The organism is Vreelandella sulfidaeris Esulfide1 (assembly GCF_054072535.1).
The window spans coordinates 800,480-1,031,165 of record NZ_CM133364.1; the positions used below are offsets into that span (position 1 = coordinate 800,480).

General features: G+C 54.3%; 207 protein-coding genes, 4 pseudogenes and 1 riboswitch (2 of these 212 cut by a window edge). Of the genes and pseudogenes, 113 read left to right on the plus strand and 98 right to left on the minus strand.

From position 1 onward, the window contains the following. Nucleotides 1-780, minus strand: the 5' portion of a protein-coding gene (locus tag ACW44H_RS03750; RefSeq protein ID WP_457507005.1) for an NADP-dependent oxidoreductase. Its footprint begins 225 nt before the window's first position; the window shows 780 of its 1,005 coding nt (coding positions 1-780); its start codon is at nt 778-780; the stop codon falls past the left edge of the window. Nucleotides 781-1,008: 228 nt separating this feature from the next. Further along, on the minus strand, nt 1,009-1,392 hold the full coding sequence (locus tag ACW44H_RS03755) for a septal ring lytic transglycosylase RlpA family protein (RefSeq protein WP_113268774.1): 384 nt from the start codon (nt 1,390-1,392) through the stop codon (nt 1,009-1,011). Nucleotides 1,393-1,710: 318 nt separating this feature from the next. Between ACW44H_RS03755 and ACW44H_RS03760 the strand changes: the two genes are divergently transcribed. Next, complete coding sequence (locus tag ACW44H_RS03760; protein ID WP_457507007.1) at nt 1,711-3,156, plus strand: hypothetical protein; 1,446 nt, start codon at nt 1,711-1,713, stop codon at nt 3,154-3,156. A 178-nt stretch (nt 3,157-3,334) separates the two neighbouring features. After that, complete coding sequence (locus ACW44H_RS03765; RefSeq protein WP_457507009.1) at nt 3,335-3,886, plus strand: NUDIX hydrolase; 552 nt, start codon at nt 3,335-3,337, stop codon at nt 3,884-3,886. Here ACW44H_RS03765 and ACW44H_RS03770 read toward each other — a convergent pair. After that, complete coding sequence (locus tag ACW44H_RS03770; protein ID WP_457507011.1) at nt 3,848-4,726, minus strand: DMT family transporter; 879 nt, start codon at nt 4,724-4,726, stop codon at nt 3,848-3,850. The genes ACW44H_RS03765 and ACW44H_RS03770 overlap by 39 nt on opposite strands. Nucleotides 4,727-4,827: 101 nt before the next feature. Here ACW44H_RS03770 and ACW44H_RS03775 point away from each other — a divergent pair, with 101 nt between their 5' ends. Beyond that, the gene (locus ACW44H_RS03775) at nt 4,828-5,700 is read left to right on the plus strand and encodes a LysR substrate-binding domain-containing protein (RefSeq protein WP_457507013.1); all 873 of its coding nucleotides are present in this window, start codon (nt 4,828-4,830) and stop codon (nt 5,698-5,700) included. A 170-nt stretch (nt 5,701-5,870) separates the two neighbouring features. Next, nucleotides 5,871-6,428: a cytochrome b gene (locus ACW44H_RS03780; RefSeq protein ID WP_113268779.1), complete on the plus strand. Its 558-nt coding sequence runs from the start codon at nt 5,871-5,873 to the stop codon at nt 6,426-6,428. Between the two features lie 3 nt (nt 6,429-6,431). Here ACW44H_RS03780 and ACW44H_RS03785 read toward each other — a convergent pair whose 3' ends face one another. Both ACW44H_RS03785 and ACW44H_RS03790 read right to left on the minus strand, forming a co-directional pair. Further along, nucleotides 6,432-8,258 carry a diguanylate cyclase gene (locus ACW44H_RS03785; protein WP_457507015.1) on the minus strand — a complete coding sequence of 609 codons (1,827 nt, stop codon included), beginning with the start codon at nt 8,256-8,258 and terminating at the stop codon, nt 6,432-6,434. A 249-nt stretch (nt 8,259-8,507) separates the two neighbouring features. Further along, complete coding sequence (locus tag ACW44H_RS03790) at nt 8,508-9,371, minus strand: LysR family transcriptional regulator ArgP (protein ID WP_457507017.1); 864 nt, start codon at nt 9,369-9,371, stop codon at nt 8,508-8,510. A gap of 204 nt (nt 9,372-9,575) precedes the next feature. On the opposite strand from ACW44H_RS03790, the gene ACW44H_RS03795 reads away from it, so the two are divergent. The 5 genes from ACW44H_RS03795 (at nt 9,576) to ACW44H_RS03815 (ending at nt 16,421) form a co-directional block, all read left to right on the plus strand. Next, on the plus strand, nt 9,576-10,886 hold the full coding sequence (locus ACW44H_RS03795; protein ID WP_457507018.1) for an imelysin family protein: 1,311 nt from the start codon (nt 9,576-9,578) through the stop codon (nt 10,884-10,886). Between the two features lie 109 nt (nt 10,887-10,995). Next, nucleotides 10,996-12,444: a di-heme oxidoreductase family protein gene (locus ACW44H_RS03800; protein WP_457507020.1), complete on the plus strand. Its 1,449-nt coding sequence runs from the start codon at nt 10,996-10,998 to the stop codon at nt 12,442-12,444. A gap of 23 nt (nt 12,445-12,467) precedes the next feature. Next, nucleotides 12,468-13,493 (plus strand): imelysin family protein, encoded by a 1,026-nt coding sequence (locus ACW44H_RS03805; RefSeq protein ID WP_457507022.1) that lies wholly within the window; start codon nt 12,468-12,470, stop codon nt 13,491-13,493. 3 nt (nt 13,494-13,496) lie between these two features. After that, nucleotides 13,497-14,585: a DUF1513 domain-containing protein gene (locus tag ACW44H_RS03810; RefSeq protein WP_457507024.1), complete on the plus strand. Its 1,089-nt coding sequence runs from the start codon at nt 13,497-13,499 to the stop codon at nt 14,583-14,585. 183 nt (nt 14,586-14,768) lie between these two features. Then, entirely contained in the window at nt 14,769-16,421 is a 1,653-nt protein-coding gene (locus ACW44H_RS03815; RefSeq protein WP_457507026.1) for a multidrug ABC transporter permease/ATP-binding protein, read from the plus strand. Between the two features lie 6 nt (nt 16,422-16,427). Here the strand turns inward: ACW44H_RS03815 and fhuF are convergent, their stop codons facing one another. Both fhuF and ACW44H_RS03825 read right to left on the minus strand, forming a co-directional pair. Continuing rightward, complete coding sequence (fhuF, locus tag ACW44H_RS03820) at nt 16,428-17,216, minus strand: siderophore-iron reductase FhuF (RefSeq protein ID WP_457507028.1); 789 nt, start codon at nt 17,214-17,216, stop codon at nt 16,428-16,430. 122 nt (nt 17,217-17,338) lie between these two features. Next, on the minus strand, nt 17,339-18,106 hold the full coding sequence (locus tag ACW44H_RS03825) for an ABC transporter ATP-binding protein (RefSeq protein ID WP_457507030.1): 768 nt from the start codon (nt 18,104-18,106) through the stop codon (nt 17,339-17,341). 667 nt (nt 18,107-18,773) lie between these two features. Between ACW44H_RS03825 and ACW44H_RS03830 the strand changes: the two genes are divergently transcribed. From ACW44H_RS03830 to ACW44H_RS03840, 3 genes are all read left to right on the plus strand, one after another. Next, entirely contained in the window at nt 18,774-19,847 is a 1,074-nt protein-coding gene (locus ACW44H_RS03830) for a sugar ABC transporter substrate-binding protein (protein ID WP_457507032.1), read from the plus strand. Between the two features lie 109 nt (nt 19,848-19,956). Continuing rightward, a complete protein-coding gene (locus ACW44H_RS03835) occupies nt 19,957-20,727 on the plus strand; it encodes an ATP-binding cassette domain-containing protein (RefSeq protein WP_457507033.1) in 771 nt (256 codons plus the stop codon). Beyond that, on the plus strand, nt 20,724-21,746 hold the full coding sequence (locus tag ACW44H_RS03840; RefSeq protein WP_457507035.1) for an ABC transporter permease: 1,023 nt from the start codon (nt 20,724-20,726) through the stop codon (nt 21,744-21,746). Before ACW44H_RS03835 ends, ACW44H_RS03840 begins: the two co-directional genes overlap by 4 nt. 32 nt (nt 21,747-21,778) lie before the next feature. On the opposite strand, the gene ACW44H_RS03845 is transcribed toward ACW44H_RS03840, so the two are convergent. Beyond that, on the minus strand, nt 21,779-22,708 hold the full coding sequence (locus ACW44H_RS03845) for a siderophore-interacting protein (protein WP_457507037.1): 930 nt from the start codon (nt 22,706-22,708) through the stop codon (nt 21,779-21,781). Between the two features lie 174 nt (nt 22,709-22,882). On the opposite strand from ACW44H_RS03845, the gene fhuB reads away from it, so the two are divergent. Beyond that, nucleotides 22,883-24,883 (plus strand): Fe(3+)-hydroxamate ABC transporter permease FhuB, encoded by a 2,001-nt coding sequence (fhuB, locus tag ACW44H_RS03850; protein ID WP_457507038.1) that lies wholly within the window; start codon nt 22,883-22,885, stop codon nt 24,881-24,883. Nucleotides 24,884-25,016: 133 nt separating this feature from the next. Then, nucleotides 25,017-25,634, plus strand: coding sequence for a LysE/ArgO family amino acid transporter (locus ACW44H_RS03855; RefSeq protein WP_457507040.1), 618 nt, complete (start codon nt 25,017-25,019; stop codon nt 25,632-25,634). Here ACW44H_RS03855 and ltaE read toward each other — a convergent pair. After that, nucleotides 25,631-26,638 carry a low-specificity L-threonine aldolase gene (gene ltaE, locus ACW44H_RS03860; RefSeq protein WP_457507042.1) on the minus strand — a complete coding sequence of 336 codons (1,008 nt, stop codon included), beginning with the start codon at nt 26,636-26,638 and terminating at the stop codon, nt 25,631-25,633. The two genes, ACW44H_RS03855 and ltaE, sit on opposite strands and share 4 nt — an antisense overlap. 119 nt (nt 26,639-26,757) lie before the next feature. Here ltaE and ACW44H_RS03865 point away from each other — a divergent pair, with 119 nt between their 5' ends. The 5 genes and pseudogenes from ACW44H_RS03865 to ACW44H_RS03885 all read left to right on the plus strand — a co-directional run bounded on the left by ACW44H_RS03865 (nt 26,758) and on the right by ACW44H_RS03885 (nt 32,358). Beyond that, entirely contained in the window at nt 26,758-27,969 is a 1,212-nt protein-coding gene (locus ACW44H_RS03865; RefSeq protein WP_457507044.1) for an NAD(P)/FAD-dependent oxidoreductase, read from the plus strand. 74 nt (nt 27,970-28,043) lie between these two features. After that, nucleotides 28,044-28,595: a spermidine N1-acetyltransferase gene (speG, locus tag ACW44H_RS03870; protein ID WP_457507046.1), complete on the plus strand. Its 552-nt coding sequence runs from the start codon at nt 28,044-28,046 to the stop codon at nt 28,593-28,595. Between the two features lie 716 nt (nt 28,596-29,311). Further along, on the plus strand, nt 29,312-30,073 hold the full coding sequence (locus tag ACW44H_RS03875) for a metallophosphoesterase (RefSeq protein ID WP_457507047.1): 762 nt from the start codon (nt 29,312-29,314) through the stop codon (nt 30,071-30,073). 11 nt (nt 30,074-30,084) lie between these two features. Then, nucleotides 30,085-30,673, plus strand: a pseudogene (locus ACW44H_RS03880) (aldehyde dehydrogenase (NADP(+))); the annotation flags it as partial. Between the two features lie 194 nt (nt 30,674-30,867). Beyond that, on the plus strand, nt 30,868-32,358 hold the full coding sequence (locus ACW44H_RS03885; protein WP_457507049.1) for an alanine/glycine:cation symporter family protein: 1,491 nt from the start codon (nt 30,868-30,870) through the stop codon (nt 32,356-32,358). 3 nt (nt 32,359-32,361) lie between these two features. On the opposite strand, the gene ACW44H_RS03890 is transcribed toward ACW44H_RS03885, so the two are convergent. Then, nucleotides 32,362-33,750 (minus strand): aminotransferase-like domain-containing protein, encoded by a 1,389-nt coding sequence (locus tag ACW44H_RS03890; protein WP_457507051.1) that lies wholly within the window; start codon nt 33,748-33,750, stop codon nt 32,362-32,364. A 137-nt stretch (nt 33,751-33,887) separates the two neighbouring features. Between ACW44H_RS03890 and ACW44H_RS03895 the strand changes: the two genes are divergently transcribed. Continuing rightward, entirely contained in the window at nt 33,888-35,057 is a 1,170-nt protein-coding gene (locus ACW44H_RS03895; protein WP_113268804.1) for an MFS transporter, read from the plus strand. A 22-nt stretch (nt 35,058-35,079) separates the two neighbouring features. Here ACW44H_RS03895 and ACW44H_RS03900 read toward each other — a convergent pair whose 3' ends face one another. Then, nucleotides 35,080-36,015 carry a cation diffusion facilitator family transporter gene (locus ACW44H_RS03900; protein WP_457508920.1) on the minus strand — a complete coding sequence of 312 codons (936 nt, stop codon included), beginning with the start codon at nt 36,013-36,015 and terminating at the stop codon, nt 35,080-35,082. A gap of 179 nt (nt 36,016-36,194) precedes the next feature. On the opposite strand from ACW44H_RS03900, the gene ACW44H_RS03905 reads away from it, so the two are divergent. Beyond that, entirely contained in the window at nt 36,195-37,031 is an 837-nt protein-coding gene (locus tag ACW44H_RS03905; RefSeq protein WP_457507054.1) for an alpha/beta fold hydrolase, read from the plus strand. A gap of 105 nt (nt 37,032-37,136) precedes the next feature. Here ACW44H_RS03905 and nirD read toward each other — a convergent pair whose 3' ends face one another. The 3 genes from nirD to ACW44H_RS03920 are packed head-to-tail and all read right to left on the minus strand — an operon-like array spanning nt 37,137 to nt 41,430. After that, the gene (nirD, locus tag ACW44H_RS03910; RefSeq protein ID WP_113268806.1) at nt 37,137-37,538 is read right to left on the minus strand and encodes a nitrite reductase small subunit NirD; all 402 of its coding nucleotides are present in this window, start codon (nt 37,536-37,538) and stop codon (nt 37,137-37,139) included. A 59-nt stretch (nt 37,539-37,597) separates the two neighbouring features. Continuing rightward, the gene (gene nirB / locus ACW44H_RS03915) at nt 37,598-40,105 is read right to left on the minus strand and encodes a nitrite reductase large subunit NirB (protein ID WP_457508922.1); all 2,508 of its coding nucleotides are present in this window, start codon (nt 40,103-40,105) and stop codon (nt 37,598-37,600) included. 17 nt (nt 40,106-40,122) lie between these two features. After that, nucleotides 40,123-41,430, minus strand: coding sequence for an NAD(P)/FAD-dependent oxidoreductase (locus ACW44H_RS03920; protein ID WP_457507056.1), 1,308 nt, complete (start codon nt 41,428-41,430; stop codon nt 40,123-40,125). A gap of 741 nt (nt 41,431-42,171) precedes the next feature. On the opposite strand from ACW44H_RS03920, the gene ACW44H_RS03925 reads away from it, so the two are divergent. From ACW44H_RS03925 to ACW44H_RS03940, 4 genes are all read left to right on the plus strand, one after another. After that, nucleotides 42,172-44,886: a nitrate reductase gene (locus ACW44H_RS03925; protein WP_457507058.1), complete on the plus strand. Its 2,715-nt coding sequence runs from the start codon at nt 42,172-42,174 to the stop codon at nt 44,884-44,886. Further along, the gene (gene cobA / locus ACW44H_RS03930; protein WP_457507060.1) at nt 44,846-45,745 is read left to right on the plus strand and encodes a uroporphyrinogen-III C-methyltransferase; all 900 of its coding nucleotides are present in this window, start codon (nt 44,846-44,848) and stop codon (nt 45,743-45,745) included. The genes ACW44H_RS03925 and cobA overlap by 41 nt, the downstream gene beginning before the upstream one ends. Nucleotides 45,746-45,783: 38 nt before the next feature. Further along, nucleotides 45,784-46,593, plus strand: a complete 810-nt coding sequence (locus ACW44H_RS03935) for a formate/nitrite transporter family protein (RefSeq protein ID WP_113268810.1) — start codon at nt 45,784-45,786, stop codon at nt 46,591-46,593. Between the two features lie 69 nt (nt 46,594-46,662). Further along, nucleotides 46,663-48,384, plus strand: a complete 1,722-nt coding sequence (locus ACW44H_RS03940; protein WP_457507063.1) for a protein kinase domain-containing protein — start codon at nt 46,663-46,665, stop codon at nt 48,382-48,384. A gap of 21 nt (nt 48,385-48,405) precedes the next feature. Here ACW44H_RS03940 and ACW44H_RS03945 read toward each other — a convergent pair whose 3' ends face one another. Beyond that, nucleotides 48,406-49,665: an MFS transporter gene (locus ACW44H_RS03945; RefSeq protein ID WP_457507065.1), complete on the minus strand. Its 1,260-nt coding sequence runs from the start codon at nt 49,663-49,665 to the stop codon at nt 48,406-48,408. 93 nt (nt 49,666-49,758) lie between these two features. Between ACW44H_RS03945 and dkgB the strand changes: the two genes are divergently transcribed. Beyond that, entirely contained in the window at nt 49,759-50,577 is an 819-nt protein-coding gene (dkgB, locus tag ACW44H_RS03950; protein ID WP_457507067.1) for a 2,5-didehydrogluconate reductase DkgB, read from the plus strand. A 110-nt stretch (nt 50,578-50,687) separates the two neighbouring features. Beyond that, nucleotides 50,688-50,849, plus strand: a complete 162-nt coding sequence (arfA, locus tag ACW44H_RS03955) for an alternative ribosome rescue factor ArfA (protein ID WP_457507069.1) — start codon at nt 50,688-50,690, stop codon at nt 50,847-50,849. Nucleotides 50,850-50,943: 94 nt separating this feature from the next. On the opposite strand, the gene ACW44H_RS03960 is transcribed toward arfA, so the two are convergent. Continuing rightward, a complete protein-coding gene (locus tag ACW44H_RS03960; RefSeq protein ID WP_457507071.1) occupies nt 50,944-51,657 on the minus strand; it encodes a response regulator transcription factor in 714 nt (237 codons plus the stop codon). A gap of 165 nt (nt 51,658-51,822) precedes the next feature. Between ACW44H_RS03960 and ACW44H_RS03965 the strand changes: the two genes are divergently transcribed. Further along, the gene (locus ACW44H_RS03965; RefSeq protein ID WP_457507073.1) at nt 51,823-52,341 is read left to right on the plus strand and encodes a molybdopterin-dependent oxidoreductase; all 519 of its coding nucleotides are present in this window, start codon (nt 51,823-51,825) and stop codon (nt 52,339-52,341) included. Between the two features lie 18 nt (nt 52,342-52,359). After that, entirely contained in the window at nt 52,360-54,621 is a 2,262-nt protein-coding gene (locus ACW44H_RS03970) for a response regulator (protein WP_457507075.1), read from the plus strand. Here the strand turns inward: ACW44H_RS03970 and ACW44H_RS03975 are convergent. From ACW44H_RS03975 to ACW44H_RS04020, 10 genes are all read right to left on the minus strand, one after another. Further along, a complete protein-coding gene (locus ACW44H_RS03975) occupies nt 54,582-55,778 on the minus strand; it encodes an EAL domain-containing protein (RefSeq protein WP_457507077.1) in 1,197 nt (398 codons plus the stop codon). The two genes, ACW44H_RS03970 and ACW44H_RS03975, sit on opposite strands and share 40 nt — an antisense overlap. A gap of 138 nt (nt 55,779-55,916) precedes the next feature. Then, nucleotides 55,917-57,605, minus strand: coding sequence for a methyl-accepting chemotaxis protein (locus ACW44H_RS03980; RefSeq protein WP_457507079.1), 1,689 nt, complete (start codon nt 57,603-57,605; stop codon nt 55,917-55,919). Nucleotides 57,606-57,770: 165 nt separating this feature from the next. Continuing rightward, entirely contained in the window at nt 57,771-59,618 is a 1,848-nt protein-coding gene (locus ACW44H_RS03985; RefSeq protein ID WP_457507082.1) for an ABC transporter ATP-binding protein, read from the minus strand. Nucleotides 59,619-59,758: 140 nt separating this feature from the next. Continuing rightward, nucleotides 59,759-61,366, minus strand: a complete 1,608-nt coding sequence (locus ACW44H_RS03990; protein ID WP_457507084.1) for a gamma-glutamyltransferase family protein — start codon at nt 61,364-61,366, stop codon at nt 59,759-59,761. 46 nt (nt 61,367-61,412) lie between these two features. Further along, on the minus strand, nt 61,413-62,927 hold the full coding sequence (locus tag ACW44H_RS03995) for a tripartite tricarboxylate transporter permease (protein ID WP_113268822.1): 1,515 nt from the start codon (nt 62,925-62,927) through the stop codon (nt 61,413-61,415). Between the two features lie 13 nt (nt 62,928-62,940). Next, complete coding sequence (locus ACW44H_RS04000) at nt 62,941-63,411, minus strand: tripartite tricarboxylate transporter TctB family protein (RefSeq protein WP_113268823.1); 471 nt, start codon at nt 63,409-63,411, stop codon at nt 62,941-62,943. Between the two features lie 60 nt (nt 63,412-63,471). Then, a complete protein-coding gene (locus tag ACW44H_RS04005) occupies nt 63,472-64,452 on the minus strand; it encodes a Bug family tripartite tricarboxylate transporter substrate binding protein (protein ID WP_113268824.1) in 981 nt (326 codons plus the stop codon). Between the two features lie 40 nt (nt 64,453-64,492). Beyond that, nucleotides 64,493-65,485, minus strand: coding sequence for a Bug family tripartite tricarboxylate transporter substrate binding protein (locus tag ACW44H_RS04010; RefSeq protein WP_457507087.1), 993 nt, complete (start codon nt 65,483-65,485; stop codon nt 64,493-64,495). Between the two features lie 140 nt (nt 65,486-65,625). Continuing rightward, nucleotides 65,626-66,156 carry a chromate transporter gene (locus tag ACW44H_RS04015; protein ID WP_457507089.1) on the minus strand — a complete coding sequence of 177 codons (531 nt, stop codon included), beginning with the start codon at nt 66,154-66,156 and terminating at the stop codon, nt 65,626-65,628. After that, a complete protein-coding gene (locus tag ACW44H_RS04020) occupies nt 66,153-66,737 on the minus strand; it encodes a chromate transporter (RefSeq protein ID WP_113268826.1) in 585 nt (194 codons plus the stop codon). The genes ACW44H_RS04015 and ACW44H_RS04020 overlap by 4 nt, the downstream gene beginning before the upstream one ends. Nucleotides 66,738-66,916: 179 nt before the next feature. Between ACW44H_RS04020 and ACW44H_RS04025 the strand changes: the two genes are divergently transcribed. Both ACW44H_RS04025 and ACW44H_RS04030 read left to right on the plus strand, forming a co-directional pair. Further along, nucleotides 66,917-67,603, plus strand: a complete 687-nt coding sequence (locus ACW44H_RS04025; protein WP_457507091.1) for a GntR family transcriptional regulator — start codon at nt 66,917-66,919, stop codon at nt 67,601-67,603. A gap of 120 nt (nt 67,604-67,723) precedes the next feature. Further along, entirely contained in the window at nt 67,724-68,287 is a 564-nt protein-coding gene (locus ACW44H_RS04030) for a DUF1415 domain-containing protein (RefSeq protein ID WP_457507093.1), read from the plus strand. On the opposite strand, the gene ACW44H_RS04035 is transcribed toward ACW44H_RS04030, so the two are convergent. From ACW44H_RS04035 to ACW44H_RS04075, 9 genes are all read right to left on the minus strand, one after another. Beyond that, nucleotides 68,251-69,930, minus strand: a complete 1,680-nt coding sequence (locus tag ACW44H_RS04035; protein WP_457507095.1) for a sensor domain-containing diguanylate cyclase — start codon at nt 69,928-69,930, stop codon at nt 68,251-68,253. The genes ACW44H_RS04030 and ACW44H_RS04035 overlap by 37 nt on opposite strands. Before the next feature lie 189 nt (nt 69,931-70,119). Further along, on the minus strand, nt 70,120-70,623 hold the full coding sequence (locus ACW44H_RS04040; protein WP_457507097.1) for an N-acetyltransferase family protein: 504 nt from the start codon (nt 70,621-70,623) through the stop codon (nt 70,120-70,122). Between the two features lie 59 nt (nt 70,624-70,682). Further along, nucleotides 70,683-71,675, minus strand: coding sequence for an LLM class flavin-dependent oxidoreductase (locus tag ACW44H_RS04045; RefSeq protein ID WP_113268831.1), 993 nt, complete (start codon nt 71,673-71,675; stop codon nt 70,683-70,685). 154 nt (nt 71,676-71,829) lie between these two features. Then, nucleotides 71,830-72,516: an SDR family oxidoreductase gene (locus ACW44H_RS04050; RefSeq protein WP_457507100.1), complete on the minus strand. Its 687-nt coding sequence runs from the start codon at nt 72,514-72,516 to the stop codon at nt 71,830-71,832. Between the two features lie 108 nt (nt 72,517-72,624). Then, a complete protein-coding gene (locus ACW44H_RS04055; RefSeq protein WP_113268833.1) occupies nt 72,625-73,905 on the minus strand; it encodes a nitrate regulatory protein in 1,281 nt (426 codons plus the stop codon). A gap of 82 nt (nt 73,906-73,987) precedes the next feature. Further along, on the minus strand, nt 73,988-75,340 hold the full coding sequence (locus ACW44H_RS04060) for an MFS transporter (protein WP_457507102.1): 1,353 nt from the start codon (nt 75,338-75,340) through the stop codon (nt 73,988-73,990). Between the two features lie 358 nt (nt 75,341-75,698). Then, nucleotides 75,699-76,718 (minus strand): patatin-like phospholipase family protein, encoded by a 1,020-nt coding sequence (locus ACW44H_RS04065; RefSeq protein WP_457507104.1) that lies wholly within the window; start codon nt 76,716-76,718, stop codon nt 75,699-75,701. 173 nt (nt 76,719-76,891) lie between these two features. After that, entirely contained in the window at nt 76,892-78,022 is a 1,131-nt protein-coding gene (locus tag ACW44H_RS04070; protein WP_457507106.1) for a CZB domain-containing protein, read from the minus strand. Between the two features lie 170 nt (nt 78,023-78,192). Further along, a complete protein-coding gene (locus tag ACW44H_RS04075; RefSeq protein WP_457507108.1) occupies nt 78,193-78,915 on the minus strand; it encodes a murein L,D-transpeptidase catalytic domain family protein in 723 nt (240 codons plus the stop codon). A 107-nt stretch (nt 78,916-79,022) separates the two neighbouring features. Here ACW44H_RS04075 and ACW44H_RS04080 point away from each other — a divergent pair, with 107 nt between their 5' ends. Continuing rightward, nucleotides 79,023-80,657 (plus strand): L,D-transpeptidase family protein, encoded by a 1,635-nt coding sequence (locus tag ACW44H_RS04080; protein ID WP_457507110.1) that lies wholly within the window; start codon nt 79,023-79,025, stop codon nt 80,655-80,657. A 130-nt stretch (nt 80,658-80,787) separates the two neighbouring features. On the opposite strand, the gene ACW44H_RS04085 is transcribed toward ACW44H_RS04080, so the two are convergent. Continuing rightward, entirely contained in the window at nt 80,788-82,527 is a 1,740-nt protein-coding gene (locus tag ACW44H_RS04085) for a peptidoglycan DD-metalloendopeptidase family protein (protein ID WP_457507112.1), read from the minus strand. Nucleotides 82,528-82,963: 436 nt separating this feature from the next. On the opposite strand from ACW44H_RS04085, the gene ACW44H_RS04090 reads away from it, so the two are divergent. Both ACW44H_RS04090 and ACW44H_RS04095 read left to right on the plus strand, forming a co-directional pair. After that, entirely contained in the window at nt 82,964-83,887 is a 924-nt protein-coding gene (locus tag ACW44H_RS04090; protein WP_113268910.1) for a LysR family transcriptional regulator, read from the plus strand. Nucleotides 83,888-83,976: 89 nt separating this feature from the next. Then, entirely contained in the window at nt 83,977-84,969 is a 993-nt protein-coding gene (locus ACW44H_RS04095; protein WP_457507114.1) for a glutathione S-transferase family protein, read from the plus strand. Nucleotides 84,970-85,129: 160 nt separating this feature from the next. Here the strand turns inward: ACW44H_RS04095 and ACW44H_RS04100 are convergent, their stop codons facing one another. Together ACW44H_RS04100 and ACW44H_RS04105 are read right to left on the minus strand one after the other, a co-directional pair. Then, a complete protein-coding gene (locus ACW44H_RS04100; protein ID WP_167408773.1) occupies nt 85,130-85,618 on the minus strand; it encodes a PRC-barrel domain-containing protein in 489 nt (162 codons plus the stop codon). Between the two features lie 51 nt (nt 85,619-85,669). Next, nucleotides 85,670-85,867, minus strand: a complete 198-nt coding sequence (locus ACW44H_RS04105; RefSeq protein ID WP_113268840.1) for a CsbD family protein — start codon at nt 85,865-85,867, stop codon at nt 85,670-85,672. A gap of 259 nt (nt 85,868-86,126) precedes the next feature. Here ACW44H_RS04105 and ACW44H_RS04110 point away from each other — a divergent pair, with 259 nt between their 5' ends. From ACW44H_RS04110 to nfi, 3 genes are all read left to right on the plus strand, one after another. Then, nucleotides 86,127-86,315: a hypothetical protein gene (locus ACW44H_RS04110; protein ID WP_113268841.1), complete on the plus strand. Its 189-nt coding sequence runs from the start codon at nt 86,127-86,129 to the stop codon at nt 86,313-86,315. A 91-nt stretch (nt 86,316-86,406) separates the two neighbouring features. Beyond that, the gene (locus ACW44H_RS04115; RefSeq protein ID WP_113268842.1) at nt 86,407-88,122 is read left to right on the plus strand and encodes a DEAD/DEAH box helicase; all 1,716 of its coding nucleotides are present in this window, start codon (nt 86,407-86,409) and stop codon (nt 88,120-88,122) included. A gap of 157 nt (nt 88,123-88,279) precedes the next feature. Further along, nucleotides 88,280-88,966, plus strand: a complete 687-nt coding sequence (gene nfi, locus ACW44H_RS04120) for a deoxyribonuclease V (protein WP_113268843.1) — start codon at nt 88,280-88,282, stop codon at nt 88,964-88,966. Between the two features lie 27 nt (nt 88,967-88,993). On the opposite strand, the gene ACW44H_RS04125 is transcribed toward nfi, so the two are convergent. Further along, nucleotides 88,994-89,710 carry a glutamine amidotransferase gene (locus ACW44H_RS04125; RefSeq protein ID WP_457507117.1) on the minus strand — a complete coding sequence of 239 codons (717 nt, stop codon included), beginning with the start codon at nt 89,708-89,710 and terminating at the stop codon, nt 88,994-88,996. Between the two features lie 165 nt (nt 89,711-89,875). On the opposite strand from ACW44H_RS04125, the gene tpx reads away from it, so the two are divergent. Beyond that, entirely contained in the window at nt 89,876-90,376 is a 501-nt protein-coding gene (gene tpx, locus ACW44H_RS04130; RefSeq protein ID WP_457507119.1) for a thiol peroxidase, read from the plus strand. A gap of 26 nt (nt 90,377-90,402) precedes the next feature. Here the strand turns inward: tpx and ACW44H_RS04135 are convergent, their stop codons facing one another. Next, on the minus strand, nt 90,403-91,083 hold the full coding sequence (locus ACW44H_RS04135) for a gamma-glutamyl-gamma-aminobutyrate hydrolase family protein (RefSeq protein WP_457507121.1): 681 nt from the start codon (nt 91,081-91,083) through the stop codon (nt 90,403-90,405). 44 nt (nt 91,084-91,127) lie between these two features. Next, nucleotides 91,128-92,138 (minus strand): amidoligase family protein, encoded by a 1,011-nt coding sequence (locus ACW44H_RS04140; RefSeq protein WP_457507123.1) that lies wholly within the window; start codon nt 92,136-92,138, stop codon nt 91,128-91,130. Nucleotides 92,139-92,281: 143 nt separating this feature from the next. On the opposite strand from ACW44H_RS04140, the gene ACW44H_RS04145 reads away from it, so the two are divergent. Continuing rightward, nucleotides 92,282-94,780, plus strand: a complete 2,499-nt coding sequence (locus tag ACW44H_RS04145) for a mechanosensitive ion channel domain-containing protein (RefSeq protein WP_457507124.1) — start codon at nt 92,282-92,284, stop codon at nt 94,778-94,780. On the opposite strand, the gene ACW44H_RS04150 is transcribed toward ACW44H_RS04145, so the two are convergent. Together ACW44H_RS04150 and ACW44H_RS04155 are read right to left on the minus strand one after the other, a co-directional pair. Then, nucleotides 94,697-95,128 (minus strand): hypothetical protein, encoded by a 432-nt coding sequence (locus ACW44H_RS04150; protein WP_457507126.1) that lies wholly within the window; start codon nt 95,126-95,128, stop codon nt 94,697-94,699. The genes ACW44H_RS04145 and ACW44H_RS04150 overlap by 84 nt on opposite strands. Before the next feature lie 69 nt (nt 95,129-95,197). Next, nucleotides 95,198-96,253, minus strand: coding sequence for a J domain-containing protein (locus tag ACW44H_RS04155; protein ID WP_457507127.1), 1,056 nt, complete (start codon nt 96,251-96,253; stop codon nt 95,198-95,200). Nucleotides 96,254-96,379: 126 nt separating this feature from the next. Here ACW44H_RS04155 and ACW44H_RS04160 point away from each other — a divergent pair, with 126 nt between their 5' ends. Together ACW44H_RS04160 and ACW44H_RS04165 are read left to right on the plus strand one after the other, a co-directional pair. Further along, nucleotides 96,380-97,810, plus strand: a complete 1,431-nt coding sequence (locus tag ACW44H_RS04160) for a hypothetical protein (RefSeq protein WP_457507129.1) — start codon at nt 96,380-96,382, stop codon at nt 97,808-97,810. 229 nt (nt 97,811-98,039) lie between these two features. Beyond that, entirely contained in the window at nt 98,040-98,729 is a 690-nt protein-coding gene (locus ACW44H_RS04165; RefSeq protein WP_457507131.1) for a CBS domain-containing protein, read from the plus strand. An 83-nt stretch (nt 98,730-98,812) separates the two neighbouring features. Here the strand turns inward: ACW44H_RS04165 and ACW44H_RS04170 are convergent, their stop codons facing one another. The 10 genes and pseudogenes from ACW44H_RS04170 to ACW44H_RS04215 form a co-directional block, all read right to left on the minus strand. Continuing rightward, complete coding sequence (locus ACW44H_RS04170; protein ID WP_457507133.1) at nt 98,813-99,937, minus strand: aminotransferase class V-fold PLP-dependent enzyme; 1,125 nt, start codon at nt 99,935-99,937, stop codon at nt 98,813-98,815. A 136-nt stretch (nt 99,938-100,073) separates the two neighbouring features. Continuing rightward, nucleotides 100,074-100,481: a cytidine deaminase gene (gene cdd, locus ACW44H_RS04175; RefSeq protein ID WP_457507134.1), complete on the minus strand. Its 408-nt coding sequence runs from the start codon at nt 100,479-100,481 to the stop codon at nt 100,074-100,076. 55 nt (nt 100,482-100,536) lie between these two features. Further along, complete coding sequence (gene deoD, locus ACW44H_RS04180; RefSeq protein WP_290827690.1) at nt 100,537-101,262, minus strand: purine-nucleoside phosphorylase; 726 nt, start codon at nt 101,260-101,262, stop codon at nt 100,537-100,539. 29 nt (nt 101,263-101,291) lie between these two features. Then, on the minus strand, nt 101,292-102,536 hold the full coding sequence (locus tag ACW44H_RS04185) for a phosphopentomutase (RefSeq protein ID WP_457507136.1): 1,245 nt from the start codon (nt 102,534-102,536) through the stop codon (nt 101,292-101,294). After that, on the minus strand, nt 102,533-103,888 hold the full coding sequence (deoA, locus tag ACW44H_RS04190) for a thymidine phosphorylase (protein ID WP_457507138.1): 1,356 nt from the start codon (nt 103,886-103,888) through the stop codon (nt 102,533-102,535). The genes ACW44H_RS04185 and deoA overlap by 4 nt, the downstream gene beginning before the upstream one ends. Further along, nucleotides 103,888-104,379 (minus strand): annotated as a pseudogene (deoC, locus tag ACW44H_RS04195) (deoxyribose-phosphate aldolase); the annotation flags it as partial. The gene deoA and the pseudogene deoC, both read right to left, overlap by 1 nt. 28 nt (nt 104,380-104,407) lie before the next feature. Beyond that, nucleotides 104,408-105,661, minus strand: coding sequence for an IS256 family transposase (locus ACW44H_RS04200; protein WP_113271324.1), 1,254 nt, complete (start codon nt 105,659-105,661; stop codon nt 104,408-104,410). A 95-nt stretch (nt 105,662-105,756) separates the two neighbouring features. Beyond that, a pseudogene (locus ACW44H_RS04205) lies at nt 105,757-106,077 on the minus strand (deoxyribose-phosphate aldolase); the annotation flags it as partial. Between the two features lie 100 nt (nt 106,078-106,177). Then, on the minus strand, nt 106,178-107,461 hold the full coding sequence (locus tag ACW44H_RS04210) for a NupC/NupG family nucleoside CNT transporter (protein WP_457507139.1): 1,284 nt from the start codon (nt 107,459-107,461) through the stop codon (nt 106,178-106,180). 36 nt (nt 107,462-107,497) lie between these two features. Further along, complete coding sequence (locus ACW44H_RS04215; protein ID WP_457507141.1) at nt 107,498-108,343, minus strand: outer membrane protein OmpK; 846 nt, start codon at nt 108,341-108,343, stop codon at nt 107,498-107,500. A gap of 308 nt (nt 108,344-108,651) precedes the next feature. On the opposite strand from ACW44H_RS04215, the gene ACW44H_RS04220 reads away from it, so the two are divergent. The 6 genes from ACW44H_RS04220 (at nt 108,652) to cyoE (ending at nt 114,649) form a co-directional block, all read left to right on the plus strand. After that, nucleotides 108,652-109,419, plus strand: a complete 768-nt coding sequence (locus tag ACW44H_RS04220) for a DeoR/GlpR family DNA-binding transcription regulator (protein WP_457507142.1) — start codon at nt 108,652-108,654, stop codon at nt 109,417-109,419. Nucleotides 109,420-109,736: 317 nt separating this feature from the next. Further along, the gene (gene cyoA / locus ACW44H_RS04225; protein ID WP_457507144.1) at nt 109,737-110,780 is read left to right on the plus strand and encodes a ubiquinol oxidase subunit II; all 1,044 of its coding nucleotides are present in this window, start codon (nt 109,737-109,739) and stop codon (nt 110,778-110,780) included. Between the two features lie 3 nt (nt 110,781-110,783). After that, the gene (cyoB, locus tag ACW44H_RS04230) at nt 110,784-112,826 is read left to right on the plus strand and encodes a cytochrome o ubiquinol oxidase subunit I (protein ID WP_457507146.1); all 2,043 of its coding nucleotides are present in this window, start codon (nt 110,784-110,786) and stop codon (nt 112,824-112,826) included. Next, entirely contained in the window at nt 112,826-113,437 is a 612-nt protein-coding gene (gene cyoC / locus ACW44H_RS04235) for a cytochrome o ubiquinol oxidase subunit III (RefSeq protein WP_113268863.1), read from the plus strand. Before cyoB ends, cyoC begins: the two co-directional genes overlap by 1 nt. A gap of 1 nt (nt 113,438) precedes the next feature. Continuing rightward, nucleotides 113,439-113,768, plus strand: a complete 330-nt coding sequence (gene cyoD / locus ACW44H_RS04240; RefSeq protein ID WP_457507148.1) for a cytochrome o ubiquinol oxidase subunit IV — start codon at nt 113,439-113,441, stop codon at nt 113,766-113,768. After that, nucleotides 113,726-114,649 carry a heme o synthase gene (cyoE, locus tag ACW44H_RS04245; protein WP_457507150.1) on the plus strand — a complete coding sequence of 308 codons (924 nt, stop codon included), beginning with the start codon at nt 113,726-113,728 and terminating at the stop codon, nt 114,647-114,649. The genes cyoD and cyoE overlap by 43 nt, the downstream gene beginning before the upstream one ends. Before the next feature lie 87 nt (nt 114,650-114,736). On the opposite strand, the gene pta is transcribed toward cyoE, so the two are convergent. Further along, nucleotides 114,737-116,917 (minus strand): phosphate acetyltransferase, encoded by a 2,181-nt coding sequence (gene pta / locus ACW44H_RS04250; protein ID WP_457507151.1) that lies wholly within the window; start codon nt 116,915-116,917, stop codon nt 114,737-114,739. Further along, the gene (locus ACW44H_RS04255) at nt 116,914-118,098 is read right to left on the minus strand and encodes an acetate/propionate family kinase (protein ID WP_457507153.1); all 1,185 of its coding nucleotides are present in this window, start codon (nt 118,096-118,098) and stop codon (nt 116,914-116,916) included. The genes pta and ACW44H_RS04255 overlap by 4 nt, the downstream gene beginning before the upstream one ends. 185 nt (nt 118,099-118,283) lie before the next feature. On the opposite strand from ACW44H_RS04255, the gene ACW44H_RS04260 reads away from it, so the two are divergent. From ACW44H_RS04260 to ACW44H_RS04290, 7 genes are all read left to right on the plus strand, one after another. Further along, a complete protein-coding gene (locus ACW44H_RS04260) occupies nt 118,284-119,204 on the plus strand; it encodes an EamA family transporter (protein WP_113268867.1) in 921 nt (306 codons plus the stop codon). A gap of 229 nt (nt 119,205-119,433) precedes the next feature. Further along, nucleotides 119,434-120,495 (plus strand): C4-dicarboxylate ABC transporter substrate-binding protein, encoded by a 1,062-nt coding sequence (locus tag ACW44H_RS04265; protein ID WP_457507155.1) that lies wholly within the window; start codon nt 119,434-119,436, stop codon nt 120,493-120,495. 91 nt (nt 120,496-120,586) lie between these two features. Continuing rightward, nucleotides 120,587-121,102: a TRAP transporter small permease subunit gene (locus ACW44H_RS04270; protein ID WP_457507157.1), complete on the plus strand. Its 516-nt coding sequence runs from the start codon at nt 120,587-120,589 to the stop codon at nt 121,100-121,102. Then, on the plus strand, nt 121,099-122,424 hold the full coding sequence (locus ACW44H_RS04275; RefSeq protein WP_457507159.1) for a TRAP transporter large permease: 1,326 nt from the start codon (nt 121,099-121,101) through the stop codon (nt 122,422-122,424). Before ACW44H_RS04270 ends, ACW44H_RS04275 begins: the two co-directional genes overlap by 4 nt. A gap of 197 nt (nt 122,425-122,621) precedes the next feature. Continuing rightward, entirely contained in the window at nt 122,622-123,683 is a 1,062-nt protein-coding gene (locus ACW44H_RS04280; RefSeq protein WP_457507161.1) for an HlyD family secretion protein, read from the plus strand. Between the two features lie 19 nt (nt 123,684-123,702). Further along, entirely contained in the window at nt 123,703-124,797 is a 1,095-nt protein-coding gene (locus ACW44H_RS04285) for a DUF2955 domain-containing protein (RefSeq protein WP_457507163.1), read from the plus strand. Nucleotides 124,798-124,933: 136 nt separating this feature from the next. After that, complete coding sequence (locus ACW44H_RS04290) at nt 124,934-125,119, plus strand: CsbD family protein (RefSeq protein ID WP_457507165.1); 186 nt, start codon at nt 124,934-124,936, stop codon at nt 125,117-125,119. 138 nt (nt 125,120-125,257) lie between these two features. Here the strand turns inward: ACW44H_RS04290 and ACW44H_RS04295 are convergent, their stop codons facing one another. From ACW44H_RS04295 to tenA, 3 genes are all read right to left on the minus strand, one after another. Next, a complete protein-coding gene (locus ACW44H_RS04295; protein WP_457507167.1) occupies nt 125,258-126,967 on the minus strand; it encodes a hypothetical protein in 1,710 nt (569 codons plus the stop codon). A gap of 290 nt (nt 126,968-127,257) precedes the next feature. Further along, on the minus strand, nt 127,258-129,183 hold the full coding sequence (thiC, locus tag ACW44H_RS04300) for a phosphomethylpyrimidine synthase ThiC (RefSeq protein ID WP_457507169.1): 1,926 nt from the start codon (nt 129,181-129,183) through the stop codon (nt 127,258-127,260). 28 nt (nt 129,184-129,211) lie between these two features. Beyond that, entirely contained in the window at nt 129,212-129,895 is a 684-nt protein-coding gene (tenA, locus tag ACW44H_RS04305) for a thiaminase II (protein ID WP_457507170.1), read from the minus strand. 88 nt (nt 129,896-129,983) lie between these two features. Further along, a riboswitch (TPP riboswitch) is annotated at nt 129,984-130,138 on the minus strand. Nucleotides 130,139-130,364: 226 nt separating this feature from the next. Here tenA and ACW44H_RS04310 point away from each other — a divergent pair. Continuing rightward, nucleotides 130,365-130,877, plus strand: a complete 513-nt coding sequence (locus ACW44H_RS04310; protein ID WP_457507172.1) for an N-acetyltransferase family protein — start codon at nt 130,365-130,367, stop codon at nt 130,875-130,877. Here the strand turns inward: ACW44H_RS04310 and ACW44H_RS04315 are convergent, their stop codons facing one another. Then, nucleotides 130,878-131,183, minus strand: a complete 306-nt coding sequence (locus ACW44H_RS04315; RefSeq protein ID WP_457507174.1) for a site-specific integrase — start codon at nt 131,181-131,183, stop codon at nt 130,878-130,880. A 392-nt stretch (nt 131,184-131,575) separates the two neighbouring features. Next, nucleotides 131,576-132,696, minus strand: a protein-coding gene (locus tag ACW44H_RS04320; RefSeq protein ID WP_457507175.1) for an IS3 family transposase whose coding sequence is annotated in 2 segments (ribosomal slippage) — nt 131,576-132,438 and nt 132,438-132,696 — 1,122 coding nt in all. Because the reading frame shifts where the segments join, the coding sequence is not laid out codon by codon here. Between the two features lie 436 nt (nt 132,697-133,132). Here ACW44H_RS04320 and ACW44H_RS04325 point away from each other — a divergent pair. Continuing rightward, nucleotides 133,133-133,738 carry a porin family protein gene (locus ACW44H_RS04325; RefSeq protein ID WP_457507177.1) on the plus strand — a complete coding sequence of 202 codons (606 nt, stop codon included), beginning with the start codon at nt 133,133-133,135 and terminating at the stop codon, nt 133,736-133,738. An 8-nt stretch (nt 133,739-133,746) separates the two neighbouring features. On the opposite strand, the gene ACW44H_RS04330 is transcribed toward ACW44H_RS04325, so the two are convergent. Further along, a complete protein-coding gene (locus ACW44H_RS04330; RefSeq protein WP_457507179.1) occupies nt 133,747-134,046 on the minus strand; it encodes a type II toxin-antitoxin system Phd/YefM family antitoxin in 300 nt (99 codons plus the stop codon). Between the two features lie 35 nt (nt 134,047-134,081). Here ACW44H_RS04330 and ACW44H_RS04335 point away from each other — a divergent pair, with 35 nt between their 5' ends. Beyond that, a complete protein-coding gene (locus ACW44H_RS04335; RefSeq protein ID WP_457507181.1) occupies nt 134,082-134,630 on the plus strand; it encodes a DUF6624 domain-containing protein in 549 nt (182 codons plus the stop codon). Nucleotides 134,631-134,675: 45 nt separating this feature from the next. Continuing rightward, nucleotides 134,676-134,993, plus strand: a complete 318-nt coding sequence (locus ACW44H_RS04340) for an antibiotic biosynthesis monooxygenase family protein (protein WP_457507183.1) — start codon at nt 134,676-134,678, stop codon at nt 134,991-134,993. 413 nt (nt 134,994-135,406) lie between these two features. Here the strand turns inward: ACW44H_RS04340 and ACW44H_RS04345 are convergent, their stop codons facing one another. Further along, nucleotides 135,407-135,967, minus strand: a complete 561-nt coding sequence (locus ACW44H_RS04345) for a manganese efflux pump MntP (protein ID WP_457507184.1) — start codon at nt 135,965-135,967, stop codon at nt 135,407-135,409. 523 nt (nt 135,968-136,490) lie between these two features. Next, on the minus strand, nt 136,491-137,225 hold the full coding sequence (locus tag ACW44H_RS04350) for an SDR family NAD(P)-dependent oxidoreductase (protein ID WP_457507186.1): 735 nt from the start codon (nt 137,223-137,225) through the stop codon (nt 136,491-136,493). Nucleotides 137,226-137,319: 94 nt separating this feature from the next. Between ACW44H_RS04350 and ACW44H_RS04355 the strand changes: the two genes are divergently transcribed. Beyond that, on the plus strand, nt 137,320-137,685 hold the full coding sequence (locus tag ACW44H_RS04355; protein ID WP_457507188.1) for a winged helix-turn-helix transcriptional regulator: 366 nt from the start codon (nt 137,320-137,322) through the stop codon (nt 137,683-137,685). A gap of 198 nt (nt 137,686-137,883) precedes the next feature. On the opposite strand, the gene ACW44H_RS04360 is transcribed toward ACW44H_RS04355, so the two are convergent. The 9 genes from ACW44H_RS04360 to ACW44H_RS04400 form a co-directional block, all read right to left on the minus strand. Further along, nucleotides 137,884-138,099, minus strand: coding sequence for a Txe/YoeB family addiction module toxin (locus tag ACW44H_RS04360; RefSeq protein WP_457508924.1), 216 nt, complete (start codon nt 138,097-138,099; stop codon nt 137,884-137,886). Nucleotides 138,100-138,166: 67 nt separating this feature from the next. Next, nucleotides 138,167-138,850: a DUF6064 family protein gene (locus tag ACW44H_RS04365; RefSeq protein WP_457507190.1), complete on the minus strand. Its 684-nt coding sequence runs from the start codon at nt 138,848-138,850 to the stop codon at nt 138,167-138,169. Further along, a complete protein-coding gene (locus ACW44H_RS04370; RefSeq protein WP_457507192.1) occupies nt 138,847-139,806 on the minus strand; it encodes an aldo/keto reductase in 960 nt (319 codons plus the stop codon). The genes ACW44H_RS04365 and ACW44H_RS04370 overlap by 4 nt, the downstream gene beginning before the upstream one ends. After that, nucleotides 139,803-140,216: a hypothetical protein gene (locus tag ACW44H_RS04375; RefSeq protein ID WP_457507194.1), complete on the minus strand. Its 414-nt coding sequence runs from the start codon at nt 140,214-140,216 to the stop codon at nt 139,803-139,805. Before ACW44H_RS04375 ends, ACW44H_RS04370 begins: the two co-directional genes overlap by 4 nt. Nucleotides 140,217-140,267: 51 nt before the next feature. After that, complete coding sequence (locus tag ACW44H_RS04380; protein ID WP_457507196.1) at nt 140,268-141,089, minus strand: aldo/keto reductase; 822 nt, start codon at nt 141,087-141,089, stop codon at nt 140,268-140,270. A gap of 163 nt (nt 141,090-141,252) precedes the next feature. After that, nucleotides 141,253-142,491: a permease gene (locus ACW44H_RS04385; RefSeq protein WP_457507198.1), complete on the minus strand. Its 1,239-nt coding sequence runs from the start codon at nt 142,489-142,491 to the stop codon at nt 141,253-141,255. A gap of 149 nt (nt 142,492-142,640) precedes the next feature. Next, entirely contained in the window at nt 142,641-143,129 is a 489-nt protein-coding gene (locus tag ACW44H_RS04390; protein WP_457507200.1) for a TspO/MBR family protein, read from the minus strand. A gap of 305 nt (nt 143,130-143,434) precedes the next feature. Then, nucleotides 143,435-143,566, minus strand: coding sequence for a putative transporter small subunit (locus ACW44H_RS04395; protein WP_457507202.1), 132 nt, complete (start codon nt 143,564-143,566; stop codon nt 143,435-143,437). Nucleotides 143,567-143,635: 69 nt separating this feature from the next. Further along, nucleotides 143,636-145,288, minus strand: a complete 1,653-nt coding sequence (locus ACW44H_RS04400; protein ID WP_457507203.1) for a sodium:solute symporter family protein — start codon at nt 145,286-145,288, stop codon at nt 143,636-143,638. Nucleotides 145,289-145,805: 517 nt separating this feature from the next. Between ACW44H_RS04400 and katG the strand changes: the two genes are divergently transcribed. Further along, nucleotides 145,806-148,007 carry a catalase/peroxidase HPI gene (gene katG, locus ACW44H_RS04405; protein ID WP_457507205.1) on the plus strand — a complete coding sequence of 734 codons (2,202 nt, stop codon included), beginning with the start codon at nt 145,806-145,808 and terminating at the stop codon, nt 148,005-148,007. Between the two features lie 119 nt (nt 148,008-148,126). On the opposite strand, the gene ACW44H_RS04410 is transcribed toward katG, so the two are convergent. Further along, entirely contained in the window at nt 148,127-149,086 is a 960-nt protein-coding gene (locus tag ACW44H_RS04410; protein WP_457507207.1) for an AraC family transcriptional regulator, read from the minus strand. Nucleotides 149,087-149,484: 398 nt separating this feature from the next. On the opposite strand from ACW44H_RS04410, the gene ACW44H_RS04415 reads away from it, so the two are divergent. Both ACW44H_RS04415 and ACW44H_RS04420 read left to right on the plus strand, forming a co-directional pair. Beyond that, entirely contained in the window at nt 149,485-150,687 is a 1,203-nt protein-coding gene (locus ACW44H_RS04415) for an efflux RND transporter periplasmic adaptor subunit (RefSeq protein WP_457507209.1), read from the plus strand. A gap of 6 nt (nt 150,688-150,693) precedes the next feature. After that, complete coding sequence (locus ACW44H_RS04420; protein WP_457507211.1) at nt 150,694-153,876, plus strand: efflux RND transporter permease subunit; 3,183 nt, start codon at nt 150,694-150,696, stop codon at nt 153,874-153,876. Here ACW44H_RS04420 and ACW44H_RS04425 read toward each other — a convergent pair. Beyond that, nucleotides 153,849-154,790 carry a sodium-dependent bicarbonate transport family permease gene (locus tag ACW44H_RS04425; RefSeq protein ID WP_457507213.1) on the minus strand — a complete coding sequence of 314 codons (942 nt, stop codon included), beginning with the start codon at nt 154,788-154,790 and terminating at the stop codon, nt 153,849-153,851. The genes ACW44H_RS04420 and ACW44H_RS04425 overlap by 28 nt on opposite strands. 108 nt (nt 154,791-154,898) lie before the next feature. Between ACW44H_RS04425 and ACW44H_RS04430 the strand changes: the two genes are divergently transcribed. From ACW44H_RS04430 to ACW44H_RS04440, 3 genes are all read left to right on the plus strand, one after another. After that, nucleotides 154,899-155,858, plus strand: a complete 960-nt coding sequence (locus ACW44H_RS04430) for a LysR family transcriptional regulator (RefSeq protein WP_457507214.1) — start codon at nt 154,899-154,901, stop codon at nt 155,856-155,858. Between the two features lie 259 nt (nt 155,859-156,117). Then, nucleotides 156,118-156,588 carry a GFA family protein gene (locus ACW44H_RS04435; protein ID WP_457507216.1) on the plus strand — a complete coding sequence of 157 codons (471 nt, stop codon included), beginning with the start codon at nt 156,118-156,120 and terminating at the stop codon, nt 156,586-156,588. Nucleotides 156,589-156,968: 380 nt separating this feature from the next. Then, nucleotides 156,969-157,130 carry a four-helix bundle copper-binding protein gene (locus ACW44H_RS04440; RefSeq protein WP_457508926.1) on the plus strand — a complete coding sequence of 54 codons (162 nt, stop codon included), beginning with the start codon at nt 156,969-156,971 and terminating at the stop codon, nt 157,128-157,130. Nucleotides 157,131-157,336: 206 nt separating this feature from the next. On the opposite strand, the gene ACW44H_RS04445 is transcribed toward ACW44H_RS04440, so the two are convergent. From ACW44H_RS04445 to ACW44H_RS04455, 3 genes are all read right to left on the minus strand, one after another. Beyond that, on the minus strand, nt 157,337-157,990 hold the full coding sequence (locus ACW44H_RS04445; protein WP_457507218.1) for a phosphoribosyltransferase: 654 nt from the start codon (nt 157,988-157,990) through the stop codon (nt 157,337-157,339). 57 nt (nt 157,991-158,047) lie between these two features. Next, nucleotides 158,048-159,391, minus strand: a complete 1,344-nt coding sequence (locus ACW44H_RS04450) for an erythromycin esterase family protein (RefSeq protein WP_457507220.1) — start codon at nt 159,389-159,391, stop codon at nt 158,048-158,050. A 158-nt stretch (nt 159,392-159,549) separates the two neighbouring features. Further along, nucleotides 159,550-160,278, minus strand: a complete 729-nt coding sequence (locus tag ACW44H_RS04455; protein ID WP_457507222.1) for a CDP-alcohol phosphatidyltransferase family protein — start codon at nt 160,276-160,278, stop codon at nt 159,550-159,552. A gap of 361 nt (nt 160,279-160,639) precedes the next feature. Here ACW44H_RS04455 and ACW44H_RS04460 point away from each other — a divergent pair, with 361 nt between their 5' ends. The 4 genes and pseudogenes from ACW44H_RS04460 to ACW44H_RS04475 form a co-directional block, all read left to right on the plus strand. Continuing rightward, on the plus strand, nt 160,640-161,623 hold the full coding sequence (locus tag ACW44H_RS04460; protein ID WP_457507224.1) for a zinc-dependent alcohol dehydrogenase: 984 nt from the start codon (nt 160,640-160,642) through the stop codon (nt 161,621-161,623). A 34-nt stretch (nt 161,624-161,657) separates the two neighbouring features. Beyond that, nucleotides 161,658-162,056: a 6-pyruvoyl trahydropterin synthase family protein gene (locus ACW44H_RS04465; RefSeq protein WP_457507226.1), complete on the plus strand. Its 399-nt coding sequence runs from the start codon at nt 161,658-161,660 to the stop codon at nt 162,054-162,056. Beyond that, complete coding sequence (locus ACW44H_RS04470) at nt 162,053-164,017, plus strand: glycosyltransferase (RefSeq protein ID WP_457507228.1); 1,965 nt, start codon at nt 162,053-162,055, stop codon at nt 164,015-164,017. The genes ACW44H_RS04465 and ACW44H_RS04470 overlap by 4 nt, the downstream gene beginning before the upstream one ends. Before the next feature lie 4 nt (nt 164,018-164,021). Further along, nucleotides 164,022-164,882 (plus strand): annotated as a pseudogene (locus tag ACW44H_RS04475) (lysylphosphatidylglycerol synthase transmembrane domain-containing protein); the annotation flags it as partial. 105 nt (nt 164,883-164,987) lie between these two features. On the opposite strand, the gene ACW44H_RS04480 reads toward ACW44H_RS04475, so the two are convergent. Then, entirely contained in the window at nt 164,988-165,818 is an 831-nt protein-coding gene (locus tag ACW44H_RS04480; RefSeq protein WP_457508928.1) for a RibD family protein, read from the minus strand. 113 nt (nt 165,819-165,931) lie between these two features. Here ACW44H_RS04480 and ribA point away from each other — a divergent pair, with 113 nt between their 5' ends. Then, a complete protein-coding gene (ribA, locus tag ACW44H_RS04485) occupies nt 165,932-167,035 on the plus strand; it encodes a GTP cyclohydrolase II RibA (RefSeq protein ID WP_457507230.1) in 1,104 nt (367 codons plus the stop codon). Between the two features lie 79 nt (nt 167,036-167,114). Here the strand turns inward: ribA and ACW44H_RS04490 are convergent, their stop codons facing one another. From ACW44H_RS04490 to ACW44H_RS04500, 3 genes are read right to left on the minus strand one after another with little or no spacing between them, the layout of a single operon-like run. Next, entirely contained in the window at nt 167,115-167,888 is a 774-nt protein-coding gene (locus ACW44H_RS04490) for a creatininase family protein (protein ID WP_457507232.1), read from the minus strand. A 12-nt stretch (nt 167,889-167,900) separates the two neighbouring features. Next, nucleotides 167,901-168,734 (minus strand): FkbM family methyltransferase, encoded by an 834-nt coding sequence (locus tag ACW44H_RS04495; RefSeq protein ID WP_457507234.1) that lies wholly within the window; start codon nt 168,732-168,734, stop codon nt 167,901-167,903. Further along, the gene (locus tag ACW44H_RS04500; RefSeq protein ID WP_457507236.1) at nt 168,724-170,331 is read right to left on the minus strand and encodes a glucan biosynthesis protein; all 1,608 of its coding nucleotides are present in this window, start codon (nt 170,329-170,331) and stop codon (nt 168,724-168,726) included. The genes ACW44H_RS04495 and ACW44H_RS04500 overlap by 11 nt, the downstream gene beginning before the upstream one ends. 222 nt (nt 170,332-170,553) lie before the next feature. On the opposite strand from ACW44H_RS04500, the gene ACW44H_RS04505 reads away from it, so the two are divergent. Both ACW44H_RS04505 and ACW44H_RS04510 read left to right on the plus strand, forming a co-directional pair. Beyond that, a complete protein-coding gene (locus tag ACW44H_RS04505) occupies nt 170,554-172,125 on the plus strand; it encodes an alkaline phosphatase (RefSeq protein ID WP_457507238.1) in 1,572 nt (523 codons plus the stop codon). 51 nt (nt 172,126-172,176) lie between these two features. Beyond that, nucleotides 172,177-173,586 carry a mannose-1-phosphate guanylyltransferase/mannose-6-phosphate isomerase gene (locus tag ACW44H_RS04510; protein WP_457507240.1) on the plus strand — a complete coding sequence of 470 codons (1,410 nt, stop codon included), beginning with the start codon at nt 172,177-172,179 and terminating at the stop codon, nt 173,584-173,586. A gap of 8 nt (nt 173,587-173,594) precedes the next feature. Here the strand turns inward: ACW44H_RS04510 and ACW44H_RS04515 are convergent, their stop codons facing one another. From ACW44H_RS04515 to ACW44H_RS04530, 4 genes are all read right to left on the minus strand, one after another. Further along, complete coding sequence (locus ACW44H_RS04515) at nt 173,595-173,945, minus strand: DUF4870 family protein (RefSeq protein WP_113270301.1); 351 nt, start codon at nt 173,943-173,945, stop codon at nt 173,595-173,597. Between the two features lie 45 nt (nt 173,946-173,990). Continuing rightward, nucleotides 173,991-174,926, minus strand: a complete 936-nt coding sequence (locus ACW44H_RS04520) for a lysophospholipid acyltransferase family protein (protein WP_457507242.1) — start codon at nt 174,924-174,926, stop codon at nt 173,991-173,993. 1 nt (nt 174,927) lies between these two features. Further along, nucleotides 174,928-175,317: a DUF4870 family protein gene (locus tag ACW44H_RS04525; protein WP_457507244.1), complete on the minus strand. Its 390-nt coding sequence runs from the start codon at nt 175,315-175,317 to the stop codon at nt 174,928-174,930. Between the two features lie 143 nt (nt 175,318-175,460). Next, nucleotides 175,461-175,844 (minus strand): VOC family protein, encoded by a 384-nt coding sequence (locus ACW44H_RS04530; RefSeq protein ID WP_113270304.1) that lies wholly within the window; start codon nt 175,842-175,844, stop codon nt 175,461-175,463. Between ACW44H_RS04530 and ACW44H_RS04535 the strand changes: the two genes are divergently transcribed. The 12 genes from ACW44H_RS04535 (at nt 175,843) to ACW44H_RS04590 (ending at nt 187,560) form a co-directional block, all read left to right on the plus strand. Then, on the plus strand, nt 175,843-176,529 hold the full coding sequence (locus ACW44H_RS04535; RefSeq protein WP_457507246.1) for a class I SAM-dependent methyltransferase: 687 nt from the start codon (nt 175,843-175,845) through the stop codon (nt 176,527-176,529). The genes ACW44H_RS04530 and ACW44H_RS04535 overlap by 2 nt on opposite strands. A gap of 156 nt (nt 176,530-176,685) precedes the next feature. Further along, a complete protein-coding gene (locus ACW44H_RS04540; protein ID WP_113270306.1) occupies nt 176,686-178,059 on the plus strand; it encodes an MFS transporter in 1,374 nt (457 codons plus the stop codon). A gap of 125 nt (nt 178,060-178,184) precedes the next feature. Continuing rightward, nucleotides 178,185-179,972 (plus strand): acyl-CoA dehydrogenase, encoded by a 1,788-nt coding sequence (locus tag ACW44H_RS04545; protein WP_457507248.1) that lies wholly within the window; start codon nt 178,185-178,187, stop codon nt 179,970-179,972. A gap of 131 nt (nt 179,973-180,103) precedes the next feature. Next, nucleotides 180,104-181,732 (plus strand): acyl-CoA synthetase, encoded by a 1,629-nt coding sequence (locus ACW44H_RS04550; protein ID WP_457507250.1) that lies wholly within the window; start codon nt 180,104-180,106, stop codon nt 181,730-181,732. A 39-nt stretch (nt 181,733-181,771) separates the two neighbouring features. After that, complete coding sequence (locus ACW44H_RS04555; protein WP_457507252.1) at nt 181,772-182,620, plus strand: 3-hydroxybutyryl-CoA dehydrogenase; 849 nt, start codon at nt 181,772-181,774, stop codon at nt 182,618-182,620. A gap of 117 nt (nt 182,621-182,737) precedes the next feature. After that, a complete protein-coding gene (locus ACW44H_RS04560) occupies nt 182,738-183,511 on the plus strand; it encodes an enoyl-CoA hydratase-related protein (protein ID WP_457507254.1) in 774 nt (257 codons plus the stop codon). Between the two features lie 147 nt (nt 183,512-183,658). Continuing rightward, entirely contained in the window at nt 183,659-184,360 is a 702-nt protein-coding gene (locus tag ACW44H_RS04565) for a glutathione S-transferase family protein (RefSeq protein WP_457507256.1), read from the plus strand. A gap of 62 nt (nt 184,361-184,422) precedes the next feature. Beyond that, the gene (locus ACW44H_RS04570; RefSeq protein ID WP_457507258.1) at nt 184,423-184,962 is read left to right on the plus strand and encodes a YaeQ family protein; all 540 of its coding nucleotides are present in this window, start codon (nt 184,423-184,425) and stop codon (nt 184,960-184,962) included. A 204-nt stretch (nt 184,963-185,166) separates the two neighbouring features. Beyond that, a complete protein-coding gene (locus ACW44H_RS04575; protein ID WP_457507260.1) occupies nt 185,167-186,156 on the plus strand; it encodes a lipid A deacylase LpxR family protein in 990 nt (329 codons plus the stop codon). A 49-nt stretch (nt 186,157-186,205) separates the two neighbouring features. After that, nucleotides 186,206-186,526, plus strand: a complete 321-nt coding sequence (locus tag ACW44H_RS04580; protein ID WP_113270314.1) for a hypothetical protein — start codon at nt 186,206-186,208, stop codon at nt 186,524-186,526. 97 nt (nt 186,527-186,623) lie between these two features. Next, nucleotides 186,624-187,145, plus strand: coding sequence for a DUF421 domain-containing protein (locus ACW44H_RS04585; protein WP_457507264.1), 522 nt, complete (start codon nt 186,624-186,626; stop codon nt 187,143-187,145). A gap of 100 nt (nt 187,146-187,245) precedes the next feature. Next, complete coding sequence (locus ACW44H_RS04590) at nt 187,246-187,560, plus strand: DUF6693 family protein (protein WP_113270316.1); 315 nt, start codon at nt 187,246-187,248, stop codon at nt 187,558-187,560. 73 nt (nt 187,561-187,633) lie between these two features. On the opposite strand, the gene yghU is transcribed toward ACW44H_RS04590, so the two are convergent. Next, nucleotides 187,634-188,506: a glutathione-dependent disulfide-bond oxidoreductase gene (yghU, locus tag ACW44H_RS04595; protein ID WP_457507266.1), complete on the minus strand. Its 873-nt coding sequence runs from the start codon at nt 188,504-188,506 to the stop codon at nt 187,634-187,636. Between the two features lie 151 nt (nt 188,507-188,657). On the opposite strand from yghU, the gene ACW44H_RS04600 reads away from it, so the two are divergent. After that, nucleotides 188,658-189,362 (plus strand): aspartate/glutamate racemase family protein, encoded by a 705-nt coding sequence (locus ACW44H_RS04600; protein ID WP_457507268.1) that lies wholly within the window; start codon nt 188,658-188,660, stop codon nt 189,360-189,362. A gap of 4 nt (nt 189,363-189,366) precedes the next feature. On the opposite strand, the gene ACW44H_RS04605 is transcribed toward ACW44H_RS04600, so the two are convergent. Together ACW44H_RS04605 and ACW44H_RS04610 are read right to left on the minus strand one after the other, a co-directional pair. Continuing rightward, nucleotides 189,367-189,801, minus strand: coding sequence for an organic hydroperoxide resistance protein (locus ACW44H_RS04605; RefSeq protein WP_457507270.1), 435 nt, complete (start codon nt 189,799-189,801; stop codon nt 189,367-189,369). A 133-nt stretch (nt 189,802-189,934) separates the two neighbouring features. After that, on the minus strand, nt 189,935-190,378 hold the full coding sequence (locus ACW44H_RS04610; RefSeq protein WP_113270320.1) for a MarR family winged helix-turn-helix transcriptional regulator: 444 nt from the start codon (nt 190,376-190,378) through the stop codon (nt 189,935-189,937). A 253-nt stretch (nt 190,379-190,631) separates the two neighbouring features. On the opposite strand from ACW44H_RS04610, the gene ACW44H_RS04615 reads away from it, so the two are divergent. The 6 genes from ACW44H_RS04615 (at nt 190,632) to ACW44H_RS04640 (ending at nt 196,198) form a co-directional block, all read left to right on the plus strand. After that, complete coding sequence (locus ACW44H_RS04615; RefSeq protein ID WP_113270321.1) at nt 190,632-191,705, plus strand: TRAP transporter substrate-binding protein; 1,074 nt, start codon at nt 190,632-190,634, stop codon at nt 191,703-191,705. 71 nt (nt 191,706-191,776) lie between these two features. Next, nucleotides 191,777-192,379 carry a TRAP transporter small permease gene (locus ACW44H_RS04620; protein ID WP_457507273.1) on the plus strand — a complete coding sequence of 201 codons (603 nt, stop codon included), beginning with the start codon at nt 191,777-191,779 and terminating at the stop codon, nt 192,377-192,379. A gap of 2 nt (nt 192,380-192,381) precedes the next feature. Then, a complete protein-coding gene (locus ACW44H_RS04625) occupies nt 192,382-193,662 on the plus strand; it encodes a TRAP transporter large permease (protein WP_113270323.1) in 1,281 nt (426 codons plus the stop codon). A gap of 13 nt (nt 193,663-193,675) precedes the next feature. Beyond that, entirely contained in the window at nt 193,676-194,203 is a 528-nt protein-coding gene (locus ACW44H_RS04630) for a gluconokinase (protein WP_457507275.1), read from the plus strand. A gap of 79 nt (nt 194,204-194,282) precedes the next feature. Then, nucleotides 194,283-195,278 (plus strand): gluconate operon transcriptional repressor GntR, encoded by a 996-nt coding sequence (gene gntR / locus ACW44H_RS04635; protein ID WP_113270325.1) that lies wholly within the window; start codon nt 194,283-194,285, stop codon nt 195,276-195,278. A 71-nt stretch (nt 195,279-195,349) separates the two neighbouring features. After that, the gene (locus ACW44H_RS04640; protein WP_457508930.1) at nt 195,350-196,198 is read left to right on the plus strand and encodes an MOSC domain-containing protein; all 849 of its coding nucleotides are present in this window, start codon (nt 195,350-195,352) and stop codon (nt 196,196-196,198) included. On the opposite strand, the gene ACW44H_RS04645 is transcribed toward ACW44H_RS04640, so the two are convergent. After that, on the minus strand, nt 196,152-197,057 hold the full coding sequence (locus ACW44H_RS04645) for a DMT family transporter (RefSeq protein ID WP_457507277.1): 906 nt from the start codon (nt 197,055-197,057) through the stop codon (nt 196,152-196,154). The two genes, ACW44H_RS04640 and ACW44H_RS04645, sit on opposite strands and share 47 nt — an antisense overlap. 199 nt (nt 197,058-197,256) lie before the next feature. On the opposite strand from ACW44H_RS04645, the gene ACW44H_RS04650 reads away from it, so the two are divergent. After that, complete coding sequence (locus ACW44H_RS04650) at nt 197,257-197,679, plus strand: OsmC family protein (RefSeq protein ID WP_113270327.1); 423 nt, start codon at nt 197,257-197,259, stop codon at nt 197,677-197,679. A gap of 140 nt (nt 197,680-197,819) precedes the next feature. Here ACW44H_RS04650 and ACW44H_RS04655 read toward each other — a convergent pair whose 3' ends face one another. The 3 genes from ACW44H_RS04655 to ACW44H_RS04665 form a co-directional block, all read right to left on the minus strand. Then, complete coding sequence (locus ACW44H_RS04655; RefSeq protein ID WP_457507280.1) at nt 197,820-198,233, minus strand: PRC-barrel domain-containing protein; 414 nt, start codon at nt 198,231-198,233, stop codon at nt 197,820-197,822. Between the two features lie 298 nt (nt 198,234-198,531). Continuing rightward, the gene (locus ACW44H_RS04660) at nt 198,532-199,200 is read right to left on the minus strand and encodes a 2OG-Fe(II) oxygenase (RefSeq protein ID WP_457507282.1); all 669 of its coding nucleotides are present in this window, start codon (nt 199,198-199,200) and stop codon (nt 198,532-198,534) included. After that, a complete protein-coding gene (locus tag ACW44H_RS04665) occupies nt 199,197-199,868 on the minus strand; it encodes a CoA pyrophosphatase (protein ID WP_457507284.1) in 672 nt (223 codons plus the stop codon). Before ACW44H_RS04665 ends, ACW44H_RS04660 begins: the two co-directional genes overlap by 4 nt. Before the next feature lie 94 nt (nt 199,869-199,962). Between ACW44H_RS04665 and ACW44H_RS04670 the strand changes: the two genes are divergently transcribed. Next, nucleotides 199,963-200,520: an NUDIX hydrolase gene (locus ACW44H_RS04670; RefSeq protein ID WP_457507286.1), complete on the plus strand. Its 558-nt coding sequence runs from the start codon at nt 199,963-199,965 to the stop codon at nt 200,518-200,520. A 27-nt stretch (nt 200,521-200,547) separates the two neighbouring features. Here ACW44H_RS04670 and ACW44H_RS04675 read toward each other — a convergent pair whose 3' ends face one another. Next, on the minus strand, nt 200,548-200,859 hold the full coding sequence (locus ACW44H_RS04675) for an NGG1p interacting factor NIF3 (protein ID WP_113270332.1): 312 nt from the start codon (nt 200,857-200,859) through the stop codon (nt 200,548-200,550). A 127-nt stretch (nt 200,860-200,986) separates the two neighbouring features. On the opposite strand from ACW44H_RS04675, the gene ACW44H_RS04680 reads away from it, so the two are divergent. From ACW44H_RS04680 to ACW44H_RS04735, 12 genes are all read left to right on the plus strand, one after another. After that, nucleotides 200,987-201,937 (plus strand): sugar-binding transcriptional regulator, encoded by a 951-nt coding sequence (locus tag ACW44H_RS04680; protein ID WP_457507288.1) that lies wholly within the window; start codon nt 200,987-200,989, stop codon nt 201,935-201,937. Between the two features lie 173 nt (nt 201,938-202,110). Continuing rightward, nucleotides 202,111-203,430 carry an ABC transporter substrate-binding protein gene (locus ACW44H_RS04685; RefSeq protein WP_457507290.1) on the plus strand — a complete coding sequence of 440 codons (1,320 nt, stop codon included), beginning with the start codon at nt 202,111-202,113 and terminating at the stop codon, nt 203,428-203,430. Nucleotides 203,431-203,499: 69 nt separating this feature from the next. Then, nucleotides 203,500-204,390 (plus strand): carbohydrate ABC transporter permease, encoded by an 891-nt coding sequence (locus ACW44H_RS04690; RefSeq protein WP_457507292.1) that lies wholly within the window; start codon nt 203,500-203,502, stop codon nt 204,388-204,390. A 29-nt stretch (nt 204,391-204,419) separates the two neighbouring features. Then, the gene (locus ACW44H_RS04695; RefSeq protein WP_457507294.1) at nt 204,420-205,286 is read left to right on the plus strand and encodes a carbohydrate ABC transporter permease; all 867 of its coding nucleotides are present in this window, start codon (nt 204,420-204,422) and stop codon (nt 205,284-205,286) included. Between the two features lie 12 nt (nt 205,287-205,298). Further along, the gene (locus ACW44H_RS04700) at nt 205,299-206,450 is read left to right on the plus strand and encodes an ABC transporter ATP-binding protein (RefSeq protein ID WP_457507296.1); all 1,152 of its coding nucleotides are present in this window, start codon (nt 205,299-205,301) and stop codon (nt 206,448-206,450) included. Next, nucleotides 206,447-207,163 (plus strand): HAD family hydrolase, encoded by a 717-nt coding sequence (locus tag ACW44H_RS04705; RefSeq protein WP_113270338.1) that lies wholly within the window; start codon nt 206,447-206,449, stop codon nt 207,161-207,163. The genes ACW44H_RS04700 and ACW44H_RS04705 overlap by 4 nt, the downstream gene beginning before the upstream one ends. After that, on the plus strand, nt 207,160-207,948 hold the full coding sequence (locus ACW44H_RS04710; RefSeq protein WP_457507298.1) for an L-iditol 2-dehydrogenase: 789 nt from the start codon (nt 207,160-207,162) through the stop codon (nt 207,946-207,948). The genes ACW44H_RS04705 and ACW44H_RS04710 overlap by 4 nt, the downstream gene beginning before the upstream one ends. A gap of 7 nt (nt 207,949-207,955) precedes the next feature. Next, nucleotides 207,956-208,606, plus strand: a complete 651-nt coding sequence (locus ACW44H_RS04715; RefSeq protein WP_457507300.1) for a nucleoside/nucleotide kinase family protein — start codon at nt 207,956-207,958, stop codon at nt 208,604-208,606. A gap of 72 nt (nt 208,607-208,678) precedes the next feature. Continuing rightward, nucleotides 208,679-210,166 carry a mannitol dehydrogenase family protein gene (locus ACW44H_RS04720; RefSeq protein WP_457507302.1) on the plus strand — a complete coding sequence of 496 codons (1,488 nt, stop codon included), beginning with the start codon at nt 208,679-208,681 and terminating at the stop codon, nt 210,164-210,166. Beyond that, a complete protein-coding gene (gene xylB, locus ACW44H_RS04725; protein ID WP_457507304.1) occupies nt 210,166-211,653 on the plus strand; it encodes a xylulokinase in 1,488 nt (495 codons plus the stop codon). Before ACW44H_RS04720 ends, xylB begins: the two co-directional genes overlap by 1 nt. 51 nt (nt 211,654-211,704) lie before the next feature. Further along, nucleotides 211,705-212,658, plus strand: coding sequence for a transaldolase (gene tal, locus ACW44H_RS04730; RefSeq protein ID WP_457507306.1), 954 nt, complete (start codon nt 211,705-211,707; stop codon nt 212,656-212,658). Between the two features lie 101 nt (nt 212,659-212,759). After that, complete coding sequence (locus ACW44H_RS04735; RefSeq protein WP_457507308.1) at nt 212,760-213,602, plus strand: fructosamine kinase family protein; 843 nt, start codon at nt 212,760-212,762, stop codon at nt 213,600-213,602. Between the two features lie 20 nt (nt 213,603-213,622). Here the strand turns inward: ACW44H_RS04735 and cynS are convergent, their stop codons facing one another. Continuing rightward, nucleotides 213,623-214,063, minus strand: a complete 441-nt coding sequence (cynS, locus tag ACW44H_RS04740; protein WP_457507310.1) for a cyanase — start codon at nt 214,061-214,063, stop codon at nt 213,623-213,625. A gap of 57 nt (nt 214,064-214,120) precedes the next feature. Next, nucleotides 214,121-214,933, minus strand: coding sequence for a formate/nitrite transporter family protein (locus tag ACW44H_RS04745; protein ID WP_457507312.1), 813 nt, complete (start codon nt 214,931-214,933; stop codon nt 214,121-214,123). Nucleotides 214,934-215,263: 330 nt separating this feature from the next. Between ACW44H_RS04745 and ACW44H_RS04750 the strand changes: the two genes are divergently transcribed. From ACW44H_RS04750 to ACW44H_RS04770, 5 genes are all read left to right on the plus strand, one after another. Continuing rightward, on the plus strand, nt 215,264-217,237 hold the full coding sequence (locus ACW44H_RS04750) for a sigma-54 interaction domain-containing protein (protein WP_457507314.1): 1,974 nt from the start codon (nt 215,264-215,266) through the stop codon (nt 217,235-217,237). Between the two features lie 168 nt (nt 217,238-217,405). Then, nucleotides 217,406-218,872: a TolC family outer membrane protein gene (locus ACW44H_RS04755; RefSeq protein ID WP_457507316.1), complete on the plus strand. Its 1,467-nt coding sequence runs from the start codon at nt 217,406-217,408 to the stop codon at nt 218,870-218,872. 77 nt (nt 218,873-218,949) lie between these two features. After that, nucleotides 218,950-220,218, plus strand: coding sequence for an efflux RND transporter periplasmic adaptor subunit (locus tag ACW44H_RS04760; RefSeq protein WP_457507318.1), 1,269 nt, complete (start codon nt 218,950-218,952; stop codon nt 220,216-220,218). Further along, nucleotides 220,218-223,406 carry an efflux RND transporter permease subunit gene (locus tag ACW44H_RS04765; RefSeq protein ID WP_457507320.1) on the plus strand — a complete coding sequence of 1,063 codons (3,189 nt, stop codon included), beginning with the start codon at nt 220,218-220,220 and terminating at the stop codon, nt 223,404-223,406. The genes ACW44H_RS04760 and ACW44H_RS04765 overlap by 1 nt, the downstream gene beginning before the upstream one ends. A 168-nt stretch (nt 223,407-223,574) precedes the next feature. Beyond that, nucleotides 223,575-224,261: a hypothetical protein gene (locus ACW44H_RS04770; RefSeq protein ID WP_457507322.1), complete on the plus strand. Its 687-nt coding sequence runs from the start codon at nt 223,575-223,577 to the stop codon at nt 224,259-224,261. Nucleotides 224,262-224,320: 59 nt separating this feature from the next. Here ACW44H_RS04770 and ACW44H_RS04775 read toward each other — a convergent pair whose 3' ends face one another. Together ACW44H_RS04775 and ACW44H_RS04780 are read right to left on the minus strand one after the other, a co-directional pair. Continuing rightward, the gene (locus ACW44H_RS04775) at nt 224,321-225,256 is read right to left on the minus strand and encodes an alpha/beta fold hydrolase (protein ID WP_457507324.1); all 936 of its coding nucleotides are present in this window, start codon (nt 225,254-225,256) and stop codon (nt 224,321-224,323) included. A gap of 75 nt (nt 225,257-225,331) precedes the next feature. Next, nucleotides 225,332-225,943, minus strand: a complete 612-nt coding sequence (locus ACW44H_RS04780; protein WP_457507326.1) for a TetR family transcriptional regulator — start codon at nt 225,941-225,943, stop codon at nt 225,332-225,334. A 214-nt stretch (nt 225,944-226,157) separates the two neighbouring features. Here ACW44H_RS04780 and ACW44H_RS04785 point away from each other — a divergent pair, with 214 nt between their 5' ends. Continuing rightward, on the plus strand, nt 226,158-227,189 hold the full coding sequence (locus tag ACW44H_RS04785; RefSeq protein ID WP_113270354.1) for a succinylglutamate desuccinylase/aspartoacylase family protein: 1,032 nt from the start codon (nt 226,158-226,160) through the stop codon (nt 227,187-227,189). Between the two features lie 202 nt (nt 227,190-227,391). Continuing rightward, nucleotides 227,392-228,864, plus strand: a complete 1,473-nt coding sequence (locus tag ACW44H_RS04790) for a catalase (protein ID WP_457507328.1) — start codon at nt 227,392-227,394, stop codon at nt 228,862-228,864. A gap of 51 nt (nt 228,865-228,915) precedes the next feature. Here ACW44H_RS04790 and dusA read toward each other — a convergent pair whose 3' ends face one another. Continuing rightward, nucleotides 228,916-229,917 carry a tRNA dihydrouridine(20/20a) synthase DusA gene (gene dusA, locus ACW44H_RS04795; RefSeq protein ID WP_457507330.1) on the minus strand — a complete coding sequence of 334 codons (1,002 nt, stop codon included), beginning with the start codon at nt 229,915-229,917 and terminating at the stop codon, nt 228,916-228,918. Nucleotides 229,918-230,584: 667 nt separating this feature from the next. Between dusA and ACW44H_RS04800 the strand changes: the two genes are divergently transcribed. Then, nucleotides 230,585-230,686, plus strand: the start of a protein-coding gene (locus ACW44H_RS04800) for a hypothetical protein (protein ID WP_457507332.1). The gene runs 489 nt beyond the window's last position; the window shows 102 of its 591 coding nt (coding positions 1-102); the start codon lies at nt 230,585-230,587; the stop codon falls past the right edge of the window.

Below are 230,686 nucleotides of genomic sequence, written 5' to 3' on the forward strand. Positions count from 1 at the left end.
GTTGCTGGGGCCTGGGGTCGGTTCTTCGGCGTTGTAGTCGTTGATCATGCCGCAAACCGCGATCCGCGCGCCTTCGTTTAATTGGCTGAGTGCAGCTTCAAGGCAAATGCCACCGACATTTTCATAGTACACGTCGATTCCGTTGGGGCTGGCTAGGCGTATGGCATCACTTAGCTCGTGGGAATTTCTATCGCGATAGCTGACGGGTTCCACACTGAGCGATTCCAGCCATGCCAATTTATGGGCTGCGCCAGCAATGCCCACGACATGGCAGCCTTTTGCTTTGGCTAGTTGCACGACCATGGAACCAACCGCACCACTGGCCGCACTGACTAAAACGTTATCGCCAGGCCTACATTCAGCGATCAAATTGAGGCCGGTCCAGGCGGTCATCCCAGGCATTCCTAAAACACCCAGGTATGCCTGCTCAGGAACATCGATGTCGGGCAGCGGCATAACTTCTTGTGCTGGCAATTGGGCAATATCACGCCAGCCACCCATGTGGCTGACTTTATCGCCCACGTTGAGTCGCGCGTCATTTGATTCAATCACTTCGCCAATGGCGGCACCTTCCATGGGCTTACCCAGTTCAAACGGTGCTACGTAGGTGTGAATGCCGCTCATACGGCCACGCATGTAAGGATCGACGGAGAGCCAGCTATTGCGAATACGTACTTCACCTTCGGCCAGCTCGGGTAGGGTTTGCGATTCTAATTTGAACAGGGCGCGGTCGGGTAGGCCAGTGGGGTAATCGGTCAGCGTATAAAAGCGCGTCTGCATGGGTGCCTCCTGCAATAAATAACGTGAAAACTCCTTGTAGCATAGAGACCATTAGCCTGCTGACAAGTTCGTCTCACCATAGCAAACATGCGTATGCGCATAAAAAACAGGGCGATCCATTGCTGGCCGCCCTGTTTTTAGGTTGCTTTCTGTATTAACGATGCTTCGGGTGCTGTCGCATTGATTAGGCTAAGGGGTATCACACTAAAATCAAGGATGTGTTATCCGTTAATCCAACAGCGTTACCATCACTGGAGCCGTGCCGCGACGAATCATGCCAAGTTTCGCTGCCGCGCGTTTGGATAAATCAATAATGCGGCCTTGAATGAAGGGGCCACGGTCATTGATCAATACTTCCACTTCTTGCCCCGTGTCTGGGCGTGTCACCAACACCTTAGTGCCGAACGGCAAACTTGGGTGGGCAGCAGTCAGTGCCTGTTGATCGAAGGGTTCCCCGCTGGCAGTGGTTGCCCCTTGAAAGCGGTCGCTGTAAAAGGAGGCGACACCTTCCTGTGTTTCTGTCTGATGTGCAAAAGCACTATTGGCAGCGCTACTTACTGCTATTGCCGCTGCCAAGCAAATCGTTCGGATCAGTCGTTTTTGAGCTCCCATAGGAGTGCCTCAGTTTTGCGTAGTGCGTATCTCGCATTCGTTGATGAAATACCGAGTAGACCTGCCGATACTACCCTTGTCACTCCGGTTCATCAACCTTTGAGAAGATCGACGCAATTAGGTTCAATTTCAAGATTTTTAATCGTTACGCTTGTGCCTTTGATTGTTAGTGGCTTATCGGTTCAAGCATGAGGTTAGTAAACAATAAACTGCAGTGAACGCACTATTTTTATGAAACGCTCACTTTAATGAGTTAATCACTCTATAATCCCAATTGCTTAATTAATATTTGCCATTTCGACTGACAGGGAACCGATCATGGCTAGATCTTCTTCACTTGCGTTTGTGTTGGTGGCCGCTGGCGGCGCAGCCGTTGGCTTTCTTGTTGCTCAGGTTATTCCTTTGCAGGGACAAGACATTGATAAAGAGTCCGCTGAACACGCTGAAGTGAGTGATCAGCAATCACGCGTCGAGGCTATTGTAGGCTTGGATCAGCTCATCCTTGATGAGCAATTGCGTGGTGAAATAACCGCAGCCAGTGAGCTAAACGGCAACGATGGTAGCCGTTTTACGCGCTATGCGACCTCACTGGAAGAGGGTGAGATTGTCGAAATTTCGCTACGCGGTGCCTTGCAAGGTGTTGTAGCGCTCTATGATGACCAACTCCAATTGCTCGACCATGCACCGGTGGTTCGCCACCGTGTTGAAGAAAGCGGTGACTATGTAGTGGTGATTAGTGGCGCTGATGCCCATAGCTACGGCCCGTTTACTGTCGACAGCCGTGCCGTTGAGCTGACAGATGCCGATACAGTGACAGTGGGTGAGCCCGTCGATAGCTGGCTGCAAGGGGATGCCCGTGAAATTACGTTAAACATAGAAGAAGCGGGCCTTTATCAACTGGAAATGCGCTCTGATGACTTCGACCCTTACCTAGAGTTAGTAGGGCCGAATGGCTATGCGCGTGAAGACGACGATAGCGCTGGCGATTTAGACGCACGCATTGCCGATTTCCTGGAGGCTGGTGAATATACGTTGACGGCTCGAAGTGCCTACGGTGATGGCGATGGTATTTACACGCTTAGTGTAGAACCCCATGAGCTACCTGGGGATGGTGAACTGCGAAATGACGGGTCACTCACCGCGGATGAATCACTCAATGGTTGGTACAGTGGGCAGGCATTAAATTACCAAGTGGAAATTGAAGAAGCTGGCATGTATGAGATTGAGATGAGTGCTAGCGATATCGATTCCTATCTAGTGCTTGAAGGGCCTAATGGCTACTACCGTGAAGATGACGATAGTGCCGGTGAACTGAACGCGAGCATTGCTGATTTCCTTGCCCCCGGCGTCTATGAGCTAACGGCACGTACTGCTTATGGCGAAAGCAGCGGTATGTTTACGCTTTCCATGAAGCCCCATGACATGCCTGATGTAGAGCTGCGCAATGAAGGGGCAATCATGCCAGGAGAGCCCCTCAACGGTTGGTATAGCGGCGAGCCACTCAACTATCAATTAGAGGTGACAGAGAGTTCGCTAGTAACGTTGGAAATGCGCTCTGCAGATTTTGATACTTTTATAGAGATTAGTGGACAAGGCGTTGCAGCCAGCGACGATGATGGCGCAGGTGGCACTGACTCACGCCTTCAAGAGCCATTGCTGCCGGGTACTTATACGGTAAGTGCGCGTGGTTTTAGCGCGACTGGCAGCGGCTTATTTGAACTAAGCCTCGAAATGGAACCGACGGATATTCCCCCAGATCTGTAAACGTTACCCACATTTTTTACGCTCTTCTAAACGCGTTTATCGCTTATGGCGGCAAACGCGTTTTTTTATCGCTGTAAAGTTGCGCAAACCAGCTAGGCTAAAAAGGCAGTGTTGATAGCGTCGGATGTTGTCGCGTTCAACGCTGCCTTTTTACATCAATAATAGGCATGGAACGCTTATGAATCAGCAACGTGAGTTACGCCAGTCAGCACGCTTAATGGTGGTCGACCCTGGAGGCCGATTGCTGTTATTTCGCTATCACGAGGAGCCGCAGCTCTCCCTCTGGGCCACCATTGGCGGAGAACTGCAAGAAGGAGAAGATTATCCCAGTGCCGCCATGCGAGCACTGAAAGAAGAAGCGGGGCTAACGTGTCCTATCGGTCCGTTACTGCGCGAGGTCAATGAACTTTCTACCGCGGCGCGATCCACGCCCGAGCGCTGGTTGGAGCGTTACATTCTGGTGCGTTGCCCGGTAACGGCTGAGGTTGTCGCTAATCAGTCAAGAAACGATGCGCCGCTGAGCGATGAAGAGCAGCCTACTATTCAGGCTTGGCACTGGTGGACGTTGGAAGAAATGCGTGAAGCCGATCCAGTGCTTTTTAAGCCTACCTGGTTGCCTGAGTTGCTCAACGAGATTCTGCACAGCGAGCCAGCGCTGTATTTGGAAGAACATAGCCTGTTTTCAAAAAGATTAGCGACCGGCTTTGAGGCAGCCAACCACTACCAATAATGCCGCTGCAGGTAAACGCCAGTCGAGCACGCTCATGCCTGCCAATACCAGCAGCAGAGCGGCAAGAATCGGTACGCCATATGCCAGGCTGCCGACCAGGCTGGCATGCCCCCAGCGCAGTGCTTTATCCCATGCCACCATGGCTACTCCGTAAGGCCCCAACCCCAGTGCAATGCCCGCGAATAGGGCTTCACCGCTGGGGAGGGCGAGGTTGCCTTCCAGTACCAAGCTGGCCGCCACGGAGATAGCACATGCAATAAGTAGCAACCTAGGCAGCAGCGGTGCTAACGCCACCGGTGCTGATTGGCTTAGCCACGAGTAGATCGCCCAGCAGCAAGCGGCCAGCAGCGCTAGCGCGTATCCCGTGGTGGCGCCTCCCAAGCCCCCATTGAGGGCTTGAGGAACCAGCAACAGCGCTGCGCCTGAAAATGCAATCAGAGCGCCGACAACCCCTGCGATGCGCAAGCGACCAAAGCGGCTCCATTGACTGAGCAGCACAAACAGCACGGGCCATGTGTAGGTGATGAGGGCCGCTTCGGCAGCAGGCGCTAACCGCATACCAATAAAGTAGGTGCTTACGGCGCCAAAAATGAGGAGCGGAATACCTATCCAAACGCTGACCTGCCAGCCCGCGCCACCGGTGGCGACGTTAACACGGCGGCTTAAGGGCAGTGTCGCCAATGACCCCGCTAACAAGGTAACGGCGGTCAGCTGCAAGGGCGGTGTTGCTTTGGCAAATTCAGCCAAGAGCGGTGCTGCACTCCAAAGCATGACGGCCACCAGTGCCGCACTAACACTGTACCAACGTGGAAATAGGGCGGGGGAGTGGACGCGATGCATATTGGATCTCCTTGATTTAAGCAGGTGCCGAGCAGCATACTTCTCATCAAAGCATCACAATATCGATCTTTTATGATCGTTTTTATCAACGATGGTGATATATGCGCGCGCCCACCTTAGACCTAACTCTGCTGCGCACCCTGGTGGCGATTGCGGACACTGGCAGTGTGACCGCGGCGGCAAAACGGTTGGCGTACACACAGTCCACCGTGAGCATGCAGCTGCAACGGTTAGAGGCGCAGTTATCACTTACCCTGCACGAGCGGGAGGGGCGACGAATACGCTTTAATTCCGAAGGCGAGCGGTTACTCAACCACGCCCGGCGGCTATTAGCGCTAAACGACGAAGCGTGGAGCGATATGCAGGCGCGCCAGGTCACCGGCGACCTTACGCTGGGTATACCGGAAGATTACGCCTCGCTTTTGCCCTCGGTCTTTGCATACTTTCATCAGCTTTACCCTGCAGTAGGGCTTAAAGTGATTTGTGGTACTAGCGCGCATCTTGTTGAACAGGTTAAGGCTAAAGAAATCGATCTCGCCCTGGTAACACGGCAGCGCAACTCGCCGGGGGGCGATGTGATTCGCCGTGAGCCATTGGTGTGGGCCGTGGGGATGAATCAGCAACCATTGCTTAGCGACCCGCTACCGCTGGCGCTTTACTCGCCGGGGGCCGATGTATTTCGTGAAGTGGCCGAGCAGGCGCTGCAATCAGCAGGGCGTAGCTGGCGGGTGGCGTATACCAGCCAATCCATGGCGGGGTTGGCACCGATCGTTACCGCTGGGCTTGCCATCGTGGTAGTGACCCGCAGCATGCTCACTCCAGCGTTGAGGCCTTTAGATGACAGTAGTGGTCTGCCTGCGCTGCCGATGATCGAACTGGCGCTGCACAGGGCACCTCACCGCCCTTCAGAGCCCGCACGTCGGCTAGGAGAGTTAATACGCGAGCAGCTAGCAGCGCCTACGCTAGCGCTATAAGGTGTTTTCCATGAGGGGAAGGACGCGCCTGGGCGAAGGCGGTGACCATGCAATAAATCGCAAGGCATAAGTAACACTTAGCGTTGACGGCGGCGCAGTGCTTTAATCAACGCAAGGGGATGTTACTGACTAGAATAAAGAGTCAATGAATTTGCTGTTAGGAGTACTACATGCACGAACTTGATCACTATATCTACCCTCACCGAGTGCTGCACTGGCTGGTGGCTGGTGCGGTATTGCTCGCTCTTGCCATTGGTTTAACACTAGGCTTTCTGGGGTATGAGCGCACCGTTGAGATAGTAGGCAATACGGTCACGAACCTGCTTTATACCAGCCATAAGACGCTGGGCGTGCTGATTCTTATGCTGATGACACTACGCATCATTACCCGTTTGGCATTTGTGGTGCCTGACCACGAACCGCCCTTGAATACGTTCGAACGGGTCGTTAGCACCAGTGTCCACCATTTGCTCTATTTGGCGCTAATTATAATGCCTTTACTGGGGTGGGCTGCCACGGCAAGTGGTGGCTTCCCCGTTGAGTTTTTCCACTGGCATTTGCCAGCAATTATTGATGAACGCGAACAGCTCTCTGAGCAGCTCTTCATGTGGCATGAACGGCTAGGCTGGACCATTTTAGGCTTAATAGTACTGCACGTTGCTGGCGCGATGTTCCATTGGAAAATCAAGCGCGATAACGTTATGAAACGCATGAGCTTGTTTGATTAATCATTAAGAACTCGCCGAGCCGTAGCGATAGCAAGCTGCTGCTTGGTGTGACTTGACGGCGTACATATGACTATCAGCTTCACGCAGTAAGCTTTCGAGGGTGGCATCTTCTGCTCCCTGGCAAGTACTTACCCCGATGCTTACGCTAACGCTGACTCTCGCGCCACAGGGGAGTTTGATCGGTGAACGAATGGCTTGATCGATGCGCGCCACAATGGTTTTTAACGAATCAGTGGCTGCTAGCGAATCTCCGGGCTCAATATTCTCCATGAGGATGATGAATTCATCGCCGCCAAATCGCGCACAGTGGTCACCCGTGCGGGCCAAGTGAACAATCCGTTTAGCAACTTTCTGCAATACAAAATCGCCCGCTTCATGGCCGTAACTATCGTTAATAGGTTTGAAACGATCCAGGTCGAGCATCAGTAGCGCCAGGCGATTACCGTGCTGACGATTACGTTGCAGCGCACTTTCCGCACAGCGTTTCAAGCCATGGCGATTTAACAAACCGGTCAGCACATCGCTGTTGGCTAGCTGCTCCAACGCTTCGGTGCGGGCGGCGACTTTTTGTTCCAGTAAGGCTTCCTGTTTTTTGAGCGCAGCGACCATCGCCGTTTGCGCCTGTTCTTTTTGCCGCTTAAGTTCGTTGAAGCGCGATGCCAGGGCAAACGAGAGCAGCAGCATTTCTAGCGCTGAACCAATTTGAATACCGTGCAGAGTAATAAAGTTGGTCGGAAGGATACCCAGATTACGCAGCGCAAAGACCCCCGCGCCTAGCAAAAAAAGCGACCATGCAAGGACGAACAGTCGAGCACTTGGTACGCGCCTCAGGCTGCAGTGGCTGCCGCATAGCAGGAGCAGTAAAGCCGCCGTAAAGCCTGTTACATCCATTAGGTGAAGCGCTACGGGAATGGGCAGCAATAGCATGGCAATAACAGCCAGCCAACAGTAGCTGCGAAAGATGCTGAGCAGGTGGTGCCAGCGAGGGCAATAAGCCTTTGTGTTAAGAAAACTTTGCGCAAACAGCGTTCCCGTAGCGGAGGCAAAGGTGAACCCCAGCGCCACAAGGCGGGCCGTATTTTCACCCAAAAAACTCCAAAACATCAGCGTCCCAATGCCGTTGAACGACAGAATGGCCACCCCAAATCCGGCGACAAAGAGCGTGTAGTGAAGAAAGACACGCTCTTTTAAACCCAGAAATAGCAGTAAGTTATATAAACCCAATGCCAGCAGCATGCCAAAGTAGGTAGCCAGCCAAAAATTATGACGATCGTTTTGGGCGTAAAAAGCCTCGGGGGCTATTAGGTGATAGCTGAGCATCTTGCTGCCCGGGGCAGCCACATGGGCATACAACGTGACGGTTTCATGGGGGGCTAGTTCCAGTGGGAAAGCAGCCTGACGATGGGCGAGTGCGCGCTGCTCAACGGGTACTGCGCTACCACTTTGCTGCACATCACTGCCCTGTAAGCGTAGCGTGTAAAGAGTAACGTAATCTAAAAATGGATATTCAAACTGGACTATCCAACGCTGGGCTTCCGGCGAGTCATTATGTATCTGAGTACGCAGCCACACATCGTGCGGGGTATAGCCGAAATTTAAGTCTTCAGCCTGTTGTGCTTCTTCAAAACGACGAGGTTGGGAAAGTAAATCGTTAAGTGTTACAGGCTGTTCGTCTTCATGCCAAAATTCGGTATAGGGTGCAAGCGAATAACTCGCTTGGCTTGGCGACGCAGATAGAAGAGTGTTTGCCTGCACACAGGGGATATAAAAAACCGCAAGCAGCAGTAATAAGCCGGTATTAATACCTGCCGTTAAACGTTTTAGTTGCATAGGGTACCGCTTTATTAGTTTTTTAATCCCGTACTTTATTCCCTGGGTTCCCTTGCTTGTGCCGGATTGCCACCAATCAGCTTGCAGTGTTTAGATTTATCAGTGGCTTAGCAAGATTTCCAGCACTAGCGCGGCAGTGGGACAATGCTTTAAGCAAAATACTCTGTGCCACGCGGTAAGCACTTTTAGTGTAGTCGGAGTTTGAAAATCGTAACGTTTAAATCTCTCATTATTAATAAATGATAAGCCTTAAAAGATAGGACCTAAGTGTTGTGTAATCCGTTGTATGAGTTGCCCGCTGTGACGCCAAAAATGCCAGTACAATGGCACGGTCAAAAAGTGCTGCGGGGCGACGCTAGCCAGTTGACCGCTGGCCATTAATTCACCGACTTGCAGCTGCGGCATCATGCCGTAGCCGATACCCGCTGTGGCTAAACGCACAAACCCTTCTGAGGAAGGGCAAAGGTGGTAAGGAAAGTGCCCGTGGAAGCCACACTGGGCAAGAAAGCGGTGTTGCAACTGATCATGAGGGCCGAAAACAATGGCCGGTGCACGCTGAAAGCTCTCAACCGTTGGCCCTTGTGGAAAGTAGCGTTGGATATAGGCCGGTGTGGCTAGCGGGTGGTAGTGCATTTCTCCCAGCGCGACGCAGCGTGCCCCGGCAATCGGCTGTGGCGTGGCACATAGGCAGGCCGCCACATCGCCATCGCGCAAACGTTTGAGGCCAACATCCTGATCTTCAATGACCAGGTCCAGCAATACACCTTCCTCCTGGCAAATAGCGGCGACGGCCTCGGCCCACCAAGTGACCAAGCTATCCGCATTGATGGCGATACGTAGGCGTGGAGACTGATCGTCCAGCGTAGGCAACGAGCCACGTAGGTCGCGCTCTAATAGCTGCACCTGCTGGTAATGAGTCAACAGACGCTGGCCCGCAGAGGTCGGTGCTAAATGCGGATGGCGTACCAGTACTGGCTGACCAAGGCGGATTTCCAAAGCCTTAATGCGCTGGGACACGGCTGACTGTGAAAGCCCTAACACATCGCCTGCACGTTCGAACCCGTCACACTCGACCACGGTCGCCAAGGCATGAAGAAGTTTGTAATCCAGCATGGCGATTTTCCCAAGGCAGTAAAAAATGACATAAAACAAAAAAAGATAATTAAACGGCGGACCGTTCTTTTTTAATGATCAAATGGGATTGAATCTCATAAGGCAATGAATTACATTTCAGTTAGGCTAGAGCATTACCTCAAGGAGATGCCTAGCACTTTATGTGAGTAGCTCCTGTTACGCCACAGCCTAAAGGACACTGTAATGCCCGCCATCATGCTCCGTCGCCCTCTTGCTGGCATTGTTGCGCTTAGCGCGCTGATGCCTTTTGCTCCAGTTGCTGTCGACACCGCTGCTGCTGACACCGCTGGAGACGACACCGTTAGCGCTGACGCCGTGGTTAAACACTACGCCGATCTGGCACATGCCAATTACGCTGATGCGCTGAATGCTGCCCAAGCATTGAACGAGCGTATTGACGAATTGCTCGCCAATCCTACTGCCGAGACCCTGAGCGCAGCCAAGCAAGCCTGGCTGCAGGCGCGGGTGCCTTATCAGCAGAGCGAAGTATTTCGTTTCGGCAATGCCGTGGTAGACGACTGGGAAGGGCAGCTAAACGCCTGGCCCCTTGACGAAGGCATGATCGATTATGTCGAGGGCGACGACTACCAGCATGAGCTGGGCAATGAAGGCGCCACCGCTAATATCATTGCCAATGAGCAAATCACTGTCGGCGGCGAATCCCTGGATGTCAGTGAGATCACCCCAGCGCTCCTGGCCGACCTGAATGAAATTGGTGGTTCGGAGGCCAACGTCGCCAGCGGCTACCACGCCATCGAGTTTCTACTCTGGGGGCAGGATCTCAATGGATTTGAGCAGGGCAGCGGCGAACGACCGGTCAGTGATTTCCAAACCGGCGACGACTGCACACATGGCCACTGCGATCGCCGCCGCAGCTATCTGGACGCAGTGTCCGACCTACTCGTCGATGATCTTGAGTGGATGGTGGCCCAGTGGGCGCCGGAAACTGAGGGTAACTATCGCCAAGAGTTGCTGGCGGAAAGCGATCAGGAGGGCCTGCGCCGTATGCTGTTCGGTATGGGCTCGCTGTCCCTGGGCGAGCTGGCGGGGGAGCGCTTAAAGGTAGCCCTTGAAGCCAACTCTTATGAGGATGAGCACGACTGCTTCAGCGACAATACCCACAACTCCCACTACTACAACGGCAAGGGTATTCAGAATATCTACACCGGCAGCTATCAGCGCCTTGATGGTAGTGTGGTAGAGGGGCCTTCGCTGCAAGACCTGCTGGCTCAGGCAGATAGTGAGCTTGCCGATAATCTACGCCAACAGCTTGAGGCCACCATGGCGCGCCTTGATGCTATCAAGCAAGCGGCAGAAGCTGAGAGCTCGCCGATGGCGTTTGATATGATGATCGCGCCGGGTAACGAGCAGGGCAGTGAATTGATCAACGAAGCAATTCTCACCCTGGTAGCGCAAACAGGGTCTATCGAACAGGCCGCCGGCGAGCTGGGCGTTACCTCCCTGCAGCCTGATGACGCCGGTCATCGTTTCTAGACCCGTCTAGCGTCTACCATGAGCCGCCGGTAGTGTTGCTATCGAGCGGCTCTGTTGGTTTTTGTCGAATGGCTCGTATTCAGAGTACCGACCTTCTCAAGGTATCACCATGTACCGCTTAATCCGTGTCCCGCTAAGCCGGTTTTCTCTAAGCTGGCTTTCTCTAAGTAGCCTATTGCTGGCCCTGTTGATGGCGCCCTTGCACGCAGCCGAATCACCTATCCAAGATCATCCCATCCAAACGACGCCCATGAGTGGCGGTGACGGTTCGGTAGAACAGTTCGACCATAATGCTTATTCGCTGCCGCTGGGCAATATGGCCATGACCAAGCGGCTGGATTTTAGCGTCGGTAATAGCTTCTTTCGCAACCCTTGGGTGGCGGCGCCTGCCAGCACCGAGGCTCGCGATGGCCTGGGCCCGTTGCTCAACACCAATAGCTGCCAGGGGTGTCACCTCAAGGATGGGCGCGGCCACCCGCCGACAGAAGATGAAAATCCTATCGCGCTGTTTCTGCGGCTCTCGCTGCCCGCTAGCCAAGCAGATTCGGCGACGCTGGAACAGCGGGGCGCACTGCCGGTGCCTAACTATGGCCTGCAACTGCAAACCGCGGCGATTTCCGGCGCCCAGCCGGAGGGCAAGCTGGTGATCGACTACCGTCCACGGGAGGTCAGATTTGCCGATGATCATCGTGTCACCCTGCAGGAGCCGATCTACTCGATTGCCGAGCCCGCCTATGGAGAGCTGCCCGACGCTCTGCAAACCTCGCCGCGGCTGGCACCGCCGATGATTGGCCTGGGCCTGCTGGAGGCAATTCCCGAGGCTGACCTGATCGCTGCCGCTGACCCCGACGACGCTGATGGGGACGGTATTTCCGGCCGCGCCAATCAGGTGTGGGACATGCGCAGTGGCACCACGGTAGTAGGGCGTTTTGGCTGGAAAGCCGGTGAGCCCAGTGTTGAGCAGCAAGGCCTGCACGCCTTTGCTGGCGACATGGGGCTAACCTCCAGTTTGGTGCCACACACCGACTGTATGGCGAGCCAGGGCTGCGATGACTTCCCAAACGGTGGTACGCCTGAAGTTAGCGATGACGTGGCTGACTTCGTCACTTTCTATGCCTCCAGCTTGGCAGTGCCGATGCGACGCAATATGAGTGACCCTGGAGTGAAACGGGGTGCTGAGAGATTTAACGCCCTAGGCTGCGCAAGCTGCCATACACCGCGCCAGCATACCGCCGAGGACGCCCCCCGCCCGGCCTTGGCGGGGCAGGAAATATGGCCCTATAGTGACCTGCTGCTCCACGATCTGGGCGAGGCGCTGGCTGATCATCGTAGCGAGTTCAAGGCCGATGGCCGCGAATGGCGCACTCCGCCGCTGTGGGGGATTGGCCTGGCGCAAACGGTGAATCCCCGAGCGGGCTTTCTTCACGACGGTCGAGCCCGCACCCTGGAAGAGGCGATTCTCTGGCACGGTGGTGAGGCAGAAAGCGCTACCCAGGGCTATCGCGCATTGCCCGCCGACCAGCGAGCCGAACTTATCCGCTTTCTTGAATCCCTGTAAGCCATTGTTGTTAAGGAGTTGATGTGATCGCTTCCCTTCGCCGCTTGAGTCTGCTGGCCTGCGCGCTACTCGCGACGCCGCTTTCTTTTGCTACGGACACCCCTACGCCGCGGGAAATGTGGCACGGCGCGGTGGAATTGCAGTATGCCGAGCTGAGTGCCGCCTCCGAGCGTTTGGAGTCCAGCGTCGCGCGCTTTTGCCAAGCCCCTGATGAGGTACTCAGGCAGCGGCTGGAAAACGACTGGCTGAGCGCCTATCAAGCTTGGCAGGCAGTACGTTTTATCCAGTTTGGCCCGGTCGAGCAGAACAGCCGGGGCTGGCAGCTGCAGTTCTGGCCGGATCGCAAAAATCTGGTGGGCCGCAAGGTAGGCGTGTGGCTAAAAGCAACCGACGCTCCGGATGCCCAGGATATAGCCGGTGACAGCGTGGCGATCCAGGGCTTTCCCGCTCTTGAGTACTTGCTCTATGACGACGCCATGGACGAACAGGCCCTGAACGACCCCAACACCTGTTCGTTGATGCAGGCCATCACCACTCAACTCGCGGATACTACAAGTGCGCTGCATCGCGATTGGCAAGCCTTTGGCGAGCACTATCTTGATACTGCTAATTACACCGAAACCACACTGGCCAGCGCGATCCAGGCCCTCGAACTACTTGAAGATAAGCGTCTTGGTGAGCCTATGGGGCTGAAAGGTACACCCGCCAACGGCTACTTGGCCGAAGCGTGGCGTAGCGGACAAACGGTTCGTTTGGTAGAGAGCAGCCTGGAAGGCCTGCGTACCGGCTTCTTGCCGGGGCTCACTGCACTGTTGCGCGAGGCCGATGCGCTGCCGCTCGCCGAGACGTTTCGTGATCAGTTGGATAAGACGCTCGTTCAGGCCAGCGAACTGCCGCCGGGCTTGGCGCCTGCTCTTGACGACGAAGAGGCGTTTCGCGGTCTGCAGTCGCTCTACCTCAATATCAGCCAGCTGCGCCATCTGCTGGGGAACGAGATTGCAAGTGAACTCGGTCTGATGCGTGGCTTTAATTCCAGCGACGGAGATTAAGCCATGCATCGACGGCAGGTACTCAAAGTGGGGTTGGGAAGTGTGGCCATGGCGCTGATCCCGCTGAGCTGGGCGCTGCCCGCTCGGGAGGAGGCCGCTTGGTTGTTCAGCGCAGTGGATGACCCCAGTGGAGGGCATTTCATCGCCGGGGTGGCGTTGGATGGCCAGACCCGCTTTATGATTGAGGTGCCTGAGCGCTGCCACGGCGGCTGCTTACGACCTGATTCGCGCCAGGCGGTATTGTTTGCCCGGCGCCCGGGCACGCGGATGTATGTGATCGATGGCGACAGCCGCCAATTAGTTCACACCCTTGCGGCCGGTGAGGGTTATCACTTCTACGGGCACGGGGTGTTTGATCTGAGTGGGCGCTACCTGTACGTCACCGCCAATCGCCTGGAGGATAGCGCCGGGCTTGTGCAGGTTTACGATGCTGAAAACGCCTACACCCATATGCGCGATATGCCGCTGGACGGTATTGGGCCCCATGAGCTTAGGCTGATGCCCGATGGCGACACCCTGGTGATTGGTTTGGGGGGCATCCAGACGCACCCAGACTACGGTCGGGTTAAGCTTAATCTGGACACCATGGCCCCGGCGCTGTTGCTGATGAATCGCCATGACGGCAAGATGCTAGCCCGCCACGAACCTTCACACCATCAGCTAAGTTGCCGTCATCTTGACGTGGCGGCGGACGGCACGGTGATCGCTGGCTACCAGTTTGAAGGCCCCGAGTGGGAGAGCCATCCGCTAATCTGTCGCCTGGATACTGATAGACGTTTCTCTGAGCTGACGCTTGACGATGAGCTGACTGCCAGCTTGAACCACTACATCGCCAGCGTTGCCTTTAGCCGTGTCTCTGGCAATGTCCTGGTGACGGCCCCTCGCGGCAACCGAGTGCTGCTACTGGATGCCGTGCACGGCAATCTTGTTGCTAACCTAGCGCTGCCCGACGCTGCTGGTGCGCGGTGCGATGGCACCGGTGGCTTTCTGGTCTCCTCCGGTCAGGGCGGGCTCTATCGTGTAGCCCCTGACTTGGCGATACCCGAACTGCTTGCCAGCCTGGAACTTCGCTGGGATAACCATCTGACATAACGTTCTGAAATAAAGCGCTGGTATAGAACTTTAATATAGAACTTTGAAACAGGCCTTAGAAATCGCCTTCTGACACAAGCTGTCAGGCTAGACGTTTGAAGCCAACATGAATGACGCCTTCTTGGTGAGTGACGCTGCTGTTAGACTTCAGCGCTCTTTACAGGCAGGAAGACAAGGAACCCCATGGAACTGCTGCGCTTAGTATTTCATCATTACCGCTGGCCCTTTTTAGGCGCCATTGCTCTGAGCCTATTGAGCGCTGGCTTAGGGGTAGGGGTGATTGCGTTTATCAACCAGCGGCTTATTGAGGTAGGCAGTATGGCGGCGCTGCCGCAATTTCTAGGCCTGCTGGCGGTGCTACTGGTGGTCACGCTAAGTACACAATTAGCGCTAACCGTACTGGGGCATCACTTTGTGTTTGATCTGCGCTCACGGCTGGTAAAGCGTATTCTCGACACCGATATTGAGCGCTTGGAGCAGTTGGGTAACGCCACACTGCTTGCCAGCTTGTCGAGTGATGTGCGCAACATCACCATTGGCTTTGTGCGCCTACCCGAGTTGATTCAGGGCGTGGTGCTAACGCTTGCCTCGGTGGCTTATCTGGCCTGGCTCTCGCCGCAGATGGTGGTGATCACCGTGCTATGGATCGCGTTCACCATGGGCGTGGGTTGGTGGTTGGTCTCTAAGGTATATCGTCATTTTCATCTGGTACGCGAAAGCGAAGACAGTCTCTATAAGGATTTCCAGTCGGCCATTGAAGGGCGCAAAGAATTGGCGCTGAACCGAGACCGTGCACGGCGCTTTTTTGATGAGCGCTATACCGCCAATGCCCGCGACTACCGTTACCACATCATCCGCGCCGATACCTACCACCTCAGTGCCAATAACTGGTCTAACATTATGATGTTAGGCGCTATCGGCGTCGTGTTTTTCCTCTCCAATGGCCTGGGTTGGGCGAACACCACCGTGGCTTCCACCTTTGCGCTGACGCTACTGTTTCTGCGCACGCCGCTAATTCAGGCAGTGGGTGCTTGGCCAACCTTGATTAGTGCACAAGTGGCCTTCGATAAATTAAGCAGTTTGGAACTAGCCGAATACCAGCCAAGCTTTGCGGTAGCCGATACGCTGACCGATTGGCAGCGCCTTGAACTAGAAGAGGTCACCTACCACTACCCGAATACTGCCCAGGGCGAGGGTTTCCAAGTAGGGCCTCTCAGTATGACCCTTGAGCGCGGTGAGCAGGTATTTCTGATTGGCGGTAATGGCAGCGGTAAGTCGACCCTGGCAAGGCTGCTCTCGGGGTTATACCGCCCGCAGAGCGGTTCAATTAAGATCGATGGCCAAGTGATTAATGCCGACCAGTGGGAGGCCTTTCGCGCCCGCTTCGCCAGCGTGTTTACCGACTTCCATCAGTTTGATCAGGCCATGGGCCCTGAAGGGCTATCTGCTGACCCGCAAGTTATTGATACCTGGCTCGAACGGCTGCAGATGCAGCATAAGTTGCAGTGGGAGGGTGATCGGGTCGTTAATACTCAGCTTTCCCAAGGGCAGCGTAAGCGCTTGGCGCTGCTGCTAGCGATTGCTGAAAAACGCGATGTCTTACTGCTTGATGAGTGGGCGGCGGATCAAGACCCACAGTTCCGGCGGCTGTTCTATCGTGAATTGTTACCGCACTTAAAAGCGATGGGCAAAACCGTGTTTGCTATCAGCCATGACGACAGCTATTTCATCCACGCTGATCGGTTGCTGGAGATGTCGAAGGGGCAATTAAGCGAACTGAAAGGCGAGCAGCGTGCGAGAGCAAGTGAAGACGCAGTAGCGCAAATTAATACCTAGTAAGTGTTAGGATGTGACCTGTTTGGCGCGCTTGCGTGCTTCCAGATCGCAGCCCTCCAGCGGACAAGTACCACACGTATCGAACTCTTCCAATAAGTAGCGCAGGCAGCAGAGCTTGCGCACTCGCTTAACCTCCTCACTACCCTTGGGCGAAAAGTAACGCACCGGTTGAAATAGCGGGTTGCGCCTGCCGTTGGGCAGAGTTTTTGCCTCCAGCAACGCTTTGGTCGACTCAATTGCCTGCCGATTAGCAAGAGGATGCTCGGCCAGCGCATTCGCGTAGTAATCCAGGTAACCGCCTGCATTGCTCCAGAAGACCCGTTGCGCGGCCCCCGAGATCGCCGCTAACTGCTCAATCAGCGGCGCCCAATGCTGCTGAATGAGAGTAGCAAAGCGTTCAAACGGGTCGTGGGTGGTTAGCGTTGTGCCTTCGTGGAGCAGCCATAGCCGCGACGTGGCGCCTTTTTCATTAAAGATAACCTGTAGGTCATCCAACCCCATCGGCAAGTCCCGATTAAGTAACAGGTTCGCTGTTAACGCAGGAACCGTCAGGGCGCTGAAATGCCACTTTGACCAAATCGATACCACCGCCCGTGGGTCACCGTCTGGGTACTGCTCAGCGAAGCGGGCGAGATCCTGTTTTAGCCAGTCGGTATCCCGCCAGCGGGCTGTTTTAAATGCTTCCAACGGCGGCGTGCCCCCTATTAAGGGCGGCGTAAAGTTTGCCAACGGCCCGGTGTAACAGGCGTCCAACGAAGGCTCGAACAGTTGCGGCTGATGTAAGGCAAGGGGCATAACCGAACTCCAACACTAGGCGCGGGGAAAGAAACAGTGGCTTAGGTTAAACGGTAATGACTATCAATTAAAGATATTTGTTGAGAATGAGTGCGCTTTAAATAAGTGCTCAAGCGTTAAACTTATTGCGCCACAGCGATATTATGCTCTCCGTTGGGGTGCTTCATGACCTGCATCGGTAGGCCATAAATCGCCTCTAAAGTACTACAGCTCATTAATTCACCAGGGCTGCCATGAGCCAATAGACGACCGCTGTGCAGCGCCATCAACTCGTCGCAGTAACGCGATGCCATGTTGATATCGTGTAACACGATAATCACACCAAGGTTCAACTCGTCACACAGCTTGCGGATCAGCGCTAATACTTCCATTTGATGCGCGATATCCAGCGCCGCTAGCGGTTCATCCAGCAGCAGAAAACGGCTGCCCTGGGCGAGTAGCATGGCTAGCCACACCCGCTGGCGCTCGCCGCCGGAGAGTGTGTCGACCAAGCGGTCGGCAAAGGCCTCAGTGTGGGTCAATGCGATGGCGCGCTCTACGGCGTCTTTGTCTTTCTGAGTGTGACGACCCAGCAGTCCATGCCATGGGTAGCGACCAAAGCCGACCAACTCGCGGCCGGTCAGGTTCTCAGCGCTGGGTAAATGTTGAGGTAAATAAGCGACTTGGCGAGCAAATTCACGGTTGCCCCAATCTTTCAGTGGACGCTGATCAAACTCAATTCCCCCACCACTAATCGACTGTTGCTGTGCCATCAGCTTGATTAACGTCGATTTCCCCGAGCCGTTATGGCCAATCAGGCCGTAAACTTTGCCTTCATGAAAGCTGTGGTCAATAGGATGTAAAATCGGCTTCCCATTGATTTCAAAGGTGACGCCTTTGACCTCAAACATGAATGACTCCTGGCGATGGGGTTATCAATATTGCTCTATTCTAGTGCTAATGGTTCTCATTTTTAACAGAAAAGTGAAAAGATTTTATGCCGGAGCGCAAAGAGCACATGCTGCACCGATTGATCGGTTGCGCTTGGAGAGTGGCAAACTGGTAGCACCAGAGCCGGATGGTAAGCAGTCTACTAGCGCGAATATGGTGTTTTCGGCGGCCAATTGAAATGACTATGGCTCTAGGTAGCAGAGGACTGTTAAGAAGGATATCAACCCAGCGGGTTAGAATTTTGTCCATTCGTTATGTTCTGGATCTTTGTGAACAATATCTGAGACAGCATGATGCAATGCAAAATACGAAGTCTCTGATATTTTTGCCCAAAGTCTAGGACAAGCGACTTTGCTTTTTTAGGGATCGTGTACGATCTTTTGATCATGAGGTAAGCAAAATAGTCTGGTGTGTGTGAAATATAGCAATTGCATTATTTCATTTATAAATAATGCAGTATTACTAATAAGCACACATGTGAATACACCTATTCAAAAGCTTTAATTCCTTAATATTCCCCAATATATATCGGAATAATATAGCCACCTAAATAGCTCCTATCGTAACTGATATCTTTAAGCCTTTTTAGAATATGCCACGACAATAACAATTAGCATGAGGTTGCACATGAGAATAACAGAACAATACAGCCGCTTTGGCCGTCTTCCCTTTGCTGCAGCCTGCGCAGTAATGTCCTCCGCGTTCATGGTGGGAAATGTGCAGGCCCAGCAAAGTGAGTTTCCCGATGAGCCGGTGGAAATTGGTTTCGCAGCGCATAGTATCGACTTGGGTGCCATATTTGGGCAGTTGCGGGAAGGTTTTCGTGAGCACCTTGACGAAGCAGGACTCGAATATGAGTTCTATCAGGCCGCCCCTGATACGCCTTCGAGCCATGCTCAAATGGTGCAAAACCTTGAAAATTTTGCCTCACAAGAGTTGGACTATGTGTTGATGGGACCAACCTCCCTGGATCTTAATGAGCCTGGGCTAATGGCTATCGCCGACTCTGGCGCCAAACTATTGATGACTGACTATGAGCGTCCCGAAGGCGGTGTTCCATATGATGACGCAGTGTTGAACTGGGTCGTCTACAGCCATGATGAAATGGGTTATAAGACCGGCGACTGGTTAATGCATCACTTACGTGGTGAAGGCAACTTCGATCCTAAGATCGTTATGCTCTGGGGGCCTGCTGACTCTGAAATCTCGGAAGCACGCGGTCAAGGGGTTTTGCGTGCCTTCGAAGAGGCTGAAGACATTGATGTCGAAATCGTCTATGAAGCGTATGCGGACTTTGATCGTGATCTTGCCTATACGCAGACTGAGCGTGCTCTGGCCGCTTATGATTTCGATGCCATCGTGGCTCTCAATAGTTACATGTCGGTATCAGCCAGCCAAGCCTTGATAGCCAATGGATTGGAACCGGGTGAGATTATTGTCGGCGGCATGGGAGGCACGATTGCTGAGCTGGAAGGTGTGGCGCTTGGCGAGATAGGCGTAGCCCCCTTCAGAGACCCTCGCTCAATGGGGCGTGCCTCGGCAGAGGCCCTGTTGCAACACCTGACGGGTAATGAAGACCAGATCCAGAAGACGGTCTACTCCGATATTCCTGTCACCGAATCCGTCTACTCCATAGCTAAGTTCGTGCCTTTAGAGATGTTCGACGTCAACGCTTTTCTGCGTGACTACCACGGTCAATAAAAAAAGTAGCCGGAGCCGTTTTGTATCGATCCGGCTCTGGGTGACATTTCATCTTCTCATGGAGTGTCCTGCCACTCGTGCAGGATGATGAACGAGATACTTTAGGGGCATGGATTCTATGGATACGGCTGTTTCACCCCTGCTTTCTCTACAGGACCTGAGGAAATCATACGGTGCTATTGAGGCGGCAAGGGGAGTTTCTTTCGATATTTTTCCCAATGAAGTGGTCGCCATGGTGGGTGATAATGGTGCTGGCAAGTCCACTATCGTCAAGATGCTGTCTGGCGTTGTGAAGCCTGATGGCGGGCAACTCTTCTGGCAGGGTAAGTCGTTTCATCCCAGCGGTCCCGATGCAGTGCGTGACGCAGGTATCGAGACCATGTTTCAGGACCTTGCTCTGGTGAACGATGTTGATGCACCTGGCAACCTGTTCATGGGGCAGGAGCCAATGAAGCGGTGGCTAGGGTTCCTGCCGATCCTCGATCGCAAGAAAATGCGACTTGAAACCGAGCGTTTGTTGGATCAGATCAAGATCAAACTACAGTCAGTGGATCGTCCAGTACGGCTGATGTCGGGTGGCCAACGCCAGGCAATCGCCATTGCACGTATCCTTCTCTCCGCCAAGGCTCAATTGATGATTATGGATGAGCCAACGGCTGCTTTAGGCATTCAAGAGCAATCCAAGGTGCTTAATGTCATCAGAAATCTGCATGCTCAAGGTCTTTCGATCCTGGTTATCAGTCACAATCTGGAACATGTCTTTTCCATCGCCAACCGTATCGTGGTTGTACAGGGCGGTCGTATCGCGGCCAGCGTGGCCACAGATGAAGTCAGCCAGCAGGATGTCGTCCAATTGATCATGGGAGGACGCCTACAATGATGAGTTTAAATAGTAAGGCAAATGATTCAGGACTGGCCAAGCAAAAAGGGTCAAAGGCCTCCCTGCTTGATAAAATTAACCCGCTCATCATTGTGATCGTTTTTCTTTATGTAGGTATCACCCTGTTGAGTGATCGATTTCTCGATATTGGCAATCAAATGAATATCCTACGGCAAGTGGCGGTGTATTTGATAATCGCCCTGGGGATGACGTTTGTTATTGCAAGTCGTGGAATAGATCTCTCTGTAGGTTCGAGCTTGGGTCTTTGTGCCATGGTGCTTGGTACTTTGATTGAAGCGGGCACTCCTGTTGCTATTGCTATGGTGGTAGTGGTCGGACTAGGAACTTTGATAGGGGCCTTCAATGGCCTGGTCATTACACGCTTTCGAATTAATCCTCTGATCGTCACGCTGGGGATGCTGGTTGCTCTGCGCGGTGCTACTCACTTTTTCATGGGTGGTTCAATCATTCGGATGCCTGAATCTCTGAGGTTCATCGGACAGGGGTTCATTGGTTTCGTACCGGTTCCAGCGATCATTGCTTTGGTGGCGACGGCTTTTGCCTACTGGTTGTTTTTCCACACCCGTTTCGGTCGCCATACTGTCTCAATAGGTTCGAATGAAGATGCTTGCCAAGTGCTGGGTATTCATGTGAACCGGCACAAGGTGGCTGTCTATGCTTTTCAAGGAGCCTGCGTAGGCTTGGCGGCGGCGATTATCGTGGGCCGTCTTAATGCGGCATCACCTAGCCTTGGTAATCTCTACGAATTGCACATCATTGCCGCTGTGGTGCTGGGTGGCACGGCCCTTTATGGTGGTGTAGGGACCATTGGGGGCACCTTGTTGGGTATCCTGACCATTGGGATTCTCGAAAATGGGATGGTACTAATTGGGGCTGATTTTCATCTGCAGCGTGTGCTACTTGGCTTTTTGTTGATATTCGCGGTGGCCTATCAGGAGCACCGCCGCCGGGTCATTGATACCCGAGCCTTTTCTAGAATCAGAGAGGCCGAAGAGTAAGGTCTTTGTCAGCGTGGCGATTGATCAGGCTTTTAGCTATAGGTCTTGCCCAGACGCCAATAGCCCATGCTGGTAACGTACTGCTTGGGTAGCCCACACTCATTGACCAGGTAGCGGCGCAGCTTCATGGCGACCTTGGTTTCAGCGGCAATCCAGGCGTAGAAGGGCGCGCTGTCGTCCAAGGTGGCGGGTTCCCAGAGCGGAGCATTTTCATCCTCGTTGACATCACCGGTCGCGGTCGAGGGTTTGCCTCCCAGCGCAATGATCTCTTGCTGCAAATCAATATCGCGCAGCGCTCTCATCAACAACTCACCGTGTTGGCAGCCGGGCTCGGTATCGCGTGCCAGCCAGCGTAGCTTGCTGGCCTGGGGTAATGGCTGAGCATCGTCGCTGCGAGGCGTTTCGAATAGTGCTTCGACCTTGGGTTTGAGCGGCAGGTCATCAAGGGTTTCCAGAATGCCAGCGGCGGCGGGGAGGGCGGTTTCATCAGCGATGATCAAAATACGACGTACGCCTTGTGGTGGCTTCCACTCGTAACCTAGCTTTGGGCCTTCCGTATTTGCGGCAGGGGCCGTCATGGCTAGGCGGTCGCCTGGGCGGGCGTGCATGGCCCAACGAGATGCAGGGCCATTGTCGCCGTGGAGTACAAACTCTACATCTACCTCGGCTTTCTCCGGACGAAGGGCGCGGATGGTGTAGGTACGCGCAGCGGGGCGCTGGGCATCCGGTAGTGCTTGGTAGGCACCGTACCAGTCGTGTTCTTCCAGCTTGGCTATCTCAAACAGCGGATCGAGACTGCCGCCACTTTCAGGAAAGAACAGCTTGATGCGCTGATCGGGAGCGTAGGTTTCCATTCGGCCAACGTCAGGGCCAGTAAAGGTAAATTTGACTAACGAAGCGCTGACTTGGGTGCGCCGAGCAAGGGTGATATCGAAAAGCTGGTAGCGTTGCTTGGCAGCCATGGTAACTGTCTCCATTAGTAAAGGTGTCAATTGTAGTGCTAATAGTTATCATTTAGAATCTTTGCTTACTATTCAATGGCTAACTTTCAGACACTATTAAGGCTAAAAGATGACGCTGCTGCCTATCACGCTCCGCGTGGCGAAAAGCTCGGCTAATAAAAGAGGGTGTTCGCTATGCTAGGCGCCGCGCCATTTGCCCAACGAATAGGAGGAATGTCGCCTGCTAAAGCGTGCCTATTGCTTAGCCTGCCGATGTTGGTGCTGTTTTGGCTGGGTCTGCAGAGCCAGGGCGGTTTTACGCTGGGCCTGCAGGCGTTAGTGGCGCCTTCCTTTGAAAACGTTGACGAGCTGTTGCTTTATTACGCTTGGTGGCCGCGTTTCTCTATCGCGTTGTTAGCCGGGGGCGGCTTGGGGTTGGCAGGCGTGCTAATGCAGCAGGTGCTGCGTAACCCCCTAGCCTCGCCCACCACACTAGGAGTGGCATCGGGCGCTAACCTGGCGCTGATGACCGCCACGCTGCTGGCACCGGGGTTGCTTGTCGCCGGGCGCGAATGGGTCGCTCTACTGGGCGGCGCGCTGGCAGTGAGTTTAGTATTTCTGCTTTCGTGGCGGCGCGGGCTGGCGCCCATCGTGGTGGTGCTGGCGGGCTTGGTGGTGAATCTATACCTGGGGGCACTTTCCACAGCGCTGTTGCTGTTCAACCACGAAGCGCTCTCGGGGCTGCTGATCTGGGGCGCGGGCTCTCTGGCGCAAAACGGTTGGGATGGCGTGGCAGTGCTTTGGCCGCGGCTGGCCATTAGCTGCGTGGTCGCGTGGTTTTTATTGCGCCCGCTGGCGGTGCTGGAGTTGGATGACGCCAGTGCCAAAAGCCTGGGAGTATCGCTCACCTATTTGCGCTTTGCAGGCATGGGACTGGCAGTATTTATTACTGGCAGCGTTGTTAGCGTGGTGGGCATCATTGGTTTTATCGGCTTGGCAGCGCCCAATATCGTGCGTATGGCGGGTGCGCGCCGGTTAGGGCCACGGTTACTCTGGTCAACCCTATTAGGGGCCGTACTGTTGGCCACGACGGATCTATTGCTGCAGCAGTTTTCGGGCATGACGGCAGCCTTTATTCCTACGGGGGCGATTACCGGTGCGCTTGGGGCGCCACTATTAATGTGGCTTATTCCGCGTCTGAAACTGCAGGGCGACAAGCCGCCGCAAGGGGCCGGTGTTTTCGCCCATCGTCATCCTGCGCCTTCGCGCCTGGCTGTTGGCTTACTACTAGCGCTACTGGGGGCAACAGTGCTTGGCCTGCTCTTCGGCCAGGGTGTAGACGGCTGGTATTGGCTGGCGCCTGATAACTGGAATGTCATGCAGTGGCGCATGCCCCGGGTGATGGCGGCCGCAGCCAGTGGGTTGATGCTGGCGATTGCGGGGACGATTCTTCAGCGTCTTTCAGCCAATCCAATGGCCAGCCCTGAAGTATTGGGTATCAGTGGTGGCTGCGCCATTGCGCTGATTCTGGGGATTTTCCTGCTGCCCGCCCCCACCAATATGATGCTGATTGGTGTGGGCACCCTGGGGGCTTTCGCGACGCTACTGGTATTAGTGGGTATCAACCGCAAGAGCGGTTATCTCCCTGAACGTTTGCTGCTCACCGGGGTGGCGGTCAGTGCCTTGTTTGACGCGGTGCGCAGCGTGATGCTGGCGGGTGGCGACCCGCGTGGCCAAGAGGTGATCGCCTGGCTGGCGGGCTCTACCTATTACGTGGATATCACCAATGCGGTGGTGGTCGGGGGCATTGCCTCTGTATTGGCGCTGATCACGCTGCCCTTCACCCGCTGGCTGGATATCTTGCCCTTAGGCGCGCCGACGGCCAAGGCGCTTGGAGTAACGCTCAATCGTGCCCGTTTAGTGTTGCTTCTACTGGTGGCGCTGTTAACCGCCTGCGCCACCCTGGTGGTGGGGCCGCTTTCATTTATTGGCCTGCTGGCGCCGCATATGGCGCGCTTGGTCGGCTTCTCCCGTGCAGGGCAGCATCTGATGGGGGCGGCCTTGATCGGCATGCTATTGATGGTGCTGGCGGACTGGGTGGGGCGTCAGATTATATTTCCCTACGAGATACCAGCAGGCTTGGTCGCTTCGCTAATCGGCGGTGCCTACTTTATGTGGGGGCTGCGTAAGCTGTAAGCGATTATAAGAAAAATTAATAGGGTATTAGCAGGATGATTTTTAGTTATCCAAACTGCCCGTTACCTTAGTGCGATGTTTTAAGAGAGCGATGTGTTAACGCGATACTTATTCTGGTACTGGGGGCAGGGCAATGTGGGAGAGTTATCTCACCGGATTGGTGGTATGCGGCGGCATTATCATGGCGATTGGCGCGCAGAACGCCTACATCCTAGGGCTGGCCATTCGTCGCGAGTATCACTGGTGGTCGGCGGGGCTATGCATGAGTGCCGATATTATTCTGCTCACGGCGGGGATGTTTGGTGTGAGTGCGTTTCTGCTTACCATACCCAGCGCGTTGGAAGCGATGCGCTGGATGGGCGTCCTTTTTTTAAGCTGGTTGGCGGCGCAGGCATTATTCAGGGCCGTTAACGGTCGGCAAGGGTTGAGCGCCGAAGCGGGCAAAGCGCGTAGCTTAACGAAAGTGATTTTAGCCACGCTGGCCGTCACCGTACTCAATCCTCAGGTGTATCTGGATACCCTGCTGCTGATACCCGCCATTGGCGCCCAGCAGGAGAGCGCCGGCGTTTTTGTGGCGGGAGCCTCCACGGCTTCCATACTCTGGTTTAGCCTGCTGGCCTGGGGCGGCGCTGCACTCTCGCCCTGGCTTTCAAAACCCATCGCATGGCGTATTATCGACGGCCTGATTGGCGTGATGATGGCGGGTATTGCTGTGCATCTTGCCCTCGGGGCGTCATCACTCAATGCTTAGTGCCGACTAAAGTAGGTCTCCATCACTGTAATGACTTTATCAATATCCGCATCATTAATATCACGATGAACAACGAAGCGGGTAGCGTAAAGCAGTTCAATCAATATGCCGTGCTCTTTTAGCCAAATGGAAAGTGGTTTGACATGAGCGTCGGGAAAACTAGCAAAAACCATGTTGGTAGCCTGTGAGGTAATGTCGACCCCAGGCAGCTTTGCCAAGCCCTCTGCCAGACGCGCTGCACGGTGATGGTCATTCTTTAAATCAGCTACATGATGATCCAGGGCATGCTGGCACGCGGCGGCAATAATACCCGCTTGGCGCATACCGCCTCCGACAACTTTACGCCAACGACGGGCACGGTCGATCAATGCTTGAGAGCCCACCAGTGCCGAGCCGATGGGTGCGCCCAGGCCTTTTGAAAAGCATAACGATACGCTATCAAACGGAAGGCAAAGCTGCTTGAGCGAGGTATCCGTGGCTACCGCTGCATTAAACAGACGCGCACCGTCTAAATGCGTTGCCAACCCTCGTTCGCGGGCCAGTTCGGTTGCTTTTAATACATAGTCTGCGGGCAGTACTTTACCGCCAATCGTATTTTCCAGCGCCAGCAGTTTGCTGCGCGCAAAGTGAAAGTCGTCGGCTTTAATAGCAGCGCTTATTTTCTCTAATGGAAGGCTACCATCAGCGGCGTTTTCAATCGGCTGGGGTTGAATGCTACCTAAGACTGCCGCACCGCCGCCCTCATAGCGGTAGGTATGCGCCGACTGACCAACAATGTACTCATCGCCGCGTTCGCAGTGCGCCATTAGCCCCACTAAGTTACTTTGCGTGCCGCTAGGAAAAAGCAGCGCCGCTTCTTTGCCTGCTTGCTCAGCCAGGTTCGCTTGAAAGGTGTTCACCGTTGGATCATCGCCCCATACATCATCACCTAATGGAGCGGCTATCATGGCTTCCAGCATGGCGGGAGTGGGGCGGGTCACCGTATCACTGCGTAGATCAATCATCGTTAGGAGCTCCTTTTTATTAGTCAGGACAAATGCTTAAGGGCGCTCAACTAAGTAAGTTGTTAGCCATTATCTATGGTTGCCAGCATAATGCATGTTAAACCAGCATAGGTAACCTGATGGATCTAAAAAGCGGCTATCCCTTCTGGGCAGTAAAAAATGGTCTGCTGTCTGCCTTCCCACAGCTTACCCACAATCACCGAAGTGACGTTGTGGTGGTTGGGGGCGGGATTACCGGGGCGCTGATCGCCAATGAGCTGAGCCGTCACGGACATCATGTCGTGGTGCTTGAGCGGCGTGATGTAGGGTGGGGAAGCTCTGCTGCCAGCACGGGCTTGCTACAGTACGAAATTGACACCCATATGTCTCACTTAGCCAAGCGATACGGGGAAACCGATGCATTACTTGCTTACCAAGCTTGCGCTGATGCCATCGGTGAGCTTGAAACCTTAGCGGCAGGCATGGGTGATGTCGATTTTGAACGTCAGCACAGCCTTTATTATGCCAGTAACGAAGAGCATGTGGCGCCCCTCAAAGAAGAGTTGGCGCTGCGCCAAAAGCATGGATTTGAGGCCGAGTGGCTTGGCTCCGAGGCTATTTTAGCAGAGTACGGTTTTGCTGCACCTGGGGCGATCCTCACTAAGTTAGCGGCCAGTGTCGATCCGTATCGTATGGCTTATCAGCTATTTGCCAAGGTCATTGAACGGGGCGGAGAAGTCTATGACCGAACTCAAATGGAGGAAATGGCACCGGATGAGCAGGGCGTCACGTTAACGCTAACCAATGGCGCTACGTTGCGTTGCCAATATGTGGTGATGGCGACGGGGTATGAGTCACAAACATGGTTGCCTAAACCGGTTGCCGTTAATCGGAGCAGCTACGCATTTATCACCGATCCGCTGTCACTAGAAACGTTGGGTAAGCTACGTCACACAATGTTGTGGGAATCGGCGCGCCCCTACCTTTATATGCGAACCACTGGCGATGGCCGCCTGTTGGTGGGTGGCGATGATGATGAGAACGATATTCCCGCACGACGTGATGCGCGAGTCGAGGAAAAAGCCAGGGGATTAACGCGTAAGGTAGAGGCGCTTTGGCCGACACTCGATATTAACCCTACTTTTTCCTGGGGTGGCACCTTTGCGGAAACAGAAGACGGCTTGCCTTTTTTTGGTCCTCACGAGGCGCACGGTCCACGTGTACATTTCGCCATGGCCTACGGTGGCAATGGTATTAGCTATAGCATGATTGGCGCAAAGCTACTACGGGCACTTATTGAAGGTAAATCGCATCCCTTGGCAGAGCTTTTTTCGTTCCGGCGGCTAATGTAATAGCCGTATAAATCATGATGGCGAGCCTGCTTAAAGCGAGTATCCTTATTCAATATTCATAAGGATAGAGGACGATGGAGCAGACACTTTACTTACGTGCACTTGAGCGTAACGATTTGCGCTTTGTCCACGAGCTCAATAATAACCAGAGCATTATGTCGTATTGGTTTGAAGAGCCTTACGAGTCATTCGATGAGTTGGAAGAGTTATATAACAAGCACATCCATGACAATGCCGAGCGGCGATTTGTTGCTGAGGACAGCCATGGTAATGCAATCGGTTTGGTAGAGTTGATCGAGATCGACTACATCCACCGCAGCGCCGAGTTTCAAATCATCATTGCCCCAGCTCACCAGGGCAAAGGATTTGCCCGTTCGTTGATCCGCCAAGCCTTGCACTACTCGTTCACGATTTTAAACCTGCACAAGGTATATCTGATTGTAGCGGTGGAGAACGTCAAAGCGATCCATCTCTACGAAGAGAGCGGTTTTATTGAGGAGGGACACCTAGTAAAGGAGTTCTTTATTAACGGAAAATACAGGGATGTGAAGCGCATGTATATCCTACAGGGTACCTATCTTGGGCAGTTGAATACGACCGAAGCGCCTGAGTCTAACTGGCTGTAACCATTCTGATAAAACGATATAAGAACGCCTCGTAGATACGAGGCGTGGGAGGCGCTTTCGCATATCGCCAAGCATTTCCTGCTCTTAGCCCAAGTAGGCCTTAATGGCGTCATATGCTGCACGTTGCTGCTGAGCGCGTTCTGCCCACACTTCCATGATGTCGGCTTCCATCGTCTGTCTGTGGTTAGCTGAGTACTGCATGGCGGCCACTCCTTTTTCCAGGGGATACGTGAAAGGTATTGTTATACAGAGGACAATTTTTTATACACAAATTGAGTTGTGCAAAGCAGCATTGTCACTGTCGAGCAAGATAATAAGGGCTTTTACAGCCAGGGGGTAGCCCAAACGATGTAGGCGATTGACTATTTTTGTAAGCCTAAGCTTACAAATAGCTAGCTAATAGTACTATCGTATTGAATGGAAACGTTTTTCATAAAAATAAAAAAGCCGGAAGTTATCCCGGCTTCGGTCACTATCTTTTAGTCTTAAAAGGCAAAAAAGCCTGAATTAACCTAAATAGGCTCTCAGAGCCTCGGCTGCGGCAAGATTCCATTGTGCGTTCAAGCTCCAGAATTCCAGAACTTCATTATCGTGTGCAGGGGTGATGATTAAAAAAGTCATTTGGCGGTCCTCCTAGTGGGACGACCCCTGGAGTATAACGCATCCTTGTTGCAGTGCAGCATCACAATTATTAAATGTTCGCTATAAGGAGCCCTATGCGTCTGCGTATTTTGTCTGATCTTCACTTGGAATTTTTTGAGGGGAACCGCGAACTGCCAGAAGTGGAGGCTGATGTGGTCATCCTGGCTGGTGATATTCACCGTAAAAGTGAGGGTTTAGCCTGGGCGCGCCATCGTTTTCCGGACACGCAGCTTATTTATGTGCCGGGCAACCATGAGTTCTACAATACCTGCATGCCGCTGCTGCGTGACGAGCTAGCGCTTGAAGCCGAGCGGCTCGGCATTGAGCTTCTGGATAATCGTGCCGTCACCCTTAATGGCGTACGTTTTTACGGCACTACCTTATGGACTGACTTTGCGCTTTATGCCGGTGATCCAACGCAAAATTCCGCCGATACAGAGTCCAAGGCGCTGCGCTACATGCCTGACTTTAAAATCATCCAAACCTCGCCAGGGGTGGCTTTCACACCACAGGCTAGCCAGCAGTTGCATGGAGAAGCGTTGGCATGGCTTGAGCGCGAGCTAGAACAGCCGTTTGACGGCCCCAAGGTGGTGATTAGCCATCATGCGCCGCTGCATGACTGTATTCCCGGCCAATACTTGGGTGACGTGTTATCTCCTGCGTTTGCTTCTAACCTGCCTCATTTAATGGGCAAGATGGACATTTGGGTGCATGGGCATGTCCACGAGCCTGTGGATATTCTGCGTAACGGCACCCGTGTTGTTGCCAACCCTGGGGGTTACCCGAATGAGTTTACTCCCGCGCGGTTTAAGCCTGATTGGGTGATTGAGTTATAAATAAATCAATTATTTATAGTTGTTCATTCACTGCTCGTGAATCGCAGGTGGTGATGCAGTCCGCTCAGGCTAGGCCTCAGCCGATCCCGGTCTATGCCGAAATGAGCAGCATCAACCCCGTTTTTTTACTACCAGAAGCACTGAAAGCAAACAGCCAAGCGCTGGGGGAAGCCTTTGTTGGCTCACTTAATATGGGCGCTGGTCAGTTCTGCACAAGCCCAGGCTTGGTGATTGCGGTTAAAGGTGCCGACCTTGAGTCGTTTATTCAGTCAACGCAAAAAGCCGTGGAAGCTAGCGGCGCGCAAACCATGCTGACACCGGGTATTCACAGCGCTTATGAAAAAGGCGTTTCTGCGCTAAGCAGTGAAGCTAATGTGCGTGAAGTTGCTCGTGGACAAACCGGCAGCGGCAGTTACCAGTGCCAAACGGGGTTGTTTGCCGTTAGTACCAGTGACTTTCTCGCTTCCAAAGTGCTTCATCAAGTGTTTCTTACGCCCGGTATGCTACCAATCGCTACCTGAGGCGTTGCTGCCTGAAGCCCTACATGAAGCGAATCCATTGAAGGTGAGTCGATTGGTAGATGGTAAGCGCGAACTATAGAAATAACGTAAGAAACAAGCAAGTTGGAGTTTATCGAGCGGTCTAAGGGCCGCTTTTTTATGTACTTTATTTGTGAGGTGGCTAAAAGAGCGTCTAGACTAATGCCATGGTCGTTAGCTAAGCGAGCCAACATAGCACGTCGGGTCAGGGCACATACTCACGTGTAAACACAAGATCAAACGGAGAACATGCCCATGGAGACCCTCGAATTAATCATTGCCCCGCTGCGCGATGGTCTCTATACCATCATGATGCCTGTCAGTAACTTTATCTGGAGCTACATTCTTGTTTATCTACTCTTAGGTGCTGGCCTGCTGTTTACCATTATGACTCGCGGGATGCAGTTTCGTCTGTTCAGGCATATGGCCTATGTGACGTTTACCGCCCGGGGCGCCGGGGATGGCATTAGCGGCTTTCAGGCATTTGCGACGTCCATGGCGGCGCGGGTGGGGACCGGCAACCTAGCCGGCGTGGCCCTGGCGCTATGGATTGGTGGCCCAGGGGCCATTTTTTGGATGTGGGTGACAGCGTTGCTCGGTTTTGCAACGTCCTTTATCGAATCGACGCTGGCGCAAGTGTATAAGCATCGTAACGAGGATGGCGTATTCCGCGGCGGCCCTGCATTTTATATCGAACGTTGCCTAGGCTGGCGCTGGTTAGGATCACTGTTCGCGGTATTTTTGATTATCGCCTATGGACTGGCGTTTAACGCCGCGCAATCCAACACAATTGCCCAGGGCATGAGCGGTGCCTTTGGCATTCCTAACTGGCTGACGGGCGTAGTCATTGCCATTTTGGCAGGCTTTGTGATTTATGGCGGCCTCAAGTCGGTGGCACGAACCGCCGAAAAAATCGTGCCGATCATGGCCATTGCTTACTTACTGGTCGCGCTATGGATTCTGTTTGCTAACCTTTCTGCCGTCCCTGATATGCTCTCGCTGATTGTGATGAGCGCTTTTGGTCTTGGGCCAGCGGTGGGCGGTGCAGCAGGCTATGCGATTAAAGCGGCCATGGAAAATGGCATCAAGCGTGGCTTATTTTCCAACGAAGCGGGCATGGGCTCGACACCTAACGCGGCTGCCCAGGCGACCGTCAAACATCCCGCGGCCCAGGGCTTGGTGCAATCCTTTGGGGTGTTCGTCGACACCATTGTGATTTGTAGCTGTACCGCTGTGGTGATCCTGCTCTCTGGCGTTTATGAACGGCTGATGTCGGAGTCGCCAGGGGAGAGCATCGAAGGGATACAACTTACCCAAGATGCCATGGTTGATCATCTAGGTGGCTTTGGCGAGATATTCATTGCGTTAGCGATACTGTTTTTTGCTTTTACCTCGATCTTGGCCAACTTCTCGTTCTCGTCGGTTAATATCGAATTTCTGTTCCGCCGCCACGCTAAAAAAGCGGTCAGCGTGTTCAAGGTGATCATTCTAGCGATGGTACTGCTCGGTTCGGTGGCAGAGCTAAGCGTGGTCTGGGACTTTGCCGACCTGGCAATGGGGTTAATGGCCACGACAAACCTGTTTTCCATTCTGTTTATGGCGCCCATTGCGGTTGCCGTATTGAAGGATTACGAGCGTCAACGCCGAGCAGGTATTGAAGAGCCACTCTTTGACCCCGCCATATTAAAACGTCCGGAATTAGTAGATGCCGATGTATGGCCTGTAAAAGAGGCAAAAGAAGGGTAGGGGTTAACTCCCTGCTTCAATAAACGCTTTCGCCCTTGGGTCTTGTATATAGGCAACGTTGAGCCGGAGCCAGGGCGTTGGCTGGTGATCGGCAAAAAACAGATGCCCCGGCGATAGCGTGATTTCCCACCGGTTAGCCAGTTCACTCAGGGCTTCAGGGGTGATGGCTGCTGGTGGTTTTGCCCACACAAACATCCCGCCAGCCGGTTGGGTATACACCTCCCAGCCGGCATTTTTTAGCATCGTTAGTGCCACTGCCATTTGATTGGCGAGCTTGATGCGCAGCCGTTCGGTAAGCTTCCGGTAGCTGCCGTTTTGCAGCATCGTAATGACCACCTGCTCGGCAAATCGTGAAGCGGAAATGCTGGTCAACATCTTTATATCCACTAGGCGCTGTACCCAAGTCACTGGCGCGGCGACAAAGCCGACTCGTAGCGAAGAGGAGAGGCTTTTCGAAAAGCTGCCCAGATAGAACACCCGGCTTAAACCGTCTAGCGCTGCCAATCGGGTGGTGGGGGTATGCTGAAAATCCGCGTAGATATCGTCTTCAATAATCTGAAAATCGTGTTGCTCGGCGAGCTGTAACACTCGGTGTGCCACCGCTGGGGTGAGCGTGCTGCCCGTGGGGTTGTGAAAAACGCTGTTGATGTAGAACAGCTTTGGGCGATGTTCGGCCAACAACACCTCCAAGCGTTCGATATCAGGCCCATCGGCTAATCGCGGCACGCCAATCACGCGGATTCGCTGTAAGTGAAGCAGGCCAAACAGGTTGTAATAGCCCGGTGATTCCACGAAGACCACATCGCCAGGCTCAAGCAGCATCCGCACCAGTAGATCCAGCGAATGGCTGCCGCCGCCGGTCATCACGATCTGCTGGGCGTCCGCATTAATCGCCAGTGGGCGCAGACGTTCCTGGATTAAATCGCGTAAATCCTGCGGCCCTTGCGGGGTACTGTACTCGAAAATTCCTGAACGGCTTTTACGTGCCACTTGGCGAATGGCGTGAGTTAGGTCATCGCCTTCGCGCCAGACGCTTGGCAGCCAGCCGCAGCCCAGCTTGAGCGTGTGCTCATTGGCACTGAAAAGCCCCCATAGGCCGCTGGTGACCTCTTCCAATCCGCTCATAGCTGCTGGTTGTGATACCAGCGCTGCTGCGCTATCCGCCACATAAAAACCTGATCCGGGTCGTGAGCGCACTAAGCCAGAAGCGACAAGTCGTTCGTAGGCTTCAATCACCGCATTACGGCTGATGTGGTGGGTGGCGGCTAAGCGACGAATAGAGGGTAAACGACGGCCACCGCCTGCACCGTGCGCGGCAATCCAAGCGCGAATCCCCGCTTCGAGCTGCTGGGCGATGGGAGTCGTGGCGTGCCGATTAACCTCTAGTTTCATAACGTGCCCTATGGCTTTCAACTGTTCGCTAAAAGGGCGGAACAGTGTCTGGAAAGTGGGAGTTAAGTGTACCTTACCGCTGCGTGGTAAGCGTGGGAGGGTAGCGGTTCAATGACTTACTTATTTAGGACTTCGCTATGAGCCGCACTGCCAATCGCGCTAACAATAAAAGGAGCGCAGCCTGCCTGGCGTTTGCGCTATGTACGATTACCACGGCGGTTAATTTACAGGCCCCTCTTTACGATGCGCTGGCGGCGCGGGATGGTTTGGGCGTTGGTGCCACCAGCATCGCTTTTGCCTGCTATGTAGTGGGCATTATACCGGTGTTGCTGGGGTTAAATGGCTTGGCCGATCGGGTTGGGCGCAAGCCATTAATAATGAGTGCTCTGCTGTTATGTCTCTTGGCGACCGGGATCACCCTGATAGCGCCCGGTTTGCCGGCGCTGGGTGTGGCTCGCTTTCTGCTGGGTATCAGTACGGGGCTAATGTCAGCGGTGGCTCCCGCTTATATGCAACTACTATTGGTGGAAGAGGATAAGCGTGTGGCGACCAATTATGTGACGGCCAGTACCGCGCTTGGGTTTGGCCTGGGGGCGGCGGTGACTAGTCTGTTTGTTTTCCACACCCCAAGCATATCGCCACCCAGTCTGTGGCTTTATATCGCTGCCGCTTTGCTGGCATTGGTGGTGGTCACCACGCTTAAGGATAGCTCACCGAGCGCTACTAAAACGCCTATGCTGCGTCTTCCCAGCTATCCAAAAGGAACTCTCGCCTATGGATTGGCAATTTTGTTGGCCTGGGCGACGGTGGGGTTGGTGATTGCGATTCTGCCTTCAACACTAAGCCTGCACGGTTTATCCGCCTGGAGCGGCTTCGCCACCTTCGGTATCTGCAGCTGCGGGGTGCTGTTTCAGCCCTGGGCGAGAAGGCTTACGCCGCGCAGCGCTACCCGACTGGGTCTGGTGATTTTGCCGATTGCCTATGGGTTGATCGTTTGGGGCGCTGTCCAAGGAAATCTTGTGGCGGTGCTGCTGGGCACGGTAGCAGCCAGTAGCGCTTGCTATGGGTTTATCTATTTGGGAGGGTTAAGTGGTGTGTTGGTGAGTGCGGATGCCTCGGCTAGCCAACAAGCCACCCAAGCCAGCGCGGGCTATTTTCTGATGGCTTACTTGGGCTTCAGTATCCCTGTAATCGTCACCGGCGTACTGATTGATGCGGTAGGACATACGCTTGCGTTAACGCTGTTTGGTCTCGCACTATTGGGCGGCGTTATCATGGCGATCATTTTGCTGCGTAAGGCACAATAGACAGCCCCCAGCGTTCACGATGTCATGAGCGATGCTTCTCTACCAGTAGCCCGCAAGAGGGCACCGCCCAACGAGTGTCGGCGGTAAACACGACATCGCACACCACGGGGGAGTAGTAGCGACGCACCTCGTCGTCAATCCGAGCGCGTAGGGCATCTTGGTTGGTGATGGACAGACGGGATGCCTCAGGCAATACCACATGCACCATGACATACAGCAGGCGGCCTGGGCGTACCATGCGAACACGCACTTGCTGGGTGTCAGTGTTAGCCAGGGCATTCGCGACGGCTTGGCGAACAGGTTCTGCGATAGATTCTTCTGGCGTTTTGTTAAGCAATTCCTTCAGTGCTTGGGAGGCCATGCGCACAGGAACACCCAGGCAGAGCACCACCACCGCAATCACGAGCACCGAATCCACATAGGGCAGAATAGCCAACCAGCCCAGTCGCTCAAACAACATCACTAGGCAAAAGGCTGCTAATACCGCGGCGGAAATGACGCTGTTCACTAGCCAATTTAGTTTATCTGCCGCCACCAATGGGCTGCTCACATGGCGCTGGCTACGGTGCATCACCCAGGCCGTAAACGAACAGGAAACGGTGGCAAAGAGTGCATAAATTACCGCCAAGCCAGCCGCTATTTCGCGGCCACCCGTGAGCAGGGCGGCAATAGCGTCGACCAGGGCGAAAATAGACACGCCTAAAATAAGCAGCCCTTTGCACAGATTCACAAGCGACTCAAAGTAGCTGTAACCAAAGGGGTACGACTCGCTGTCCGGGCGACTGGCAAGCTTGCTGACCTTAATAGTGACGAGGGCGATGCTGAAATAAATAAGATTAAATAGACCATCCAGCAGGATCGCCTGCGAGTTGGAGGCTAACGTAGCAACAATGCCTGCACAGCCAATAAGCAGCGCCATCAAGGCGGAGAATGCCAAGGTTCTCGATTCTGTCTTCACTAACGTTTCTGCTCCAGAGTGTACATCGTCAAAATAGTCGATAAGCATAGCAACTTTGCTGGTGACATATCGAATGCCGGTCGTCTACTCAAAACGATGCTTTGGACAGCCTCGTTAGTTCTACTAATCTTAGGAGGCATTTATTTGATTCACGTTAAACCAAATAGGAGGGTTAGACGATGCCAATGCTAAGCGTAGGAACGGAACAAGGCACGCCGGTAGAGCTGTACTACGAGGTACACGGGGCGGGTAAACCAGTGGTGCTGATCCATGGATGGCCGCTGAGTGGCCGCTCATGGGAGAAGCAGGTGCCAGCGCTGGTAGAGGCAGGCTATAAAGTCGTGACGTATGACCGCCGTGGTTTTGGCTGGTCTACCCAGGCAGATGGTGGCTATGACTACGATACGCTAGCGTCAGACCTTAAGAAACTGATCGACACGCTGGACCTAAACGATGCCACCATAGTGGGCTTTTCGATGGGTGGCGGCGAAGTAGCGCGTTACCTTTCCAGTTACGGCACTGGGCGAGTCAATAAAGCCGTATTTGCTGCAGCGGTTCCCCCTTACCTCTATAAAGCCGACGACAATCCTGAAGGTGGTCTTGATAATGCCACCATCAACCAATTCCTTGAAGGTGTAAAAGGCGACCGTCTTGCCTTCCTAGAAGACTTCACGAAGAGCTTTTTCACCGCCGGTGAGCGCAGCGATTTAATCAGCGAGCCGAACCGCCAGTATCATTGCAACATTGCGGCGTTTGCGTCCCCGCAAGCGACCTATGACTGCATCAAAGCGTTTAGCTATACCGACTTTCGCAAAGACCTGCCCAAGATCGATATACCCACCCTGGTATTGCATGGGGATTCAGATGGCATCGTACCCTTTGAGGTCAGCGGCAAGCGGGCGCAAGAATTACTGCCCAATGCGCAAACGGAAGTGATCAAGGGCGGGCCCCACGGGCTTAATGCCACACACCCCGATGAGTTTAATAGGGCGCTGATTACTTTTTTGGATAGCTAAAAAAACGATTATTCAGGGCTTGTAAGACTAAATCGCCGCCCTTCTTTATAGAGTCAGTTGATACGGGGCGGCGATTCAACGGCTACGTTATCCTTCAATCCAACATTATCCTTCAACCCAAACTTCATCGCCTTTAAAGACGATTTTCCATGTGCGGAGCTTCACGCTTTCATCCTCTAAACACTGACCATCTTTAAGACGGAAGTGTTGCTTATAGATAGGCGAGGCGACGACGGCGGCACCTTTAAGATCGCCTACGATGCCCCGAGCGATTACGTTTGCGTTCGAGAAGGGATCATGATGATCAAGAGCATAGAGCTCATCGCCCTGTTCCTGCACTCCGGGCAAGTAGAAAATAGCGACCTGGGCGGGGCCGTCGGCGGTTTCAAGCCAGGCGGCGATGCCAGAGAACGCGACTAGATCGGCTTTGGTACAGACTTTCTGCCACGTCTTTGTCTTCTGAAGCGCCATGGTATCCATCTCGTTTTTCAATGCAGTTGCGGTCATGGATTGCCTCTTTTTTATCCAGTGTCAGTGTCGTTGTCAGTGTCAGGGCCCAGCGTCGCTTAAGCGGGGCGCAGCTGACCGCGCTCGGAGGTCATAATGATTGACGGATCCGGGCGGTCGTCGTTGACGAAGCTACGGAAGCGTTTGAGTTTTTCTGGATCACTGATGGCGTCGGCCCATTCGCACTGATAGGTATCCACCACGGTTTGCATTTGGCGCTCCAGCTCGTCGTTGATGCCTAGGCTGTCTTCCAGAATCACCTCTTTGAGGTACTCCAGGCCGCCGTCGAGGTTTTCGCGCCATACCGAGGTGCGCTGCAGGCGGTCAGCGGTGCGCACGTAAAACATCAAGAAGCGGTCAATGGTGCGGTAGAGCTGCTCGTCGTCTAGGTCGGTGGCGAACAGTTCGGCGTGGCGGGGGCGCATGCCGCCGTTACCACAAACGTAGAGGTTCCAGCCGTTTTCGGTAGCGATAATGCCGATGTCTTTGCTCTGAGCTTCGGCGCACTCGCGGGTGCAGCCGGAAACGCCGAATTTGATCTTGTGCGGTGAACGCAGCCCCTTGTAGCGGTTCTCCAATTGGATCGCCATGCCAACGCTGTCCTGTACGCCGTAGCGGCACCAAGTGCTGCCTACGCAGGATTTCACCGTGCGCAGCGATTTACCGTAGGCGTGCCCGGTCTCGAAGCCTGCGGCAATCAACTCGCCCCAGATATCCGGCAGGTCTTCCAGGCGGGCGCCGAATAGGTCAATACGTTGGCCGCCGGTCACTTTGGAGTAGAGGCTATACTTTTTAGCCACTTCGCCCAGGGCAATGAGCTTATCAGGGGTGATCTCACCACCGGCCACACGCGGCACTACCGAGTAAGTGCCGTTCTTCTGCATGTTGGCCATGAACGTATCGTTGGTATCCTGCAATGGGATATGCGCCGCATCGGTGATGGGTTCGTTAAAGCAGGAGGCCAAAATGGACGCTACAGCGGGCTTGCAGATATCGCAGCCCAGGCGGTGAGTGTCGGGGTTGCCGTGTTTTTCAATCAGGTCGGTGAAGGTTTTGATGCCTTCGACACGCACAATATCGTAAAGCCCCTGGCGGGTATGGGCAAAGTGCTCACAAATCGATTTATCGACTTCCACACCACGGGCTTCTAGCTCATGGTCAACCACACTTTTCAGCAGCGCGGTGCAGCCGCCGCAGCCGGTGCTGGCTTTGGTGGCCGCTTTGACACCGCCTAGATCTACCACGCCAGCGTCAATAGTGGCGCAAATATCACCCTTGGTGACGTTATGACAAGAGCAGATGGAGGCGGTTTCTGGCAGCGCCCCGGGGCCGAGCGTGGGAGCGGCACCGCTGCTTTGTGGCAGAATCAGTGAAGCAGGTTCATCGGGCAGCTCAATACCGTTGGAGTAGTACTGCAATAAGGTGTCGTAAACACCGTTGTTGCCCACCAACATGGCGCCGAGCAGCTTTTTACCATCGCTGGAGACCACCAGCTTGCGGTACTCCTGCTTGATGGGATCCAGGTAGCGGAACATGCGTGCGCTGGGGTTTTGGTTGCCGTGAGCGTCACCAATCGAACCCACGTCCACGCCCAGCAGCTTGAGCTTGGTGCTCATATCGGCGCCACCAAAGTGTGTGTCTCCACCGGTCAACGTGGATAGTGCGGTTTTGGCCATTTGGTAGCCCGGCGCCACCAAGCCAAAAATGCTCTGGTTCCACAGTGCGACTTCGCCAACCGCGAGGATAGCCGGGTCGCTGGTAAGGCACTGGTTATCGACCACGACGCCACCGCGCTCGCCAATCTCCAGGCCGCAGTCGCGAGCTAGCTGGTCGCGGGGACGAATGCCTGCTGAGAAGACGATGAGATCGGTTTCAAGGACTTTATCGTCTTGAAAGACCATGCGGTGACGGCTCGCCTCGCCATCTTCAATACGCTGGGTGGCGCGCTCGGTGAGCACCTGTACGCCCAAGGCTTCAATTTTTTCGCGCAGCAGTTCACCGCCTTCGTTATCTACCTGCATCGGCATCAGCCGCGAGGCAAATTCAACAACGGCAGTGTCCAGGTTTAATCCCCGCAGGGCATTGGCGGCTTCTAAACCCAGCAGGCCACCGCCCACCACCACGCCGGTGGTGGCATTTTCGGCGGCGGCTTGGATGGCGTCCAGGTCGTCCAGGGTGCGGTACACCAGGCAGCCATCGCGGTCATTACCGGGTATCGGCGGCACAAAGGGGAAGGAGCCGGTGGCTAGCACCAAGCGGTCATATGGGTAGCGGCCCTGGTCGGTGACCACTTCTTGCGCACTGCGGTCGATCTCGATCACGGCCTCGCCAGTACGCAGTTCTACGCCGCTGACGGCGTAGTAATCCGCCTCGCAAAGTGCTAGCGAATCGGCATCGCGGCCGCTGAAATATTCAGACAAATGCACCCGGTCGTAGGCGCGATGGCGCTCTTCGCCAAACACCGTAACCTGATAGCGTTCTAGTGCGCCGTTATCGACCAGTTGCTCGACCAAGTGGTGGCCGACCATGCCGTTACCAATAACGATTAATTGCTGTGTAGTGGACATGTTTTCGATAGACATAGCTATGCCGCCTCTAAGGTCGATAAATGGGGAGTATCGTTGTGCTGGTCAGCCGCAATGGTTTGGAGCACTGCTACATCAGCAGCACCAAACAGGAGTGCATGGCGACAGTCGTTAAGGTTCGTGCCTACGAGTGCTTGTTCGAAGTACCAAGGGCCTTGGCTGGTGTCGCCGTAAAGCACCGCACCTTCAAGCTGGCCGTTGCGAAGTAACAGACGACGGTAATCGCCGCGCTCAATGTCGTGGTAGCTAAGCACTTCATGCTCGGCGCTGGCGTCGGTGGGGCCAAAGGCGTAGAGCGCAACACCGCTGATTTTGAGTTTGGTGGCGCTGGGCGCATCCGCATAGCCTTGGGTATTTGTGCCGCACAGCGTCGCGGCGAGCACCTCTACCTGACGCCAGATCGGTTCCACCAAGCCGTAGGTGGTGCCATCAAATTGGCAGCATTCACCCAAGGCGGAAATGGCCGGGTCTGAGGTGGTGAGCCATTCGTCAACCACAATAGCTCGATCAGTGCGCAGTCCTGCCTGATGGCCAAGTTCCGCATTGGGAGTAATGCCCGCGGCAATAATCACGCTAGAGGCGTTGAACTGACGGCCATCGGCAAGTTGTACCTTGGCTACGCGCCCATGAGTATCGCCCTCTAGCTGTGCTAACTGGGCGCCGGTGATGATCTTTAAACCACGCTGGGAAAGTTCGTTTTCAAGCAGATGCGCGGCAGTGGTATCCAGCTGGCGGTTCATTAGCCGCTCGCTGCGTTGGAGCACGCTGACGCTGATATCACTGCCGCGTTTACGCAGTCCTTCAGCAGCTTCAAGGCCCAGCAGACCGCCGCCAATCACCACTGCATCACCGCCCTGTTGAGCGATGTCGGTAAGTGCACCAGCGTCTTGCAAGTCGCGAAAGCCGTGTACACCCGCAAGCTCAATACCGGGGATGTCGGGCAGCGCTGGGCGTGAGCCGGTGGCGATGACCAAACGGTCGTAATGCAGTGTGCGGCCGGTGTCGGTGATTACCGTACGGCGATCACGCTGCAGGCTTTCGACCTTTTCGCCGAGAATCAGAGTGACATTCTGAGCCGCGTACCACTGCGCATCGCGCAGAGTAAGTGCGTCTTGCTGCATCTCACCGGCCAGCAGTGGCGAAAGCAGGATACGGTTATACGCGGGGGTTGGTTCAGCGCCAATTACCGTGATGCGCTGGGGGCGCGTAGGTGATTTCACCAGCGCCTCAATCAGACGGTGGCTGGCCATACCACTACCAATAATGACTAGATGGTCGCTGGGTGAGCACCGGGAAATGGTTTCCATGGGTAGCTCCTCTGTGTCGTTGCGGATGCTTGAGCACCAAACAAAAAACGCCCCTGTCGCGCACCGCTTTGCAAAAAATCGCAAAAGCGTGCGTAACAGGGGCGTCGTTGCCCGATAGCGTCTTTTTAAACGCGCGACAACCGCCATTGGCTGCCAACTGATTAAAAACCTTACTCTGTAACAAGCAAGGAGCTAGCCAACTGGACGTATAGAATGTTTTTTTAAATAACTTCAGCTGCTTATGTGTAGGTTATGGGTAAGTTGTGGCAATGCTCTTCGGATAGACTGCACGGTGATGGTGCGAAAAGGGAGGTAGCGTGCACTCTCAAACACCATTTAGCGTGTGTACAGTGCGAAAAAGAGCGTTGCGTAGTCATCTGTCGGTTTTTAAATAATTGTTTATAAGAAACAATTTTTAAAATAGTTGGTTCTGGGCTTGGCTTTTGCAGCTATCTAGGCAACAAGCTAGTTAACAAGGGATAAGCGCTCATTGCTTGGCGATGGCAGCGAACAACTCCAAAGCCGTTAGAAAAATAAGTAGCCGAATGTGTAGCTGTTAGACAATCTTCATCTGTTTGAAGAGTGTTTTGAAAATAGTCTGAAGAGTGTATTGCACCGATGAAGGTGCGCTGTGGCAACGACGTCCAGCCCTCTTCTCTTAATGCGTTTATAGAGCGCATTAGAGAACGGGACTGGGCGTTTTTTTATGCCTGGCGCTAATGAGCAATCCGAGGAGTAGCTATGACTCAGGCCAAAACCATATGCCCCTACTGCGGCGTCGGCTGTGGCGTAACGGCAACCGTTGACGCGGGCACGCTGAGCGCCGTAGAGGGCGACCGCGAGCATCCGGCGAACTACGGGCGGCTGTGTGTCAAAGGGTCTGCGCTACACGAAACCTTGGGGAACCAGGGGCGGCTGACTCACCCTCGCATTGATGGTGTTGAGGTCTCCTGGGACAATGCCCTAAGCACTACTGCCGAACGCTTAAACACCCTGCGGGCCGAGCATGGCAACCATAGTGTGGCCGCGTACCTCTCCGGCCAGCTGCTAACCGAAGATTACTACGTAGCCAATAAGCTGTTTAAAGGCTTTTTAGGCACACCCCACTTAGATACTAATTCGCGACTGTGTATGGCCTCTGCGGTCGCTGGCTATAAACGTGCCTTCGGTGCGGATGCGGTGCCGTGCAACTACGAAGATCTGGAGGAGGCGGAGCTGGTCGTGTTGGTGGGCTCTAACCTAGCCTGGAATCACCCGGTGCTTTACCAGCGCATTAAAGTGGCGAAAGAGCGCAACCCACTGATGCGCCTGGTGGTGATCGACCCCCGCGTGACAGACAGTTGTGAAATTGCTGACCTCTACCTTGGGATTAAACCAGGCAGCGATGCTTACCTATTTAACGGCCTGCTGGCGTGGATGACGCAACGTGAAAAGCTCGATACCCGCTATCTTGAGCGTCACACCGAAGGGTTTGAGGATGCGCTGGCGGCAGCCCAGCAAACCGCAGGTTCAGTGGTGGAAGTCGCGGCGGTCTGTGATGTCGACCCCGAGCGTCTGGAAACCTTCTACTACTGGTTCGCCAGCCAGTTGCATGTGGTCACGCTCTACTCCCAGGGCGTTAATCAATCCGCCAGTGGTACCGATAAGTGCAACGCGATTATTAACTGCCACTTAGCTGGTGGAAAGATTGGCTTGCCGGGGGCGGGGCCGTTCTCGATTACCGGCCAGCCCAACGCCATGGGGGGCCGCGAAGTAGGTGGGTTAGCCAACCAATTAGCCGCGCATATGGATTACCACACCCCAGGTGCCTTCGAGCTGGTCAGCCGCTTTTGGGCTACCGACAGCCTGACGCCGAGCCTGCCGGAAGGGCCCGGTTATAAAGCAGTGGAACTGTTTGAAGCCATTGAGCGTGGTGAGATAAAAGCGCTGTGGGTAATGGCCACCAATCCTGCCATCAGCCTGCCCGATGCTGCACGGGTACGCGCTGCGCTGGAAAAGTGCCCGCTGGTAATCGTTTCCGAGTGCGCTGCCCATACCGACCTGCTGCCTTATGCCGACATTGTGCTGCCTGCCTCGGGGTGGTCGGAAAAAGATGGCACGGTGACTAACTCCGAGCGGCGTATTTCTCGCCAGCGGGGCATGTTGCCGCCCCCCGGTGAGGCCCGCCACGATTGGTGGATAATCTGCGAGGTGGCGAAACGGTTGGGGTATGCCGAGGCGTTTAACTACGCGCACCCTTGGGAGATTTTCGACGAGCACGCTCGGCTCTCGGCGTTTGAAAACGGCATTGAGGGAAGTCCGAAACGAGTGTTCGATATTTCAGGGCTGGTAGGGCTGGGTCAAGAGGGGTACGACACCCTGGCGCCGATCCAGTGGCCGGTGACTGTTCAAGCGCCCCACGGCACGGCACGGCTATTTGAGGAGGGCGAGTTTGCCACCGCTAATGGCCGCGCCAAGCTGCTGGCGATCCATCCTCAAGGGCCTGAGCAGTCGCTGAGTGCAGCCTATCCGCTTCGGCTTAATACCGGCCGGATACGTGACCAGTGGCACACCATGACCCGCACCGCACGCTCACCGCGGTTAATGAACCACCGCGCTGAACCCTTTATGGACGTGCACCCCGACGACGCCGATACCGCCGGTGTGAGCGATCAAGGGCTGGCGGTGTTAACCGCCGCGAAAGGTGAATTTCGCGCTCGGGTGCGGGTCTCCAATGCCCAGCGCCGCGGTGAGGTCTTCGTGCCCATCCACTGGACTGACTGCTTCACCCAGCAGGCCAGAAGCAGCGCGCTGATCGACTGCATTACGGATCCGCTCTCTGGGCAGCCTGAATCGAAACACGGCGCTGTGGCGCTGGCGCCGCTTGCTACCGAATGGCAGGCCACCCTGCTGGTCGCCGAAGGTGTAACGGAGTCAACACCCTGGTGCACCAGTGCCTACTGGACACGTATTCCCATGCGCAGCTGCCAGCGCTGGCAGCTTGCCAATACTCAGTCGGTGAATGACTGGTTAGCGCAGCTGAAAACGTGGCTGCCCGGCGACGTATCGGTCGTCAGCCAAGACCCGACTAACGGACGCCTGCGCGCCGCCTGCGTGGAAAACGGTCAGTTGCGCTGGTGGCTGATGGTCGGCCCGCCCAACGAGTTGCCAGGGTTGGCGTGGCTGGAAGCGCGTTTTAACGATGAAAGGCTCAGCGATACCCATCGCCGACGTTTATTAGCAGGCTGCGACGACGGCGCTGCGGATACCGGTCCGGTGGTCTGCAGCTGTCACCAGGTAGGCCAAACCACCATCGTTAATGCCATCCGCGAGGGTGACACCAGCGTAGAAGCGTTGGGCGCTAGGCTCGCCTGCGGCACCCAGTGCGGCAGCTGTATTCCCGAATTGAAATCACTTATTGAAGAGGAGCGGCCCCATGCCCGCACTAAGCAATCCCTTGCTACTGAAGTGGTTTAACGCCTTTATGCGGCTGTCGCAACGCGCGCTGTCGCCGTGGGTTCAGCATGCTACTGATATACGTTTGCCACTGCGTGGTGAGTGCCGCGCGGGGCAGGTTTATCTGGTCGGCGCAGGCAGCGGCGACGCGGAGCTGTTAACCCTCAAGGCCGCACGTTTACTTATGCAGGCCGACGCCGTGGTGTATGACCGCTTGGTGGGCGATGACGTGCTGGCGCTGATCCCTGGTGGCAGCGAGCGCTACTACGTGGGTAAAGCACGCGGCCATCACAGCGTACCGCAAGCTGAGATCGGTGCGCTGATGGTAAAACTCGCCCGGGAAGGTAAATCGGTGGTGCGCTTGAAAGGCGGCGACCCGGCGGTGTTTGCGCGGATGGGTGAAGAGCTGGACGCTTTGGCCGCCGCTGAGATCCCTGCTGCCATTGTGCCGGGGATTACCGCGGCCTCTGCCGCCGCTGCCTGTATGGGCATCCCGCTCACCGACCGTGGTCATGCTCAGCAGCTACGCTTTGTGACTGCCCAGCTATGCCGCGAAGACGGTTCGCCGGATTGGGCGTCGCTGGCGCGCAAGGATGAAACCCTGGTGTTTTATATGGGGCTTTCAAAAGTGAGTGCCATTTGCCACGGCCTGCGCCAGGCAGGCCTGCCGGATGAGTGGCCGATCATGCTGGTGGCTAACGCCAGCCAGCCCGAACAGCAGTCGCTGGTGGGCTCGCTTGCTGACATGCCCGAGCAACTCGCCGCAACTCCGTTGCCGTCACCCTGCTTGATTGTGGTGGGCAGCGTGGTGCAAAGAGTCGCCACTTCGCCTGCTTTAAAAACCACCGACATTGCTCAGCCTTACTCCTCTGACCTTTAACTTTTGACCTTTGAACCTGCTGCTAAGGAAACGCCTTTATGTCCTACTTATTGCCTGCTGAATTTGCCACTAAGATGGTCGATGCCGGTGAAGCCAAACTGCACATGTCTACCCGCGATGCTTTGATTCGTGCCTTTATGGCGGGGGCTATTTTGGCCATCGCTGCAGTATTTGCGGTGACCGTAGCGGTACAAACCGGCTACCCGATTATCGGCGCCATCCTGTTTCCGGTGGGCTTTTCGATACTTTATCTAATGGGATTTGATCTGTTGACCGGGGTGTTTGTGTTAACACCGCTGGCATGGCTGGATAAGCGGCCCGGCGTTACGATTAATCGTATTCTTAAGCACTGGGGTATTGTATTTACTGGTAATTTTGCCGGGGCATTAACGGTCGCTTTTCTAATGGCGATTGTCTTTACCTACGGCTTTAGCACCGAACCTAGCGAGGTGGGCCGAGTCATTGGTGAAGTAGGCGAAGGGCGCACGGTGGGCTATAAAGAGTACGGTGCTGGCGGCATGGCAACGATTTTTATCCGTGGCATATTGTGCAACTGGATGGTCTCACTGGGCGTAGTGGGCGCGATGATTTCGACCACGGTCAGCGGCAAGGTCATTGCCATGTGGATGCCGATTATGCTGTTCTTCGGCATGGGGTTCGAGCACTCGGTGGTCAATATGTTCCTGTTCCCATCCGGGCTGATGATGGGGGGTAATTTTTCGATGATGGATTATCTGATCTGGAACGAGATTCCTGTGGTACTGGGTAACTTAATTGGTGGTTTGGCATTGACGGGGCTCACCCTCTACACCACCCATGTGCGTACCGCGCCACAGAAAGCGTTATAAGTGCTGCATAGCGAACTTTGAAGAACCATAAGCCTTCGCTTTGGCGGAGGCTTTTTTAGGGGAAGCATAATGGCAGCGCTGACCATTTCGCTCGGCCAGTACTCGGATAAAGGGCGCAAGCCAAGCAACCAGGATTTTTATGGTGCCTATTTGCCCAACGACTCCCTGCGCGTAAACAAAGGCATTGCGATCGCGTTAGCAGATGGGATCAGCAGCAGTGATGTCAGCCGCGAGGCAAGTGAGGCGGCGGTGGGTGGATTTCTGAGCGATTATTATGCCACCCCGGCCACTTGGACGGTCAAAACGTCAGCCCAGCGGGTACTGCAAGCGACTAACGCGTGGCTTTATGCCCAAACCCGGCAAAGCCAGTACCGTTATAACCTGGACCGCGGCTATGTATGTACCCTGAGCGCGATGGTGCTTAAGTCCACCACCGCACACCTGTTTCATGTCGGCGATAGCCGTATCTATCAGCTTACCGGCAATACGCTGGAGGTGCTAACCGAGGATCATCGCTTTTGGGCATCGCGGGAAGTCAGCCATTTAAGCCGCGCCATGGGGGCCAGCCAGCACCTGGAGCTGGATTATCGCGCCGTATCGCTCAGCGCCGACGATCTGTTTGTACTTACCACCGATGGCGTTTACGAGTGGTTAACCAGCGCTGAAATGGTCGCGCTGATTCATGCTCACTGGGGCGATCTTGATATGGCCGCTAAGGCGCTGGTTGATGCCGCTCTTGAGAACGGCAGCGACGATAACCTGACGGTGCAGATTGTGCGCGTTGATACGCTGCCCGAGCATCACGCCGATGAGCTTTATGCAGCAATGAGTGTATTACCACAGCCACCAGAATTACGCGCGGGCAGCGAACTGGATGGCTATCGCATTGTGCGTCAACTGCATGCCAGTAGCCGCAGCCATGTCTACCTGGCGGAAGATATCGCTAGTGGCGATAAGGTAGCGTTGAAAACGCTTTCAACCGAGCTAAGCCAAGACCCGGCGAGTATTGAGCGGTTTGTGCGTGAAGAGTGGATTGCACGTCGCATTGATAATGAACATGTACTTAAAGCTCCCGTGCAAGAGCGACCCCGCCATTATCTTTATACCGTACTGGCCTATATCGAAGGGCAAACCCTGACCCAATGGATGCGCGACCACCCCAATGCTGAATTAGCCAGTGTCCGTCCCATTGTCGAGCAGATTGCCAAAGGGCTTCGCGCCTTTCATCGTCTGGAAATGCTCCATCAGGATCTGCGTCCTGATAACGTTATGATTGATCACCACGGTACGGTGAAGCTGATCGATTTTGGCGCAGCCAAGGTGGCGGGAATTGCCGAAGCGGAGAGCCAAGACCACGTTAGCGAAGATATCCTAGGCACCGCACAGTACACCGCGCCGGAGTATTTTTTAGGTGAAGGGGGTACTCCCCAGGCAGACCAGTACTCCCTGGCCGTTATCACCTATCAGATGTTGACCGGCACGCTGCCCTACGGCACCAACGTGGCTAAAACACGCACAAGGGCGGCGCAACATAAGCTGGCGTATCAGTCAGCGCTCAACGAAAACCGTGAACTGCCTGCTTGGGTGGATGAAGTACTTAAAAGGGCGCTGCATCCCAGCCCCTACAACCGTTATCCGGCGCTTTCGGAGTTTGTTTTTGAACTGAACTCACCAAGTCCAGGGTTGCTTAAGCGCGCACAGTTACCATTGTTAGAACGTGACCCGGTACTTTTCTGGAAGGGTGTGTCGTTGGCATTGGCTATTATCGTGATTGCCCTATTAGTGCGGTAAGGATAGCCATGGTTGCTGCTATCAGCGCGCATCGTCGAAGCGGTCGACCCGGCGTAAGGTTGGGAAAAGCCTTATCCAGGCGCCCACCACTGCTAGCGTACCGACACCGCCAATGATGGCTGCGGGTACGGCACCAAACCAGGCAGCCATGCTGCCCGCGCGAAACTCGCCTAACTCATTGCTGGAGCCGATAAATAGCATGTTGACCGCATTCACACGGCCACGCATTTCATCGGGAGTAGCAAGCTGAATCAGTGTCATGCGTACATATACACTAATCATATCGGCGGCACCCGCCACGAACATGGCTATCAGCGAAACCCAAAAAATCGTCGAAAAAGCGAACACCAGGTTGGCAACGCCGAAAACGGCTACCGCTACAAACATGACCCAACCGGCGCGGCGCTTGATACCGCGCATGCCTAAGTACAACCCCATGAGCAGTGCACCGACAGCAATTGCGCTGCGTAATGCACCTAATCCTTCTGGCCCAACGTGCAGCACCTCCTGCGCATAAATAGGCAGCAGCGCGACGACTCCCCCTAATAAAACCGCAAACAGGTCCAGGGAAATGGCCCCCAAAATAATCGGCTGATAGCGGATATAGCGAATTCCCGCCGTAAACCGCTTTACCGCTGTGCTTTCTAGCGTTTTAGCTGCTTCAGCGTAGCGAATTGGTACAGGGAGCAGTAACACCAGCGCGATCGTAAAACACCCTAGGCAAACGCTGTATGCAAGGCTGCCACTCCCAATACCATAAAGAATACCGCCTAATAGAGGACCTGCAATGACGGCAATCTTCATGATGGAACTGTTCAATGCAATGGCCGAGGCAAGCTGAGCGCGGGGCACGATATTGGGCAGCAAACTTTGTAGCGCAGGGCCGGTGAAAGCGCGCGCCGCTCCAAACAGTGCCAATACTGCGTAAAAGCCGGTCACGTTGTGGCTCTCGTTCAGCGAAAGCGTGAGCAGCAAGGCGCTGCACAGCCCTTGTACTCCCCAGCTAAACTGCAAAATGCGTTTGCGCGAGAAGCGGTCAACGACATCCCCCGCGGGCAGCAGAAGCAGCACCATGGGCAGGAACTGCGCCAATCCCACATACGCCAGGGCCATGGGATCACGGGTGATGTCGTAAACCTGCCAAGCCACCACGATGGCCTGAATTTGCATGGCAAATACCGCGGCTAAGCGCGACAGCAAAAAGCTTAAAAACCCCGATTGGCGGTGAAGCGGCAGTAAAGGCTCATTAGCGCTGGCAGGTGCGTTGGTAGCGGTTGTCATAGCGTCTTCATGGTTAACGGCGTTTCAAGGCCCTGGGGTTGAAGTGAAGCAATCACCACCCCATGTTAGTTAACACGCTATCAATAGAAAAGGATGTTAATGATGCAACAAGTGATGCCTAACCCCGGTTTCGGTACTTTTCGCCTGGAAGGCGATACGCTCAAGCAGAGCATTCATGCAGCGCTTGAGGCGGGGTATCGCCATATCGACACGGCACAGTTTTATGGCAATGAAGCGGAGGTTGGTGCCGCGATTCATGACAGCGACGTGCACCGCAGCGATATTTTTCTCACCACCAAGGTATGGTTTGACAACCTGGAACCTGCCACGCTGAAGGCCAGCGTAGACGAAAGTCTCCAGAAGCTGGGCACAGGTTACGTTGATCTGCTGTTGATTCACTGGCCATCGCCTAATGATGACGTGCCGATGGCGGATTATTTGACGGCCCTGAAGGAAGTCAAAGCGGAAGGCAAAGCACGCCATATCGGTATTTCTAATTTCACCTGCGATCAGGTGGACGAGGCGATCAGTATTCTGGGTAAGGGCGAAATTCTGACCAATCAGATCGAGGTCCACCCTTTCCTTCAGAACCATAGACTGGTTGAGCACTGCGAGCAGCAAGGTATTCAGGTCACCGCCTTTATGCCGCTGGCGGTGGGCAAGGTAATGGACAATCCGACTCTTCAGAAAATTGCCGACGCCCATGGCGTAACGCCCGCGCAAATTGCCTTAGCGTGGGTAAAACAGCGCAATATGGTGACGATTCCTTCATCGACCAAGGCGCGCAATATTCAAAGCAACATTGCCGCATTAGATTTAGTACTAAGCGACAGTGAAATGGCTGATATTGCCATGTTGGATCGCCAAGAGCGTATTGCTAACCCTGACTTTGCGCCAGCCTGGGATGAGTAATAGAAATGAATAATCAGGGCATGAAACGCTAAACGACGAACTTCAGTAAATAGTATGTGTCGTAGTGGGTGCCTGCCTAGGCAGGCATCTTTAAACGAACGGAGAGAACGATGAAACAGCGTAAAATCAAAGACAATGCGTTAAAAGCACAGCTGCGAACGCCGATGTTTAAAATGCAGCAGCAAACACCGAAAAAGGGGAAAGGAAGCTACTCCCGTAAAGGACGCATTACTAATTCATGCACTAAGCAGGGATATAGCCAAGCCGCTTGAGTTAGGTTTTTCTCGACAAGTGGTTTCGCTATATCTCTGCACTTTATTCTAAGCCTAAAACGCCCCGGCCACTTCCTATCGCCGGGGCGTCAATTTACCTCGCTATTTGCTCGCCATGGGTAACTTGGCATGTTTCCATCCGATATCCTGACTGATAAACGCTGCGTAGACGCAGGCCATGACGACCGTCCAGTTCCAATTTACGGCGTAAGCGGCTTACGTGGGTATCAACGGTGCGCGTTGAAACATCGCCTTTAATACCCCAGATCAGCTCAAGTAAGTGAGCTCGTATGATCAGTTCGCCGATTTTTGAGAAAAAGAGGGCGGCTAGCCGATACTCACGTTCGGTTAAATCAACGGCTTGGCCGGCCACGCTGATGTAATGCTCTTCGGTATGCAGGGTAAAGGTGTCGGGGCAGGCAGGCGCCGAGCGTAATGTCGCGTAGCCTGACCGTCTACCCAACGCGCTCACTCGAGCGATCAGCTCTTTAGGACGAAGGGGTTTCGCTAAAAAATCGTCTGCGCCTTGTTCTAGGGCTTTGACCACATCTTCTTCACCCTGACTGGCGGTAATAAACAGGATAGGCCCGCGCCAGCTGTCGTGTTGACGCAGGTGAGCGACCACATCCATACCGCAGCTATCGGGGAGCCGCCAGTCGATAATAAGTAAATCAAAGGTGTGCTGTTGCGTGGCGCGCCGAAGCTCGTTGGAGCGAGTAAATAAAGATACGCGATGACCGGCTGTTAGGAGACACTGCTCAATAAAGGCCTGTTGGTCGAGGTCATCCTCGAGTACGCCAATATGCATGTTGATTTACCTTATTGTCGTATTACAAATTTCGCACCCTAGGGATCGCAAAGCTCATACTTTAAGTATAGTTGAGGTTAGTGCGTTGGCACAAAGGTTCACAGTTATCCACCAAACGGCCGATATATACTGCTTGCACTCTATTAGTTAACACCGAGGTGCAGCATGACGTGTCGTTCTGTGGTACTGAAAGTTAGGGGGTTCATTGCCTTAGCAGGCTTTGCCCTCTTGTCGGCACAGGCTATTGCCCTGGAGGCTCCTGAAGGGCCGGTGTTGCTAGTGGTCAGTGGCAAAGTGGGGCATCCAAACGTTGGAAATGAAGCCCATTTTGACAAAGCGATGTTGGAGACTTTAGAGCAACACGAAACGATTACCCGTACCCCTTGGTACGATGGCGCGGTGCGCTTCTCTGGCCCGTTAGGGCGCGCCATCCTGGAAGCCGCCGGTGCCGAAGGAGTAAATACACGTGTGGTAGCGTTGAATGAGTACGCGGCGACCATACCTGTCAGTGATTTTGAGAATTACGACGTTATTCTCGCCATGCAGGCAAATGGCAAAGCACTGCGTATTCGTGATCAGGGACCGCTATTTGTAATTTATCCCTTTGACGAACATCCCGAACTTTTGAATGAAGAAATCTTTTCCCGTTCGGTGTGGCAGGTGATGCGTATCGAAGTTGAATAATATAACCGAGTAGTTGTTATGCTGGCTTTAATGAAGTTCTATTTTTCCCGCAGTACCAGGGTCGCTACGTTTTCGGCGATCCTTTTTTTTCTTTCCGCACTAACCACCGGCGGGGTTATTTATAATCGTCAGCATGCGCTTGAGAATCGACTACTTGAAAACCTGTTGTGGGCTGGGTACCAATATGACCGCGAAGTGCGAGAGCTTCGTTTAACACTGATGGAAGCGAACGCTGGCAATGCGACTGTTGAGGATATATTGCTACGCTACGAGATTCTTTTCAGTCGGAAGACACTTTTTTTTCAAGGGGACATTGGAAAAGTTGTGAATCAACTTGAGCTTGTTGAAGGCGTTATTCGACAGACTGAAGTATTGATTTTAGAGATGGAAACGCTGCTTGAACCCCTGTGGAACGACCCCACCGAATTAAGTAATGCGTTGATAGCTAGCCTCCTGGAAAGGACATCAAGTTTTCAACAGCTTACCAGCACGATTTTGATCGAAACCAATGCCCACGTTTCACATATGCGCAGCGAGGAACGCCGCGTGTTGACAAACCTGTATGGATTGGTGCTCCTGCTTATTATCTTGCTCATGTTCTCAGGCGGTATGTTAGTCCGCGCCTTGATCCTGGAAGGGCGCTCAAGTAAGCGTAAGGCACAGGCATTAGAAGTGAAGAGTTTAGAGCTCAACGAGGCTGCCAAGCGAGCAGAGAAAGCCAGTTTAGCGAAATCGGAGTTTATGGCCGTGATGAGCCATGAAATTCGCACGCCACTGAATGGCGTAGTAGGCATGGCGGATTTGCTAAGCGAAGAGGTGGAAACACTCCGGGCAGAAACGTATTTAGCAGCACTAAAGCGCAGTGCGGAGAGTCTACGCGCGGTAATTAACGATGTACTTGATTACACTAAAATTGAGTCTGGGCGGCTTGATTTGGATGAGCAGCCCTTTGATCTTCATCAATGCATCGATGAGTTATGTGAAAGTTATACATTTCGGGGGCCGAAGGCGAAGGTAACCTTCAGTTACTCTATTGACCCAGCGCTACCACGCTATGTAATAGGCGACATCGCACGCTTGCGCCAACTGATGATGAACTTAATTAATAATGCCCTGAAGTTTACCGAAGAGGGTTTTGTTAAATGTCATGTGAAGCCGCTAGTAAACGATAATGTTTTGGTTGAGGTACACGATACCGGTTGTGGTATTGCTAAAGCGGATCAAGCACAGCTATTTTCAGCTTTCACCCAGGTGGATACTTCCATGGCGCGTCGCCACGAAGGAACAGGGCTTGGACTGGCAATCTGCAAGCGGCTAGTCGGCGCCATGCGGGGTGAGATAGGAGTTAATAGTCAGTTGGGGTTGGGCAGTCGATTTTGGTTCACCGTTAATATGGCGGAAACCGAGCCTTTGGCGGTTTATCACAGCGGTGAAAAGCATCCTCTATTTGCTGCCCATCAGCACATTTTAGTGGTAGAGGATAATCCGCTGAACCAAACGGTGGCGCAGGTGATGCTCGAACGCCTTGGCCAACAGGTGACAGTTGTAGAGAATGGCCAGGAGGCGCTCGACCAACTGACAGCCAACCAGGGTAGGTTCGACTTGGTGTTAATGGATATGCAAATGCCTAAGCTTGATGGCACTGAGACCACCCAACGCTGGCGCACTTTTGAAGTACTCCATGAGTTGCCCCGCCTGCCTATTATCGCGATGACCGCCAATGTGATGACTGAACATCGTGAGCGCTGCATGCAGAGCGGTATGGACGATATGATTCACAAACCCTTTACACGAGACGAGCTATATCAAGTGATCGGTCGCTATCTATCCCCTGTTGAACTATCGACTGATGAAAACGTAGAACGCACGACTATCCTCGCTCATCATCAGACGGCTGGCGCTCACGCTCTATTGACAGAGAAAGATGAGGCGATTCAACTGCTTGATGAGTATATCTGTGAAGAATTGAAAGAGACCTTCGAACCGAGCGCATTGGATGCATTGATGACGACTTTTTTAACTCGGTTTGACGATCGTTACGCCCGGCTTAACGCCTACTTACAGTGCGAGGATCGCGAAGCCCTGAGCCAAGAAGCACACTCACTTAAGGGAGCCGCTTCCTCGTTAGGCTGTGTTGCGATTGCTGAGCAAGCTAGCCAGCTAGAGCTCAGGGCGCCAGTCGCCTCGTTAAGCGAACTGGCCTTCCATTTAGAGCGGTTAGTGGTGCTAAGGGTCGCTAGTCAGAAGGCCTTGCAGCAAGAAAGCATGCTCTGTTGCTGAGGTGTTGGTGCGGTAGGTAAGTATTCACTAAACCAAGCATCGAAATCGGCGGCGGTTAACGGGCGAGCAAAATAGTGACCTTGCCCTACGGTACAACCCGCTTCAACCAAAAGGGTGTGCTGTGCCATTGTTTCGATCCCTTCGGCGACAATCTTAAGCCCCAGACGCTTGCCTAAGTCGATGATAGACGCTGTTATGGCAAGAGCGTCTTTGTCCTGGTCGATGCTTGAGACAAAACTCCTGTCAATTTTGAGTTCATTAAACGGCAGCCGGTGGAGTTGGCTCAAAGACGAATAGCCGGTGCCAAAATCATCTAATGACAGTTGGCAGCCGCGCTGCTGCAATGCTTTTAATACATGGCAAGCGTAGCCTAAACACTCAACGCCGACGGATTCGGTGAGTTCCAGCGTGATATTGGAGAGCAAAGCACCATGATGTTGGGTAAGTCGATCAAACGCTTCCAGCATGCCCTCTGATTGAATAAAGGCTGCCGGTATATTAATCGCTACGTTTAGGCTCCACCCACGCGCTTGCCATTTAGCCTGCTGCGCTAGCGCTAGCTCAAGAACGAGCCAAGTGAGCGGAACCATTAGACCGCTCTGCTCTGCCAGAGGAATAAAACTATCGGGAGAAAGTAAGCCACGTTCAGGATCTTGCCAACGCACTAGCGCTTCAACGCCGATGACCTGGCGCTGTTTAAGATCTTGTTTAGGCTGGTACATTAAAAAAAATTGCTTACTACGTATAGCGCTTGCCAGTTCCTCTTGAGTGGGAGCTTTGAGGGCATTTTTCAAAGGCTCAAGGAACGTTTTAAGATCGGTAAGCAGTCGGTTTTTGGGTATAAAGCCAAGCATACGTAAGCCTTTGGCTTCGCCGATTGCAATCACATCAGCTGCGGTCTCTTTTGAGCAACTACTGATTAACAGTATTGAAGCGTTTAAACGTAAGTCGTCTAGATAGTCCAGTATATCCAGACCGGTGAATTCCCCCAGCCCAAGATCCAGTAATATCAACTCGGTGTTGAGTAGGCTGGGCTGGCGCGCCAATTCCCCAAAACTACTTGCCGTCTGCACATTGTAGCCGCGTTGGCGAAGCAACATTTTGCCCAGCAGTTGAACATCAAGATCATCATCAATAATTAAGGCATTCGACAGCATAGAAGTTCCCTGATGACCCATACTATTAGTTATTCGTTATCATCTGTGCGCCAGTGAGCAAGGCAACGCTCATAAACAAGTCGTTAATCTTCCTTGGGCCTGGAAACCCAAGGAAGAGGAGAGGGCTAAGGGAGTTGCTTAGAACGACTCCCACTCGGGTTGCTGTGCACCTGCTAAACGGCGCGGGGCAACGGCACTAGATGGCGGTCTGTGCGACTGTCTGTGGCCTGAAGGAAGTGCTACTTTGTTCGATGTGAGAGGATCATGTTGTGTATTGCTAAGTTTGAAGGCGCCCACTAATACGCTCAGTCGGTCGGCCTGTTCTCTTAGTTCCGCAGCAGCAGCACTAGACTCCTCCACCATGGACGCATTGTGCTGCGTCATGCTATCCAGTTCGTTCACGGCGTCATTCACCTGACCGATGCCGACACTCTGCTCTTTGGCACCTGCGCTGATTTCAGCAATAACGTCAGCCACACGCTCAATGCTTTTTACCATCTCCTGCATCGTAGCGCCGGTTTCCTTCACCTGGTCGACACCCGATTTTGTCCGGCTTAACGACGTATTGACGAGGGTGGCAATTCCCTTTGACGCATCGCTTGAACGACTGGCTAATATACGTACTTCTTGGGCTACCACTGCAAAACCACGCCCATGCTCGCCTGCTCGTGCAGCCTCAACGGACGCATTCAGCGCTAATATATTGGTTTGAAAAGCGATACTCTCAATCATGCTAACGATGCTGCTGATTTCAGACGAAGAGTCGTTAATGGTATCCATGGTCTGCTCAACACTGTGCATGGAGTGTAAGCCCTGCTGAGCCAAGTCGCGGGTTGAAAGCGCCAATTGATCAGCTTGCTGAGCAGAATCGGAGGCGTTGTTGACCACCGCTGCGATTTTTTCCATGGAGGCAGAGGTTTGCTGCAGGTTGGCCGCGGCTTGTTCAGTACGCGCCGCAAGCTCTTGGCTGCCTTTGGCAATTTCAGTGGAGGCATGCTGGAGGCTAACGGTACTGCTGCTAACCGACTGCAGCGTATCGTCAATGCGCTTAATAAAGGCGTTAAATTGTTGGGCGAGGTCACCAATTTCATCGCGGCGACTACTCTCGATACGTGCGGTTAAATCGCCATCGCCTTCGGTAATCTCTTTAATACGCCCGGTAATTTGGCGAATAGCTCGAGACATCATTAGCGGGCCCAGCAAGGCAATAAGCGTTGCAGCAATAAAGATAATTAACGCAACAATGATAGTAGATGTTTGCTGTACTTGAATTCTATCAACCACTGCTGCTTCTGCTTGATAAGTGGCAGTTTCGATATTCATTCCCGAAACATCATAGATATCTCGCAGTGTATTAAAGCGGTCTAATGAAGAGCCATCAAGCAGGTTTAAAGCTTCGGCGGTATCACCACGTTGATGCAACTCAAAAACTCGCTCTGCTTCTTGTTTCCAGTCATTATAGAGTGTTTCAAAACCAGCTAGTTGAGTGGTAAGTTCCGGGTAGTTCTGCATTAACTCGGCATAGATACCCATACGCTCATAAGCCTGTTGGGCATTTGCTTCAAACTCGGCGATAAGTGCCGATGCACGCTCGCTGTTGGGGCGAGATAACAAATACTCGATTTCTGCAACCCGTGCTTGGTAAAGATCGCGGTCACCGTTTAGTGTGGCTGAAGTGGCCGGAATATAGTTAGTAATAAACGTATCTAAACGTTTTTTTACCATGTTAACGAGCAGTACATCTGCAACGACTATGATTAATAGCGCTAATGCAACGCTAATAAAAGCGAGAGCGTATTTAACTTTTATCTGTTGAAGGCGGTTCATATGTGCCAATCCTGTAGTGGAAAGTAATGAGTGCACATTACCGTTAAAGCATTAGCAGGGTCGATGGTTTTATGACACTTGTCACCTTTGTTCACGTTCCAGGTTTTAATTAGCGGTGTAACTATTTAACCATGATTGTAATAAGAATTGTTCATGTTTAAGTGTTTATTTATAACCTGCTGCTTGCAGTTGAAATAGCTTCGCATAACGGCCATTCTCAGCAAGCAACTCTTCATGGGTGCCGCGCTCGATAATATGTCCTTGATCAATAACAAGAATGAGATCAGCGCTGCGTACTGTTGAGAAGCGGTGGGAGATCAAAATAGCCATTTTGTTATAGCTATGTTCGCGGAAACGGGCGAAGACATCTGCTTCTGCTGCGGCATCCATTGCCGCTGTGGGTTCGTCCAGCACAATGATATCGGCGTTTTCGCGCATATAAGCACGGGAGAGGGCAATTTTTTGCCACTGTCCGCCGGAAAGCTCCTGGCCATTTTTAAACCAACGGCCAAGCTGGGTTTGGTAGCCGCTGGCCATGCGAGTAATAAAGTCATCCGCCATGCCGTGACGCGCCGCTTGCTGCCAACGCTGCTCATCGTTAAAGGCGTGGGTATCGCCAACGCCCAGATTTTCACCGACCTGCAGCTGGTAGCGCACGAAGTCCTGAAAAATGACGCCTGTACGCTCACGTAAGGCTTGGGTGCTCCAATCTCGCAGATCGCTACCGTCTAATAAAATCCTCCCTTGTGTAGGGTGATAGAGCCGGGTCAATAGTTTGATGAGTGTGGTCTTGCCCGAGCCGTTTTCGCCTACTAAAGCCAGACTTTGGCCCGGGGTAAGGTGGAGCGAAATGTCGTGCAATACATGAGCACCGCCAGGGTAGGAGAAACTGACGTGCTCGAAGCGTAAGCCATCGCCAGGCAGTGCGCCCTGGGTCAGAGTGCCTGTCTCGGCTTCAACCGGCTGCTCGAGGTACTCATAAAGGTTGGACAGGTACAAGTTGTCTTCGTACATCCCGCTAATAGCGGTAAGACTGGCGGAGAGCGCGGCCTGACCCTGCTTGAAAACCATTAAATACATCGTCATTTGGCCGAGTGTAAGTGCCCCGGCGATCGTTTCAATTACGACCCAACTATAGGCTAAATAAAAGGTTAAGGTGCCGAGCAAACCCAGCAGAAACCCCCAGCTTTCACGACGCAGCGTGAGGCGGCGATCTTCGGCAAATAGCTGGGTAAAGATATCGCGGTAACGCTTGAGAAATAGCCCTTCCAGGCCAAACAGCTTGACCTCTTTTATGCTGTCCTCTCTAGCGAGTACTGTCTCTAAATAGATCTGCATGCGAGTTTGTGGCGAACGCCAACGAAACAGACGAAAAGCATCCCCTGAGAATTTAGCTTCTGATATAAATACCGGTAAGGCACCCACCACAAGAATCATCAGTGCCCAAGGCGAAAACTGCACCAGGAGAACGCTAAAGCTGCCCAGTGAGATAGCGTTTTGCAGCAGTCCAAACGTTTTATTCACCAGTGCTAATGGGCGCGTGGAGGCTTCGCGCCGTGCACGTGTGAGCTGGTCGTATAGCTCTGAATCCTCAAATTGGCTGAGCGACAGCGAGCCTGCTTTTTCCAGGATCATCACATTGACCTTTTGCCCTAACAGGGCTCGCAGTAGCGACTGCTGGGCCGAAAGGCCACGCTGGGCCAGGGCGATTAACGCAATAATTAAGGCTTCTATACCCACCAACTGCAGTACCGGTGTAATAGACACAAGCAGATTGGGATCTGAAGCCGCTTGGTAAGTCTCCATGGCGCTCACCACGCCATCCACGATCAGCTGGCCAACCCAAGCCGCCACCGCAGGGAGTACCCCAGCAACCAGAGTGCAGAGCGCTAACCCCAGCATCATCCAACGGGAGGTTTCCCACACTAGGCCAAGCGCCCGGCGGCTATAGCGGAAGACACCAAAAAAGCCGCTTAACGGCGAAGAGGAGGTTTCAGAAGCGGGTGGGGACATAGGTAACTTGGCAGACGGCTCACAAAAAGGAGTGCCATGATGCGGTGGTTGAACGTGGATAGCCAGCCCAACCGCCGGTTGCCTTCAACGGCGACGCGGCGGAGAGGAGTGGATGAATTGCAGCTTATCCGAGCCGTGGCTTACCAGGGAACCACTGCCCCGTCGGTACGGGGCTCGGTGCCGCCTTGTAGTACGCCGGTTTTAGGGTCGCGCAGAATGATTTGGCCACGGCCAAAGCTGATAGAGTCTGCGACCTTGACGATGTCGTGGCCACGGCGGGCCAGGGCAAGCGCTAAGTGGTTGGGGAAATCGGCTTCGACTTCGATGGTTTTTCCTTTGGTCCATTTCCAGCGCGGCATATCAAGTGCCGCCTGGGGATTCAGTTGATCTTCTAGCATGGCCGTCACTACTTGCACATGACCTTGGGGCTGCATATAGCCACCCATCACACCAAACGGCCCAACGGCTTGGTTATCTTTGGTGATAAAGCCTGGGATAATGGTGTGGTAGGTGCGTTTGCCGGGGGCAAGCGCGTTGGGGTGCTGCGGGTCGAGAGAGAAGGACCAGCCGCGGTTTTGCAGACTGATACCCGTGCCGGGAACGACCATACCGGAACCAAAGCCTTTGAAGTTGCTCTGGATCAGCGACACCATGTTGCCATCGCTGTCAGCCGTGGCTAGGTAGACGGTACCGCCTTGGATGGGATTACCGTGTACCGGATCAACCGCTTGTTCACCGATCAGGGCGGCGCGTGATGTTAAGTAATCGTCATCCAACATCTGCTCAATAGTGGGGCGCATGGCCTCAAGGTCGGTAACGTGCGCAAAGCCATCAACATAAGCCAGTTTGGTGGCTTCAATACGACGGTGCAGGGTTTCAACTGCGTCATACCCTTGTTCGCCCAACCGTTCAAGCATACCCAGCGCTTGCAGTACAATCATGCCGCTGCCGTTGGGGGGGATTTCCCAAATATCGTGGCCTTTGTAGCGCACACTGATCGGATCGACCCACTCCGGCTGGTAAGCCGCCAAGTCTTCTTTGCGCAACAGACCGCCATGCTCGCGGGAAAAGGCGTCGATAGCCTCCGCCAATTCGCCCTCATAAAATGCCTTGCCGTGGGTATCGGCAATCGCTTTAAGGCTTTTAGCATGGCCTTCCGAGCGCCACAGTTCACCAGCTTCCGGTGCTCGGTCTCCGGGAGCGAACGTATCAAACCAGGGCTTGAAGGAAGCCTCGCTATAGGCCGAATAAGTAGTGAAGGCCTCCTTCCACATTTGATGAATAACGGGAGAGACGGGGAAACCTTCATCGGCTAGCGCAATCGCCGGGGCCAGCAATTCGGCGAACGGCAATTTACCAAAGCGCTCGGAAAGCACCGCCCAGGCAGCGGGGGCGCCGGGCACGGTGACTGGCAGCATGCCATGGTTGGGCATTGCCTCATGGCCGAGCGCTTTTAAGGCTTCAATGGTCGCTGCTTGTGGTGCTGGGCCGCTGGCATTGAGGCCATGCAGTTTGCCGTCGACCCAGACAATCGCAAAAGCGTCGCTGCCGATCCCATTCGAAGTAGGTTCGACCACCGTTAACGCAGCCGCGGTGGCAATCGCGGCGTCAATCGCATTTCCCCCTTGTTGCAAAATACGGATACCCACCTGCGCCGCTAACGGCTGCGAAGTGGCGACCATGCCACGCTTACCAAACGTTGCCATGCGGCGTGAAGCGCTGGGGTAATAAAGAGCATCGTGTTGCATGCCAGAATCCTTATGAGCGGTGTTTTTGATATAAGCTATTGATGAGCTATACATTTTCTCGCTGAGCTGCAGTTCTTAAACGCTGGATCTTGCGATCCTGATAGAGCGAAAACAGTATCGAAGCGACGGCGAGTGCCAGGAAAAGCGCGGAGAGTGGCCGAGTTAAAAACGTCAACCAGCTTTCATTAAGCTCGAGGGCGCGGAATAGCTGGCGTTCAAGGTTGTCGCCAAGCACTACGCCGAGTATCAGCGGCGTTAGCGGTACTTCAGCTTTCCAAAGCAGATAGCCGATAATCCCGAAGATGAACAACACCCAAATATCGAACAGGTTGTTATTCAGGGCATAAGCGCCAATGGCACACAGCATGAGCACGACGGGTACGAGTATCTGTTGAGGAATCAGCGATATCTTGGCGAACCAGCGCACCAGCAGCAGGTTGCAAAGTACCATGACTACCGCGCCGATCAGCAGGCTAGCGTAAATGGCGCCCACCAGTACCGGGTTCTGCTCAAACATCATCGGCCCCGGCGTTATACCGTGCAAAATCAGCACGCCCATCATGATCGCCATGGGCAAATCGCCCGGTATCCCCAGTGCCAGCGTGGGCACGAACGCACCACCCGCCACCGCGCTATTAGAGGCTTCTGAAGCCACGATGCCGCTAGGGATGCCAGTACCAAACTCTTCCGGGCGACGAGAGAATTTCTTCGCTTGATCGTAACTCAAGAAATTTGCCACGGTGCCGCCCGTACCGGGCAGCGCACCCACTAAGCTGCCAATTAATGAAGAGCGAAGCGTATTAAGCTTTTGTCCTGCCATATCTTTGATGATTTGGCCGTAGGGAATCGTCACATTGGTATCGATTTTTTTGGTTTCGCTTTTCTCATCTTTGAGCTTTTCAATGTTTCCGAGCAGTTGAGAGAAAGCAAATATACCGATCATCACAGGAAGGATTTCAAACCCAGAGCCCATGGCAGGCAAGCCAAAATCAAAGCGAAGATTACTGTTACGGTCATAACCCACGGTGGTAATTAAAAGCCCTAGCGCCGCTGCCATTAAGCCTTTGAGCAGAGCGCCACTGGAAAGACCTGCCACCAGTGTCAAGGCGAAAACAATCAGCGCGGTGATCTCCCAGGGGCGAAAGTTCATGCTGAAATTGGCGATTAAAGGGCCGAAAAAGACCAGTACTGCGACGCTGATAATGGTGCCTAGAAACGATGAGGCAACGCCAATGCCTAGTGCGCGACCAGGCTCACCTTTCTGCGCCATTGGGTAGCCGTCATAAACGGTGGTGATTGAAGAGGGCGTGCCGGGTATGCCGAGCATTACGCCAGACACAATGCCGCCCGAGTACCCCCCCACGAAAACACCGACCATTAACGAGACACCACTCACCGGATCCATTGCAAAGGTGAAAGGGAAGACCACCAGGATAGCCATGGTGACGGTAAAGCCAGGAATACTGCCGCCAATAATCCCAAATAACACGCCAATAACGATCAAGCCCAATACCGATGGCGTGCCGACCTCAGCGAGCGCTTGGAGGAAAAAGTTCGTCATTATTTACTCCAGGTTAAGGCAGCCAAACATTCAGGCCATAGCGGAAAACAACGAAGATGATGATCGCCAAAGAGCAGCTCAGTGTGAGGTTGATCAGCCATTTGCGTCGCGAATCAACACCCATCAACAGCGCGAGCGAGGTAACAAGAAAGCCAATGGTTGCGGCGATATAGCCCACCACAGGCAGTAGCGCTGCATACAGCCCAAAGAGTAAAAACAGCGCAAGTATGGTGCGTCGGCTTTGAAACCACTCACCAATGAGCTGTTTCGCGCCTGGTCGCTCCGGCACTTTTACCAGCAGCGAGCGCACCAAAATCAGCAATGAAAAAATACCAATCACCACCAATAAAATGCGTGGGAACAGCGCTGACCCGTAAGGTTGCCAACTGGTAGGCGGGGCAATACTGCCTGATTCCACCCACATGACAGCTACAATCAAAAGCAGCGCCAGCGCCAAAGCGCGGTCTTTCGTTAGCGTCAGCATACAAAACTCTCCTTAGCAATCTCTACCGCATGCCAATAGTGCTGGCATGCGGAGAGAGGCTTAACTGTCGAAATCAATATCATCAGCGGCTTCCGCCAGTCGTTCCTCATTTTCCGTAAGGAACTCCTGATAATCTTCGCCAGCAAGGAAACGAGGAACAGAGCCGAATTCATTCTCAATCCGAGCAATCAGTTCTTCGTTTTGAAGCGCTTTTTCGTAGGCATCTGCGATGATATCGATACGTTCTTGAGGGGTTCCTTTAGGCGCAAACACACCGCGGCTAGTGGCGTTTTCCATATCGATGCCTAGCTCATTAAGCGTTGGCACGTTGTCTAAACCATTCAGCCGTTCAGAGTGAGCAACACCAAGCGGGCGAAGCGTTTCATTCTCATAAAAAGATGCGCCCGATGGGATATTAGTAATGGTAAAATCTATTTCTTCAGCCATTAGTGCTGACACTTGCTCACCTGTGTCGGCATAACCAATTAGCCGCACATCGCTTATGTCGACGTCGATCGCCTCAAAGAGCTGCGCCCAGAAAAAATGATCAGTTGAGGTGGGAATCATGCTGAAGCGGACTTCGCCTGGGTTCTCACGAATGTAATCAGCCATTCCACCAGCATCTTCGACAGGGTGTCCTGGGTAAGTAGTTGGAATATTGACCGTTTGAGTCAGCAAAGCGACGGGCTCAAAGGCGTCGTAGGAGTAATCGACCATGCCGGCTAATTTGGAAAGCGCAATGGTGTCGTGGCTGCCAAGCAAGGTATAGCCGTCGGGGTCGGCATCTTTTACGTTGCGAGATCCTAATGTCGCTCCAGCCCCAGCCATGTTGACGGGAACAATCGATACCCCAAGGTGTTTTTCCGCTTCTTGGGAAACCAAACGGAAAATGATATCCGTAGCCCCACCAGGACCATAAGGAATAACCATACGAATATCTTGCGTTGGGAACTCATCAGCGTGACTGGCGGCGGTGAAACTTCCAATGCTAATCGCTGCCATCGTGGCTACTAAAAAACGTGATTTCACAGGATTTATCATGTGTTTGCTCTCTTAAATATTGATGCAAAAATTGTATGAATTAGTTCTGGAAATCGATGTTTTCGGCAGCCGCACTTAGCGCCGCTTCGTTTTCATCCAGGAATGCCTGATAATCCTCGCCCGCTAGAAATCTCACGACCGAGCCAAACTCGTTTTCGATACGGCTCTGTACTTCTTCGTTTTCCAGGGCCTGCTCGTAAGCATTAGCGATAGTATCGACGACTTCTTGGGGCGTGCCTTTGGGGGCGAAAACTCCACGGCTGGTGGAGTGATCCATCTCAATACCTTGCTCGCGCAGGGTAGGGACATCCGGCATGCTATCGAGACGTTCTGGATGGGCGATGCCAAGAGCACGGAAGGTGCCGTCTTCAAAGAAGGCACCGCCAGAAGGCAGGTTGAACATAGCGAAATCGACTTCTTCCGCCATCAAGGCTGAAACCTGCTCGCCGGTATCGGGGTAGCCGACTAGGCGGACATCGGCCATATCGATGCCCGCTTCCTGGAAGAACTGTGCCCAGAAGAAGTGATCCGTAGAGCTTGGGATCATGCTGAAACGCACTTGGCCTGGGTTTTCACTCACGTAGTCAGCGATTTCTTCAGCGCTCTGCACGGGATGATTGGCATGTGCGGTGGGAATGTTGATGGTTTGGGTGAGCAGCGCGATGGGTTCGAAGGCATCAAAGGAGTAGTCGACGGTGCCTGCTAGCTTTGACAGCGCAATGGTGTCGTGGCTGCCAAGCAGCGTATAGCCGTCCGGATCGGCATCCTTCACATTACGTGAACCTAGTGTTGCGCCTGCGCCTGCCATATTGACGGGCACAATGGATTCACCCAGCGTTTTTTCAGCCTCTTGGGAAATCAGCCGGAACAGGATGTCCGTTGCGCCGCCCGGACCGTAAGGAATAATCAAGCGCACATCCTGCTCGGGATAGTCTGCTTGCGCGGTCGTCGTCATTGCCAAACCAGACGCAAGTCCGATGGCGGCGATGGCAGTTTTTAGCGTAGTGCTTAGAGTCAATGTTGAACGCGTCATTCTTTTACACCTTTATAGATTGAGTTTGGTGTTATGGGATGCCGCCCGTAAAGCAGCGACGTGGTGAGCGCGTGGTCCCGTTATCGGGTTCTTGTTGTCACAGCACAATCCGGTTTTATAAGACTGTGCGGCAGTGAGTGTCAGCCGAGAAAGAGCCCTCCATAAACCAGAGCGCCCATGACCACAAACGCAGGGTGGGTATTGAAGCGAATCAGGGCGATCGCTGCGACTGCGCCAATAATCAGCGTATGAATAGCCCCGCTTGAGTTAAGGCTTTCGAGTAGAAAACCCAAGGTTAACCACGCCATCATCATGGCAATGACCGGACGAACCCATTGGCTCATGCGCTTAACCCGAGGGGAATCGCGATGGCGGTATAGCAGTCCTAACGCGCCCAGCATCAAAAGCAACGTAGGGATAACCGTAGCGGCCACAGCGATGAAGGCGCCGCCAATGCCAGCGACTTCATAGCCTACATAGCCTGCCATCTTGGTTGCGATAGGGCTTGGCAGGGCGTTGCCTAACGCAAGCGTTTCTGCAAACGTCTGTGCGGTCATCCAGTCATATCGACCGACGACTTCGGCTTCAATCAGCGGAATAATGGCGGGACCACCGCCATAACCGATAATGTTCGGAATAAAAAATGCTAAGAAGAGCTCCCAATAAATCACGCGTTACCCTCCGCTTTCTTCGCACCCGTCGGTTTAGTGCCGGAAGGGCGTAGCAGGGCGGCAACGAGAATGGCGCCAATTACCCAGCCTGGATGGATGCCGAGCCAGTAAATGAGGCCAGCCGCAACACAGGCCATGGCAATACTGACCCACCAGCCAAGCGCGGCCTTGGATTTATCAAAAAAGTCCCAGGTGAGCTGGGCCATCATCACCATGACGACGGGCACTACCGCTTGGCCCATGCCACGAATCCACGCGATATCGCGGTATCGGCTAAAAATGCCTAACATGACAATCATCGCCACTATCATTGGGAAGATGATGGCAATAACCGCGGCGATACAACCCGTTACTCCGCCAACGCGGTAGCCAATGTAACCTGGCATCTTCGTGGCAATCGGGCCAGGCAATGTATTGCCAATCGCCAGTACATCGGCGAACTCTTCATCGGTTAGCCAGTGGTGACGGGTGACAACTTCTGCATGCACTAAGGGAATCATGGCGGGACCGCCACCAAATCCAAAGATGCCTACACGGAAAAAAGCCCAAAATAGCTGCCAGGAGGCGCCCCGTTTTTTCATGGATGCGTATCCCACCAAGCCAATGCGGAAATCAGAAGCATGCCTAGACCTTATTTATCGTTTGTAGGTTAAAAAATCGATTATCTTGTCTAAAATAGAATATAGGTAGTGCCTGATCCGACGTCAACATTGAAAAATAGAATGGACAGTAAAAATTGTGATGAAAAAAGGACATTGTCATGAGTAGTTCTGTACCTAAGACAGCAACGCCCGTCGGGCCAACTGGTACGGCATCGAGTCGTGTGTTTGATCATTTACGCAAGGACTTGGTTGGGGGGCGCTTTGTCGCCGGCGAAAAGCTCGCTATTAATTCGCTTAAAGAGCACTACCAAGTCGGTTTGAGTCCATTACGGGAAGCGCTTAATAAATTGGCGGCTTATGGACTCTTGGTTCAAGAAAACCAACGCGGTTTTCGTGTGCCGAAGCTATCGCGGGATGAATTGGATGATATTGCCCAGATGCGCCTTGAAATGGAGGGGATGGCGCTTGAACGTGCCATTGCTCATGGTGACTCGCTCTGGGAGGCTGATTTATTAGCTGCAGCGCATCGTCTGAAGCGGGCCGATATCACCTTAGATAAAGGGGAAGAGTGGGAACATTTACATACGCAATTTCACCGCACCTTAGTGGCGCCGTGTGGTTCAGTTTGGCTGTTACGCTTTATTGAGCAGTTGCATGACCAGTTCGATCGTTATCGCCGTCTAGGGCCCAAAATGCCGACGATTCGTCAAGAGCTTGACGAACAGCATCATCAGCTCGTGGAGTTGGCACTACAGCGTGATGCCAAAGCCGCGCGGGAGTTGATGGATGACCATATCCATAAATCTTATGAAGTGGCTCTAAAGCGTTATCAAGAGCATGCGTAGCGAGCCGTATCGCGGTCTAGGCGTTAGTTAGCCACGACATAGCACATAGCCAGTGTGTAAACTGCTGCGCACATAATAGGATCGTCATTACCGACTTACTGATCTAGAGGGCAGGGTGCTATGCATACCGATAACCAAATAGTGGCGCAAACCCTAACCTGGGTGCGCACTTTTATCGTGGCGGAGAATATTTGCCCCTTTGCACAGCGAGAGTTGGAGCGAGAAACGATCCGCGTGGAAGTGGTGCGCTCAAAAAAAATGGAAGTGGCGCTGGAAGAGCTGATGGTTGAAGTGCAGTGGCTGGATGAGCATCCCGACACTGAAACGACGCTATTGGTATTTCCAACGCTGTTTAAAAACTTTGATCACTACCTGGATTTCGTCGAGCTTGCTGAAAGTATCTTGGTCGACCAAGGGTATGAAGGGATCTATCAGCTAGCCACCTTTCATCCCGACTACTGTTTTGACGGGGCTGAGTCGGATGATGCATCCAACTATACCAATCGTTCTCCCTACGCCATGGTTCATCTGCTGCGTGAAGAGAGTGTCGAAAAGGCCATTGAGTTTTACGGTGATACCGACGCTATTCCCGAGCGCAATATTGCCAAGTTAACAGCGATGGGCAGCGTTACCGCTGAACAGCAGCTTCAGCGTTGTTTTGTAGTGGGCAGTGAAGGGGAGTGAATAACGAGCTGATTCTTGCCTTTAGCTTTGGCAGCATACAGCGCATCATCTGCAAGCTGGAACACAGCGTTAATATCGTGCCCGTGTTGAGGCCACCAAGCGGCACCTAAACTACAGCCAACTCGTGCCTGCTCGTTTTCAGGTAATAAAATGGGCTGGGAGATAGAGCTTAACAAACGCCTGCTAATTTCATGGGATAGCATCTCCAGATGCTCGGGCTTGGTTTTAAGCACCATAACAAACTCGTCGCCACCTAAACGAGCGACTACATCACCACTGCGCAGTGCATTTTTTAATCGCTGAGTGATCTCAATCAGCAGTAAATCGCCCGCATGGTGGCCTAATTCATCATTGACCTGCTTGAAGCAATCCAAGTCGATGTAAATGACCACCATACTTTGATGATTTCTTTGCGCTTCAGGTATTGCAAGCTGCAAATACTGAGTTAGAAATGCACGATTAGGCAGGCCCGTCAGCGGATCGGTATTGGCTAAGTCTTCTAAGCGATTGATAGTGCTGCGCTGTTCCAGCAAGCGGCTAACCATGTCACGCATAGAGGTCGATAATCGTTTAAGTTCCGGGGAACCACTTTCGAGAGGAATGAAATTGTTATGTTCGCCATCGTGCATTTGATCGGCGGCTCTCGCTAAACGGGTAAGCGGCGCTGCCATTCTTGATGCCGTCAACCAGCCAATTATTGCAGACAGCAGTGCCAGTACGATACCTATTGCCATAATGGCTGTTTGCAGCTCCTCTACAGGCGCAAAAGCGGAAGTCACTGGTTTACGGCTAACGGCTATCCAGCCTAATCCAGGAAAGTCTTCAAAACCGCTGCTCCAGGCATAGCCTGTCACGTAGCGCTCGCCATCGGGCCACGTTTCAATGGCCCATTGTGGCGATGTTCGGGTGGGGCCAGCTATATGCTTCAGGCTGTTTAATGATTGGCCAATAAGCGCCTCTGGCCCTAACAGCACAGTGCCATCAGCTGAAAGCAGTAACAGCTCGGTATCTTGCCGCTGCTGGGCAGGAGAAAACATGGATTGCTGAATATATTCGGCCCACTCCCAGCTCAAATGGACTGCCAGCACGCCTAGAAATTCCCCCTGCGAATCATGCACCGGAGTAGCAATATCGACAAATTTAAGGGCTTCCCCGCTGGGATTGGGCAACAATTGGGCCAGTAGCACGGCCTCATGCACATCGCCTACCCAGAGCGATTGGCGACCTTCAAGAAAAACAGGCCGGGCGGCAATCGATTGCCCTTCAAGGATACCCCCCGTGGCAGCCTGCACTGTCCCTGTTGGGTCAGTGAAACCGATCCACGAGACAACATTATGGTTACTTTGTAAGAGCTCTAATTGTTCGCGCAGTACGCTTTTGTCAGCACCATTAGTGAGGGCTTGTATGCCAAGCAGCAATTTTACATCTTTGATGCGTGAATCCATGCTGCGGTCCAGCTTATCGACCATCTGGTAGGCTGATTCTGCCGCCGCATTACCAATGTTGGCTTCCATCTGCTGGGCCGATTCACGGGACGTCACCCAACCAAGTAGCAGCGCAGTAACAAAGACTAATATGGCAATCAAGGCGATAAAGCGCGAGCGCAGTGAGAAGCGTGAGATAAGCGAAGAAAGAACAAACATTACCAGATGCTTTCCCGTGTAAGTCGTGTGTCCAAATGGCGGCTGCGGCCTGTGGGTAATAAACAGCCAGCTATTTTAACCTACGTTAAATAATAAACCTTACCGGAAAAGCTGTGGAGTTGCTCAACGTTTATATAACGCTAAAACTCCTAAGTAGTCGGTATTCAAACGAGAGGGAGGGTAATGTGACTAGCCTTCATTAAGCGCCTTGTACATGACATGGGCATCGACAAGGCCAAGGCGAGCGTGGCGGTAAGCGTTAGGAACGGTGCCTACAATGCTAAATCCCAGCTTTAGCCATAGCGCAACCGCAATTTCATTCGCCGCCACCACGGCGTTGTACTGCATGGCCATAAACCCTAATTCTCTAGCTTGCTGTTGTGAATGCTCGCACATAGCGCGTGCGACTCCTCTTCCGCGCGCGGCGGGAGATACCATATAACCACAATTGCATATATGGTCGCCGGGGCCTGCTGCATTGGCTTTTAAGTAATAAGCCCCCAGCAATTGGCCACTTTCATCCTTGGCCGTGAAGCTTGCATGCGGCGTTACACACCATAGCTTCCGGGCGGCTTCGAAGCTGATAGCCGGATCAATCGCATAGGTTTCTTGCGCCGCGACAACAGCTTGGAACGTTGGCCAAAAACTGGCGAAGTCATCGTCGGACATCGGAGTAAAGGTTAATGAGGTCATAAATTCCCAGCGATACTTGTGAACAACTTCAAAGCGACCCTTGAGCGTCTCATTACGTCCTAGCGAGCGGCTTCAGCCACAATCTCGTAGCTGCGCAGCCGATCAGCATGATTATAAAAATCACTGTTTATCATTAGCTCATCGGCGCCGGTTTGTGCTTGGAACTCCTCGAGTCCTGCTTTAACGGTATCCGGTCCGCCGATAATCGCAGCGCCCAAAAACTGACTGACTTGAGCCTGCTCTACCGGCGACCAGTCCAGTTGTTCAACCGGTGGTTGAGACTGAGTCGGCTTACCTCGAATAAGATTTAGAAACTTCTGTTGTGCGGTGGTGGCCAAGTAATGCGCCATCGCATCGCTTTCAGCAGCCATCACTGGCAGGCCCACCATGGCATAGGGCTTATCCAGATGTTCTGAGGGACGGAAATTATCGCGGTATAAACGCAGAGCCTCAAATAAATACCCCGGCGCAAACTGAGCAGCGAACGCAAAGGGCAAGCCTAACTTGGCTGCCAACTGCGCGCTGTAGCCACTGGAGCCCAGCAGCCAAATAGGCACATGGGTACCTTGTCCAGGCACTGCTTTCACACGCTGATGAGGGGTTTCATCGGCTAAGTAGCTGCGCAACTCATTAAGTAGCTGTGGGAAATCGTCTACCCCGGCATGAGCGTTGCGACGCATCGCCTGCATGGTGGCGCCGTCTGAGCCGGGCGCACGACCCAAGCCCAAATCGATACGGCCGGGGTAGAGCGTTTCCAGGGTGCCGAACTGCTCGGCGATCACCAGTGGCGGATGGTTAGGCAGCATAATGCCGCCACTGCCAACGCGGAGTGTGGTTGTTTGGCCGGCAATATGGCCGATGAGTACGGCGGTCGCGGCGCTGGCAATACCCGCAATATTATGGTGCTCGGCTAGCCAGTAACGGGTATAACCGAGCCGCTCGGTTAACTGCGCCAGTGAAACGCTGTCGCGAAAAGTGTCAGCGGCGCTGCCACCCTGGCGGATAGGGGCCAGATCAAGGACGGAAAGCGCCGTGGAAGCGAGTTGGCTCATGGTTCACCTGCAAGTTAATTCGTGGGCGCGTAGCATCATTAATTACTTAGCGCGCTTGGTAATATCACGTTATGCGGCCAGCGCAGATGAATTACAAGGTGTAGGTTACACAGGTGGGAACGTGGCAAGTGCTGGTCCGCATGGCGCTTGCCGCTTACTCAAGCGGTGGGGTTGGGCGAATAAGGATTTCATTGATGTCCACGTGGGCAGGCTGTGAAAGCGCATACACCACTGCATTAGCGATATCGCGATCTTCTAACGCATGCTCCGGCGGTTCATCAAAAAAGGGAGTGTCGACCATCCCCGGTTCGATAAGTGTCACGCGCATGCCCGTGCCGCGTAGCTCTTCACGAAGATTATAGCCAATGCCAGTCACCGCCCACTTGGTAGCGCTATACATCGAGCCTGGGATGGTCGTGCGGCCTGCTGCTGAGCCCGTTAATAGGACATGGCCTTTGCTGCGTTTAAGGGCGGGCAAACAGGCCTGAATAGTAAGGCCGACACCGTAAATATTAGTAAGGATCATCTCACGCCATGCGTCGTGGTCGGCGCTACTAAAACCGCCGGGGGAGCCGCCGCGTCCAGCGTTGGCAAAGATAGCATCCAGGCGACCAAAGGTCTCAAGCGCATGTTCTACCATGGCCTGCTGCTGCTCAAAATTGGCGACATCCAGCTCACAAACCAGCACGTTTTCCGGTCCGAGTTCTTGAGCTAACGCGTTGAGTTTATCTTTAGAACGGGCGGCCAAAACCAATTTATAACCTTCCCGTGAGGCAGCTCGGGCGGTAGCTGCGCCGATGCCGCTGGATGCGCCGGTAATTAATAGCACGCCATGATGCATAGATAGCACTCCTTGCTCGTTTAGTGAGGTAGGCCTTTAGCATGGCTAAGGTGTCGACATCCTGCAAACATACGCCTAACCAGCTTAGTAACGCTTTGCTGATTTCCGCTAGCGGGAATGTGTCTCCTCTTTGCGTTTTAACATTGAAGAGAGATCGAGAATCGCTTGGGCCATATCCGCCATGCTTTTGCTTTGATCCATTGAGGTTTTACGCAAGAAACGATAGGCCTCTTCTTCGCTCATGTCTTGGTGGGCCATGATAAGCCCCTTGGCGCGCTCAATCAGTTTACGTTCACGCAGCGCCTTGCGGGTGTTTTCCAGCTCATCGCTAAGCCCTTGTAAACGGCTGGCCTGGGCCTGGGTGAGTTCAATAAGTGAGCGACCTAACGGCGAGGTGAGTGCGCTGGCGGTCAGATCGCCGAGTGGCGCAACGTTCAGCGCCAGTAGTTGCTCGCAAGGAGCGGGCGTAGGGCGGCAGGGCTCCGCCTGGGCTTTTTTTAAGGCGTCCTCTGCCTGGTTGATTTTGTGGTGGCAAAGCGCACTCAACTGTGTGATGAGCGCCTCCTCAACCGTTTTTATCGAGTCGATACGCAGCGTCGTCAGTTCGTACCAAGTTTCACCCAGCGTATCAGGCGTTTCTCTGGGCGGCGATTGCGCTGCAGTAGAGCGCTGGCAGGCGATGTCGCGCAGGTGGCAAATGCCTGCGAGTGTGCGCGGTGAAAGTTCTTTTTGCCATGACAGTTGCGCCTCAGGGGTAGCAAACTCCACAAAAGTGTCAAAGCAGCGCTGCTGATCCGTCATCAGTTGATTGAGCAGGGCGCGGTGGGGTTCATCGAAGTGGCCGTGGGTAAAGCCAAATGCGCCACAGGCGCGCTCCTGGCCAGCCAGTTCTTTGCCCTGCATTAAATGGAAAATGGCGACTAAGGTACGGGTAATGTCGGGGTCGATAGAGGTGTCAGCGGCCTCAAATACAATCGCCAGCAATCCACTGGTCAGTTGGTTAAAAGCCTGAGTGGCGGCATCAGGGGTGATCGCAAAGGTATCGATGGCTTGGCGAAGCGCGCCAAGTTCGTCGAGGGCATACCAAACGGCGGCAATACGACGTAGTAAGCGAGCGGCTGCCTGGGGCCGGGCCTCTTGGCTGAGTGCTTCCAGCCTTTGGCGCATTAACGTTTCGGCCTGTTGGCTATGCTGCCGGTAGGTGTCTCGGCGGGTTTTGAAGCGTTGTCCGTGAGACACCAGATAGATCGTCGATGCGCCCCGTTCACGCTGGAGCATATGAATAAAGTGGCTGATATCACCGACAATATCGGCGGCAGTGGCAAGATGCGTAAGATTGTCGATATCGCAACGGATGGCGGTTAAGAGCAGTTGCTGCGCTGAAGACATAAATATTTCCTCAATGACTCGCCGCCCAAAAGTAAGCACTCCCTGTGGCTAATCAGCTACATGGGAGCGCCTAGTCGTAAGCTTAACGTAATGAAAGTGCGCCCGCCCCAACGTCGTCACCAACCGCATCGCGGTAGGCTTTAGCCTCCTCGGCTTCGGTGGCATCGCTAAAGCGTACCAGCAGAACACAGGATGCCAACACAAGCACCGTTAGCCCTAGATAGAACAAGCCCTGCTGGTAGCTGAGGCTTTCGCTACGGAATAGAAATGCCGCGCCGACGGCGCCCACATTGCCTCCAGCGCCTACAATACCAGCGACGGCGCCCAGCGCTTTTTTATTGATGAACGGAACGACCCCATAAGTGGCGCCTTCGGCCATCTGCACAAACAGGCTGAACACCAACATGATGCCAATCGCGAGGCTGAGCACATGCATTTGCGAAAACGCTACCAAGGCGATGCCCTCGCAAATCAAGGCAATGAAAAGCCAGCGCACACGTCCTTTTAAGCCGCCCTGCTTAGCGAAAAGATCCGAGAAGACGCCGCCCAGGGTGCGCGCAAAAATATTCATTAGGCCAAATAAGCCCGCGATGAGGCCTGCCGTGGCCAGGGTAAGATCAAACTTATCAAAAAAGTAGATGGCTGCAATATTGTTGATCGTCAGCTCCACCCCAAAGCAGAGACCATATACAACGAACAATGCCCAAACGCGAATATCCTTAGCGGCGGCTAGAAAGCTCTGCTTGGCACCATTTTCACCGTTTGCTTCAGGCAACTCACCCCGGGCGCGCAGCTCGCTGAAATTCCCGTTAGGCGCGTCTTGGGTGAAAAGCCAGTAACCAATACCGGTAAAGAACATAACCACGCCAGGTACCATCATTGCCAGCCGCCAGCCAAAGGCTTCGTTAACACCTAGCATCAGCATGCCTGAGAAAATCAGTGGCATTAGGATTTGTGTCGTACCCCCGCCCAGGTTACCCCACCCGGCGCTGGTAGCGTTGGCGGTGCCGACTACATTGGGGGCAAACATCATAGAGGTATGGTACTGAGTAATCACGAAGGAGGCGCCAATAGCACCAATGGCTAAACGCGCCAGTAGAAAGGTTTCAAAGCTATCTGCTAAGCCAATGCCCATTACGGGGAGGGCGCCTAGTAACAGTAAGCCGGTATAGGTTTTACGCGGACCAATGCGGTCGCATAGCACGCCAATCGCAAGGCGCACAATCACCGTGATAGCCACCGACGCGATAATCGTATTGCCGATTTGTGTTTGGGTAAGCGAAAGGTCTTCACGAACGATCGCCATTAGAGGGGCGATGCCAAACCAGCCGAAGAAGCAGATATGAAACGCAAACCACGAAAAATGGAAAGCGCGCATTTGAGGGGTGGAAAAGTTAAATAGCCGAATGCGGTTTGCTTTATTGCGTATGTCCATGGGATGGCCTCACGGGGCATAAAACGAGTTGATCGCTACGCAAAACGCAGGAAATTAGCGTGTCGCGCCAGCAATTGACGAGAACATGCCTTCATCGTTGAAGGTCAGGCTCGACGCACTCGTACCCCATTGGGCCTGGTCCACGCCTACCACCACTGGTAAGCGTCATGCAGGTAGTTTGCCAGTTTATTATTTGTTTTTAAAAATCAAAATGTTAATTTGTTATTGAGTTTTCTGAAGTCAACGGAAGTCGTGAATATGCTGCATAATTGGGCATGCAGAGCATGTTCTGCGGCATCTTGGTGCTAGTCAGGAAGGCCCGGTGAAAACATTGAACCATGACGCCACGCTTAGCGCGTTATTCATGTAGGTAAACGGTATCTATATCGAGCGTAGAGTGGTGGCCTATGGCATCGAAGTGTTCACTTAACCAGCGTTCAGCAGCGGCCTGACCCTGCTCAAATAGGTGGCATAGAAAAGGCCACTCGGAATTGGATTTACTGGAGACGGAAAGTCCTTCAAGGGCTAGTTCACCGCTAATACGGTGAAACAATGCCTGTTGATAGCAGTTGACAATGCCCTGCTCATCGAGCGCGTGCTTAAGCAGCGCAATCATGCGGATCTCTTTAATGAGCGCCGAGTTAAAGGTGATCTCGTTGAGGCGGTTCATGATAGCCGAAGCTGATGTGGGCACCTCTTTACGGCTGATGGGGTTAATTTGTATGAGTAGAATGTCCCGTGCGCTGCACTCTTCCATCAGAGGGAATAATGCCGGGTTACCCATATAGCCGCCGTCCCAATACGCTTCGCCGTCGATTTCTACAGCCTGGAACAGAAAGGGCAAGCAGGCAGAGGCCATGACAGCATCAACACTCATTTCCTCGCGCCGGAAAACGCGCTGTTTACCTGTTCGCACATTTGTCGCCGCTACAAACAGCTTAAGTTGTTCACATTGGCGCACGCGCTCGAAATCGATATGGCTGGCGACGATATCGCGAAGCGGATTAATGTTGAGCGGATTGAGTTGATAGGGGGAGGCCACACGGCTTAACAGGTCCATGGCAATAAAGCCGGGTGAGTGATCCAGGCTCCAGTTGCCCGTCAATATATCCATGGGCGTACGGCGGATCGGGCTTGCCATACCCGCTCGGCTAACGGCTTGCCAAAAATCATGCAGCGCTTGTCGAGCCGTTTCTTTATCTCCCCTTGTTAGCGCATCGGCCATCACTACGCCGTTCATTGCCCCGGCGCTGGTGCCGCTGATACCCTCAATTTCAATTCGCTCATCCGCCAGAAGGCGATCAATGACGCCCCAGGTATAGGCCCCGTGGGCACCGCCGCCTTGCAATGCGAGGTCCAGCTTTTTGACCTGTGTCATGTACTTTTTCCCATTACCACTGGTGAGAAGACTGATTGCAATGAAACCAGCATGGCATAGGCGGTCAAAGAAAACGAAAAACTAGTTAGCTGGCTCCTCTGCGATAGGCATGCAAAAGCCAGCTCCCGGGGAGCTGTGCTTAAGCCAAGGGGCGTTTAAATATTGTTGTCTTCTTAAGGTGCCCCCGCGAGAGGTGAGTGGTGACTGGACGAGTAAGGTACCTCGTAGATAGCGTGTTCCATCAGATTATCCAATTGAAGAGCAAGCTGTTGGCTGGCTTCTTCCATCACGCCTAAGGCAGCTAACTGACCGTTGTGATCTCCCAGGCGGGCAAACTTAAGTGCCTCTGCGCCGCTTTCATGCATTCGACGATGCGGCGCCGCCAACGCTCGATAAGCTTCGGAACGTGCGTAGCGTTGGTAGCCTTCACCATGCTGGTGCCAGCGGCCTAAACGACATTGATGATAGTCTTCCAGTGGAATGTCCGTACTTGCAGACAACAGCTGCTTATAAAGCCGATATTTCCACACCGCATGGTCTAGCTTTGCAGAGTGTAAAAATGCAGCGGTGGCGCTGTTATGAATCACTTTGTGCATATGCTGTGTTTGATCAGCAAGCTGATGCAACGCCTGCTTGGCTGCATGCGCTGAGTGGGCAATCTCATCGTCAGCCTGACGCTTTTTAGCTATGGCATGCGAGTGTTCTTTAACTTGAGAATTCACTTGCTCCATCAGCACGCTGAGCTGGTGGCTCAATTGGTGCGTATCAAGTGCTAAGCGGTGTGCATCATCCGCAATGGTTGCTAGCCCTGGTGGCTGCTGGCTCGCTGAGCCAGCCGGCTCAAGAAGACCTTGGCTATGAGCCGTTTCTAGCGCCGTACTAACGGCTAACGCTTGGGCGCTGTCCGCATTACGAGCGAGCGCAACCTGCAGCTGTTTCAGTGCTTGAAGGGTGCTCGTCGTTACTAACGGCGAGGCGGATAACGCTTCGGTATGTTCAGTGTCATGGCATCGCTGAAGAAGGGTATTGACCGCTTGCTCGGCATTAACAATCAGGTTAAGCGTCTCCGTTAAGGTGGAGCGTTCACCGGCAAGCTGGTCGGCGTATTCTTGAACGCCGTTATTTAAAGAGGCCAGCATATCGGCCCCTCTCGCTTGTAATATGCTGATTGATTGCGCCGGTTTCATTAGGCTTAACAGACGGCGGCTGGGGGAAGGGGTAGCGGCTTCAAGCTGAGCGCGTAAGTCAGCAACCTCCTGTTCCAGGCGGCGAATTTTTTGGTAAGGGTGCATAAAGGTGAACATGTCAGAGACACCTACGGCAGTAAGCAATAATTTGTGTTGATTTGTCACAAAGTATTGCAGAGGGTTCCCTTGAACGCCTGTTTTAGCGGCTGAAGATGAAAAAATTCAACTATTGATCGCCTTTGAGGCTGAGTTTGTTAATGTTCCTCCTTGCAGGAGACTAGAGAGCGTTAGCGCCGGGCTAGCTGTGCGGGAGCTGCCGTGCAGCCTAGAAACGTAGAGCTGGTAAGCCACTCTGCATCAGGATAATAAGCGAAGACATATTGATCCTCTTTTAAGCTGTCAATCAGCGGGTAAGTTACCTCTACACGTACCGCCGGGCAGCCATGACTGCGCCCCAATCTCCCTGTTTGGGTAATGAACGCGTCGCTTACATAATCGGCACCGTGGATCACGATAGCGCGCTCAAACGCCATGTCGTTGACATTGGGTTCAAGGCCCTCCAAGCGCAATGAGTAACCATTGCGCCCGTAATAACTGTTCATGGTACGAAACAGCCCGATGCTTGATTGGTGGCTATCGGGGGTATTGGAAAACGTTTCGGCTTGGGCGTCGCCAGACCCTTGACCGTGAGAAACCAGCTCTTCGAAAAGCAGCTTATGCTGGCGTAAATCGAATACCCACAGGCGTGGTTCGGTAGACGGCAGTGAGTAATCGATCACTGCAAGGCGCTCGGCATTGGGCTCCGCGCAGTTAAGTGCCTGTGCGGCTAGCCGCAGTGCGTCAGGGCTCGCCTGGGGGGCCAGCTGAAGTAACTGATGATGTAAAGGCAGCACACCGGAAGGTGGTGCAGAATTAACCTGAGAAAAGAAGCTGTCTGCGTGTAACGGTAACGTAAGCAACGTAAAAGGTAGAGAAAATAATAACGTGGCAACGTTTAAACGAAGAGCCATAAAAGTCGATCCTACAAGCATTATCAGTCATGATGAAAAGTAGCCGGCTAATATAAAAAAACAGGGTCGGCCGAAGTGGAAGGCTATAGTAACGCAAGGAGAGGGCGATGAACGAGATACAGCCACTAAGACGATGGGCGATAGGGGTCGCTCTGTGTTTAACGCTTAGCCATAGCCCTTTAGGCATCAACAGTGCGTATGCGGAATCAGTACCGCTGGAGCAGGCGCTAGCTCAGCAATTAAGCACGGTGGAACCGCACCGTTTACCTATTGCTGAGTTCTATCAACTGCATAAGGGTCAGCTTGTCTGGCCGACAGCGGAAGCGGTTGAATCATTGGTGGCGGCGCTCAACAGCCTTGAAAACGATGGCTTGGTGCCAGAGGATTATCACGCTGATTCGCTGCTCGGTGAATTTCAGCGTAGCCAGGTAAGCGGCAATGATGCCCAGGTATCGTTTGATATTAAAGCCACTCAATCTCTGCTGCTGGCACTGGATCATTTAGAGCGCGGTAAGGTGAACCCGCGGGATGTCGAGCCCAATTGGGAAGCGCCGCGCCCTGAGCGTGGCTACTCGCTGCGACGTGTTGTGCATGCTATTGAAGATCGTTCGATTGATAACGCTATTGCGCTGGCCCGGCCCTCATCAGCCGAATACCAACAGCTGCGCGATGCCTTGAAGCAGCATTATCAGCTGGCTAACCTGGGTAGTCCACCTTACTTGGCTGCACGTGAAGAATCACTTCGGCCAGGGGATGAAGCCGATGATGTTAGCGTGCTGCGCCAACGCTTGGCACTGTGGGGGGATGCCGATGTATCGGTAGCCGACAGCAGCGCTTATCCGCTTATCGGTGTGCAGTCGGCACCTAACCGGCGGACCTTTGATGCCTCGCTAGAAGCGGCTGTCAAGCGCTTCCAACGACGCCATTTGTTACAAGAAGATGGTGTAGTGGGCGAACAGACCCGTCTGGCCCTCAATACCTCGGTGTCGACACGCATTGACCAGCTGCGGGTGAATTTGGAACGTGCACGTTGGATCGGTCCGATGCAGTCTGCTGAACCACAAGTGTGGGTCGATATTGCTGGCTATCGAATGCATTACGTGCGCCCGAACGGCCAACATTGGGATGCTCGGGTGGTGGTAGGGTCGCCACGTCGTGAAACGCCCATTATCCACTCTACCATCAGCCATTTAACGATTAATCCGTCCTGGACAATACCACCAACAATTATGCGCGAAGATGTGTTGCCTCGTGTGCGGGCGGATATCGATTACTTGGCGCAACAAAACATCCAGGTCATTAGCCTCTCCGGTGAACCGCTTGTGGCAGAAGAGATCGATTGGCAACGCCCTGGTGGCGTTATGCTGCGCCAAGTGGCGGGTGCGGGTAACCCGCTGGGTCGCGTTGTCGTCCGGTTTCCTAATGATGACATGATCTATTTGCACGATACCCCCGCACGCGGCTTATTTCAGCGTGACCGGCGGGCACTCAGTTCAGGCTGTGTTCGCGTTGAAGGCGTGGCTGAACTAGCGCAAATGCTGCTGCAAGACACTGGCAGTCGTTACCAAATGAGCACTTTATTGAGTGGGGGGAGCGATCTCAACGTACGCCTAACTCAGCGTATTCCTGTGGCACTTCACTATTTAACCGCGTGGCCAAATGCACAAGGTGAAGTGGAGTTCAGGCCCGACATCTACCGCCGTGATGCAACGCTGTTGGCAGCGTTACAGCGTTCTGTCTAATGGTTGAAAGCCAATCTTGAAGACCACTGTTGAAGAACATGCTGGAAGCATAGAAACAAAGCAACCTAACGAAAAACACCGCCAACTTGGCGGTGTTTTGCGGTTTAAAACGTTTACTTAATAAGAGCCGTTAGTCGTCGCTTTCCTGCTGATAATTAGCCACGTTAGTCGGGCCTGTCTCACCGCTTTCCAATGTGGCCAGAATAGGCGCCGCTTGGTTCTGGAACGCAATAAGCGTATCGCCGCTTAAACTGGTATTTTCGGGTAGGGATACAGTCATCGCATTCACCGGTGAGTTGTTAACGATGACTTCGTAATGCAAGTGAGGGCCAGTGCTGCGGCCTGTGTTGCCTGACAACGCAATGCGCTCGCCCATTGTCACACGTTCACCTTGCTTAACTAGCGGGCGTGAAAGGTGTAAATAGCGCGTGCGGTAACCGTTGTCGTGACGGACGATGATGTAACGCCCTGCCGCATGGTGGTTGCTTACACGCTCGACGACCCCATTGGCGGGGGCCGTGACGGGCGTGCCGATGGGCATGGCAAAGTCGGTGCCATTATGCGGACTGATACGACCAGTGACCGGGTGTTTACGCCGTGGGTTAAAGTTGGAGCTCAAACGGTAGCTGCCTTCGAATGGATGACGTGCAAAGGCCGGGTCAAGGCTGCCACCCTCAGGGGTATAAAAATTATCATCAGTGGCATTGCGCACCACGGTTAAATCCATGCGCTCGCCGTCGTATTGAACCGCTAATACGCGCGAATCAAGAGTTTCCCCATCAATCATGTCCGACTCGACCAGTACCTGGAAGCGGTCACCGCGGCGGCTACCACGACGAAAATCGAGCTTTTTCTCAAGTAGCTTCGTCAGTTCCGTTACCGCACCACTGTTTAAACCTGTCGCCTGGGCCGAGCGTGCGAAACTACCGCTGACGCTACCTGCATAAAGGCGTTGAACGGGTTCACCCTGTCGTTCAATAGTGGTAATGGCAAACTGGTCTGCATCCCTTTCCAGTAATATGCCATCACGCGTATTTTTCATCATGCGCAGTGACAGTAAACGTCCATCTTCACCCAGTTGGTAATCAAAGCTGTGCCCGGCGCGCCAGTGTGTGAGCATGCGTTGATCGGGTAAATCTTCAAGCAGGGTCATTACTTCGCTGTAGCCGAGGCCTAATTCGTTTTGTGCTAACACGGCGAAGGTTTCACCGGATTCCACAATGTGCGTTTCCCATTCAGGTACAAACGGCTCTTCTGCTGCCAGCTCTAAGTCCAAAAATGAGATATCACCAAATAGTTCAGCGCCGTAATCCTCATAAGAAGTAGCATCGGCAATTTCAACCGAAGAAGCACTATCTGCATCCAGCATGCCGCTGGTCAGTGTGCCCAGCACAATCGCCATATGCAGTGCGCCATCATCAAGCTCGGTGATGCCCAGCGCTGCCGTATTAAGTGCAGGCGTAGCTTCAAGCGCAGGGGCATCAAGTGAGGCGGCATTAAGCACTGTTACATCATCATCCAGGGCAGCTTGGGACGCTATATCGGCGTCAGCGGTGGCGATGACATCAAGATCAATGATCTCGGACGCTGTTAGTTCACTGAGAGGGATATTGTCGCGGGTGGCGTCGATGGCGCGAGAGGCGCGGTCGATCGCTTCAGCCACCGGGGTGCGCTCTTGACGCAAAGAAGGTACGCCCGGTGTTGAATCACTTGGAAGCGGTACCAGCACGCTTTCAAGTGGTGTGTGTGGTTGGTTTAAATCTTGGTATGTTGTCAGCAACTTTTGTGCGCCCAGCACAGTAACCATAGTGGCCACAGGTAACAGTAATAATTTGTGCGTGCGGGGCAGCGAATGGAGGATTCGCAACATGGGTAAATAGACCGCCGAGTTCGTGATTAAAAGTAACTATTAAGCGCATAAACCCGGAAACCTTACCCCATGAGGACAAGGGTGCATAGACTGTACATCTATACATAAAGCATAATTAAAGAAAAATAAGGCAAATAAAAGCCGATATTACTATTTATAAACACCGTTTGCTAACAAATGTAACGAACAAGGCCGGATAATTAAATAACCTGAATTAACATAGACGAAAATTAAGTTTATTAAAGTTAAAATATAACTAAGGTTCAGAATTTAGTTTCTTTTCAGTCGCTAGCTACATTTTTAACCAACGCCAATTGGCTACTCGCAAGCATTTTAAAAGCATTGGCAGAACTGATGCTCATTTCCTGGCATTCTAGTCATGTTTTTTTCGAACATTAAGCGCATTATTTCGCTGTATTGCGTTGAGGAAATCGAAATGTCACGGGTAACACTTTCACAATGGCAAATGCTAGCCGCCGTGGTTGACCATGGTGGGTTTGCGCGTGCGGCTGAAGCCGTACATAAAAGTCCCTCTACGTTGAACCACGCTGTGCATAAATTGGAAGAGCAGCTAGGGGTCCAAGTGCTGGAGCCCGTTGGCCGCCAAGTACGTTTGACCGAAGCGGGTGAGTTGCTGCTTCGGCGTGCACGCCAGTTAATTGAGAGCGCAGCCTCGCTTGAGGATGTGGCTACTCGCCTTGCCGCTGGATTAGAAGCAGAAGTGGTGGTGGCAATCGACCAGGTTTTTCCTGCAGCTGCGCAAGCCAAAGCGCTGGAGCGCTTCTCTGAAACGTACCCTCAAGTACGCGTTCAGTTGCACGAAAGTGTTCTCAATGGAGGCATTGAGATGCTTTACGATGGCCGCGCAGACCTAGTGGTCTCTGGCATTGAGGCGCAGGGTTTCTTAGGTGAGCCGCTGGTAACGGTACGTTTTGTGGCGGTAGCGCATCCTCGGCATGCCCTGCATCAGTTGGGTCGTTCATTGGATTTACGCGACTTGGCTCAGCACCGGCAGTTGGTTGTGCGTGACTCAGCCCTGCGGCAATCGACAAACGCAGGCTGGTTAAAAGCCGAACAACGCTGGACCGTTACTCATCTAAATACGTCACTTGATATGCTGCGACGTGGTTTGGGCTTTGCTTGGATGCCCGAAACGCGTATTGGCGAAGAGTTAAAAAACGGCCAATTAAAGGCATTGCCGCTGCCTGCAGGCGGTATCCGTGAAGTGCCTATTCAAATGATCTTTCGTGATCGAGACCGCGCAGGGCCTGCGGCCCATGCGATGGCTGAAGCGCTAAAAAAAGCCGTCGTTAGCGAGTGTGCACTGCATGATTCGATTCACTCGAATGAAAGGGCGTAAAACATCCGCTTGAGCCTCCACACTGCGGGCGTATGCTGGAAATATTAAGCAATAACCAGCACACCATAAGACTTTTCAGGAGACGCCCCATGGGACTGCTTGTAAATGGCCAATGGCAAGACCAGTGGTATGACACCAAAAAGCACGGCGGCGAGTTCGTGCGGGAATCAGCCCAGTTACGCGACTGGGTCGGCACTCAGCCGGAGACAAACGGTGATTGCTACCCCGCAGAGAAAGACCGCTACCATTTATATGTCTCGCTAGCCTGCCCTTGGGCGCACCGCACATTGATAATGCGTAAGCTCAAAGGGCTGGAGCCGCTGGTGGGCACGTCTCATGTCAGCCCGTTGATGCTCGACCAAGGCTGGACCTATCGTGAGGATGAAGGTTCCAGCGGTGACCCGATTAACGGCGCGGAATTTCACCATCAGCTTTATACCAAGACCGACCCACACTATACCGGTCGAGTCACAGTACCTGTGCTATGGGATAAGCAACGCAGTGCCATTGTTAATAATGAGTCTGCTGATCTACTGCGTATGCTTAATCATGCGTTCGACGAGCTCACCGGCAACGATTTGGACTTTTACCCCGATGATCTTCGCAGCGTGATTGATGAAATCAACGCCGATGTGTACGACCATATCAATAACGGGGTTTATAAAACCGGCTTTGCCACAGAGCAAGCCGTCTATGAGAAGCATATGAAAGCGCTGTTTGATGCGCTGGATCGGGTGGAAGCGCGCTTAAGCGAGCAGCGATATTTAGCAGGGGAGTGGCTGACTGAGGCAGATATTCGTCTGTTTACAACGCTGATTCGGTTTGACGCAGTTTATTATGGTCATTTCAAGTGCAATTTTAAGCGTATTGAAGATTATCCCAATCTGTCTAATTACGTCAGAGAGCTCTACCAGTGGCCCGGCATTGCTGAAACGGTCAATATGGATCACATCAAACGCCACTATTATTATAGCCACGATACGATTAACCCAACCCGTATTGTCCCTGCTGGCCCGCTGCTCGACTTTCAGCGCCCTCACGATCGGGAGCGTTTGCCAGGTAAAGGCGTACGGCGTAAATAGACAGCACATGGTTAGATAGCCATTCGCTATAGTGTCACCATCAAAAAGGGCCGTCTCTGTGAGCGGCCCTTTTCCATACCTAAGATATCGGTACGTTAGATTTATCTATTAGCACAGCCAAAATAAGACTGCGAAAAACGTTTGCCCTAGTTAAGCGTTATTAGCTGTTATCGTCGACATCGATAGCTTCACGAGTGCGTTGCCAAGCGCTTTCCGCACCTTCTTGGGTCGTTTGCCAAGCATCACGAGCATTGGCCTTGGTCTGTTCCCACCAATCATTATTATAGGCAGGCAAAGCTTCTATTTCTTCCTGGCTGGCTTCGACCATAATGCGATGTTCAGTATCGCCATCGTCTTCGGTATCCGTTTCGAGAGTGAAGTAATCGGTATCCACTACGATCTCACGCCCACCTAAGCCAAGCACGTCACCGCTTTCGATGACAATCGCGCTAATACGCATCTCTTCGTCAAACAAGATGTCATCGACTTCACCGATCTCATCACCGGAGCCGCCAGCAAAGTAGACTTCAGCGTCAAGAATGTCATCAGCAGAGTACATGCCTTGCGGTTCATTAGACGCATGGGCACCCATTGCAAAGCTACCTAGTAGGGTGGCACTAATCGCGGTTGTCAGAATTGTCTTACGCATAGCATCTCTCCATGTGGCTACGATAAATAGTAAAAAATGGCTTGATAGCTATTACTGACGATCAGCCCAATCATCGGCTTGACGTTCGGCTTCCTCGCGTTCAAAACCATACTTCTGCTGCAGCTTACCCACTAACTGATCTTTTTTACCACCGATCTGATCCAGTTCATCGTCGGAAAGCTCACCCCAGCTAGCGCGGGCTTTGCCTTTCATTTCTGTCCATTTACCTTCGATTTGATCCCAGTTCATTGCATCACTCCTTGAGATTCGTGAACTTGATTAGGCACCTCTTAGGTTAGACCATATGTGTATGAGTGCAAGTCCCTGATTCAGTATGGTGCAAGTTAAAAAGGCTGGTCAGGAGCAAAATACGATGTTAGGATGCGCGCTCCTCGCATGTGTTGACCCCTCCATCACGACGATAAGCGTTTATCTGTAATAGTTATTAATAAGCACTACTACATATTAATAGTTATTAGCAGTGTCGCTTGCGGGAACATCTCGCCAATTGCTAGATGTTCATTGCTGTGAAGATGGCGCGCCTCCAGTATTTCACCACACGGGTGAAATCGGCGCAGAAGGTCGCCACAACGGTTGGCCCGCTAAGGCGGTGCTTGCCAACCGGATGCTAGGTGCGACCGGCGTCTCCGACTCCATTGATGGCTTTGACCGCTTCGGCGGTGCCTGTTTTCGATAACGACCACATTCATGTCGTTTGGCGATAACAGAGTCAGAGACGCTCACGATGTTTTTTTGCCGGTACTTACCGGCCTACCAAGGTGTGATTAATGACCTCGACTTCTGTCGCCTCGCCGAGCTTCGGCGATCTGGCCCTTTTGCCTGCCGTTCTGTCTGCTGTTGAATCCCAGGGCTACCTCGTTCCCTCGCCGATTCAAGCACAAACCATCCCCGCGCTGCTTGAAGGCCGCGATATGCTGGGCCAGGCCCAGACGGGTACCGGCAAAACCGCAGCGTTTGCATTACCGTTACTGTCACGTTTAGAACTGACTCGCCGCGAACCGCAAGTGCTAGTAATGGCGCCGACCCGCGAGCTAGCTCAGCAAGTAGCTGCCTCGTTTAGCAAGTATGGCCAAAACCTCAAAGGTCTCGAAGTAGCGACCCTTTGTGGCGGCCAAGAGTACCGTGAACAGCTTGGCGCCCTTAAGCGTGGCGCACAAGTGGTTGTGGGTACCCCCGGTCGTATTATCGACCACCTGGATCGCGGTAGCCTCAAGCTTGATGGCCTCTCTGCGCTAGTGCTGGACGAAGCCGACGAAATGCTGCGCATGGGCTTTATCGACGACGTAAAACGCGTGGTTGCCGATACCCCGAAAGATGCTCAGCGCGTGTTCTTCTCGGCCACGTTGCCGGCTGAAATTGAACGCATTGTTAACCGCTACTTGGTTAACCCTGTGAAAGTCGCCATTGAATCTAGTACCACGACCGGCGAAAACATTGAGCAGCGCATTGTTCGTGTTGATGGCGGTGCTAAGCTCGAAGCCCTATCCCGTATTCTTGAAGTTGAACCGGTCGATGGTGCCATCGTCTTTGTACGTACACGTGCGGCCTGTACCACGCTAGTTGAGCAGTTGACTGCCCGTGGTGTTAACGCTGCTGGCCTGTCGGGTGATCTCGACCAAAGCTTGCGTGAGCGTACCATTACGCGCTTGAAGCGTGGCAAAGTCGACGTGCTGATCGCCACGGATGTGGCAGCTCGTGGTCTTGACGTGTCGCGTATCACCCACGTCATTAATTACGACCTGCCCCAAGATGCGGAAGCCTACACGCACCGTATCGGCCGTACTGGTCGTGCTGGTCGCAGTGGTATTGCCATCACCTTTGCTGGCTTCCGTGAAGGCCGCAAAGTCGGCTGGATGGAGCAGGCAACCGGTCAGAAGATGACCGAAATGGCGCTGCCTGACGAAGCCGCTATTCGTGCCCATCGTGATGAAGTCTTTCATCAGCGTGTCACTGCCTCCTTAACCAAGGGTGCAGAAGAGCAACGCGCGCTGATTGAACGTCTGATCGAAGAAGGCCACGACCCGATCGAGCTAACCTGTGCGTTTGCTGCGATGGCGCGCGCTGATGAAGCACCGATTGGTCGCTTACAGGCACCGCGTAAAGAGAAGCCCTCGCGTGATGGCGCTCCTGCCGGTAAGCCGGGTGCACGCCGTGAACGCACTAGCGGTCCGACTGAAGGTATGACGCGCTACCGCGTTTCCGTCGGTCATAAAGATGGCGTCAAGCCGGGCCAGTTAGTCGGTGCTCTCGCCAATGAAGGTGGCATCGAAGGCGCACGTATCGGCCGTATCGATATCCGCAACGCTTTCTCTGTCGTGGAACTGCCGAGCGGCTTGCCCTCGACGATTCTGACCAAGATGGCCCGTGCCCGTGTGGCCGGTCGTCCGCTGGAAATCAGCGAAGACAGCGCACCGGCTGAACGCGCACCGCGCCGTCGTCGTGATGAAGGCGATGCGCCGGTTCGTCGTCGCGAACGCGCCTAAGCTTTCATCAACGTAAGGATTAATCAGCTACCGCTTAGCGGCAACTGAGCATCCCGATCGCCCCCGCACCTTCACTGGTGCGGGGGCGTTTTTTTGCTACCTTATGCACCAATCATTAGAGTGATTGTTCTTCAGAAAGGTCTTCAGGGAGGATGATATGTCAGCATCGCTACATGAATGGAACCTTGCGCCTAGAGAGGCGATGGCGCTGCAATCGCAGTTAGCGACGCAGCTAGAAATGTCCGACCGCCTGGCCCCGGTAACGCATATTGCCGGGGTGGATATCGGTTTTGAAGATGGCGGCGAAACGACCCGGGCGGCCGTGGTGGTGCTGAAATGGGACCCTGCCACTGCACCAGAGTTAAGCGTGGTTGAGCAAGTGGTTAACCGTGAGCCCACCCGTATGCCCTATATTCCCGGCTTGCTATCGTTTCGTGAAATCCCCGCGGCGCTGGGCGCGTTCGAAAAACTCAGCGTTTTGCCCGAACTGGTGATGGTTGATGGCCAAGGGATTGCGCACCCGCGTCGGCTAGGGGTGGCGGCTCACTTGGGGCTATGGCTGGATTTGCCCACTATTGGCATTGCTAAATCACGTCTGTATGGCAAACACGCTGAGGTAGGTGAGCAGCGCGGCGATTGGACGCCACTTTATGCGGGAAAAGAGACGATTGGGGCCGTGTTGCGCTCGCGTGCGAAGGTCAAGCCGGTGTTCGTATCACCCGGTCACCGTATCACGCTGGAGACGTCACTTACGTGGGTGATGCAGTGTTTAGGACGTACCAAGCTGCCGGAACCAACAAGGCTTGCCGATCGCTTAGCGTCGCGGCGAGACCAGCGCAAGTGATGGCGTAAAAAAGTGTGATGGAAACGGTTATACAAAGGCTAAAAAACGCCGCAGTAGGCTTGAGGCTTCACTGCAGTCAATAACGTTCGCCAGCAGAGTGTCGGGCTCTTCGCCCTGGTCGAGCAGTGCCGCCTGTTGACGTTTCAGGTAGGCGCACATCACGTGGGCGGTGAACTCAGGATGAAACTGCACGCTCCACTGGCGGGGGCCATAGCGCAGCGCTTGATGGGCGTCATGGCTGTTATGCGCCAGCACGGTGTTTCCCTGAGGCGCCTGCATGACTGATTGCGCATGAGTGAGATGAGCTGCAAATCGTTCGGGGAGTTGGCTAAACAGCGGATCTTGCTGGCCCGCTTGCGTCAACCGCACTGTATGAGTGCCGGACTCGCGGCCCGCAGGGTGGTAGTCGCTAACACCGCCAAACGAGTCGGCCATTAGCTGGTGGCCATAGCAAACGCCTAACATAGGCGTATTGTTGGCTAGTGCTGCTTTTAGCCACGGCTTAAGCGCTTCGCTCCAGGGTTCGGCATCACTGACCATGCTGTGCGAGCCAGTGATGAGAATACCTGCCAAGCCATCAAGCGCCGGTGCAGTGGGGTTTCGTTGAGCATCCCACACCTGCAGGTCTAAGTGTGCTGGCAGGGCAGTGCTAAGCTGCTTTTCAAATAACGTTTCAAAATCACCATATTGGTCAACAACTTCTGGATACGCATCGCCAGTTTTAACGATCAATACACAGGCCATATCACTCCCTCGGTGAAATGAAACACAAACGTTGAGCTGAGACTTTCGCGTCGAGTCCGCAATGTGATGTCTCCAAAACAATGTCTTCAAAACGATGAAGATAGCCTACCATGGCTTCTCAGGCGTTAAGAACGCATTAATGATTAATGTAATAAGGAGTAGGCAATGCAACAGATTACCCGTGCAGGCGAACCACTGGATGTTGCTGGCACACTGCCCAGTGCCGGGCAAGCAGCGCCCGCGATGACGCTAACTAATACCGAACTGCAGGATGTCACGCTCGATACGTATGCAGGCAAGCGTAAAGTATTCAATATTATTCCCAGTGTGGATACGCCCACCTGCGCCATGTCGACTCGGCGATTCAATGAATTGGCGTCAAAACTGGCGGACACAGTGGTCTTAGTTGTCTCTGCGGACTTACCTTTCGCCGCTAAACGCTTTTGTGGCGCAGAAGGGCTGGATAATGTTGAAACACTGTCTACTTTCCGTCATCCAGAGTTTCGTGAAACCTGGGGCGTGGCATTGTGCAATAACCCGATGGAGGGGCTGTGTGCCCGTGCGGTAGTGGTGTTGGATGCCGATAATCGCGTGCTGCACAGTGAGCTAGTGAGCGAGTTGAAAAACGAGCCCGACTACGATGCTGCCTTGGCGGCATTAAACTAGCGCCTCTCGTTAAACAGAGCGTAAGGTTAAGCACGCCGCCTAGCGTGGCGTTTTGATGCCGTCACCAGGGCGCGAATTAAGCGCTGCTGGGGGCGGTTGAAAACCAGCCACTCGGGGTGCCACTGCACGCCAATCAGAAAATCGTGTTCGCGTGATTCTATGCCTTGCACCAAACCATCCCGGTCGCGAGCGACAATCTCAATTCCTTTACCCGCTTCATGCACGGCTTGGTGGTGAAGGCTGTTAACGCGGCACCACGTTACGCCTAGCAAGCGGTGCAGCTTACTTGCTCCGACGATATCGACGGTTTTGCGCGGCAGTACCGTGCGTCGCCGTTTTAAACCTTCATGGGTGGTATAAATATCGGGATCCAGGGTGCCGCCTAGATGAACGTTGATGAGTTGCGCTCCCCGACAAATGCCCAGCACTGGCGTATGCAGCGGAATAAAGCGTTCGAGCAGCGCGAGCTCCAGCTCATCGCGGGCGGGGTCAAGGCGTACATCCAACTGAACCTCCCCACCGTATAGGTGGGCCTGAATATCGTCACCGCCGCCAATGATCAATCCATCCAGGTGTTCAGGACGCGGACGAGAAGGCGATAAACGCAGCGGCTTGCCACCATGTCGCCAGACGGCAAACCAATCAAACCACCACGCTAAGTGGCTTTTTTGGTCAGAGGTAGTAATTCCGATTAGTGGCCGAGTCATGCGGGTGGTTGCTCACTGTTGCAAAAAAAATGAAATGGGAAAAATTAGTGCTTACGCCTCAGCCAGCGCCCCAGCTTGTCTTTAACCCGAGTTAGCAGGGGGCGGTTATGATCAGCGATATATTCAGCACAGCGAGCGAGTAAGACGTCAGTGTTAGCGGCAAGTTTCTCGACTTCCACCCAGCGATTCCACTCGATCGTCGAGCCCCAACCAGGCTGAGAAAGCTGGGCATTGGGTAAGCGATAGTGAAAAGTGGGCCGGGGCTTAGTGAGCTGGGTATGCAACAATTCATGACGATGGTCGGGACGCAGATAGGCAAAAAGCGGCAGCATGTCGAGCTCGCGATTGCGTGTGGGGTTGTAGTGCAGATAGTCGTCAATCAAGGTGTCAAGATCAGGCGCGTAGCGGCTATCGAGTACTTTTAACGCGTAGGCTTTGTGAAATGGGTTGGCGTGGGGCAGCATCTCGCGGGTAATATCGACTTTAATTTCATCGCGCAGCCAGCCCGCAAGCAGTAAGTAGGCACGCAGCATGGCGAGCAAATAGTCAGCGTCAAAACTCTCTACTTCAGGGTTTAGATGCAACCCAAAGCCATACATCAAGCTGGCATCGGTCCCCTTGGCGCCGTGCTCACGTAGGGCTTCAAACAGTGCATCCAAATCTTCCAGTTCATTCCAGGGCACCGGTGGGCAAACGATTTCGGTAGGCACTAAGCCGATGACCATATCGCCAATTAATTCACGAGTTTTTTGGTGGAATTCGATGCGCCGCTGATGCTGATGGCGTGCCCACTCGCTGTCTTCTGCATGAGGATCGTCGAGCAGGGATTTATCGGGATGGGCATACTGAGTGTCAAGTTCAATGCCAAATTCGCCCCAGCGGGTATTTTCTACTAGTAGCCGATGAGGGCTTACCACGTTAAGCTCCCCGCCAAACAGTTCGCGTACCAGCATTGCCGTGTCGCGGGGAGGTAGGCCAGCAAATTCAATTTCGACGCCTACTTGCCGGATTTTTCCGTGACTGTTTAAGCGGTTAGGTGGAGCTTGCAGCGTCATCTCGGCATCCTTGAGGTGAACGTTTAAGTATCCAGCCTATCATAGTCACGCAATGAGACTGAGCGTATTACCCTGTTCAGTAAACCATAAGGCCGGCAGACGATAAGCAGGGCGCCATCTAAGCTAATTTTCAGGAGTAAGGCGTGCGACAGCACTGGTTGATTAACTCGCTAATAGGCGTTGCCTTGTTTGTATTGGCAAGCCTAGTAATGACAAGCATGACGATAACGCAGGCCCAGGCGCAAACCGTATCGCTACCCAGTTTGGGCGGCGGTTCTGAGGAGGAAACTGCCGAAGTCAGCGGAGAAGAGTTTCAGGCGTCGTTGAATGATGTCATTACCATGCTTGAAAACGAGGAGCGGCGCACCGAGCTGCTTAAATCGCTGCGTGAATTGCAAGTGACAGCCGACGCTGCCAGTGAGGATGAGGGCGTAGTGCGGCAGGGGCTATTGGGGGCACTCGCCGATACGTTAAGCGACCTTGGCGACCAGGCTCAAGCAGGCGATTCGCCGGTTGATCAGTGGGCGCGCCAACTCGTACAGGGGGCTGAGGATTTACGGGCGCTAAACGATGATGCCGACCAGGGCGAGGCGATACGAGCGGTTGTCGAGGGAGCCATATTGGCCTTGATTTGGGGCGTGCTGTTGGTGGTAATGATTGCCATTGGGCGGATGGTGGCTACACGCCGAGAATGGCCGCTGGATTTGCCTCGGGATCCCAAAGCCTGGCTAATGGCGGTGCATTTTTTACGCCGAATGCTGCCTTGGGCGTTGTCGTTTGCTATTACGCTTGGGATTGGCCAAGTACTACCTGATAGCCCTGGGCGTACCTTAGTGCTGGTAGTTGCCTATATCTGCCTGTGTGGTCGGGCGCTTTCGGTGGTATTTGAAACGGTCATCGCCTTCTTTAGCCGCGGCCATCGGTTTACGGCAGTTCAATTGCTTCAACAGCGTGCCCTGCGTGGCATGTTTGTGATTGGTGCTTTGATTGCGCTTGGCGATGCGGTCAACTCCACTCGCTTGGTTGAACTGCTTGGTAGCGAACTTTCAAGCTTGGTCTCGGTTCTCTCCAATATGCTGGCAGCGCTGCTGGCAGCGCGGTTTATTATTAAATTCAAACGCCCCGTGCGTCATTTGATTTGTAACCGACCCTTCAAGCAGCGCCGTGATGCCAGTACTGCCGTCGAAATGATTCGCTCGCTGGGTGGGTTATGGCACATACCCGCGCTGCTTCTGGTCAGTGGTTCACTGCTGGCCATTTTTATCACGGTGGGCGATGTGGGCACCGCACTGGCGCGCTCGATTATATCCGCCAGCCTGCTGGTGCTTACGCTGGTGGTGACTGGGCTACTGCGCCGTCAGGCGGAACGGATTGGCAAGCGCCGTCACCGTCATCGCCAGAGTCAATATCGCAAACGCTTAGAGCGCTTCGGCTTTGTCCTCGCGCATATTTTCGCATGGATGGTGTTTGCTGAGCTCTCGATGCAGGTGTGGGGCAGTTCGTTCTTTGGCCTTGGTCAGCAAGCCGTGGCCAGTGCCCGCATTGGGCAAGCGCTGTTCAGCCTGGGCGCCACCGTGCTATTGGCCTGGCTGGTGTGGATCTTTGCTGACACGGCTATCCAGCGTGCATTGATGTCATCAGCGCGTTCACGGGGGCGGCGGGTCAATCAAGCCCGGGCACAAACCATCACCCCCATGATTCGCAATGTCATCTTCGTGACTATTTTAATTATTGCCGTCATCGCCGGGTTGGCTAATTTGGGTGTCAACGTGACGCCGCTGCTAGCCGGTGCCGGTGTGATCGGTTTGGCGATTGGTTTTGGTGCCCAAACGTTAGTGCAGGATTTAATTACCGGCATCTTTATTTTGATCGAGGACTCGCTGGCGGTCGATGACTTTGTGCAGATCAATAACCATATGGGGACTGTCGAAGGGCTGACGCTGCGCACCGTACGTCTTCGCGACTTGGATGGGATCGTGCACATCATCACGTTTAGCCGCATTGAATCGATTCACAACATGTCGCGTCAGTTCGGTATTGCACTGATGCGTATCCGTATTCCATTTGATATGAAAATCGACGACGCGATTACGCTGATGCAGGAGACCGCGCAGGAGTTGCGTCGCGACCCGATGATGCGCCACTACATCTGGTCGCCGTTGGAAATGCAGGGGGTTCAGGGGTTTGAAGATGGCTGTCCTATCCTGCGTATGCGTTTTCGCACGGCACCAGAGATGCAGTGGGATGTATCCAGGGCGTTTAATCTGCTACTCAAGCAGCGTATGGAAGCACAAGAGATTGACCTGGGCGTACCGCGCCTCAGCATCAGTATGGAGTCGCGCTCGGAAGATCGCATGGAGGCCACCGCAGGCACTTCATTCTCGCTTGACGATGACGCGCCAGCCAGCGATCAGAGGGCTTCAGATGCGGAGCAAGAATCGGACACAGACGACCACAAAAGACCCACACCGCCAAAGCCTGCACCGCGCCCGACAAAAGCAGAAATTCGTCGCGACGAGCAAGAGCGAAAGTATGATAAGACGGCTGATCGAGCGGCGTCACACCGGCAAAAGCCCCCAGCACAAGGCAAGCCCCAGGCAGGCACCTATGCCAGCACCGGCGGTGAACACGGCGATGAATAGCCACGGCCCGCGTAAGCGACGCCAACGGTTATACAGCGAGACTGCGTGGCTAACGCGATCTACCAGTTCATCATGGCGCGAAATGGCATGATCGGGCGGTAGTGAAAAGTCGTTTGCCACGTCACCCTGCCAGTGTGCGCTGTGGCTGAGCCCTAGCCGCGCTCGTAGCCTGCCAATATCGCTCACGGTATCGTGAAGCGTATCGTAGGCTTCGCGGCGTTCGGCAACGGAAAAAACCGTCTCGGCATCTTGGCGCAGCGCGCTATGCTGGCAGTTAGCGACGGCTCGTTTGATCTCTTGGTCGTTGGCCTCAGGGGAAACCGCGAGGCGCTGGTACAAATCGCGCATAGGGGGCTATCGTTTCTCTTATAGCTTTATTCTCAAGGACCAGCACAAAACGCCTAGCATTGCATGGCCTTAGTAAGTTTGCATTAAGTAATCGTAGGCGTTTTTGATACGCTGGAAACGCGCGGAAGCCAGAGCGACCTGATGTTCGCTTTCGGAGTAGAAGCGGTCTGGATGGTGGAGCTGCGCCATTCGCCGATAGGCATGACGAACCTCAATACGGCTAGCGCCGGGGGTAAGCCCCAGTACCGAAAGCGCCCGGGTAGTGCGGTCGGGTGGTGGTGGCGCGGTACGCTGCTGGTGGGAATGGTTATTGCGTTGCTCTTGTTGACGATACTCTTGTTGGCGATAGTCTTGCTGGTGGGAGCCTTGTCGGTGCGAGTCTTGCTGACGAGAGCGCTGTTGTTCCCGTTCGGTTCGCTCGCGCTGTCGCTGGCGTTCCTGCTGGCGAGCTTGCTCTTGCTGGCGCTGCTGTTCTTGTTCCTGCGCTTGGCGGGCCTCCTCTTGGCGGCGTTGCTTTTCCTGCTGTTTTTGCTGCTTCTGTTGGTGGCGTTGCTCTTTCTGCCGTTGCTGCTGTTCTGCCCGAGCGTTGGTCTGTTGTTGTTTCTGCTCAGCCGCCTCGGCCTCACGTACTTTGCGGGCATGATAATCGGGGTCGTGAACTTGCCAATAGGCATCACGGCTGGGATCTTCGGGAGTCACCAATGGAATGCCCGTCAGCTCCTTAAACAGAATATTTAAGGTCATCGGGGCGACGCTTAGCAAGTCCGCTAAAAAGCGCAAAATATAATGGTTGGCCAATGACAGCTCGCCGTCATCGGTAGCGACAGTAATGGCTTGATGAATAATGCTCTGGCTGCGCTCTGTGCCACACTCTTTGCGGACTACCTCTGCGGCTAACTGGATGGCTTGGAGGTCTTGGCTATGGGCAATACTCATGACCGGGCCTAGCTCATGCCCGTGGCGAAACTGCGCAGTTACCTGGGCCAAGCGACGTCGTCGCTGGCCTTCCGAGACGTGTTGGCGGTGCACCAGCACCCAGCCCAGCAGCAGCAGAGTTGCCGTATCCACTTGGCTGCGGCTCTTTAATAGCAGCAGCTCAAAGGGTGAAAAACGGGCAATGGACATTTCCTAGCTCCACAGATAAAGAGGTGAACAGTGGGCGTGATCTGGCAACAGTTTTCCGGGCAGCGCCATGAACATTTCAGCCATGGTATATCATCATGTTAGTGAAGGGAGTAGGAGATTGGTGAGTTGATCAACGTTGATCGTAAAAACAGCTTTCAGTTGCGCCTTACCCGACGGCTCAAGGAAGAAACATCGCATAACCTCGACGTCTACCTTTTTGTGCCTGGTGAGCTGGGATTAAGCACCCAACTGATCTCAGAAGAGGCTTTTTATCATGCCGCCATCCATGTCTCACGCACCTACTACAGTGACGAATATCTTCTACCATTGGTACATAGTCGTCTTGCCAGCCGTAACCGACTCGGTAGCGATTCGTATCGTTTGAGTTTGAGCCTATACGCTTACCAATACGTGGAGGCGATGGAGCGCACCACTCAAACGATGCTAGTTAGTGCCAATAAATTACGCCATGCCCGTCAAGAACTGCGGGAAGAAAACAGTGAGATACAAGAAAGTGCCGTTGCCTTATGCGATCAACTGCATGAAATGATTGATCTGAGTGACGGAATCCTCAAACGGCTGCGACGTAACCAACCTGATGATGAAAGCTTCAAAAAGTACTTTGCCAATATTGATAACTACCTTTCCTGGTTTACCGAACAGCAACTGCTAGCGCTGGTTGCCCATATGCCCCGTGGCGGTGAATTTACCGATATTCGCAGACGTTTTATCAGCGTGTGCCACCGGGAAGATGAGCACCGCAGCGAACAGAAGTATAACGCCGAAAGGGTAAGGGCCGACCCCACGCGAATGTCGAACAAAATGCGCCTGCTGCGTCGCTTGATCGAGTACCCCATCACTTTGAAGCAGCAGTCTCTTGAGCTTGGCAGTGGCGAACAGAGAGCGGTTAAAGCATTAGCCACCGCGGTGGTAATGGGGTTTGTGACATTGGGTGTGTTGCAATTGCGTAGTGCGCTAGGGGACCTTTCTGCCTTGTTTGTATTGGCCATGGCGTTACTCTATGCCATGCGTGAAGTGTTTAAGGATGATTTGCGCAATACGCTTTGGCGCTGGCTACGTAAAGGCCGCCCCAAATGGCGCCGCCAGTACTTGGACCCCACGCAAAATGCCGTGGTAGGTCGCCAACTGGAGTGGTTTGATTACAAACGATTTGCCTCGCTGGATAACGCTATTAAGCAGATGCGTCGGCGTAAGGTGGCCCAACGTGAAGAGGTGGTGTTGCATTACCGTTCAAGTTCCCGCATGTCGCCCACACGCTTTTTAAGCGGCTACGAGCATACCCGCGAAACGCTAAATCTGGATATCTCCATGCTGGCGCGGCTAATGAGCAAAGGCAAACATCACATCTATCGCCTTAAAGATGGACAGGCGGTGCGCGAGGGCGTCGAGCGTCGCCACCTGTTCAATCTTGTCATACGTGAAACAGGCAGTGAAGACACACCCTATCTCGCACGCTGGAAAGTCGTGGTGAGTCGATCAGGCATTGTGGACGTTGAGAAAGTTGAAGATAACAGTGTCGCTAAAGAGAACACTTAAGCAAGCGGACCAATAAACTGCGCTAGATCAAAGCAGTCTCAATGCGTTCTTCAAGATAGCTCGGCAACGTAGGCAAGTTGTAGGCAGCGAACTAAACTCAAAGTACGCAGGGCAACCTGCCTATGCGTTTCAGTCTTTAGGCCAGTCTTTAGGGGAGATACCTTAACGATCAGTTTTCAGGATTTGTCTTAAGTGCTTGTCTCAAAGGCTGGGCACCAGGAGAAGAACCATGCAAGCTATCGATATCATGACACCCAAAGTGGTAAGTGTTGGGCCCGATGCTGAAGTACGTGACATTGCGCAGCTGCTGCTCAAGCACCGAATTAGCGCCGTCCCCGTGGTGGATGGCGAGCAACGGGTGATCGGGATCGTCAGTGAAGGCGATTTAATGCGCCGGGTAAAAGATGACAGTGACCATGGTCACTCATGGTGGTTATCGTTGTTTGCTGGTGGTAAAGATGCAGGCGACTATGTCAAGACGCATGGTCGTAAAGCCCATGAAGTGATGACGCCAGACCCACTGACCGTAGAAGAGAACGCACCGCTGCATAGCATTGCTCGAATGCTGGAAAAGCACCATATCAAACGTGTGCCCGTCGTGCGTGAAGGCAAGTTGGTAGGGATCGTCAGCCGCGCTAACTTGCTGCAAGGGATTGCCAATGCGGCGGTGGCGCCGACGCAATCTCCAACCGATGATCGACAAATTCGTGAAGCCATTCTAAACGAAGTCGAGCACAACACCGGTGCAAACACTGAAAACATTAGTTTAATTGTGGACGGTGGAGTTGTGGAAATTTGGGGACTGGTCGAATCGCTTGAGCAGAAGCAGGCGGTGACAGTGGCCGCTGAAAACGTGGCAGGGGTTACCCGCGTGGAAAATCATCTAGGTATGATGCCGCGGGGCGTAGGCTATATGTAACCGTAATGAAAATTTAAAATGCCCGCTATTAAATAGCGGGCATTTTGCTTCTTGGATGACTGCCTTATTACACCGCTGCCTTCCTATACGACTGCCTGAATCGCCTGCTCTAGGTTATCCACGCTGCGCTCTGTGTGATGTAGCTTATCTAAACCAAACAGGCCGACCCGGAAGGTTTGGAAGTTATCGCCTTCATCGCACATCAGCGGTACGCCGCCAGCTACCTGTACACCCGCCTGGGCAAGTTTGCCTACTAAGCCGCTATCGTCGCTGTAGCAGACCACCACACCTGGGGCCTCAAAGCCTTCCGCCGCCACGCTGACAAAACCGTGGCGCTTGAGCATGGCACGGACTTCACGGCCAATCGCTTGCTGCTCTTCTTTTACCCTGGCAAAGCCGTAGGCGCGGGTTTCCTGCATGATATCCCGTAGCTGCCGTAAAGCGTCCGTGGGCATGGTGGCGTGATAAGCGTGCCCGCCGTTTTCATAAGCCTGCATAATGCTGTGCCACTTGCCCAGGTCGCAGGCAAAGCTATTGCTCTGGGTCTCGCTCAAACGCTGCGTGGCGCGCTCTGAAAGCATGACCATGGCGCAGCAGGGCGAGCCGCTCCAGCCTTTTTGCGGCGCACTCACGACTACATCAATGCCCAGCGCCTGCATATCCACCCAAAGGGTGCCTGCCGCAATGGCGTCTAACACGAACAGGCCGCCTACCTCGTGAGTGGCCTCGGCGAGTGCTTGAATATACGCGTCCGGAAGCAACAGTCCAGCCGAGGTTTCTACCTGCGGGGCGAATACCACCGCTGGTTTTTCGCGACGAATCTGCGCGACGGCTTCATCGATGGGCACTGGCTGAAATGGCGAGCGCGAGTCATCGGCGTTAAGACGCCGCGCTTTAAGCACCGTGTGCTGATCGGTTAAACGGCCCATCTCAATAATTTGCGTCCAGCGGTAGCTGAACCAGCCGTTGCGAATCACCAGGGTTTTCTGATCAACGGCAAACTGACGCGCCACTGCTTCCATGCCAAAGGTACCACTGCCTGGCACGATGACCGCTGCGTGGGCGTTATACACCTCTTTCAGCGTGGCCGATATATCGCGCATCACACCTTGAAACTGCTGTGACATATGGTTCAGCGAGCGGTCGGTGTAGACCACTGAGTATTCAAGCAAGCCGTCGGGGTCGACGTTGGGCAGTAAACCAGCCATGGCGTTCTCCAAATTAAGTGCTGTGCTCTCATCGGCACACTTCATCAAAGGCATACGGTGGCTATTAAGAGTACGAGCAAAAAATGCACAAAACCAGCCCGCGTGGGGGCTGGTTTTAATTGCCAAGCAGGCTGGATTAACGTGGCGGTAACTGCTCGGGCCCAAAGGCGTCGGGCAGCAGTGTTTGCATGGTGTAGGTTTTCATCAATTCGCCACTACCTGAAAGCACCTGGATTTGGGTTTCTGGCGTCGCAAACTCACGAATTCGCTGGCGGCAGTCGCCGCAGGGTGTGCAGAGGTGATCGCCAGGGCCCATCACGTAGACCGTCGCCAGTTGGCGCTGCCCGGCAGTGATCATGGCGGAAATGGCTGAGGCCTCGGCGCAGAGGCCTTTGTAGTGCGCCACCTCCACGTTGGTGCCCGCAAACTGCTGACCATCGGGGGTCACCATCACTGACGCCACCGGGTGTGCTGAGTAGGGCACATAGGCGTTAGCTCGCGCGCTGAATAACTTCTGAACGATCTCTTCAGATACTTGATCCATCATTTTTCCTTTGGCTACTTCAACGTGCTCTTTTCAACGTTCTCGCTTTAACGTTCTAGGCGCGGGCAGCGTCGTCGCGCAATACGGTGTCGAGTGCAATCAGCATCATGTCGTCGAAGGTGGTTTGGCGATCGGCGCTGGAAAGCGAGTCGCCTTTCAGGATGTGATCCGACACGGTGCAGATGGTCATGGCGCGGGCGCCAAATTCGGCGGCGACGCCGTAAAGGCCAGCAGCTTCCATCTCGACGCCGACAATGCCGTAACGCTTGAGCATTTCAGCCATCTCGGTTTGCGGGTTGTAGAACAAATCCGCTGAGAAGATGTTGCCCACTTTGACCGGCACGTTTTTGGCCTTGGCGGCGGCAACGGCGTGCTGGGTAAGCTCAAAATCTGCAATGGCGGCGAAGTCGTGGTCGTTAAAGCGCATGCGATTGACTTTGGAGTCAGTGCTGGCGCCCATGCCAATCACCACATCGCGCACGTTGACGTCGTCGCGTACCGCGCCGCACGAACCCACACGAATCAGCGATTTAACGCCGTAGTCGGTGATCAGCTCTTTGGCGTAGATGGAAACCGACGGAATCCCCATGCCGTGGCCCATGACGGAAATCTCGCGGCCTTGATAGGTGCCGGTATAACCGAACATATTGCGCACATCGTTGACCTGACGAACGTTCTCCAGATAAGTGTCGGCGATGTATTTGGCGCGCAGCGGATCGCCGGGCATCAGTACGGTATCAGCGAAATCGCCCATCTCGGCATTAATATGCGGTGTAGCCATCAAAGGTCTCCTTTAAGCGGCGCTAGCCTTTAAGCAGCGACGGGTAGAAAGCTTTTGCCATCGGCCATGGCCGAGAGCAGGAAAAAGTCGGCCAGGGTTTGGCCAATATCGGCAAAGGTGCCGCGCTCGCCCAGCGGGCCGGGGGTAAAGCCGGGGCCGTGAACCAGAATCGGGATGTACTCGCGGGTGTGCTCGGTGCCGTGCCAGCTGGGGTCGCAGCCGTGGTCAGCCGTCAGAATCAGCAGGTCATCTTCGCTGAGTGCCGCCAGCAGCTTAGGCAACTTGGCATCGAAATCTTCCAGTGCCGCGGCGTAGCCCGGTATGTCTCGACGGTGACCGTAAACCGAGTCGAAATCGACAAAGTTGGTCATGATCATGGCGCGCTCGCCGGTGTCGCGGTCGCGGGTTCTTTCAATCTCGTTAAGTGTGGCTTCCATCAGCGCGTCGTGGCCGCTGGCCTTTACCTTGTGGGTAATGCCGCAGTGGGCGTAGATGTCGGCAATTTTACCAATCGAAACCACTTCGCCACCGGCATCGGCGAGCTTTTGCAGCACGGTGGATGAGGGCGGCTCGACGCTGTAATCGCGGCGGTTGCCGGTGCGGGCGAAGGTGCTGCTGTCTTCACCGATAAACGGGCGCGCAATGACTCGGCCGATGTTGTAAGGCGCCAGCAGCTCACGGACGGTTTCGCACAGCGTATAAAGCCGTTCCAGGCCGAAATACTCTTCATGGGCGGCAATCTGGAAAACCGAGTCCGCCGAGGTATAAACGATCGGCTTGCCCGTGGCTATGTGCTCTTCACCCAGGCGGGCGATGATCTCGGTGCCGGAAGCGTGGCAGTTGCCAATCACGCCTGTTAAATCGGCTTCCTGCACAATGGCGTCGAGCAGCTCCAGCGGGAAACTATCGGTTTTATCCAGAAAGTAACCCCAGTCAAAGCGTACCGGGACACCAGCGATTTCCCAGTGGCCGGAGGGGGTGTCTTTGCCGCTGGAAATTTCCTTGGCGTGGGCGTAAGCGCCTTCCAGATCGTCCGGCAGTGCGACGCCTTCGGCTACGCTGCCCGTGGCATCGCGGTGGGCATGAAACAGCCCCAGCTTGGCCATGTTGGGCAGCTTGAGCGGGCCTGAGCGGTTGGCGTTATCGGCTTCGCCGCGTGCGCAGGCGGCGGCGATATGGCCCAGGGTATCCGCACCCTCATCGCCGAATGTCGCGGCATCTGGGGCGGCGCCAATCCCAAACGAATCGAGTACCAATAAAATCGCGCGGCTCATAAGGCTTCTCCACGGAAAGTGTCTTGTAGCAAGGTGTCAGCGCTAGCAGCACCTTCACCAAGCGTGAATGCTGCACGTAGCTGTTCGGCGGCGCGCTCGGCAGCGGCTTCACTGCGGGCGTGAACCATGGCGATGGGGCGCTGGCTATCCACGCTTTCGCCAATTTCGACGATGTCGGTAAAGCCGACGCTGTGATCGACGCTGGCGTCGTTACGCAGGCGGCCACCGCCCAGTTCTACCACGCTCATACCTACGGCGCGGGTATCGATGCGTTGTACGATCCCCGATTGCTCGGCATAAACCGGTTTGATTACCTCAGCCTTGGCCAGGTAGTGCTCTGAGCGCTCCATAAAGTCGCTGGGGCCACCCAGTTCGCGCACCATACGGGCGAACACTTCGGCCGCTGCGCCGGAGGTTAACGCTTTTTCAAGCTGCGTCAGCGCGTCTTCACGCGAGCCTGCGAGTTTGCCCGCCATTAGCATTTCCACCGCCAGCTCGCGGGTGACTTGCATCACGCGGCTGTTGGGCCGGTCGCCGCGCAGCAGCGCCAGCGTCTCGACGATTTCCACGGCATTACCGGCGCAGGGCGCTAGCGGCTGGCTCATGTCGGTTAGCAAGGCAGTCGTGGGCGTGCCCGCTTGGGTGGCCACATTGGCGACACTTTTGGCAAGCTCCTGGGATTTTTCCGGCGTCGGCATAAAGGCGCCGCTGCCGACTTTAACGTCCATCACCAGCGCATCCAGGCCAGAGGCTAGCTTCTTACCCAGGATGGAGGCGGTAATCAGCGGAATCGATTCCACGGTGGCGGTCACATCACGCACGCCGTAGATGCGCTTGTCGGCAGGTGCCAAATCACCGGTTTGGCCGATAATCGCAACGCCGGTGGATTTGACCACGTCACGAAAGCGCTCAGGGGCGGGGTAGGGGTCGTAGCCGGGGATCGATTCGAGTTTATCCAGGGTACCACCGGTATGACCTAAGCCGCGCCCGGAGATCATGGGTACAAAGGCGCCGCAAGCGGCGACCCATGGGCCGAGTACCAGCGAAACCAAGTCACCGACGCCGCCGGTAGAGTGCTTATCGACAATCGGGCCGGGCAGGTTGAGATCGCTCCACTGCATTACGTGGCCAGAGTCGCGGGTAGCGGTGGTCAGCGCGACCACTTCTTCACGGCTCATGCCGTTAAGAAATACCGCCATGGTGAAGGCGCCAATCTGGGCATCGCTGATGCGGTCATCGGCAATGCCTTGCACAAAACCTTTGATTTCATCGAAAGGCAATGGCTGACCGTCACGCTTTAGGCGAATCAGCTCCTGGGGGAGCAGCGCGTGTTGGGTTGTATTGGCAGACATTAGTAACCTCCTTGGCCTTGGGGTGCCGCGTTGGTGTTGCCGCTCAGCGTCGCTAGTAGGTTGCCCAGCAGGCTGGAAGCGCCAAAGCGGAAGTGCGCAGGCGTCACCCAGCCTGGGCCCATAATATTGTTGGCCAGGGCCAGATATTCCGCTGCGTCTTCAGCGGTTTTAACGCCACCTGCCGCTTTAAAGCCAACGTCTTTGCCACTGGCCTTGATCGCTTTGAGCATAATCTCAGCGGCTTCCAGCGTTGCGTTAACGGCTACTTTACCGGTCGACGTTTTAATAAAATCAGCGCCACCTTCAATGGCAAGTTCGCTGGCGCGTTTGATCAGCGCAGGCTCTTTGAGTTCGCCGGATTCAATAATCACTTTGAGCAGTGCCTGACCAGCGCAAGCCGCTTTGCACATCTCAACCAGTTCCAGGCCGGTTTCTTCGTCGCCCGCCATCAGGGCGCGGTAGGGGAAAACGACATCGACTTCATGGGCGCGAGTTATAGTCAAATCTGGTGGATGGCGGTCAGGCGGCAGTCCTGTCTGACTGATCGGTTACTTGCTCTCCATCCTGGAACCGGACGTTGTTCACGACCAGTTCCAGCTTGCTGAACCCCTTGATGCGCTTCCAGCGCTTCTCGGCGCTCTGGAGCAGCTTGAAGACCATCGCCAGGGTCGTCGCTCTGGAGCCGCAGTTCCGGCTGCGCTTGCTCCGCAGGCGGACCGTGGCGAAGGTCGACTCAATCGGGTTGGTGGTGCGGATATGCACCCAGTGCTCTGCCGGGTAGTCGTAGAACGCCAGCAGTTCCTCCCGATCCTTGGCCAGGCACGCCATCGCCTTGGGGTACTTGGCCTCGAAGCGTTTCAGCGTGCGATCGAAGGCCTTGTGCGCCTCGTCGCGGGTCTCGGCCATCCAGATGTCATGCAGGTCGGCCTTGACCTTGGGCTGTACTGACTTTGGCAGCTTGTTCAGCACGTTAGCCGTCTTGTGAACCCAGCAGCGCTGATGGTCGGTCTCCGGGTAAATCTTGCTCAGGGCCGCCCAGAACCCCATGGCGCCGTCGCCCACCGCCAGCTTGGGAGCCTGGGTCAGGCCGCGTTCTCGCAGGCCTGTCAGCAGGGTCTTCCAGCTGTCCGCCGACTCGCGGAAGCCGTCCTCGACGGCCACCAACTCCTTGCGGCCCTGCTCGGTGACCCCGATGATCACCAGCAGGCACAGGCGGTCATCCATGCGCACGTTGCTGTACACCCCGTCGGCCCACCAGTAGACGTAGCGACGGTCTGACAGGTCCCGCTTTCGCCACTCGGTATGCTCGTCCTCCCACTGCTTCTTGAGCCGTGACACAGTGTTGGCCGACAGACCCTTGGCCTGGTCGCCCAGCAGTGCCGCCAGCGCCTCCTGGTAGTCGCCAGTGGAGATCCCCTTCAGGTAGAGCCAAGGGATCAACTCCTCGATGCTGCGGGCTCGCTTCAGATAGGGCGGCAGCAGGCTGCTGTTGAAGCGAGCGCCACCGCCACTGCGGTCACGCACCTTGGGCACCTGCACGCTGACATCCCCGATCCCGGTCTGGACCGTGCGCTCGGGCAGGTAGCCGTTGCGGACCACGGCCTGGCGTCCATCGTCGAGCCGCTGATCGGCATACTGCGCCAGAAAGGTGGCCAACTCGGCCTCGACGGCCTTGGCGATCAGGTCACGGGCACCTTGGCGCAGCAGCTCGTGCAGCGGGTCAGCGACCTGGGGTTCTGGTTGTGAAAGAGTCCGGAGGGTAGAATCGGCCATGGCGTATCCACTCGTGTTGGTTGAGATCTTGGTCGTGATCAATCAACAGGATACGCCACCCTTCCTACCTCCTCCCATACACCAGACTTGAGCTTAACTCCATGGGCGCCGGAGGCAACCGCATCACGCGTTTCACGGGCGGCGGCCATAATGTCGTCGCCACCGTTGGGGAAATTGGTGACCGTGGCAATCTTCACTTGGTCATTGAGGGTATGAGCGGTCAGTGCACGCTGGGCAGTGACAATAAACTGTGGGTAAACACACACCGCGGCAGGCGTGCCAAAGGGCGTTTTTACCTGCTGACAGAGCGCTTCAATGCTGCTGTCAGTATCGCTATCGTTCAGACTCGTCAGGTCCATGAGGGTGAGTGCTTGGCGGGCGGCTTGGACGGTATGGGGGGAGGCAGTCGCAGTCATGGAGTTCTCACAAATCAGTAAAAGATAAAAACGGGCACTGCGGATAAAACCGCAGCGCCCGATGCGCTAAATCGTCATTATTACGCTAAGCATATAAGCGCTATGCAGACGCGCCACTCAGCGCAATAAAGAAGCCAGCAATAGAGGCCGACATCAAGTTGGAGAGTGTACCGGCCAATACGGCTTTGACACCAAAGCGGGCAATCTCTTTACGGCGAGTCGGTGCAATGCTACCCAAACCGCCCAACAGAATCGCAATGGAGGAGAGGTTAGCAAAGCCACACAGCGCGAAAGACAGTATCGCCATGGTGTGCGGTGTCATCATCTGACCCGTCGCAGCCACCACCTGTTCCCCATCGATGTAGGGTGCCAGGTTGATATAGGCGACAAATTCGTTGACCACCAATTTTTGGCCAATGAACGAGCCTGCCAGCGTGGCTTCTTCCCAGGGTACACCCAACAGGAACGCCAGCGGGGCAAACAGCCAGCCCAAGATCAATTCCAGGCTCAGTGAGTCAAAGCCCACCCAGCCGCCGACGCCGCCTAAAATGCCGTTGATCAACGCAATCAAGGCGATAAAGGCGAGTAGCATCGCGCCCACATTGGCCGCCAGCATCAAACCTGAGGTGGCGCCAGATGCCGCAGCGTCCAGCACGTTGGCGGGCTTGTCTTCCTGGGCCTCAATCTCTTCTTCCACCTTGGAAACGCTGTCGCTGTCGGTTACGTCTTGGGTTTCCGGCATAATCAGCTTGGCGAACAGTAAGCCCCCGGGCGCCGCCATAAAGGAGGCGGCGACTAAATACTCCATAGGAATACCCAGCGCGGCGTAGCCCGCCAATACAGAACCCGCCACCGACGCCAAGCCGCCGCACATAACGGCGAATAGCTGTGAAGGCGTCATACGGGCGATAAAGGGGCGCACCACCAATGGCGCTTCGGTTTGGCCGACGAAGATATTCGCGGTCGCGGAGAGCGATTCAGTCCGTGAGGTACCCAGCGCTTTTTGCAGAGCACCACCTAAAATGCGAATCACCCACTGCATAATGCCGATGTAGTAGAGCACGGCGATTAACGAGGAGAAGAAGATAATGACCGGCAGCACTTTAATCGCAAAGATAAAGCCGCTGTTCTCCACATCCGCTAAGCCGCCGAACAGAAAGCCGATACCGTCGTCGGCATATACCAATATTTGGCTAACGCCCGCGGATATGGCTTGTAGCACCGCCTGGCCAAACGGCACATAGAGTACAAAGGCACCAATTCCCGCTTGAATAGCAAAGGCGCCTAACACGGTGCGTAGCCGTATAGACTTACGGTCGTAAGAGAAGATCAGGGCGATGGCCACTAGGGTGACCATACCCACCAAGCTCATAAGGAGTGTCATGTGGGGATCCTTCGAGTCTGCGGGGGTTAACCGCTTTTATAGTAAGTTGAGCTTGACGGAGTAGATCATCGCATTCTGATAATCGTTGGGGGTGCCCAACTTGTTTTCAGAATAGCGGTACTGAATGCCGGTGGTGATCAAATCGCTTGGGTGCCACCATAGGCTTAGCGCACCATTGGTGCCCACACTGCCAGCTTTGTCGCCCACGTAGTTCTGTTCCAGATACTCGTCATCGCGACCAAAGGTCTGCTCATGCCAGTTAGTCACGCTGAAGTTCTGGTCGAGCGCGGCAAAATCATAACCCGCTACCCAGCCAGCCATAAAGCCATTCATTCCGGTATAGCTGTCACTTTGCACCCGCGCGGCGCCAATGAACGGCTTGAACCATAAACCGTTATCAAAGGTAGTGCGGTAACCCAGGCCTAAAATTTGATCCTGTTCGCGGCTTTCAAAACCGTAATCCCGGAAGTCATAAAGGTGCGCATAGATCGACAGCGGGCTGTCACCCAGATAGATGTGCGAGGTTACTTTACCCGCAGTACGGAAGTTGTCTTGACCGCCGCTCGATTCATCGAATTGATCGTTGGTTGGGTTCTCGAAATCAAAGAAGCCGTAAAACTCACCCCAGCTAAAGCCCGCGCCGCCTTCAATTTCGAGAAACATAAAGTCGCTTTTCGCCGCGTTGGTAGCAGTGCGTGCTTCGGTGCCGTTCGACCAATCAAGATAGTTGACCGAGACATTGGCAAACGACCATAACCGGTCAAGAGGGTGAGGCTGAGCGTCATCTGCAAATGCTGGAGTGACGAGGGCGGTACTTGCCAGTAAAGCGCCAGCACTAAGGGTGGCAAGCGATGAAGAGCGAGTGTGTTTTCGAGCAGTCATGTGAGCCTCAACAGGGTTATCGCGTAGCCATTTGCGAGTGGCTATCCGAGGTTAGAGTCGTGCGGGCTGGCGTTAATGTTAAAATTATAACATTTAGTGTTATTTTTCTAACGTTGATTTGCAAGCATTGTCACATCAACGCTATTTAAATGTCATATGTCTATCGTAAGCATCAATATTTGCGCTAGTAGGCGTCGCCACAGTGGAAATCTCGACGCTGCTCGCTCAGCATAGAAATAAAAATTGAAGCAACTGAATGGTCATATTGCGCTCATCACAACACGAGGTATTACAAGAGGATGCCCACCATGAATGGCCGTAGCGCGCTGCGCCTTGCCAAACTTCAGGAAGCGCTTGCCAGTGGCGGCACTCTTCATCTGCGTGATGCCGCAGAGCTATGCGATGTCTCAGAAATGACCATTCGCCGCGACCTCACCACCCAGGCGACAGCCATTAGCCTGTTGGGTGGTCGCTTAGTCATGGCGAGCTATCCGGGTGTAACGCCGATTTACGATTTAACCGAACAGCAGGCCAGCCACTATCAGGCGAAGTATCGGTTATGCCAGCGTGCACTCGCGTTTATCGAAGAGGGCGATACGCTGTTTATTGACTGTGGTTCGACGCTCATTCCCTTGTTGAGTCAGCTCAGTCATTTCCAAGAACTCACGGTGGTCACCTATGCGCTCAACGTTGCTAATGCTGTCGCAGTACTGCCTAACGTACGCTTAGTGCTATTGGGCGGGCTTTTTTATGCTGCCTCACAGTCGTTTGGCAGCGATAACATGACCGCCGCTATCGAACGGTTAGGTATCAATAAAGCGCTGATTTCAGCGGCGGGAGTGGACCTTGAGCGCGGAGTAAGCTGCTTCCACTTCCACGAAGTAGCACCTAAACAAGCTGCGATTGCCACGGCGATGCAGCGCTTGTTGGTAGTCGATGCCAGCAAATTTGGTGTGATCCGGCCGGCCTATTTCGCTTCGCTGGACGATTTTGATGTGGTAGTCACCGATGATCAGGGCGCACCGCAGCTGTTGGAGGGGCACGGTCGAAGTGTGCCTGCGGTGACAGTGGCGTAAGCGTTTTGCCGGTTGTCTACCCCTGTCAATACCTAGGGTGCGGCAATGCGCCACTTCTTAGATGATCTCGATCAAGAGAAAATACTTTAGTCTTAGCTGATCTAGCAAGCGAGACCCGACGCCAATTCCCACTTGGCGGCGCATATTTTTCCCGGAGCAATGGCGCTCAGTGCACTACGCATGTTCCTGAGCGTATGCTCTATGAGCATGTTTTGGGAAGAGTATGGGGTGATAGTTAGCTTGCTATTTAGCTGGCTAGTGTTTTATTGAACCCGTTGGTTTTGAAACCGGTTTTAAACCTTAGACGAGATCACACCATGCAACGACGCTCACTATGGCGCAGGCGAGGCACGCTAGTGCTCCTTGCGTTGTGTCTGTTACTAGCAGGCTGTAGTTCAGCTCTGTTAGACCCCAAAGGCCAAGTTGGCGCTGAGCAGCGCACGCTGATTCTGACCTCCTTTGGCCTGATGTTGATTGTGGTTATTCCTGTTATTGCCATGACGCTGCTGTTTGGCTGGCGCTATCGGCGTAGTAACAGCGGGGCTAAGTACCTTCCCGATTGGGCGCACTCCAATGCGATTGAAGCCGTGATCTGGATCGTGCCTTGCGCAATTATCGCTGTGCTTGCGCTGTTGACCTGGAAAACCTCGCATAGCCTTGATCCGCACAAGCCGCTGGAAAGCGACGTAGCGCCGATCGAAATTCAGGCAGTCGCGCTGGATTGGAAATGGCTGTTTATCTACCCCGAACAAGGCATCGCCAGCGTGAACGAAGTGGCTTTCCCGGTGGATACCCCGGTGCGTTTTCGGGTCAGCTCCGGCTCGGTGATGAATGCCTTTTTCATTCCGCACTTAGGTAGCCAGATCTACGCCATGGCAGGCATGGATAACGACCTGCATCTCCTTGCCGATGAAATCGGCAACTACCCTGGACGCTCCACCAACTACAGTGGTGCGGGTTTCTCCGGCATGACCTTTGAAGCCAAGGTGACCACCCCTGGCGAGTTTGATGACTGGGTTGAAAACGTACGCGGTGCCTCTGAAGCGCTGACCTACCCCGAGGGCTATGAAGCGTTGGCTGAGCCCACTGAGTCGCACCCGGTTGAGTACTACTCGGCGATTTCGCCATCGCTATACGAAAGCATCCTGAAAAGCTTCCATACCGGCGGTGAGCACACGATGGACGGCGATCACCCAATGGACGGCGACCATCAAATGAGCAGCGACCATGCTGATTCTGCCGATGGCGATAACACCCATGCCACTCCAGAAGCGGCCGCATCCGGTCACCACACCAACAACCATGCTAGTCAGGATCATGCCATGCGCAGCCATCCCACTAGCGTTGAAGCAGGGGGTTAAGCTGTGTTTGGAAAACTCACTTTAGAGGCAATTCCCTATCACGAACCGATCATCATGGTCGTCGCGGCCTTTATGGCCATTGGGGGGATCGCGCTGTTAGGCGCGTTAACCTACTACCGCAAGTGGGGCTGGCTGTGGAACGAGTGGTTTACCTCCGTTGACCACAAAAAGCTCGGCATCATGTACTTTATCGTTGCGCTGGTGATGCTGCTACGCGGCTTCTCCGATGCGATTATGATGCGTACCCAACAGGCCATGGCCGCTGGGGGCGCCGCGGGTTATTTACCGCCCGAACACTACGATCAGATCTTCACCGCCCACGGCGTGATCATGATCTTCTTTGTCGCCATGCCCATGGTCATCGGCCTAATGAACCTGGTGGTGCCGCTGCAAATTGGCGCCCGCGACGTCGCTTTTCCCTTCCTGAATAACTTGAGTTTCTGGCTGTTTGCCGTCGCCGCGATATTGGTCAATATCTCGCTGGTGGTGGGGGAGTTCGCCAAAACCGGCTGGCTGGCTTACGCGCCCTTATCGGGGATCGAGTTCAGTCCCGGGGTGGGGGTCGATTACTGGATATGGGCATTACAGATATCCGGGATAGGGACGACGCTCACCGGTATCAACTTCTTCGTGACGATTCTGAAGATGCGCACCAAAGGCATGACCATGTTCCGCATGCCGATCTTCACCTGGACCTCGCTGTGCGCCAACGTGTTGATCATCGCCTCGTTCCCGATTCTGACGGCAACGATTGCGCTGCTAACGCTGGACCGCTATTTCGGTATGCACTTCTTCACCAATGATTTTGGCGGCAACATGATGATGTACGTCAATCTCATCTGGGCATGGGGCCATCCGGAAGTTTATATCCTGATTCTGCCCGCCTTCGGCGTGTTCTCGGAAGTCATTTCGACCTTTGCCCGTAAGCGGCTGTTTGGTTACATGACCATGGTATGGGCGACGATTGCGATTACGCTGCTGTCGTTTATCGTCTGGCTGCACCACTTCTTCACCATGGGCGCAGGCGCCAACGTTAATGCCTTCTTCGGCATTATGACGATGATCATCGCCATTCCCACCGGGGTGAAAGTCTTCAACTGGCTGTTCACGATGTTCCGCGGCAGTTTGGAACTAACGTCGCCGGTACTCTGGACACTGGGCTTTATTATCACCTTTACGCTGGGCGGTATGACCGGTGTCATGTTGGCCGTGCCAGCCGCTAACTTTGTGTTGCATAACAGCCTGTTTGTTATCGCTCACTTCCACAACGTCATTATCGGCGGTGTAGTGTTCGGCATGATGGCAGGCCTGACTTTCTGGTTCCCCAAAGCGTTTGGCTTCACGTTGAGCGAGAAATGGGGCAAGCGTTCATTCTGGTGCTGGTTTATCGGCTTCTATGTCGCCTTTATGCCGCTTTACGTGCTGGCCTTCTTTGGTGCCGTGCGCCGCATGCAGTCCTACGCTAACCCTGAATGGCAGCCATGGATGATTCTGGCCTGGGTAGGCGCGGTGATCATCATGATGGGTATCGCCTGCACCGTCATCCAGTTCTGGGTTAGCATCCGCGACCGCAAGCTGAACGCTGATGTGACCGGTGACCCGTGGGATGGCCGTACCTTGGAGTGGTCAACGTCTTCACCCGCGCCGTTCTACAACTTCGCACGCTTGCCGGAAGTGGGGGATATCGACAGCTTCTGGTCGCAGAAGGAGCGCAGTAACGAAGAGTTGGAAGAAGCGCCTTACACCGATATTCATATGCCGCGTAACACCGTGGCTGGCCCTGTCATCAGCTTTTTTGCGCTGATCATCGGTTTTGCCTTGGTATGGCACATCTGGTGGCTGGCAGGGGTGGGCGCCATCGGTGTCTTTGTCAGCTTTATGGCGCGGGTGTTTAACGACGATATCGACTACTACGTTTCCGCTGAAGAAGTAGAGCGTATCGAGCGCGCGCACCAGCAACGCGTTAAAAACTCCGATCCCTACAAGCCGTCTGCCGAGGTTGAAGGACGCGAAGGTAAGCAACGCTACGTGGAGGTGAAAGCTTAATGGCAACGGATACGTTACATCACGAAGGGTCGGTCGTGCATCATGAGCATCACGATGCAACGGGCACCAAGCTGTTTGGTTTTTGGGTCTACTTAATGAGCGATTTGGTGATCTTCGGATCACTCTTCGCCACCTACGCCGTGTTGATGAAAGGCACGGCAGGTGGACCCACCGCGGCTGAGATTTTTGAGTTACCGTTTGTACTGGTCGAAACCTTTCTACTACTGTTTAGTAGCTTTACCTTTGGCATGGGCGTACTGGCGATGAATGCCGAACGTCTGGGTCAGGTGAAGGCGTGGCTGGGCATTACGTTCTTGCTGGGCGCGGCGTTCGTGGGCATGGAAATCTACGAATTCCAGCACCTGATTCATGAAGGCTATGGCCCCGACAAGAGCGCCTTTCTGTCGTCGTTCTTTACCCTGGTGGGTACCCACGGCCTGCACGTTACCTTTGGTTTGATCTGGATTTTGGTCATGCTGATTCAGCTCTCAACCAAAGGCTTGAACGACATGACCCGGTCAAGGATTTTGTGTCTAAGTCTGTTCTGGCACTTCCTTGATATCGTCTGGATCTGTGTCTTCTCATTCGTCTATCTGATGGGAGTGCTGTGAGATGAGTCATTCTCCGACTAACCCCACTAATCACCATGGCAGCGTAAAGTCGTATGTGACAGGACTGGTATTGTCGCTGATACTGACCATTATCCCCTTTGGGGTGGTGATGAGTGGCACCTTAAGCACACTTGCTACAGTAATAGTGGTGGCCGTGACCGCGGTATTGCAGATATTGGTGCAACTGGTCATGTTCATGCATATGAATACCAAAGCTGACGAAGGCTGGAACGTAATGTCCTTCGTCTTCACACTGACGATTCTCGTCTTAGTGGTAGGAGGCTCGCTGTGGATCATGCAGCATCTGCATCTCAACATGATGATCGGCTGATCACGGCGCCTAGTCGTTGGCGGGATCTGCTTGAACTGACCAAACCCGGCATTATCGGGGGTAACCTGATTGCCACGCTGGGCGGCTACTTTCTTGCCGCGCAGGGGCAGTTTGAGTGGCTCAGCTTTGTCTCGGTCATGGTGGGGATTGCATTAATCATCGCGTCGGGTTGTGCGTGTAACAACGTCATCGACCGCGATATTGATGCATTGATGGCGCGTACGCGCCATCGCCCACTGGTAAGAGGCAGCATCTCCATCACCCAGGCGCTGGGCGTTTCGGCGCTGCTGGGTGTGTCGGGGGTGGTGTGCCTGGCGCTGGGCACCAACGGATTAACCGTTGCTTTAGCGGTAATTGGCTGGGGCGTGTATGTAGGGCTTTATAGCCTGTATATGAAGCGCCGCTCGGAGTACGGCACGTTGGTAGGCAGTCTTTCGGGTGCCATGCCGCCGGTCGTGGGTTACTGCGCAGTGGCAGGGCAGTTCGACAGCGGCGCGATCATGCTGCTGGTGATCTTCTGCCTGTGGCAGATGCCGCACTCCTATGCCATCGCGATCTTCCGCTACGCCGATTATCGCCGCGCATCGATCCCGGTGCTGCCGGTAGTGCGCGGGGTGAAAATGGCCAAGCACCATATCCTGGGCTATATAGTGGCGTTTATTCCCGCCTCGCTGGCGCTGGGGTTGGCCAGCCAAGCGGGCGCAGGATACCTGTGCGTAGCGCTGACCATGGGTGGCTACTGGCTTTACCTGGCACTGCGCGGCTATCGGTTAGATGACGATGTCCGCTGGGCCAAGAAAGTGTTCGGTGTTTCTATCCTGACCATCACGGCGATGAGTTTGGTGATGGTATTAGAGGCAATGGTGCCGATGCTGGCCTGACCCTCTCCAGTATAAATACGCCATAAAACACCCCGAACAGGTAACTGCTCGGGGTGTTTGTATTTGGGGAAAAGGGTTAATGACTGCTTAAGCTTCGCGCTGGCTGGCTTGAATCGCGGTCAGCGCAATGGTGTAAACGATATCGTCTACTAACGCGCCACGGGAAAGATCATTCACCGGCTTATTCAAGCCTTGCAGCATAGGGCCCACGCTGACGACGCGGGCGCTACGCTGCACGGCCTTGTAAGTCGTGTTACCCGTATTGAGGTCGGGGAAGATAAACACAGTCGCTTTACCGGCCACGGGGGAGTCGGGTGCTTTCTGCTTGCCGACACTCTCGATGGCCGCTGCATCGTACTGAAGGGGGCCATCTATCGCTAAGTGGGGCGCTCGCTGTTTGGCGATGCGCGTGGCTTCGCGTACTTTTTCTACATCCACGCCAGTGCCCGAGTCGCCGGTGGAATAGCTGATCATGGCAACCCTAGGCTCAATGCCAAAGGCTTCAGCGGAGCGGGCGCTCTGCAGCGCAATTTCAGCGAGCGTCTCGGCGTCTGGGTCAGGATTCACGGCACAGTCGCCGTAAACCACCACCTGTTCGGGCAGCAGCATAAAGAAGATCGATGACACCTGGTTGTATTGCGGCGCTGTTTTGATCAATTGAAACGCGGGACGCACGGTATTAGCCGTCGTGTGCACGGCGCCCGAGACGAGTCCGTCTACCTCGTCCAACTGCAGCATCATGGTGCCCAGCACCACGTTGTCGTGTAGCTGCCCTTCGGCGGTGAGCTCGTTAAGTTTACCGCGGCGTCGCTCCACCATAGGGTCAATATAGCGAGCACGGGTACTTTCGGGGTCGATAATGGTCAGCCCGTCAGGGAGTGTCAGCCCGCGGTTGCGCGCCACGTTCTCGATATCGTCGCGCTTCCCGAGCAGCACACAATCGGCAATGCCTCGGCGCTGACAAATAATCGCGGCCTCGACGGTGCGCGGCTCGTCCCCTTCGGGCAGTACCACACGCTTTTTAACCTGTTGGGCGAGTTTAACCAATTGATAACGAAACGCGGAAGGCGATAACCGACGTGTATAGCCGTGGCTGAGCTTGCTTTTCAGCCAATCTAAATCCATGTGAGCGGCCACATAACGGGCGACTTGCTCTGCACGCTCAAAGTCGTCCATTGGGATTTCGCTGCTTAACTGGCTTAAGTTTTGAGCGGTGGTCAGGCTATCGGTTTCCACAACCAGTACCGGTAGACCTGTCTTTAGCGCAGGGCGGCACATTTCGATCATATTCTCGTTGGGTATAAAACCGTTTGTTAACAGCACACCGGCAAGCTGTGTGCCATTCATGGTGGCCAAGGCAGAGGCCAGCACCACATCGTCACGGTCACCCGAGGCAACCACTAAGCTGCCCGGTTTGAAAATATGCAGCGCGTTGGTGGCGCTACGGGCGCATAGGCTAGTGGAAAGCACCCGGCGGCTTGACGCCTCCCCTTCGTTAAGCAATTTGGCGTTTAGCGCACGCGCCACATCCAGCGTGCGGGGCGCGCTCAAGGTGTTGCTATAAGGCACGACACCTATCAAATGGAAACTGTCGGTAGCCAGCGCAGGGGAGTATTGCCGCAACTCGGCGAGCACCGATTCTTCCAATTGCGGTTTAACCGTACCTGGGGCGGCGGAAAGATCATCTTCCTGACCGTAAGGGAGATTCTTCATGCGCATCAAAATGCCGCCCAGGGTGCGGCTGGAACTGAGCCCTCCAAAGCTGCGTGCATGCATATCAAGCTGGTCAGCCAAGGCCTGCGGCTCATTTAAGTCGCCGGTTCCGACGAGAATAATCCTTGCATTAAGCGCATGGGCTAACTGTGCATTGGTTTGTGTTGCGTAGGTGGTGTGTTGGGTAGGCACCACGCCCTCAACCACAATAAGGTCTAGGGAGGCGCCACCATGGCTCTCCTGCTGATTAACTTGCTCGTAAAGCTCGACCACATTTTCCATCAGCTCATCGGTATGATCATCACGCAGCAGACGTTCCAACCGGGCTTGGGAAATTGGCGACGGAGGGCGCTGATTGAGTGTTCGCGATACTAACGCAGTCGAGCGATCAAGCCCTGGGCCATTCAGTTCGTTCTGCATAAAAGGCTTCAGGAAGCCAGCTTTCAGCCCAATGGTGTCGAGGGCTTGGATTAAACCCAAGCAGGCCGACGTTAGGCCAGCGCCGACACTGGTGGGGACAAGAAGGATGGCTTGAGGCTGGGTTGGGCTATTCATGTAAGCGCCTCCACGCAGTGGCGGGTTTCCATAGCGATACGTCCTTCTTCGTCGGTGGGAATCACCCATACCTCGGGGCCGGTATGGTTGGCGCTATCTAGCTTGCCCTCTTTGCCGCGAGTGGTGGCTTCGTTAGCCTCCCCATCCAATGCAAAGCCGAAGTGCGGCAACAAGTTAAGAACGCGGTGGCGTACCGTGGGCGAGTTCTCGCCGATCCCACCGGTAAAAATAATCCCATCGAGTTGGGGGAGCGCGCAGGACAGCGCCGCCAGTGATTTAGCAATGCGATAGCAGAACACTTCAAGGGCAAGATTGGCGCCTGCATGCCCGGCTAGAGCCTGAGTTTCAATTTCGCGCATGTCGTTAGTCAACCCAGACAGGCCCAACAAGCCGCTCTCCTTGTTGAGCACGGTGTCGATTTGGCCTAACGACCAGCCCAATTGCCGGTGTAGGTGGGCATGTAACCCCGGGTCGACATCGCCGCTGCGCGTTCCCATTACCAAACCTTCCAGGGGCGTTAAGCCCATGCTGGTATCCTGGCTTTGGTTGTTCCATACGGCGCTGGTAGAACAGCCGTTGCCCAGGTGAGCCGTTAACCAACCACCTGCGCCACGACTACTGATTTCGCCCGCCCGCTGGCTAACGTAGGCGTGGCTGGTGCCATGAAACCCATAGCGCCGGATACGATGCTTGGTATACAGGGTTTCAGGCAGTGCGTACCGGTAGGCCCGGGGCGGGAGCGTTTGATGGAAAGCGGTATCGAATACGGCTACCTGCGGCAGGGTAGGGAAGACTTTTTGGGTTGCCGCAATGCCCGCTAAATTCGCTGGGTTGTGCAGTGGTGCGAGCGCAGCGGTAGTTTCGATGGCTTCGATTACGCTATCGCCAATCAAGGCGGCTTGGGTGAAATGTTCGCCGCCGTGCACGATCCGGTGGCCAACAGCAACCGGTAGCCGGCCTTCCAAACGCTCTAAAATGGCGTTAAGGGCCTGCGTATGATCCGCATTGGGTAACGGTTGTGTGAAGCTTTCACCGTCACTGTTTTTGCCTTTCAAAAGCGCATCGTTGCCACCTAAGCGTTCCGCCAAACCTGCTAAGCGGGGTGCCTGGGGGTCTGAATCAATCAATGCGTATTTAATAGACGAAGAACCACAATTGATAACCAGCACCGGTGCGTTCATAACCACCTTTTAATAACTCATGGGGAAAAGAGCTAGACTTTAGTTTAACATGCTGCAATGCAGAAGATCAGCGAACTCATTTCGTTAGCCTTCTACGTAAAAGCTAGGCATGCTGGGTTATTGATACCCTACCCAGCGATGATCAATTTCGCATTTTCACTACCATTACGAGCCGTTCCGTTCTTATGTCAGCGTCCTCTTTGCCCAATTTATTGCCGCGCCATTTAGCTATTTTGTTAATGATGACCGTGGCCACCATGTTTGCCGCCAACCACGTATCTGCACGGCTGGCGTTTGATAATGGTACGGGCCTGCTGCTAGCCGTGTTAACTCGCTCTGGGGTCGCTTGCTTAATATTAGCAGTTCTTGTAATCGTGCAACGAAAACGGCTATGGCTTCCCGCTGGCTCATGGCCGTGGCAACTCACCGTAGGGCTGTTGATTGCGATCCAAAGCGTCAGCCTTTACTCGGCGGTAGCCAGACTGCCCGTAGTGATTGCGCTGTTATTGGTGAATACCTTCCCGATTCAGTTAGCGCTATTGAGTTGGGCGTTAGGCGGTCCGCGCCCAACCCTGCGCAGCTGTCTGATCATGGGTACCATTTTAATCGGCCTGTTGGTGGTGCTGGATATTCCTTCGTGGATTGCCAGTGCTGATGGCATGGGTCCCGGCTGGATAGCGGGGATTGGTTTTGGCCTAATGGCAGCCTTTGTCTTCGCCTGTGCGCTGTGGATAACGGAGCACCGCTTGGCCGGAGTGGGCAGTACGCTGCGTAGCCTGCTGACCATGCAAACGGTATTTATCGTGATGATCATCGGCGGCATTGCGGGTGTCGTGCCAGGAGGCATGAGCCTGCCAGATAATAGTGAAGGGTGGCTTGGGCTTACGCTATTAGGGCTTCTTTATGGCTCGGCGTTTTCCACGTTATTTATTTTTGTTCCGCGACTCGACATGGCGCGCAACGCACCGGTTATGAATATTGAGCCGGTGGCCTCCCTGGTGCTGGGCTATTTCGTGCTAGGCCAAATGCTTAGCCCCGGCCAGCTAGTGGGTGGCGCTGTGGTAGTCGGTGGCATTATGGTGCTTAGTTTGTCCAAGGGGCGCTAAGTATAGAAATTCTTCCTAAAGCGTAGTAAAAGAAAAATCTTAATAACCCCGTGGCCGTTTGGTGACGGGGTTTTTTCATGAGTATTGCCTGAGAATCGGCATACTAGTTCGTAGTTTGAGCTAAATGCTGCAAATGCGAAGGTGATAATGTCGAAGTGACTCGTTGGCGAGAAAAGAACATATAAAGCCCAACGCTCGACTTTTAAGCTCCATTCAAGAGGAAACTACCATGTTTAAAATAAACAAAATCGCCGTAGCAGTGGGTTTGTGCGCAGGGTTAGCAGCAACATCCGCGACGGCGGAAGCTGCCGAGAAAAATTGGCGCATGGCGACACCCTGGAGTGGTGGCCCTTGGCTTGAGCGCGATGCACAAATGTTTGCAGATCGTGTCAATGAGCTTTCTGGTGGTGAGATTGCCATTGAAGTATATCCCGGTGGCACATTAGGCAGTGCCCTGAAAGTGACGAATACCGTCAAGTCAGGCGTCGCTGAGGTAAGCCATAACTATATTAACTATGACTATGGCACCGACCCGACGACGGCACTTCTGGCTGGTCACTCAAGCGGTTTAACCCCTGAAGAGTTCATGATGTGGATGTACGAAGGGGGTGGCGTTGAGTTATACGAAGAGTACCGCCGGGATGTCTTTGATGTCGTTGCCTTCCCTTGCGCGATCTTGGGCACCGAAATTTTCCTGCACTCCAATAAGCGTGTCGAAACCTTGGAAGATTTCCAGGGCTTACGCTTGCGTACTTCCGGTGCATGGTCTGAGTTAGCCTCTCGTCTTGGCGCATCCACGGTAGTCATGGCGGGTGGCGATATCTACAGCGCCCTGGAACGTGGCGTCATTGATGCGGCAGAGTGGGGAAGCCCTGAAATGAATCAGCCCACTGGTTTTCAGGAAGTCGCGCAGTACGTCATCCTGCCTGGGGTTCATCAGTCAGGTGGTTTCCTAGAGTGCCAGGTAAATGAAGATACCTGGAATGAGCTGAGCGAAGATGACCAGGACATGTTGCGCTTAGCCGGTAAGCTCAGTGTTTTTGAAACCTGGCTGGCGAGCTCTTTTGCTGACTTGGATGCTTATCAGGCATTGCTTGATGGCCCTAACGAGATCGTCCATTTAGACCAATCCTTCATCGACACTATTTATGAAGAGACCGTGAAATGGGAAGACGAGTACGCCGCTGAAAATGAGTGGTTTGCTCGCGTTGTCGAATCTCAGCGCGGCTTTAAAGACAACATGAGCGTATGGCCTGAGTATCGCCTGCCGATTGGTACTATGGGCCGCTAAGTGAGTTAGCGATAAAAATGAAAGAGAGGTCTTTGACCTCTCTTTTGTGCGTTAAAGCCTCTCTTTTACGATGTGTTGATGAGTAGCCGTCATGAAACTAATTCAAGCGATTGAGTCGCTGACCCGATGGGCTGGTTGGGTGGGCGCGATATTGATTTTTCCGCTAGTTGGCGCGCTAGTAGTGGAAGTATTCAGCCGCTATGTTATTGGACGCCCCACATTATGGGCGTTTGAAATTAGCTATATGGTCATGGGCGCAATGTTCATGCTGGGTATGGCAAATGCATTGCGAATTGGTCACCACGTCAGTGTAGATTTGGTCTCAATGCAACTGAATGACAAGACTAACGCGCTATTACGTATGATCGGCTATGTGCTGTTTTTGCCTATTTTAGCGTGGCTGGTGTGGGAGCTTTTTCACTACGCGTTGCAAGCGTTTAACTCAAATGAGCGTTCGGGCCGTTCCGCATGGAACCCAATCGTCTGGCCAATCTTAACGGTGTGGTTTATCGGGTTTACCTTACTAGCGCTGCAGGTAATCGCAGAGCTCTTAAAGGCGGTAGCGATACTGCGTGGTCAGCCGCTACCTGAGGAGCCTGCCTCATGAGCAGCTATTTATCTTTATTAATGTTTCCGGTATTGATGCTGTTTATCTTTTCCGGTTTTCCGATCGCCTTTTCGATGATCCTGGTGGCAACAGGGTTTGGGATAATTCAATTTGGTGATGTGGCGGCTTACCAGCTGCTGACCAAAATTGAAGACACCGCGTCTAATTCTATCCTTGCCGCCGTACCGCTCTTTATATTCATGGGGGCAATGCTTGAACGCTCGGGTATAGCCGAGAGGCTGTTTGAAGCAATTCATATGTGGACGCGTCGCTTACCCGGTGGATTAGGGGTCGGCGCGATTATTATGGGTACGCTATTTGCTGCCTCCAGTGGCGTAGTGGGAGCTACCGAAGCGGTTATCGGCATGCTCGCGATCCCGGTAATGCTTAAGCATCATTACAATAACAGCCTGATTTCAGGAACGATTTGTGCCAGTGGATCGCTGGGTACCGCTATTCCACCCTCTATTACGGTGGTGGTTCTAGGTCCTGTGGCTGGCGTCTCTGTCGGTTCTCTATTTAGCGGTTTGCTAATTCCTGGGTTTTTAATGGCGGCGATGTTTTTGATCTACATCATCGGCGTGGCGTATCTAAAGCCAGCAATGGCGCCGCGGGTAGAAGAGAGCGAGCCCGAGGTAAGCTTTCAAGAAAAAATGCGCGTCACAATGATCGCCTTACTGCCGACAATGCTACTGATCTTTACCGTACTGGGCACCATTTTAATGGGCTTAGCTACACCAACAGAAGCAGCCGCCTGTGGCGCGCTGGGTTCAGTATTATTGGCGCTGGCATACCGCAACTTAACGCGTGATGTGTTGTGGCACGCGGCGATCAAAACGATGAATATTTCGGCAATGATCCTGCTGATCGTCATGGGCGGCAGTATGTTTGCAGGGGTGTTCTTTGCCTCTGGCGGTATGGCAACGGTGCAATCAATGCTGATGGATACCGGATTAAGCCCCTGGATGATTCTCGGTTTGATCTTGTTCATCGCTTTTGTCGCAGGCTTCGTACTTGACTTGATCTCTGTAGTACTGATCATCATACCTGTGGCGATGCCAATTGTGCGTATGCTGGGGTTTGATGAAATATGGTTCTGTGTAGCCTTTCTGGTAGTGCTGCAAACGAGCTATTTAACGCCTCCGCTTGCCCCGGCAATTTTCTACTTAAGAGCCATCACGCCGCCAGAAATTACGCTTAAACATATGTATTGGGGGGTCGTGCCCTTTATCATTGCGCAGTTAGTGGTACTAGCACTCGTGCTGGCATTCCCCTCTCTGGCACTGTGGCTGCCTGATGTGATGAGCGGCCCATCCTGGTAATAACGGATAATAAGTTAAGCGTGTTCTGTATTGATGCCGCCTACGGGCGGCATCGTGCGTTTTGATAAAGGGCCTGTATATTGTTAGCAAGCTAATTAGTTGTTAGACTAAAGTCTCTTACGCATTCCCCTAACAATGCGCGCCCGATAAGAGGCGTTGGCCAGGCGGTTGCCTGGTGGCTAACAAGTGAGCTCTGCATGACCCCCGACCAAACATTTGCCCGCTGGGTGAAAGTAGCAATTACTGCTTTTGTGCTGCTATTTATCTATTTCCTGATTGCCGATAGCTTTATGCCCATGACGCCAGAGGCGAGGGTAATGCACCCGGTAACACGGATTGCACCTGAGCTTAGCGGTCCGGTAAGTGACGTATTGGTGAATGATCATCAGCACGTTGCCAAAGGCGATGTGCTATTTCAGATAGACCCGACGCCGTTTCGATTAGCGGTGGAGCAGGCGCAGCTTAATCGCGAGCAGGCCGAGCAAGAGAATGCTCGCTTGGAAGCGGAATTAACCTCTGCACAAGCAGAATTGGCCTCCGCTGAAGCGACGGCCGCCGAGCGGCGGGGCGAGCTTGAACGTGCGGAAGCATTGATGGCAAGGCAGAGCGTATCGCGCCAACAGTACGAACAGCAGGTCGCCGCTGAGCGCACTGCGCAGGCCAGTGTGGCGGCGGCTAAAGCCAAAATCGTTAGTTTAGAAGTACAGCTGGGCGATTCAGGCGAGAGCAACCTGCGTTTGCGCCAAGCGAATAACGCACTCGCCCAGGCCCAGCTGGCACTTGCTCATACCCAGGTGCGCGCCGCCCAGGCGGGAAACGTGACAAACCTGCAGTTGGACATAGGCGACTACGTGCAAGCAGGCCAGCCCGCCGTTGCGGTGGTGGCGGATGAAGTCGATATCATCGCCGACTTTCGCGAGAAGAGCCTGCGTCATGTAACGCCGGGCGATGCAGCCCAGGTGGTGTTTGATGCATGGCCGGGCCAAGTATTCGATGCAACAGTGCTTGCCATGGATGCTGGCGTGCGCGAAGGGCAACTGGCTGCAGATGGCCAACTGGCGGATATTCCCACCACCGACCGTTGGGTGCGCGATGCCCAGCGTATGCGCGTGCATATAGCGCTAACAGAACCATTAGCCAACTCCCTCGCCAGTGGTGCTCGGGCAACGGTGCAGCTCCAGCCTGGCGATGCTGCCTTGGCTAAACCTTTTGTGTGGCTGCAGGCGCACCTGATCAGCTGGCTGCACTATGTATATTAAAAACAGGTTTACTAAAATCGTGTTTGCTAAAAGCGGGCTTATTAAGCCGCTGCTAGGTGGGTGGGGTAAGCGCAGTGCATCTGGCGCTCATGGTGCATCTCGCCCGGCATTAACCCAAAATGGTTTGCGTCAATGTTTACGCGTGGCGGGCGGCGGCAGCTTAGGGTTTATCGTCAGTCAACTGATGGGCTGGAACTACGGGGTGTTTTTTACCGTTTTTCCCATGTTTTTACTGGGCATGGTGCCGATCCTAAATGGCAACATCATTCGCCAGTTTTTAGCCAACGTCTCGCTCAACGTGCTTGAGGTTAGCCTGGTGGTGGGGCTGCTTAAGCATATGCCGGTGGTGATGACGCTGGTCGTGCTGGCCATTTTCCTGTTTCGCTTTAATCTGATGGCGAAAGGGGCGCTTTTTTTGTTTGGCGCCAACGGCGTGCTGACATTAAGTATTTTGCTCCACTTCGCCAGCTACCCCAACGTCGACTTGAGCGATCTATTGGCCTGCAACCTGGTGGCCAGCGGGTTGGCCGTGTTTATTGCCATGCTGATGCATAGCCTTTTTCCCGATGTTGAAGCGCGTAAGCCGCCTCCGCGGGCTGCCAAGCCACCCTCACAAATCCGCCATGAAACTCTAATCGGTGGTGTAACCGCTACGCTCTCTTTTGTGGTGTTTCAGGTGTTCGATTTACAGGGGTCGCTTTCCGCTCAGATGGCGACCATTCTGGTTTTATTTACCTTGGGGTATGCCGGGGCACGCGTATCAGCAGCCAAGCGAGCCGTAGGAACGTTGTTAGGGTGTAATTTAGCGCTACTGATGCAACTGCTGCTCTATACCCAAAGCCACCACTTCCTACTCGTGGTACTGCTCTACTGGCTGGGATTAATGCTCTTTAGCCGGGAGCATATCCATGAAGGCGGTGGATCGGGGGTCGGTTTTGGTGGGTTAACCACCTTGGGGATTCTATTTGGTCAATCGCTCGGGCCGCAGCAAGACCTGGTTTACAGCGCGCTCTACCGGTTTTCCTCAATGAGTGTGGCCCTGACGCTCACATTATTGGTCATGGCTTGCCTGCATTTTTTATTAAACCGCTGGGCGCCAACACGCTTAATATAAATAAACCTGCCATTAAAAAAATTTGAGCAACTTTTTTAATAAAGGCTAATCTGAGGGTGTGTCCACGTGTGATTGCAGTGCCACAGGCACCTTCACACACGGCATTTTCCCTACTAACGGATTAGAGGTGTTTGTTATGGCAACGGGTACAGAAGATAAAGCAAAAGGCGCAGGCAACAAAGCAGCCGGTAAAGCCAAAGAAGCGGCTGGCAAAGCGACAGACAATCACAAAACTGAAGCTAAAGGTAAAGCCCAGCAGGCGAAAGGCGAAGTTCAAAAAGGCAAAGGCGATGCCAAGGACAGCCAAAAGAAAAAGCGTTAATGCTCAACAAAATATAGATACCAACAGGGGGCTTCGGCCCCCTGTTGGCGTTTAATGGCCTTAAACTGCTGTCTACCCAAGCGTGTATTACACATCCCTACTTCAGGTAGGGGTCATTATTGATAGCGCAGCCTGATATCACTTCAAGTCCAGCGAGAAATTCATCTCAACGCCGGCATCGTCCACTCTGACCCCATACTCCATGTTCTCGTAGATCTCAGCATACTGCTTGAACAACTCAATATCGGACGCTGATACTTCATCGGATGGCACCTGCTCCATGACATCGGCCAGCGAATGATAAAACTCGCCTGTCATGTGGCCATGAAGCAGCAGGTCACGCTCTGAGGCAGGCGCTTGCAGTTCGTCCTGCAATGCGTCTGAATCGCTGAGGCCCGCGCCCAATACAATGGCTGTATCCGACATGGCGGCATAGAGCGTTGGCATGTCTGGTGGTAGCAACATGCTTTTGATTTTCTTGGTTTCTCCGCCGGGTTCAAGCCCAAGCGCCCCTAGCTCAGGTGCGAAGGCGCTTACGGTAGACAGCAGCCCCAGCGGGTTTTGTGAGGCGATCGTCAGGATGCCAGTACCGGTGGGTTCACCATCGGTCATTGTCAGGCTGTCGATACGGGCTCTCAAACCGGATAGCGCTGACCCGATCATCATCGTAGCAGGGTTGTTCATCGCCACGTTGATCTCGGTCCAGGCATTATTTAGATCCTGTAGCTCATCACAGCTGAAGGGATTTTGACGCACTTCCCGAGCATACTTTTGAACGGTCTGAAGCAGTACCGGTAAATTCAGGCCCATTCCCAAGCTGGCCATGCCCTCTGTGCTACCCAGGCCCGGCACCTGAGTGGTCAGAGCTCGCAGGTCGCTGACAATACCTTCATCGGTTTCCAGGATTAGGTTCATCTCCAGGCCGTCAAGGTTGTACTCACGCATGCCCATTACAAGGCCGGGGAAGCGGCTGGTGATGCGGTCAATATCGGCCTGACAGGCGGATAGATCCAGCTGCTCTGCCTCAACGGCGTCCATCAGTGCCTGAGTGCCTGGATGAGTGGGTGTACTCAGTTCACTAAGCAGGCGTGAAGCGTTAATTTGCCCGGCCCCGTAAGGGGTAAAGCCATGACGCTGTTCAAGCTCCGCCAGTGCGCTGGTATCACCGATGTTGCTGTCAGGCGGGGTGCTACCCAAAACCTGCGCTAGCAGCTCGTCGCTGGCATCCTGTGGCACGAGAGACAACAGCAGTTGCTGATCAATAATGGCTAGGATCGCATTGACCGGCCCCTCAGGCGTCAGCACCCAGTAGTCGGTGCCGTTAGTGGTGGCCGTGCTCGGGTTGAGGTCTGCCTTGGTCAGGATGCGCTGAAGCGTTTCGCGAAAGGCATCTTCATCGTGTAGCTCAAAGCGCAAAACAGGCAGGATGCCCAACCCATACAAGGCGGCCTGGGGTCCCATCTTAAGGCCCAGCGCATGGGCATCATCCAATGTTTCAACGCTGTCTAGCTCTTCACCCATAGCGATTAACAACGTCACCAGTGAGTGCTGCACGTCATCGCCTATCTCGGGCAGTGTGCGGCGCAACTCATCCAGATTGGATTCGAGGCTGCCCTGGGGCTGCATGCGCCGATAAAAATCAAACGCCTCTTGTTCAGGCATTGATTCACGCGTGGCCATAAAGTAGGGGGAGTCTGCCGGGATATATTGCAGCATCGGCGCTACGTTATTTTTCGGCGTTTCCTGTTGCGTTGCTGCTGCCGTGGGTTCTTTATCATCACTGCAGCCGGTTAGCATGCCAGCGCTAAGCAGGGCAACGGATACCGCCAAGGAAAGTTTGGTTTTCATATGGAATCAGTTCTTTGAAGGTGTAGGCTTTAAGTAAGCCATTTTGAGCAGATCGCTCCCCTAATGCTAACTATACATAATTTATGGAAAATGACCTGCTACTTAAATGAGAATTTTTTTTATTTCATATCGCTGATTGGGTAAACCTCTACCGGTATTGAGCCGGGTACTGCAACGATTGCGGAAGCTAAACTGCCAGATCTGTCAGCATTATCATCAAAAGGGCCCTTGCGTTTACCTAATACGCAAGGGCCCTATTCAGTAGTTAAATCGCTCAGTGGCTTCCAGTTTTAAACTTCCTGATACAGCTGACTACCCGTTTGACGAAACTTCTCCGCCTGCTCTTCCATGCCACGCTTTACCGCCTCTGCGTCGCTGGCGCTATCCGGCGTACGGTCGCGGTAGGTATCACGCACTTCCTGGCTAATCTTCATCGAGCAGAATTTTGGCCCGCACATGGAGCAGAAGTGCGCCACCTTGGCGGAATCCTTGGGCAAGGTTTCGTCGTGGTATTCCCGGGCGGTGTCCGGATCTAAGCCTAGATTGAACTGGTCTTCCCAGCGGAACTCAAAGCGCGCCTTGGAAAGTGCGTTATCGCGCCGCTGTGACGCCGGGTGGCCCTTGGCCAAGTCCGCTGCGTGGGCGGCAATCTTGTAGGTGATAATGCCGGTTTTTACATCATCCTTGTTGGGTAGGCCGAGATGCTCTTTCGGCGTTACATAGCAAAGCATCGCGCAGCCAAACCAGCCGATCATGGCAGCGCCAATGCCGGAGGTAATGTGGTCGTAGCCCGGTGCGATATCCGTGACCAGCGGCCCAAGCGTATAGAAGGGCGCTTCATCGCAGTATTCCAGCTGCTTATCCATGTTCTCTTTTACCAGGTGCATGGGCACATGGCCGGGGCCTTCAATCATCACCTGTACATCGTGCTTCCAGGCAATATGTGTCAGCTCGCCCAAGGTTTTCAGCTCCGCCATTTGCGCTTCGTCGTTGGCATCGGCAATGGAGCCCGGGCGCAGGCCGTCGCCCAGGGAGAACGCCACGTCGTACTGCTTGCAGATCTCGCAGATCTCCTCGAAGTGGGTGTACAGAAAGCTCTCCTGATGGTGGAACAAACACCACTTGGCCATAATCGAGCCGCCCCGGCTGACAATGCCGGTTACCCGATTGGCGGTCAGCGGCACGTAGCGCAGTAAGACGCCTGCGTGAATGGTGAAATAATCCACGCCCTGTTCGGCCTGCTCGATGAGCGTGTCGCGAAAGACTTCCCACGTGAGATTCTCAGCCACGCCGTAGACCTTCTCTAACGCCTGATAGATCGGCACCGTGCCAATCGGCACCGGTGAGTTGCGAATAATCCACTCGCGGGTTTCATGGATGTTCTGCCCGGTGGATAGATCCATGATGGTGTCAGCGCCCCAACGGATGCCCCAGGTCATCTTGTCCACTTCCTCTTCAATGGAAGAGGTGACCGCCGAGTTGCCCAGGTTGCCGTTGATCTTGACCAGAAAGTTGCGGCCAATGATCATCGGCTCGCTTTCGGGGTGGTTGATGTTATTGGGAATAATCGCCCGGCCGCGGGCAACTTCATCACGTACGAACTCTGGCGTAATCTCGTCTGGAATGCTGGCGCCAAAGTTCTGGCCGCGGTGCTGGTGGCCCAGGATGCGCTCTACTTCAGCGGTGCCCAGCGCTTGGCGGCGCTGGTTTTCGCGCAGGGCAATAAACTCCATTTCCGGCGTCACGATGCCCTGGCGGGCGTAGTACAGCTGGGTCACGTTTCCAGGCCGGCCGTCTTTTGTAGAGAGTGCACGGCGTGGTGTGCGGGTTAAATCAAAGCGCAGCTGGGCAAGGGTTGGGTCGTTGGCGCGACGCTTGCCGTACTCGCTGGTGTGCCCGGCTAAAAACTCGGTGTCGTTGCGCTCTTCAATCCACGCCCGACGTAGGGCTGACAGGCCCTGGCGCAGATCAATCTGAGCATTGGGGTCGGTATAGGGACCGGAGGTGTCGTACACCAGCAGCGGCGGGTTCTCTTCATCAATACTGCTGGTTTTGGTGGGCGACAGTTTAATTTCCCGAAACGGCACGCGAATATCAGGCCGCGAGCCTTCAACGTACACCTTGCGCGATGCGGGCAATGGCGCAATGGCGGCAGCATCTACCTGGGCAGTTTCGGCGAGAAAGTGGGCGGTTTTACTCTTAACGGTCTTGGTCATGGCTGTTCATCCTTGGTTGTTGTTGGGGTTAGCGAGAAAGCTCAGCATCAGTAAGGCTTAGGCCCATCTGCCAGAAGTCGATTTCCAGGCGGGTGGCATCGCGGAAGATGTTGGCAAGCTCTTTAAAACGGGCAGGGGTGACATCGGTCAAACGGGCGTTGAGCCATTCAAGCTCCGCCTGCATGGCGGCCTGGAATTGCTCGCTTTCGTACATCGCTATCCAGGCATCAAACGGGTTCTGTTCGCCGCGCAGGGTAGAAGGCTGGTCGTTCAGCCAGTTGGCGATTTCGCCGTAGCCGACAAGGCAGGGGGCAAGCGCCACGTGCAAATCGAGCAGGTCGCCGCGGCTGCCGGTATCCAATACGTAGCGGGTGTAGGCCATGGTCGCGCGGGCTTCGGGGAGTTCGGCCAGCTCCTGCTCGGAAATCCCCCACTCTTGGCAAAAGCCCACGTGCAGGCCCAACTCCACATCCACAATGGCTTTTAAACCTTCATGGGCTTGGCGTAAATCTGCCAGGGTGGGGCTTTTATAGGCCGCCAGCGCATAGGCGCGGGCGAAGTGAATCAAAAACAGGTAATCCTGCTTTAAGTAATGACGAAACGACGCCTCAGGCAGCGTGGCGTTGCCCAACTGGCACACAAAATCGTGCTCAATATAGGCGCGCCAGTCGTCCTGGCAAGCGGTGGTGAGATCAGTAAAGCGATAGCCCATGATGCCTCCGGTGGTAATGATCCGGAGGTAAGGCGAGAAAGATCGAGGAAATGGCGCGGAAGGTGGCGTGCGATCGTAAGAGAGCTAGCCAAGGCCATCGCTTGATCCCTACGCCGGTACCCGCGCCGCAATTCATAAAGCAGCGCATTAGCCGGATCAGGTTCAGCGGGACCAGCGCTCGGTAGCCAAAAGCTCACCCTGCGCCATCTCAGCCGGATTTCACCGGCACCCCGTCAAGCTGTTCGTTGATGGAGTGTAGGAGGCGGTTATGGGAGATGCAAGGGGCTGTTGAGCCTTATGGTTGCGGCGTTGCATCTTGATATTGTGGTGTACGCTAAGAATCGACGTATTTTCCTATCGCTAGAGGGCATAACTTTAAGGGGCAACGACAGTCATGTATTTGGTACTTTTTATTTCCGGCATCGTGTAAAAATACTTTTAACCAAGAGTGAGGGAGATAGTAGCCGTAATGCAAATAGCACAAGCCACATCTGAAAATGCGCGTGCAGTCGCTGAGATTCATGTGGCAGCTTGGCGTGCTGCATATAGATCCATTGTTCCAGACGATTATCTAGCATCGCTATCAATAGAACGTCGCGAAGCTAAGTGGAGCGAATGCATTGCGGCGGGTGATCCTACGTTACTGGTTGCTAAGAAGGCTGGTGTTGTCCAAGGCTGGCTTAGCTTTGGAAAATGTCGAGATATCGGTTCGCACAAGAGTGAAGCGGAAGTCTGGGCTATTTATGTATCCCCAACAGCTTGGTCAACAGGAGTGGGTCACTTGTTCTGGCTGCGGGCAAAAGAGCTTATGCTTGAGAAAGGTTTCAAGTCGTGCAGTTTGTGGGTTTTTCCTCAGAATGAACGGGCAATTAAGTTCTATCGCTCAATCGGGTTTGCCCATGACGGGGCAGCCGCCAAGAACTTCGAACTCGGTGGTGTGCTGCTTCAGGAAGTGCGATTTGTCTCTCAATTTAGCTGTTAATCATTTTTTTAAAGATAACAGCAGAAGGCATTTAGCCCGGCTAAAATTACCAACCTCACCCAGCGGTTGATCTAAAACGTGTCGATAGAGATAAACGATGGCATTGGGTGCCTGGTCTTGTGTTGCCGCAGCAACGCGCCTTTCTATCGTGAGATATTCCAAAAGTTGCCGCACTTCATTGTCTGCCATAGTGGCAGGAGGCAGCATTCTCTTGAAACGAATGAAAAATCGAATCCAGTAACAATAGGTTTTCTCAGTACGAAGGCTATAGCGTATTACACTTAGAGTAGCTTTTTCCCGCTCCATTGGTTGCCCCCCGCCTGAATACATTAATTGTATTTATATACAGCATTCTTAAGAATGGCAAGTCGCGCAAGCATGCGAATTTTGGATATGTAACCAAAATTGGCTTTGCTCTTAAGGGAGTCAATGGGGTAGATTTGATCAGGGTGGCTGCATAACCTCAATGAACGCGCCGGCGCGTTCATTGAGGTTATGCAGCGGGGTATATAATCACTGTTATATTTTACGGAGACTCCACACATGGCTGTAAACCAAGTAGAGCGAGCGTTCCGGGCATGGCCAGTATTAACTGGTGTCGCGAAACAACGTGGAACAATCACTTACGGCGAATTAGGTGCTGCGATTGGGGTTCACCATCGAGCAATCCGCTACGTGCTTGCGACGTCCCCCCTTTCTCAGTAGCAGCCGGGTTTAGAGCCAGAAGTAACTTTATCGTGTTTTAACACCAGTTGCTCGGCGTAGGCTGAAGGTGTCAGTCCGCCAAGACTCTTCTTCGGTCTCTCTTCGTTGTACTCCCGCCGCCATGCTTCGATAACAACCTTGGCGTGATGAAGGCTGGTGAACCAATGCTCATTCAGACATTCATCGCGAAAGCGCCCATTGAACGATTCTACGTAGGCGTTTTGATTGGGTTTTCCAGGTTCAATTAAAAACAGGGCAACGCCCCGTAGATGAGCCCATGACAGCATGGCGCGCCCGCAGAATTCCTTTCCATTATCCGTACGAATGGCGCTAGGTAAGCCACGTTGTAAAGCCAGATGATCCAGAATACGTGTTAAAAACAGTCCACCAATGGCACGTTCAGGCACGATAGCGACGGCTTCATGGGTAGCGTCATCGACAACGGTGAGGTTCTTTAACACTCGCCCGTCTGCCGTGCGGTCAAACACAAAATCCATTGACCAGACCTGATTGGCGGCACCAGGGCGGCCAAGGGGCTTTCGCTCAGACGTGGGAACCTTCTTGCGCTTGCGACGCTTCACCTGCAAGCGAGCTTCGGCATATAGACGCTCAACACGCTTGTGATTGACCGGCTCTCCGGCCTGACGTAGCTTCAGATAGATCATGCCCGCCCCATAGCGACGGTGCCGATGCGCAAGCGCCAGGATGCGTTCGCGTAAGCCCTGGTTGCGGTCCGGCATTCGCTGATAGCGTAACGCGCTGGCACTCATCCGGATGACACGCAGTGCTCGGCGCTCGCTCAGGCCACGTGACACCATAAAGCGCACCACGTCTCGGCGTGCAGGGGCACTCACCACTTTTTTCTCAGTGCCTCGCGAGTGACCTCCATCTCCAGTAGCGACTCAGCGAGCAGCTTTTTCAAGCGTCCATTTTCGGCTTCGAGTTCTTTGAGTCGCTTGGCATCGGGAACACTCATGCCGCCAAACTTGCTGCGCCAAAGGTAATAGCTGGCTTCCGAAAAACCGTGCCGACGGCATAGGTCCTTGATGGGCAGTCCCGCTTCTGCTTCGCCCAGAAAACCAATGATCTGTTCTTCGCTGAACCGCTTCTTCATGTCCAATCTCCTTACGCATAGGATCAGACTCTAAAGTGTAGCGCTACTCAATCCGGGGGTGACGTCGCGGCGTTAAATCAGTTCTAATGCCGAAGCTGGGCAATTTGCAAAGCGTCATTCCTGACTTTGTATACCATTCGGTGCTCTTCGATGGTTCGCCGAGATCAGTAACCGGCACTGCTCACCATATTGATGAACCGTTTTCAGCGCTAAGTCGATGACCGAAACGCCCCTACCTTCCCGGTAGAGGCACTTTTTTATCATATAAAGTTACCTTTCGTAACCGAACCCTCCTTGTTTTCGAACAGTGTTCTGCCTATGTTTATACATGTGAATCAAACGACTGTCACATTGCGTGAATCACGGCAGGATAGCCTTTAAATACCATGACGATTCCTAGAATCGTTCACAGCAAGTCGTCACAAGGAGAATACACGTGAAACTCAGAACCCTACTTACCGCCTCGTTTGCCTCTACCGCTCTGCTCGCTGCTGCACCGTCGGCATTCGCCGCACCCAATGCTGATGGCCTTTATCTGGGCATTGGTACCGGTTTCAGCTCGCTGGAGAACGACGACGACGAAGTCGGCGATTTCATCTCCGATGGCGCCGAAGACTTTGATCTGGATGATGACGAAGACAACGGCTTTAAAGGTTTCGTCGGCTACGAATTTAATCCTTACTTCGCTACCGAAATCTTCTATGCCGATCTTGGTCGTACGCGCCTGAGGGGTAACAGCGACGCCAATACCGATTTAGAATCCAGCGCCTACGGGGCGAGTCTGGTCGGTCAATTGCCCATCACCTCCTGGTTTACCGCCTTCGCTAAGGCCGGTGTGGCCAAGTGGCAAACCGACGTCGACGGTAACCTTGGCGGGGCTAGCGTTGATCTTGAAGATCAGGACGGTACCGATCCGGTCTACGGTGTCGGCGCGCAGTTCAACTTCGACCCCTTCCTGATCCGTGCCGAATACGAGCGCTACGACTTCGACAGCGACTATAAGATCGACAGCTTTACCGCATCAGCCGGTTTCCGCTTCTAACCGTCAATTTATTTAACCATGTTCGATATCAGCGCCGGGGCTCGCCCCGGCGCTGCCGTTTTCAAGAAGTTTGTTTTGCTGACCACCACCTTGTTCCAGCTCGATAACGGATTCCAGCAAACGACGGGCGCTCTTAGTGCGCGCAGGAGATAGACTGTCTCTTGTAGCGCCTCATAGTCTTCGAGAGAGATCATTACCACAGGCTGCGCCTTGTTGCGGGTGATGTTCATTGGTGAATGGTCTTCACAGACCTGCTCCATGGTTTTTGCTAGATTGGATCTAGCGGACGTGTAGCTAATGGCATCCATAAGGCTGATCCCACGCGTTAAACGGTAAGATGTAGATGAACCAAAACCTTGCAGACGAGCTAGTCATGGTGATGCGCGAAGACCAGCACTTGTTGCAGCAGCTCTTCGATGCTGGCGAACTGCCCGCTGAGTCCTACCATCCCCGAATGAAAGCCTTGCACGAGCAAAATACTGCCCGTCTGAAAGAAATCATTAGCGTCCACGGTTGGCCTGGTATCCCGCAGGTTGGTGAAGAAGCTGCCAAAGCGGCATGGCTGATCGCTCAGCATTCTGTATCAGATATTGATTTTATGACGGAGTGTGCCGGCCTGCTGAAAGAGGCGGTTGCCAGAGAAGAGGTAGCGGGGTGGCAGTTGGCATTTCTGCAGGATCGGGTGCGTACCTTATCTGGTAAGCCTCAGGTTTACGGCACCCAGTTCGATGTTGATGAAAAGGGTTGGCCAATACCGTTCCCCATCGCAGATGCGGCGGCGGTGAATGAACGTCGTGCGCGCCTCGGGCTGAACTCCCTTGAGGAGCGCCAGGAGCAAATGGTTGAGCAAGCGCAGAAACGCCGCGCCAATATCGAAAAATGTTCACTATAGGCAACGCTTGCACCGGCCTATCGGCATTAAATGACAGAGGAAGCTATGCTGGAAACTGCCAACACCCCTGAACCTCCGTACTATGCGGTGATTTTTACCAGTTGCCGTACGGAAGGTGACAACGGATATGCCGAGATGGCGGCCCGCATGGTCGCATTAGCCACTAAGCAACCAGGCTTTTTGGGTATCGAGTCTGCCCGGGAGGGCCTGGGTATTACCGTATCGTACTGGGCTAGCCTTGAGGCAATCAGCCACTGGAAGAAGAACGCTGAGCATCTTGAGGCCCAGCGCCTGGGTCACCAGCAATGGTATGCAAGCTTTCGGGTTCGGGTGGCGAAGGTTGAGCGTGAATACGGTATTTAACAACCGTATTCACCTGGGCTGAGTACAGCATTGGAGTGACCAGTAGATGTGGTGGTCGCTATGCTTCAGTCGGTGCTATTGCCGGTTCCATAATGACTATTGATATGCGCGACTTTTATCTTAATGATTTAACGCCCATTGGTTGCACGGCCTGGAATGAACCGATTTTGAGAATCTGATTGGTTATATTGAAAAGGGTGAAATACGCACGTTAGTGACTAAAATATTTGAACTAAGTGATATAGTAAGTGCGAGAATAGAGTATTCTTAATGATACGTATTTTGGCAACTTTGTGCTTATGCCACCGTTATAGTCGCTAACGGCCTAGTTAAAAGTTGTTAACCATAAAGGCCGTTGTTAACCATATTGTTAACAATAGACGCTTAGGCATGGGGTTGGTTACAATGGCACGTTACACCAACCCCGTATGTTCCAACACGACCATCACACCAATCCCGATTAACACTAAGCCGCCGATCAGTTCAGCCCAGTGGCCCACATACTTGCCGAGCTTGTGGCCAAGTAGCGTGCCCATGGAGGCCATCACAGTGGTGGCCAGACCAATGGCAAGACTGGTGGTAATGATGTTCACATCGATAAACGCAAGGCTGGCGCCCACGGCCATAGCATCCAGGCTGGTAGCGGTAGCCGTCAGCACCAGCAACCAGAAGGTCTGCTTGCGATGTGCTACCTTTTCCTCTTTTTTCAGCCCTTCATGCATCATGTGCAGGCCAATAACGGAAAGCAGAGCAAAGGCGACCCAGTGGTCCCAGGCTTCTACATACTGCTGCGATGCCTTGCCCGCCACCCAGCCCAGCACGGGCGTCATCGCTTCAATAATGCCAAATACCAGGCCAATGGCCACGGCATGACGGAAGCGGGGTTTGGTTAGCTTAGCGCCTTTGCTGAGGGAGGCGGCAAAGGCATCTGCCGACATGGAAACCGCTAGAAATAGCAGGGCAACAGGCGTCATGAAGTACACATCTCTCGATGAAGAATCCGCGTATAAGAAACTATTAGTATGGTGCTAAGCACTCATGCTTGAGTGTAAAAGTCGGGTATTAAAGTGAGATGAAGCCTACCACGGATGGTTAAACAAACAAGGGATTGTTCTAAAAATAAAGTTTGTAATAGCGAACTAATATAGCCTTGGCTAACAATGTATTTGTTAGCTGATATCGTTGTGTTTGGGTTAGTTGTCGGTATCCCATGCTCTTTCACTTTAGTCGGTAAAGTCGAGGATGCCGTCCGCTGGCACTCCTGCCTCTACCTTGTGATCCAAAGTGCGGCACTTATTCTGTGAACCCAGGAAGAAAGAGAAGTATCTCCTAGATGAAATCGACAAACTTACAAAAAAATGAACGAAGCAAAGAGCGGTAGACAGGCATTCCCAAAGAACTGTTCTGGTGATTAGCTCTCTGGTTTGATGTTTAAAGAATAATAGAGACAGGAAAACGTTACCCTGTCCCTATTCCCCCCGTTCCCCGTCTAACCCCCTAAACCTGCGCGTAGCCCCCGTCAACGAACACCTCGCTCCCTGTCATAAAGCTGCTGTCGTCGGACGCCAGGAACGCCACCGCGCCCGCGGTTTCCTTGGGATCGCCCAGACGCTCAAGTGGTACGGTCCGTTTCATCTCGCTCAGGGCTTCGGACGGGAGCAGTTCCATCAGCTTGTCTGTTTGGGTCGGGCCAGGAGACATGACGTTCACGCGAATGCCGGTGCCCCTGAGGTCATGGGCCCAGCTGCGCGCCAGATTGCGGACGGCCGCCTTGGAGGCGCTGTAGATACTCATGGCCGGGGTGCCCATGCTGCCCACCGTGGATCCAGTGAGGATGATGGAGCCGCCGTTCGTCATCAGGGGCAGGGCCTTCTGGACGGTGAAGAGGGTGCCTTTGACGTTGATGTCGAAGATGTAGTCGTAGTGCTCCTCGGTGATCTGTCCCAGGCTGGCGAATTCGCCGACGCCCGCGTTGGCCACCAGTACGTCCAGGCGCCCTTTCTCTTTCTGCACTGTCTCGAATACGCGGTCAAGATCCTCCGGCTTCGTCACATCCGCCTGGAGACCCCGGGCGTTAGGGCCCAGTGCCTCCGCCGCGTTGTCGAGGACGTCCTGGCGCCGTCCGACAATGAAGACAAAGGCGCCTTCGTCGATCAGGCGTTGGGCCGAGGCTAGGCCGATGCCGCTGGCTCCGCCTGTGATTAGTGCGATTTTACCGTTTAGCCGACTCATGGTTGGGTCTCCGTGTGTGTTGACTCGATTCGCTTTCACGATATATAAACCACTTACAAATGTTCAAGTATGCACCTTTTGGTAAGTACCCTTTATGGCGAAAGAAAACTCAGAAATCCCACGTTTCATTTGTGGCCTGCATGCGACGCTGCACGTGATCTCCGGGAAGTGGAAGCCTTTGATTCTGTTCTTTTTAAACAAGGGCCCGACGCGTTACGGCGAGCTCAGGCGAAGCGTCCAGGGCGTGAGCGACAAAATGTTGATCCAGCAGTTGAAAGAGCTGGAGTCCGACGGCATCGTCCAGCGAACCGACTATGGGGAGATCCCGCTGCGCGTCGACTACTCGCTGACGCCCTTCGGGGCGAGTCTGGTGCGGGCCATGGAGCCGCTTTGCGGCTGGGGCGAGGCGCACGAAGAGGACATTGCCGCGGCGATGGACCGCCGGAAAACCAGCCGGTAAAAAGCGAAGTCGGCAATGAATTACCAAAGGGGGCAGATCTATTTATTTTTAAGCAAACTGAGTAGCTTTAAATCGTTCTGACCCCATTGTGATTATTTATGAAGTCAACACTTAACAAGGTGGTCAACGGGACGCCAACTACGCTGCACTCCGTTGGCACCCATTACCACTGGCGTTAAAACAGAAGTGATACCGGTGCTAGGCAATAAGCAAAGCGCCATCTGTGATTTTGTAAACCATTCGGTGTTCTTCGTTGATCCGCCGAGACCAATAACCGGCGAGGCTGTGTTTGAGAGGCTCTGGTTTGCCGACTCCTTCAAATGGCTCTCGTTTGGTCTCTTTGATTAGCTTGTTAATTCGGTTAAGAACTTTCTTATCGATTTTCTGCCGCTTAAAACCAGCGGCTGAGCCCAGGCGGGAAACGGCAAATTGTCGATAAACCAGAGCCTTCTACACGTTCCCTATCGAAGATGCTGCGGCGCTATCGCTTGGAATCAATACTTTTCCAGACCAGCCCAACCAGCGCAATAGCCAGTACGGCGAACAGCACGTTGGCACTCGTCGAATCCAGCGCTTGCAACGTTAGGCCTGACACGACCAGCCAGAGCGCTGGAATGAGGGCGGCGATCCAGAGGGCGAACCCACGAAGCATAATAAGCAGCAGGCCCAGCGTGGTCGCCGCCGTAGGGTCGGCATGAATGCCGAATACTTCCGCTTGGTACCAGGAGCCGCCGCTTAGCGGCGCTATTAGCGGCATTAGCGTTGGCATAAGTACGAGGCCGAAGAGGGTGATGGCGATGCCTATGGCAACCGGTGGGTGTGTTGCGCGTGGTGCGTTATCCATTCCCCATCCGGTTAGCGCCATCAGTACTAGTAGCACGGCCTGGGCTATGAAAGCATCGCCAATATAGCCCCCGGCCCAGTTGAGTTCTGCATAGCGCTGAATGAAAAACGCGACGGCGACAAAGGCCCAGAGCGGGGCGGGTAGCAGGCAGGCGAATTGCGTGCGGTGTCTCAGCGCCAGTGCCAGGGTGGCGGCGCCGAGGGCGAGGGTCAGCAGATGCAGCGGCCAGAAGGTTTCGCCCATGCGCTCAAGCAGGCGAAAGTAAATCTCCGCCGTGAAGGGAATAAAGTCCTGTAGCTGGTAGCTCGTCCACTCGTTCATAGCGACTCAATGTAGTCGGCCATCCGCTGCCTGGCAGTGGGCGAGGGCATGGGGGTGTGGCCAGCGCGCATGTTCTCGCGCATATGTTCGACCTGGGTGGTGGCGGGAATGGCACACGTTATCGCCGGGTGACTGACGATAAACTTCAGCAGAAAGTCCGCCCAGGTGGTGCAACCGCATTCCGCGTTGGTCCATTCGGGCAGTGGCGCGTCACGGCGCTTGAGGGTCTTGATCAAGCTGCCGCCATCGTAAGGTCGGTTGGCGATCAAGCCGATGCCCCGCTCTTCTGCCAAGGGCAGTAGCCGGTTTTCGGCCTCGCGGTGGGCGATGTTGTAGGTCAGCTGAACGAAGTCGATATCCTCTGATGTCATGATCTGCTCAACCTCGCTGTGGCGGCGCCCGTGCGAGGTGGTAATGCCAATATGGCGGATGATGCCTTCGGCTTTCATTTCCTGCAGCGCGGCTAGGTGCTCGCGCCAGTCCGTCAGGTTATGTACCTGCACCAGATCGAAATGCTCAACCTTCCAGCGGTCTTCAAGCTCGGCCACTTGCTCGCGGGCTGAGCCACCGGCGGGGCTCCAGACCTTCTCAGCGGCAAACAGGCTCTCGGGCGTGCCCAGCTGCTGTAGGGCATAGCCCATCACATCCGGTGCCGAGCCATACATGGGCGATGAGTCGATCAGGCCGCCGCCATGCTCGAAGAATGCCTTGACCACCTCAGTGCGGGCATCAAGCAACTCAGGGTCGTTGCCGACATTGAACGTGCGCCAAGTGCCCATGCCAATCACGGGCAGCTTTTTGTCAGTGCCCGCAAAGGCCTTCAGGCGAATCCCGTTGGTGTTGGCAAAAAGCGATGCGGTGGGGAGCGCCATGGCGGCGAGTGTGGCGCCGATGAGCGTAAGGCTTTGTCGGCGCGTAATGCGATGCTTGATGCGATGTTTGACGTGATGCTTCATAGCGGTCGCTCCTTCCGATTTTTTTGAATCGGCACCGTGGAAGCCAACACCAGTACAAAGCATGTCAGCACAAACACCTTATTCACAAACCAGTTGGTGCGCCAGATCGACCACTCAGGGTCGTCGAGAAAACGCACGAACAGGGTGGCGATGATGAGGATTTCAAAAACGGACATGCCCACCGCCAAGGCACGCGTATAGCGAGGCTGCTTTAGCAGCGCCCAGCCTAGCCAGACGTGCGCCAATGGCCATAGATCCCAGTAAATATACCGCGCCCAGGGCTCGTCGTAGGCCAGCGCATACCCCACGGGAAACAGGTATTTAATGAACAGCGTCCACGCCGCGAGGATAAACAGCAGGTGGGCAAGGAAGCTGATCCAGGCATTGGATTTTGGGGCGGGCAGTGACATGACAGCGCTCCTGTCCTAGTCCGTTAATCCTGGGCCGTTAATGGCGCCTCCTCACACCATCTTCAAAGAGTGCTTGCGCGTTGGCGGGGGATAGGCGGCGTCGATTTGTGCCAGGTCATCTTCGTCGAGTCTGACGTTATCTGCATCAAAGTTCTGTTTGAGATGATCCAGATTCACGGCTTTAGGAATAGCGATCACGCCGGGGTGGCGCAGTGCCCAGGCAAGCGCCACTTGCGCGGTGGTAGCGCCGTGTTTGCCGGCGATGCGTTGCAGGGTTGCGTCATGCAGTAGCGCGCCGCCTTGCCCGATGGGGCAATAGGCCATGAGCGGCATGTGTTGTTGTGCCTGCCAGGGCAGCAGGTCGTATTCAATGCCCCGGGCTTCGGGGTTGTAGAGCACCTGATTGGTGGCGCAAGCGGGCGCGTCGAGTTCTGCCAAGTCGTCAATGTCGAAGTTCGACACGCCCCAGCGCAGGATCTTGCCCTGCTCGCGCAGCCGCTCAAAAGCTTCGACTGTTTCGCTCAGCGGATACTGGCCGCGCCAGTGCAGCAGGTATAGATCGATGGTGTCGGTGCCCAATCGGCGCAGGCTGCGCTCGCAGGCGGCTTGAACACCCTGGGTGCTGGCGTTATGCGGGTAGACCTTGCTAACCAGATACACCTCATCGCGCCGGTCACGGATCGCTTGGCCAACAATCTCTTCAGCGCCGCCTTCGGCATACATCTCGGCGGTATCGATCAGCGTCATGCCCATGTCCAGCCCTTCGCGCAGCGCCCTGACCTCCGCCTGACGCTGCCCGGCATCCTCGCCCATATGCCAAGTGCCCTGGCCGATACGGGGTACGCTGTCGCCACCTAGCTTAATCGTCTGCATATTCTATCCCCGGTTGTGATGCTGTGGACTCATGTTTATTAAACGTAGGCAACACCAACCTCGCCGCCAGCAACAGCCATACCGACTCAATCGCCATCGAGGCAACGCAAAGCAGTGCTTCAATACTGACCAATACCAGCACGTAGGTCAGTCAGCGAGTAGGTCATGCCATTAGCGGTGCCACTAGAAGGCCTCCGGCCAGCCATACCGCCGCAATAACGACAAAACCTCGCAGTACCCAAGTACCAGCTCCTGCGCCGCCGCCATGGTCATGATGATGCTCATGGCCCGAGTTGGCATGTTTGGCCCGATACCAAAAAAACACCAGAACCGCGGATATCGCGATGAATATCAGATTGAGTATGAAACCGTAGTCCATCTTGAAATGATCGCGTTCCGTTGCCGTTTGCACAGTGCTTGCATCCGGTAGCATGCCGAATGCCGCGAAGCCGTAATGCATGATCAGAGAAGCAAATACCAGCCCACTAAGCAGCAGTGCGAGAATATACAGCGACATCTTCCAGCCATAATATTGCGCATTAATTCTCAGAACCGGCAGTACCACCAAATCCGAAAAAATAAAGGCCATTACGCCCGCGAAGCTGACGCCGTTACCGAAAAGCACAGCAGCCAAGGGAATATTCCCCATGGAACCAATAAAGGTAAAAAAGGCTGCAAAAGGACCGATTAAGGTTTGAGCTAGCAGAGAGAGAAAGCCCAGTTCACCTTCTGTCTGGCCAGCGCCAGGAAAAAGCCCATGGAAGAAACTTTCAGGCACAAAGGCGGCAATCACGCCAGCAACGGTAAAGCCGATTAATACATCCTTCCATACCATCTGCCATTCCATGACATAGGTCATGCCGATCTGCTGCCAACCCTCACGGCTGGTCAGTTTTGACTTCCAGCTCTTTTGTTCACCGCCATGCTGATGATCTTCCTCATTCTTATCAAGCCGATCTCTGGCCTGTTGAATAAGCTTTTTGGGATTGGTGACCCGAATGAAAAGCCAGGCAAATAGGATCAGTAAGATACCGCCAATGTATTCAGCTACCACAAACTGCCAAGCCAGGAATATCGAGATGACGATACCCAGCTCAATCACTAGGTTGGTGGAGGCGAGAAGAAACGCAATGGAAGGCGCTAATCCAGCCCCTTTTTGGAACAGGCTTCGCGTGGTAGCCAGCGCGGCAAAGCTGCAAGAACTGGAGATAAAACCAAAGAAGGTGCCTAGCGCCATACTGCGCGGGCCGGTTTTACCCATGGCTTTCTGCATACGTTCCTTCGTTACAAGCACTTGTATCAGGCTGCTGATGACGTAACCCAGCACGAATGCCCAAAGGGCCATCCAGAAAAAACCGGTGCTGGTCAGCGCTGCCTGGTGCCAGAGACTGAAAAATTCCATATTAGCTCCGGTGGGTTAAAAGCAGATGAGATGCTAGTAAAAGCTAGCAGGGATTCGCTGAGTCAACAAAGGCGCCTATCGCTTGCAGCGTTTTCTTCAGGGGGCCTTCATCCCGGCCCATGTCCCCTCAGTTGAGCGTGTTTAGGCTATTACCCAAGAATCTGCGGATTGAGCTGCCAGGTACTCCAGGTGAGGGCGCAGGCCAAGCTCACCCAGGCGAGGTAAGGCGCAAGCAAAACGCCAGCCAGTGGTTTGAGGCGCCAGAACATCACTAAAGTAATCAGTATCAAAGCCCATAGCACCAGCGTGCCGATAAAGGCAATAGCGCCCAATTGCCAGACGAAATAGAGCCAGCTCCACAGAGCGTTAAGTGCTAGTTGCACCAGAAACATCACCAGTGCCGGTCGCGCACCCGGTTCGCGCCAGGCAAGCCAGGCGGCGATACCCATCAGGCCGTAAAGCGTTGTCCACATCGGCCCGAACAGCCAGGCCGGCGGCGCCCAGGCGGGCTGCTGGAGCGTTTCGTAGAAGGCAGCCGCATTGACAGAGGCGATAGCGCCAATGGCGGCGGCAAGGTAGGCCAGCACCAGCCAACCGATGAGGCCTTTGATCTGTTGACTGCGGGAGAGCTCACGCATGAATGTTCCTAGCTAGGTTTGTGAAAAATGCTTCAAGGGTAGTGCAGGGTGGTGAATTCGGCTATGAGGGGGTGCTCCTCTTATGGGAGAGGCTTCAGCGAGGATATCGGCGCAACGACAGCGCCAACAGGGTGAAAGAGGCGCATGGCACTTTCTGGGGCGGTTACGCAGGATACTTTCAATATCCTGATCAACCCTATGGAAATTGTATGGAATTCCTGGCGTTGGTTGACTTGATGGCAATCCTTTGCCGCTTTCAGACTCCTTTCTGTTTGCATTGCTATGTCCCACGATAACTAGCTACTTCAAACTAGCTCCCGCTTCTCGCGACGAGCTACGCGAATGTCTTTTACAGTGGCGAAGCCGATAATCGCGAAGATAGCGAGTGAGGCCAACGGCCAGATAAGTACATATAACGCGAGTATAAAGGTTTGCATGTGCTTTCCTTTTTTCTGGCTGGTGCGCGATGGCGCACCAGCTGACGGAGTGTCCGTGCGACACAGGGCTTAGGCCTGGGTAGCAGGCTTGGCTGGGTCGTAGTTGATGACGTTCTGGTCAATTTGCGAGAAGTCGAACTTGCTGGAACTCATCAGGCTGACGCCGATGCAGACAATGGTGCTGACGCCATAGGCCATCAAAGAGGCCATCAGTACCGTGTAGTCCTGCAGGAAGCCGATAAAGAAGTAGGCCAGTACGATAGCGCTGAGTGCACCCACAATTAAACCGACCCGGCGCCCACAGAAGCCGAAGGCCATCAGGCCGAGCACAACCCCACCGCCTACGGCGGCGAGTAACTCAAACAGCCCGGCGATCACACCGACCATGGGCAGCAGCTCAAAGCGCGCGACGCAGAACATCAGCAGGCCCGCAATCACTGCCGAGGTGAAGGCCGCATTGGTTACCCGGCTCCAGAAACAGCTGGCGATGACCGGGAATACAATCGCGCCCCACAGCGCGCCAACGAAGACCAGCATGATCAGAATATCCATCGAGAAGCTGGCGAGAATTACCCCGATTAACGTCGCGACAATCATGGTCAGCCTGCCGATGAACAGCATCTTGGTCGGGTCGGGCTTGTTTTTAGCGATGTTCTTGCCGTACACATCGGCCATTACGATCGCGGACATAGCGGAAAGGTCCGAATCGGCAGTCGAAGAGAGCGAGCCAATGACCAGGATAAAGAACAGCCCGATAAACATCGGCGAGAGGTACATTGATACCATCTGCGGGATCAGGTTATTCATGTCGCCATTGATCGGCTCCATGCCGGTCATTAGTGCCATCAAACCAATCATACCCAGGCCGATTACGATCGCGCCGTAACCAATGGTGGCGGTAATAAAGGTCGGTTTAATGTGGTCTTCACGCACGGCAAATAGCCGCTGGGAGATGGTCTGGTTACCAATGGCGTAAGCCAGCACCGCCACGAAGAAGGGAGCACCCTGATTGAGAATGGCGTCCATCGAGAACAGATTCGCCTGCTCTGGCGTGAGGAGACTCATGCCATCCGACAGCGTTTGTGGGCCGCCAAGTGCGAACATCACCGCTGGAATAATCAGGATGGCAACGGCCATCATCGCCATTAGCTGGGCAAAGTCAGTCAGCACCGAGGCGCGGAAGCCCGACCACAGCGTATAGCAGAGCACCCCGACCCCGGCGATGACGACACCGGCCTGGAAGGAGAGTGGCGAAAGTACCGAGACCAGTGCACCGGAAGCCGTGAAGTTAACCATCAGGCTAATGATGCTGCCCAGGATGTTGGAGGAGGCGAGAATCAGCTGGCTGGAAGAACCATGGCGGGCGTGGATAAGCTCACCCAGCGTATGCGCGTTGGGCGCCAGCTTGCGAAAGCGGCGTCCAAAGGGATAGATAAACAGAATCATCAAGGCGCCCCACAGCCCGTAATGCAAGGGGCCGGAAATCCCGTAGGTGTAACCCGAGGTAGCGGCGCCGTAGAAGGAGGCTGCCCAGATCCAGGTAGCGGTCATGCTGGCCGCGCCAAGGCCGAAGCCGATCTGATGATTGGAGACCATGAAGGCGTCGGTATTTTCCTTTTTCTTCTTGATCAGCAAGGTCAGCAGGTAAGTGCCGCCGTAAAAGGCTCCTAGCAAGGCGAGCACGGTCAGGGTCGAGAATTGATAGAAATTTTCTTCGTTCATTGAATACCCATAGGCTTTGCAGCCCTAGCATCCTAAATAGCAACCACAGTTCCCTTTACGGGGTGGCCGCGACAGGACGTAAGCAAAAAACAGAACATCTTTCTAGGTATGTCTGTAGCGAGATGAGACTGCGGTTGGCAGCCTGGTAGTGCAAAAGTCAGGCGTTGGAAGCGCCTTAATAGGGAGGCGGATAAACTCACACAGCGTGCTACAACAAAGCGCTGGGAGAGCCGATCCGGATAGCTACCCTACTCGCTAATGGTTGAACAGTACAGGTAGAGTGCGCCGGTACGAAGTGGCCATAGAGGAAGTTTATTGGCTTTTAGAGTATTCCTGCTTATCTGAAATACTTTCACCAGCTTGAAATCTGCAGCGTCGAATTCTTCAATGATCCTCTAGCAACTGATAAATTTTCCCAATGACACTTATAGCCATTGGAAGAGCTTTAGATACTTAACGCGATCCAAAATTATCGACTAGACTGCTTTAAACCCATCGTTTAGTCGAGGAGAATAACGTGTCTGATCAAAAGCCTACACGCCAAGAGTGGGGAGCGCGTACTACCCCACGTCTGCAAGGCAACGAGCACTGGTGGCCCGACCAGCTCAACCTTAACGTTCTGCACCAGAAACACCCCGACGCCAACCCCTTCGATGAGACATTTCGCTACGGCGAGGCGTTCGCGAAGCTCGATGTTGATGAACTCTGCGCCGATATCGATGCATTGATGACCGACTCTCAAGATTGGTGGCCCGCCGACTGGGGGCATTACGGCCCGTTTTTCATCCGCATGTCATGGCACGCGGCGGGCACCTACCGGGCGCTTGATGGTCGCGGCGGCGGCGGCACCGGCGCGCAGCGCTTCGCCCCGCTCAACAGCTGGCCGGATAACGGTAACCTGGATAAAGCGCGTCGTCTGTTGTGGCCAATCAAGCAGAAATATGGCGAGAAGCTCTCCTGGGCCGACCTGCTGGTGCTTGCCGGCAACCGCGCGCTTGAAACCATGGGCTTCAAGACCTTCGGGTTTGGCTTTGGTCGCTCTGATATCTGGGCGCCTGAGGATGATATCTATTGGGGGCCGGAAGCCGAGTGGCTGGGTGACAAGGATGAGCGTTATACCGGCAGCTTCGAAGACGGCAACCGGGTTCTCGACAATCCGCTCGCCGCGGTCCAGATGGGGCTGATCTACGTCAATCCCGAAGGCCCCAATGGTGTCCCGGACGCGGCGAAGTCGGCGATGGATGTACGTGAAACCTTCGCCCGGATGGGGATGAACGATCGTGAAACCGTGGCGTTGACCGTGGGTGGTCACACCTTCGGTAAGATGCACGGCAACGGACCAGCGGACGCCGTCGGCGGTGCGCCTGAAGAGGCCAAGATCAATGAGATGGGGGTCGGCTGGGCAAACAAACACGAGACCGGCCTGGGTGAGTACACCATTACCTCAGGTCTTGAAGGCGCCTGGACCCCTACGCCGACCAAGTGGGATAACACCTACCTTGAGACGATTTTCTCCCACGAGTGGAAGGTCAAGAAATCACCCGCTGGCGCAAACCAGTGGGAACCGGTAGAGGTCAAAGACGGATTCTGGGTGCCCGATGCGCATGTCGAAGGCAAAAAGAACCCACCGGTGATGAACGCCGCCGACATGGCGATGATTGTCGATCCGGACTATCTCAAGATATCCAAGGAGTATCGCGAGAATCCGGACGTGCTTGCCGACGAGTTTGCCCGCGCCTGGTACAAGCTGTTGCACCGCGATATGGGACCGCGTGCCCGCTACCTTGGTCCGCAGGTGCCCAATGAGGTTCTCGTCTGGCAGGACCCGGTACCTGAGCACGAAGGGCCGTTGGTTAACGATGAGCAGATTACTGCCCTAAAACAGGCAATCGCTAACACCGGGCTGACCGCCAAGCAATTGGTCAGTACCGCTTGGGCCTCGGCCTGTACTTACCGCCAGACCGACCATCGCGGTGGCGCCAACGGTGCACGTATTCGTCTTGAGCCGCAGGTCGGCTGGGACATCAATGTGCGCTCCGGCGTGGCGGATGTGATTGATCAACTCGAGAAGATCAAGAACGACTCCGACGCCAACATCTCCCTGGCGGATATGATCGTCCTCGGCGGGAACGTGGGGGTCGAGAAGGCCGTTAAAGCGGCCGGGTACGACATCACCATTCGGTTCATCCCGGGCCGTACCGACGCGACCCAGGAGATGACCGAGGTCGATACACATGCCTACCTGGAACCGAGGCATGATGCGTTCCGCAACTATATGCAGGCGCAGTCGACGGGCATTCCCGCTGAGCACCTGATGGTCGACCGGGCGTTTATGTTGAACCTCAGCGCACCGCAGATGGCTGCGCTTGTGGGTGGTATGCGTGCCATCGGTGCCAACGCCGATGAGAACAACACCGACGGTATCCTCACCCACCGTCCGGGCCAACTGACGAATGACTTCTTTGTCAATCTCATCGACATGGGCACTGTGTGGGAGCCGACCGATGAGAGCGAGGAGCGCTTTGTGGGCCGGGACCGTAAGTCCGGTGAGACCAAATGGACTGCCTCGCGCGTTGATCTCGTCTACGGCTCGAACTCGCAGCTGCGCGCCATCGCTGAGGAGTTTGGCGCGAACGGGGGCGAGCGCCACATGATCCACAAGTTCGTGTCAGGGTGGGTCAAGGTAATGGAGAACGACCGCTTCGATCTGCATCGCTGAGCCTCAAGTCCGCGCTGAAAAGCGCGGACCATTGCGTATAAATTGCACCCCGAACATTGGATATCATCCAACGTCCGGGGTGTTTTATGTAAGGTTGAGAGTGTTGTTAGTTCACTTCACTAGGCGGTTGCTGAGACCGCCGCGACGCCCCTTAACTGGGTAACATCGGCACGCGGCGGGGCGCCGAACATGCGGCTGTATTCGCGGCTGAAGTGTGAGGGGCTTTCATAACCCACCCGGTAACTGGCGGTAGCCGCGTCCAGTCCTTCGGCGAGCATTAATCGCCGGGCCTCAAGCAGGCGTAGCTTCTTTTGATATTGTAGCGGCGACATTCGCGTGACTTGCCGAAAGCTGTGATACAGGGTGGATTCGCTCATGTTAGCGGCGGCTGCCAGCTCGCTGATTTTTAGCGGCTGGGCGTAGCGCTCTTTAAGGGAGTAGATAACCCGCGCAATGCGGTGCGCCTGAGAATCCGTGGCGGTGAAACGGCGCATCCGCGGCCCTATTTCCCCCATCAGCGCTCGGTAGATCAACTCCCGCCGGGCTAAGGGAGAAAGCACCGGAATGTCTTCCGGGGAATCGAGCAGGCCCAGCAGCCGATAGAGCGCGCCCTGCATGCGATCATCCATGGGCGCCGAAATAAGCCCGCAGTCCATCTCGGGGCAGATGGAGTCAGTGCCTGCTGGCGGTGCCTTATCGCCGAGCTCCAGTATTAGCCCGGCCACCTCTTGGGGATCCACCGAGACTTTTACTGCAAGGTAAGGCTGCTCAGGTGTCGCATGGTCAATTCTACCGAGCATGGGTAGATGAACGGCGCTTGCCATATAACTGAGGCCGCTGTAGACGATTTCTTTATCACCCAGTTGCACGGTCTTACTACCCTGGATGACAAAGCACAGGCAGGGTTCATACACGGCACAATGAAAGCTAGTGGCGGTGTCAGCGCGTATCAGTTGGACCTCGGCAATCGCCGTGTCCTGAAGCGCTTCCAACGGCGCCCAGCGACGGGCGACTTTGCTCAATTGCTGCGGCAGGCTGTCGCTGAAATGGGCGATTTGCTCAGGTGCGATAACGGTCACGGGCTCTCCTCCTTAACACCTAGCAGTATAGGCCTCCGTTTCATGAATCGGTGGCTTTTTCATCTGGTTTTGCAGAATCAGGCAAGCACCCCGTAGAAACCGACAATGCCAACCGCGTGTCATCGAATCGTCATTATGCCTAGGCATGGCAATCAGCCGACATCTCGACTAGCCAGCCGGTTTAACGCTGTCACTGCTTCGACAGGATTGGGCAATTTTTCCGTAGGAACCTGATACCTCCCACCTTCTCTCTTCACCTATGTTAGCTGATATCCGGTCGGTGCTTGGTCCCTGGTCGAATCCGGCACTGCTTAACCGACTACATAACTGCCAACGCGATACTCATCTAAATAACGAACGCTGCTATCGAATGCCGATAGCCATGGGAGCAAGTCATCATGGGAAGTTTGTCTCAAAGAGCCCGCTTTGCAAGCAGCCGAGGGGTGATTCCGTTTTTGCTAATAATGACCTTACTGGCTGGTTGCGAGGCCAAGAGCGAGGAGGCGATAGCGCCTTCCTCTCCGCCGCCTCCGGAAGTCGACGTAGCGCAAATCGTCGCTCAGCCGGTGGTGTTAAGTGAATCGTTTACCGGGCGGGTGGAAGCCGCAGAAACGGTTGAATTAAGGCCTCGGGTCAGCGGCTATATCCAGGAGGTAGCGTTTGAAGAGGGCGAGCTGGTAGAGCAAGGGGCTCTATTGTTCCTGATCGACCAGCGGCCTTACCAGGCCCGGGTCGGCGCCGCCCAGGCGGATCTTGCCCAAGCCAGGAGCCAACTGGCCCAAGCGGGAAGCGAAGCCGAGCGCGCCCGCGTGTTATTGGGGCGCCAGGCCATTTCCCAGGAAGTGCATGACCAGCGTCAATCGACCTTGAACAATGCCCGCGCCATGGTGGATGCCGCGCAAGCAGCGTTAGAGTCTGCCGAGCTGGACCTTGAGTACACCCGTATTACGGCGCCGGTTAGTGGCCGCGTCGGTCGGGCCATGGTGACGCTGGGCAATCTGGCTAACGCTGATCAGAGCCTGCTGACTACCCTTGTGAGCATTGATCCGGTTCACGTTTACTTTGAAGCCGATGAGCAGGCCGCATTTGCCAGCCAGACACTATTGACCGGTGACGCGCCGAACAACTTGACGATCGAGTTAGGCGGCGACCCGCAGCGCCAGTACAAAGGCACCCTGGATTTTATCGACAACCGCTTAAACCCCAATACAGGCACCCTGCAATTCCGGGCGGTGCTGGCCAACCCAGATGGACGCATTCGCCCTGGGGAGTTTGCTCGGGTCGACATGCCTGTCGCGCGTTTAGAACAGGCGGTGTTGGTGGACCGCAAGGCAGTGTTGACCAACCAGGATCGCCGCTATGTCTATGTCGTTGATGAGAACAACTTAGCCGAGCGGCGCCAGGTAACGACAGGACGCCAAGTGGCCGAGCGAACGGTCATCACCAAGGGGCTCAGCGCCGGTGATCGAGTCATTGTTAACGGTGTGCAAAAAGTGTTCTTCCCCGGAATGGAAGTGAGCCCGCAAAGCGTAGCGGCCGCCCCGGCGGCTGGTACCCCTATTTCCGCCGATCAGCCCACCATTGCTGCCAGGGAGGATTAAACCGCCATGAACTTCTCCCGTTTCTTCGTGGACCGACCGATCTTTGCAGCGGTGCTGTCGATTATTATTCTGGCGGTGGGGCTGATCTCTATTCCCAACCTGCCGATTAGCGAATACCCGGACGTGGTGCCGCCCTCCGTGGTGGTACGTACGGTTTACCCTGGCGCCAACCCGAAGGAGATCGCCGAAACAGTCGCTACGCCGCTGGAAGAAGCCATCAATGGCGTCGAGGACATGATGTACCTCAAGTCCGTGGCGGGCTCTGATGGCGTGCTGCAAATGACCGTCACCTTCCGCCCTGGTACCGATGCTGAGCAGGCCGCCGTCCGGGTGCAGAACCGCGTTAGCCAGGCCGAGGCGCGGTTGCCGGAAGCCGTGCGTCGTCAAGGTGTTACTACCCAGAAGCAGTCGCCGACGTTTCTGATGGTTGTTCATTTGACTTCGCCCAGCGGTGAATACGACACCCTCTACCTGCGCAACTATGTGCGGCTGAATGTCCGTGATCGTCTTGCCCGGCTTGAAGGGATAGGGGACGCGCAAATATTCGGCGGAGGTGACTACGCCATGCGGGCGTGGCTTGACCCAGAGCGTATAGCCGCCCGTGGCCTGACCGCCAGTGATGTGGTGGGCGCTATGCGGGAACAGAACGTGCAGGTCTCAGCCGGGCAGTTAGGCGCCGAACCCATTGAGGAGAGTGACTTTCTCACCCTGATCAATGCCCGTGGGCGGCTGGAAACGGTGGAGGAGTTTGGCGACATCGTATTAAAGCGTGGCGAAAACGGCGAAATCCTTAGGCTTTCCGATGTGGCGCGGCTGGAAATGGGCGCCGGGGACTATACGCTGCGCTCGCAGTTGGACAGCAATAACGCGGTGGGTGTGGGGATATTCCAGGCGCCGGGTGCCAATGCGCTGGAGATACGTGAGCAGGTGATCGCCACCATGGATGAGCTTTCCGAGCAGTTCCCGGAAGGCGTTGAGTACGAAGCGGTCTACGACACCACGATCTTTGTTAACGACTCTATAAAGTCAGTGATAGCCACCCTGCTGGAAGCCGTGCTGCTGGTGGTGCTGGTCGTCACGCTGTTTCTGCAGACCTGGCGTGCGTCTATTATTCCGTTGCTTGCGGTACCGGTCTCGGTGATCGGCACCTTTGGGGCGCTCTATTTGCTGGGTTACTCCATTAACACGCTGACCCTGTTTGGTCTGGTGCTCGCCATCGGTATCGTGGTGGATGACGCGATCGTGGTGGTGGAAAACGTCGAGCGCAATATTGAAGAGGGCCTAAAGCCCCAGGCCGCCGCTCATCAGGCTATGCGGGAAGTCTCCGGCCCTATTATCGCTGTAGGCCTAGTGCTGTGTGCGGTGTTTATTCCTATGGCCTTCCTATCGGGGGTGACCGGTCAGTTCTATAGCCAGTTCGCGGTGACGATTGCCATTTCCACGGTGATCTCCACCATTAACTCGCTGACCCTGTCGCCTGCGCTGGCAGCGATGCTGCTCAAGCCGCATAACGCGCCTAAAGATCGGCTCACCCGCGTGATCGATAAGCTGTTTGGCTGGATTTTCCGTCCTTTCAACCGTTTCTTTAATGCCAGCTCGAGCAAGTACCAGGGCGGCGTGGCCCGCTCCCTGAAGCATCGTGGCGCGGTGTTTGTAGTCTACGCGCTGTTGCTGCTGGGCACCGGCGTAATGTTCAAGGCGGTGCCGCCCGGGTTTATTCCGGTGCAGGACAAGCTCTACTTGATTGCAGGTGTCATTCTGCCGGAAGGAGCCTCTCTGGAGCGAACCGACCAGATGCTCCAGGATGTGGTGGACATTGCCATGGAGACCGAAGGGGTGGAGCATGCCATTGCCTTTCCTGGTTTGAATGCGCTGCAGTTCACCAACACCTCCAATACTGGGTTGTCCTTTCTCACCCTCAGCGCTTTTGGTGAGCGTAGCCTGAGCGCTGCAGAGATAAACGCCCGCATCAATCAGGGCATTAGCGGTTTGAAAGAGGGGTTTGCCTTCTCCTTTATGCCGCCCCCGATTCTCGGGCTGGGCAATGGTTCAGGGTTTCAGCTGTTTATTGAGGACCGCGGCAACCTTGGCTATGGGGCATTGCAGGAGGCACTTAACCAACTCCAGGGCGCGATTGCGCAAACACCGGGCATGGGCTTTCCGATCAGCAGCTACCAGTCTAACGTGCCCCAGTTGGATGCCGAAGTGGACCGGCTGAGGGCCAAGGCCCAGGGTGTGCCGTTGACCGAACTGTTCGACACCCTGCAGACTTATCTTGGCTCGACCTATGTGAATGACTTCAATCGCTTTGGCCGAACCTGGCAGGTAATCGCCCAGGCGGATGCCCCTTACCGGAGCAGCGTGGAAGACATCGCTCGGCTGCGTACCCGTAATGATCAGGGAGAAATGGTGCCGATTGGTACGATGGTGGATATCAGGCAAACCTTCGGCCCGGACCCAGTGTTGCGCTACAACGGCTATCCGGCGGCGGACTTGGCTGGCGAGTTCGACCCCCGAGTGCTCTCTTCCGCGCAGGCAATGGACGCCATTAATGCGCTGGCGGAAGAAGTGCTGCCCCCGGGCATGGCGCTGGAGTGGACCGACCTGAGCTACCAGCAGTCCACTCAGGGTAACGCCGCGCTGTTGGTTTTTCCGCTGTCGATCCTGCTGGTATTCCTGGTGCTGGCGGCGCTTTATGAGAGCTGGACGCTCCCGCTGGCGGTGATTCTGATCGTGCCCATGTCGATGCTGGCAGCGCTGATTGGCGTCTGGTTTGGCGGGGGTGACAACAACGTCTTTGTCCAGGTGGGGCTGGTGGTGCTGATTGGCCTGGCGTGCAAGAACGCTATCCTGATCGTGGAGTTTGCCCGTGAGCTGGAACTGCAGGGTAAGGGCGTGGTGGAAGCGGCCCTGGAAGCCTGCCGGTTGCGGCTAAGGCCGATTATCATGACCTCGATTGCCTTCACGGCGGCGGTGTTGCCTTCGGTCGTTGCTACCGGCGCAGGTGCAGAGGTACGGGCGGCGCTGGGTACCGCGGTATTTGCCGGCATGATCGGTGTCACCCTGTTTGGCTTGTTCCTCACACCGGTGTTCTACGTGGCGCTGCGCAAGCTGTCAGGTCCTCTGGTCAGCCATCACAGCGCTACGTTGGATACTCCCTCTCAACCTGCCAGCCATGCCCAGAGTTGATGATAGAGCGGAATACCAATTAACACGTTGAAAGGGAAGGTGAGCCCCAAAGATGCCAGCATGGCAAGGCCAATGTTGGCATCTGGAATGGCGGCCCGAACGGCAACGGGGGCTGCAATGTAGGAGGCACTGGCGGTAAGGCTGGCCAAAATAACCGCTGAACCAGCGGGCAGCCCCAGCCAATACGCCATTAGTAGGCCAAAGCAGGAAAGCACGATAGGTGCCGCTAGCGCGAACATAATCAGGCGGCTATGCCCCCACCGCAGGCTGCGTAGGGTTTCCGCTGCGACCAAACCCATTTCCAACAGGAAGATGGCCAGGATGCCGTGGAAGGCGTTGGTATACAGACCGGTAACCGATTCACCGGCATCAGGGCCGTAAAGCCAGCCAATAAGCACACCGCCTACCAATAGAATGACACCGCGATTGGTTAACGTTTCGTGCCATAGCCCCGACGTTGCGGCATTAGTGCCATTACGGCTGAGCCGCCGGTAGAGCATAAGTCCCAGCATGATAGCGGGTAGCTCAAGCAGCACTAAATAAAGCGTGACTTGGCCACCGGTAACCAGGTTATGTGCCTCTGTATAAGCTAGGGCGACCGCAAAGGTCCCGGCGCTAACCGAGCCGTAGTGTGCTGTGAGACTAGCGCTATCCGCCAGGGAGAGCCGCACCAGATAGCGAACGACCGGGAAGATAACCAAGGGGATCATTATCCCCAGCAGGGTGACCCCGGCCAGTTCAATAAGCAGTGCAGTATTTAAACTGCCGTGCAGGGCCATGCCGCCTTTAAGACCAATGGTCAGCATTAGCAGCAGGCTTAGTATGTCGTAAGCGGCTTTGGGAATACTGAGATCGGAGCGCACCACACCGGCCACCACACCCAACACAAAGAACATCACCACAATATCCGGCACGGAAAATCTCCTAATGGGTTTTAAAGCGGTTACTTTAGCGACTCAAAGAGATTGATTAAAAAAAATAGAATTTATAGTGTTATAGATAATTACCTATGGATGCTAGTGATGAAAGTACGCCAGCTTACATTTCGCTTGCTGCAGGTTTATGCAGACGTCGTACGCACAGGCTCTATTACCGCCACGGCAAATCGACTCCACCTGACCCAGCCAACCGTTTCCCAGCAGTTAAAAAGACTGCGGGAAATCGTCGGCGAACCTATTGTGCGTCAGGAGCAGGGACGCATCGTGCCCACTGAGGTTGGTCAGGCGCTTTATCAGCTAAGCCAAGACTTGCTCAGCCGGGCAGATGTGTTTAGTCAGTACCTTGACGAATACAACAGCGGCGGGCGAGGTCACTTTAGTATTGGCTTGGTGAACACAGCACAGTACGTTTTAACTCGGCTTCTGGGGCCATTCAGTCAGGCTAATCCACAGGTAGATATCACCGTGGAGGTTGGTAATCGCCAGCAGATGCTCAATCGGTTTGAGCGTCATGAAGACGATATTTATGTGTTTAGCCATCCTCCCGCGGACGACGACGTGTTGGCAGCGCCTTTTTTGAGCAATCCTCTGGTCGTCGTGGGTCCTGAGAATTGTCGCTGGGCCGAGGAGGAAGGCATCACGATAGAAGCGCTCAAAGAAGAGCGGTTCCTGCTGCGAGAGCCGGGTTCCGCGACTCGGCATACGTTTGATGCTTGGCTTTATAGTGAAGGTATTGAGCTGCGCTCAACCCAGCAGATTGCCAGTAACGAGGCGATCCGCCTGGCGGTGGCATCCGGGATGGGTCTGGCGGTGCTATCGCGCCACGTGATCGCGGATTCTCCCAAAGGCGTTCAAGAGTTGCCGCTTCAGAGTTTCCCGCTGCAGAGTCGCTGGCACTTTGTGGTGCGGCGTGAACGACGACTGCCGCCCGCCGCCTATCGATTTTTAAGTTTCGTTCAAGGTTCGCTGGTACAAGCATTTGACGAGCCGGAAGGGGAAATAGCCGTTGCGAAACTGCTTCAAGCGTTGAGGGCTGAACGGTGACGCTTTACTTACAAACAGCTTCAATCACTCTCTTTGGAAAGATATAGCCCATGCTTTGGAAAGATATAGCCCATGCGCCAAGCTGTTTGGCAGAGGGATTGATTGCTGTTAGGAGCCTGGCTTTGAAGCCGCATTGCAGAAAACAAGTTGCAGAAAAGCTAGGGAATAACGCTGATTTGACTATAGTTAGTAGAGTACCCAGCTTATGCGGTTACACTTAGACACATGTCTTTGGTGATCGCCGCAAAAGGAGGCAACTATGCTGCTGGAAGGATCATGCCATTGCCAGGCAGTTACGTTCAGTGTGAAATCCCATCACCCCTACCCATTCAACCGCTGTTACTGCTCTATTTGTCGTAAAACGGCGGGCGGTGGTGGTTACACCATCAACCTCAGCGGAGATAGCAGGACACTTAAAGTCAGTGGAGAGGAGCACATCACCATCTACCGTGCCCTTATCAAAGGCGAGCGGAGTACGGGGGAAAGGAGTTTCTGCAAGCACTGCTCTTCATCGCTATGGCTTTATGATCCCGAATGGCCTGAGCTTGTCCATCCTTTCGCCTCAGCGATCGACACTGCCTTGCCTACGCCCCCCAGACGGACACATATGATGTTGGGAAGCAGGGCGCCATGGGTCGAGATAAACGCACAGTTTCAGGATAAGTGCTTCGATGAATACCCCGATGAAAGCCTTGCTGAATGGCATCAGCGTCTGGGGTTAGAGCGCTAGGGTTGAAGCGTTCACCGTTAAGCAATGCGGCTTGCTTCGCTTGCCCTGGGGAGTAATTGTTCTATCTTTCTAAATGAGTTCTATCGCAACTCTAAATACAGATTTTAATGCATAAGTACAGCTTTTAACGCATAGGTAATTGGACAAGTAGTACAGCCATGCCAAGTTGTATAGCCATACTATGACCATATTATGAAAAGGAGGGTAGAGAGATGGAATTTGAAAAGTACAAGTCGTGTATTGAAGCGTGCAACGTGTGTGCCGTTTACTGTGATTCTTGCGCAACTGCCTGCTTGCAAGAAGACGATGTAAAAATGATGGCTGAGTGTATCCGTTTGGATATTCAATGTGCGCAAATATGTCGTTTAGCTGCCTCATTTATGGCCCAGGGTAGTGAATATGCCAAGGATATCTGCCGAGTATGTGCTGATATTTGTAAGGCATGCGGCGATGAGTGCGCCAAGCACGATGCTCAGCATTGTCAGGAGTGCGCCAAAGTATGTCATCGTTGCGCCGATGAGTGCGCTGCTATGGCTTCCTGAGAACGCTTAGAAAACTAAGTCTAACGACTTTAATTGAGCCAGCTTTTATACACATTAAAAGCTGGCTCTTTTAGTTTATTTTTTATAGTTAACTTAGGTTTTGGTTAATTTAAACTTTTATTTTTTTTACCTGCATTAATCGCCGGATTTAAAAAAGATAGGTTAAAAGCAGTATCTTAAAAAAAGATAATCTAAAAAACGATAGTTTAAAAAGAGTCAGCACTCTGCAGCAGGCTGATCACCTCCTCATCGCTGGTTTGAGTAAAGTCCTGGTAGTGCATACCAACAGCGATAAAAGGTTCGGGAGTGGCTAGACAGATCAAATCATCGACTTCGGTGGCTAATTCATCCAGTGTCGACTGCGGGGCAACAGGCACAGCCAGGGTGACAGTGGTGGCATTGGCTTGGCGAAGTGCTCTGGCAGCCGCTTTAGCGGTTCCGCCTGTGGCGATACCATCATCCACCAGCAGTACGCGCCTTTCGCTAACGTTAATCGGCGCACGGCTACCAATGTAGACGTGGCGTCGACGGGTTAACTCGCTTAGTTGTCGTTGTATTTCCGCTTCAAGGTAGCTTTCAGATGGCTGGAAAATCTTTAGTGTCTCCTGATTCCACACTACCTGTGGTGGCTCGCCATCGACCACCGCGCCTAACCCAAACTCGGGTTGTCCTGGAGCGCCAATCTTACGCACGATCACGACATCAAGCGGAAGTTTAAGGTGGGTGGCTACTTCGTAAGCGACCGGCACCCCGCCACGGGGTAGAGACAGCACCACGTCATAACGATCACTGGATAAGGCGTGGGCAAGCTGGCGCCCTCCATCCCGCCGATTCTCGTAAAGCTCTGAACGCTTGTGCATGCTTCGCTCCTATCCTCCAAGCTGCCTAAACCCCAAACGGCCTAAATACCAAAAAGCCTAGACACCAAAAGGATACGTGTCGGGTACGCCGTGGGGTTTTGCACTCGGCAATGGCGTTACGGCGGTGGTCTCATCGAACCACACATAGGCATCAAACTGCTCCGCTAGAGACGCCTTGAAGTAATGGCTGAAATATTCGCTTTCGGGGCGATAGATAACACCAATAGCACGCTCCAGGCGTGTTTGACTTAGATGTTCCTGAGCATCCGAATGTGGGGGATTGCTCAATTCAATTAAGGCACGTGGCAGCTGCGTTTCATGGAATATCCGTTCAAAGGAGTCCGCACGTGACGGTACGACCTGCTTGATTCGCATAGGAGAATCCCAATCGTCGGCCGCCGCCACGCTCCCCGTGTGTGTACCGAAACCGATAAGAACTGCTTTATCGCCATAGGCGGTACGACATAGCTCGCCGATATTGAATTGTCCCTTCCAGCCCATCTCAGTGGCAGACGCATCGCCGATATGAGAATTATGCGCCCAGACCACTGCCTTGGCGTTGGGGCCTTTTGCCTGGAGGAGCTGCTGCAGCGTATCGAACATGTGCCGGTCTCGCAGGTTCCAAGATTGGGTAGAACCACGGTACATAAGCCGGTAATACTGTTCGGCGGCTCTCACTACGCGGGCGTTCTGGGTCGCATCGAAATAGTTTTCTTCGTTGTCATTAGCCATGTATTCGAGCCGGTGATCCAGTAGCGCCTGGAGTTGCTCAACCACCGCCTCTTCACAAGTGTCTCGCTCACCTCGTAATACGGCGTGACCGTACATGGCCGGTTCGCTATGCCAGGGTGTTAAACAACCATAACGTTGGCGGGCAACCTTAGCGGCCTCAGGGTCGGTTTGGTCCAGGTAATCAAGCACCGCAAAAAGAGAGGCACGCAATGAATAGATATCCAGACCGTGAAAACTGGTGCGTTGGTTGAAGGGCAGCCCTGCATTATGTTGGCGCAACCATTCAGTAAAGGTATCTACTTCAATGTTGTGCCACATCCAGGAAGGAAATCGAGTAAACGCCTGTTGTTGATTACTGTCTGCAGGACGATGTCTAACATGTCGATCGATTTGAGAGGCATCGGGCCAGTCCGCTTCAACCGCCACAATATTGAAGTTATGTCGCTCGATGAGTCGCCGTGTAATAGCGGCACGTGCCCGATAGAATTCTGAGGTGCCGTGGGACGCCTCGCCTAGCAATACGATGTTGGCCTCACCGAAACGATCGAAGTGAGCGCCGAATGCTTCTTCCTCTTCCAAGCTTGGCAGGGGTTCGCAAGCTTCAGCAATGGCTTGGGCTGTTTGCTGGGCGGAAGGGAAGGGGGTAGTTGTCGAGTGATCCTGATCCATGTGAATCTCCCGGAACGCGTAGGAATAGCTTGAAAATTACTATAGTAAAGAGGAACTGGCTTATTCAAGCTCGTATTACCCGAGTGGCTAAACGCCGCACCGCCTCCCTTCACATTGTGTAGTGGTCCCGCAGCGCGGATCGTTAGAACCGCAGTGCTCTAGACACGTTTTGCCTGCCGGTAAAGCCACCAAACATCAAACCCAAACGAGTACAGCAATGAGAGCAACGCGCTGATGGCAAGCAGGCTGGACATGAGGTGAGAGGTGAGGGGCGTTAGCGCCAGTAGCAGCGCGACCACCTGCCATACACAAATGGCTTTACGACGGAAGCTTTCAAACAATGGTTTTGAGAGCCATGAGACCCACCAACCGGCCGCCACGAACAGGTAGCGCATACCGCCAATTAGTAGCACCCACAGGCCCAGTGACTCCAGTCGCAGCAATCCCGCACAAAGCAGCAAAATCAGCAGGGCATCCAGCTCCATATCAAAACGAGCGCCGAACATCGTATGACTCTTGGTGCGCCTTGCAATCCAGCCATCGACGCCATCTAGCAGCAGAGCGATCACCGCAAGAGCCAGCCATTGCCATATGGCCGCTACGAACGCATTGGCGGCGAGTGCGCCGGCCATAAGTGAAACCAGTACGGCACGCAGCAGTGTGACTCTGTTTGCCCAGCCCAGTGAGCCGTAGGGCCAGAAAGTGATGACTAAGAAAGATATGCACGTGTATAAGCCAGCAGCAATCCACCCGTTAGCCGGGTCAGCTATTAATAATGGCAGGCTTTTGCCCAGTGCCATTAACAGCAACCCCCCTAAGAATAGCTCTACAGCGCTGTAGAGCCGTTTGGTCAGAGTGTACAACGAGGCGTCGGAAAAAGGCGGCATGGTGGCTCACGAAGCGGCGTCGTTGTCCGCAGTTGAAATAAATGATGCAAATAATTTTATATGTACCATTCTTGTAGAAGAAGGTAGGGTTGTCTATGAGAACAAGAAAATAGGCTAGTTAGTTTCCCTGTGTTCCAAAAGTTAATCGAATATTTTCTTTTCAACCGCTACGCTGAAATAGGTGAGTCATTGAAAACTTTACTGTATGAGGCCATTCAGTACGTGACGAACCAGTGTGCGACCGTACCAAGATGCTTGATGTGCATTTTAATAATAGTTCGCAACGCCATGGTGCCACGCCACCTTCAAAGGATTGAAAAAGAGCTCGAAATACATGGGCTCCAAACGAAAAGGAATGCTCATGTCGGCGCCTGAAACCGCAACGGCCTTCTGGGTAGTAAACCCTACGAAAGGTGAGCTGCGGCGTGAAAAATTAACGTCTCCTGCCCACGATGAAGTGCGCGTACGCACCTTGTACAGTGGTGTCAGCCGTGGCACCGAATCATTGGTGTTCAACGGCCGCGTGCCCGAAAGCGAATTTTCGCGTATGCGTGCGCCCTTTCAGTCGGGAGAGTTTCCTGCCCCGGTTAAGTACGGCTACTGCAGCGTTGGTCGCGTTGAGCAGGGGCCTGACGCGTTATTAAACAAAACTGTTTTTTGTTTGTATCCCCACCAAGACCACTACGTTGTGCCTGCTTCGGCGGTACTAGAAGTGCCCGACGACGTACCCGCCAAGCGCGCTGTATTGGCCGCCAACATGGAAACGGCCATTAACGGCGTTTGGGATGCCGAGCCTATGTTGGGCGAGCATATTTGTGTCATTGGTGCAGGTGTCGTAGGCACACTGGTCGCTTACCTATGCGCACAAGTGCCCGGCGTTAACGTGCAATTGGTTGATATTAACCCAGAGCGTCGCCAGCTAGCCGAGCAGCTAGGGGTGGCATTTGCTACCCCGGAACAAGTCCCCCATGACCAGGACTGTGTCATCCACGCTAGCGGCCATTCTGCAGGCTTACGCCAAGCCCTTGAATGGGTTGGCAGTGAAGGGCGCATTATCGAAATGAGCTGGTTTGGCGAAGGGGATATCTCGATTCCGCTAGGTGGCGCGTTCCACTCCCAACGGCTCACGATCAAGGCCAGCCAGGTAGGCCAACTGCCAATGAAGCTGCGCCCTCGCTGGAACTACCAGCGCCGCCTTCGATTAGCGCTAAGCTTATTAGTGGATAAACGATTGGATGCATTGATCAGCGGGGAAAGCGATTTTGAGGACTTCCCCACGCTTGCTAATACGCTGTTTGGTCGTAGCAGCGTCGAGCTTTGTCACCGGCTGAGATATCCCCAATAGTATTACGCTGTTAACTATTTGATCAGGAGTTTTTATGTTTCGTTTATGTGTTCGTGACCACTTTATGATCGCCCACAGTTTTAACGGCGAAATCTTTGGTCCTGCCCAGCGTACCCATGGGGCCACCTATGTCGTGGATGTTGTCTTCCAGCGCCCTGAGCTGGATGAGGATGGTTTGGTCATCGACATCGGCCTTGCAAGCGAAACCGTGAAAGCGGTATTGGCGGGCTATAACTTCCAAAACCTGGATGAGATAAGCGAGTTTAACGGTAAGAACACCACTACCGAGTTTATGGCCAAAGTGATCTTTGATCAGCTAGCCAAAGCAATTGGCGAAGGCAAAATGGGCACTACCGCCCAAGGTATTACCCACATGGAGGTTAAACTACACGAATCCCATGTGGCCTGGGCTAGCTTCGAAGGCGCGCTATGAGCCAGCGTTTTACCCTAATAGTGGCGGGCGACCCCGACCAGCGCACCGGCGGCTACCTCTACGATGCACATATTGTCGCTGCCTTACGTGATCAGGATTGGGAAATCGACGTTGTGGGCCTTGAGGGTACCTTTCCCGATGCAGACGCCGAGGCGGCCACCTCGCTGGGCCTAGCGCTTGAGAATCGGCCCGATCATTCAGCGGTAGTTATCGATGGCTTGGCCATGGGCGCACTACCTGACGTGGTCGCTCAGCACGCCCAGCGGCTGGATATTAGCGCGTTACTGCACCATCCCCTGGGCGATGAGCTTGGCCTTAATGAGGCCGATCAGCAGCGTTTTCACCGCAGCGAGTTAAACGCGCTTGCTCCTGTGGCGCGTATTATTGTCACCAGCCATTTTACCGCTCGCCGTTTACCGGTACTGGCGGCCCACTACGCCATCCCGCTTAACGCTACAGTCTCGGTCGTTGAGCCGGGCGTTGCAGAAGCGCCCATCAGCCCTGCGGCAACACCTGGAGAGGCACTGCGCTTGTTATGTGTGGCGACGCTAACGCCGCGTAAAGGGCAGGATATCCTTGTCCAGGCGCTGGCGGGGGTGACGGCTGACCACTGGCAGTGTGATTGCTATGGCGGGGCACGCGACGCTGCGTTTACGCAACGTGTGCAACAACTGATCGAACAGCACGGCTTGCAGCAGAAAGTACGCCTGCACGGCGAGTGCGATAGCGAGACGCTGGAAGCGGCCTACCGGCACGCCCATGCGCTGGTGCTTCCCTCCTGGTACGAAGGTTATGGCATGGTGGTCACCGAAGCCTTGGCCCACGGGCTGCCGGTAATTACGACCACCGGTGGCGCGTTACGCGACACCTTGCCTGAAGGCGCCGGGTTGAGCGTTGAGCCGGGCGATAGTGCAGCACTTCAGGATGCCTTGAACCGCTTTTGCAACGATGCCGAACTGCAACACCAATTGCGCGACGGGGCTGTACAGGCGCGCGGCCAGTTAAGTGATTGGCAGGCGGCGGGTGAGGCGTTTGCGGCGGCTTTAACCGCGCCGAGTGATTCAAGCGCCGCGCCTACCTTGCGTGCCGGTAGCCAGTTTGAATCCGATTGGCTGACCCTGCGAGAAACGGCCGACTTCGCCTCACGTAGCCAACGCTTGGCTCAATTCGCGTCTGAGTGGTTGGGCGCGCAGACCCCAACGCCCTTGATAGTGGATATTGGCTGCGGTCGGGGCAGCAATATGCGCTTTTTGGCCCCGCGTCTGAATGGTCGCCAGCGCTGGAAACTGATCGATCACGATGCCACCTTATTAGCACAAGCGTATCAGCGAGCGGTCGGATTAAGCGATAGCCAGGGGCAGCCCGTGGCGGTTGAAACTCACTGCGTATCGTTGCAGCCATTTAACGCTGTACCGGTGAACGATGCCCACTTGGTGACCGCATCAGCGCTATTGGACCTGGTCTCCCAGCAATGGATTGATACATTGATGAGTCGCTGTGCCAAGCAGCAGCAAGCGCTACTAATAGCGCTGAGCGTGACCGGCGAATGGCATTTTATCGACACGCAAGGCGACCCGGTGTTGGACGAAGAAGACCAATGGTTGCTGGCCATGTTTATTGCCCACCAACAGCGCGATAAAGGCTTGGGCGAGGCATTGGGCGGTCAGGCCCACGGGGCGTTAGTTGCTGCGTTAGAGCGAGCCGATTACCAGATTGAGCAAGCCGACACACCCTGGCAGCTTACCGCGGGTGATCACGATCAGCAGCCGTTAATGATGGCGTTGCTTGCAGGCTGGGCCGAGGCCGCCACCGAGCAAGCCCCTGAAGCAGCCTCGCGTATTGCTACTTGGTTACAGCAGCGCCAACAGGCGGTAGCAAACGGTGCACTGGGTATTTGGGTAGGCCACCGTGACCTGTTCGCTATGCCAAAGGAATCCTCTATACCCAAGGAAAAGGCATAAGCCTATGGGGGTTGCTCAGACGTTGTGCACTCGGCTAGGCGCGTATATCCAAAGCCCATGGCTACGGCGTTTGGTGATTAGTACTGCCTTGCTGGGTGCCGTGTTGCTATGGGTTGAACCCCAGGCCATTGTGGCCGAGGTGCAGCGGCTCTCCGCCGGGTGGGTCGCGCTGGCGCTAGCGGTAAGCACGCTACAAATCATGTTATGTGCCTGGCGCTGGCAGTTTACTGCCGGGCTTATTGGTGTACCGCTGCGGTTTTCCTACGCCCTGCATGAATATTATCTGGCGCTGCTGGTCAATCAGCTCTTGCCCGGTGGGGTGTTAGGCGATGCCGGGCGGGCACACCGTCATGCCAGCCAGGCGCAGTCACGTGGTCGTGCATGGCGGGCGGTCATTATCGAGCGCGCGTCAGGGCAGGTGGCTGTAGCAGTGCTAACGCTAACGGCGCTGCTGCTCTCACCTTTGTGGCATAACGCGCTGAGTGTCACAGCGCTTACGGTGGTTGGTCTAAGCGTGGTCGGGCTGGCGATGATAGTCGCCATCGGCCTGCTTCAGCGTCAGCGCTTAAGCAATGGGTTGTCACGGATGCCGCACTGGAGCCAAGCCTTGGCTGGCGATATAAAGCGCGGTTTGTTACGGCGCAGCGTGTGGCCCCGGCAGTTGCTGTCGTCACTGATGATTGTGCTGAGTTATGGCTTAGTGATGGTGTGCGCCGCGCGGGCAATTGGCGTTGCTCTTCCGGCACTCGAGGTGCTCGCACTCGCACCGGTGTTGCTACTGGCGATGCTGATTCCGTTTTCAGTCGCTGGCTGGGGGCTACGTGAAGGCACCGCCGCCGGTGTCTGGATGTTGGTAGACTTACCGCCTGCCCAAGGAGTGGCGGTGTCGATGGCCTATGGTGTTCTGGTCTTGCTGGCTAGCCTGCCGGGTATTTGGGTGGCGCTTAACCGCCGTCAAAAAGCGCAACCCTCAGGTGGGGGGTTCCCTCAGCCGCATGTCAAACAGCGTGTCGTCACCACAGCGGAAGGTTCGCGTGGGCGGGCGCAGCGCACTCTCGAGCGTCTTGATGGGCGTCATTTTAAGCCCCGGCCTGCCGGAGCCGATCAGCAACGGGGCGACCAGCAGGTGCAGCCGGTCAACGGCCCCCGCTTCGATAAACTGAGAAACAGTAACGCCGCCGCCCTCTACCAATACCCGAGGCAAGCCTTTATCGGCGAGCAGGGCGATGACATCGTGAGGGTTGAAATGCCCGCTGGCATTCAGCGGCAGCACACAGTGCTGAACATGAGCAGGAGTGACCGCTTGTGCGGCCTCCGGCCCTACAATAAGCAGCGTCGGGGCGGTATCGCTGCGCAGCAGTGTCAAGTCATTCGGTATACGCCCTCGCGGGTCCAATACTACCCGCGTCGGGTGGGTGCCACTAACATGGCGCACGGTCAGTTGCGGATTGTCGGCACTAGCGGTACCGGCGCCGACCACCACTGCGTCGACCAGTGCACGCAGGCGGTGCAGGTGAACCAAGCTTTCATGACCGTTGATGTAGTGGGAGTGGCCGCTTTCCGTCGCAATACGGCCATCCATGCTCTGTCCCAATTGCGCCACGACCCAGGACGGGCGACTGGCCAGCGGCGTCAGGCAGTCGAGCAGCTCGCGCGCTTCAGCGCTGACCGTCTGAAGGGTTTGCCATTCGCCGTTAGGCGTCAAGGTGATTGTTGTATCGCAAGGGCGCTGATGACGCAGCCCCAGCAGCCATTCCCAGGCATCGGCCAGTTCAATCGTGTTGATAGAGGAGTTGGGCATGACGCCTCCGCGCTAAAACATTCGCTTCATCATGCGGGACTTACTTGTTCCAGAGCAAGTTGGTCCAGAGCAAACACATAATATCCCCCACGCCAGGAAGCCAGGAGGCCTCTATGTACAAGATTGAACGCGCTATTTTCGATATTCGTCGTGGATTGCCAGTGGTGGTGAATGCTGGTGAGCAGCGGTTGCTGGTACAGGCGTTGGAAGGCAGTGAGTCGGTAGAAGCACTTGCTCAGTTAGCTGGCGAACGGCCTTCGTTAGTGCTTACCCGCCACCGCCTGACGGCGATGGGAATGAGCTTAACTGCTGAGGCGGCAAGCGTTCCTTTAGCGGCAAATATCAACACCCATGAGTTGCATGGCTTGGCCTCGGCGGAAATGCTTCCGCAGCCCGCCGGTGGTTTGCTCAGCGGCTTAAAACCAGCGAGTCTGGCCGAACTTGGTGCCATTACGCTAATGCGCCGTGCGCTGCTAATCCCCGCCGCGCTATGTGCCTTTGTCAGCGAAGAATCTGCTGAGGATATTGAACAGCAAGTGGCTGAAGGGCGGCTGCTGGAAGTCGATGCAAAAGAGGCTGAGCAGTGCTTAGCGGGGGCCCAGGGCATGCTTAAGCGTGTCAGCGAAGCGAATATTCCTCTTGAGGATGCGGCTGACAGCCGCTTCGTACTTTTCCGGGAGCCCGATGGCCTGCGCGAACACGTTGCTGTGGTGATTGGTAAACCGGAGCGCTGGGAAGGTGCGGTGCCTCTGCGCATGCACTCGGCGTGCTTAACGGGTGATCTGTTCGGCAGTTTGCGCTGTGACTGCGGTGAGCAGCTGCGCAATGCGGTGGCAGATATACAGTCCATGGGCGGCGGCGTGCTGCTTTATTTGGCACAAGAGGGACGGGGTATTGGCTTGGCCAACAAGCTACGCGCCTATACCTTACAAGATGGCGGCCTGGACACCGTGGATGCCGATCAAATGCTTGGTTTTGGAGACGATGAGCGCCAGTACGCGGTGGCGGTGGATATGCTTAACGCGCTCGACATTAACCAAGTGCAGCTGCTGACCAACAACCCGTTAAAAATAGAGGCGCTGCGCCAAGGCGGTATCGAGGTGGTGGCACGCCAAGCACTGTATGGCAGTGTCACCGACCACAACCAACGCTATCTCAATGCCAAGGCAACCCGAGGTGGACACTTGTTGGAAGATGTCTTAAGCGGCCAGCGCTAAATCCGAACGTCGCGGGCCAAGGAGCCTCGCGCTGGTGAAGCAGTGTTAGCAAGTGAGCAGTTTTAGTTAATGAGCAATTTTAGTTGGTTAGCGGTGGCAGCTGGGCGGTTTCGGTTACCACTATCGCTAACTGGCGGGCATAGTGCCTCACTAGCCGCTCGCCTAATGCGGCGCTGGCGTGGCTGGCATCCCCGGCCACGCCTTGGGCGCTTAAGTCTTCCGCTAGCCAGGAATACGCGGCCGCACCCTCTGCACTCACGAGGGCATCGCCTAAGGGCGCTGCGGGCGGTGCGGCTTGGTACTCCTCCAACTGGACCAGCGTTGGCGCTAAATAGCACATCATCGCGGTTTCGAGTAACCCCCCGTGCAAGCCGTAGCGTAACTCTTCAAAAGCTATGGCGTCTGCTAATGGCGGTAGTCGGGTATAGGTGGCTTTTACGACACGCATGCCATGCCGTCGCCGCAGGGTGAGCCCTGCTAAATCCATGACCGCTTTATTGCCGCCGTGGCTATTCAGCAGTACCAGGCGGCGAATACCTGCCCTGGCTAGGCTGTCGCCATACGCTTCAAGTGTGGCAATCGCCAATGGCGCCGGCAGGCTGAGTGTGCCGGGAAAACTGGCGTGCTCATCGCTGGCACCCACCGCTATGGGCGGCAGGCAGACAACATTCATTGCGGGATCAAGCTGCGCCAGCATAGCCGCCTGTAGGCCTTCGCCAATGGTCAGGTCGGTGGCTAAAGGGAGGTGGGTGCCGTGCTGTTCAATGGCGCCGAGTACCAGCACCGCTACCGGGTCGCGTTGGGCGAAGTCGGCTAATTGCGGGGCGGTGAGCGTTTGCCAGTGATGTATCATTAAGTGATATGCCTATTGAGTTGTAAAAGGATCAAGGAGAGCCCCTAGTAGCGGGTGGTCCGAGCGGCAGGCATAAAGGTCACCAGACGGTATCCCCTCGGCCCCAGCCCTTAGCCACTCGGTCATGGCCTGCGGGGTTTGCCATTCGTTCCAGCGAAAATGGCGCTGTTCGCCCGCTACCGCGTTGTAGCGATAGTCGCCAAGACGGTTTAGATGGTGGATGCAGGCGTGGCTAACCTCTAGTGCACCGACAACGAACTCCACTGAAAGCGCTGCCACCGGACAACTGAGCCCTGCTAGCACCTCCGCCTCAAAGCCCTCGACGTCAATTTTAATAAAACTGGGTTCGCCATACTCTTCAATTAACGTATCCAGTGTGGTGACCGGTACCTGTAAGCGTTGCTCCCAGCGAACATGACTAAAGCTGGCGTTACGGTCGCCGATCTGCTCGCGCCAACCGGAGGCGAGGGTAGAAAGAGTAGGGTTGCCGGGGCTGATAGCAATCTCAGCAAACCCCGCCGCCGGGCCAGCCGCAAGCGGTAGCAGCGTAATGCTCGGCGGCCTTACCAAACGCTTAAACCACTTAGCGAGATCAGGCTGAGGTTCAAGTGCCACTACCTTGGCGCCTAGTGCATGAAAGGCCGCACTGCGGTCACCTAGGTGAGCACCGATATCGAAAGCGACGGCGCCGGGCTGAATAAACGGTTGGTAAAGACGCTGTAGCCCGCGTTGGCGCCCTGGCCGCCAATAAATAAACAGCGAACGGATGAGCCCGCCTGCGCTACTTAGCCGTTGCAGCGCCAAACGCCGCATTCGTTGGGTTCCCTGAATATCTTCATTGGTCATTGGGATACCACACGTAATTCCAGGTTTCGCTTATCGGTTCTTCATTTAGGGTCAGCCTGAGGCGAACATCGCTGGGTTGATGGCTATCGGGCAGCCTGAAGCTAGCGCGCCAGCCTTTGTTAGGGAGCGGAGTGACCTGAGGCAGTAGTACTTCGCCTTGCTGGGCGTTGATAACTAACTCGACGGGTTGGTCGGCAGCGATATCATCTAACGCGCCCCCTTGGAAATCGACGATGAACTGGCGCTGCCCTTGCAACGTCGAATCAGCTTGTCCCGGTACGCTTGCGCGGCCATGGCGGGTACGGATTGCACGCCCAAGGCTATGCGCTTCTGGCTGTGTGTTGAGCGTATGGGTTAGGTAATGGAGGCGGCGGGACTCGCCAGCCTCCAACGTGTCGTCCGCTACCCAGTAGGCGACGATATTGTCGTGGGTTTCATCAGGCGTTGGAATTTCGACCAACTCCACCCGGCCGGGGCCCCAGTCATCTAGCGGCATGACCCATTGGCTGGGGCGACGATGGTATTGGGCTTCGATATCCAAATAACGGTTAAAGTCACGCTCTCGCTGCATCAAGCCAAACCCTTGAGGTGCACTATCCATGAATGTTGAGATGCGCAGATGCTCGGGGTTGGTCAGCGGGCGCCATATCCATTCACCGCTCCCGGTCTGCATCAGCAGACCGTCAGAGTCATGTACCTGAGGGCGGAAGTCGTCGGGACGTTTACGGCTTGCCTCTCCATAAGTGAACATGCTGGTGAGCGGCGCTACGCCCAGCTTGGCGATATCGTTGCGAGCAAATAATGCCGCTTCGACCTCTACTTGGGTATTTTCCCCAGGCTGGATGATAAACCGATAGGCGCCGCTGATAGAGGGGCTATCCATTAACGCTAATAGCTCAATATGCTCGGCATCTGCGTCGGGCTTGTACATCCAAAACTCACGAAACGCCGGAAATTCCTCGCCAGTGGTTGAGGCTGTATCGATCGCTAGCCCTCGGGTCGACAACCCGTAAGCTTGGTTGCGCCCCACGATTCGGAAGTAGCTAGCACCGAGAAAAACGGCAAACTCATCGTCATATTCCTCGCTATTCAGAGGATAGTGAAGACGAAAGCCCGCGTGGCCGCTACCGGTTAAATCGTGCTCTTTTAGCTTTGCGGCATTGCCGTCGTAAGAGAAATCCTCTGCCGAAAAAGGCAGCGGGGTGACCGTGTCGTTTTCAATGACATTCAGGGTAATTGGAGTCGGAAAGAGAAAACCGCTGTGAAACAGCTGTAAGCTAAAGGGGCTTTCGTCCTGCCAATAGGCGTGGGCGGGATTAAAGCGAATTTGTCGGTAGGTATCGTAGTCGAGCTCACGTAATACCTTGGGCAGTGACTCTTCGGGGGGGTGATAAGCCTCTGCAGCCAGTTGCTGGGCTCGTTCAATGACGGCACTGAAATGCTTATCGTCTTCGGCTAAGGCCGGTAAGGCTAGCGTACAGCCAATTAACACGAACCATCTACGAACTAACCACCTACCGACATGCCATCTGTCGCCTTGCCACCTACGAACCTGCCGCCAAGAAATTGGGCACCTAGAAAAACAGTTACAACGCATGGACGAAATCCTTTCGAGTGAAGGCCGCAAATGCATGGAGTTGAGCCAAACAACACGTTAAAATTTTAAACAATAACTATACGAATGATAGCAGCAGTACATGATTGGTGCGTTTTTCAGCAGCCTTTTTCTTTGCTCCTCATCTAGTCTTTCACCGAGATCCATCGTTGCAAGGGCATATTTTCAACACTGTAATCTAAAGCAGGCACAAATGAGAACGCGATGAGTCGATTATTAATACTGGTCCTGATACTAAATTTCTTACTTATCGCGCCGCTGTGGTGGCGTTTTGGTGAGATTAATGAGTATTTGGTCGCTTGGGAGGCACTTATCATTGTGCCGCTTATGCTATTGCTTCCTGTTGGCCAGGCACGCCGCTTAGTGGGTGTTGGGTTAGTCGGTTGGATGATGCTGGCAACCGCCGCCAATCTCGGTACGGCGGCCACCCAAATGGCGTTTGCCCGGCCAATCAATCTCTACCTTGACTTACCCCTGCTGCGCTCCGTCTATCATTTGTTAGTAGGTAATGTAGGCCAGTTTTTGGCAGTGTGCGCTATGCTGGCGGGGCTCGCCGTGCTGCTGGGTATCAGCGTGGGCTTAGCGCGGTTGTTGCTTCCACCGGTCGCCTACTCGATTAAACGGCTACCCGGAGCAGTCGCATTAACGCTGCTCGTTGCTGCCACCAGCGGAGCGGCACTAGCGTTTAACGGGGTGCGGCTGGTAAACAGTGCGCACTTGCCATTGTTGGACAGTACACGGTTTCAGTGGCAGCAAATTACCGCTACCCATGCTGCGCGTGTTGCCTTTACTGAACAGTTGGAAGCTACGCCGCTGGAAAAACAGCCGCTGCCGGGGTTGGCAGGGCGCAATGTACTGCTGACCTTTATCGAGTCCTATGGTGTGTCGGCGCTGACTACCCCGCGTTATGCAGAAACTCTGCTTCCCACCCTGGCCGATATGCAGCAGCGCCTAGGCGAACATGACCTCCACGTAGTGTCTGGACTGCTGGCGTCACCAATTCGTGGTGGGCAATCCTGGCTAGCCCATGCAACAACGCTCAGCGGCCGATGGATCGACAATCAGCTGTGGTATCAGCTGATGTTGAGCAGTGGGCATTCCACATTGATCGATGATTTTCGTGCTACAGGGCAACGTTCGCTGGCTGTGATGCCCGCCATCACGATGGCATGGCCGGAAGGCGAGGCTTATGGTTTCGATGAAATTGCTGCGGCGAAAGATATCGATTACGCCGGGCCTGCGCTCAACTGGGTGACCATGCCCGATCAGTTCACCCTTGACTACACTCAGCGTCACTTGCTCGGCGATACACCGGTGTTTGCTCAGTTGGCCTTAATCTCTAGTCATGCACCCTGGACGCCGATTTTGCCGGTATTGGATGATTGGTCATCCATTGGCGACGGACGTATTTTTGCTCCTTGGGAGAGTGCTGGTGACCCGCCGGAGGTGTTGTGGCAGGACATCGAGCGTATTCGTGATCACTATGCCTGGTCGGTGGACTACGCTGTTAAAGTCACCGGTCGCTGGGCAGAGCGCGTGGCGGATGACAATACGTTGATGATCGTGTTGGGTGACCATCAAGCCGCGCCGCTGATCACTGGCGATGACGCTAGTGCGGCGGTGCCTGTGCATATTATCAGCGGCGATCGTGCATTATTAGCACCCTTTCTAAAGCGTGGCTTTGTGCCCGGCACGTTGCCTGCGCTCGAAGAAGCAAACGATGTGCCCCGCATGAGCCAACTGCGCCACTGGCTGCAGGATGATTTTGGTGAGTGAACAGACAATGCAGACACTCTCTGATACAAGGACGACCACAAGGACGCAGCAATGATTCAGCCGGTGATTTTAAGTGGCGGTAGCGGCACGCGGCTTTGGCCGCTTTCTCGTGAACAGATGCCGAAACAGTTTTTGCGTTTAACCTCGTCGCAAAGTCTGTTGCAACAAACGCTTAGTCGTTTAAACGGGCTAACCGATGCTGTGCCAATGCTAATGGGCCACCACAGCCACCGCTTTTTAATGGCCGAACAGCTGCGCGAAATGGACCAAGCTGCCACCGTGGTGCTCGAGCCGGAAGGGCGCAATACCGCCCCCGCGATCGCTTGCGCGGCGCTGCTGGCATGCGATGCTGGCGATGATCCATTATTGCTGGTACTGCCTGCAGACCATGTGATCGGTGATGTGCAAGCGTTCCAATACAGCGTTTCACTTGCCGCGCCGCTAGCGGAGGCAGGCTATCTCGTCACCTTTGGGGTCGTGCCGACGCAGCCTGAAACCGGCTACGGTTATATTGCCTGTGGTGAGGCGTTGGAAGGTGGCCATCACCTTGCGGCCTTTATTGAAAAGCCCAATGCTCAGCGTGCCGCTGAGTTGGTCGAAAGCGGTGATTACTTATGGAACAGCGGCATGTTTCTGCTGCGCGCCTCAAGCTATTTAGACCAGTTACAACGGCTGCAGCCGGATATGTTAGCGGCCTGCGAGGCGGCGGTGAGCGCTGCGCATCGTGATTTGGATTTCCTGCGCTTGGGCGAAGCGGCGTTTCTTAGTTGTCCGGCGGATTCCATCGATTACGCGGTGATGGAGCACTGTGAGCACGCCGCTGTGGTGCCCCTGGCCGCTGAATGGAGTGATATCGGTAGTTTCGATGCGCTTTGGGCAACCGTCGAACCTGACATTGCAGGCAATGCCACCAAAGGTGATACGTGGCTCACCGACACACAGGATTCGTTGGTGTTTGCCGAACATCGCCTGGTCACGACATTGGGCGTGCAGGATCTGGTTGTCGTGGAGACATCGGATAGCGTGCTGGTAGCCCACCGTAATCAAGCCCAGCAGGTTAAACAGCTGGTGGCGTCGCTTACTCAGGCGGGACGCAACGAACCTTGCTCTGCCCCCCAGGTACAGCGCCCCTGGGGCAGCTTTCAAGCGATGGATAGCGGCGAACGCTATCAAGTCAAACACATTACCGTGAAGCCCGGCGGGCGGCTCTCACTGCAGCGTCATCATCACCGCGCTGAACATTGGATCGTGGTGAAGGGCACTGCGCGGGTAACGCTTGAAGAGCGCAGCTTTTTGGTGAGTGAAAACCAATCCACTTATATCCCCATCGGTGCGCTACATCGTCTGGAAAATACCGGCAAAATTCCTCTTGAACTGATCGAAGTGCAGTCGGGGAGCTATCTGGGTGAAGACGATATCGAACGCTTGGACGATGTTTACGCACGGGATAACAATGGGTGAGGGTGGGCTTACCAAAGCCAGCTCGCGGGGCGTGCCGGGGGGCGACCTTTGCGCACATCAATCCACCCCAGCACGCAGCGCACACCTAGCCACACCGCAAGCAGCGGCCAGAGGAGGGTGCCGACCATGACAATGCTGAGCAAAAAGGCGATGCAGGCATACAGGGTGCCGATCCAGAAGGTACGAATCAGGTAACGGTAGTGCGGCTGTAGCCACAGCGCTGCGTCTTTGCGATAGACATAAGCAATCACAACGCCAATCAGCAGAGTGATATTGGCGGTAACGATACCTGCTAGGTAGAGCGCGTAAATAATCTGCGGCGGGCGGATCTCATCCCGAGATAGGTCGTTTTGAGTCATACGTATACTCTAATTAATAAAGCCAAGGATTAATAAAGCCGATGATCAATAAAGCCGGTAGTCGCGGTAGTTAGCTAGCTTTTGCTGTTCTTGAACCACTTTACGGTAGCGCTTGTACTCCCACTGATACTGCGCAGGCTCCAAGTCTATTGCGGCTTCCACGCTGGCATTGACGCCGGTGGCCGATGTTTGGTCATCGGGGCTGTAAACACGCTCATCGGCATCTAGAAAATGAATGGCAAACCCTTTGCCGGGTACCCGTAGCGCGACCCCGGTGACCACGCGCGCCTGGGTGCGCGCCACCAGTTTTGGCAGCAAGGTGGCGGTGTAGGCGTCGCGGCCAAAGAACGGCGCAAAAACGCCGCTGCCCCAATCGGGTTCCTGGTCGGGTAGTATGCCGATGGCCTCGCTGCGCTTAAGCGCTTTAAGCAACGCAGCGACGCCGCGCGGATTAGTAGGAACGAGGCTTGCTCCCATGCGCTCACGGCCATGTCGGATCACCGGGTCAAGGGCGGTGATTTTGGGTGGCTCGTACATGGCGGTAAAAGGGAAATGGCTCGATAGCCAAAAGTTAAGCACTTCCCAGTTGCCAAAATGCGGGGCGAGTACGATCACGCCCCGCCCTTCGCTCCGAGCATTATCGAGTTTATCGCGACCCTGCACCGTTAAAATACTGGCTTCAACTTTACTCGGTTCCGCCATCCAGGCGTGGCCCAGTTCCAGCATCGTGGCGGTTGAGTGTCGCAAACTCTGCCGGGCAAGGGTTTGACGTTCAGCGTTAGCAAGGTCGGGGTAAACAACCGTCAGGTTGCGCTCGGTTACCTCACGCTCGCGCTTGTTAAAGCGGTATATGATTGGCCCCAACGCTGAGGCCATGCGCCATAGCCACTTTAGAGGCCAGCGTGAAAGCCGACACCATAGCCAACTAATCGCACTGGCTTTGGAAAAGCGCTCACTGGTATCACCTGTTTGTTGCGCCATTTTAAAACAGCCAGGTGTCTACGTTAGAAGGGGCGCGTTTCTCTTGCAGCCCTTTAAAGCCTTTAACGCAGCGGATGATTAGCCAAACAGCGAGCGCTAACAGTAGCGGGAAACCAATCACTACCAGGGTCAAGATCGAAAAGACCACACCGTACAGCAGCCCTATCCAGAACGTACGAATCTGGTAGCGGTAGTGTTCGTCCAGCCATGCGGGCCCTTTACCTTTATAGACGTAGGCGATGATCACACCGATAAGCGACGTAAAGCCGAGGAAGAAACTAGCCAAATAGAGTGCATAGATTACCATTGCCATCGTGGTGTCAGGCGGATGGCGTTGCTCTTCGCTGATGACTTCGCCATTAAGGGACGCATCATTGGCATCTTCACGCATAACGTTTCCTTTCGATAAAACCGTATATAAAGCTGAATGGTAGCGACTGAAAGGATCAGCACTTGCTAACGCATCGCAGCGGTGCTGCTAAGGGCAACATGATACCGTGTGCGATTTGCCTTATCACTAACGAAAACGGGGCACTAACGCGAGGCGGGACGGCAAATCTCTAACAGGTTGCCGTCTGGGTCGCGTAGGTAGATCGACTCGATAGGCCCATTGGCGCCTTGACGGGCCACGGGGCCTAGCTCTACGTCAATAGCCAGCGCATCCAGGTGTTGCTTGAATTCATCCAGCGGCAGTTGGCAACGCAAGCATAAATCCAGACTGCCGGGGGTGGGGGTTGCTGAGATAGGCGCAATGTCGGTGTCGGTTTGATGTAGGCGCAATGCGGTATCACCGAGCATTAAATCGACTCGTTGGGCATCGCGGTAACGTACATCTAACCCTAAAACGCGTGAGTAAAAATCGACGGCGCGACCCATATCGGTCACTGTTACAACAAGATGATCCAGACCTGATAGCATGCCACCTTCCTTAATACAAAACGATAAGCCAGAGAATGCGATGATGCGCCGCTGCCCGCTATGCGCGGAATCCACCAATGCGCTCTACCACCGTGATCGGCGTCGTGACTACTACCAGTGTGCCACGTGCAAGCTGGTATTTGTCCCCTTTGCGCAGCATTTGAGCGCTGCTGCTGAAAAAGCTGAATATGATAAACATCAAAACTCGCCGCATGATACGGGATACCGGCGCTTTTTAGGGCGTTTATTTACCCCGCTAGTGGCAAAGCTCGCTCCTAACGCGCGTGGACTCGATTTTGGTTCTGGGCCTGGACCGACGCTATCGGTGATGTTCGCAGAGCAAGGCTACCCGATGGCGATATACGATCCATTCTACGCGCCTGATGCCTCAGTGCTTACCCAAACGTTTGATTTTATCACCGCAACAGAAGTCGTCGAACACTTGTCACAGCCTGGCCAAGTGCTGACTCAGTTGGCGGCGCAGCTCGCCCCTGGCGGTTATCTGGGGTTGATGACGAAACGGGTTACCTCCCCTGAGGCCTTTGCCCGCTGGCACTATATTAGTGACCCTACGCATATCAGCTTTTTTAGTGAAGAGACCTTTCGTTGGTGGGCACGAAAGCATAGTTTGGTAGTGGAATTTCCTGGGCCAGATACGGTTATTCTATATAAAACGCTAACGTGAACAATTGTAACGTTAGAAAAGCATTGACTTTGTTCCCTTGGGGGCAATAATTGCGCGCCGATATTCCTGCCTGACTCGATGTGCCAGGTGAGATGACGGTTTTTTTGCTCTCGTTTGGCAATGGTTTTTACTTCTACAGGCAAGGTGAGGTTTTTCATGTCGCGGCAACTGCTGGCCATGGCGCTGGCGCCCCTTTTAGGGCTATTCATTCTCGGGATTGGCAACGGTTTTCTTGCCACCTTAATTACCGTGCGCCTGGATGCCGCCGGCGAGTCGGCCACGGTGGTCGGTATTGTCTCGTCGGCTTACTTTATCGGCCTTGCGTTAGGCGCAATGGTGAATGATCGCCTGTTACTGCGCATCGGCCACATCCGGGCCTACGGTAGTTTTGCCTCGTTAGTGGCCGTCACGGTGCTACTACAAGGATTGTTCTTTGACCCCTGGGCCTGGTTTGTCCTGCGCTTGATTGGCGGCTGGGCCACGGTCGGGGTTTATCTGGTAATTGAAAGCTGGCTGTTAACGTCTGGCGACCAGAAAGTCCGTGGCCGCCTGCTGGCGCTGTATATGATTTCGCTGTACGCCGCCGGGGTGTTGGGGCAATTGCTGCTGGGCGTGACCAATGCCATGGGCGTGACCGCACCCTTTATGGTGATCGGCCTATTGGCGTCGCTCTCTGTGCTGCCAATGGCGATGATTCCCCGCGTGTCGCCGATCATGGAACACGCTGAACCGCTGCCACCCCATCGACTGATCACCCTAACGCCGACCGGCGTGATGGGCAGCTTGGGCTCCGGCATGGTAGTGGCGGCGGCGTACACGCTACTGCCGCTTTATCTTCAACGTAATGGCATGAGCGTGAGCCAGGTGGGCCAGATGATGGCGGTCGTCATCATGGGTGCCATGCTGCTTCAGTACCCGATTGGCCGCTGGTCGGATCGTCACGACCGGCAAATGGTGCTAATTGGTATTAGCGGTTTCTGTGTGCTGATCTCTGCAGCTATGTTGTGGCTACCCCTTTCTACACCATTGTTGGCGGTGTTGCTGTTCCTGCTCGGCGGCGGTGTGTTTGCGCTCTACCCGGTGGCAGTGAGTCACGCCGCAGACCGTGCGCCCGCAGGGGCACTGGTGCGCATGAGCCAAGGTCTGCTGTTAATCAACTCGATTGGTGCGACCATCAGCCCGCTGTTGATTTCCCCGGTCATGACCGCGATGGGTGATGCGGGTCTGTTCTGGGCCTTCGGTTCAATGAGTCTTTTCTTTGTGATGTTCTTCTCCTGGCGTCGTCATGTGCGTCCTGCGCCGCTGCCGGTGGCGCCGTTCACCCCCACGACACCCATGACCGCTGCCGGTGCCGAGCTAGTGGTCACTGAAGAGTTGATGCAAGGGGCGCTAGAGCACGAACACCTGGAAGATCTTTCCGATGCCGTGTGGGACGTTGACGCCGCCGAGCCCGTGGTCGGGCCGCCGGCGGAAGATGAGAGTCATATCACTTATTATGATGATGTGGAGCAAGCGGGCGTGCGAAAGTAGCCTCGGGTGAGGGCGTTGAGCGGTGGCGGCTGATACCTTGGGCTAATGGTGTAGGCGGGTGAGTATTACTACTATCCACCTTAGCCTTTCAAACATTTGTTTCATTTTTCAGCCCGAGGTTCGCCATGAATGTTTACGCCGCGCCGATACGCGATTTGCGCTTTGTGCTCGAAGAGCTACTAGCGCACCGCTCGCTTAGCCTACCGGGCTTTGAAGAGGCCACGCCCGATTTGGTTGAGGCGGTACTCGAAGAGGCGGCAAAACTCGCTGGTGACGTCTGGGGGCCGCTCAATGCTAGCGGCGATCGACAGGGGGCCAAGCGCCACACAGATGGCAGCGTGACCACGCCGGAAGGTTTCGCGGCAGCTTATCAGGCGTATGTCGAGGGTGGCTGGAACGGCATTGGCGTCTCCGAGGCACTGGGTGGGCAGAACCTGCCGGAAGTAGTTGCCAGCGCAGTACAAGAGATGCTTCACGGTGCCAATATGGCGCTGGGCCTCTGCCCTATGCTAACGGCTGGTGCTATTGAGGCGTTGGCCCATCACGGCAGCGATGACTTAAAAGCGACTTACTTGCCCAAGTTGGTGGAAGGCACCTGGACGGGCACCATGAACCTTACCGAATCCCAAGCGGGGTCGGATCTCTCCCAAGTGCGCACTCGCGCCATCCCTGAAAACGACCACTACCGTATCAGCGGCCAGAAGATCTACATTACCTGGGGCGAACACGATGCCGCCGAAAACATTATTCACTTGGTGCTGGCCCGTAAGCCCGATGCACCGGAAGGCAATAAAGGCATTTCGCTGTTTCTGGTACCCAAGTTCCTGGTCAATGAAGACGGCTCTCTGGGTGAACACAACGATGTGACCTGCGCCTCCATTGAGCACAAGCTGGGTATCCACGGCTCACCTACTTGTACCTTGAGTTTTGGTGAAAACGGCGGTGCGATTGGCTATTTGGTGGGTGAAGAGGGGCGTGGCCTTAATCACATGTTCACCATGATGAACGAGGCGCGTCACAAAGTCGGTATTCAGGGCATCGGCGTGGCCGAGCGCGCTTGCCAGCATGCGTTTGCCTATGCGCTTGAACGTCGACAGGGACGTGCCCCGAAAACACGCGGCGGTGCCGAGTGTAGCATCAGCGATCATTTAGACGTGCGACGCATGCTACTTTCGATGCGTGCGCGTACCGATGCGCTGCGCGCACTGGCGTTGTATTGCGCTGCTGAACTGGACGCCGCCCGCCATGCGGAAAGTAGTGACGTTCGCCAAGCCGCCCAGGCACGCGCCGACATTTTAATCCCTATCATTAAGAGTTTCTCCACCGACCAGGCGGTAGATATTGCCTCGATGGGTATTCAAGTACACGGCGGTATGGGCTATGTGGAAGAGACCGGCGCTGCACAGCTACTCCGCGATGCGCGAATTGCCCCCATTTACGAAGGCACTAACGGTATTCAGGCGCTTGATCTGGCGGGTCGTAAGCTCCAACGCGATAACGGTGAAGCGCTAACCGCATTACTGAGCGACGTTGCCGTCACCGTGAAACAGCTTAATGCCGACCCGAACCTGGCTTCCTTGGGCAGTAGCTTGGCTGCTGGCTTGGAAGACCTAAAAGCCGCCCAGGCGATTGTACTAGAGCAAGGTACCGATTCTGACAAGGGCGCAGATGCGGTGCAGGCCTATGCCACGCCGTTTCTTAACTTAGCGGGCCACGTGCTGTGCGCATGGCAAATGGGCCAGGCCGCGCTAAGCGCCCAAGCCGCGCTTAATAACGGCAGCAATGATCCCTTCTATACTTCCAAGTTACGCAGCGCCGAATTTGCCATCACTCAATGGTTACCGGTAGGCCGTGCCCAGCGCGCGGTGATCGAGGCGGGAACACAGTGTTTAAGCGAATTTGAGGTTTATTGACGTTAATACACGAGTCAGCACCGCCGCCCTAGAGGCGGCGGTGCCGTTTCTGGGCAATCAAAACAACTATTTAAAACGATCTCTTAAAACGATCCCTTAAAACGGATGCTTAACAACAACAGGAGCCGACCATGGCCGCTATTTTCGAGCAAGGCTTGCCTAAATCCGCCGCTAACCACGTACCGCTATCACCGCTGACCTTTATCGAACGCTCGGCGTCGATTTATCCCGATTACCCTGCCATTGTACATGGCAGCACCCGGCGCACTTGGGGGCAAACCTGGGCGCGCTGTCGCCAGCTTGCTTCTGCGTTCGAAAAGCGGGGCATTCAGCCAGGCCAAACGGTGGCGGCGATGCTGCCTAATATCCCGGCAATGTTCGAGGCGCACTTTGGCGTGCCGCTGGCGGGCTGCGTGCTTAACACGCTTAATATTCGCCTGGATGCTGAGGCAATCAGCTATATGCTCGAGCATGGCGAAGCCAAAGCCATTCTGGTCGATCCCGAGTTTGCTGAGGTTATTCAGCAAGCCGTCGCCAAGCTAACCAATAAACCGCTGATCATTGATGTGGCCGATGTCGAGTTCCTTGGCGATACCCAGGGCATTGGTGAGATCGAGTACGAAGCGCTGCTAAGCGAGGGCGACGCCGATTTCGCCTATCAACTGCCTGCGGATGAATGGGAGGCGATCTCGCTGAACTACACCTCTGGCACGACCGGCAAACCCAAGGGTGTGGTGTATCACCACCGCGGCGCTTATCTAAACGCGGTGAGCAATATCATGGAGTGGGCCATGCCCCACCACCCGATCTACCTATGGACGCTGCCGATGTTTCACTGCAACGGCTGGTGTTTTCCCTGGACGATTGCCGCTAACGCGGGGGTGAACGTCTGCCTGCGCCGCGTCGACCCGAAGAAAATTATGCAATTGATTAGTGATGAGAAAGTCACTCACTTCAGTGGCGCGCCCATTATTCTCAATGGCTTGGTGAATCTGCCCGCCGAAGATAAGCGCCAATTCGATCACCCGGTGAAAGTCACTACCGCCGGTGCCGCGCCGCCAGCCTCGGTCATTTCCGGGGTTGAGAAACTGGGCATTGAAGTCACTCACGTCTATGGCCTCACCGAAGTGTACGGGCCGGTAACCGTGTGTGCCTGGCGTGAGGCATGGGATGAGCTACCCATCGAAGCACGCGCCAAAATCAAAGCCCGCCAGGGCGTGCGTTATCACATGCTCGAAGCACTGTGTGTGGCCGACCCACTGACCATGGAGCCAGTACCCAAAGATGGCCAAACCATGGGGGAGATAATGATGCGCGGCAATAACGTTATGAAAGGGTACTTAAAGAACCCTGAGGCCACTGAGCAAGCACTGGAAGGCGGTTGGTATCACACAGGCGACTTGGCTGTGTGGCACTCGGATGGCTATATCGAGATCAAAGACCGCTCCAAGGACATTATTATTTCCGGTGGTGAGAATATTTCGACCATCGAAGTGGAAGACGCTATTTACGGCCATCCCGCGGTTGAAGAAGCCGCGGTGGTGGCTAAACCTGATGAGAAGTGGGGCGAGACGCCCTGCGCGTTTGTAAAGCTTAAAGTCGGCTACGGCGAAGTCACCGAGGCCGATATTATTGCCCACTGTCGCGAGCATTTGGCGGGCTATAAAGTCCCCAAAACAGTCATTTTTAGCGAGTTACCGAAAACCTCAACGGGCAAAATCCAGAAATTCGTACTGCGTGAAGAAGCCAAGCAGCATTGAGAATTTCGACGTATTAAACTCTGATAGAGGAGAGCATGCATGAGCGACAAAAAAATCGGCGTTGTAGGGGCAGGCACTATGGGGCAAGGGATCGCTCAGGTGGTGGCTGTCAGTGGCTTTCAAGTGCACCTTTACGATGTGTCTGAGGAGCAGCTTGGTCGTGCCAAAGCGAACATCGATAAAGGCTTGGGCAAGTTGGTCGCTAAAGAGAAAATCAGCGAGTCCGATAAAAAGGCTGCGTTGGAGCGCCTTTCTAGCACGACAACACTCAATACTTTGAGCGACTGCACGGTGATTATCGAAGCGGCCCCCGAACAGCCCGAACTCAAAGAGAAACTGTTTCGTGACCTAAGCCAGTTGAGCAGCACCGCCATTCTGGCCTCCAACACTTCATCGCTGTCGCTTACCCGCTTGGCGGCGGTGTGTGAGCAACCAGAGCGCGTGGTAGGCATGCATTTCTTTAACCCGGTGCCGGTGCTCAAATTGGTGGAAGTGATTCGCGCCGAGCAGACCTCTGATGCAACCGTAGCCGAGATTGAAAGCCTCGCCAAGGCGCTGGGCAAAACAGCTGTTCCAGTCGGCGACGCGCCTGGGTTTGCGGTGAATCGCCTGCTGGTGCCGATGATTAACGAAGCGGCGTTTATCGTCCAGGAAGGCACCGCAGCGCCTGAAGCAGTGGATGAAGCCATGAAACTCGGCGCGGCTTACCCCATGGGCCCACTAGCGCTGGGAGATTTGATCGGCCTGGATGTGTGCCTAGCGATTATGGAAGTGCTTCAGGAGGGCTTTGGTGACCCGAAATACCGCCCCTGCCCGTTGCTCAAGCGCATGGTGGCCGCGGGTTATCTAGGCCGTAAGAGCGGGCGCGGCTTTTATCATTACGACTAGCTTGCGCTGACGATAAGAGCGCGGCATAAAGAAGTCATTGCCACTCAACCAAGCGTTCGCTAGGGTTGAGGGGTGTTCACTTTCATGTTCAATAACAAATCGAATAAGGAGTCCGCCATGAGCGAAGCTGTGATCGAGAAAGTAGATAACGACGGGATGGTGCGGCTGACCATCAACCGTCCTAAAGCATTGAATGCTCTAAACAGTGAGGTATTAGCCGCGCTGGAAGCCCATTTGGTTGAGCTTGAAGCTCATCCGAACCTACGCGCCGTGCTGATTACCGGTGCGGGTGAAAAATCCTTCGTGGCCGGTGCCGATATCACCGAAATGCGCGAAAAAACACCCGAAGAGGCGCGGGCTTTCGCCAGCCAAGCGCTGCGTACTATTAAGCGCCTAGAAACACTGCCCGTGCCGGTGGTCGCGCTGGTGAACGGGTTTTGCCTTGGCGGTGGCTGCGAATTGGCGTTGGCCTGCGACTGGGCAGTAGCCAGCGACAACGCTGTATTTGGTCAACCGGAAGTACTGTTGGGGGTGATTCCCGGTTTTGGCGGTACACAACGCCTGCCACGTCGCGTTGGGCCAGCCATGGCGATTGATCTGGTCACCACTGGGCGCAAAATCGACGCTCAAGAAGCGCTACGTATTGGCCTGGTGAACCGAGTTATGCCGCAAGCGGAGCTGGAAAACTACGTTGAAGAGCTCACCAAGCAGCTTAAAGGCAACGGCCCCCAGTCGGTTCGCGGTGCCAAACAGGCGGTTCACGACGGAATGGACCAGGACCTGGATAGCGCCCTGGCGTTGGAAACCAGCCTGTTCGCCTTCTGCTTTGCCGGTGACGAACAGAAAGAGGGCATGGCGGCCTTTGTCGAGAAGCGTAAGCCAAACTTTTAACATCAGGTGCTAGCACTGAGCATCTAGGGTTTAATTTATTCCGCTTTTGCTTATTTAGGGGGTGGCGCTTGCGTCACCCCCGTTTTATTCTCGAAAGCATCACTGGTTAGCTAATTGTGGTTCACCTCAACACCCAAGGAGCGCTGCATGTTTGACCTCTATATTGCCAATAAAAACTACTCTTCTTGGTCACTGCGCCCTTGGGTGTTGATGAAGGTACTGGAGATTCCGTTTAACGAACATCTCATGCCGTTCGAAGGTGGTTTTGGCGCGAGCCATGACACTTTTATTCATTTTTCACCTTCAGGCTTAGTGCCTTGCCTAGTGGATAAAGCGGTCGGCGATGGGGTGGCGGTGTGGGACTCATTAGCCATTACCGAGTATCTGGCCGAACAGCACACTAACGTGTGGCCAACGGATAAGATCGCACGTGCCTGGGCGCGTTCAGCCACCGCTGAGATGCACAGCGGCTTTGGTGCACTGCGCGATGAATGTTCCATGAACTGCGGTGTGCGAGTTGAGCTGAACAGCCTGTCAGCAAAGCTCAAGGCGGATTTAACCCGCCTGGATGCGTTATGGCAGCAGGGGCTTGAACGCTTTGACGGGCCTTTTCTGGCGGGTGAGTACTTCACCGCCGTTGATGCGTTTTATGCGCCCGTCGCTTTTCGCGTACAGACGTTTAACCTGCCAGTGAGTGAACACTCCCAAGTGTATGTCGAGCGCTTGCTGGCGCTGCCAGCGATGCAGGCGTGGTATCAAGCCGCGCTCGAAGAGACGTGGCGCGAGCCCATGCATGAAGATGAAACGTTGAAAAATGGCACGCTGAGTGCTGATTACCGGCATGCTTAACTTCCGCACAATTCGCCCGTGGCATCGGGTACACTAGCGCAAATTTTCGTTTGGACACGTTCATGGCTCTTAGCGCAACGCCCTACAAAGTGGATATTAACCTCACCGATCTGGATCGTGGCGTTTATGAAACGCTGCGCTTTACCGTGGCGCGTCACCCGTCTGAGACGGAAGAGCGCATGACTGCACGCTTGCTTGCCTATGTGCTGTGGTATAGCGAGTCGCTGGCTTTTGGGCGCGGTCTTTCCGATGTAGACGAGCCGGCGTTATGGGAGAAAAGCTTAGATGGACGCTTGCTGCACTGGATCGAAGTAGGTCTGCCAGATGCCGAGCGCATTACATGGTGCTCACGTCGGGCGGAGCGTGTATCGCTGCTCGCCTATGGCCGGGTAGATCTATGGGAAAGCAAAGTGCTGCCCAATGTAACGTCACTGAAAAACGTCCATGTGGCGGGACTACCACAAGAGGCTCTAGCGACCATTGCTAAAGACCTGCCAAGAGCTATTAATTGGGCCATTATGATCAGTGAAGGTTCGCTGTATATTACCGATGAAAATGGCCAGCATGAGATTACGCCGCAGTGGCTGTTGCGCGATCGCTAGCAATTATCAGACTTTCGTCTACCCTATTAAGCTAGCAACATAAGCATTAGACAGACAAAAGGATGGCCGATGGGCCATCCTTTATTTTTTTACAGTATGCTTGCTATCTTTTTGCACAATTACATACAATCAACAATGTTTGTGGGAGATCATGTTGGTTGGTGGTATCTCAATCGTCTCAAGGACAATCTCAAGGAATGAGCAATGAAAGGTAACTCCCTTCTACGCTGCCAGCTGTTCCCGCTGGTAGCTGCTATTAGTTTGATGCCTATTTTCGCACAGGCAGACGATAGCGTACTGTCCATCAAGCATGAAAACGATGGTATGGCCAGCAGTGACGATGGCCACTTTACCAGTGGTTTTGAGCTTAATTGGGCATTTGAGCCCGAAGCGAAAAGTTGGACACAGCACTTGGCCAAGGCTATCCCTGATAGCATTATCGGCAACGCCGATATGGCAGCTTTCCGGCTGGTGCACCAGATTTATACGCCCAACAATATTGAAAAGCGTGCGTTAATTGAAGATGATCGCCCCTATGCAGGGATCGTTTACGGCGGTCTTTCGCTTTATGAAGACGTGCCAATGGGTAATTGGCGCCAATCGACCGACCTGCATTTAGATATTGGTTTGGTTGGGCCATCATCGCTTGCCGACAGTATTCAGCGCGAAGTGCATCGCATCACCGATAGTGACCGCCCGAACGGGTGGGATAACCAGCTGGGCGATGAAGCGATAGTGAATGCGACCATGCGGCGCCAATGGTGGCATAGCTCCCCGTTTCTTGGTAAGCAGTTCGCCCATGGCCCTAGCGTAAGTGCCGCGTTGGGCAACCTCTACACCTATGCAAGCGCAGGGTATAGTGTGCGCTGGGGCGACGAAGCCCCGGGGATCCCTACGCTGACCCCCAATCCTGGTAGCCGCCACTATATGACGGGTAAAGAGGGATGGCAGTGGTATCTGTTTGCGAGCGTAGACGGCTACTACATGGCACAAAACCTAACGCTAGATGGTAATACCTTCAGGGATAGCCACTCGGTTGATCGGAAAGAATGGGTCGGCGATGTTTCAGCAGGACTGGCGTTAGCCTGGGAAGATTGGCAGGTCACTTACGCCGCTGTACAGCGTTCACGTGAATTCGACGGCCAGGAAGAGCAAGATAAATTTGGTGCCTTAACGCTATCCAAGCGTTTCTAACTAATTAAGAGCGATTTGAGAGTGAGCGTCTTTCGGGAGGAGTGTCGTGATGACAAATAAACACCCTCACACTCCCGATGGGCGCTATTTCGTTGCCAAAAATCGGCTCTGGCGCTGTACAAATCCACACTTAAGTGAAGATGAGAAGCGCTTTTATATCAAGGCGCTAATGAAGGCCCGCCGGTCAGTGAGAACCGCCCAGCAGCAAGGTGATGATGATGCACTTCGCCAAGCCCGCGACGCAGTACAAACCGCTAAAGAGGCGCTAGGGGAGCGTGGTCCCGTATGGTGGGATGATAATGCCCCTGATGAAGGAGGCTTGGCCCCGCATAACAGCTCCTATGCCGAGTGGTGGAATAGCCAGCACTAAATGACTCCTTCCGTATACAACAGAATCAGGGCTGCTAGCCTAGGCAGTGAGGTATGTTATGTTTAAATAACGCTGGCGTTTAAGGGAGTATGAGCACATGGAAGCGTATTTTTTTAATGGTTGGGGTAATTTACTGCGAGTTATCGTGGTTGGGATACTGGCTTACGCGGCTCTCGTTTTTTTCTTGCGAATATCGGGCAATCGCACGCTTTCGAAGATGAACGCCTTCGATTTAATTGTAACGGTAGCCCTTGGTTCCACATTGGCCACGGTTCTCTTATCTAAAAACGTAGCGTTATCTGAGGGCGCTGTGGCGATGGCGCTACTGATTTCTCTTCAGTTCATCATTACTTGGTTCAGCGTACGAACCGCCTGGGTACGTCGGTTAGTGACCGGCGAGCCACTGATGCTGCTTTATCGAGGGGAGTTTATTACCACCTCCATGCGAAAAGCACGGGTTACTCAAGATGAAGTTCAGTCAGCTATTCGCGGCAGTGGTATTGCTGATGTGAAAGCTGTGGAAGCCGTGGTACTGGAAACGGATGGTTCCATAAGTGTTATCAAGCAGAATGCAGAGAGCAGCCATTCGAGTTTAGAGGGTGTTCGTGGCCCCCGTTGATGCAGTTCGTAGCTCATATTCCTAAGTAATATTAATTTTTACGTTCACGTTTGCGCTTGGCGGTGGTATTCTTCGCCACTGCTAATTTTAAGGACGCAACGTGAATATCAAAGCTGATCTTTCCATCCTCGATATTATTGGCCATCTGATTATTTGGGTGGTACTCAGCATCGTTACTTTTGGTATAGCGCTATTTTTCTTCCCCTATTCGTTTTCACGGTTTGTGATTAACCGTACTTCGGTAGTGGATGCTGCTGGGGTAGAGCGAAAAATGGTTTGTGATATCAACCTGTTCAGTAACATCGGTCATATTATTCTCTGGATGCTGATTTCGCTGATCACCTTTGGGCTGGGGTATATTTTCTACTTCTATCGAGTATGGAACTATGCTTTGAATAACTCACGGGTTGAGTAGCCTTAGCCTGTAAGCTGGAAGCTACCAAGAGCCTACGCTGAGAGATTAAGCGTAGGCTCTTTTTTTGGGCTACTTACTCACCATCAGCCAGCTTATCCTGGGTTTTATGCGTAAAGTCGCTAGCGTCGTGGCGCTCATGCAACTGCTCGTGAGGCTCGCCCCAGGTGCGATTCACCATACGGCCGCGTTTTACAGCGGGACGTTCATCTATCTCTTCGGTCCAGCGTAGGACGTTCTTATAAGTGTGAGCTTCCAAGAACTCGGCTGCTTCGTAAACGCGGTTTTTTACCAGCGCGCCGTACCAGGGGTGAATGGCCATATCGGCAATGGTGTACTTATCGCCTGCCATATAGCGATTTTCCGCCAAGTGACGATCAAGCACATCCAACTGGCGCTTTACTTCCATGGTGTAGCGATCAATCGGATACTGATACTTTTCCGGCGCATAGGCGTAAAAATGACCAAAACCACCACCCAGCATGGGTGTGCTGCCCATTTGCCAAAACAACCAGGAGAGGCACTCCGTGCGCTTCGCTGGCTCGCTAGGTAAGAAAGCGTCAAACTTTTCAGCTAGGTAAAGCAGGATGGCGCCGGATTCAAATACCCGTTGTGGTGGATTGACTGAATGATCCATCAGCGCGGGAATTTTGGAGTTAGGGTTTACCGCTACAAAACCACTGCTGAATTGATCGCCTTCGCCAATTTGGATCAAGTGAGCATCGTACTCGGCGCCTGCTATTTCTTTTTCCAGCAACTCTTCGAGCATCACGGTCGCTTTGACACCGTTGGGCGTGGCAAGGGAGTAAAGTTGCAGAGGGTGTTTGCCTACCGGCAGTGTTTTGTCATGGGTAGGGCCCGCAACCGGGCGATTGATATTGGCAAATTTACCGCCATTGCCAGGCTCCCATTTCCAAACACTGGGTGGGGTATAGGTGTTGTCGCTCATTGTTTCCTCGCTATTACGGTTAACAGTATTGAGGTAATCCTAGCTTTTGTGCGGCTATTCTAGAGTTATGGGGGTGATGAAAAGGAGCTGCAAGGGTAGTCTGGAGATTAGCCTGTTAATAAAGTAGTTCATTTTCCATAGGGGGTGGCGGATGCGTGTGATTGGCATACTGGGCGGCATGAGTTGGGAGTCGACCCAAGGGTATTACCGAGCTTTAAACGAAGGCGTTAAAGCAGCGCTTGGCGGCTTTCATTCGGCCAAGATTGTGATGGTGAGTGTTGATTTTGCCGAGATTGAGGCGATGCAACAGCAGGGAGATTGGCAGGCAGCCGGTGATCTGCTGGCCCGCGCCGCCCAAAGTGTGGAGTGTGCGGGTGCCGAGTGCCTACTAATTGCCACTAACACTATGCATAAAGTGGCGCCCGCTGTTGAACAGGCTATTGCGATTCCGCTACTGCATATTGCTGATGCCACTGCTGAGCAACTAAAAGCCGATGGGATCTCTCGGGTGGGCCTATTAGGTACACGCTTCACCATGGAGCAGGACTTTTATATTGGTCGGCTAGAAGAGCATTTCGGTATTGAAGTGGTCGTGCCCGACCGGGCTGAGCGCGACATTGTTCACCGGGTGATTTTCGAGGAACTCTGCCAGGGGCGCATTGAAGAGGGCTCCCGCCAGCGCTATTTGGCGATCATTGATTCGCTCTATGCTCAAGGTGCTCAGGCGGTAATTCTTGGCTGTACCGAAATCGCCATGCTAGTAAGCCAACAAGATACAGCGGTGCCGCTATATGACACCACCGCGTTGCATGCACAGAAAGCGGTGGCGTGGGCACTAACTGATTCGTCTAGTTAATGGGCTAGACCAGCGTCAGGGTGACATTAATATTGCCACGGGTGGCGTTGGAGTAGGGGCAAACGGTATGGGCTTTATCAATCAGCTGCTGAGCGACATCTTGCTCCAGGCCGGGAAGGCTGATTTTTAGTTCAACCTCGATACCGAATCCAGTAGGAATGGCGCCGATACCGACATGGCCATCGATTTTTGTCTCCGGGGGAAGCTTTACTTTTTCCTGGCTTGCCACGTGTTTCAGGGCCCCTAAAAAGCAGGCCGAGTAGCCTGCCGCGAAGAGCTGCTCTGGGTTAGTGCCATCACCACCCGCGCCCCCCAGCTCTTTTGGTGTGCTGAGTTTTACATCCAGTGCGCCATCAGATGATTTAGTTTGGCCTTCCCGGCCACCTGTAGCGGTAGCATGGGCGCGATAAATGACTTTCTCGATAGTGGTTGTCGTCATGGCATATCTCCTGTCAGTGTTTTAATTCAATGCTGTTAATCATGTGTTTGCGCTTTAAATTTAGCGCAGCTTTATTTTGCGCGCAATATAAATAGGCAATTAAATGGGAAGCCCTTTGCAACAAAGCGAAGGGCTACTGACTTTTTTGCAAGCTATCGCGTAGTCGGACTAGATCCTCTTTCAGCGTCGTCAGCGCCTCGATGGACTGCTCGCTGGCATGCACTACGCAGCTAGGGATGTGATAGGCCTGTTCACGCAGCGCTTTTCCTTTATCGGTAAGGTAAAGCTCTACGACACGTTCGTCCTGGTGACTGCGTTTACGATTCAATAGTTGATCGGCTTCAAGGCGTTTAAGCAGCGGTGTAAGCGAACCTGGATCGGTCAGTAAACGCTTACTCATTGCGCCCACTGTAATGCCGTCGTTTTGCCACAATACCAGCATGGCAAGGTATTGCGGGTAAGTAAGCCCCAACTCCTTAAGTAGCGGTTTATACACCTTGGTCATCATCAACGACGTTGAATAGAGCGCAAAGCAGAGCTGTTGATCGAGTTCTAGTTCACTGCAGGATGGTTGCACAAGTAGGGGTGCTCCGAAACGAAATACGTAGGCTAATGTAGCGTGATGACGTGTCAGTGGCTAGATCTAGACGTTGGTCGTAAATTGGCAGTTTTGTTTTGACACGCTTCAGGCAGGTCGATAGCCTTCGCTTACTGAATGTTACCGGTAACAAGTTGCCGTTCATTGAAGCTTCCATTAACGACTCAGCTATTTACACCCAAGTCATTAACAACCCAGTCATTTACAACAATGAGTATTTGGAGATAACGCTATGACACCTATTTGGCGCAACACACTGACCTTAGTCGGCGCGACCACGCTGACATTGGGTATGGCTCATGCTCAAAGTCCAGAGCTTTCTGACCCACCGGAAATTGAAGGTGAGGTGGTGGGAGACCACGGCTCACATACCCTGCGCATGGGCATTGGACTTGCTGAAAGTTCGCCACAGTACCTATCCAGCCAATACTTTGGTGAAATCCTGGAGCAGCGGACCGACGGCCGTATTACCGTTAATGTTTTCCCTAACAGTCAGTTAGGCGACGACGTGCAGATGATGGAAATGCTGCAAACCGGTACGCTGGATATGACCTACCCGTCTAGCTCCGCGACCACTGGCTACGTTGAAGAGCTGGCTGCTTTCGACCTTCCATTCCTGCTGCCTAGCCGTGAAGCAGCCATTGCTGTTATGCAAAGCGATGTGGCTCAGAATATGCTGGACGCCTTTGACGGTACCGGCCTTAAAGCCTTGGCCTTCTCTGAAAATGGCTATCGTCAGCTTTCTAACAGCGCTCGCCCGGTGGCTAGTCCTGAAGATGTTGCAGGCATGGACGTACGTGGTTTAAGCGTGCGTACTATGGAAAACCCGGTGCACCTGGCGATATGGGAAGCCCTCGGCGCCAATCCTACGCCGATGGCATTCGGTGAGCTGTTCTCTGCGATGGAGCAGGGTGTCGTTGATGGCCAGGAAAACCCGTGGAGCACCATTCTGACTTCTAACTTCCACGAAGTGCAGGATTACGGTACCGAAACACGTCACGTCTACACACCGTTCATCATGATGCTTTCCGAACGTACCTGGGAGCGTATGGCGCCCGAGTATCAAGAGCTTGTGCTAGAAGCTGCGCGCCAGTCTGCTGAATACGAAATTCAGCTGTCCGCTGAGTACGATGATTGGTCACGCGACCAGCTAGCAGAGCGTGGTATGGAGATTACTCGCTTGGACGACGAGCAGTTAGCCGCTTTCCAAGAGGCTGTTCAGCCGGTATATGAAGAGTGGGCGCCGCGTATTGGCGAAGACTTGATCGCCGACATTCAGCAAATTGTTGAAGAGAGCAGCAACTAAACCTTACGTTTAGCGCCACCGTCGGGCAGGCCTTTGCGCCTGCCCGACGTGTCAGTGCCCCTGGAGTTCTTATGTCACTCTCCTCTACACCGCCTAATCCCTCTCATAAGCCCACGCCGATTGAAGACCCATCGGTGTATCTTGACGACCCCAACCGCAAGCTATTAGAGATTGATACCGATACCCGCCAAGGACCGGCGTTGTTCCGCTGGCTTACCTTGGGGATGGAGTATGTGATCGGAGCTATTTTAGTTGCGTTGATTGTGTCTGTTTCCTGCAACGTGGTGGGGCGTGCGCTGTTTAATCATTCGCTGCCATGGGCGGATGAGCTAGCACGCATGTTGTTTATTTGGTTGGTATTTATCGGCGCTGCGGCGGCGTTTTCTCGCTACGAGCACATTGCGGTTGATGCGCTGGTGCGGCGCCTGCCGCTGCGCTTGGCGCATATGCTTTATATGCTGCAGCACCTGATTATTACCTGCTTGATGGGGGTAATGATTTGGGGTGGATACCAAGTGCTGGCGCGCTCTAGTGGGCGTTCGGCGATTATGGATGTGCCGCTGAGCTTTATCAGCCTTTCGCTGGTTCTATGCGTCATTTTTATTGCGGTGGTTTCGATTTGGCGAATGTGGGTCAGCTTGAACGTTATTCGTCACCCTGAGCGGGAGCGCTAATCATGCTATGGATTTTCCTGGTTATTTTGTTGGTCTCTATCATTATTGGGCTGCCCATCGCCTTTGGCCTAGGCGTTGCAGCGTTAGTGATGGCAGTGCTCTCGGATATTCCGCTGTCGATCATGATCGAGCAGTCCATCCGCGGGGTAAACAGCTTTCCATTGCTGGCGATTCCGTTCTTTATTTTAGTCGGTGAGGTGATGAGCAATGGCGGTATCGCTCGTCGCTTGATGGAACTGGCGGGCGCACTAGTCGGCTTTATGCGCGGCGGGCTAGGGCAAGTTGCTATCACCGGCTCTATGTTCTTCGGCGGCATTAGTGGTTCGGCAGTTGCTGATACGGCTGCCACCGGTGCAATGATGATTCCCTCCATGAAAGAGCAGGGCTATACCGCAGCCAATGCCACCGCGATTAATACCGTGTCCTCGGTGATCGGGATCATTATTCCGCCGTCAATTCCTTTGATTCTCTACGGCATCGTTACCGAAACCTCGATTAGTCGCCTGTTTATCGCGGGTATTATTCCGGGCCTTCTGATTGGCTTTGCACTCATGGTGACGACCTATATTCTTGCCAAAAAGAATGGTGGCGGCGTACGTCAGTTCCGCTGGGATCGCCTCTGGAAAGCCTTCAAAGATGCCTGGCTTGCGCTGGTGTTACCGGTGATTGTGATTGGCGGCATTATCGGCGGTGTTTTTACCGCGACCGAAGCGGCCGTAGCGGCATTGCTCTATGCGCTGGCTATTTCGCTGGTGGTCTATCGCGAATTCAAGCTTAAAGAGCTGGGCGGTATGCTAATTCGCACAGCGCGTTTGACCGGTATGGTGATGATGCTGCTAGCGTTTGCGACGGTCATTGCCTGGTTCCTTACCATCAATATGGTGCCGCAAACCTTGGTCAGCCAAGTGCAGGCAATCACTGAGGATCCCTTCCTGCTGCTATTGATCGTGGCTTTCTTGCTGCTGTTGGTGGGGTTTGTGATGGACTTGACCCCAGCGATGGTCATTATGGCGCCGATGCTGGCACCTATTGTCACCTCGGTGGGTGTTGATGCAGCATACTTCGGCGTGCTGATGGCGTTTGTATTGGGCATTGGGTTGTTAACACCGCCTGTGGGTACCTGTCTTTATGTCGGCTGCGGGGTGGGTAAGGTCTCGATGGAGTCGTTGGTCAAAGCCATGCTGCCTTACTACGCGGCGCTGTTGGTGGTGTTAGTGATTTTGATCGCCTTCCCAGGCATTGTCACTTGGCTGCCGGACCTCACCGCTGTACGCGGCAATTAATAGGAGAGCCTCTGTGAAGACCCTCTCGCATCGTATTTTAGTGATGGGCGTGTCCGGTTCAGGAAAGTCGCATATTGGCCGGCAACTGGCGCTCACCATGGGGGCCACATTTATCGATGGCGATGATCATCACTCGCCCGCCAATGTGGCCAAGATGGCGAGTGGCACTCCGCTCAATGATGATGACCGGCGCGAGTGGCTGGATACGCTGGCGGCGCTATTCGCTGAGTACCGGGCACGGGATGCGTCGTTGGTGATTGCCTGCTCGGGATTAAAAAAACGTTACCGAGAGCAGCTTCGCCAAGGTGACCCAGCACTGAATATTCTCTATTTAGAGGGCACGCGCGAGCTTCTGCTGCAGCGCCTAGAGACCCGGGCAGGCCACTTCTTTAAAGGCGATACCATGTTAGCCAGCCAACTGGTCGACTTGGAACCCCCCGGTGAAGAGGAGGCGTTTAACGCCTCCATTACTTTGTCGCCTAACCAAATCGTTAATCAATTTGCTGCCACGCTGCGATTAACCTGCCGTACGCTAAGTTAAAGAAAGGAGTAGGCATGGGGGCCACCCATTGGGTAGGGTAGGCCTCAATGCACCCTCGTTGCACAAGGCAGTCACCCTTTTGAAGAAAAAACGCCCTACCTTACAGGATATTGCCGACCACGTAGGGGCTACCAAGATGACGGTAAGCCGCTGTCTGCGCGACCCAGAAACGGTCTCGGAAGGTCTACGTGAACGCATCTTCTCGATTGCCGAACAGATAGGCTATATCCCCAATCGCGCGCCTGATTTACTCTCCAGGGCGACCAGCCATTCGATAGGCGTTCTGGTGCCGTCGCTCACTAACCAAGTATTTGCCGATGTAATTGTAGGGATCGAGACGCTAACGGAACCGGCCGGTTATCACCTGATGCTCTCTCACTATGGCTATAGTCCCGAGCTTGAAGAGCGCAGCTTGGCCTCGCTGCTCTCCTATAACGTTGATGGGGTCATCCTTTCTGACCGCGACCATACGCCACGCAGCCTGCGTATGCTGGAAACCGCCGGTATCCCCATTGTGGAAATCATGGATACCCACCGCCCTCCGCTACAGCAGGCGGTGGGCTACGACAACGTTCAAGCCGCCTACGACATGGTCAGCGAGATGATTATACGGGGGCGACGTCAGGTGATTTATCTGGCGGTGCGTTTGGATGAGCGTACCCGGCAGCGCGAACTGGGCTACCGCCGCGCCATGGAAGAGCACGGCTTAACGCCCGTTACCCTGCAAAGCACCCAGCGTTCGTCATACAGCGTGGGGGCCGCGCTACTTCAGCAGGTAATAACCGATTACCCCGCCGCGGATGGCCTATTCTGCACCAATGATGATGTGGCGGTAGGTGCTTACTTTGAGTGCCAGCGACGCAACATTGATGTGCCGGGACGCATGGCCTTGGCGGGCTTTCATGGCCACGATGTAGGTCATGTGATGACGCCACGACTAGCTAGCGTGGTTACCCCGCGCCAGGCCATCGGCGAAGCGGCAGCGGGGGAGCTGTTGGCGCGCCTTCGCGGTGAGTCGCTGAACCAAACAGTGGTTGATTTGGGCTATCGTATCGAAACAGGCATGACGCTATAGAGCATGTTATCGAGTAGCCGCTAGCGGCGTAAATGACTAAAGTAGCCTTTTACCTTTGTCGCGAGGCCGCTGTGCAGATTACTCAACTTAACATCTACCCCGTTAAATCATTAAAAGGCATCAGCGTTACCCGCAGCGAGCTACAAGAGCACGGTCTTGCTTGGGATCGTCGCTGGATGCTTGTGGACACCCATCAGCGTTTTGTGACCCAGCGTCAATTGCCAGCGCTTGCCACTATTGAGGTTGCGCTGACCGATGAATCCCTAGTCCTGTCGCATCCTGATGTCGAACCGCTAAGCATTCCGTTGGCCGAGCCTCAGGGGAATCTGCGCCTCGTCAGCGTATGGGATGACCACTGCAAAGCGTTGCCTGAAGGTGAAAACGTAACGCGTTGGCTAGAGGCTGCATTGGGCGAACAGGCTCAAGGGTTAAGTTTGGTGCGCTTTGCCACCGAATTTACCCGGGCGGTGGAACAAGATTTTCTTGATGGCGGTTCGGCGCATACCTATTTTGCTGATGGCTATCCGTTTTTAATTGCTACCACGGGTTCGTTAGATGCACTGAATCAAGCGTTAGTGGCAAAAGGGCAAGCCCCTGTGCCTATGAACCGCTTTCGACCCAATATTGTCGTTGAGAGCAACGAGGCCTGGGCTGAAGACCGCTGGGTAACGCTCAATGAGCAAAACGGCGCTTTTCAGCTCGCACTGCGTAAGCCGTGTAAGCGGTGCAAGATCACGACGATTGATCAGCACACGGCGGTAGTGCCTGTCCCTGCGGAACCGCTGAAGACCTTAGTTGAACTCAATACACAGCCCTCCTTGAAAGGTGCGTATTTTGGTCAAAACGCCACGTTAACTGCTGGCGTTGGCAGTGTTATTCGTGTGGGGGATAGGCTGTTGGCAGCGTCCCGCGGCGTTTAACGCGTAGTAATTTTGTCGCAATAGCCGTGCCGATCAGCGTAATCACCATGCCGACAATAATCTGCAGGTTGAGTGTTTCGCCGAGCAGCAGGTAACCCCACATTAATGCGCTAACCGGCACCAAAAAAGTCACTGTTGACGTTGCGGTAGCGCCCGCGCTAGCGAGTAACCCAAAGTAGAGTAGAAAGGCGAGTGTGGTGCTGAGTGCGGCCAGGGCTAGAGCGTTTCCCCATGCTAAAGGGCTGATGGGGTCGCTTGGCCATAACAAAATACCGGGAATCAGCAGCACCAGCGCCGACATGGCACTACTGCCTGCGGCTAGCACACGCGTTGGCAGATGGCCGAGGCGTGTTTTGGAATAGTTGCCCGCAATCCCATAGCAAAAGGTTGCTGCTAAGACGGCTAAAATAAACCAGCCATCGCCACCCAGCGCAAAATCAAGTCGATCCGCAGAGAGCACATAAACACCCACGAGTGCCAGGGCGAGGCCTAAGTATTGCTGACGCTGGATGGCGGTCGCGAAAAACAGGGCGCCAATCAGTGCGGTAAAAATCGGCGTCGTAGCGTTAATCAATGACGTAAAGCCCGCTTCAAGGCGTGTGGTAGCGAGTGCAAGTAACGAAAAAGGCAGTACGTGATTAACTATGCCCAAGAATAATAGCGGCCCCTTATGCTGCCAGATGAGGCGCAGATAGTGCAGGCTAATAAGCAGCGGCGTTAGCAGTAATGCGCCAATTCCCATGCGCACCAGCACTAACGGCACCGCGCCAAATTCGGGGGCGGCCACGCGCATAAAAATAAACGACAAGCCCCAGAGTGAAGAGAGCAATATCAAGCGCAGCGCGTCAGCCGACGACATAGCGGATCCTTACAGGCTAAAAGTCATGCAATTAGAGAGCTAACTAGCTTACGACCGAACCAGTCCTGATGGAAGCCTGGAAAGGGTTGACTCGGCAGAGCGGTAAAAATCAGCTACGCTTGATAGGTGGCTAAACAGCAACTGCCGTTTAGCTCTATTTGACAATACGTCTAAGCATATTGGCACATAAGGAGTTGTTATGGATCGTACAGCTAGCGCACGTTGGGAAGGTGGTCTCAAGGATGGTAAAGGCACCGTTTCAACCGAGAGTGGCGTTTTAGATGCCAAGTACTCCTTCAGCAAGCGCTTTGAAGATGAAAAAGGCACTAACCCTGAGGAACTGATTGGCGCAGCGCATGCCAGTTGCTTCTCAATGGCGCTCTCAATGATTTTGGGTGATAAAGGCTATACCGCCGATTCTATCGAAACCAGCGCCAAGGTGACTCTTTCCCAGAGCGATTCAGGGTTTGATATTTCGAAAATTCATCTGGACGTTGTCGCCGCGATCAGTGGCGCCGACGAAGCTGCTTTTCAGGAGGCGGCAGAAACGGCCAAAGCTAATTGCCCCGTTTCTAAAGTTCTTAATGCTGAAATCAGCATGAACGCTAAATTAAAAGCCTGATTTAATTAATTCACGGATCCACACATAGCCATTATATGTGGATCTTTATTGATTTTAAGTGGTTAATTAAAAGTAATAAAAAAGCCTTGGCAAGTGCCAAGGCTTTTATGTAGCTAAGCTATTATACAGCTATCCGACGCTCATTCTTCGCGGTTATATTCTTCAGCTGCTTCAAGCGCATCTTGTGACGCTTTGACGGTAATGACGTAGTCTTCGCCATTTTCATGTTTGGACAGTTCAAGTGAATCCCATTCGATGGCGACGTTTTTCTCGCCCATCCCTAGGAAGCCACCAACACCTACAACGACGGCATTGATTTGCCCATCTTCATCAATAACAAGGTCAGTGATGGTGCCAATATCTTCGTCATCTTCGACGCTGCTTTTGACTTGGTTACCGGTCAGAGCATCCGAATGGAAAGTGCCTTCTGGCGTTTCCGTCAGGTAAGTCGCTTCCATGGTGGTGGTATTCTCTTCGGCATTTGCCGCACCTGCAGCAAACATAACAGCCGGCACCATGAGAGTACCTAGAATAGCGGGTTTGATCATTTTCATTTTTACTTGCTCCTTGCGATTTTATTGGGCCTTAACGACTCCGCGTAACAGCCCGAATAAATCAATAGCGTCGGTATTAGTTGCCGGTTAAATAAGTGATGGCAACGCCTGCACTATTTACTCCTGATTGTGTTAATTACAATTAAGTAACTAACGCCGTATTGCGGCTTTCTTCGCAAATACAAACATAGATTAGTCGCTGTGCTCAAAAATGCAATTTCTTAACTATTTGTGTTTAATTAATTTAGCGTAGTTGAAAATAGTTGAAAGTAATTGAGAATAGTTGAAAATTGTGTCGTTAGCGCGCTGGATCAAGCACGCCACCCAGTGACGCATTGCGTCTAAACCAGCCTGCTATGCTTGTCCGGGGGTAACGTGTGGGCAGCACTTCATGGGGAATGGACTCTGAAAGGAAGCAGGCAAACGTGCCTGCCTCTGGCACCACGCGGGCGACCTCCTGGCTTGGATCATCTGGGTGATAGATAACCATCTCCCCACCGCCGTCGCTTGGCCAGTGGGGGGTTAAATAACCGACAGTGGAGATGACGCGGTTAGCGCGCCCGCGAAAACTATCCAGATGACGCTGATAAAAAGCCCCAGGGGGGTAGTGGGCAAAGTGAGCTTCGTACTCAAATAAACCCAAAAACAGCGCGTGATTAAGCGCCTGCTGTAATTCGCTCATGGCGTCTAAATAGCGCCGCTGGGCAGCGCTTTCGTGATCAAGCCAGTGGATCGCATCGCCTCGAATATCTTTACGTAGCAGGTGCTGCTGGCCTCGGCCGATGCCCGCTTCGTCCAAGCCTTGATAGGCCGCTCGATGCAATATTTCGTGATTCAGTGCATCGCAAAGCGCAAGATCAATTACCTCCCGACCGACATACCAGCCCTGTTCAACCAGCGCATCGACAAGGTCGGCTGGCACTGCTGGGTGCAGTGCAGGTGACAAGGTAGCAACAGAAGGGGTCATTTGTTGGGTCTCGTTGACGCTGGGTGGGAAGCGCTCTTGGAGGATTGAGAGAGACGGCTGTTACGTTCAGGGTGGTGGCGAAGCAGGCCGAGAGGGCGTTGATATAAATCGATCGGCATACCAAAACCTTCAGCCAATAATTCCACCAGCATCATCGCCGATAACCCCCAGATGACATGGCCATCGACATGATAGCTGGGAACATAGTGGGCAACCCCATCTACGGTAATGACATCGGTATGTGTGCGGTGGTCGTCGAGAAAATGGCTTAACGGGACTTCAAAGATGGCGTCTAACTCCCCGGGATCAGCGACCAAAGGTAAATCAGGCGGAATAATACCTACCCAGGGAGTCACGCGTATTCCATGCAGTGAAATGACATCAGACAGCCGTCCCAGGGGTTGCACTAGACCGGGGTCAAGGGCAATCTCCTCTTCAGCCTCGCGTAGCGCTGTGGCGTAAAGATCCGTATCAAAAGGCTCGCGCTTGCCACCTGGAAAGGCCACTTGACCACTGTGTGTGGCTAAATGGCTGGCGCGGCGGGTAAACAGCAAGGTAGGCGCAGGGCGCTCAACAATCGGCAACAGTACCGCGGCCTCGGGCATCACGATGTGGTCCAAGCGTTGAGGAGTAAGCTGTTGCAGCTGTTTACGCAGTTTCTCTAACATGGGGCATCCCGTTACTTTGTTCTCTTTTACCCAGCAGCGGTCGTTAACGTCAAGCGCGTTGAGGCTTCTATCCACCAGCCGTTGAGAATATGCGATGAATTTTTGCAGCCAGTGTGGTGATAAAGTACGTTTTGCCATTCCTGAAGGCGACGACCGTCCACGTTACTTGTGCGATGTCTGCGGCACGATCCACTACCAGAATCCCCGCATTGTGGCGGGCACTTTGCCGGTCAGTGGCAGCAAAGTACTGCTCTGTAAGCGCGCGATTGCCCCGCGTAAAGGCTATTGGACGCTACCGGCTGGCTACATGGAAAATGCCGAATCGACGCAGCAAGCCGCGGTTCGAGAGACCCGCGAAGAGGCTTGTGCCGAGGTCGAGTTAGCTAATCTGTATACGCTCATTGATTTACCACACATCAACCAGGTGTATATGATTTTTCGCGCTGAGCTAGTCGGTGGTTTCAGTGCGGGACCAGAGAGCACGGAAGTCGCGTTATTTGAGGAGCATGAGATCCCCTGGGATGAGCTTGCCTTTATGACGATTGAGCGCACGCTTAGGCACTTTTACGCGGACCGACCCCTCAATGCGTTTCCGCTGCATATCAGCATGGTGACCCCTGAAGACCGCGAGCGCTATTTTGGTAGTGTATGAGTCTTCAATAGTACTACGTGTATCCGCTTAAAGGTCGGCCAACTGCCATACATCATACGCGACTTCTTCGTAGGGGTGAGCAAGTTTCAAGGCGGCAATGGCGCCGTGGATATGCGCTTCATCGCACAGCAACTCGACTTTGAACTCTTCTACCCTTTCCAAACTGCCAACCGAGCCGATATGCGGGTTGGCTTCTCCCGTGGGGCGAAATTGGCCCGTGCCTAGGGTTTGAAAGCAGGCATGGTCATAATTGCCAATACGGCCTGCACCGGCTTCAAACACTGCTTGCTTGACGCTTTCCGCATCTTCTATGGGAACAAAAAAAGCGAGCTTATACATGCTATCTCTCCCTGCGATCGGTCCATGAAAAACATTAAGCTCTGGGTATGTTAGCGGATAGACGACTACAGGTCGCGGGCTAAGCTTTGTATGATGATGCTTTTATGACTGTTTTGAGAGCCGCCCAATGGATAAATTTGAAGTAAAGCTGGATCAGGCGGCCAGAGCCGCTTGGATGTCCTACGTGGGCGGAATGACACAGGATGAGATTGCCAGTCAATTGGGGGTCTCAAGGCCAGGGGTACAGCGCTTACTGGCGTTGGCGCGGCAAGAGGGCCTGGTAAAAGTACATATCGATCACCCTATCTCTAATTGTATGGCATTGGGGAAGACGTTGCGTGATCACTTTGAGCTGACTTACTGCGACGTTGTCCCTGCCGATAACCACGCCGTCGAAAGCGCTGCCAGCTATCTGGCGGTAGCCGCGGCTGAGCGCATTGCTCAATTGGTAGAGCGTAGCGAGCCATTGACACTATCGCTTGGCACCGGGCGCTCGGTACGTGCGGCGGTAGAAGCACTCAGCCGCGTTGAACGCCCCCAGCATCGCTTTGTTTCCCTGGTGGGTAATGTTGCCCGGGACGGCTCGGCCAACCGCTACGATGCCGTCATGGTAATGGCGGATAAAACCGGGGGAGAGCGTTTTTTACTGCCCGCACCGGTGGTGGCCGAATCGCTCACCGAAAAACAGGCAATGCTGGCGCAGCGTTTATTCAAGGCGATTGCCGATGTGGCAAGGGAGTCCGAAGCCGCTTTTATCGGTATCGGTCGTATCGATCGCCAAGCCACACTGTTTCAAGATCATTTTATTAGCGAAAGTGAGCTGGATGAGCTGTTGGGCTTGGCGGCGGTAGGCGAGCTACTAGGCTGGCCGTTGAACAGGGAAGGAGAGGTGATCGATTGCTCGATTACGCGGCGAGTAACCAGTCTACCCCTGGAGCGTTTTGGTAAACACCACATGGTAGCGATAGCAGGGGGGTATGAAAAAGCCCCGGCGATTCATGCCGCATTGCGTGGTGGTTGGCTAAAAGGGTTGGTTACCGACGAAGTGGCTGCTCGGCAGATTGTTGAGGCGCTCTAGGGCTTTCAAACCCGGCTGCGTGCACTGCAATATGCAATAAGTGTAATAAGTTAGCGTAAAGTCTAAGCCAATCGGCTTTGCTTTTTTTTGGCTTACGTAAGATCATTTGTTCGATCGATGATCAATATGATCAAGGCAACAACAATGCCAACACATGCCCATAGGAGTGCTATATGCGACTCGCACGTCACTTGCCCGTCTCCGCGCTAGCGGCCGCCATTGCCCTATCCAGCCAAGCTCAAGCGCAAACCGAAATTACCGTGGCCACCGTCAACAACAACGATATGGTCATTATGCAGAGCCTCACCGAGGCTTTCGAAGAAGCGCATCCCGACATTACCCTGGATTGGGTGGTGCTTGAGGAGAACGTGCTACGCCAACGCATGACCACCGATATTGCCACCGGCGGCGGCCAATTCGACGTCATGACCATTGGTACTTATGAAGTGCCTATTTGGGCAGAACGCGGCTGGCTGTCACCGCTGGATAACCTGCCTGACGACTACAACGAAGACGATCTGCTGGCCTCAGTACGCGATGGTTTGAGTCTGGACGGCACGCTTCACGCGCTGCCGTTTTATGCGGAAAGCTCGATGATGTACTACCGCCAGGATCTGTTTGATAAAGCGGGCATCGAGATGAGTGATCAGCCTACTTGGGAAGAAGTACGCGAGTGGGCAGGTGAGTTACACGGCAGCGAAGAAGGCTTGGCCGGTATCTGTTTACGCGGTAAGCCCGGTTGGGGCGAAAACATGGCGTTTGTTTCCACCTTGGTAAACACCTACGGTGGCCGCTGGTTCGATGAGGAGTGGAATCCAGAACTCAACTCTGAGGAGTGGATGAACGCTATCCAGTTTTATGTCGATTTGCTCAACGATTACGGCCCACCAGGCGCAAGCTCCAACGGCTTCAACGAGAACCTAGCACTGTTCTCCCGTGGCAACTGTGCCATGTGGGTCGACGCCACTTCCGCGGCGGGCAAACTGTATGACGCCAATGAGTCCGATGTGGCGGACAGCCTAGGTTTTGCTCCGGCACCAGTGGCCGAAACACCGAAAGGGTCTCATTGGTTATGGTCGTGGGCGCTAGCTATCCCGGCGTCTTCAGAGAACCAGGACGCGGCGCGTGAGTTTATTACCTGGGCCACCTCGCAAGAGTACATCGAGCTTGTTGGCGAAACCGAAGGCTGGACCAGCGTGCCGCCGGGTACTCGTGAGTCAACCTACGCCAACGAGCAGTACACTGAAGCAGCGCCCTTTGCAGACTTTGTGCTAAAGGCTATTCAGGATGCCGACCCAACCGATTCTACGCTGGAACCCAATCCTTATGTCGGGGTTCAGTTCGTGGGCATTCCTGAGTTTCAGTCAATCGGTACCCAAGTCGGCCAAACGATTGCCGCGGCGCTAACCGGTGATACCACGGTAGAGCAGGCGCTCGAGAGTGCCCAGCGTGCCACCGAACGCACCATGCAGCGTGCCGGTTACCTCGACTGATGACAGTCTCACCTGCCTTGGATACCAAGGCAGGTGTTGCTCCCCTCCAGTGTTTTTGTAGGTGCTCCCATGAATAGAACCCGTGCCTCCGGCCGCACCGTCGGAGGGTTGAGAACGCTGTTGCTGCAAGCGCCAGCCGTAACGCTGCTATTGCTATGGATGATTGTGCCGTTAGGCATGACGCTATGGTTCTCCTTCCAATATTACAACTTGCTAATGCCCGGCATGACCGGCTTTGCCGGGTTGGAAAACTATGAATACCTTCTCACCGACCCAGCCCTTTGGGCTGCCATGGGCAATACGCTGCTACTGGTGGGTTGGGTGTTGGCGATTACCGTAGTCGGCGGCACTTTGCTGGCGGTGCTATTTCAGCAGGAGTTCCCAGGGCGCGGGATTGCTCGCGTGCTGGCGATTTCGCCGTTTTTCGTCATGCCTACCGTCAGTGCGCTGGTGTGGAAGAACATGATGATGCACCCATCCAACGGGGTGCTGGCGTGGTTGGCTGAGTCTATTGGTCTGCCCGCTGTCGATTGGTTTTCGTCGCTGCCGCTGACCTCGATCGTCATCATTGTGGCGTGGCAATGGCTTCCGTTTGCGCTGCTTATTTTGCTCACCGCGATGCAGTCGTTGGATGAAGACCAAGTTGAAGCTGCACGTATGGACGGGGCAGGGCCAATAGCGATTTTCTTCTTTATCACGTTGCCGCATCTAAAGCGGGCGATCAGCGTGGTCATCATGATCGAAATGATCTTCCTGCTGACCATCTTTGCCGAGATTTTTGTGACCACTTCCGGTGGGCCTGGCCTGGCGACCACCAACTTGGCCTACTTAATTTATATTCGTGCGCTGCTGGATTTTGACGTGGGTGTGGCGTCTGCCGGCGGGGTGATTGCGATCATTCTTGCCAATATCGTGGCGATCTTCCTGGTCCGTATGGTGGCCAAAAATCTGGAAGACTAGACCGGCACCTGTGTCGTGGGAGTACTTCGATGACAACATTAGTTTCCAAAACGGCGTCGCCCCGCTCGGTATCGGGGTGGCGGTCAGCACAAACCAAGCGCGCCTTTTTGACGGTCTTGGGATGGTCTGTCGCGCTGGTAATCTTCTTTCCAATTTTCTGGATGATCCTGACCGGCTTTAAAACCGAATCGGCGGCGATTGCCGACCCCACGTTGATTTTCTCACCCACCTTGGAGAGTTACCAGGCGGTGCAAGAGCGCTCGGGCTACGCAAGCTTTGCCCTTAACAGCGTCGCGGTAGCGTTTGGTTCTACCTTTTTAGCGTTGTTAATTGCGATTCCATCCGCCTATGCCATGGCCTTTTTGCCCACTAAGCGCACCAAAGGCACCTTGCTCTGGATGCTCTCTACCAAAATGCTGCCCTCGGTGGGTGTGTTGGTACCCATTTACCTAATCTTTCGTGACGTTGGGCTGTTAGACACACGTACCGGGCTAATTATCGTCTACACGCTGATGAATCTGCCGATTGTGGTGTGGATGCTTTACACCTTCTTTAAGGATATGCCCAAAGATATTCTTGAAGCGGGTCGTATGGATGGCGCCTCGACGTTCCAGGAAGTGTTCTATTTACTACTGCCGTTAACGCTGCCAGGCATCGCGTCTACTGGCCTGCTGTCGGTCATTTTAAGTTGGAACGAGGCATTTTGGAGTCTCAACTTAACCACCTCAAATGCCGCGCCGTTAACGGCCTATATCGCCTCATTCTCAAGCCCTGAGGGGCTGTTCTGGGCCAAGCTGTCTGCCGCTTCCACCATGGCCATTGCGCCGATCTTGATACTCGGTTGGATGACGCAAAAACAGATGGTACGTGGCCTGACCTTTGGCGCCGTCAAGTAAGGGATCTTCCTCATGGCAACATTACAACTACACAATATCACTAAGCGCTTTGGCGATACCGAGGTGATCAAGGGCATCGACCTTGAGGTCAATGACCGCGAGTTCGTGGTCTTCGTTGGCCCCTCGGGCTGTGGTAAATCAACATTGATGCGCATGATTGCTGGGCTGGAAAGCGCCACCGACGGCGATATTTTGATCGATGGTCAACGTATCAATGATGTCGGCCCAGCAGATCGCGGCCTCGCCATGGTATTTCAAAGTTATGCGCTTTATCCGCACATGACGGTAGAAGACAATATGGGCTTCAGCATGCGCCTGGCCGGTGTATCCAAAGAGAAACGGCGTGCCAAAGTGCTGGAAGCAGCCAAGATTCTCCAACTTGAGCCACTCTTGGATCGTAAGCCCAAAGCGCTCTCCGGTGGCCAGCGCCAGCGGGTGGCGATTGGCCGGGCGATTGTGCGTAACCCCAGCATCTTCCTGTTCGACGAACCGCTCTCCAACCTGGATGCCGCGCTGCGGGTGCAGATGCGTATTGAACTGGCGCGTCTGCACGACGAGCTGGACGCGACCATGATCTACGTGACCCACGACCAAATTGAAGCCATGACGATGGCGGATAAAATCGTCGTACTTCATGACGGCGTGGTGGAGCAGGTGGGCTCGCCCATGGCGCTTTATCATCATCCCCGCAATCGCTTTGTCGCAGGCTTTATTGGCTCACCAAAAATGAATTTCCTGCCGGTAACGTTGACTGGCGTGTCGCCTGAAGGTGTGGCGGTTCGGTTGCCCGGGGGCGGTGAACGCAGCGTGCCGGTCGATGGCCAGCACCTGGATAGTAACGCCACGCTTGAACTGGGCGTTCGCCCTGAACATCTGGTGCTCGAAGAACAGGGGCCGCTGAGCGGGCAGATCGAAGTGCTTGAGCGCCTCGGTGGCCAAACCTCGCTCTACGTAAGAATGAACGACACGCTAGTCACGATCATGGCCGATGGCGATGTGGCGCATCGAGTGCACGACACGGTGCGTTTTGGCTTTAACCCTAAATGCGCTCACTTGTTTGATGCTGATGGGCTGGCCCTGCCGAGCTTGCAGCAACATCCGCTGGCGGGGCTAACCCGCCATGATAACCGCGCCTCTGATTCGCCTTCAGAGGAGACTGCATGAGGACGCTGATCTTTGATTGTGATGGCGTGCTGGTCGACAGCGAAGCCCTTGCTGAAGGCACCCTGGTGGAATACCTCTCCCGCTGGCTGCCTGATTTGAATATTTCACAGGTGCTTAGCCAGGCACTAGGGATGACCACGGCAGATATCTTGAGCCATCTTGAGGCATTAAGCGCTCACTCACTGCCTTTAGATGCCACCGAGCAGGTGGATACCGCCATTGAAGCGCGCTTGGCACGGGAGCTTAAAGCAATTGAGGGTGCCGATAAGGCGATTCGCGGTATTGCCTTGGAAAAGGCGGTTGTCTCTAACAGTCGGCGTAGCCGCGTATTAGCGTCGCTGATGAGTACGCGATTAGCGGAAGCCCTTGGCGAGGTGCCTATTTTTACCGCTGATCAAGTGGCTAAACCCAAGCCTGACCCCGCGCTCTATCGGTTGGCGGCGTCTCAGTTAGGTCAAGTGCCTAGGGACTGTCTAGTGGTGGAAGACAGCGTTGCTGGCGTGACTGCCGCTCATGCTGCCGGTATGTGCGTAATAGGTTTTGTCGGTGCGAGCCATGTGGATGCTGGTCAATCGGCACGACTTATTCAAGCTGGCGCTTGGCGGGTATTAGAGCATATGCACGGCTTGGCAGCCTTGGTGGAAGAGTGGCAAACCAGTGGCCCTGCTTTCCAAACATTAACGGCGTCACGCACTAATCAAGGATCGCTATGAAACTGATCGATAAAACCGCTGTGATTACCGGTGGCGCTCGCGGCATCGGTCTGGCCATTGCTCAGCGCTACCTTTCAGAAGGCGCCCGTGTCGTGGTGGCGGATATTGATCGTGCCGCCATCGACGAGGCCGTAGCGACACTGCAAAAGCTGGGGCACGCCGACGAGAAGGTGATGGGTGTGGCACTCAATGTTTGCGATCAGAGCTCGATTGACGCCATGGTAGAGGCGGTGACGCAGCGCTTCGGCGGTATTGATGTGTTGGTCAATAACGCTGCGGTATTTGATATGGCGCCGGTGCTCGAGGTGACCGAAGAAAGCTTTGATAAACAATTCGCGGTCAATACCAAAGGCATGTTTTTTACCCTGCAGGCGGTTGCGCGTTCGATGGTGGCACGCGGGCAGGGGGGCAAAATCATTAACATGGCTTCTCAGGCGGGGCGCCGCGGTGAGGCGTTAGTCAGCGTGTACTGCGCCAGCAAAGCCGCCGTCATCAGCCTGACTCAGTCCAGCGGATTGGATCTCATTAAGCACGGTATCAACGTCAACGGCATCGCCCCCGGCGTGGTGGATACGCCGATGTGGGAGGAAGTCGACGCGCTGTTTGCCCGTTACGAAAACCGCCCACTAGGCGAAAAAAAGCGCTTGGTAGGCGAAGCGGTGCCGTTCGGGCGTATGGGCCTGCCGGAAGACCATACCGGCGCCGCAGTGTTTTTGGCTAGCCAGGACAGCGACTATGTGGTCGCCCAGACCCTCAATGTCGATGGTGGCAATTGGATGAGTTGAGGTCGCCATGACGCCTGATCTTGATACGCTCGATCTTGATACGCCTGATTTTGATACGTTAGCTGAGCAGATTATTCGCGCCGCCGAAGGCGCCTCCCGCTATCTAGTGGCCTTGGCAGGTCCGCCTGGCGCTGGCAAATCGTACCGTAGTGCCCAGCTCTGCGCTGCCATTAATCAGCGCCTGCCGGGCCAAGCCGGGCTGGTGCCGATGGATGGCTACCACTTCGATAATGCCGTGCTGGGCGAACAGCAACTGCCGCTTAAAGGCGCGCCGCACACCTTTGATGTTGAGGGGCTGCGTTGTGACCTTGAACGTATTCGCCAGGCTCGCCATCCGGTAGCGGTGCCGGTATTCGATCGCCCGCTGGATCTAGCGCGTGCTGGAGGGCGCTTGATTGCCCTGGAGCAACGCATCGTGATTGTCGAAGGCAATTACCTGCTGCTTGATCGCTCCCCCTGGCGCGAACTGCGGCCGCTGTTTGATTGGACGCTATTTCTAGAGGTCGACGACGCAGTGCTGGTCGAGCGGCTGATCGATCGCTGGCTTGAGATGGGCCAGGATCGCGCCGGGGCGCTGGCGCGCACCCATCACAAAGATATGCTCAACGCTCAATTAGTAAAAAGTTGCTGTTTACCGCCCGACCAGCGCTGGCGCTAGCGCCTTTCATGCCGCTTTAGCCACTTTCATTTACCCCCATCGCGCCAAGTAGGCCTTGGCTGGAGAGCACCCATGACCCGACTTAACAATCACAACCTGGGCAATCTAACCGCCGATGTTGCCACACCCAGCTATGACCGTAGCGCGCTTACGCCCGGTATTGTGCATATCGGGGTAGGCGGCTTTCACCGCGCCCATCAGGCAATGTATCTAGATGCATTAATGAACCTGGGCGAGGCGCTGGATTGGGGCATTGTTGGCGTGGGTGTAATGCCTGGCGACAAACGCATGCAGCAGGCACTCGAAGCGCAGGATTATCTCTACACCCTGGTGGTCAAGCAGCCCGATGGCCAATACGAGCCGCGGGTCATTGGCAGCATGGTGGACTACCTGTTTGCGCCAGAAAATACCGAGGCAGTGATCGAGCAAATGGCCGATCCGGCGATTCGCATTGTGTCGCTGACGGTCACCGAAGGCGGCTACAATTTTCACCCGGTGAGCGGCGAATTCGATCTGGATAATCCCCAGGTGCGTGCCGATCTTGCCAACCCCACTCAGCCCTCAACCAGCTTTGGGCTCGTGGTAGAAGCGCTTGCCCGCCGCCGCGCGCAGGGCATCGCCCCGTTCACCGTGATGTCCTGCGATAACATTCAAGGCAACGGCGATGTCGCCAAGCGTATGTTCGGCGCCTATGCCCAGGCGCGAGATGCCGAGTTAGGCGCTTGGCTGAAGGCCGAGGTGGCGTTTCCCAACGCGATGGTGGATCGCATTACACCGGTGACTTCCCCGACGGATATTGATGAGCTCAACCAGCGCTTTGGTGTCGAAGACGCCTGGCCGGTGGTCTGCGAACCGTTCACCCAGTGGGTGTTGGAAGACCATTTTCCCCTTGGCCGCCCGGCGTTTGAAAAAATGGGTGTTCAAGTGGTGGCGGATGTCGAACCTTACGAACTGATGAAACTGCGCCTGCTCAACGCCAGCCACCAAGCGCTGACCTATTTTGGTTATTTAGCCGGATATCGCTACGCTCATGAAGTGTGCCAGGATCCGCTGTTCGTCGATTTTTTGCTGGGTTATATGCGCGAAGAGGGCACGCCCACCTTGGCGCCAGTGCCGGGGGTTGATCTTGAAGTTTACCGATTAACGCTGATCGAGCGTTTTGCCAACCCGCAAATCAAAGATACCCTGGCACGGCTCTGCGCCGAGAGCTCAGACCGCATCCCCAAGTGGTTGGTGCCGGTGATTCGACAGCAGTTGGCCCATGGGGGAGAGATAGAGCGCAGCGCTGCCGTGGTGGCCAGCTGGGCGCGCTACGCTGAAGGGGTCGACGAACAGGGCGAGCCGATTGAGATCGTTGATCGCTTGAAAGCGCCGCTGATGGCGATTGCCGCCGAGAACCGCCAACGGCCAACGGCCTTTATTGAAAACCGCGAGCTGTTTGGTGACTTGGCCGATAACACACGTTTTGTTGAGGCCTACTTGAGCGCGCTCAATTCACTGCACGAACGTGGCGCACGCGCTACGCTAGAGGGTCTGGCGTCATCCAAAGGAACAGTGTGATGTATATCGGGGTAGATTGCGGTACCCAAAGTACCAAGGTGGTGGTGGTCGACGTTGAGCAGGGAACGATCCTGGCGGAAGCAAGCCGAGCCCATCGTCTGGATGAAGGTGAAAATGGCCGCCGTGAGCAGGCTCCTACAGAGTGGCTGACCGCCTTGAAAGGCGCATTTTTTGCTGCGTTGGAAAAAGCCGGTGTGGCGGCAAGTCAAGTGCGTGGCATCGGCGTTTCTGGCCAGCAACATGGCATGGTGGCACTCGATAGTGAAGGCGAGCCGGTCTACCCCGCCAAGCTCTGGTGCGATACCGAAACCAGCACGCAGAATGCTGATTTAGTGGCCCGTCTGGGCGGCGAAGCAGGCTGTTTGGAAAAGCTGGGTTTGGTGCTGCAAACGGGCTACACCGCCTCCAAGGTTGCCTGGCTGCGTGAAAAGCACCCGCACGCGTATCAGCGAATCGAAAGCCTGCTGTTGCCCCACGATTACCTCAACTTCTGGCTGACCGGCGAACGTGTCACCGAAGCGGGCGATGCCTCGGGCACCGGCTACTTCGATACCCGCAAGCGCTGCTGGCAATTGGACGTATTTGCTGAGATCGCCCCCGAACTAGACCCAGAAAGGGTACTGCCCCGCGTGTTGGAAGCCCGTGAGCCAGTAGGCTTGGTGCGTCCCGTGGTGGCTCGCGAGCTGGGGCTGACGGATCAGGTGGTCGTCTCCTCGGGTGGCGGTGACAATATGCTGGGCGCCATTGGTACCGGCAATATTACCCCAGGGCTGATCACATTAAGTTTAGGTACCTCCGGCACCGTTTGCGCTTACTCGGCCACCCCGGTGGAGTGCGATAGCGCTATGGTCGCCAATTTCTGTTCCAGTACCGGCGGCTGGTTGCCGTTGATCTGCACCATGAACGTTACGTCGGCGACCACGCGGGTACGCGAGCTTTTCGGCTTAGACTTGGCAGCGTTTGGTGAGAAAGTAGCAAGCGCGCCAATCGGCGCCGAAGGCGTTACCGTGCTGCCCTTTTTCAACGGTGAACGAGTGCCCATGTTGCCCGATGCCTCAGCGGACTTTCTTGGCTTGAACAGTTTAAATACCACTCAGGCCAATGTATGCCGGGCCGTGGTGGAGGGGGCCACTTTCGGGCTACGCTATGGGTTGGAATTGTTGGGCGATTTAACCGCCGGGGCCAGTCAGATTCGATTGATCGGTGGCGGCGCTAACAGCCCCGTGTGGCGACAAATAGTGGCGGATATCACCGGCACTCAGGTGATTTGCCCTGAGATTACCGATGCCGCCGCCCTGGGCGCCGCGATTCAGGCAGCGTGGTGCGACCAGCATGCCCACGGCGTAACGCTTGAAGCGCTGTGTGAAAAATTAGTCCACCTGGATGCGCAGTCGCTTGCCGACCCACATCCCGATCATGTGGCGGCCTACCAGCCGGTTTATGCACGCTATTGCGCCGCCCTTGAACAACGTCATGGTGGCGATTAAGTAACGAATTGAATAGAAGCGTCAGGATTGGACAAATTTTAAGGAGAAGATATGACCAGCCAACTGCAACAGTTGAAGCAACATTCGCTCGTCGTCGCCGACACCGGTGACCTTGAGGCTATTCGCCGTTACCAGCCCCAAGATGCCACGACTAACCCGTCGCTGCTGCTCAAGGCGTTTAGTTTGTCCGGTTATCAAGCGCTGATTGATGAAGAATTGAGCAGTGTAAAAGCGTCGAGCGGTAGCCGCGAAGAGCAGATCAAGCATGCCGTTGACCGCCTTGCGGTGGCCATGGGCAGCGAGATTTCGGCGGTCGTGCCGGGGCGTGTTTCCACTGAAGTGGCTGCCCGGCTGTCGTTTGATACCCAGGCCAGCATTGCCAAAGCGCATGAACTCATCGAACTGTACGATGCCCGCGGCGTGTCTCGTGACCGTGTGCTGATCAAACTGGCCTCTACCTGGGAAGGCATTCGCGCTGCCGAAGTGCTCGAACGCGAGGGCATTCAGTGCAACCTGACGCTGCTGTTTAGCGATGCCCAGGCTCAGGCGTGTTTTGATGCGGGTGTGTTTTTGATCTCACCCTTTGTCGGTCGCGTGACCGATTGGTACAAAAAAGAGACCGGCAACGATTACACGCCGGAGAACGACCCGGGCGTTCAGTTTGTTCAGGGTGTGTGCGAGCGCGCCAACCAGGGCGGCTATGACACCGTGGTGATGGGCGCGAGTTTCCGCACCACCGGTCAGGTACTTGCGCTGGCGGGTTGCCCACGGCTAACGATTTCGCCAGCGTTACTGGAAGAGCTTGATGCTACCGAAGGCAGCGTAAGTGCACAGATCGGTTCTGGCGAAGGCAGTGGCAAACCTACCGAGCCGCTGAGTGAGGCCGCCTTCCGTTGGGGCCACAATCAGGATGCCATGGCCAATGACAAACTGGCCGAAGGTATCCGCCGCTTCCATGATGACCAGTTGGAGCTAGAAAGCCTGATCGATAAACGGCTGGGCTAAGCTAATCAACTAAGAGCGCATTCAACTTCTTGGTGGCGCATTTGATCTCTTGGAGACGTATTTGGCCTCTTGGAGACGTATTTGACCTCTTGGAGAGTAGAATGGACGCTAAGCTGCGTCAGTGGTTGGAATCTATCGAGCTTGCCCCCATCGGCGATTTGCAGCCGCTTAGTGGGGGTGACATCGCCGCCGTATACCGTCTGTCAACGCACCAGGGGCCGGTGGTGATTAAGCACGACGATGCGGCACGGCTGCGTGGCGAGGCCGAAGGGCTGCGTGCGCTGCTCAGCGCCAACGCAAAGCTGATAGTTCCGGAGGTGCTAGGTCTGTTTGAGGGCTGGCTGGTCATTGAGTCATTGGATACCGTGCCCGCCGGTCCGCAGAGTGAGGCCGCGCTTGGCGAAGGGTTGCGCGGTTTGCACGAGGTCATTGGTGATGCCCACGGCTGGCATCAAGATAATGCCTGTGGGCTGACGCCTCAGCCCAATGCGCCACTCAATGACGGGCGGGCTTTTCAGCGCGAACGCCGTTTATTACCCCTATGTGAGGCATGCCACCAGCGCGGGCTCTTGGATAACCAGCTGCGCGAGCGTATCGAGCGGCTGGCCCAGGATTTAGAACGCTGGTTACCCGATACACCGCCCAGCTTATTGCACGGTGATCTATGGTCGGGGAATGTGCTCTTCACCAATAAGGGACCAGCGGTTATCGATCCAGCCGTGTATCGCCATTACCCCGAAGTGGATGTGGCGATGCTGACCCTGTTTGGCTCACCGGGCGAGGCATTTTTTGACGCCTACTGGAACGGCAACGCCCCGGCCGACTGGCCGAGGCGTGAAGCGCTGTTTCAACTCTACCCGCTGCTGAATCACCTGCTGCTGTTCGGTGCGGGTTACCGTTCGGCGGTTGAACGCAGTGTGGCGAGGCTCGAATCTTACACTTAAGCCTTATCAAGGCTTATGTATCACCAGGACTTATAAGGCAAAAATTTGCCGTTCAGGGTCAGCAGTACTCGGTCGCCTTTGGGATCTTCGATTTTGTCGACCTCCATGGTGAAGTCGATCGCGCTCATAATGCCATCGCCAAATTTCTCTTGTACCACGTCCTTCAGGGTTTCGCCGTAAACGCCGACCACTTCGTACAGACGATAGATAAAGGGGTCCTGAGGGATCGCTTCGTCCCAGGCTTTGGTGGGAAAAGCCACCAATGCTTCAGCGACCTCGCTATCCACCCCAAGCGTGTCACAAAGCTGATGGGCAACATCTTTGCTGGCGCTGTTCATGCCGTAGCAGGCCGAGGCCACCCAGACGGGTGACATGCCCACCGCTTTGCCGATATCGTCCCAGCTCATTTTTTTTCGCGCTTTGGCAGCGAGCAGGGTATGACGCATTTCGAGCTTATCCATGACAAATCTCCTTTGAGTAGAGGGCGAGTGCGCCCTTTTTCACCGATGAGGCTGTGATTAAGAAAATACTTTTTTAGCTTGGGTACGCACGTGGGTGGTGTAGAGAACCAAACCAACCAGTGTCAGGCCGCCGACTAGGTTGCCCAGTACGGTGGGGATTTCGTTCCACATAATGTACTGATAAAGGGTGAAGTCAGCGCCCATCATGAGGCCGATGGGGAACAAGAACATGTTGACCACGGAGTGCTCAAAACCGAGATAGAAAAACACAATGATGGGCATCCACATGGCCATAATCTTGCCGGAAACCGTTGTGGAGATAGCGGCGCCCACCACGCCCATGGACACCATCCAGTTACAGAACATGCCCCTTAGGAAAAGCACAATCCAACCGGCAAATCCCGCCTCTTGGTAACCCACCGTGCGACTTTCACCCACGGTCATCATCGTTTGGCCGACGGCGTTGATTTCCTCGGTACCGCCCATGGTGAAATTCAGGTAGCCAAAGGTGGCGATAAAGAGTGCGCCCCCAAGGTTGCCGAGTCCCACCAAGCCCCAGCATTTCAGCATCCTAGGCAGTGTGACGCCGGGCCTTTTGTCGAGCCATGCAAGAGGCACCAGCGTAAAAACACCAGTGAGCAGGTCATAGCCCATCAAATAGAGCATGACGAAGCCCACTGGAAAGAGCAGAGCGCCAATCAAGAAATGGCCGGTTTGCGTAGCAATGGTGATGGCGAAGATAACGGCCAACGCGAGAGTGGCGCCCGCCATGAACGAGCGGATAAGTGTATCCCGGGTGCCCATATAGATTTTTGACTCACCCTGGTCTACCAACTTCGTGACAAATTCACTGGGCATTAGATAAGACATAAGCAGCTTTCCTGTGTCATTTCGGTTAGTGAACGCCTCGCCCAATTTTTTAGTGTTCCAGACAGGATCAATAAAAAAAACAGCGGCGCTGTTTTGGTGCAAAAAGGGAGGACTTGCAGCGTTAACGTTCTTATTGCGATTTATGTGCCAACACGCATTATTTTTATTTAACTGTTTGTTTTTATGTTTTTTTTATGGTTATTGCCTAGCACGCAATGCACAGAATAGTTATTACGAAAAGTCGTAAATAGCGATATTTCGTTGTTTTATTAACGAAAAATCGTAAATGGCGTGGTAATTGAATGGTTAAGGTGGGAAACATCTTGAGCCATGAGGTATGCACCAATGTATGAGCAAGCGTATTCGCACTCCGCGGCTCTAATGGGCAGCTTTTCACCCCTTGCAATGATTGTGGTCGACCCGTTGGCCGATCAACTGCTGGCCGCTAATCCCATCGCTTGCGAGATGCTCAATATTGATGGGCCTCTGCCTTTAGCGACACCGTTTAGCCACCGCTTGAGCGCTGGATTGCCGCTATGGGTGAGCTTTACCGATGAAGCGTTGGTACAAGAAACGGCCTGGTCGGATGATTTGGTACTGCTAGATATGCTCCGCCAGCCGTACCGAGTTGAGGTTTATGCCCAGCGCCTCGGCGACTCAGAACAGCTGTTGATGACGCTAATTGATCGCAATAAAGCCGAGCAGCGACGTGCCAAAGCGGAGCTAGGTCGCCAGCATCGCCAAGGGGAAGTGGGTTGGCAGCGTGTCGAGCAGGTATTTGAACGCATTGAAAAGCAAAACCATCTTATTCTTAGTGCGGCGGGCGAGGGTATTTATGGCCTTGATGCCGAGGGCAAAACCACCTTCGTAAACCCAGCTGCGGAGCGTATTTTGGGTTGGAGTACCGAGGATATGGTGGCCCACGATGCACACCTAATGTTTCACCACACCCATGCCGATGGCAGTCACTTTCCGGTACAGGAGTGCCCGATCCATGCCTCGTTTAGCGATGGCCAGGTGCATCATGTCGATAACGAAGTGTTCTGGCACAAAAATGGCGAAGCGATTCCTGTTGAGTACACCAGCACGCCGATTTTTGAAATGGGCCGTTTGGTTGGGGCAGTGGTGCTTTTTCGCGATATTCGTGAGCGTAAACGCGCCGAGCAACAGCTACGCGATGCGCTCGCTGAAGTGGAGGCACTCAAACAACGGCTGGAACTGGAGAATGAGTATCTACAAGAAGAGATAAAAGCAGAGCTTAACCATCGCGACATCGTCGGCGATAGCCCGGCGGTGGCAAAACTGATCAAGCAGATCCAGATGGTTGCTCCCACTAGCGCCAACGTGCTGATCAGTGGCGAGTCGGGTACCGGCAAAGAGCTAATTGCCCGTGCCATTCATGCGGGCAGCACGCGTAGCGATAGGCCGCTCATCCGTGTGAACTGCGCGGCTATTCCCAGAGACCTTTTTGAGAGTGAGTTTTTCGGTCATGTAAAAGGGGCCTTTACCGGCGCGGTACAAGACCGGCCTGGGCGCTTTGAGCTGGCCCATGGCGGCACGCTGTTCTTAGATGAAGTCGGTGAAATCCCTTTGGAGCTGCAGAGTAAGCTATTGCGAGTATTGCAGGATCAGCAGTTTGAGCGAGTAGGCGAAAACCGAACTCAGGAGGTCGATGTGCGGGTAATAGCCGCCACTAACCGTGAACTGCGTGGCATGATTGACGTAGGCCATTTTCGTGAAGACCTCTATTTCCGCCTTAACGTTTTCCCTATCGATTCGGTGCCGTTGCGCAAACGGATTGAGGATGTACCTCAGCTAGCGCGGCATTTTTTGCACCGTGCCTGCCTTAAATTCAATAAGCCGGGCGTGCGTATCCCTCCGGCCCAATTAGAAATTCTGCAACGCTACCCCTGGCCCGGCAATATTCGTGAGCTTGAAAACGTCATAGAGCGTCAGGTGATCGTCACCCAGGATCGGCGTCTGGTATTCGATGACCTATTGTTGGGGGAGCCACCCCGCTCGTTAAGCCGCGCTAGCAGCGAACTTACGGCGGCTCATGACCGCGGGCAACAAAGTGAAACCCCGCTGCTTACCGAGCATGCGCTTAGCCAACGCCAACGAGAAAGTACGCTAGCCGCGCTCTCCAAGGCGGGCGGCAAAGTGTCGGGGGCGGGCGGCGCTGCGGAGTTGCTAGGCATTAAGCCAACAACGTTAGCCTCACGTCTCAATAAATGGGGCATCGACGCGCGTGATTTTCGTAAAAAAGAGCCGCGTTTGTCGTCACCGCAACATACTTTGGACTAAGGTGATCTGGAAGCAGCTTGACAATAAGCTGTACACACATTTTTAGATTGTTCAAGGCTAGCATACATACATGAATGTAACTATAATGCTCATCTTACTGAGTGGCTGTGTAAGCTGAGACGCTTAGTTCGTTCGCTACCCTGACGCTGATACCTAGAGGCAACCCCCATGCGACTGGCACACTGGGCAGTCAATGCCCCTTTACGACCCTTGATGGCAGCGGTATTCGCCGCTTCTTTTGTACTGCCTGCACAGGCCGCGGACCTGCTCACTATTACCCGTGATGCACTCGAAAATAACGCTGAGCTTTCCTCGGCGCGCTTTGAGTATCTGTCAGTAGAAGCAGCCAAAGATATTGCCAAGGCCGGGTTACTGCCTCAGATAAATGCGTCAGGCAATGTGACTCATAATGAGCAGTATGAAAGCCAGACCTCATCTCGTCTTCCTACTGAAGGAGCTGGAGTAGGCAACGTAAGCTCGGGTGATGACCGTTACAACACCGTATCACTTTCTCTTGAAGCCACTCAGGCGCTCTATGATGAAGTAACGCGTCGAGAAGTCACTCAGGCTGCCAACCAGATTGACCAGCAGGTTTACCTGCTAGCGGCCACCGAGCAACAGCTATTGATCGATGTCGCCAGTGCCTATTTTGATATTTTGCGTGCTTACGAAATTTTAGAAGCGCGTCTTGCTCAGGAGCGCGCCATTGGTCGTCAGCTTGAGCAGGCAGGCGAGCAGTTTGAAGTTGGTTTGATTGCGATTACGGAAGTCGAAGAAGCGCGCGCAACGTTTGACCAGTCTCGTGCTGATCGCATTGCGGCAGAAAGCAATCTGCAAGTGACTTTTGAGGAATTGGAGCAGCTTACCGGCCAGCGTTACGCCAGTATCGAAGCATTGGGCGACAGTATGCCGGTAGACCTCCCCGAGCCGAGTAGCCGCGACTACTGGGTAGAGCAAGCCATTGAACGTAACCCCTTGGTGTTAGCTCAGCAGGCCGGTATAGATGTCGCACGCAGCGGCGTAGCCATTGCCCGGGCGAGTGGGTTACCTACGCTACAAGCGTTTGGTAATTATCAATACGGGGAAAGTGATATTGATAACACCACCGGAGAAGACTCCTCAAGCCAGGTGGGCTTAAGCGCTAATTTGCCTATTTACACCGGTGGGCGTACCAGTGCCAGTATCCGTCAAGGGACCTATCAACTGGAAAGTAGCCAGTACGATTTCGAGTCCCAGCGCCGCTCCTCCATTCAGCAGGTACGCTCGCTGTATACCCAAGTCAGCAATGATGTGGAAACCATTGAGGCTCGGGAGCAGGCCATCGTCTCCAATCAAAGCGCTTTAGAGGCTACTCGTGCGGGGTACGAAGTCGGTACCCGTAACATTGTGGATGTGTTGAACGCTGAACAGAATCTTTACAACGCGATCGCCAATTACGCCGAAGCTCGCTACGACTACGTGGTGAATTTGCTCTCGCTGCGTCAGCAGGCCGGGCTCCTAGACGTAGAATCCATTGAAGAAGTCAATGCGTGGCTAACCGGCGATGAGGTGAACTTCATTTTGCCAGAAAGTGACGGTAACGACCGTTATGAGAATGCTCTCGACATCGGCGCACCACCCCAGCCGGGCATGTAATTGACGCCGATTGGGAATGACCCAGGTGCAGCAAGTGCTATCAGTCGACTCTTAAAAGATACATGGGAACTTAACGTATGAAGAAGATGATTCACTCACGCCGAGCGAGTCTGGTGACGCTTTTAGCCGCGCTGGCACTCGCGGCCTGTGGTCAAGAGGAATCCGAGGCGCCTCAGCAGGGCGCCGAGCAAGAACCCCCGCCGCATGAGATTGCCGTCGTAGAAATGGCTCGCCAGGATATAGCGCTGGATAAATCGTACCCCTCACTGTTGCGTAGTGATGATGAGGTCACCTTGGTGGCCCGTGTCAGTGGTGCTCTAGAGGCGCGTCATTTCGAGCCAGGCCAAATGGTAGAAGAGGGCGATCGTCTCTATACCATTGAGCCGGATCTTTATCAGGCAACGGTTAATCAACGTGAAGCTGACTTACAAAGTGCGCGTGCCGAGCTTTCCCGCGCCCAGCGCGATGCTCAGCGTTTTGAACAGCTACTCAGCCAAAACTCAGTGAGCCGCCAGCAGTATGACCAAGCGCTGGCCGATCAGCGAGTCGCTCAGGCGAATGTCGCCCAGGCGGAAGCGGCGCTGACCAGCGCTAATCTGGATTTAGGCTATTCTCAGGTGACTGCGCCGGTCTCAGGGATGATCAGCTTAAGCCAAATCAATGTCGGCAATTTTGTTACTTCCGGCACCGAGCTGGCATCCATCACACCGCTTGATCCCTTAGAAGTACGTTTTCAACTGCCTCAGCGCGATGCTTTTGAGCTTCGTCGCCAACTGAGCCAGGGAACTGAGGCATCGGATATCCGCGCCCGACTAAGTATTCCTGGTGTCAGTAGTGGTGGGGATGCCGAGCTGGAAGGCTACTTGGACTTTCTGGGCTCAAGCGTTGATCGGGGAACCAGTACTGTTCAGGCAGCCGCGACGTTTGAAAATCCAGACGCCACTGTCCTGCCTGGCCAGTTTGTACGTGTACAAATCGAAGGTTTAAAGCGCTTTGACGTGATGGCAGTGCCGGAAATTGCCGTGACGCAAGGCTTAATGGGCCCTCAAGTATATGTATTGGATGACGAAAACAAAGCGCGCGAGCGCACGGTCTCGTTAGGCGAATTAGCGGGACCTTGGCTGATTATTCAAGATGGCCTTGAGCCAGGCGACCGGGTAGTGGTCGGTGATCCTGCTGGCTTAGAGCCGGGCAGGACGATTGATCCGCAGCCGTTTAGTGGCAATGCGGAGGCGATAATGGAAAGGATTGAGCAAGAAGAAGCTCAAGAGCAGGCTGAGCAGGCGCAAGCGCTGGAAGGGGCGGCCGAAGGCCCGTCCGCTGAAGGGGAAGAGGGTGCGCAATAATGAACTTCTCTAACTTCTTCATCAGCCGTCCGATTTTTGCCACGGTATTGGCCATTATCGTGACGCTGGTGGGCGTAATGTCGATGCGGGTTTTGCCTATTGAGCAGTATCCGAGCGTCGTGCCACCTACGGTATCTGTACAGGCGCAATTCCCCGGCGCAGATGCGGAAACCGTGGCGCAAACGGTGGCGGCCCCTATTGCCGAAGCCATTAACGGTGTTGAGGACATGCTCTACATGACCTCAAACAGCGCTGATAACGGCAGTATGAGCCTGAGTGTTGCGTTTAATATCGGCACCGATGGCGATATTAATACCATTAATGTCAATAACCGTGTTCAAGGGGCGCTCTCACAACTACCTGAAGCGGTGCAGTCGCAAGGCGTCACCGTTGAGCTGCGCTCCGATGCTATTTTGATGTTTATCGCGTTGACCTCGCCTGATGGCGACTATGACAAAATTTTCATGCAGAACTACGCCACCCTCAATGTGCTTGATGAACTACGTCAAGTGCCGGGGGTAGGCAATGCAGCAGTGCTGGGTGGCGGCGAATTTGCCATGCGTATCTGGATGGACCCGGATAAGTTAGCCCAATACGATTTAACGCCTAGCGAAGTAGCTAGCGCGATAAGAACGCAAAATACTGAGATTCCGGCCGGTAATCTCGCGGCGATGCCGCAAAGTGATCCACGCGCTTACACGTATACCATTACGGCTGGCGGTCGCCTTAATGATGTTGACGACTTCCGTAATATTTACCTGCGGACCAATAACGACGGCTCTTCGCTACGCCTGGAAGATGTTGCACGCGTTGAGCTTGGGGCATCTTCTTACGGGGTGGATGCACGCTTGAACGGTTCCAGCATGGCGCCGATTATTATCAACCAACAGCCCGGTGCTAACGCGCTGGAAACGGCTCAGGGCGTGCGCGAAGCGATGGAAGATTTGTCCACTCGTTTTCCGCCTGGGCTTGAGTATGTGGCGCCTTACGATACAACGCTGTTTATCGATGCTTCCGTGGAAACGGTTTACCACACCTTTATTGAAGCCTTTCTGATCGTTATCGTCATTCTGTTTATTTTCCTTCAGAACTGGCGCTTTACCGTGATTGCCATGTCAGTGGTGCCGGTCGCTGTGGTAGGTACCTTTGCAGGGTTCTACCTGTTTGGCTTTTCGATCAACCTGCTGACGTTATTTGCCCTGGTGCTATCGATAGGGATCGTGGTCGACGATGCCATTCTGGTGGTGGAGAACGTCGAGCGCGTGCTGAGCGAGGAAGACGACATCAGCGTGCGCGACGCCACCATCCGAGCGATGAAAGAAGTCGGCGGACCGGTCATTGCGACCTCGCTGATTATGGCGGCGGTGTTTATCCCTGTGGCTTTCCTGGGTGGCTTTACCGGGCAGATATACCAGCAGTTTGCCATCACCGTGGCGATCTCGGTGGCCATTTCAGCGTTAATGGCATTGACGTTTACACCTGCTCTGTCAGCGATTTTTATCAAGCATAAAATCGCCGGTACTGGGCAGTCTAAGTTCAAGCGCGCCCTGAATACACCGTTTCGCCTGTTTGACCGGCTGTTTGCCGGTATTACCGCCGCCTATATGTGGGTCGTCAAAGGCTTGGTGCGTTTTTGGCTGTTGGCGCTTGCGCTGACGGTGCTTACTGGCGTGGGTTCCTACTGGCTCTACGCCAATACGCCTTCAACGCTAGTGCCGGAAACGGATCAGGGGGTTGTTTTAGTGAGCGTGTCGCTACCTGATGCAGCGTCGCTTGACCGAACCCAAAATTATATGGCGAAACTTAGTGCGGCGATTGAAGATATTCCTGGGGTTGAGTACTCCTCAGCGGTGGCGGGCTACGACATTCTTTCCAGCGCCGTGAATACTGCGCGCGGGGTAATGTTCATCAACATGAGCCCGTGGTCTGAGCGTGAATTGACAGCCACCGAACTGGTGGGGCGCATTATGGGATTGGGCGCCAGTATTGATGGTGGCTCCGCGATGGCCTTTAACGTGCCGCCGATCATGGGGCTGTCGACGACAGGCGGCTTTACCGGTTACCTGCAGTCGTTTGATGGCGCCTCGACCCGTGAACTCTATGAGGCCTCCCTGCAAGTTATGCAGCAGGCGAACCAGCACCCTGCGCTGAACCGAGTGTTCTCGACCTTCAACGTCAATGTACCGTCATATCGGGCGAACATTGATCAGCAGAAGGCGCTCAGCTACGGCGTAGAGCTGGGTAATATTAATTCAGCCCTGTCGAATACGTTTGGTAACGGTTTTGTAAATTACTTCAGCTATCAAAACCGAAATTTCCAGGTGTATCTGCAAAACGAGGATGAATTCCGTAAAACGCCGGAAGACCTAAGCAGTGTTTTTGTGCGTGCGGGGAACGGTGAGCGGATACCGCTTTCGGAATTTGTCGAGCTTGAGCGTCAAACGGGAGCATCGGTGGTATCGCGCTTCGGTGTTTATGCCGGTGCCCAGTTCCAGGGTAACCCGGCTGAGGGCTATAGTTCCGCTCAGGCGATTGAAGCGATGGAGGAGGTCGTTCAGGAGACGTTGGGCTCCAATTGGGGCATGGGCTGGACCGGAACAGCGTATCAGGAAGCTAATATGGGTAGCGCCGCGACCCTGGCTATCGTGTTCGGGCTGCTAATGGTCTTTTTGATTCTAGCGGCTCAGTATGAAAGCTGGTCGTTACCGCTAGCGGTACTCACTGCGACCCCTTTTGCGTTCCTAGGCGGTATTGGCGGTATCGTGCTGCGTGGGTTGGACACCAGTGTCTATGTGCAAATTGGTATGTTGGTAGTGGTCGGCTTGGCTGCGAAAAACGCTATCCTCATCGTCGAGTTTGCTGAGCTTCAGCGTAAAGAGCAGGGTAAGTCGATTCGTGAAGCGGCCATTATTGCAGCAGAACTGCGTTTCCGCCCCATCGTCATGACCTCCCTGGCGTTTATCTTCGGTACGTTACCGTTGGCCTTAGCGACCGGCGCTAGCGACGTGAGCAGTCATCACATTGGTACCACGGTGGCGATGGGTATGTTCGCAGTAGCGACCTTGGGTAGTCTGTTTATTCCCAGCTTCTATGCCATGATTGCGACAGCCTCTGACTGGCTGGGGCGTAAGGTGAAAGGGGATAAGCGGCACTCCTCGTCACCGGCGCTAGAGCAGGATCAGCACTAACCTTTAGCGGTAATGAAAGGTGAAAATAGACGGGTATCTCCTTTGGGAGGTACCCGTTTTTTTATCTCCATGACCGGGGTCAATACAGCACTGGCGCCCTAAAGCTAACCTGGACTAAGCTTAAAAGCATAAAACATCGCCGGCTAAGTACCGGTAGAGGAGGACGCCATGAACGAGGTACTGCACGCAGCGACACAATTTCCGAGCATTGTGTTTACGCTTCTACTTGGGCTGTTAGCGCTCTACTGGCTATTAGTCATTATTCGCCTGGCCCCCATTGAGCTGTTTGAGCGCGACAGCTTAAAAGAGGATCATCTCGCCAGTACGTTGGTCTCGTTAGGTTTTGCCGGGGTGCCTGCTACGCTGGCATTGACGGTCATCCTGAGTATTGCGGGGGCGCTCACGCTGACGATTGAATTATTGGTGTTGCGCTGGTTACCGCTCGGCTTGATACGTATTCCTGTGGGTGTGCTGGTGCTCTGGGGCACCCTGGTAGTGGCCTCCCCAATAGCGGCAATGATCTGCCAAGCCATGCACAGTGGACTGCATCGCTATCGTCCCTTTACCCGGCGGTGTCTGTTGGGAAAAAGCGTGGTAGTGATTGAGCGACAGGATGCAGGTGAAGTGGCTTTTGCGAAGATAGATAAGGAGCCCAGCAGTTCAGTAAAGCTGCTTAGCAAACGAGATGGGCTGCCTGAGTTAGGGGAACGTCGGGTACTGGTGAAGTACCTACCTGAAGAGGGGGCTTATCGTAGTGTTTCTGAGCAGGTGTATCTGGAAACACGTGTCCGCTTGAATAAACTGCGGCTTAAGCAAAAAAGTGGCCATTCAGCGGATTATTCCACTTCACATTGATACCCATTATTCACTGGGGAGAGGTCGCTTAGAAGCGTAAACTTTGAGCTGCAGTTGGCTTATTTCCACCACCGCCGCCACCGCTGTATCAGCCACTGAAACCGATACTGCCAGCCGGTGGCGACTTGCTTTTGGTTACGAGGCGTTGAGTGAAGCGCTGCGGGGCGATTTAAAAAGTGTTGGACAGGCATAACCTGTTCGGGTCTATCCAGCATCGGGGCATGGCCGCAGTTAGGTACATTCAGGGTCACAAGATGAGGTTGCTTTTCTTTCATACGCGGTAGTGTTTCTGCATCTAACAGCGTTGAATCTGCACCACGAATGACCATCACCGGGCAGCGAATGTTCGCCCAATCGGCCCAGGTGTCGCGTGGTGTATCGTGCACAAACTGCTCGCCGATACGCGGATCATAGTGATAAGACCAACTCCCGTCTGGTAGCCGACGGGAACTGTTGAGCGCCAGTTCGCGCCAAGCGGACTCACTAGTGATACCGAAGCTAGCATAGTGCTGGGTGAGTTCTTGCTGAAATTCACTAAACGAAGAAAAACGGTGGGTCACCCCAAAGTAACTGGAAAGACCAATAAGCCCTTGTTTATTTAGTTCAGGCCCAATGTCATTAAGGATTAACCGAGAAATACGCTGGCTATGCTGTGGGTCGGCCGCAATCAACATGCCTAACAGGCCACCCATCGACGTGCCCAGCCAGTCAACCCGGTCGAGTTTAAAGTGATCCAGTAGCGCGATAGCGACTGTCACGTAATGGCTATAAAGGTAGTCATGCGCAGGGAACAGCGACCAGCTGGATAAACCTCGGCCTGGTGTATCCGGTGCGAGAACACGCCAACCGCTGCCTAGCTCGCGCGCCAGTGCGCTGAAGTCGCCGCCGTGGCGAGCAAGGCCATGCCAAGCGATAAGGGTGCGGGGGGCGGTAGGGTTCCAAATGCGTACAGCTACTTCTAATTCGCGTACGCGGATAAACTCCAAGGCATCCATAGTGTGCTCACACGGCTAATGATATAGCCAGTATTAGCATAATTGCTGCGATGCAGCGAGAGCTGGGCGGTTTGATTAACGATGCATCATGCGAATTGAAGTATCGATCAGCTCGCCGCCCCGTTCGCGAATTGAAAACGCGTCGGGATTACGTAGCCAGTCGTGAAACAGTCCACCTAGCATGGATTGCATGAGCCGGGTGGCAATTTCTGGGCTTAGGTCTTCACGAAGCAATTGTTGTTCTTGAGCGAGCGTAAACACGTTCAACATTTCATCAAAGCACTCGTTACCGATCTTCTCCTGCATATCGAGCGGGTTGATATCGCTGAAGAACTCGCAGCGATGCAATAAGATCGAGAGTATCCGCTGATACGAAGGCTGCTCAAGGCGTACCAAACCCGCATGGCAGGCTAAGCGTATTGCTTCTAGTGGTGATAGTTCGGCGTCAGCTTTGCCGACCTCATCCATCAGCGACTGAAAGGGCATGCGCACCTGTTCGACCAGGGCCATGAACAAGTCGCCTTTGTTTTTAAAGTGCCAGTAAACGGCACCGCGTGTGAGGCCTGCATGGCGCGCAATTTGCTCAAGCGATGTACGTGCCACTCCTTTGGCAAAGAATACCTCTTCTGCAGCTTCAAGCAGTGCTTCGCGGGTAGCAGCAGCTTCAGCTTTGGTCTTTCTTGCCATGGAAACGCAACCTCATTATCGACACGGAATGGTCACATTTTAACCTAAGCTAGCGAGTATTTACATTCAAAACTGTATGGATAAATGATTCAGCCCATAACGTGAGTTAACAAATTCGTCATTTTGCTGTTCAAGGCGTATAAAAAGGCAATAACGCTGATCCGAACCGCACTAACGTCGTGAATATAATTGATTAGAAAACAGGATATACAGTATGGCGCGAGCTCCTTTTCAACTGGGTCAACATACGATTATGCCCGGCCAACGCTTACAGGTGGATGTGCCGGTAGCACGTCTTTACACCCATACACCTCTACATATCCCTGTCGAGGTAGTTCATGGGCGTAAGGATGGCCCGGTGATGCTGGTGTGTGGTGGCATCCATGGTGATGAAATCAATGGTGTGGAAATTGTCCGCCGCGTGCTGCGCTCAAAGGCGATTAACAGCATTCGCGGTACGTTGATCGCTGTGCCGGTGGTGAATGTGTTTGGCTTCTTACAGCAAACGCGCTATTTACCTGACCGGCGCGATCTCAACCGTTGCTTTCCGGGCAGTGAGTCGGGTTCCTTAGGCGGGCGGGTTGCCGCGCTGTTCCGCGAACAGATTGTCGATTACGCCACGCATATTATTGATTTACACACGGGGGCTATTCACCGTACCAACCTGCCACAAATCCGTGCCCAACTGCAGCCGGGCAGTGAAACCGAGCGCATGGCGAATGCCTTTGGTGCCCCCGTGGTGCTTAACGCTGAGCTGCGTGAAGGCAGCTTGCGTCACTACGCTCAGCGCCGCGGTATTCCGGTATTAACCTATGAAGCAGGCGAAGCCTTGCGCTTTGACGAATGGGCGATAGCACCAGGTGTACGCGGTGTATTACGAGTTATGCGGCGCTTGGGCATGCTGACCGGTGAACAGCGTCGCCGTACGCCAGCGCCTGCCGAACTGGCCAATGGGTCAAGCTGGGCGCGTGCGCCTATTGATGGCATTTTGCGCCCTAAGGTGCGCCTGGGCGCGCGCGTTGCCAAAGGCGAGGTGCTGGGTAAAGTGGCTGACCCCTTTGGTAACGATGAAGGCGAAGTTCGCTCCGTCGCGGATGGTATCGTCATTGGTATGAGCCGTTTGCCGCTGGCCAACGAGGGCGAGGCGTTGTTTCATATCGCTCGTTTTGACGAAATTGAGGAGGCCGAAACGGCAGTCGAAAGCTTTAACTCAAGTTTGGTTCCGCCCCCGGATTCGTTCTACTAGTTTTAACCATGATAAAAAGCTATCGCAGTTATAGTCGCCTTATAGCCTCCATGAATGGCATGTTTGTTTTTGTTTGGCTATACCTATGATGGGCTTTGTAAGCGGCTACTAAAATATAACAAAAGATAAACAGCCAAGCTTTCATCGTACTAGAACGAGTGGCGGCAACACGCCACATCTACCGTGACATGGAGGAAAAACGATGACGAGCGATAAAACTAAACACACTACAACGGATGCGGGCATACCGGTCAGCAGTGATGAACACTCACTTTCAGTAGGCCCCGATGGGCCGATCGTTCTACATGATCACTACTTGATGGAACAAATGGCGGCCTTTAACCGGGAAATGATTCCGGATCGTCAGCCCCATGCGAAAGGGAGCGGCGCCTTTGGTCACTTCCAAGTAACACACGACGTCAGCCAATACACCAAGGCGGATTTTCTCCAGCCGGGTAAGCACACAGAGATGCTGGCTCGCTTTTCGACAGTGGCCGGTGAGTCCGGTAGCCCGGACACCTGGCGCGATCCCCGTGGCTTCTCGCTGAAGTTCTACACCGAAGAGGGCAACTTCGACATGGTGGGTAATAATACCCCTGTGTTCTTCGTGCGCGATCCGCTCAAATTCCAGCATTTTATCCACTCACAAAAGCGTCGCGCGGATAACGGCTTGCGTGATCACGATATGCAGTGGGACTTCTGGACGCTTTCTCCGCAATCTGCCCACCAGGTAACCTGGCTAATGGGCGATCGTGGTATCCCCGCCAGCTGGCGCCACATGAACGGCTATTCCAGCCATACCTATATGTGGGTGAACGCTGAAGGTGAGCGTTTTTGGGTGAAGTACCACTTCAAGACGGACCAGGGCATTAAGTGCATGACCCAGGAACAGGCCGATAAGATGGCGGGTGCGGATGCCGACTACCATCGCCGCGACCTGTTCGATGCCATCAAACGCGGGGATCATCCCACCTGGACGCTGAAAGTTCAGATCATGCCGTTCGAAGATGCCAAGACCTACCACATCAACCCCTTTGATTTGACCAAGGTGTGGCCGCACGGCGACTACCCGCTGCATGAAGTCGGTAAGATGACGTTGGATCGCAACCCCGTCGATTTCCACAGCCAAATCGAACAGGCCGCGTTTCAGCCCAGCAACTCGGTACCGGGCACCGGTTTCTCGCCGGATAAAATGCTGTTGGCGCGGGTAATCTCCTACGCTGATGCGCACCGCGCGCGTTTAGGGGTGAACTACCAACATATCCCCGTTAACGCGCCCAAGACCCCGGTGAACAGCTACAGCCAAGGTGGTCGGATGCGTATTAACCACTCCACCGACCCGGTGTACGCACCTAATAGCAAAGGGGGCGCGCACGCCAACCCGGAAAGGTACCCGGAAGAAGCGGTATGGGAAACTGACGGCGAGCTGGTTCGCGCCGCCTACACGCTGCGCCCGGGCGATGGCGACTTCAACCAGGCCAATGAACTGGTCAATAAGGTAATGGATGATGCTGCCCGCGACCGACTGGTCAACAACATTGTCGGCCACGTTTCCGACGGTGTTGAAGAGCCGGTGCTGTCGCGAGTATTCGAGTACTGGAAAAACGTCGACCAGACAATCGGCGAGCGTGTCGAGCAGGGCGTCATGGCGAACCGCCGCGAAAAAGCGCTGTAAGGTTACGCTGTTAAGAAAACGAATCCGCTACACTGCGTGTAGCGGGTTTTTTTATGCGACGCATTCAGGTTCGTTAACCAAGCTAAGCGCGTCATCAAATAGGCGTAATCCTGCGCCTTCTTTATGCGCGTGCTCCGATAGATGACGCCGAAAACGCCTGCCGCCGGGGCAGCCCTGGAACAGCCCCAGCAAGTGGCGAGTGATGTGATTCAACTTCGCGCCTTCATCCAAACGCTGCTGAATATAGGGCCTAAAAGCTTTCGCGGCATCCAAGCGGCTCGCCGCCGGGCCTTTTTCACCAAATAGCTGCTCATCAACACCGGCTAAAAGCCAAGGGTTCTGATACGCCTCGCGCCCCACCATCACGCTATCCACATGGGTGAGCTGTTCACGACACTCGTCCAGCGTTTTAATGCCGCCGTTAATACCGATATGCAGTTCAGGCCGGCTCTGCTTCAAGCGATGTACGCGGGGGTAATTAAGCGGCGGCACATCGCGGTTTTGCTTGGGCGATAAGCCCTGCAACCACGCCTTACGGGCGTGAACGGTAAACACTTCGCAGCCTGCATCAGCGACGATAGTGATAAACCGCTCAAGGTCGGCGTCCTCATCCTGGTCATCGATACCAATACGGCACTTTACCGTGACCGGAATCGATACCGCCGCCTGCATCGCCCGTACAGCATCGGCTACCTTTTCGGGGTAACCCATCAAGCACGCGCCGATCAAATTGTTTTGCACGCGGTCGCTCGGGCAACCCACGTTCAAGTTCACCTCATCATAGCCCCACGCTTCAGCAATCGCCGCACACTCAGCAAGCTCTCCGGCATCGCTACCGCCCAACTGCAGCGCCAGTGGATGCTCGACCTCGCTATAGCCCAAAAAGCGCTCACGGGGCGTCCCATGCAAAATCGCACCAGTGGTGACCATCTCGGTATACAGTAGCGTCCGCTTGGTTAAGGTGCGTGCGAAAGCTCTGTAATCGCGGGTCGTCCAGTCCATCATGGGCGCGACGGAGAAAAGACGTCCACGATCTGCGCTATTTTCTTTCATTAAATTAGTCATTTAGTAACACAGTTGGCTGCACTGAATGCAGTCATATTGCCTCTTAAAACCGTAATTAACGCACCTGATGTACCAAATTGTACCAAGCAATGATATTGGCTGACGCCTACAAAATATTGGTACACCCTGGGAGCTTGTCAAAGGTGGCGTGTTGAATGCGCGCCATTGTACGTAAGAAAGGGCGTGCAGCACATAGCAGCGTCGTTGCCATAGCGCTTACGCCGCAGATCAGATTGGGGATCACTCAGTAATGCCATGAAATAGCGTTGTAAATGTGCCTTAGGAGAATGGTGCTAGCCGTATCGATGGGTTAGGCTTTCTTAAGATAATAATTATTTACATAAGAGCGCTATAAATCGTGTAATCACAGGGGCTGAGGTTGGTAGATATCAGCAACCGCGTTCCGAAACAGGAAGGCGTGTTTTTGGTGCTGGTGAGCGGCGAATTAAATGAGTGCAGCGCCTGGCGGGCGGCGAGCTGTACCTGATCAGTGACAACGTCCACTACCTGCCGGAAATGATCAAGCCGCAGGATATGCATGATGTGGAAATTCTGGGGCGGAGTGAGAAATGAATTGGCAGGATTTTTTAACTGTAAAACCATGAATACATAAAGACAGCTTTGAGGCTGCTAATAATGACAAGAGAGGTGGGGAATGCCTGTTTTTACTGTTACAGATTTTTCATACATAGCAATGTCTGATGCAAAATTAAAACAAGGTCGTGAACGGAGTTTAAAGAATAGGCCTTCCTACGCT

Excerpts from the sequence above, each read along its gene's own strand:
- dkgB (WP_457507067.1), top strand. The coding sequence starts at position 49,759 with ATGTTAATGATGCAACAAGTGATGCCTAACCCCGGTTTCGGTACTTTT.
- ACW44H_RS04470 (WP_457507228.1), top strand. The coding sequence starts at position 162,053 with ATGAGCCAGCGTTTTACCCTAATAGTGGCGGGCGACCCCGACCAGCGC.
- ACW44H_RS04580 (WP_113270314.1), top strand. The coding sequence starts at position 186,206 with ATGACAAATAAACACCCTCACACTCCCGATGGGCGCTATTTCGTTGCC.
- ACW44H_RS04720 (WP_457507302.1), top strand. The coding sequence starts at position 208,679 with ATGACCCGACTTAACAATCACAACCTGGGCAATCTAACCGCCGATGTT.
- ACW44H_RS04390 (WP_457507200.1), bottom strand. The coding sequence starts at position 143,129 with ATGCGTGAGCTCTCCCGCAGTCAACAGATCAAAGGCCTCATCGGTTGG.
- ACW44H_RS04465 (WP_457507226.1), top strand. The coding sequence starts at position 161,658 with ATGTTTCGTTTATGTGTTCGTGACCACTTTATGATCGCCCACAGTTTT.
- ACW44H_RS03995 (WP_113268822.1), bottom strand. The coding sequence starts at position 62,927 with ATGACGAACTTTTTCCTCCAAGCGCTCGCTGAGGTCGGCACGCCATCG.
- ACW44H_RS03830 (WP_457507032.1), top strand. The coding sequence starts at position 18,774 with ATGAGAATAACAGAACAATACAGCCGCTTTGGCCGTCTTCCCTTTGCT.
- cynS (WP_457507310.1), bottom strand. The coding sequence starts at position 214,063 with ATGGATAAGCTCGAAATGCGTCATACCCTGCTCGCTGCCAAAGCGCGA.
- ACW44H_RS04430 (WP_457507214.1), top strand. The coding sequence starts at position 154,899 with ATGAAAGTACGCCAGCTTACATTTCGCTTGCTGCAGGTTTATGCAGAC.
- ACW44H_RS03970 (WP_457507075.1), top strand. The coding sequence starts at position 52,360 with ATGCTGGCTTTAATGAAGTTCTATTTTTCCCGCAGTACCAGGGTCGCT.
- ACW44H_RS04615 (WP_113270321.1), top strand. The coding sequence starts at position 190,632 with ATGACACCTATTTGGCGCAACACACTGACCTTAGTCGGCGCGACCACG.
- ACW44H_RS04395 (WP_457507202.1), bottom strand. The coding sequence starts at position 143,566 with ATGCAAACCTTTATACTCGCGTTATATGTACTTATCTGGCCGTTGGCC.
- ACW44H_RS04525 (WP_457507244.1), bottom strand. The coding sequence starts at position 175,317 with ATGCGTGAAGATGCCAATGATGCGTCCCTTAATGGCGAAGTCATCAGC.
- ACW44H_RS03905 (WP_457507054.1), top strand. The coding sequence starts at position 36,195 with ATGCCAATGCTAAGCGTAGGAACGGAACAAGGCACGCCGGTAGAGCTG.
- ACW44H_RS04555 (WP_457507252.1), top strand. The coding sequence starts at position 181,772 with ATGAGCGACAAAAAAATCGGCGTTGTAGGGGCAGGCACTATGGGGCAA.
- ACW44H_RS04375 (WP_457507194.1), bottom strand. The coding sequence starts at position 140,216 with ATGTCACTGCCCGCCCCAAAATCCAATGCCTGGATCAGCTTCCTTGCC.
- ACW44H_RS04420 (WP_457507211.1), top strand. The coding sequence starts at position 150,694 with ATGAACTTCTCCCGTTTCTTCGTGGACCGACCGATCTTTGCAGCGGTG.
- ACW44H_RS03855 (WP_457507040.1), top strand. The coding sequence starts at position 25,017 with ATGTGGGAGAGTTATCTCACCGGATTGGTGGTATGCGGCGGCATTATC.
- ACW44H_RS04260 (WP_113268867.1), top strand. The coding sequence starts at position 118,284 with ATGTCAGCGTCCTCTTTGCCCAATTTATTGCCGCGCCATTTAGCTATT.
- speG (WP_457507046.1), top strand. The coding sequence starts at position 28,044 with ATGGAGCAGACACTTTACTTACGTGCACTTGAGCGTAACGATTTGCGC.
- ACW44H_RS04020 (WP_113268826.1), bottom strand. The coding sequence starts at position 66,737 with ATGAAAAAACGGGGCGCCTCCTGGCAGCTATTTTGGGCTTTTTTCCGT.
- ACW44H_RS04210 (WP_457507139.1), bottom strand. The coding sequence starts at position 107,461 with ATGACACTCCTTATGAGCTTGGTGGGTATGGTCACCCTAGTGGCCATC.
- ACW44H_RS04025 (WP_457507091.1), top strand. The coding sequence starts at position 66,917 with ATGAGTAGTTCTGTACCTAAGACAGCAACGCCCGTCGGGCCAACTGGT.
- ACW44H_RS04010 (WP_457507087.1), bottom strand. The coding sequence starts at position 65,485 with ATGACGCGTTCAACATTGACTCTAAGCACTACGCTAAAAACTGCCATC.
- ACW44H_RS04605 (WP_457507270.1), bottom strand. The coding sequence starts at position 189,801 with ATGACGACAACCACTATCGAGAAAGTCATTTATCGCGCCCATGCTACC.
- ACW44H_RS04200 (WP_113271324.1), bottom strand. The coding sequence starts at position 105,661 with ATGGCCGATTCTACCCTCCGGACTCTTTCACAACCAGAACCCCAGGTC.
- ACW44H_RS04745 (WP_457507312.1), bottom strand. The coding sequence starts at position 214,933 with ATGTCTTATCTAATGCCCAGTGAATTTGTCACGAAGTTGGTAGACCAG.
- ACW44H_RS04695 (WP_457507294.1), top strand. The coding sequence starts at position 204,420 with ATGACAACATTAGTTTCCAAAACGGCGTCGCCCCGCTCGGTATCGGGG.
- ACW44H_RS03790 (WP_457507017.1), bottom strand. The coding sequence starts at position 9,371 with ATGCTGGATTACAAACTTCTTCATGCCTTGGCGACCGTGGTCGAGTGT.
- ACW44H_RS04705 (WP_113270338.1), top strand. The coding sequence starts at position 206,447 with ATGAGGACGCTGATCTTTGATTGTGATGGCGTGCTGGTCGACAGCGAA.
- ACW44H_RS04080 (WP_457507110.1), top strand. The coding sequence starts at position 79,023 with ATGAACGAGATACAGCCACTAAGACGATGGGCGATAGGGGTCGCTCTG.
- ACW44H_RS04255 (WP_457507153.1), bottom strand. The coding sequence starts at position 118,098 with ATGAACGCACCGGTGCTGGTTATCAATTGTGGTTCTTCGTCTATTAAA.
- ACW44H_RS04370 (WP_457507192.1), bottom strand. The coding sequence starts at position 139,806 with ATGAAGCATCACGTCAAACATCGCATCAAGCATCGCATTACGCGCCGA.
- ACW44H_RS04550 (WP_457507250.1), top strand. The coding sequence starts at position 180,104 with ATGGCCGCTATTTTCGAGCAAGGCTTGCCTAAATCCGCCGCTAACCAC.
- deoD (WP_290827690.1), bottom strand. The coding sequence starts at position 101,262 with ATGGCTACACCGCATATTAATGCCGAGATGGGCGATTTCGCTGATACC.
- ACW44H_RS03945 (WP_457507065.1), bottom strand. The coding sequence starts at position 49,665 with ATGACAACCGCTACCAACGCACCTGCCAGCGCTAATGAGCCTTTACTG.
- ACW44H_RS04690 (WP_457507292.1), top strand. The coding sequence starts at position 203,500 with ATGAATAGAACCCGTGCCTCCGGCCGCACCGTCGGAGGGTTGAGAACG.
- ACW44H_RS04455 (WP_457507222.1), bottom strand. The coding sequence starts at position 160,278 with ATGCCGCCTTTTTCCGACGCCTCGTTGTACACTCTGACCAAACGGCTC.
- ACW44H_RS04000 (WP_113268823.1), bottom strand. The coding sequence starts at position 63,411 with ATGCTGACGCTAACGAAAGACCGCGCTTTGGCGCTGGCGCTGCTTTTG.
- ACW44H_RS04620 (WP_457507273.1), top strand. The coding sequence starts at position 191,777 with ATGTCACTCTCCTCTACACCGCCTAATCCCTCTCATAAGCCCACGCCG.
- ACW44H_RS04350 (WP_457507186.1), bottom strand. The coding sequence starts at position 137,225 with ATGAGTCGGCTAAACGGTAAAATCGCACTAATCACAGGCGGAGCCAGC.
- ACW44H_RS04660 (WP_457507282.1), bottom strand. The coding sequence starts at position 199,200 with ATGACCCCTTCTGTTGCTACCTTGTCACCTGCACTGCACCCAGCAGTG.
- ACW44H_RS03795 (WP_457507018.1), top strand. The coding sequence starts at position 9,576 with ATGCCCGCCATCATGCTCCGTCGCCCTCTTGCTGGCATTGTTGCGCTT.
- ACW44H_RS03885 (WP_457507049.1), top strand. The coding sequence starts at position 30,868 with ATGGAGACCCTCGAATTAATCATTGCCCCGCTGCGCGATGGTCTCTAT.
- ACW44H_RS04310 (WP_457507172.1), top strand. The coding sequence starts at position 130,365 with ATGCAAATAGCACAAGCCACATCTGAAAATGCGCGTGCAGTCGCTGAG.
- ACW44H_RS04735 (WP_457507308.1), top strand. The coding sequence starts at position 212,760 with ATGGACGCTAAGCTGCGTCAGTGGTTGGAATCTATCGAGCTTGCCCCC.
- ACW44H_RS04100 (WP_167408773.1), bottom strand. The coding sequence starts at position 85,618 with ATGCGTAAGACAATTCTGACAACCGCGATTAGTGCCACCCTACTAGGT.
- ACW44H_RS03980 (WP_457507079.1), bottom strand. The coding sequence starts at position 57,605 with ATGAACCGCCTTCAACAGATAAAAGTTAAATACGCTCTCGCTTTTATT.
- cyoC (WP_113268863.1), top strand. The coding sequence starts at position 112,826 with ATGGCAACGGATACGTTACATCACGAAGGGTCGGTCGTGCATCATGAG.
- ACW44H_RS04115 (WP_113268842.1), top strand. The coding sequence starts at position 86,407 with ATGACCTCGACTTCTGTCGCCTCGCCGAGCTTCGGCGATCTGGCCCTT.
- ACW44H_RS04435 (WP_457507216.1), top strand. The coding sequence starts at position 156,118 with ATGCTGCTGGAAGGATCATGCCATTGCCAGGCAGTTACGTTCAGTGTG.
- ACW44H_RS04655 (WP_457507280.1), bottom strand. The coding sequence starts at position 198,233 with ATGAAAATGATCAAACCCGCTATTCTAGGTACTCTCATGGTGCCGGCT.
- ACW44H_RS04035 (WP_457507095.1), bottom strand. The coding sequence starts at position 69,930 with ATGTTTGTTCTTTCTTCGCTTATCTCACGCTTCTCACTGCGCTCGCGC.
- ACW44H_RS03890 (WP_457507051.1), bottom strand. The coding sequence starts at position 33,750 with ATGAAACTAGAGGTTAATCGGCACGCCACGACTCCCATCGCCCAGCAG.
- ACW44H_RS04790 (WP_457507328.1), top strand. The coding sequence starts at position 227,392 with ATGACGAGCGATAAAACTAAACACACTACAACGGATGCGGGCATACCG.
- ACW44H_RS04665 (WP_457507284.1), bottom strand. The coding sequence starts at position 199,868 with ATGTTAGAGAAACTGCGTAAACAGCTGCAACAGCTTACTCCTCAACGC.
- ACW44H_RS04650 (WP_113270327.1), top strand. The coding sequence starts at position 197,257 with ATGGATCGTACAGCTAGCGCACGTTGGGAAGGTGGTCTCAAGGATGGT.
- ACW44H_RS04700 (WP_457507296.1), top strand. The coding sequence starts at position 205,299 with ATGGCAACATTACAACTACACAATATCACTAAGCGCTTTGGCGATACC.
- ACW44H_RS04295 (WP_457507167.1), bottom strand. The coding sequence starts at position 126,967 with ATGAAAACCAAACTTTCCTTGGCGGTATCCGTTGCCCTGCTTAGCGCT.
- ACW44H_RS04440 (WP_457508926.1), top strand. The coding sequence starts at position 156,969 with ATGGCCCAGGGTAGTGAATATGCCAAGGATATCTGCCGAGTATGTGCT.
- ACW44H_RS04125 (WP_457507117.1), bottom strand. The coding sequence starts at position 89,710 with ATGGCCTGTGTATTGATCGTTAAAACTGGCGATGCGTATCCAGAAGTT.
- tal (WP_457507306.1), top strand. The coding sequence starts at position 211,705 with ATGACCAGCCAACTGCAACAGTTGAAGCAACATTCGCTCGTCGTCGCC.
- ACW44H_RS04675 (WP_113270332.1), bottom strand. The coding sequence starts at position 200,859 with ATGTATAAGCTCGCTTTTTTTGTTCCCATAGAAGATGCGGAAAGCGTC.
- ACW44H_RS04680 (WP_457507288.1), top strand. The coding sequence starts at position 200,987 with ATGGATAAATTTGAAGTAAAGCTGGATCAGGCGGCCAGAGCCGCTTGG.
- ACW44H_RS04215 (WP_457507141.1), bottom strand. The coding sequence starts at position 108,343 with ATGACTGCTCGAAAACACACTCGCTCTTCATCGCTTGCCACCCTTAGT.
- ACW44H_RS04365 (WP_457507190.1), bottom strand. The coding sequence starts at position 138,850 with ATGAACGAGTGGACGAGCTACCAGCTACAGGACTTTATTCCCTTCACG.
- ACW44H_RS03810 (WP_457507024.1), top strand. The coding sequence starts at position 13,497 with ATGCATCGACGGCAGGTACTCAAAGTGGGGTTGGGAAGTGTGGCCATG.
- ACW44H_RS04520 (WP_457507242.1), bottom strand. The coding sequence starts at position 174,926 with ATGGCGCAACAAACAGGTGATACCAGTGAGCGCTTTTCCAAAGCCAGT.
- ACW44H_RS03770 (WP_457507011.1), bottom strand. The coding sequence starts at position 4,726 with ATGCATCGCGTCCACTCCCCCGCCCTATTTCCACGTTGGTACAGTGTT.
- ACW44H_RS04055 (WP_113268833.1), bottom strand. The coding sequence starts at position 73,905 with ATGTCTTCAGCGCAGCAACTGCTCTTAACCGCCATCCGTTGCGATATC.
- ACW44H_RS04270 (WP_457507157.1), top strand. The coding sequence starts at position 120,587 with ATGAAACTAATTCAAGCGATTGAGTCGCTGACCCGATGGGCTGGTTGG.
- ACW44H_RS03840 (WP_457507035.1), top strand. The coding sequence starts at position 20,724 with ATGATGAGTTTAAATAGTAAGGCAAATGATTCAGGACTGGCCAAGCAA.
- ACW44H_RS04415 (WP_457507209.1), top strand. The coding sequence starts at position 149,485 with ATGGGAAGTTTGTCTCAAAGAGCCCGCTTTGCAAGCAGCCGAGGGGTG.
- ACW44H_RS04715 (WP_457507300.1), top strand. The coding sequence starts at position 207,956 with ATGACGCCTGATCTTGATACGCTCGATCTTGATACGCCTGATTTTGAT.
- ACW44H_RS04330 (WP_457507179.1), bottom strand. The coding sequence starts at position 134,046 with ATGGATGCCATTAGCTACACGTCCGCTAGATCCAATCTAGCAAAAACC.
- ACW44H_RS03895 (WP_113268804.1), top strand. The coding sequence starts at position 33,888 with ATGAGCCGCACTGCCAATCGCGCTAACAATAAAAGGAGCGCAGCCTGC.
- ACW44H_RS04750 (WP_457507314.1), top strand. The coding sequence starts at position 215,264 with ATGAGGTATGCACCAATGTATGAGCAAGCGTATTCGCACTCCGCGGCT.
- ACW44H_RS04500 (WP_457507236.1), bottom strand. The coding sequence starts at position 170,331 with ATGCGTTGTAACTGTTTTTCTAGGTGCCCAATTTCTTGGCGGCAGGTT.
- ACW44H_RS04095 (WP_457507114.1), top strand. The coding sequence starts at position 83,977 with ATGGGACTGCTTGTAAATGGCCAATGGCAAGACCAGTGGTATGACACC.
- ACW44H_RS04290 (WP_457507165.1), top strand. The coding sequence starts at position 124,934 with ATGGCAACGGGTACAGAAGATAAAGCAAAAGGCGCAGGCAACAAAGCA.
- ACW44H_RS03780 (WP_113268779.1), top strand. The coding sequence starts at position 5,871 with ATGCACGAACTTGATCACTATATCTACCCTCACCGAGTGCTGCACTGG.
- ACW44H_RS04345 (WP_457507184.1), bottom strand. The coding sequence starts at position 135,967 with ATGACGCCTGTTGCCCTGCTATTTCTAGCGGTTTCCATGTCGGCAGAT.
- ACW44H_RS03990 (WP_457507084.1), bottom strand. The coding sequence starts at position 61,366 with ATGCAACACGATGCTCTTTATTACCCCAGCGCTTCACGCCGCATGGCA.
- ACW44H_RS04765 (WP_457507320.1), top strand. The coding sequence starts at position 220,218 with ATGAACTTCTCTAACTTCTTCATCAGCCGTCCGATTTTTGCCACGGTA.
- ACW44H_RS03940 (WP_457507063.1), top strand. The coding sequence starts at position 46,663 with ATGGCAGCGCTGACCATTTCGCTCGGCCAGTACTCGGATAAAGGGCGC.
- arfA (WP_457507069.1), top strand. The coding sequence starts at position 50,688 with ATGAAACAGCGTAAAATCAAAGACAATGCGTTAAAAGCACAGCTGCGA.
- ACW44H_RS03760 (WP_457507007.1), top strand. The coding sequence starts at position 1,711 with ATGGCTAGATCTTCTTCACTTGCGTTTGTGTTGGTGGCCGCTGGCGGC.
- cobA (WP_457507060.1), top strand. The coding sequence starts at position 44,846 with ATGCCCGCACTAAGCAATCCCTTGCTACTGAAGTGGTTTAACGCCTTT.
- ACW44H_RS04150 (WP_457507126.1), bottom strand. The coding sequence starts at position 95,128 with ATGCGCGATTTGTACCAGCGCCTCGCGGTTTCCCCTGAGGCCAACGAC.
- cyoA (WP_457507144.1), top strand. The coding sequence starts at position 109,737 with ATGCAACGACGCTCACTATGGCGCAGGCGAGGCACGCTAGTGCTCCTT.
- ACW44H_RS03785 (WP_457507015.1), bottom strand. The coding sequence starts at position 8,258 with ATGCAACTAAAACGTTTAACGGCAGGTATTAATACCGGCTTATTACTG.
- ACW44H_RS03755 (WP_113268774.1), bottom strand. The coding sequence starts at position 1,392 with ATGGGAGCTCAAAAACGACTGATCCGAACGATTTGCTTGGCAGCGGCA.
- ACW44H_RS04480 (WP_457508928.1), bottom strand. The coding sequence starts at position 165,818 with ATGCCCAACTCCTCTATCAACACGATTGAACTGGCCGATGCCTGGGAA.
- ACW44H_RS04355 (WP_457507188.1), top strand. The coding sequence starts at position 137,320 with ATGGCGAAAGAAAACTCAGAAATCCCACGTTTCATTTGTGGCCTGCAT.
- ACW44H_RS04775 (WP_457507324.1), bottom strand. The coding sequence starts at position 225,256 with ATGGATGCCTTGGAGTTTATCCGCGTACGCGAATTAGAAGTAGCTGTA.
- ACW44H_RS04075 (WP_457507108.1), bottom strand. The coding sequence starts at position 78,915 with ATGGCTCTTCGTTTAAACGTTGCCACGTTATTATTTTCTCTACCTTTT.
- ACW44H_RS04565 (WP_457507256.1), top strand. The coding sequence starts at position 183,659 with ATGTTTGACCTCTATATTGCCAATAAAAACTACTCTTCTTGGTCACTG.
- ACW44H_RS03800 (WP_457507020.1), top strand. The coding sequence starts at position 10,996 with ATGTACCGCTTAATCCGTGTCCCGCTAAGCCGGTTTTCTCTAAGCTGG.
- xylB (WP_457507304.1), top strand. The coding sequence starts at position 210,166 with ATGTATATCGGGGTAGATTGCGGTACCCAAAGTACCAAGGTGGTGGTG.
- ACW44H_RS04450 (WP_457507220.1), bottom strand. The coding sequence starts at position 159,391 with ATGGATCAGGATCACTCGACAACTACCCCCTTCCCTTCCGCCCAGCAA.
- ACW44H_RS04050 (WP_457507100.1), bottom strand. The coding sequence starts at position 72,516 with ATGCATCATGGCGTGCTATTAATTACCGGCGCATCCAGCGGCATCGGC.
- ACW44H_RS04780 (WP_457507326.1), bottom strand. The coding sequence starts at position 225,943 with ATGGCAAGAAAGACCAAAGCTGAAGCTGCTGCTACCCGCGAAGCACTG.
- tpx (WP_457507119.1), top strand. The coding sequence starts at position 89,876 with ATGCAACAGATTACCCGTGCAGGCGAACCACTGGATGTTGCTGGCACA.
- ACW44H_RS03975 (WP_457507077.1), bottom strand. The coding sequence starts at position 55,778 with ATGCTGTCGAATGCCTTAATTATTGATGATGATCTTGATGTTCAACTG.
- ACW44H_RS04065 (WP_457507104.1), bottom strand. The coding sequence starts at position 76,718 with ATGACACAGGTCAAAAAGCTGGACCTCGCATTGCAAGGCGGCGGTGCC.
- ACW44H_RS04625 (WP_113270323.1), top strand. The coding sequence starts at position 192,382 with ATGCTATGGATTTTCCTGGTTATTTTGTTGGTCTCTATCATTATTGGG.
- ACW44H_RS04535 (WP_457507246.1), top strand. The coding sequence starts at position 175,843 with ATGCCACCTTCCTTAATACAAAACGATAAGCCAGAGAATGCGATGATG.
- ACW44H_RS04540 (WP_113270306.1), top strand. The coding sequence starts at position 176,686 with ATGTCGCGGCAACTGCTGGCCATGGCGCTGGCGCCCCTTTTAGGGCTA.
- ACW44H_RS03835 (WP_457507033.1), top strand. The coding sequence starts at position 19,957 with ATGGATTCTATGGATACGGCTGTTTCACCCCTGCTTTCTCTACAGGAC.
- ACW44H_RS04070 (WP_457507106.1), bottom strand. The coding sequence starts at position 78,022 with ATGTTCACCTTTATGCACCCTTACCAAAAAATTCGCCGCCTGGAACAG.
- ACW44H_RS03815 (WP_457507026.1), top strand. The coding sequence starts at position 14,769 with ATGGAACTGCTGCGCTTAGTATTTCATCATTACCGCTGGCCCTTTTTA.
- ACW44H_RS04385 (WP_457507198.1), bottom strand. The coding sequence starts at position 142,491 with ATGGAATTTTTCAGTCTCTGGCACCAGGCAGCGCTGACCAGCACCGGT.
- ACW44H_RS04140 (WP_457507123.1), bottom strand. The coding sequence starts at position 92,138 with ATGACGCTGCAAGCTCCACCTAACCGCTTAAACAGTCACGGAAAAATC.
- ACW44H_RS03920 (WP_457507056.1), bottom strand. The coding sequence starts at position 41,430 with ATGGAAACCATTTCCCGGTGCTCACCCAGCGACCATCTAGTCATTATT.
- ACW44H_RS04060 (WP_457507102.1), bottom strand. The coding sequence starts at position 75,340 with ATGGACATACGCAATAAAGCAAACCGCATTCGGCTATTTAACTTTTCC.
- ACW44H_RS04530 (WP_113270304.1), bottom strand. The coding sequence starts at position 175,844 with ATGCTATCAGGTCTGGATCATCTTGTTGTAACAGTGACCGATATGGGT.
- ACW44H_RS04760 (WP_457507318.1), top strand. The coding sequence starts at position 218,950 with ATGAAGAAGATGATTCACTCACGCCGAGCGAGTCTGGTGACGCTTTTA.
- nirD (WP_113268806.1), bottom strand. The coding sequence starts at position 37,538 with ATGACCGCAACTGCATTGAAAAACGAGATGGATACCATGGCGCTTCAG.
- ACW44H_RS04165 (WP_457507131.1), top strand. The coding sequence starts at position 98,040 with ATGCAAGCTATCGATATCATGACACCCAAAGTGGTAAGTGTTGGGCCC.
- ACW44H_RS04105 (WP_113268840.1), bottom strand. The coding sequence starts at position 85,867 with ATGAACTGGGATCAAATCGAAGGTAAATGGACAGAAATGAAAGGCAAA.
- thiC (WP_457507169.1), bottom strand. The coding sequence starts at position 129,183 with ATGACCAAGACCGTTAAGAGTAAAACCGCCCACTTTCTCGCCGAAACT.
- tenA (WP_457507170.1), bottom strand. The coding sequence starts at position 129,895 with ATGGGCTATCGCTTTACTGATCTCACCACCGCTTGCCAGGACGACTGG.
- ACW44H_RS04155 (WP_457507127.1), bottom strand. The coding sequence starts at position 96,253 with ATGTCCATTGCCCGTTTTTCACCCTTTGAGCTGCTGCTATTAAAGAGC.
- ACW44H_RS04280 (WP_457507161.1), top strand. The coding sequence starts at position 122,622 with ATGACCCCCGACCAAACATTTGCCCGCTGGGTGAAAGTAGCAATTACT.
- fhuB (WP_457507038.1), top strand. The coding sequence starts at position 22,883 with ATGCTAGGCGCCGCGCCATTTGCCCAACGAATAGGAGGAATGTCGCCT.
- ACW44H_RS03925 (WP_457507058.1), top strand. The coding sequence starts at position 42,172 with ATGACTCAGGCCAAAACCATATGCCCCTACTGCGGCGTCGGCTGTGGC.
- ACW44H_RS04040 (WP_457507097.1), bottom strand. The coding sequence starts at position 70,623 with ATGACCTCATTAACCTTTACTCCGATGTCCGACGATGACTTCGCCAGT.
- ACW44H_RS03965 (WP_457507073.1), top strand. The coding sequence starts at position 51,823 with ATGACGTGTCGTTCTGTGGTACTGAAAGTTAGGGGGTTCATTGCCTTA.
- ACW44H_RS04380 (WP_457507196.1), bottom strand. The coding sequence starts at position 141,089 with ATGCAGACGATTAAGCTAGGTGGCGACAGCGTACCCCGTATCGGCCAG.
- ACW44H_RS04645 (WP_457507277.1), bottom strand. The coding sequence starts at position 197,057 with ATGTCGTCGGCTGACGCGCTGCGCTTGATATTGCTCTCTTCACTCTGG.
- ACW44H_RS03875 (WP_457507047.1), top strand. The coding sequence starts at position 29,312 with ATGCGTCTGCGTATTTTGTCTGATCTTCACTTGGAATTTTTTGAGGGG.
- ACW44H_RS04495 (WP_457507234.1), bottom strand. The coding sequence starts at position 168,734 with ATGACCAATGAAGATATTCAGGGAACCCAACGAATGCGGCGTTTGGCG.
- cyoD (WP_457507148.1), top strand. The coding sequence starts at position 113,439 with ATGAGTCATTCTCCGACTAACCCCACTAATCACCATGGCAGCGTAAAG.
- ACW44H_RS04275 (WP_457507159.1), top strand. The coding sequence starts at position 121,099 with ATGAGCAGCTATTTATCTTTATTAATGTTTCCGGTATTGATGCTGTTT.
- ACW44H_RS04315 (WP_457507174.1), bottom strand. The coding sequence starts at position 131,183 with ATGGAGCGGGAAAAAGCTACTCTAAGTGTAATACGCTATAGCCTTCGT.
- ltaE (WP_457507042.1), bottom strand. The coding sequence starts at position 26,638 with ATGATTGATCTACGCAGTGATACGGTGACCCGCCCCACTCCCGCCATG.
- ACW44H_RS04340 (WP_457507183.1), top strand. The coding sequence starts at position 134,676 with ATGCTGGAAACTGCCAACACCCCTGAACCTCCGTACTATGCGGTGATT.
- nfi (WP_113268843.1), top strand. The coding sequence starts at position 88,280 with ATGTCAGCATCGCTACATGAATGGAACCTTGCGCCTAGAGAGGCGATG.
- ACW44H_RS04575 (WP_457507260.1), top strand. The coding sequence starts at position 185,167 with ATGAAAGGTAACTCCCTTCTACGCTGCCAGCTGTTCCCGCTGGTAGCT.
- ACW44H_RS03985 (WP_457507082.1), bottom strand. The coding sequence starts at position 59,618 with ATGTCCCCACCCGCTTCTGAAACCTCCTCTTCGCCGTTAAGCGGCTTT.
- ACW44H_RS04335 (WP_457507181.1), top strand. The coding sequence starts at position 134,082 with ATGAACCAAAACCTTGCAGACGAGCTAGTCATGGTGATGCGCGAAGAC.
- ACW44H_RS04460 (WP_457507224.1), top strand. The coding sequence starts at position 160,640 with ATGTCGGCGCCTGAAACCGCAACGGCCTTCTGGGTAGTAAACCCTACG.
- dusA (WP_457507330.1), bottom strand. The coding sequence starts at position 229,917 with ATGAAAGAAAATAGCGCAGATCGTGGACGTCTTTTCTCCGTCGCGCCC.
- ACW44H_RS04490 (WP_457507232.1), bottom strand. The coding sequence starts at position 167,888 with ATGATACATCACTGGCAAACGCTCACCGCCCCGCAATTAGCCGACTTC.
- ACW44H_RS03765 (WP_457507009.1), top strand. The coding sequence starts at position 3,335 with ATGAATCAGCAACGTGAGTTACGCCAGTCAGCACGCTTAATGGTGGTC.
- ACW44H_RS03960 (WP_457507071.1), bottom strand. The coding sequence starts at position 51,657 with ATGCATATTGGCGTACTCGAGGATGACCTCGACCAACAGGCCTTTATT.
- ACW44H_RS04755 (WP_457507316.1), top strand. The coding sequence starts at position 217,406 with ATGCGACTGGCACACTGGGCAGTCAATGCCCCTTTACGACCCTTGATG.
- ACW44H_RS04570 (WP_457507258.1), top strand. The coding sequence starts at position 184,423 with ATGGCTCTTAGCGCAACGCCCTACAAAGTGGATATTAACCTCACCGAT.
- ACW44H_RS04770 (WP_457507322.1), top strand. The coding sequence starts at position 223,575 with ATGAACGAGGTACTGCACGCAGCGACACAATTTCCGAGCATTGTGTTT.
- ACW44H_RS04560 (WP_457507254.1), top strand. The coding sequence starts at position 182,738 with ATGAGCGAAGCTGTGATCGAGAAAGTAGATAACGACGGGATGGTGCGG.
- ACW44H_RS04170 (WP_457507133.1), bottom strand. The coding sequence starts at position 99,937 with ATGGCTGGTTTACTGCCCAACGTCGACCCCGACGGCTTGCTTGAATAC.
- nirB (WP_457508922.1), bottom strand. The coding sequence starts at position 40,105 with ATGTCCACTACACAGCAATTAATCGTTATTGGTAACGGCATGGTCGGC.
- ribA (WP_457507230.1), top strand. The coding sequence starts at position 165,932 with ATGTACAAGATTGAACGCGCTATTTTCGATATTCGTCGTGGATTGCCA.
- ACW44H_RS04510 (WP_457507240.1), top strand. The coding sequence starts at position 172,177 with ATGATTCAGCCGGTGATTTTAAGTGGCGGTAGCGGCACGCGGCTTTGG.
- cdd (WP_457507134.1), bottom strand. The coding sequence starts at position 100,481 with ATGGATCAAGTATCTGAAGAGATCGTTCAGAAGTTATTCAGCGCGCGA.
- ACW44H_RS04585 (WP_457507264.1), top strand. The coding sequence starts at position 186,624 with ATGGAAGCGTATTTTTTTAATGGTTGGGGTAATTTACTGCGAGTTATC.
- fhuF (WP_457507028.1), bottom strand. The coding sequence starts at position 17,216 with ATGCCCCTTGCCTTACATCAGCCGCAACTGTTCGAGCCTTCGTTGGAC.
- ACW44H_RS03775 (WP_457507013.1), top strand. The coding sequence starts at position 4,828 with ATGCGCGCGCCCACCTTAGACCTAACTCTGCTGCGCACCCTGGTGGCG.
- ACW44H_RS04670 (WP_457507286.1), top strand. The coding sequence starts at position 199,963 with ATGAATTTTTGCAGCCAGTGTGGTGATAAAGTACGTTTTGCCATTCCT.
- ACW44H_RS04220 (WP_457507142.1), top strand. The coding sequence starts at position 108,652 with ATGAATGGCCGTAGCGCGCTGCGCCTTGCCAAACTTCAGGAAGCGCTT.
- ACW44H_RS04600 (WP_457507268.1), top strand. The coding sequence starts at position 188,658 with ATGCGTGTGATTGGCATACTGGGCGGCATGAGTTGGGAGTCGACCCAA.
- pta (WP_457507151.1), bottom strand. The coding sequence starts at position 116,917 with ATGAATAGCCCAACCCAGCCTCAAGCCATCCTTCTTGTCCCCACCAGT.
- ACW44H_RS04185 (WP_457507136.1), bottom strand. The coding sequence starts at position 102,536 with ATGAGCCGCGCGATTTTATTGGTACTCGATTCGTTTGGGATTGGCGCC.
- ACW44H_RS04445 (WP_457507218.1), bottom strand. The coding sequence starts at position 157,990 with ATGCACAAGCGTTCAGAGCTTTACGAGAATCGGCGGGATGGAGGGCGC.
- ACW44H_RS04045 (WP_113268831.1), bottom strand. The coding sequence starts at position 71,675 with ATGAGCCAACTCGCTTCCACGGCGCTTTCCGTCCTTGATCTGGCCCCT.
- deoA (WP_457507138.1), bottom strand. The coding sequence starts at position 103,888 with ATGTCTGCCAATACAACCCAACACGCGCTGCTCCCCCAGGAGCTGATT.
- ACW44H_RS04400 (WP_457507203.1), bottom strand. The coding sequence starts at position 145,288 with ATGAACGAAGAAAATTTCTATCAATTCTCGACCCTGACCGTGCTCGCC.
- ACW44H_RS04265 (WP_457507155.1), top strand. The coding sequence starts at position 119,434 with ATGTTTAAAATAAACAAAATCGCCGTAGCAGTGGGTTTGTGCGCAGGG.
- yghU (WP_457507266.1), bottom strand. The coding sequence starts at position 188,506 with ATGAGCGACAACACCTATACCCCACCCAGTGTTTGGAAATGGGAGCCT.
- ACW44H_RS04545 (WP_457507248.1), top strand. The coding sequence starts at position 178,185 with ATGAATGTTTACGCCGCGCCGATACGCGATTTGCGCTTTGTGCTCGAA.
- ACW44H_RS03865 (WP_457507044.1), top strand. The coding sequence starts at position 26,758 with ATGGATCTAAAAAGCGGCTATCCCTTCTGGGCAGTAAAAAATGGTCTG.
- ACW44H_RS04505 (WP_457507238.1), top strand. The coding sequence starts at position 170,554 with ATGAGTCGATTATTAATACTGGTCCTGATACTAAATTTCTTACTTATC.
- ACW44H_RS04515 (WP_113270301.1), bottom strand. The coding sequence starts at position 173,945 with ATGACTCAAAACGACCTATCTCGGGATGAGATCCGCCCGCCGCAGATT.
- ACW44H_RS03825 (WP_457507030.1), bottom strand. The coding sequence starts at position 18,106 with ATGTTTGAGGTCAAAGGCGTCACCTTTGAAATCAATGGGAAGCCGATT.
- ACW44H_RS04785 (WP_113270354.1), top strand. The coding sequence starts at position 226,158 with ATGGCGCGAGCTCCTTTTCAACTGGGTCAACATACGATTATGCCCGGC.
- ACW44H_RS04135 (WP_457507121.1), bottom strand. The coding sequence starts at position 91,083 with ATGACTCGGCCACTAATCGGAATTACTACCTCTGACCAAAAAAGCCAC.
- ACW44H_RS04710 (WP_457507298.1), top strand. The coding sequence starts at position 207,160 with ATGAAACTGATCGATAAAACCGCTGTGATTACCGGTGGCGCTCGCGGC.
- ACW44H_RS04030 (WP_457507093.1), top strand. The coding sequence starts at position 67,724 with ATGCATACCGATAACCAAATAGTGGCGCAAACCCTAACCTGGGTGCGC.
- ACW44H_RS03845 (WP_457507037.1), bottom strand. The coding sequence starts at position 22,708 with ATGGCTGCCAAGCAACGCTACCAGCTTTTCGATATCACCCTTGCTCGG.
- ACW44H_RS04090 (WP_113268910.1), top strand. The coding sequence starts at position 82,964 with ATGTCACGGGTAACACTTTCACAATGGCAAATGCTAGCCGCCGTGGTT.
- ACW44H_RS04005 (WP_113268824.1), bottom strand. The coding sequence starts at position 64,452 with ATGATAAATCCTGTGAAATCACGTTTTTTAGTAGCCACGATGGCAGCG.
- ACW44H_RS04685 (WP_457507290.1), top strand. The coding sequence starts at position 202,111 with ATGCGACTCGCACGTCACTTGCCCGTCTCCGCGCTAGCGGCCGCCATT.
- ACW44H_RS03935 (WP_113268810.1), top strand. The coding sequence starts at position 45,784 with ATGTCCTACTTATTGCCTGCTGAATTTGCCACTAAGATGGTCGATGCC.
- ACW44H_RS04085 (WP_457507112.1), bottom strand. The coding sequence starts at position 82,527 with ATGTTGCGAATCCTCCATTCGCTGCCCCGCACGCACAAATTATTACTG.